Here is a 230,686-nt window from a genome sequence, read left to right as displayed (position 1 = left end):
CCGCGCTCGTTGTGCGGCCGGCGCGGCAGTGACGGGGCCAGCGTCTGCGCTCGCCGGTGCAGCCGGTGCACGCGGCGCGGGCGTTTCGGGCTGCGCACCGTCGGACTTCGGAGCGGCTGCGCTTTCGACGGTGTTGGTGCGTGCCTCGTGCGCATCTCCAGCCTGCTCGCCGGCACCAATGCGCATGGCCTCGCGCGCGGCTGTCAACATCGCGTGATCCACCTGCTTCGGCCTGAAGCCTCGGGTGGGCACGCCGGCGAGTTCTGCTGCGACCCATGCCTGCCGGCGAAATTCCTCCGTGCCCTTGAGCTGCAGCTCGCTCCAGTTCTTCGCCTTTGCAACTTCCACCATGTGCGTGATCACGCTGCGGTCCTCGCTGGCCGTCGCGAGCGTGCGGCCGGTGTCCTCGAAGTGCACCGTCTCGCTCTTGCGGTCCAGAAACTTCCCGTCGTGGGCAACGTACTGGTTGCTGACGGACTTCGGCACGTCGTAACCGGTTTTCTCGAAGATCGGCTTTGGACGGATGCTGTTCTGCGTCTCCTCGTCTTTCGCGCCGATCAGCCGGCCGGTGCCTGCAGCCGTTTTCACCCCCTCGGCGGCCTGCTCATCGTGCGATACATCGGATGCGAGCCGTTTCCTGGCCCGCTCCCGATCAGCGGCCCGGATCTTCTTCAGGCGCTCTTCCATTGAATTTTCTACGGCCATTTCCGGACGGCGCGGCAGTGCCTCCCCTTCCCGTTCGTTCGCCGGCGGCGTGGTGCGCGCCCGGATGGCCGAAGCGTCGTCGGCGTTGGCCGCGCTGCGCTCGCGGCGGTCAATCTGGTCGGCTGGAAATTCGATCTCGTTCATGCGACGACTCCTCGTCCAGGTTGCGAATCAGGTTGCGGTTCGGCGTGGGAACCGGATTGCGAATCTGCCTCGCCCGCCTGTGCAGAAGCGCCCGCATCCGGCAGCACCTCACCCAGATATGGCATCAGCCGGAACAGCGAGGCGCGGATCGTGCCGCGGTTAGCGAAGTGCACGGCGGTGAGCACGCCAATTTCGTGCTCGCGGACATCGCGCACACCGGCGGCCTGCGCCGCGCCCGCTGCGGGCTCCGCCTGCGCGCGACGCGCGGCGTTCTGTGACTGCCACCAGTGCTCAACATCGATCTGCGGCACTGGCGCACTGAGTTCGCGGGCAACGAATGCGGCGTGCTTCATCTGCTCTTCGTTCGGGAACTTCGGACTGAACCCAAACCACGCGCGGCGACGGTTGGCTTTTTCGAGACTGGCCATGACGCCCTGAAGGTAGAGGCTCTGCTGAACCAGTCGGTCGACAAGCTCGGCATCCTCATAGAAGTACGCCTTTTCGCACAGGATCGGTTCGCACCCGTCGATCGTGATGATCTGCCTGCGGCTGGACAGGGCCCGCAGTTCCTGCGGAAGCATGAGCGGCCGGCCGTGTTCCGTTTCGTTTGTGCTCGTCGACGCGCTGCGGCCGCGACTGCGGCTGCGGGAGCGCGACAGATGCGTAAACGTGCCCAGCATCTTCGAATATTCTTCCGAGTCCTTGAGCGTGCGCGGCGCAAAGAGGCTGCGCATCTTGCAGTTGATCGCAAGCGTTTCCGCACCGTGTCTGCCGTAGAGCTTCGGGTCCTCGAGCTGCGACATCCCGTGGAAAATCAGCATGAGGCGCAGGTTGAAGCCGGCGATGAACGCGTTGGCCGTATCGATGATGTCGATCCTGCCGGGCGCCGCGAACTCATCCATCAGCAGTGCGCACTGGTACTTCAGATCCGGATTCTCGGCGGGCTGCTCACGCGTGTTCAGGTCGATTAGCTGCGAGAAGAAGAGGTTGACGAGCAACGCCCCCGCCTTCAGGTCGCCCGGCTTGATACCGACGTAGATGGACATACGCTTCTTGCGTACGTCGCCCAGATGAAAATTCGACTGGCTCGTCGCTGCATCGACGACCGGGTTGCTGAAGACGTTAAGCGGCGCCGTCATCGTCGACACGATATTGGCGAACGCTTCCTTCGACTGGGACAGAAAGCGGTTGAGCGCATCCAGACACTCGAAGCTGAGGACAGGCAGCGTGCCGGTCGTGTTCGAGCGCGTGCTGACGATCGACAGGACGTGCTCGCGGATCGCACGGCCCCTGCCCGAGGCCTGCCGCAAGACTTCGCCGAATGTGCAAGGCAGCGATGGCGTTTCGAGGAGGTACAGCACGATCCCGACGAACAGGTTGCGGGCGTTGTCGTTCCAGTACTTCAGGCGCGCATCGACATTCGACGGATACAGATGCTCGCCAATCGTCATCACGTCACCGACGCGCGTATATGCCGGGCGCCCGGCGATATATTCGAGCGGGTTATACGCGTGCGACCGGCCGTTTTCGGAAAACGGCGACCACAGGTAGACCTCGTGGCCGCACTGGCTGCGGTAGCCGGACGTGTACATGAAGTTCTCTTCCTTGATGTCCTCGACGACGACCGAATCCGGATAGGTGAGAAGATTCGGGATCACCATCGAGACACCCTTGCCCGAGCGCGTGCCGGCGGCGAGCATCAGGAAGTCCTGGCCGCGATACTTCAGGTATTCGCCCTTGTACTTGCCGACGATGAACGGTGGGTACATGTGCGACATGACGCTTACCTCCTGGATAGCATGAGCAGAACGACCAGACCCGCAAATGCAGACAGTCAATGCAGCACCAGCAATGTGGACGCACGTGGCCGTGCCGGCACAGGAAGAGTGAAACTGGATGCATGATCACTTCTCGAGCAGCCCGGCCTTCACGATGTCCCGGCGCGTCGCGAAGCGCGCATTGCCGAACTGCGCGATACGCCCGTGCGATTTCACCAGCGCCATCGTGATCACGACCACGGGCATACCGCCAATGACAGCCGACAGCAGCGTGCAGACGAACAGGGCGCGCCTGACGGCGGGCGCGTCACCCCATCCCTGCCAGTAGTCGTACAACGTAAAGACGCCGACCGCGTCCTGCGGCAGCTTCTGCATCTTCGCGAACAGCAGCCCGCCGAGATACTGACCCAGTGTCACGGCGGCAGCTACGATCACCAGCACGACCAGACACGGAATGAGAATGCGGAGAGCTTTTGGCATGGTTCGTCCTTCAGTGCGCTATCGCTTCATGGTCGGTCACCGTCTCATCTGCTGAGGCGGGAGTCGTACTGGGTAGGCGATGCAGCGCGCCCTTTCATGCGACGCCACCCTGCAGCTGCCATTTGCCTACCGGGTCGTACCAGATCTCCGCCAGACGCTTGTCACGCATGAAAAGTACGAGATCGACCGTTACGCTGACCTGATCCATGATGAACTGCCAGTCGAGCGTCTGACCGACCACGCTCTGCTTGATCAGCGTCGCAATACGGGAGTGCGCCGATCTGGCGTCGTTGCAGTGAACGGTTGTAATGCCACCGGGCGTACCCGTATTGAGCAGCGTCATGTAGTCCCAGGTTTCGTCGCCCCGCAGTTCGGCAAGAAACACGCGGTCAAACTTCATGCGCAGCGTGGAGCGCACCAGTTCCTTCGCGGGCAGGGTATCGCTGAAAAACATGTGCACGCGGTTCGGGTGCTTCGGCAGCGACAGTTCCGGCGTATCCTCGATCGTGCCGATCCTCTCACCGGACGGTACGAGATCGGACAGCGCCTTGTTGAGCGTCGTCTTGCCGGAGCCCGTGCCGCCGGCGAGCACGATGTTCAGGCGGTTCGCAACGGCAATCTCGAGGAGTCGGGCGACATTGCGCTGCCCTTTCGCCTCGAGCATTTCCCGCTCGTGTGGCGGCAGGTCGAGCGACGCCGGCACCTCCCGGCGCGGTGACACGTCCCGGTAGTGCGCGAACCAGCCATTGCGCTCGTATTCGCGGATCGAGAACCGCTGGTTCGAAGGAATCCGGATGGTGATCGAAATCGTGTCCTGCTCGCACGCCGGCTGCATCAGCACGTGTGCGCGCTGGCCGTCGGGAAGGACGACCGGGTGGATCGGCTCCTTCGTCGAAAACTTGCCGCCCTTCAGCACCGTCAGGGCATTGGCGAGCTTGAAACATGCGTCAAGCGTGCAAGCGGGCGCCTCATGCCGCTCCCAGGAGGCCGATCCCTGCGTCCATATCTCTCCGGGCCGGTTAATGGCCACCTCGGTCAGGCTGCTGTCAAGGAAACCGGTGAGACCCATCTGCCGGAGGAAGCTACGCGCGATGGTTCCCTTTTCGATGACATCGATAACCACTGCATTCATACGTACTCCTTCCCGATATGTTTGAGACGAGATAGCAATAACTGCCCGGCGCCCGTCAGTGCGATCCTGCGGCTCGACCTGAACCGGGACCCGGTACAGTCTCCCACCGTCGTGCACGCCGACCGCCGGCTCGCGCAATGTTTGCGCATGTGACATGGAAACAACCTTAGTTACCATCCCCGCGCTAGCAGCCGCAGTCCAGCGAGGCGATCTTCAACGTCGCTGTAACGAGACCAGCACCGCTGTGCCTGCTGCGATCGCAAGGACAAGGACGCTTGTGCAGCGCTGGCGTTGTGTTGCAGGGTCGTTCGGGGCAAGACAGTTAGTTGCCTCCTCTTCCGGACCAACGATGTCCGCGACATGCTGGGCGCAGTCGGCTCCAGGGCGGGGCGAGCGCCGATAGCACGTGTGAGCACGCGGCCCCTTCAAGGACGCAATGCAGCGCGTCGCGCAGCCTGGCCTCGCAGGCACCACGTTCGATGCCATGAAGCGCAAAGGTGTCCGGAAAGTAGATCTGCAGTCGCATTGTCATGTCCTCACAGTCGTCATTGCCGCCCCGACGGCGTAATCTCGCTACCGTCGCTGCCGACGTTTTCGTACACGCTGGTCAAATCGACATCGCGGGCAACGAAGATGTTGATCGCGGAGCCCTGGTTCGAGTAAGCGGTCGGCGGGATATTGATCGAGTTGCGCAGCGTCTCTGCGGCCACGTCCTGTGTCGCGTTCGAGCTGTTCGTGAAGGTGATCGTCTGGCCCGAGCCGGTGGCCTTGTTGGCGAGGGCCTGCCCGAAGTCGCCAATGAGGCTCACCACCAGTGCGCCGCCGAAGCGGGTCCAGAAGTGCTCATCAATGTAGGCGGGAATGCCCGCAGCGCCGAGCGGATCGGTTGCGGGTGAGTCCAGCGGGATACGCACATCCCCGTCGTCAATCTCGTCCCAGATCACTCCGATCACGCCCTGCCCGTGCATCACCGCATCACGTTGCTCGCCCTTGGCCAACGCGCCCTTGCGGACAAGCAACGTCGTGCCATCGTCCGACCAGACGTCATCGGCGATCGGACAGCCAACCAGTCCCGGCCGGTCGGTGCGAATCGCGGTGGCCTGGCCACAACGGATCATGGTGTTCCGGGCCATCATGTAGTGCCGGTTCGGCCGGAACGAGGCGCGCATCGGTTGCAGCTTCGAGGGCTGCAGCGACTGGTCGAAAGCCGATCCCTTGCTGTTGCCGACGTCATGGTTGTCCGCCAGCGCAGTGCCTGATGAACCGGCGGCTCTAGATGGGCTGCCCCGCAGCGCTGCGAGCCCCATGGACTTCGCCATTCCGGGCAGACCATCGCCACCCGGCCCGTCGCCGGTGGCGTCTGAAGTACCACCGCCAGCGTCACTGGACGCTTGAGTGGTTTCCTCGGGAGCGTCGGCACGCCTGCTATCGCCGGACATCACGAGCACGCTGCCGGAGAGACGCCGCTCAGCGGGTGACAGCGACCGTGGCGGGTTGCTTGCGATCGAAGTGTTCCCTTCACTGATGGGTCGCGACGCGGCACCGGCCGGCGTGGCAAGCTGCTGTCTTGCCGCGGCCGCTTCCGATGCGGCGCGCGCCTGCTCGGCTTCGGCGCGCTTGATGCGCGCCTTCTGCGTCTCGAGGTCGGCGCCGGTCTCGCTCGCGCCACTATCCTTTGGCTTGTCGAGCGCCGCCTGCTTCGCGTCCTGATGCTGCTGGAAGAGCCGCTGCAGGTAGATCGTGACGCCCGAAGCGCCCAGCGCAATCACGATCAATGCGACCAGCACGAGTCTTAGCCTGCCCGCACGCGGGCGGCGACGCCCGGGCAGGTCCAGCGACGGCCGGGTTCCGGTGTCGGCAGGCCCTGCACTACCGATTTCGTTACGTTCGCTCATGCTTTCCGGCTCCCCCGTCAGTCTTCCGGTCGATCGCTGCCGACATGTGCACGCTCGATGCGCGCCGTGCCGGGCAACGACGAGGCGGTGCGGTTGTAGTGGCCGTCCGGCGAGTAGCCGTCGTTTCGGATCCCCAGCACCGACTGCCCGTAGCGGATGACAAATCCGCTTGAGACCTCATGGACGACGACAGTGTCGCCTTCCATATGGAAATTCGCTGTCGCCTCGCTGCCATCCGGGAGCTTCGTGAAGATCGTCGGCAGGTCACGCGCGGTCGCGTACTTGAAGTAGGTGAAACGTCCGTCGTCCCACAAGGCGGTGGGCGCAAGCACGCGATCGCCGCGCATCAAGTACTGAGTGTTAGCTGCTGGCATGGCTGACCCGGGTGGGTCTGGGGACGCCGCCACGCCCTGTGCCGCGATTGCTGCCGGGACCACGGGAGTGTCCTGCTGGCCCGCCAGCGCCGAGCTGACTGCCTCGCGGCGGCGCAGCTGTTCGGTCGCGGCCTTCGCTTTCGTGTCCGGATACTCAAAGCGCAGGATCCACGTCGCGGGCTGCAACCGCGTTACATCGGCAAGCGAGAGCGAATAGGTGCGCCGGTTGGTCACAAGCACGAGGTTGGTTTCGGGTTGCAACGCTCCGGGCTTGAGCAGCGCTCCGCTGTCGTTGACCGAAACATGCCAGGCGCGCGCGTCGCCAATGCCGCCCCCGTCCTTCAGGATGTGCTCACCGGGCTCAAACTGGATCATCACCACACGGCCCGGCATCGTCGCCACGCGGTAGGCTTGATCAGGGCTGTACGTCGCGCACTGGATGTGCGGGTCGGCACCGCAGCTACGCGGCACTTCGAGCGCCTGGGCGCGGCCAGCCGCAAGCGCGCAGGCGGCGACGATCGCCACGGCACCTTGCGGCAAACGCAGTTCAGGACAACTCACGACCCGCTCCCGGCCGGCCTCGAACCCATCGGTACGACATCGGGCGCCGCATCCGCTGGCGCGCGGGTATAGTCGCGCGTCACCTCGTAACTGGTGCACCTGAACCCGTCAGGATCAATGTCCTGCTGGTCCTGCTTCTCCGGCACATCGACGCGGGTGAAGGCCACTGTTGCAATCCAGTAGGTCGGGTCTGGGCGCTTTGCCGCCGTGTTAAGCGGGATCAACTGCCGTGAAAAAAACACCTGCGCGGTTGAGGCAACAAAAGTAATCGAGCCAACCCGGGCGATGACGCGTGCCTGGTCCCTGAGCAGCTTGAGCGGGCCAGCCGGTCCACGGACAAGCGCGTCGTAGGCGTCCTTTTCGTGATCGTCGCTCATGAACATCACCGCACCGTGCATATCGGAGATCGTCTCCCAGTCATAACTCTCGCGCATCTCGACGTAGCGGCGCAGATCCGCGCGGTCGGTTTTTTCAGTGAAGCTCACGTGCCCATTCGCTGTCGTGGGTAGCACATCGACCTTTCCGGTCGTGTCGTTGACACGCAGAATCGCTGGTGGATTTGGTCTTTTAAGGAATCCTAAAGCTGCCATGCCAAAAACAGCCGCTAGCGCGATGCCGCCCGAGAGCACCGATCGGCGGTCAGCGATCCTCGCCTTCTCTTCGACCGCCTCAACCTTCGACTTTTCGAACTCCCGTGCCTGATCCAGATACCAACTGAGCGCGTCGCGCTGTGACTGGTCAACGACTTTCCCGACTGCCTCCCCGAGCGCCGTGGATGCGGTCGGTGTACGTGCGCAATTGCGGGAACGCGAGCCCGCGCCCGCCGCGAACCATTGTCTGATTGCCGATACCATCATGGTCCTCACTTCGGTTCCGTGCGACCGGACTGCTGGGCCAGCGGTGGGTTGACCGGCACCCATTGCCCCGTTGGCTCCGGGGGTTTCGGTGCAGAGCTGCACGCCTGCAGGACAAACGCGAGCAGGCCTGCGCAGAACAGGATTCTCATGCCTGATGCCCCCATTCATTGGTCATCGATGCAACCGGTGATAGATGAAGGTACCGATATCGTTGAGCAACACCCCCACGAAGCCGGCAAACGTAACCCAGCAGACGACTATCAACCACCAGCGGATCAGCTTCGCAAAGAAGTCGGGCAAGTGGCCTCCTACGTTTGCGATACCGAGCCACCCGTCCTGTACTTGCCTGCACTACCTGTTTTCGACGCAGCGGCAAGCGCACGGCCCAGACCACCCAGCTTCCCCGTCATCGTTGAAATGCCCACGCCACTTGCCAGCGCCGATGCCAGGCCCGGAAGATTCAGGGCGACGACGAAGAACACAACGCCCATCACATTGATCTCCACGACCTGCTGCATCGACGGGAAGGTCGTCCCTCTCGGTGCGATCGATTGTGCGAAATTTACCTCTATCGCACCTGCGCCGGCGAACAGGGCAACGAGCAGCACGTAATTGAAGCACTGCCCCGCCCAGTTCCAGAAAAACTGCCGCACCGGCGGAAACAGCGCCATCGAGATGAACAATGGCCCGAGTGCGAGCAGCAATCCGAGGGCGAACTTTGCGAGGATGATGTAGGCCACGGCTAGTCCCATAAACGGCGTGGCGAAAACGAGCATGACCGTGATTACCCAGACTGCCCCAATGATGTGAAAGCCTTCGGCGCTATCGTAAATCTGGCCGCTTGCGTTTATGTATGCACTCAACAGGTTGTCTAGGCCGGAAACCGGATTGCTCTGCCCGGTAATCGCACCGGAGAGCTGCTCGCCGAAGCCATTCACTGCAGGCACGATGTATTCGGTGTAAAACTGGATGTTCATGCCACAGGTCAAAATGAACGCCCAGGCCGCCATACGCGTCAGGAAGTCGTTGATCGGTTCGTCGTTGTGCCCTTGCCAGTACGACCATAGAACCAGCAATACATAGATGCTGAAGCACACCATCATCAGCGGCGATATCAGACCGATGATGCGTTCAGAGCCTGAACTGATGGTCGCAAGGACGTTGGCGTCGAAGTCCGTAGTCATCCTCGAGAAGATTGTGGTGGTGATCGGCGTATAAGACATGGCTTGCTCCTGAATTCGCGTCCGGTCACTTCTGTATCGCTTTCGCCGCCGTTTCTTCATCAGCCTTTTCCTCGGCGCGCTGCGCGGGCGTTTCTTCCTGTTGGAGCTTTTCAGGTGTCGTTCCAAGGAACTGGGCTTTCCACGCGAGCTCGCGCTGGTGCGCGGCTTCTTCCTGCACTCTGTGCTGATGGCGGTCCCACGCGAGATAGCCCAGATAGCCGGCAATGACGACCAGCAGACTGACGACTGCGGAAAGGAGAGCTTTATTCGCCATTTGAACCTCCGAGGAATTGATTTTTGAAGTCGCGGTCGCGCTGGTTTTCCGCGAGCTTGAGCTCGGTCGCCTGCAACTGCGCAGTGAGCTGCAGACGTGTCTGCTCATTGGTAACCATCGCCTCTTCGGCAGCCATGCGGTTCTGCAAATCCGCCTTCTCGGCGGGATCCTCCGTGAGGTTCGACTGCTGCATCAGCGACTGGATGTTATTAAGCCGCTCCATCGTCGCGCTGTACGCCTGCTCGTTCATCGCCTTGTTAGCCGAGAGAACATCGTAGTAGCGCTGTTGCCCCGGCGTCGCGGCGTCCGTCATGTCTTCCTGCTGCTCGATCGAACGCATCGTAGAGCTGATGCCCGACAGGCTGCCACTTTTTGCCTGGTCGTATATGTCCTGCCACTGTTCCGGCAGATAATTACGCAGGGACGCGTCGTTCATGATCGTGCCCAGGCTGCTGTTACCGGTGAGTGCCCTGTACTGTGCCTCCTGGTTCTCGATCTGCTGCATCAGCTGCTGGACCTGCTCCATCTGCTGGGCAAGCTCTGCAGGTGAGATGGTTGGCACGCCCTGTGCACGTGCGACGGCCGCGGCGCCAAGGCAGAGCGCGGTGACGGCCACACGAGCGGCCGGCAACAGGCGTGTAGGGCATTCGTTATCTTTGACGTTCACGATTCCCTCCATCAGGCAGTGACAGCTTCGTCACTGGCGGCGGCAGCGCGTGCCGACAGATAGACGCGGGCGAGTTCGGCCCGCTTGCGCACAAGACCATGCTCCAGCTCGCCGGTCCACAGTCGTTCGTCGGCACCGTGCTTTGCCGTGAGACGCCTGCGCAGCTTGCGTTCGAAGACACGTTCCAGGTAGACCGGCAACCAGGCGTCCGGATCGTCCCCCAGCTCCGCGCGCACGGCGTCGCAGATCAGGACGTTCTCGCGGTCACCCGAGAACACCGCGATCGCGTCATCCATGCCGCTGATGTCAAAAGTTGCGAACACCGACTGGTTGCCCTGCTTGATGAGAAAACGGCGCGACGACGGCGTAAGCTTCTTGAATTCGCTGAATTCCTTGCGAGTCATGCCATCGCGCACATACGCCTCCTCTTCCGCCGCCGGATCTGCCAGATACAGATTCGTTGCTACGAGACTGCGCAGCGCCGGATACAGGTCGGCAGCCTTCTGACCCTGCTCGGGCTGCTGGGTAATCAGCATGATGAACTCTCCCTCCTTCCGGCCGCTTGCGAGGGTCTCCTCGATCTGTTCGCGAATCGTGCGGAAGCGGATGGGCAACCAGTATTCTTCCATCACGGTCTGCATGAGCCGGCCCTCTCGCCGCATCATCCTCTTGAGGTGGAAAAGCCAGGCGAACGCCGGCTCCGAGGGTTCGTAGTTCTCGACAAGGAATGCCTCGACGTCGAAACCGATCCAACGCTGTTGCGTCATGTTCAGCGACAGGTTTGGCGAGTTGTCGAACACCCACCAGAAGCGGCCGTTCTCCGATTTGCACCACAGCGACAGCCGCTGGCGCAGGCTATCGTCACCGTCATCTGGGATGCTGTCGAGCAGCAGGCTGAATCGCCGCAGGCGAACGTCCTCGACGCCCATCACTGCATCGACGGCGTTGCGGCACTGGATCTTCTCCGCAGCGCTCAGATCGATCTTGATGGCTTTGCCCTGGTGATCGACGCCGTTCCTGCGCCCGCAAAGCTCGACCAGCCCGTACAGGAATTCGCGATTCTCGGCGGTGTCGGCCAGCTCGAACGGCGCCCAGCCGGTCGGCTTGCCTTTTTCCAGATGGACGTAGGCACCGCGCATCGCGCGGATGAACACTTCCCAGCCACGGCCCTTGTCCAGTACGAAGAGCAGTTGATCGAACCGCGACAGCATGCCTGTGACGGCGGTGGCGACAGTCGACTTGCCGGCACCCGTCGTGCCTTGCAGCTTCAGGTGCGCGGCTAGCTTCTCCGCCACATTGACCTCACCCTGCCGGCTCGCATGCGGGCTGAAGTGATAGATTCCCGATGCGGTACGGAACGGAATGACAGCCGAGCCGTCGCCAATCGGATTGCCCTCTGCCTTGCCGGCCGAATAGTCGTGACAGGTAAACATCGACGCGAAGTTGCGCGAAGATTGGACCTTCGGGCGTGGCTTGACCTTCGCACCGGGGACCTGCGAAAAATACGTGAAGGGCGCCGAGCCGGTCGCGAGCGCCCACTCGACACCACATTCGTTAAGCGAGCGCGACGCGAACAGGATCCCGTTTTCCACCGCCTCCTGTGGACTTGCGCCGTAGACTACGGCCGCACCGTGGTACTCACCGAACGACAGCTCACCCGAGTTGATGTAACCCTGCGCATCGCGCAGTTCCCTGACCTGATGCTTCGCCTTGTCGCCGGCGGACTCCAGTTTGTTGATCGCCGAGTCGATCGTGCGGTTCGACTCGAAACCCGTCATGCAGTTGAATGAATGCACGACCGTGAATTCGACTGGCAACGAGAGCAACGGATCAAGCTGGCCAAATCCAGGCTTGTCCGGGAAACTGCGCAGATCGCGGCAGGTGAAGAATCTCCGGTGGTCCGGCACCCCAGGCCCGTCGATCGCGTGCGTTTCGTAGCCGAAGCGAAGATAGCTTGATGGGATGACGTCAACACCCGGCTCCGCAGCGACGGGCAGATCGACCGTCACACCATTCACGAGATAGCTGACGAAACCATATAGCGGCGAGAACAGCATCTTCGTGCCGTTCAGATGCGTGCGTTCGTACACCTCGATCAGTTCGGCCTCATAGTCCGCAAGCTGATGCAGCGCCTGCCCGGCGAGTGACGCGATTTCCTTCAGCCCGTCCTCGAAATCTTCGTACTTCAGGATGATCGAAAAGTAATAGCGATTTTCAAAGAAGCGTCCGCCACTGAACTGACTGCCATACTGTGTCGAAAACCAGTTCATGAAGGGGCTGTCGAAACGGTACTCGCGGCTGACATTTACCCGCCGTCGCAAGAAAGCACCGTGCCAGGCAAGGCGCCCGCCAAGGTCGCGACCCAGTTTGCTCAGGGTCTCGGTGTCGCGGTCGAACTTGCGCTCAAGCACCATGTTTTCGAATACCTCGAACGGCACGCCACTCAGTGCAAGTGTGACCATGAACCGGTTTCCATCGAGGTGCTGTACATGCTTTGTGACCGGGTGCCTGAACCTTGGTATCCAGTCTTCGACAGCGCCGATTGCACCGAGGATCCCGCTCGAGATGGTTGGTCTGCTGTGCATCACGGCTCCCGATCGAGCTCACGCAGCCGGCGCTCGCCCTTGCCCAATGGTTGGAGAAAATCGCCGAAGACTCGACGCTGACGGCCGTATCGCAACGGCGCAAGCGTCGATGTATTTCCGAAGCTTGGCGCCGCACGTCCCGCATTTACCCGCGCACGGATGCGCAACTGCCAAAAATAGAAGCGGCAGCGGAACTGGAGCCACATGATCCACAGTCCCTGATCATCGGTTTCGCATATGTGCTTGAACCACAGCAGCACGGGAAAGCCGAGAAACACGAACAGCAGGCCGCCCGGGCCGACGAAGAAAGCTACGAGCACACCCGAGAACATTGAGGCGACGACTACCACCAGCATCGCCATGTAGGGCACGCCCCAGATGGCCGCCGTACGTCCGAGACCATTGAAACCGGGATAGCGGGCTTTCTCGTCCGACATGATGCGCGCTCAGGTAAAGAGGTTCCACAGATACGGAGCGAGCACGCCGACCACCGCGCCGACCACTGCGACCTTGCCGCCGAGCGTAACGAACTCGCTCCAGTGAGAACGGTCTGCCCAGCACTCCGCACCTTTCCATAGCAGCACGCAGGAAGCGCAGACACCGAGAAACGAATACAGCCAGATCTTGAAGGTATTCGCACCCTCCGTCGCTGAATCAAGGCCGCCTCCGGCCAGGGCGAGTCTGGGCGCAATCAGTGCGGCGCCAAGCAGCGCTGACCTGCCAGCGCAGGCTATGCGTTTCGCATTATCTTTCAGTTGTCCTGATTTAATCGGATAGAGTTTCATTTTCCGAAACATATGACCTCTCCTTTTCACCAAGAGCCGCGGCGCGGCCAGTCAAGTCACCTGCGTGAATCGCTCTCGCAGCCAAAGTCGCCGAAGGCATCCCACGACGGATGCGGTCGATCCTTGTGCGGCTCTCGAACGGCGTGGTTCGTGGTGCTCGGCTTAGCCGCTCCTGCACTAACCTGCGTTATTGGGCCGGCTGGCCGGTTCATGATGACCGGTATCGCGGGAACCATATCGACAGGTCCCGCCATGCTCGCTGCATTGGCAATAACACGCTGAACGTAGCTGGATCCGCTGGATTGAGCCCGTTCGCCGCCAACGAAATTACCGCTGTAATAGCAACTGATTGCCGCCCGCAAGGCGCGTTGCCCTGGACCATACGCGGCACTTGCCCGCTGATAGCAGGCGTGCAGGATTGCACTGCCCGCACGAAGATTGGCGCATGGGTCGAATGCGGTTTCGTACGTAAGGCCATACCGGCCAAGATTGAACCGGTTAACCTGTCCTAACCCGACGCTGAAATTGATTCCACGTGCATCGAGCGCGCGAGCCGTGGCAACTGCCTCTTCGGAGTCGCGTGGTTGTCGCGCCAGATGGCCGCCAACCACGCCGATTGCATACGGGTTGAAGCCGGATTCGGTGCGAGCGATGGCTTGCATCGTAACTGGATGCACAGATGGCGCGCACTGTTGCGCTAACTGGTTGAAATCAAGCATAGGCGTACTCGATCCAGTCGGGGCTATCCATTATTTCCCTCGCACGGTATTCAATGGTTAGGCCGGTGGAGCGGTGTTGGTGTTGGTAGCGCCTTCACTGGTCGATCATTGGATGTTGCCTGCTATAAACTCCCTATCCTTGAAGCGGATCCGGATCTCCTCCGCGTCCTTGCAGTGCTCGCATGCAAAGGCGATTGCGTCGTCCAGAACGCGCCACGTCTTTGGATGCCCCCGCTGCGTCTCAACCGCCAGGACTTTTCCCTCCGCCGTCAATTCGATCTGCCACGAGCCAAGCGGTCCCATGAAGATCGCCACGCGAGGCCGGGTGACCAGCCCTTTCGCCAATTCCGCTTGCGTAATACCCATATCGCCCCTTCTTTGCACAGAAAGAGGCTTTTTGCAGCAAGCGAGAGGATTCATCAAGCATCATGAATCATTTTTTGATTTATGAATATCAAAAATCAAAATTCGCGTTTTGATTATAGGCATGGTTCTTTGGTCAGTCAACCTGCGATCGATTCCTCGTGGCGTGGGGCGATTCGTCGAACAGGCACTACGACCGTTATGTCCGCGCTCGCGAGGCACTTCTGAGCATGCGGGCAAGGTTGAAAGCGTGCGCGCCGTCATCATGCATACAGATTTCGTGAGCCACGCTGACAAGCTGCCCGCCAGCAAGACCGCAAACGGCCACACACGGGAGTAGTCCCGCCCGCATAACGCTCGAAGCTATTCATTCCGCCTTTCCGCCTCACTTCCAATGCGTCACGCCTTCCGCGAATGGCAACACGGAAATGACGGCGCACTTACACTTTGGTCGAAGCATGGTGACAACTTCAAGAGCCACTTTTATTCTTGCTTTTCATCTTCGCCCATGCTAGCTGGGCGACTGAACAATTCCACATGGCGATTCATAACGAAGAACCAGAGCGGTGGAACGAGTGCGAGGATGAACATATGCAGATAGCCGGCTGGGGTCGCCGTGCCGACTAACCTGAGGCGCTCGTATGAGCGTGTCTGGTCGAGATGGTGATGGGTGTGGAGCCCGTTGTTCACGAAAAGCCGATTCGACAACCAAAAACGCACGTCCCACGCTAGCGCGTCTTCATGATTGCGGGCAGTACCAACCAGACCGTAGTGTTGGATATAGCCGATCGCCTCGACGACGAACGCAGAGATAGCGCTCTGCCCGAGATAGAACAGTATGCCGCGGGCACCACCAAGGCACCCAAACACTCCGAGGGTCGCAATGTAAACTACAGCCGCCCGTATGAGCCTGCTCTTCCGACCTTTCGCCAGCCGGAGCCGATCGTGCGTGAATGCAGCGAGTAACGAGAGACGAAGGGAGTTGCCGACATGTCGCCACAGCGAAAGGCCGAGGCGAGCAGTTGAGCCGTAGCGGGGATCTCCTACGTGCGAGTGGTGCAGGTCGTGAACAATCCGGTAGTGTGGATATCCAGCCAGCGCAAGCGCGATATCAGATGCCACTCTGAGCCGTTTATCATCGTGATGCAAAATCTCATGAATGTGCGCCATTGCAAACGCACTCAAGACACCACATGCGGCAGTGAACCCCGAGTATTCAGGTACCGCTACCGATCGCAAGCGGATCACCGCCGTGAGAAGCGCGAACAACCAGAGGCATATAAAGGCGGCGGGAACCGCAGCGCTGATCCCTGTGACACATTTTTGCTCGCCGTCGGCTTCAACATGTTCACCGAGGAGCAAGTCACCTAGTAGGATTGTAGCAATCAGGCAGAACAGATACCGCCACGGACGATCCCAAAGAAACGCGAAAATTGCAGCAGCCGGCATCATCACCGAAAGCCAGTACCATCCTTGATTTTCACGCAAGGAGGCCATGCTCTTCCGCTAATTTCACGGCTCGGGTAATGCGACCAACGCCGAGCTTCTCGTTGATCCTCTGAAACTGGCGATAGACCGTCATCGATGAGACACGTAGTTCGGTTGCGATTTCGGCCGCCGTGAAGCCCGTCTTTACCAGAGCCAAGAGCCGGACCTCGTCTTGCGTAAGACCTGTCGTCTGCAAGGCCTCTTCCCTCAGAGCACTGGAGGACCACTCGAGAAGCTCCAACGCCAAAGCACGAAAGAAGGGGCGTGCCTCGTGGAATTGCGGCTCGGCTTCCTCCGGAGGCCGATCGGACCCGAGATATAGAATTCCGATGCGACCGTTTTCGCTCGTATGAGCTGGAATCAAATAGACGCTACGAAATCCATTCTCCGCGGCTACCTCCAACATATGCTTCTGTCCCGCGGTGTGGACGGGCAACGCTGAACCTAGCACAGGCGCCGTGTTGGAACGCGCATACTCGAGGCATGGGTCGGTTAGATACCACCGATTTGCGTTATACAGCTGGCACCACTCTGGACGACAGCCGATCAAGAACCGGTAGGTCGATCGACTATCTGAATAGTCGGAAGGGTGCAGAGAGGCAAACACAAACCACTCTGCTCCGTGAGCTTGAATCGCGCGACTGACAAGCGAGATCAGTTCCAGTTCATCAGTGGCTTTCAACAGATCGTCAACGCTCAGATCCATGCGTCCTACCTTGCTCAATGTGCGTCATCAACGTGCCGGCCCCACACCAGCCTCCGCACCTCTCCATAAATGGCTTGCATCGTCGAGTAATGCGGATCCGCCAATGCAAAGTCCTCAAAATCGTTACGCACTGACATCGGGAGTACCTGTACGGCAACCGTTTGGTTTCCCTGGACAAGAAACCGCTCGGCAATAAAGCCGGTTGTCACTCGGTATAGCCGTACGCCGACCCTTTCAGAAGACGCGCCGACATCGCGCTCAAAGATAAGATTCTTCATAGTCCGCACCAGTGCCGTCGGGATGATGACCGCACTTTCTACACGTGCGATCGAGACAGTCTTGTCGGGACCTTGCGGAAACTACGTTGTCGGCCACGCAGGCTTCACATTCGAACAGCCTAGCGAAAAAGACTGTTTGACATGTCCGACACGTGAGTCGATGAACTTCGTTCTCCAGCAATACCTCCCAGCAGTCGTCACCGAATGACGCTTCGCATGCAGGACAAACGATGTTGATGCACTCGCTCATAGTTCCCAACCCGAGAGTATTTGGACATCAAGCAGCGACGCCTAAATGCCCGAGGCTAGCGAATCGACCGCTCTCTGGAGCACACCACGTCACGGTGCAGACCGAGATGAGCCAAGCCGAACCCGCTCGTTTAAGAGCAGGATGATGCGGTCCGCGATTGTGGCGGACATGCCCCAATAATCCCGATCCGACAATCTGTCCTGTCCGGATCAAAATTTCTCGTATGAAGTTAATGCTCCAACTTCGGGGTCTGCCACCGCTGTTACATCCGGAAACATTAATGCGAACCGATCTGCATATATTCGGTAATTAGCTCAGATTTGTGATCTTGATCTGCACGTTGTGGTGGCAAGAAATGCGGGGCGTAGCTACGCGATCGGGTGACAGCCGATGCCTTTTGCATATCAGCCAAAGCGTTTGATGAGGCTCCGAGCAATCTGGTTGAGGCTAGCAGGCTGCAGATCCACTAGCTCTATGGAAGGTGACTCGGAGAGTGATTGATAGCCTCGCTTTGTAGATCGCGCGTAGCTCGGATCGTAGTGCGAGATCATTAGGCGTTCGAACAATTCTGGGATCCTTCGCGACGCGGCCAGCTCATGCCATAGCTCGAGTTCTTTCCCGCCTACGATGCTTCGAAGATGTGTCAGCCGCTCAACTAAGGAATCGGGATCGCTTTCAAAGTGCGCGTAATCTTCCCGCCAGAGTCGGACTCGCTCAGACATCGGTGCGCTGATTTTCAAGAGCGTCCCGGTTGAATGCATCGTTTCGAACAAAGCCAGCGGAAGTTGGACATTGCCGATTTTTTTGCTTTCTGCCTCAATCCACACCGGGCGCGTTGTCGCGAAGGTCGAGAGCTTCTGGAGAAGCAGGCTGTCAAAATATTTCTGGGTCGGCTGTGAAACCCCCGGGATCGCTCCGATGACAGAACCACGATGCGCAGCGATCGCCTCAAGATCGAGCACTTGCGCCCCTTCGGCCGAAAGCTGCTCAAGCAAACGCGTTTTGCCGCAGCCGGTCGGTCCAGAAAGAACGAGGTACGAAAACTCTCGTGGGCGGGTTTCCAATTGTTCGTTGACCCAGCGGCGGTAACCCTTCCACCCACCCGGCAACCGCTCTACTTTATAGCCAACTGTGTCCAGTGCATCGAACCATAGACGGCTGCGTTTACCCCCTCGAAAGCAATATACGAGAATCCTGTCGCGCCGAGGGCGGGTCACGATCACTGTATCCAAGTGGCGCGAGATATTCCTCAGCGAAAAGGACACGCCGATCAGGTACGCGCGCATCTTGTCGGTGCGATGCAAGGTTCCCACTTCAGCGTACTCGTCGTTGTTGACGACCGGGAGGTTGATTGCGCCGGGGATGTGATCCTCTGCAAATTCCCTCTCACTGCGAGCGTCGATGATGAGGTCGTACTCTTCAAATCGATACATGGGCACCCGCCCTTCCCGTTGAGAATTTGCCGCACCTCTATTCTGGCGAATTTGTGGAGGCTCTGGCTCAACAGATGACATATGCGACAGGCCGATACCGAGTGTGGTCCTCGTTTTCGTCACAGCAAACGGATGGCGGCGATGAGGCGCCGCCGGTCAGGAAGAGCTACTCTGTATGAAGCCTGATACCGCGCCAGACGTGCCATTGCCAGCGCTGCCACCGAACTGCACCTGTGACGCCACGGACCCGCGTCCCTCATGACGCGCTTACCTGTTAGCCATCAAAAACGCCACATGCCTAGAGACGACAAACTCGTTGCCTTCCGGGTGCCTTTCCCTGGGAGCTTGAGGCACCACCACGGCAACATCCGGCAAGCGCTGCCGCAATTCGGTCGTGGCCGCCGCCATCGCCTTGATAGCAGATTTGTAGCGCGTGCGGCATCGCCGACTTCGGGGCACGTTGCTGGACTTGTCTGCCGCTGAACGCCGATGAAACGATGAAACGTGCGACAGACCTTTAGGTGCCTTCGCGCCTCCTATTGACTGGCTCGCAACGCGCTGATTCTTCCAAAAACAAATTGGCCGAGGTACCAGCCAAGTTCTCCGCTTGCGAGGATGTCGCCCTCGGTGACGTCGGTGGCCTCGAGCTTCATGCGGCGGAGCATCAGTTTGCCCTCGCGGGAGCCGACCCAGCCACGTATGAAATCTCGTTTGCTCTTCTCGTCGGCAGCCAGGTAGTGCTCACGACCGATTCTCGCCTCTTCGTTCATGCGCGCGCGCGATTCTTCCTCTTTCGAGGCGATGCTGTGCGCAATCGAGGCACGAACCTCCGTCGTTTCGGTGTTCTGCTGGGCTTCGTTGCTCAACAGTTTCGCCTGCACTTCAACCATCGTTCGCTCGGCTTCCGACATTTTCCAGTTGTCGCGCAATGCCTTCATCAGATAACCAGACGGACTCTTCTTAACCTGACCGCGATGAAGCCGGAAACGTGTGTATTCGATCGCTTGCTGGATGCGTTCGTCCGTCCACGTATTGCGATTCTCTGAGATCTCGCTGAACTGCCGCGATGACAGATTGAACTCGTCCTTGAGTACCTTGTAGACAAGGCTAGCATCAGCAAGGCTCGCCATCACAGCGTCGGCCGTATCTTTTCGCTTTAGCGTGAAGCGCAGACGATCGATCTTCTTCGAAGAGGTGGACTCGGTCCTCGTTTCATACGAGAGTTCGATGTCGGAAACCTCATTGATCTCCTTGACCGCGGGTTCGAGCCAGTCACGCTTGAAGTATTTGAAAATGGCCGCGTTTGCGCCCATTTTCCCTGGCCATGTCCGCATCACCTCAAGTGGAATCCAGTCGGTGCGCCCCGCCGGAACGCTTGGCAGTACCTTGTCGTAGATCGCTCTGGCCAGACTTCTCGTGAAAGCAGTCGATATGCGCAAGCTCAGCCAATGCGATTTTCGCGGGTCGCGAATATGTGGCACCAAGGTCGGGTGAACGTCGAACCGGATTCGCCCGCGATGAAAGGCCACTAGCCCGATGAGTTGGACCTGAACCCACAAGTCGTCTTCATGCGGATCGCGGTCTGAGGGCGTATTCGTCAAGCGGATCTTGGCGTTCTGGGCTTCGTCGGCGATCGTGCGCAGGTGCTTGAGATTGCGGCTGTCATAGCGCATCAGCCACTTGAAGTAGTTCAGTTCGACGTCGTACTGGTCCTGCGTCTGAGACTCCTGGGCGACGATGAAGTACGCCGCGTCCAGGAAGCGTCGCGCCGGCAACCCCATGTTCACGATTTCGGTGAAGAAGTTGTTGCGTTGATACCCGATCTCGCGGCTCGACTCATTCACTGGCAAACCGAGATCGAACATGTCCTCAAACAACGCCAAGGCCATTTGCCGAGGTGTCGTTCTCGTTCTGCCCTCTTCCGGGTTGTCCGATGCCATTGCGTGAGTTGCCTGATTGGAGTCATGCGACTTTATCACTCATGGGTGAGGTGTCAACACAACGAACCTCACCATCACGAAGCGCTGTCAAGCAGCGTCTGCGGGCTGCTCGCGAATCTTGCACAAGGAACCTCACCAGACGCACAACGAACCTCACCATAGCCATCCTGCGATTGTGGATGCGGGCCGTACTGCGCGGTTCCCCGAGGTGTTTCGTTCAGGCTGCACAAAGGACCTCACCATTGTGGATAAGTGCAATCCTTGCACATCGAACCTCACTGTTGTGCGCGTCGAATCTCACCTTTTCAGGCCAAAAACCTCACTTTTAAGCACATGAAACCTCACCTTCAGCACAACCACCCTCACCTTTAGGAGCCTAACTAGATGATTATTATGAATACAGCCGTCTTCTGTTAGTTTGTCTGTTCGGTTTTTGTTTACAAAAACAACATACATACGCGTACAGAAAAAGAGTGATCATTCGCGCAGTGCAGCAGATCGAACGGCTTGCAATCGAATCTTCAGGGCTATCTCCGTACTTTTGCATTTCTGGCGCAGCAGAGACTTGCGATTCAAGGTGAGGTCGATTGTGCACACCGCCAATCGAGACGTCCCGGGGAATCAAAGGTGCGTGGTTCGGGCCGGCCGAGCAGACCGAAGGTGAGGTTGATTGTGCTTTTGGCGTACGGATACCCAGCGGTTCGGCATTTTGTGCGCTGTTTTGTGCGCGTCATACGGGGGAAGGTGAGCCTGTTTGTGCTCAATTTGGCTAGGCTCCGCCACGCAGTTTACGGTTTGCATGTGCCAGAGCAGGGGAAAATGCAATAAATTTCTATGTTTACAGTGATTTAGGCTGAAAATTTCAAGTTGCTTCTGTATTATGAGGTTTGTCTATGACCTCACGAAAACCTCAGAATGGTGAAAACAAGCCAACTTCCAGCTGTTGACCGGACTGTGCCTCTGGAACAGATTAGCGCGTTCGCTGAGAAGGTGTCGATTTTTACGGATGAATTGCGCGAAACCATCCTCGCACCGAGACCCCGAAAGGCTGCGCCCGTGTTCAAGACTGGCGAGATTGCCGCGATGTGCAACATCACGCATTCACAGGTTCAATATCTGGCCACGAAAGCGGATGGAGAATTGCCGCCTGGCACGGCAGCGGGTACTGGCCGCACACGGACCTTTACGCTAGAGGAGGCCCGCGTCTGGGTGCAGAAAGTCTCTGACATTTACCAGACTCCCCTTGTGACGGGGACAAAAGAGCCAGATGGGAAAATTATCATAACAGCCCAGCTCAAAGGCGGGTCCGCAAAGACGACGACGACGATGTGTCTTGCCCAAGGCCTTACGCTACGCGGACGCAAGGTCCTCGTCGTCGATCTTGATCCGCAGGCTTCGTTGTCTGAACTCTGTGGCTTGTATGCGGAAAAGGATGTAACGCCTGAGGACACGGTGCTCCCCTATATTTATGACCAGCTAATCGAAGGGGGGCTCGGCGCACGCGTTCAGTCAACTTATTGGGATGGTCTCGACGTCATCCCGGCCCATACGGAACTCATTGGGGCGGAATTTCATTTGCCCGCAATGCAGAAGATCAAGCCAGGCTTCAAATTCTGGACGGTACTGCGAGAGGGGCTTGAGCCGCTTCGCAAGCAGTATGACTACATCCTCATGGATACATCACCGTCTCTCTCCTACATGAATCTGAACGCGCTCCTTGCGGCGGATGCGCTGGTGATGCCGATGGTTCCTGAGAACCTGGATTTCATCAGCTCATTGTCGTTCTGGCGTTTGTTCTCAGACGTATCAAAGAGCTTTATCAAGTACGAGCAAGGTAAGAAGTACGACTTCATCTCGTTGTTGCTCTCGAGAGTGGACTACGGACGCACCTCGTCGGCGCCTATAGTCCGTGCGTGGGCAGAGAGCGCATACGAGAACTGGCTCCATGCCATCGAGGTGCCTGCCAGTTCGGTCATGAGTACGGGCGCACTTGCCTTCTCCACAGTGTTTGATATCAGCAGTTCGCATAGTGCGGCTAAAGCCCTGCAGCGCGTTAGACAGCCGCTTATCGACTACTGCCGCTGGCTCGACGAAATTTATGAAGAAAAATGGAGAACCGCGCAATGAGCAATATGCGTGAACAACTGCTGGCCAAGACGGCCGGCATTCGAAAGACGTCTTCTATCAATGAGGACGAGGTCAAGCGTACGGAACGCACACAGACTGCGCCTGGGCTTGCTGGTGCGCTTGCGGTCGCACAATTGCGCGTCCAGGAACTTGAGGCGGCCGGCGTTACGTCACAGTTGTCGGTTGCAGCGATTGCGCCCAATCCGTGGCAACCTCGGCGGATATTTAACGAAGCCAAATTAAGCGAATTGGCGGAATCGATTCGCGAGGTCGGACAGGTTCAGCCGATCGTCGTTCGACGTGTCGAGTCGGGCTATCAGATCGTTGCGGGTGAGCGGCGCTGGCGTGCTCATAAGGTTCTGGGTCTGGACTCCATCAAGGCCGTGGTGACGGATTGTTCCGATTCAGACATGGCAGTTCTGGCAATGGTCGAAAACGTTAGCCGTGACGATCTGTCGGACTATGAGATTAGCCTGTCAATTCGGCGGACGGAAAAGGAGTTTCCGGACCGGAAGCGGTTGGCGGAGGCGCTTGGGCTCTCGCGAAGCGGGCTCTTTCAGTTCCTGAGCTTCGACAAGCTCCCAGCGTTCATCCTCAAGGACCTAGATATTCAGCCGCGTTTGTTGGGAGCCAACGCAGCCGAAGCAATCGTGTCGGCTATCCGGAAGTTCGGTGAAGCAGGTCTTTCGGCGGCGCGTGAAGTCTGGCCTGAAGTGATTTCGGGGGACCTTGAGCAAGGCAAAGTGGCCGGCGCAATCAAGCTGCTCGCGACACGCGGTGCTGCCTCTGCGACCGCGAACGAGAGAAGTATTGACAAGTTTTTCGCTGGCAAGGAACACGCGGGCTCGATCACGAAGGATGTGAACGGATTTACGATCAAGTTCAAGCCGGGCGTGATGACAGAGGACTTCGAAGCACAGATCCGGGCACTTATCAGCGAGACGTTCAATCATCATCCGAGATGAGCGAATCAAGCCTGCTTGAAACCCGCCGTGAGCGGGTTTTTTTGTGTCCTGCGTCTGGCCAGTCCATAGTATGGACCCGGGGCGAGATGCCGATTTGAAGCGATCGTCTCCCGAGATCCTCCTGCGTTCGGCACTGACGGAAACGCATTGAGGCGATAAATCGAGTCCATACTATGGATCTGCTCGCCTGCCGAATATTCAGCAATTACTTCCGGCAGTTGGGACGTGAGGCCCGCTGCGCTGCCAAGGTGATGACGTACAAGCAGTGAGTCGCGTGCCAGTCCATAGTATGGATCCTGCGGCTCCAACGCCGATCGGATCACTGTGTGATGTCCCGAGAGCGGGAAGGGCTTGGGACATCCGACCGCCCGACGATACTCCACGGTCCTTGGCGTCCGGCTTCCTAAGGGCGTAGTCCATACTATGGATTCCCGCGTGTGGCCATGCCTTGGCTTTGGCTTATCTGACCGCCGGCGTCCGCGTACCGACTAGCTTCGCCCGAAGTGGCCGCTGAATATGACTCGCAAGCATTTCGGGCAACCATCTCCAAACACACTCACGCCCTTTGACGCGTAGCCGTGTCTCACCGCCGCCGGCGGCGGCAAGGAAGCTCCGCACACTCCCTCCGTTGACGTACGCGCCTTGCGCGTCACTTAGTCTGTGTTGGTTGAGCGAATCATCGCGGAACCGCCGATCGTTCGACTAAGCAAAATGGGAAGTGATCGCTGACTTCTCTTGAGCCCGCAATGGCCGTCGTACGCTAATCCAATTTTGTTTGGTGCTTGCGAAGCACCGCTGAACAGGTGCCTAGAGTCCGAAATATGAAGCCGAAACTTCACGTCAGCATAAGCGGCGCCAATTTCGCGTCCAACAGCGCGCTGGGTCCTTTAGTCGTGGCTGAGTTTAGCAAGCGCAGCCAGCAGGATCTGAAGCCTTGAATTGCTACTGCTATTCGCTAAGCATCCGGACAATCCACTGAATCGCCCAAAGCGCATTTACTCCCGCGCCGGGGCACAAGCTAGTCGTGTCGGGCACTCTGTATGTCTGCGTCTTCGAAATAAGGTTTCGCCTAATTCTCGACGCTCGCTTCCTGACGTGGGCAATCTGCTCGCCGTGCGTCACCAATAATTGATCTTGCTCCTTGTTTTCACGGCAACCTTGGCGTTGGGTTCATTGAATATGGCACTGAACGAGCATTCCACTTAGTCCACGCTCCCTGGCCCAAGCAAGTTGTAGGGACCGGAAACTGAGGCGCTACCGAGATCGGGTGACATCTGGTCGTCGCCAACCAATCACACTGCCCATGTGTGCCCTTTGAGACCGGCTGCATCGATCGGTGCATAGCGAGATAGAAGCGTAGGCAAGGAGAGTAGGAAAAGTGAACTCGAGAGCAATCGTCGACGGATGGCCTTCGATGAACATGAAATGCGAGAGCATCGCATTTATCGGCCAGCACCAGGGCTGGGTCACTGCTGACTGCGAGCGCTCGTGATGGGCGGAAGTCTGCAACGAGACACGAGGCGTATCGAATGCTGGATACTCAGAAATATAAACTCGCCACAGAAATGGTGTATATAAACGCAACTAACAGATTAATCTGGTACAAGCTGGCTCTGTTCACAATGCTCTCTCTCGGGCCAGCAGGCATTTCCGCATCTCCGCGTAGCCTTATGCCGCCGAATTTTTAGTTCGTCGTGCCGTGAAACATTGGGGGCCAAATTTAAAAAGCGCCGAATTCCCCGAATAACGGGCCATTCAGCGGAATCCCTAATGAATGTTCCACGCGGCGCAGCGTTGATTTAGGATCGGACAGTTACGTTCCGGTCTCACGCACGATAACTTGCTGACGAAATACCGGAGCCGTAATGAATGACACGTATTTTGTAGTGAAAGCGCGCTCCACGCTGACGGGCGAGCTATATGGGCTTCGCCGCTCCCACGCGGCCCTGCGGATACGGCCCGAACGGCGCGAGTCTGCCCTTACCGGCTGACTGGCCCCGCTCCCAGAGATACTTCCAGACCGGGTTGACCGCCATGGCGGTCTCGACGGCGATATCCCGGGGCGTGCTTCCTTGGGGACGCAGAATATCGATTTCCATGTATTCCCCGTAGCCGAGTGCGACCGGCCAAGGGGTGAGCGTATCCGTTTCCGTGACGGGCGCTGGTTCACTGCTCTCAGGCGGTGCAGTTACGCTCAAATACACGGCGGACGGCACGCCGCTGACGGTCGTGCTGAACTACAGCCACAAAGTGAGCGGCCTGTCTGTTTTCGGCGTCGCGGCTGAGACCGGCGAACCGATGCTCTCCGCGACGTTGAGCGAAAGCAACACGAACGCCGCGTCCGGAGACGTTTGCGGAGGCCTCACCGTTACGGTGGATCCGCAGCGCACGAGCCTCTATCCCGTGGCGGTTGCGGGTGCGATCAAGGCTGGCGTCGTGCAGGGCGGCGAGCGCTATGAAACCCTTTCGCTTTCCACGCCGTGCGAGGCGACACTCAACAGCGTCGAAAATCATTCGCTCAATACCGCGCCGACCTCCACCACGCGGGGTAGCTTCGTATCCAGCTCCAATACTCTGAACCGCATCTTGACGGCGGGCGCCTATATAGTGCAGATGGACCGCTTGGCCATGGCACCGCTCCCGCTCGCGTGGCCGGTATCGCCCGAGGGTGTAGCGATCGACACCAGCGGCACAGGCATCGTGCAGAAGAGCGGCACGTGGCCGGCCGACTACGCGATGGCATTCGACGTGTATGTGAACAACAACAGTGAGGGATGGACGATGCGCGACGTCGTCAAACTGACGAGCCTGCGCTTCGTGATGCATTCGGCAAGCGATACGCAGGGCACGCCCAATACACTCGAGCTGGACGCATACAGCACCTTTGCCGGCGGAACGCTTCGAAGGCATCCTATGCGGTGGTGTGTCGTTCCGTGCCCATTACCCCGACTCCTTAAGGAAATTCCAGTAGCACCTCGCGGCGTTGTCGACGTCCGTCTTGCTTGTCTTCCCGGTTTAGGGGCGCGCTATGGCGTACGAGCGCGTCTCGAGACCGCGCGGTCATGCAGACATATCGTCATCGATAGCCCATATTTTGCCCAAGCCGGCCACCTCGCAAAAAATTGCCCATGCGGCGAATGGGATGTGAGACTCGCCGCTGATCCATCGGCGTATCTGTCGTCCTCCTCCTTTCTCGCTCAACCCGACGAGATCCGCCGCCTCGCGCCCTGTTAATCCGGCGCGGCGAATGACCTCGCGAACCTCAACGCCGGTCGGCTGTTGCCAGCCCTTGACCCATGGCACCAGACATTCCTGGCGGATATGTATATAAAAATCGCTCATTCGTACCTCATGTTCACACGGGGACCAGAAGGAACTACACCAACATGTATCGAGCCCCCGCGGCAGGAAGGCGCCGGATCGTCACGCCGCGATCCGCGGCGCGCCGGCGCGAACCCCACGCCTGCCGGCGCGGGTCCCCTGGCGCCTCGATCCAGGCGCGCGGCGCGCGCGATACATCCGTGATTATCGCAAGTCCGGTCTGCAAGAAGGAGGAGCGGCGCAGCAAGGAGGCGGTGCATAGGCCGTGGCTCCCGTACCGTTGCGGGCATTCATCACGGTAACTTCCCCGGAGCGCGGTATATGCGGCCTTGACCTGTTCGGGAGCGAGCCGAGACGCGTCGATAACGTACATGCGCTCACAGCTCATATCCCCGTCGCTGTCGGCCAGTTGGTGATCTCTCGGGCACCGTACCCCATCGTTGCCAGTGGCTTTCGGCGGCGCGCCAGTGGTTGATCGCCTGCTCGATCTCGGCGAGCGTCAGAAAGGCTTTGATCTCCATCTCGGTGGCATGTGACAACACTCGCGCAGAAGAGGCGCGAGTGTCCATTCTTGTTTAGTGGTATGGCGACAGAACCTCAAAGAGACGATGTCAAATGATCGACATTTCGGCGCAGGGGAAACATGCGAAGCCATGGATCAAATCGATTCGCCCAAACGAGCGCCGAACGCCAAAAATGGTAGGGGAACCGAATGATTCCAGCTGTACGTCGCCGCTTTTCAATTTGGCGCGGCGTGCAACGATACTCATCTGGCACGCTCCAGTCGCTGCGTGTTCATCGCTCCCGGTGCGACAGGCGTCACGCGGTCAAACTCCGCGAGCGCAGTGCGCGCGATCGCACGAAGCTCGTCGCGATGCATTTCGATCACGTGACCGTCCCGGTCGCGCATGTTGGCGATTCTTTCCAGGGCTCGCGCGGCATTGGCCGCCGCGTCAGCGGACAGGGCCATACGAAAGAGTTCGCTGCGCGCAATCGAGCGGTCGCCATACTGCCAGACCGCCAGCAGTGGAAGCAGCGCGGCGAGCCACGTTGGACGGGTATTCAGAGCATCCATGAAAGTGTCTCCTCAGGATGCCCCGGCCCGCAGGCCGAGGCATCCGGGTTAGCCGCGCAGGCGGCGCAGTTCGTCGGCGAGTACCCACAGGGCCCGGTTGAGCCGGATGTTTTGGTCGATACCGGTTACAGGGCGGGTCGTGGTGGAGCGGCCATTTGCATTGCGCCCGTGAAGCCCACCGCGAATCATGTTTTCCTGGACCCTTGAAAAAGTACTCCAGAGATCCGGAGCCTGATCCTCGACGCGACGCGGGGCGAGCAATTGACGTTCGGTAACTGGGGCGAGCTTGCCCTCGTCGTACCGCAGCGCAAGAGCCGCAGGGGCGAAGGCCGTCTGCTCGCCCTGATCAAGTACCGAAGCCATCATGCCTTCGCGCTGTTCTGTCGCGGCCTCAAAGCTGTCGAGCATTCTGAACGCGCCTTCGATGACCTCGCCGACCACATCGCCCTTGTGCGGGATGCGGATATCGGCGATGGTGTCGCCGCATACCATGCCGTTCTGGCAGACGAACCTGAAGCAGCCCCCCACCAGTTGAAACGACGAGGAGCCATCGTGGCTGTTCAAGAGGATGATCTCGTTGGCTTCGCGACCCGCAATATCCTCAACATGGCGCATGCGGATAAGGTGCTTTGTGTACGCACGCCTGTCATCGTCACGTACCCGGGTCTGGCAGACCATGAAGGGCTGAAAACCTTCACGACGAAGAGCATTTAGTACATCGACGGTCGGAATGTAGCTGTAACGCACGGAGCGGCTTTCGTGAGCGGCTTGAGCAAGGATGGAGGGCGCGACTTCTGCAATCTCGTTATTCGACAGTGGGCGATCCGAGCGCAGGGCGACGGCATTACGGCTGAAGCGGCTTGCAAGCGTAATCATGCTGTTCCTCACAAAAAAGGGCGGCCCCGACCCGCTGGCCGGAGCGGGTCGATTAGTCGATGGCGCGTAGGATGTTGGCGGCTTCCACGTGCTGCGCGGCGAACTGGCGCAACTGGTGGTAGCGCTCGATGATGGCGTCATCGAGTGTCTTTTCCGCGAGGTGGCAGAGGGCAAACAGGGTGACTGTGATGCCGAAAGCGTCCGAACCCATCATGTCGCTGTAACCGTTCATATGCCAGTGAACATGCACGCGCGAGGCCTCGGCAGGAGCCATATAGAAGCCTCCATTGGACAACGTAAAGAAGAGCCACAGGCCGCCCTGGTAACTGCGATCGAGGCGGGCAGCCCAGTCGTACACGTAGGACTCGCCCGTCAGGTAATGCCTCCCCAGATAGCGAGGTAGGACGTTCATGCGCAGTTCTTCCGGTACAACAGAAGAGGTAATGCGGTCTTGAGTCATGGTCATCGGAGCTCTCCGGTTGGTGACCGAAAAATGTTTCGGCCTCACTTTTATTATAGGGCAAATTGCCCTTTATTAAAGTCAGAATGAGCGCGCGCTATATTTAATTTGTCTAATCATGTATATAGTTGATGCCGATTGTCTATTTAAGGGCAATATGTCCTATATTTAACGTGAGACCAGAACTCATCTGGTCCCAAACCGGTGACAGTAGAAAATCCATCGAAAGGAACGGTTGGCGCGGAGGGTGGGCGCATCGAATACGTTGCGTGTTCTAGGCTTCGCCTGTCGCCGCTGAATGTGCGAGAAGCAGCCGAAGGCCATTGATGCACTGGCCGTGCTGATGGCTCGCATGGTCCCAGTCGTGTTCGAGGAAATCAATTCGCGGCAGTCCGCGGAGCATGCAATCCGGATTGATGTACACACGCCACGGCCGAATGGGCGGGGCTGTTGTCGAAGCATTCCGTCTAGTTGCTGGCCTCGCAGCAGCAGGAGGCGGACTGTTTGCATTTTGCGTGGCGGCGACGCTCGACGGTATCAGCGGAACGGGCAGCCCACATGCGATCAGTGAGGTGACGAATGTTCTGGGCACTGACGTGGCGCATTACTGGAAGCCGGCGCGTGCTAGCTACTTCGATCATCTATCGAAGGCCCGCATCGAGGAGGTGATGACGGGTTCTCTCTGCAATGCTGATTGGCCTAAGCGAACAAGCGTGTGCGCCGCGCGCCGATGTCGAACGCCAGGGGAGCGGTATCAACCCAACGCGGCCGGGTGATTCGGTTCAGCGCCTGGGCGCCTCGCCGTACTTGCGCGCTATTTCGTCGATCCCGGCGCTCGAAATCGACGGCTGGTCGTATTGCTGCGCTTCGAGCTTGATTAACTGCATACGCGAGAGGTGCGGATTATCAGCAGCGAGTTCATCGAGCGTCCTGATGCCTGCGCGAAGTGAGGAAGTGGATGGCGTGGACGAGGGCGACACGGGGGCTCCCTGAATAACGGGCGCAATGGCTGCTGGGGTGGGCGATGGCGATGCAGCGCGGTTGAGGGTCGCATGTGCACGGTTCGGTGCGCGTCGGCCCAGACGTTTGCGGATGCGATGCAGGGCGTTGTCAAAAACGGGGAGACTCATGGTGAGGCCGCGCTTTTGCAAGCGAGCGTGGAGTTCGCGCCTGGAGACACCGCGTGCCATGGCCGCATCAATCTGCTCGATCAAATCGGCAAGCTGCGCGGTTTCAGAGCGCGCCGTGCTGGTTGCGGGCGCATCAAGCAGATCTTCGACAACGGCGGTGAGGTCGGTGAGCGGCATGGCGAGGTCCGCGGAGAGTCAACGCAGACTGATGGTGCTACAAACGTGCTAAATAGTCAAAAATGCGTGATGAGTAAACGCTTTAAACCAGCTTTAGTTATGCGAATTGATGCTTGAAACCTGCAATATGGATGCTACAGTGTTTGCTATAGAGTAGAGAATTGAGGCACGTCGAATATGTTTACGCAACGCTACGCGTTCCATAAAATATTGCGTGCCAAAGGGGCCAAGCCCCTTTGAAACCCCGATGCGGACTACGGCGCCGCATCCATCGCGTCGACGGAATTGCCGTCGACACTCAGCACTGCTAGGTATGCGAAGTGAATAAGGAGGAATCCACGATTCCGAAGGCGCATTGGCCGGCCTATGAATTCCGCGCGCGTACGATCAGTGGCGATGAGACGCTGTTCACGTTGCCAGGGCAGTCGGCGGACTGGACACATCTAGCGGGGCTATAGACGATGCCGCGAAAAAAGAGTAACGATGGGGCCGGGCTCGGCAAGCCGATCGCATTCCGGCTGTCTGAGGCGGACCGCGCAGCCTATCTGGAAAAGGTGACGCGAAGCGGGCTGACGCAATCGGAGTTTTTCCGTCAGGCAGTGCTCACGAACCGCACGCGGGTGATTGCGCGACCAGTGGACAGCGTGGATCGCAGGCGACTGCTGTATATCTTCAACAAGACCAGCCAAAACCTGAGCCAGATCGCAGGCCGGGCGAACTCAGACCACACAAGCGGCAAATTATCCGAAGCAACCTACGAGCAGTTGCTGAACGAGATGCAGATGATCTCGCGGTATCTGAAGGCTACCCTTGTGAAGGTCGACTAGGGAAAGGTGAGACCGATGCTGGCGCCGCCCGCCTGGTACAGGGATATAACCGCGAACCACACAACGGTGCCGGCGCCAGCGGGACATCAACGCGTTTGCGTGAACATGCAGGCAGCAATGACTATCACGTTTCTCGAGGAGCGCCTTTACCTGTCGATGCGCGCACGCGAGTACGGCCCGCTGATGCATGCTGGTTGCAAGGCGGTCCGTACGATGCTCGATGCGCCGGCGCAAATCTCTATCGGACCCGGTTTCCGGGTATCGCTTCCGGGGCTGACGCGGCAAGAGCCGCGGACAGGGGCGTGACCCATGCTGATCCGGGTACGCGGTTATCACGATGGCATCAAGGCCTATCTGGAGAAGGGCCAGAAGCAGGACCGCGAGTTCGAGCGCGACGAGCTGGACGAACGCGTGATACTCGCAGGGGACCTTGATCTGACCAACAGCATCATCCAGTCGATCGACACGGAGGCGGAGCGCTATATCAACGTCACGCTATCGTTCAAGGAAGACGAGGTGTCGCGCGAGCTGCTAGATGAGATTGTCCGCGAGTTCGAGGCATTCGCATTTGCCGCCTACCAGCCGGACGAATACAACTTCTACGCCGAGGCGCACGTGCCCCGGCTCAAGAGCTACGCGGACCGACGCAGCGGCGAGCTCGTCGAGCGCAAGGTACACGTGCACGTGGTGATTCCGGAAATCAACCTGCTGACCGGGCGTCGACTTTATCCGTTCGGGAAGGTTGACCATAACGAACGGTTTCTGGAGGCGTTCCAGGAACATATCAACGCGATGTACGGCTTCGCCAGTCCGAAGGACAACCGGCGGGTGCACTTCACGGATGCGTCCGAGATGATCAGCCGTTACAAGGGAGACGTGTTTGCGCCGATGAACCGCGAGCTGAAGGCCGCAATCCTCGAAGCTGTACTGTCGCGCGATGTGACGCATTTTGAGGACTTCCGCGTCTTGCTCACGGAGTTCGGCGAGACACGCACGCGCAATGCGGGCCGTGAAGCCGAATATGAAAACGTGAAGCCGCCGGGCGCGACGAAAGGCGTGAACCTGAAGGAGTTTGTCTTTTCGCGTGCGTTCATCGAACTCGATGCCGCGGGCAAGCGTGAAGCCCTCGACCAGAATGTTCACGCAGAGTACTTCGAACCCGCTACGCCGCGCGCGACGCCACAGAACTATCTCAATGCACTTTTCGAGTGGAACGATACGCGCGCGAGAGAGATCAAGTATCTCAATAGCGGCAGCAGTTTCTACAAAACGTATCAGGCGGCGTCGCCGGCAGAACGGCGGCGAATTCTGGAGCACCGGGAAAAGCGGTTCTATGACGCAGCAGGAGGAATTGATGAGCGACTACGACGAAACGATGGTGGACCCGGAGACTGGCGAAACTGGAGGCAGCCGCACTGGCACGAGCCGGAGCGCGCGCGGCACGAACTCCGTGGCCGGTGGCGACGTGGAGCGGATCACGACCTTGACGCTGGCTTCGATCGACCCCGCGCGCCGACCCGAGCCCCATACCGTGTGCGAGGTGTGCCCGGCGGCGGTGTGGATGGCCACGCCACGCGACCTCAAATGCTTCTGCCGGCTGATGCATTACTGGAGCTGGGAAACCAGCAAGCCGACCGAATTGACGCATTGCGATGGTCTGGCGATCGCGAGCGAACGGGAGGAGAACAGCTAGATCCACGGCATACGCTGCTGAGCACCATTGCGGCGCGTATGTACGAGAGGTGGGACGCGGCCGACGACGCGGGACGGGCCCGGATGGCCGCAACGGCCGGCGACAAGTTCGCGCGTGACGGCGGACCATTCGGTCAGCGTGAAGCGTACGGTCTGAACCGGGCGTCCGGCGGTGGCCGTGCGCCGGCGGAATTCGGTCCGCTGGACGAGGTCCGGAGTCTCGCCGATGTCCAGTCGCTTGATGCGATCGAATCGATGCCCTTTGAGACCGCTGTTGCTGCCGACACGAGCGCGGCTACGGTTTTCAATGCGCGTGCGCGAGCTGCAACTGGCCGGGAGGCCGATACGGTTCGCGACCAGTTCGCGCGTGATCTCGTGGAGGCGCGCGCTGTTCGCAACGCCCGTGAGCGGTCCGGGTTTGCTGAAATCCGCATGACGCTTGATGCTGGCCGGCTGCTTGCCGCACTCGCGCATTCTCACGGGCTGATTGTCGAGAAGTACAGCATTGGTAAAGGTGCGGACGGGGGTGACCGGATCCGGGCTGGCTCACGCAATCTGAATGTGTCGGATTTCCTCACGAAGGAGATGAATCTCTCGTGGGCCGAGGCGGCGCAACTGCTGCGCGATGTGTACCGGGCACAGACAGGGCGCAGTCCCGAACATGCGCCACGTCGTTCACCTGAGCCGGATCTGTGGGCCGGGTTCCAGCATTGGCGCACGATCTATCGCGCCGGGCTTCGTCGCGCCTGGGATGAACAGATGCAGCACGAGAAGGCGCGGCGTAGCGAGATCAAGGCAGCGTTCTACAGCGTACGCAACGGGCTTGCGGACCGCACGGATCTACGCTCGACGGCGCGCCGGGAGCAGCTCTCGGCCGCCCGCGTGACCCGCCTCGAGGCTGAGGTCGCACTGCGCGCACGCATCGTACATGAGCGTGACGCGCTCAAGCGGGCTGATAACCGGCCGATCAGCGACCAGTACAGGGATTTCCTGCAGGAGCGGGCACAGGGTGGCGACGAACGTGCGTTACGCGAGCTGCGCCGGATGCAGCAGGTGCGGCTGAGGGTCCAGCGTCCTGCCGATGAGTGGTCGGTCGTTTTCAGTGCGCCATCGCGTGACGTGGACCCAGTAACGTCCGGTCGCAACGAGATCATCTACAGCGGCCCTTCAATTACCTACGAGGTTCTAGCAACCGGAGAGGTCGAATACCGCCGGGACGGTGCAGCGTTTCTCGTCGACGAGGGGCGTACGCTGCGCCTGTGGGACAGCGAGCGGGAGGCGCTTGAGCTTGCACTGCGCTTGGCACAGCAGAAGTTCGGCTCGATGCTATCACTTAGCGGGCCCGAAGCCTTCGAGGCAGCCGCTGCGCGTGCCGCAGCTGAGCTGCGAATGCACGTCACGTTCGAGCAGCCAGAGCTCGAGAGTATCCGGCAGTTGCGGAGCGCCGAACTTGATGCCGAGGCACAGGAGCGCCGGACGGCGCAGCGCGAGCGCGCGGACTGGGAGCGCGACGAACTGCGCGATATCGTGCGTCGACCGCATCCGCCCGTAGTCGGCGATACGCCCCGTGCGGACCAGGATAACGAGTCGCCGGCTGATGGCCAAACGCCGGATGGCGGACCAGAGACTGAGCGATGAATTGCCTCTCTTCGGAAAACCGGATGATGTTCAACACATAGACTACCGCCATCGTCCAAGTTATGCCTGGTATCGCTTAGGAGTACGATCACCGTGACGACACCGACGACCCGAGGTGCAGAAACGTGGTGTCCTCGCTGCGGAAGCGGCGAAGGCGATGGACGCCTCCGTGGTCGGCGACGCCGTGCCGATACGACGGGAGCTATCTGAACAATTCTCTGATCCGCTACCGCACCCGTTACGGCGATTTGCAATAAGGGCAACAACGGGAACAAATAGCCGCACCATGTTGGATGCGCGGAAGCGATACCCAGGGAACAACGGAGCTCCCCCTGTTGCCGCGGATTCAACCGCACACGGCGATGCTTTTCCTGACCGTGACCATGGGTGCACTTAATATTCGGCACTTGAGTGCGCAATGCTCCTTCCGCTGCCTGCCTGAAGTGGCAAAGGATTCGTTTATTGGGGAGCACGCCCGGTATCCGAACTGACAGGAAGGGCGATGAAATGGCATACGCCATCACGGAGTCTGCCTTGGGGTGTCCAGCGGATCCTGTAACATTCGTGCGATCAAACATTTCGTTGGGGTCGGCAATGAAGGGCGTAACCATTCAGCCCGGGAAGAGCGCACCATGAGCGCGCACGCAAACGCCGAGATTCTGCTCGCGTGGCTCGCTGAGCATACTGTCGCGACAGTGAGCGAAATCGCGGCTTCCGGACTGATGGGTTCGCGCACGGCGTCTGATGCGATCCAGTACGCTCTGCACAATGGCGCGCTCGAGCGCGTCGTCCGCGCAGGCGTTAGTGCGAAAGAGCGGGTGCGCTACCGGTCAACTGGGATCGCATTGCCCGTGCCTCGAACGCAAGTCCAACCTACTTTCGATGGGTTGCTGGAAGCCTGGGGCATTGCGCTCAAGCCCATTCACCTTGCAATGGTTAATTCGCGCACGCACCAGATTTCGGATAGTGGGCAGGCAGAGGAGTAGGGAAGCTGCTACCCGACTGGTCTACGATTGCCCGCGCTCCGAACACAGGCAGGCCAGCCATCCTTCGAGCTTCCTGACAACATGGGGCATGATGCTTGAGCCACCGCGGCTTCTGTCGACCAGCTCGCAAACGCACCAGATTTCAGATGGCGAGTGACAGGAAAGGGATGGCGACATCACTGAAATGCGCTGTTCAGCGCGCACAGTGGTACAGGAAAAGGTGACGTCGACATCTGGGGCTCGCGGCCGGTTCATACGTCGTATGTCGTGCGGCCAGTGCGCTCATCAGAAGCACCGACTGCGTATCCGGCACGGCTCGATCGACATCGCCGGCAACTTGCCGCATGCGCGGCAGCTCCCGACTGAATGCCCGTTATCGGCAGGCCGGTACCTTGCCCTCATGGAGCGAAAAATCGTCTCGTGCGCACTCACGAGCGTAGGTAGGCGTGACGATGCATGTTCACTGGCCAACCATGCAGTTTGTCCTGTTATGCCGCGGTGCCGGGCCATTGTCTTCTGACTGCCTGGTCAGTGCATGACGCGTCGTGCCCGGGAATTTCGCCCGTTCAGCGCAGGGGGGCACGCGCTCACTTTCGAGCGATCTGCGCCACCATTTAACAAGTTGAACAAAAGCATTCCATAGACTAGAGTGGTCCGTAGCCTCTATCTTCAGACATTTTACGGATCGGCAGCACGCATGGCGGACAACGGACGTTCTCGTCGTCGATCACACTCCATGACGGATGCGCTAATGGCAGACATCGCGAACTCGTTCCAGTGGACTAGATTTCTATCGATCTTCGCAGTCGTCGAGATTTCGCTCTGACGCACATTCATCGAATGCGTGTCGACGTTCATGCCGGCATTGGTGCATAAGTCGATCACGGGCGTGCACGCTTACTGATGGACTCGCGGCTTGCTCTGCGCTACAGATAAAATGATAAGTAATGCTATTCTATTTTTACTCGTTTCTTCTTCAAAATGAATTTTGAGGCGGCTACGACCGGGTATCCCGTCACGATTCACGATATGCGGCAAGGGGATCGCCATGTACTCCACATGGAAGGTAGGTTGCGTGGCGAACCATGTTCGTTGTGCATTGATCGCGCTAGCCATGCTGGCGATCGCCGCATTCCAGCCTGCCGCGGGACAGGGCTTCGCCATCAAGGATCTCGGCGCGCTCCCCGGTGGAGACTACAGCAACGCCCTCGGAATCAATGAACGCGGCCAGGTGGTCGGTTACTCGATAACCGCAGCCGGGGCCACGCACGCTGTTCTGTTTGAGAACGGCGAGGTTCACGACCTGGGCACACTCCCGGGCGGCAGCTCCAGCACGGCCACCGCGGTCAACAATCGCGGCCAGGTGGCTGGTACCTCGAATACGGCACGAGGGGACCAGCACGCCTTCCTTTTCGATCACGGGGTGATGACTGACCTGGGTACGCTCCCCGGTGGCAACTTCAGCGCAGCTGCCGGAATCAACGAACGCGGCCAGGTGGTGGGTTACGCGACCAATCTACGCGGGTATGTGCACGCCGCCCTGTTTGAAAACGGAGTCGTGATCGACCTGGGCACGTTTGCCGGTGGCAGCGATAGCGGCGCTTTAGGGATCAACAACCTCGGCCAGGTGGTCGGCTACTCATCGAACGCAAGCGGATATGCTCACGCGTTCCTGTTCGAACATGGTGTCATGACGGACCTGGGCACGCTTGCCGGTGGAGGGCTCAGCCATGCTCAGGGGATCAATGAGCGCGGCCAGGTGATCGGCATTTCGTCCGTCGCAAACGGGGACGTGCACGGATTTCTGTTTGAAAACGGGGTGATGACCGATCTAGGCACGCTCCCTGGTCGCAACAATAGCAATGCTTTCGGGATCAACAATTCCGGTCAGATCGTTGGCGAGTCGGATACCGGATGCTGTCCGTACTTGCCACACGCGTTTCTGTTTGAACACGGAGCAATGACTGACCTGGGCACACTTCCGGGAGACAACTTCAGCGAAGCTGTCGGGGTCAACGGAAGCGGCCAGATCGCAGGTAATTCGTCGTCTCGCGCCATTCTCTGGACACGAGGAAAATGAGGCTAAAGAATGAATTTCCGCGGCAGGGCACGTCAGAGCGGAAAACGCACGTCACCATTCCAGTCACCGTGCGTCGGAGAGGCCGATGTCGGGTCAGTCTCGTCCTGTAGCGTGCTGATCGACAAACTGCATTTTTGATGGGGTGTTCGTGGTTGGCCCTGGCCGCTGGTGTGCAGACTGGTTCGGCAGGCTCATCGACTGGAGTTCCCAGGTTGCCAACGCTTTTTCGACGAACTGGGCGGGACAGTTTGTGCTGGCCGCCGCGAAATCCTGGCGTGCGCCCGATACATCGCCGCGCGCCAACAGCCACTCGCCGAGATAGGCGTTGGCCTCGCATAAGCGGTCGTCGTGGTCTTTCCCGCCGTTGCCTGTTGCGGAAAGCAACCCGGCTGCGGTAGATCTTCCCATGTAGAGTGCGAGAATGGGATAGGGCCAACGATTGGCGTCAAGGCCACTTACCTGGTCGGCGAGTGCGAAGCGGTCGTCTGTCGCAAGCTTGAGTGCGATTATGTGGCGCCAGATTACAACATAGGCGTAAAGTGACTGGTCGGCTTTGTCTATTTTATGCGCGCGATACAACCGCTGCCATTCGCTCAGGTCTGCATCGGCCTGGCGCAATTGTCCAGTGTAGAAGTTCAACTGCGCACGCCCGTAGAGCAAGCCGCCATCATCATGGACAGACTGACCCACGATTTCGTAATCGTGTGCCGCGGCGATGTACTGGCCAAGCGTGGTCTCGTCGTCCGCAAGGTACCGGCGGGTGAGTGTGTCTTGAGCGTTCGCCTGGAGAATGGCGTGAAGTTCCTCAACAGCTGATGCGTAGTCTCCCAGTTGCTCGAAAGAGAAGGCACGTTCATGGCGCAGCGAGATCGAGTTCGGCAGCAATTTGATCGCGCTCGAAAGGACATCGATGGATCTTCGAACTTGCCCCGAACGCACGAAAGCGCGAGCAAGAAGCACGTGATTGCGTGCAGTGCTGGGCGCCAGACGAACAGCCTTCTCGAAATCGGCAACGGCGTCGGCATTGTCTCCTTGTTTATCGTACGCGAGGCCGCGTAGCCGCAACAGCACATCGTCATCCGGCATTAGCGTGATCGCCCGTGAATAGTCCGCAATTGCCTTTGACCATTCGCCCGTCTCTTCAAAAACCTGTGCCCGGCCCACAAAGGCCTGGGCGTCCATTGGGCGAGCATTCAATACCGACGTGTAACCAACAATTGCATCGGCGTATCTATGCTGCAACTTGAGTAACAGGGCGGCTGCACGTTTGGCATCCGTGTCGTTCGGGTCAAGGCCAAGCGCGGTATTCGACTCCTCCCTGGCTTCATCCAGTTTACCCGCATCAATCAGAAGTCCGACTTTTCCCACATGCGCGGCGACAGTGCGTGGCGCCATGGCAATTGCGACGTCATAGTCCCACAATGCGTCCTGTGCATCGCCTCTGAGTTGGTATGCAATGCCCCGGGAAACGTAAATGCTCGCACGTTGATCGCCGGCTGCGATCGCCTGATTCAGGCAGTCAATGGCCTTGTCAAACTGCTTGCGCTTCATGAGCAGGCTGCTGAGGTTTTCCCACGCGTGCACATCGCTCGGGTTGAGCCGCAATGCCTGCTCATAGTCCTGTTTGGCTGCGTCGAGATTGCCGACACCGAAATAGGCTCCACCGCGGTTATTGAACGCGGAAGCCGTCGCGTTTAGCGCAATCGACCGGCTGTAGTTATTGATCGCCGAAAGATACCGTTTGAGTTGGAAGTCTCTCTTTCCAGACGCGAAATACAGCGAGGATCGTGCGAATGGCGGGATCTCGGGGTTGTCGCTGACGCCCTGGCCGAAAATCGCGATGGCTTGCGCGTTGTGCCGATAGCGGAGGACTTCATCGCTGACGTCAAGCGGCTGCATTAAGGCCGCATAGGCGGAGACATGCAACAGCGGTAGCGACAAAAGTAGCGTTCCCTGAATTTTCATTTTTCTTCGTGCCGACGATTTCGGATGCCGGTATATCGACACGACGAGGAGAGTTTTGAAGGGGAGGGGGAATGCTTCGCTCGTGGGGGCGGGGTATCTGCTCGAGCGTCACAGTACGGCTCCCTGGGACTGGCACTCGGGATGTGGCCCACGGCAATACTCCGGGCGTTGTGAGTCTGCTCCTAACGATGTAGGGTTAGTGCATGACAAGCGCGAGGTGAATGCGAACGACATCATGTCAAGGCGGCCGCATCGTGTACCGTGCTGTCATCACTGATGGAATGACGCCGGTGCGGCGGTCGTGGACCTTGGTAAAGGGGCCGGGTCGGCATGTGTCGGGCGTTCTGGATGACCCACAACGACGGATCAATGTGAAATGAAATCGAATGACCTGCTGGGCAAGCCCGCACCCTCGTTCGACGAACCCATCGAGATGCTCAAGGCGTGTCATGAGCGCATCGCGGCGCAATGTCGCACGCTCGAGAAGCTGATGGAGCACCTGCCACTGCACGGCTCGGATACGCAGGCACAACAGGCGGCGAGCAACATCATGCGCTATTTCGATGTGGCGGCTCCCCATCACCATGATGACGAGGAGCGGGATCTTTTTCCGATGCTGATCGAAACCGGTCAACGCCAGGGCTTGTCGATGGCAGAACGCATCGCATCCCTGTCCAGCGAGCATCGATCCCTGGAGGCGGCATGGGCACAATTGCGTGTCGTGCTCGCCGATATCGCCGATGGGAAAGAAGCCTTGCTCGAGCGCGTCTGGGTAGAGAACTTTGTCGGCTCCTACCGTGCGCATATAGCCCTGGAGGAGAGCCAGGTTCTGCCGTTTGCCGAAGAGAGCCTGGATCGGGAACAACTGGCGACTCTTAGTGCGGCGATGGTGGCGCGGCGCACGCATTCGCGACGGCTTCAAGCGCGGGTTTAAGCAGACGCAGTTCACCGCAGCCCGGTTGCGGGACGATTACCTCGGTCCAGGGCCCCGGCCGGCCAGCCGCGACCCGGCAATTCCGCGTCGAGCGCCTCATGGCCGCTCGTCACCGTGCGGCCGTGCGCCGAAGCCAGTTGCGAGGCTCGCCACAAATCCGGGTGTATCGCCTCGACGTTCAGTAGCGGCAGCGCCATGGTGCCCCCAATAAATACTGTATAAATATACAGTGATCGTATCGGGTCTGCTTGCAAAAGTCGCGCGGTCAGTCGGTGTGTGACTGCTTTGTATTCAAATCATGTTGAATTGCGATCTTGCGCCAGGACGCACTTTCTGTAACTCCAAAAAGTCCTTGCATGCTCCTATTTTTCGACACTACAATAAGTTGCATGAGAATCACATTTGACCTTGCGAAGGACGCGTCGAACCAGGACAAGCACGGCGTATCGCTCGCCGAGGCTGCGTGGCTCGACTGGGATGGGATGCTGGTGGTCCAGGACATGCGGCACGAGTACGGAGAGGATCGGTACAGGGGCATTGCCCTGTTAGGGGGAAGGCTGTATAGCGTGGTTTTCACGCCCCGCGACGAAACCATGCGCATCATCAGCCTGCGCAAGGCGAGTAACACGGAGATTGACGCTTATGAGCAAAGCTAAGCTGACACGCAACACCGCCGCTGAGGAAGCGGCAATCCAGCGCGGAATCGAGCCCGATCCGGACAACCCGGAATGGACGGCTGCGGATTTCGCCAGGGCGCGTCCATTCACTGAAGTCATGCAAAAGCGCATGGGCCGTCCGCCGAAGGAGAATCCGAAAGAGCAGGTCACGATGCGCTATGACGCAGAGGTTCTGGAGGCGTTTCGTGCGACCGGCGCAGGCTGGCAGACGCGCATGAATGACGCGCTAAAAACCTACCTGAAAGAGCACCCGCTCAAGGCAGCCTAAGAAAGCTGTGGAGCGGCTTGTGGTTGAAACGGAGTTCGGCCAGTGCCGACGAGTATCGGACCATGAAGCTGCCGACGGTCCGGTGGGGCGGCAGATCGGTCGCCGGATGGCGCGACCGGGTCACACGCTGGCACCGGGACGCTGCCAGATCGGGCAGCGCCCTCTGGCAACCGGCAGATCGGTCAACGGTCGGTGGCTGGCGGGAAAACAGGTCGACGCCGGTCAGGAATGACGTCTCGCGGAGGACGCGCCCTGGTGCGCGTCACATTTGCGCTTGCTGACGGGGAAGACGCAGCAAGCACAACGGGCCTTGCGGCCCGTTCTCTGATCAGCGCTCAAGCCGCCACTCGGGCAGCTCGGGAAATGCACTTCGTGTCGATGTCTTCGCCCGCTTGCGCAGTTGCGCCTTCGTCCCGGAAGTGACCACGACCTTTTTCTTGCTGGAGCGCGAAACACGCACCACGACGCTCGGCGGGGTCGCCACATCCGGCTTGGGCTTCTTCAGGGATTCGCTCATATCAGCTTTTCACCGAGATAGTCTAGTCGCTTTGTCCAGGCCGGGCTTTGCGCCGCCAAGTCAAACTCCATCTACATGAACGGCCCCTTTTGTGCCAGCTTTCTCATGCATTGACAAGAGAGAAGAGCCGTTTCCGAAGGAGAATTCGCTCTCCGCTGGCCGTTCGTGCGTGCACCGGGTGGTTGCGCGGCTATCGTTTTTCTTTCGTACGGCACATCGATGCCCGCTGTGAAGGATAACTGAATGTGTCGTGAATCACGCTCGGGCGAAGGGGGAGGGACGACCGCGACTTGAGCGGAAATAACATTTCATGGCTGTGTCTGCGATTGGCATGTCTGGACTCCGGCACTTCATGAATGCCGCAGTCTGGGCGACTTCGTCACGCTCGCGTGGGCCATCGAGCCAACGATGAAGTTCTGGCAGTGACGCGCATCGTCGCGATGAGTCTGCTGGACACGGTTGTGAGAAACGGCCGGATTCTGGCAACTTCGTTCCGGCTCTCACCTGGACTGGCTCATCTTCAGCAAACGGGTGCTATGCGCGCCGTCATGTCACAGCAGCAACTCTTCGATTAGTCACCGCATAACGTTCAGTGGCTGGCCAGTTTGTGCGGAAAGCGAGGCACATAGCCGTTCGTTCCGTGCCTGAAGCTCTATTTCTCAGTGGACGGGAGTCACATCAAGTGAATGTCCAGGCATCTGGAGCAAGGAAGATGACGCCGGCTCCAGGTCCGGGTTGTCCCGGCTCTCAGGCGCTCACGCCCTCTGTTTTGATTGTGGCCAGTCTCGAGCCGGCAAACGGGTCATTGCGCCAGTCGGCGCCGGTGCGTTTGTCCGGGTCGCGATTCGACGCGCAGTCAATTGCGAAATGCTCAAGAGACTGGCCGGCACTGATTGCCTGAACCACCCATTGTGGCGGAGCGCCTTTGCCGTCCCATGTGTTGCCCGAAGCGTCGCGGAAACGCACTGCCCGCAAACGCTCCTGATCGGCTGCAATTGAAGTAGCGATGTCTTCCGGTTCGATTCCAAATTCAGCCATCCGCCGTTGCAGATAGGCCACGATGCTTTCGCGTTTTCTCTCATCCATCTGGTGTATTCTCCGCGCAACAATCTGTCGTTGGGCAGGTGATTGCAAATCGCGTGCCGCCAGGATGCCACGCGACCCAACGCTGCCCGTGCCGGGGCAGCGAAGAGGGTGGAGCATGTTTAAACCATATTTTGCTGGGAGCGGCGCAGGTGAGGCGCCGCGACTGGCGACCGGTATGAGAGCAGTATAAATCAACCCGGACGGGACACCAGGTTTGCTTGCGCACGTTGAGTCTTCGTTTATTGCGCTCGCGATTCATCGTGCGAATCGAACAGGCGCATCGCTGACTCAAGACCCATACCTCCCCGACCAACGATGCCGGGCACATGTCTGGACAATAGAGAGATGGCTATCTTGCGGCGCAATAGCATTGAAATAAAGAAAGGCGGCGCTGCGGGATGCACAGGCAACATCGGGTGTGCATCTATTCCTGAACGCCAGTGACATATAAACCGTTACGCGCTGTGCTTTCAATTTGCACGAGTGTACTGATAAAGTCATAATCACGATCGCGTCAATTCTGACGGGCCGACCGAACTTCGAAGTGCCTGGCAAACAAGCTAGGGAAGTTCCAGGATCGCATGAACGGAAAACACCACAGCGAGGAATAGAAATGGTTACCCTGGACGCAATCAACTCGAAAATTGCCAAACTCCAGAAGCAGGCGGCAACGATCGCCGAAAAGCAGTCGTCGGTGGGCCTGACGAAAATCCGTGACCTGATGCAAAAGCACGGACTGACTGTCGCTGATATCGAAGGCTTTGTTGCAAAGCGACGCGGTCGTAAACCTGGGACGACGCTGGCAAAGGCGGCAGCAAAAGCCCCGGGTGCGGCCGTGCATCACGTTGCGCCGAAATACGCGGATCCGAAAACGGGCGCGACGTGGTCGGGCCGTGGTCTGGCGCCGCTGTGGATTCGCGACGTCAAGGATCGTTCGAAATTCCTGATTGAAGCTGGGGCAACGGCGAAGACTGCCGGCGCCAAGGCGGCACCTGCCAAGAAGGCAACTGCGAAAAAGGCTGCTGCGAAGAAGGTAGCTGCGAAGAAGGCAGGTGCAAAGCGTGTCGTGGCAAAAAAGGCGGTGAAGACGGCAGTCGCCACGAAAAAGGCTGGCCGGGCAGCAACGGCTCCGGCAAAGGGTGTGCGTGGGCGCAAGGCCGCAGCACCCGCGAAAAAGGCATCGGCGCCGCGCAAGGTTGCAACTAAAAAGGCCCCGGCCGCAATTGAGGCTGCTGCCACGCCTGAAGTCGCAGCAGCGTAACGGCTAACGGGCGATCCAGTCGTAGCTGGCGGAGCGACATGCTGGCGGCGCCGCATTCGCGGCCCGCTACGACTGATTACTCAGGTCCCTTCGCGCGTCGCCTTAATGAGAGCGGCGCGCCATGTTTGTACGCGAGGAAATGCGGACCCAGAGCCGCACGCCGTCAACCCAATGGCTTACCGTTTCGCGCTCGTATCTCTCGCGTTGCCAGCTGACTGTCCACCCGAGTCGGTTCCTCCGGCGGTGGGTCGGCTGATCGCGGCCGCATGGAATGGCATGAGCCGAGCGCAGCTCGTGGACCGTGCTCGCCGGCTCGACATGCGTGCATCGCTGCGGGTGCAGCCCGGTATCGGACCGGATGGGCTGACGCAGTTCAGGCTCACGCTCAGTTTTGCGAACGGAAGCTTCGAGCTGATCGCCCATGTACGCCGTGTCATTCGCCGGCGCACGGGCGCGCGACGCCAGAAACCGTCATTGCCTCCAGCACGCGATATCAGGCAACAGAGCCTTTTCTGAGTGTTGACGAGGCTGGGACAACGCCTGTCGACACACAGGCATCACCGCTGAAAAGAAGCCCGCTAGAGAATCCTGAGATTGCGAATCTTTCCGATTGCTGGTGAGCGTTCGACGATCAGGTTCGCGATGAATTCAGGCAACAGTGCGCGCGGCACGTTCGCGGGGATATCGGTCACGAGCTGCGAAGGCACCTGAACGATGAATTCCTCCGGCGCAGTGGCGAGACTATGTTCGTACGCAACGCGGATTTCCATGCTGTTATCTTTCGGAGATGTGGTTGCCGGGAGTGCATGCAATGTGCGCAGGGCTATGCAGGGTTGTGGACTCAGTGTAGCGCGCGATACACCTGTCGTTGTTTGTTGTGAGCGCTTGCGCGCTTGTGCCGACCATCGCAGGCTGCACCGCCCGCGACTCCATTTCCCTGTCATGCAAGCCCGGCGGTTTGGTCCCCGTCTATGGGAGCTGGTTACCATCTGATGCCGGAATATCTGTGTGACGTTTGTGCGAGCCTCTCTCACGTCCGCACGTCCTTGTTCACCGGCGGCATTTAATGCACATGAGCAGAGTGATATGCGATCGCGCGACGGGGCGCGTTGACGACGTTATCGTGCAACCTCGAGATGACTGTCGTTGGTGCGGGTGTCGCGCGCGACCACACCGACCAGCTTTCCGAGGTGATCACTCGCCCTGAGTACGATCTCCATTCGGGTCACGCTGAGCGCGCGGTCGTATTCATTTACCACGGCGGTGAGGCCGTCAGTCAGCGATTCAGGCACATTCCAGACGCGACTGCGGTCTGCCTGATCGAGCACCTCTGCGAGGCCACGCTCAACGCGTTCGATGTCCGCGATATCGAGCTGCCCATGTCCCGCCCGGGTAATGAAGCTCGTGATGATGATGATCTGCGAGAGGAGATTAACCAGCGAGCGGTCCGCTTCCCCGTTGCGCAGACGCTCGAGCGCAATCCGTGCACGCAGCGCAAGATCCGAGGATTCCTTGCGGGGCATGGGAAGAAAGAGCGATTTTGCATGCGCACTGGTAGACGGACGACGCGGGGAACGGTAGTTCTTGTTTGACATGTTCGACAGCGGGCGAATGGATTTCGGGTTCGCATATTGGGACGCTTCACCGCAGGGCAAGAGCACCCGTCAAAATTTGTCCCTGTCTCGCGGTTCGTCGCGTTTTCTGTGGGGTCGCCTTTCGATGCCTGGCTGCAGCCTTGTTGCGAAACCGCCTATAAACGCGACTAACTGTCCGCGCGCGACGACTCCGGCAAGCGCCTGACGGCGGCCTCCGCTTTCCTGCATTGGCGGCACTCCCCAAGGAACCGCTGGAAAGCCGGAGCAGGCAGAGGGGCATTGCTGCCCGGGTCAGGACGAAAACAACTGTGCCTTCCTCGCGCTGATTGCGCAGACGGAGCCGGAGTCTGTCGGCGAACTGACATTCAGGATGGGAGGCGCAAAACCGGATCGGTCGAGGACCTTGAAGACATGCGGGAAAGACGGGCTGATTCACTTGCGTTTTCTGTACTGCGCGGAGTAACATGGCCGTGTGATCTAACGCGGCCATGTGATTTCACATGGCCAACTGAAATAACGTGGCCAAGTGAATCATGAGCGACCCGCATTTCCTGACCGGAGCAACCGACCGTCTCGCGCGCCGCTCCGTATATTCGCTCTTCGAAAGCAACGGTTGGCAAGTCCAGGAGGACAGTGAGGGTGGCAAGGGTGGCGAGTTCGTCCTGACCAGCCCTCATGGTCAGACGTATCACGCGGTATTGAAAGCGCTAGCGGAAGGGCGTGCCGATCGGGTGATACCGCTTTTCTCGCAGGCGCTGCTCGAATCGCGAGTCCACGCCAATGCAAAGCCGGGCAAGTCCCGTCCCGCTGTCCTTATCTGGGTGGGAAGTGCATCGCAGGCGCTCGTCACCAGGCTTCGAGATTTTCAGCGTGTGTACGGCAAAGGTGAACCTGTCGCTATCTTGTCGGACGTGCCGCTGTACGTTGACTTTCCGGGTCTGGAGGCCGATAAACGGCCGGTGAGTGTGCGGCGCAGCAGCCATTCCGCACCGCCGACGCTTGTTTTCTCCGATCTCGTCCAATGGATGCTCAAGCTCCTGCTCGCGGCCGATATCAAGCGAGAGAACCTGATCAATGCCCCGGAGAAGATGTACATGACGGCGACCGACCTTGCACGTGAAGCGGGCGTATCGGTCATGACCGCTACGCGGCTCGTCAATGCCCTGAAAGAGGAAGACTTCGTCGAGGCGGTGCCGCACCTGCGGCTCGTCCAGCGACGCAAACTCGCGCAGCGGTGGAAGGCCGCCTACGTGAAACCGGCAGTCAGCGTGCCGATGAAATTTCTCGTGCGTGGCGTGCGTGAGGAGCAGCAGTTACGAAAGACGCTCAAGCGGGAAGAGGGGGCGACGCTGGGTCAGTTTGCGGCGGCGCACGCACTGCGCGTAGGGCACGTACATGGCGCGCTGGCGACCCTGTGGGTGCCCGATCTCGCAGCAGCTGAAGGCTGGCGGGGGCTGAAGCGTGCGCTCGAGGGTGAACGGCCGGATCTGATTCTGAGACTGCATCCCTATCCTCAATCGCTGCTTCGGGGGCGCGTCATGCGCGAGGGAGTCTGGGTGTCCGACATTATCCAGACATGGCTTGACGTCTCCGCCGATACGACGCGAGGTGCCGAGCAGGCAGCCGAGCTCGAGCACGGCGCGCTGGCAAGCGTCGTGGGAGAAAAAACGTGAGCGAATTGGCAGATTTCAGCAGACTGGCGATGACGCTCGAGCCATGGCGCAAGCAGATCGTCTTTGTTGGCGGATGGGCATTCCGGCTGTACCGCTATGAGCCGCGTGCTTATGCATGTCGCAGACAGCATGGAAGTACGCCATGTTGCGGCGAGTTCGGAAGCCCAGTCTGGATCGCTCCGTTTCTCGTCGAATGAATTGTCGAATGCGTCGGGGTCATCCGCCTCTTTCGAGAACAAGGGGTCAAAATCCAGCGATTCCTTCGGTGTCTCGCGCGGGGCATAGCTTCGAACTCCTTGCCCATAGAGGGAACACCAATACTGCTGCACAGCGCCGTCGTGCCAACAGCCATCCGTAAAGTTGTCGGAAGCGAAGCCTTTTGCGACTTCTGGAAAATAGGCAATGCCAATATCCCCGGCAGCCAAGCGTACGATTTCGCGATCCGACAGACTTTGAACAACGTCATAGTAGGCAGCCGCGACCACCCTTCGGAGGTCCTCCTTGGCGTGAGGCGAATCCATATTCGCCCCGGATGCCGATAAGACCAATAGAAGGTCTTGGGCTGATAGACTCATTCCACAGCGCTTGTTCAAGCGTGCGGCAAGCCGGCCAGCCGACGCGTCGTCCAGGTCAGTGGCTATCCCGCGCTGGAAACGCTATAACTTCTGACCAGTTCCGCAGCCCAGGCACCGCCGCCGCAAGGTCAAGTGCCTGGTAGTGACCAATTGTGTGACTCGAACGGGCACGAGGCCGCGGATGCCCTCGGCCAGTTGCTTCAATTCCGGAATTTCCATTGCTTTCTCCAGGGCATCTAGCTCCGATGCACGCTTTGCGGGCCGCCCAAAGAAAACAATGAATAGGGGAGTTAGGTTGAAACCTCGTCTTTACCCTGTCCAAGGGACGCGTGCGGCAGGGGACGACACCCTCGCAGAGGCATATCAGATTCCGAAATTGCGTCAACGTATAGGTCGAGGCCGTTGTCAGTACAACAGCTGAATTGGCGGAAGTCGCAACCAAGCCGACTGCTGCTCATACGGCTTCGAGGTCTGTTGCGGTGATGGTTTGCCACTGAGCATGAGTTTGCGTCGATTGCCGACGAAGGCCGATTGTGCGATGCCTGGGCGGCACTACATTCCGCTCATCCAGAGCCAGTCCGGCGCACAGCGCATTGGCCCAATATTCACGGATGTGGGCGCTCCGCTGGCAGCGCCCTCGTGTGTTTCCTTGACGAGCGATCTGTAATGTCGACTCTAGTGAAACTTCATCGTTGGTCACTGAGCGTCATCGCATCATATCAATTCGCATATCGAATTAATTGTGCGTACAGCTGGCGAGGAATGCCAGATAGTCCAGTCATTCGCTGGATGGTGGACATACGATTTGCATGCTGACCAGCTCAAGGATGTGAATACGGATTCTGAAGCGGTGACGGGTGGGTTGGATGGTGTCGATGGTGATGCGGGTGCTTTGACTTCGATTTTGCCTTTGATTGGGACTTTGACGTTGCCTTCGTGTGCGGATGCGGCTCGCCCTGGGGTAGCGGCTCTGTAGTCTGGGCAGCGGGCAGTGGCGGAGGAGAACTGGTAAGTCCACGTTGCGGCGTGTCCTGGCCTTCGCCGAAGTGAAACGTCTGCGAGGTTTGTGCGTAAGCGGCAGCGGACAGCGACACCGCCATCAGTAACAGGTATTTCGAAAGCTTCATGCGTGTTCCCTTTGGGCGGACGCTTCAGGATAACGCAATACGCAGCCCCAGCCGCCTTGTCCTGTTCATTGCTCACGTGGCCGACAAGGTGTGCGAGGCATTCACAACTGCGTAATGCGCCGCTTCAAGGGACCGTTGTGTCGGCCGATCCTCGTGAAAAGCACTGGCCCGAACTGGCCACGTCCACCCATCCTTGCAAAAGAGTATGAACGTTCGTCGTGAAGCGGCTACCCAATATCGCCCGGGATTTGCGAATTCGCGGACACAGGCCCAATGCCAGACTCGTCGGTCAGTCATCCCGATTCGGATCAAAGCCGTGAGAAAGTCACTATCATGACCGCGAGGTGTCCATATGGGGAAGTCCGTGGCAACGTACAAGGAACTGAAAGCACAACTTGACGAACTCAAGAGTCAGGCGGCCGCTGTGCGGCAGGAGGAGTTCGACATGGTGCTTGCCGATATCCGTGCAAAGGTTGTGGAGTTCGGATATTCCGAGCGGGATATCTTCGGGAGCCGACGCGGCAGACCAAGGGTCTCGCACGGTCCACTGCCTGCAAAATATCGCGATCCTGCTACCGGTGCTACCTGGTCCGGGCGGGGACGCGCGCCAAACTGGATCAAGGACGCGAAGAACCGCGATCGGTTTCTGATTTACAAATAGATCACGTCGCGGGGGGCGATAACAATCGCATGCGCGCGGCCAATGCTTGAATAGAAGCCATTCCTGTTTGCGGGCCCGCACACCACGATTCGGAAATGTACGAAATGCATATTTGAGGTGCTCAAAGCGGGAATTTAGTCTCATTGATGTCAGTGGGAGCAAAGCGCCCCGGCGTGTCCGTATGGCGTTTCCCCGCATCCCCTGCGCCTGATCAAGTGTGACGGACAGGGCCGCGTCGGTTCATCCCTATGGCAGCTCCTTGCGCACTGCGCAGCCATTCGTTATTATTTTTATAACGAATGGAGACCAGCATGCCTACGCTGCACCCGGACCTTCCGGAATTGAATCTGCCTTCGCGTCAGGATGGCAGTCCGTCAGTCAGTTCATGGCTTCTGTCCTATCCGATGTTTCGCGACGCCCTGCAACGTGAGGAAACGGATTTTGTCGCACTGCCGTCGTACGTCAGGCTTCCCGTTCTGAGAAGGATGACGGAGCCGACGGATGCGTCGTCTGCCCGGTGGACAGATCTGGGTGGGGTGCGCGCCTCCTATATCGAGCTCTGTACATCCTGTGTTGCGGACGTCGTGCGGGATCATCTGTTGGCCGGTGCAAACAAACCGGAGACTGCCAGTGAAGCCGCGGACGAACTTGAAACGCTTTGTTCGATATTTCCTGCGGCCCGGGTGCCTCTTGTGGCGAGACCTCCGTGCCTGCTCAGTCCCGGCGCGGGCTTTTTCCTCGAGGGTTGGGCGCGCTTTTTCGCGTACTGGTCCCGCAACGACAGGACGATCCCGTTGCTTGCCGTCGACTGGCAGGCCCTGTATGGGCGCCTGACTGACGATCCGCCCAGCGGCGCCAAAGCCGCGGCGAAAGTCCGGCCATCGCTTTTCTGCATCGTGTGACGCAACGTAACTGCGTCTGGTCCGCGGCGGTGGGCGCTCCTGCAGGCACATCGGGTCTGAATGTTCTGGAACCTCCTTTTGCCGAAACCAGATGTACTTGCTGGCGGCTCACCGCAGCCTCGAGACGGTAGCGGGGCCCTTTTTGTGACAGGCGCAAAAATACCGAACTGAGCTTCCCCTGGGTGTTGTTTTAAGCCACTGCCAGGTTGCCTTGGCCTCGCAAACCCGGTATGTTTACTGTTCCAAAAGTTATGACGGTTTGTGAAGAACCCGAGCTTTTGGCGTGTGTTTGCGAACCCGCCGCCCGTTATGGTCCGTGGGTTCTTTTTTCGTTACTTTGGATTGCGAACGATTTCTGTGCGATTGGGAAAGGCCGCTCTTGATCACGCAGCACGGCTGAACGGGGACAACTGCCTTGATTAGCCGATCCGGGTAGAACGCCCTCTATTGGCGTGCCCGGGATCGTGGGGTATGCCGCCGGGTCAGGTGCCCTTCGCGGCCTTCGAGAGCGCTTCGGCGAGCTTGTCGAAGTAGCGCAGCGCGGCAGGCGTGAGTTCGATCTGCTTGCGCCGGGTGTCCTCGGTGTCGGAGAGGGTGAGCCATCCTTTCTCGCGCATGGACGCGATGCGACCGTGAAGTGTCGCAGGAGAGCCCAGTTCACTGTGTCCAATCATGTCCCGGACCGACAACCGGTCCTTGTTCTGTGACGCGCGAGCCACGAACTCAAGAATCTTCTCTTCAAGCGGATCAAGCGCTGGCAGCGTGGGCAAGCCACGAATGGCTTCGGTCAGTTGCAGGAAACGAAGATAGATGTCTGCAGGTCGTTTCATTGCTTTCGCCCATACGCGATGGGTGCGCACGCCGCGAAGGCGCGGGTCAGCTATGATTGGGGAAGGAAAAGCGAATGGAACAATTATACCGTCATGGGAAGCTTGCGCTTACATTTCTGGTCCATAGCCGGCACTGTGTTTGTCTATGTGCTGACGCTCTGGGTCGATGAACTGATCTTCCTGCATGCCGCATTTCCGCGTTGGGTGGAGTGGATCTATCTTCCGACTGGAATCCGGCTTTTGAGTACGCTGCTGCTGGGCGCGGACGGTGCGATTGGGCTGCTGGTCTCCGCCTTGCTGGTTGACTTCTTTCATTACTTCCCGAACGACCCCGTGCGGGCAATCGCGGGCGCGATCTTCAGTTCAGCCGGCCCGTACGCGGTCTATCGCCTCGCCCTGGAACGCTATGGCCTGAAGGCGTCGCTGACGAATCTCACGCCAGGGCGCCTTATAGTGCTCGCGTTTGCTGTCGCGCTCACGAACTCGACGCTGCATCATCTCTGGTTCGCAATGACGGGCAGTACGCAGGACATCCTGCAGAGTTTCTTCACGATGTTTGTGGGCGACCTGCTGGGCGCGCTGATTCTCCTCTATATCGTGAAGGGCACGCTTGCCCTGCTGCCCAGACATCCCAGTCAGTCCTCACGCATGACCGACGGCATGTTCAGGATCCGGCTGGCCCTCGATCTTGCCTACAACAACCGCCTGGCTTGACGGCAGATATGGGGTGCACGGCCCGTCAGGGCTTGAACAGGGCCGTCGAAGGTTCTCACCTTTGCGGGATCAACGGCGCTCGAGGTGCGTGAGTCTGGGCCGGCCGCCCAGCATTGGGAGCGCTTGGAGGTCGTCGCGAATCGCGACATTTCAGCCTGGGTGCAGCACCACGTCGAGATGAACGATGTCAACAATCGGACATAACGCCACGAGGCGCGGTGCGATTGCGCCTCATCGCAACCCCTTGTCACTCTAGCGTGCGGCCTGATTGTTATATGCATTGGTCAGTGCAACGTGAATGCTGAACATCCCGTTCGTGAGGCGGGAATCGCCTGGCCGTTTCGGGAGCAAAGCCAGCAATCCCTTCATCGCATACAGCATGATTAGCGTGCCGGTGAGGTCGCCCACAAACATGCTGAACAGGCTTTCGAAGAAATGCTCCGTCGCACCGGTCAACGCAAACCAGAGGTGATGTAACAGTGGATTCGCGATCGAATACGCGACGGCGAGCACAAGAAGCCGGGTCGGCGTGAGATTCGTCAACGATGCGCGCAAGCCGTAATACTCTCTCGCGAACCTGTACACCAGATACGGAGCCGCTGACCCAAGTATTGCGCCAGCAATCGCTCTCACAGGGTCATGCGGAAACCAGTAAAGAAAGTCCGTTAGCAGACCGGCAAGCAGCAAGCCAAGGAAACCATCGACACCAACCAGCAGCGTGCTCAATAGCCGTACGCCGGATGGAAGGAATATCCAGTTGATGCCCCGGACAAACGAGGTATGCGCGAACACCTCCTGATTGATCCACAGCGATGCCACAAACGCTATCAGGGTCGCCGCGATCGACCAGAAATGTATACGTAAGCTCAACATTGCGAGGAATTCCCTTTCCCTTCGGATTATGACTGGTCAATCATAGCGCCCGCGTGTGGTTCTGCGAAATGCATCTTCAACAGCCTATGCGCAAGCTGAAGGTTAGTGCCCGGGTCGCAATGCTGACCACTGCGAATCTCGCGACGCGTGAAGTCATCGCAACCAGAGACAACACCAGGAGAGTTGCGCGAAAGGAGGGGCATCATCACGGATGGCATGGTTATCATCATGACGGTGATTACACAGTCCGCGAGGCTCTACCATGATGGTATTCGCAGCCACAGCATGCTGCGTGTCTCTAGAGGAAACAGGTACGCCGCGTGCTGTCATGCATGTGTAATGGCTTCGAATCTGGGGCACAAATGGAAATCGATACCACAGGATGGTTCCCATTGGACGACTATGCGCCGGCCCGTGAAGGCTGGTACGAAGTCAAGCTCACGACCGGAGATACGGCATTCTCCCGGTTTATCGACGGACATTGGACGGAGCAGCCCGTGCTTCTGTTTACGCACTGGCGTGGTCTGAGTGCGGATCCGGGTGACTCGGCCGATAGCGAGCACATGGACGCGCAGGCTGCCGCCGCACAGGGCGTACGGGCGGCGTGGAACGCGTTTTTCCCCGCAGCGGGGGATCCGCACCCACTCAAGAAATAGCTGCTGTCGCTTGCCCATGCTCGAGCGCGTCGAGGTGCGCGCGTTCGGCTGCCTGCTCGAAGAACTCGCGCAACGTCTGGCCGGAGAGGCCGACGATCGTGCCGCCGGGTTCCATGCGTTGATCGAAGACTGTATGGGCAGCACGTCGAACCGAGGCCTTAGCGCGTGATTTCACCCTTCAACATTCCGAAAAGCGTCGAAGCACCGTCCTCGAAACTCTCACTGACCAGCACATGACACGACCGGATATTCTGCACTGCGATGTCCGCTGTCCGGCCCTGGAAAAAGCCGTGTTGCTAACAGGCCTTTGACATCACAGCACCGAATTTTACTGTGCGGATGGTAGGACTGCGAATACTCGTGGAATTCGTCAGCACCCGGAAACTACTGGTGTCATCGCGCCGACTGGTTGAAGCCACAACGAGGGTGCTCGACGTGCCGCCGCTGGTCAGTCCGTTTCCATCGACTCCGCTGCAGGGTCGCCGCTGGTATTGAGGCGCTCGTATTCTGCGATCAGTTGCGCGCCAAACAACATCAGCGTCGCGAGCGCTTCGAGGCCGAACAGCACAACAATCGCCGTCGTCAGCGACCCATAGACGACGTTCACCTGCGAAAGCTTCGCGAAGTACCAAACCAGCACGCGTCTTGTGATTTCCCACAGAACGGTGGCCGCGACCGCGCCGACGACCGCATGCCGCAGTGTCGTGCGCCCCGCCGGAATCACAAAATAGATTGCCGTCAGCACGAATATCTCGCCCGCAAGGCCACACAGATATAGCACGATGCGGGTCACGCCAGTCAGTAACACTCCGTGGCCGAACAGATCGATGCTACCGGTTGCGACAGCCCGCAGGCCGCTGGAGACGAGCGTCACAAGCAGCACACCGATACCTAGTGACAGACTGAATAGATAGGGCAGGATTGCCGACAGCAGAAAGTGCCTTCGCCGGACCTCAACGCGATGCACGAAGACGATTGACAGGGCATTCTCCAGAACGGAGAACGCAAGCGAGCTGAAAAAGATCATCGTGATGACGAGGTACCAGCCGACCACGGAGCGATGCTCGAAAAAGGTCGCGAGTTCGCGCACGAGTGCTTTTGACTGCCCCGGTATCAGCCATTCGAGCAGACGCCCGAGCGTGTCGAACAGCAACTGCTCACCGATGAAGTGACCGAACGCGATTACAACGAGAATGAGCAGCGGCACGATCGACAGCAACGCGTAATAGGCGATCGCGCCCGCGAGCAGCAGCCCCTGGTTTTTGCGGAACGCGGTGCAGACCTGGAATAGGAATCGCGCTGGATGCGCCGCAACAAAGTGCAACGCGCGCTTGCCTGTCTCGTCGGTTGAATTCATATCAGGCTCCACCCGTTCATTGCACTCGCGCCGCCCTCATCGTACGCGTTGAACGCGGCGCGCGCAGTTCACCTCCGCGCAAGCCGCCGCACCGTCATTCCAGGTACGAAGCCATTGCAGCCGCGCGTCAGCACCGCAAGCGCATTCGCCGACAGCGCATCGCGCGTGAGCTACCCGGCCGTGCGTCGCTCGTCGGGCTGTGAACGACCCTGAACAGACCCTGACTGTTCTCCACCGAATGTCCGCTTCTATGAGGACTCGGTTGTCAAGCCTTGCCGATCCGCAGGTATAAGAATCAGATTACATGGCGGCACCTGTGTCATTAAGGACGTAAGGCGGTCGTGCCCACGTGGCCATTCGAGCCTGGTCCAAGGTCGGGGTGTGATGCGCGTTCCAGCCAGTGCCGGAACGAACTTCTATCCGTGCAAGGACATTAATGTCCTGCACCTCATGCAGCATGCGCGCAAGGCGCACTGGCAAACCCCAGTTACCGGCGCGCCCCATCTTTTGGGGCGGTCATCACGGTGTGATGACCCGCGGACATTGCGGGCGCGTCGACCTTTGATCAGAACGTATTCCTTGCCCAGCGGTCCGAACCTTGCGGCCCGGGAGTTTCACGGCGTCGCAGGCCTGAGCAAGGCCCCGGCTGGAATCTCGCCGTGCTCCAGGTAGCGCCATAGCGCGATGGCGAGACGCCGTGCCAACGCAACGATGCCCACGCGCCGCATGCGTTTGCCATTGCCAGCAAAGCGGCGGTTGAACCACTGGGTCAGGACGCTGTTGGGCTGCAGGCGCAGCCAGCGCCAGGCCAGTTCAACAAGCATCGTGCGCGCTCGCCTGTTACCGGCTTTGCTGATGCCCTGTTCGATCTGGCTGTCGCCGCTGTCGTAAGGCGTTGGCGTGAGTCCGAGACAGCCGGCGACCTCGCGCCGGTTGGCGAAGCGTCGCCAGCCAAACACTTCCTTGACCAGTACCCAGGCGCCCTTGGGCCCGATCGCGCGCAGCTGGGCCAGATGGGCGACCAGTGGGTGCTTGCCCTCGGCCAACTCGTCGCGGCGCGCGGATTCCAGCACCCTCGTCTGTTGCTTGACCAGCGCAAGCCGGATGCTCTCTCGCTCGATCTCATTGCATAGCATGGGCGGCACCAGCCCGCGGTGGTTTGCCCACCAGTTCGCCCAGTCACGTCCGCCGATGACAACCTGCGGACGCAGGTTGTGCAGCACCAGCAGTGACCGGATACGGTTCATGTGGGCGACACGCTCCTGGGTCAGGCGGGCCAGTTCACGGTGCGCGCGGCGAGCGTCTTCCTGCTCGGGCGTGGGCTCGCGTAGCACCGACCAGACGTGCTCGCCGGTGTGGTGGCGCCTGAGCATTGTCAGCAGCTTGTCGCCGTCGAGCCGGTCGGTCTTGGGGCGCCTCGCGCGTCGGTTCACTTCGATGCTGGCGGCATCAACCACGACGTTGTCGATGCCTTGCTGGGTCAACCAGCGGTGCAGCCACCAGCCATCGCGACCGGCCTCATAGCAGGAATGCACCGCAGCCTGCGGAGAGAGCCGACAGCGCTCCTTCGCGCGGCGTACACAGTCGAGCACCGCTTCCGTGTCGCCAGCGTGCACACTGTAACGGCTTGGGCCACGCTGGCCATCGCTCGCTGTTAATTTCCAGGATTTGTCGCCCAGCTCGAAGCTCATGTACAGCTCGCTTTGCATCGCCGTATTCTTTGCTTGTGGGACTGCTTGGGTCGTGGACATTTCCGTCTCCTTCGCACAGAGTTGGAAATTCCGTTTTAGTCAAACGGACCTTTCTCGGGTAGTCCCACATAGCATCTTTGGATCCAATCACTGCCCATGTTGTCCGCCCAGCACGAGAGGAAGCTAATTGTCTTTACGCCCCCTGGGTATTGCCTATACCGTCGAGGAAGAGGTCGACGAGGTGGGCGACGCGCGATTTCGTTGCGCCGCTTCGCTCGACGCTGAGAGCGATCGCCGTGATCACACACACCAGATCGTCGATCGAGACGTCCTTGCGAACCACTCCCGCCTTTTGGGCGCGTTGGAGTAGCCGGCGTCCTTCTTCACGCCCAGCGTGACAGCCGGGCGTCCCTTCCTGCAGCACCGTTCCCAGCAGCGCCGCCAGCCCGCGATAGTGGCTCGCGTGGTTCACGAGTTCCTTGACGAAGGCGCGTACGGAGGCGCCCGGCCCGAGCGTTTCATCGCGTGCGCGGCTTGCATCCGCAAGTGCCAGGAGGCGCTCATCACTCGTCGCGGCAAGCAGCGCATCGCGTGTCGGAAAGCGTCGATAGAGCGTACCGATACCGACGTTGGCACGCTTCGCGATATCGTCGAGCGAGGCGTCGGCGCCGCGTTCGATAAATAGGGCCTCCGCCGCTTCGAGAATGCGCTCCCGGTTGCGCGCCGCGTCGGCACGCAGCGGCGTTTCTACGATGGTGGAATTCTTGCTCTTCATGCCTGCTTCGATTTCGCTTGATAAGTGGATGATGCCTCCATATACTAAGTGGAGCAACTCTCCACTTATATTCGAGGTGCACATGACAAAACGATTCGAGAACAAGGTTGTGGCAATTACCGGGGGCAGCGAGGGCATCGGCCTTGCCAGCGCCAAGCTTTTCGCAGACGAGGGCGCGCGGGTGTACATCACGGGCCGCAGGCAAAGTCGACTGGACGAGGCGATAGGAGAAATCGGCAACGGTGCCGTCGGTGTTCAGGGGGACGCGAGCAATCTCGCCGACCTTGATCGACTCTATGAGCGTATCCAGCGGGACTACGGCAGGCTTGACGTGGTATTCGCGAATGCGGGCGTTGCCGAAGTGGAGCAGCGTCCACTGGGTACCATCGACGAGGAGGGTTTCGACCGACTTTTCGGACTCAATGTGCGCGGCATGCTCTTCACTGTGCAAAAGGCTTTGCCGTTGCTTTCATCGGGCAGTGTTGTCGTCCTGAATGGCTCGGTGGCCGGCAGTAAAGGTTTTCCTGGCCAATCGCTCTATAACGCAAGCAAGGCGGCTGTACGCTCGTTCGCGCGAAGCTGGACGACCGATCTGAGAGAGCGAGGCATCCGTGTGAACGTGGTGTCGCCGAGCGGGACAGAGACAGGTCCGATGCGGAGCTACCTCGATGCACGGCCTGGAGTCGAAGAGATGCTGAATCGACTCGTGCCATTGGGGCGCCTGGCCCGACCGGATGAGATCGCGCGCGCCGTGCTCTTCCTCGCATCGAGCGAGAGCAGCTATATCGCAGGCGTGGAGCTTTATGTTGACGGTGGTTCAATCGCAGTTTGAGCTCTCGGTTTCCCCTGTTGCGTCGCACTCCTCGGACGATCTTCGATTTCCGTGGAGACTGTTCGAGGGGGCAGCATTGCTGTCCAGTCGCGTTGCCTCGGGGCTTGTGATTTTTCAGGCGCGAGGTTCTGTGTGCCAGTTTGTCGCTGTCATGTGGACGCCTGGATCGCGAGGATAGACTTCGCTTCCTGGCAGACTGCCGCATGAGGCAGTCGGCGGAAATCGACCGGCCTCTGCACGTCGTGCCCGCCCAAAACCGACCCTGAACTGCCTGATGCCTGGTTCCGGCGAGTGACCGTCAAGCGACAGGGAGCAGCCGCATACGGACTCAGTGCGTCATCATTTCACGCATCAATTTACGTTAAAGTGGAAGCGAACGTCCTGATGGCTTTCGACGGGCCGACCATACTGGACTGCCCGCATCGCGGCAAGCAGGACCTGGTTCAGCCGCGGGGTCTGCTCGCGTCCGACACTGGTGACCTCGGGACGCCCGCTCGGCATAACCCGCTTGAGCACCGTTTGATTTGCTCAACCAAGGTGCTTTCCGCTATTTGCGGATCGTCGTTTCAATTGACGCCATCTCGCTGGCGTTGTGTCCGCCCATTCCCGGAAGGCTCGGTAGAACGAGTTTGTATCCTGGTATCCTAAGAGCCAAGCCACTTCCTGGATTTCTAAAGCGGGGTCCAAGAGCAGTTGCATGCCAAGCTCCTGACGAGCATCGCCGAGGAGCGCACGGAACGTCGTACCTTCCGCTGTGATCCGACGCTGCAAAGTGCGTTCGCTCATGCCGAGCTCGCGACCGACACTGGAAATCTCGGGACGGCCGCTCGGCATAATCCGCTTGAGCACCGTTTTGATTTGCTCGACCAAGGTGCTTTCCGCTTCCAGTTCGCTCATCGCTTGCGCCAGCGCGGGCGCCAGCATATGCAGGAGCTCCGGGTTGTGATCGGTAAACGGGCGGTCAAGATCGGCGGCTGCCAGAACGAACCGGTTCTGTGCCGCGCCGAAACGGATCGGGCAGTTGAAGTAGGCGCCGTGGAAGTCCATAACGGGGCGGGCCCGCCTGAACTCAACCGCGACGGGGGTTAGATTTTGCCCCGTTCCGCGCCGACCCAATTCAATCAGCATTGCAAAGCTGGCATCGACTGAGAGATCAGGCTCCGGCTCAGTGCCCGGCGGCCATTCGATCGTGATTGAGACACGGCCGTTCTTCTCGTCGCAACGGAGTTTATCGGGGCTGCAAAGCCGCTTGAATCGCATAACCCTCGCCAGACCATCACGATAATTTTCGGCATAGGTAGCGGCGAGGAACGCAAGCTTATGCGTTGCAGTGCTGGTGTCCCGGACCATCTTGATGCCGAAGCTTGCATCACCTGACAGCGATTCGATGGCACGCCAAATTGCAAAAAGCTGAGCGGTGCTGATGCTCGCCGCTGCATCGTGGCGGAGCATGACAGGAAGACCGGCCGCCCTCAGGACCGCCTCAGAGCGCAGTCCTTGTAGCTCAACGGCTCGCCAGAAGGATTCTGGCACTTTGCAGCGATCCCCACGAACATCTTTCATTGAGTTTCCCTTCGATGACGCCATGCGCAATTAAGGGCTTCGACTGCCTGGTCCACGCACATCAAAGAGTCCTGACGAACGCGAGGGAACCGTTCGCTGCGCCCGTGCAGGATAGAGGAGGCCTTCCGCTCAGCGAAGGATTTGATCGCAACTCTCGTCGGCAATCGCGCAATGGATCGCACTGTATTCGCGATTGGCGGACTCTGCAAGTCATCTGGCGTGTCAAGCGAATGCGACCATGCGGCCAATGTTTTATCTTTGACCCGTCATCCACGTAGCGGGCGGAATGTCCAGAGGAGAGTAATCATGCAGGCGAGAGAGAGTAACGAAGCGGAAGATCTGGTGCGGGGGAGTGGGACGTTGCCACTGACCTTTTACACCAACCCCAACTCCCGCGGCCGCATTGTCCACTGGATGCTCGAGGAGGTAGGGTGCGAGTACGAAACAGTTGTGCTCGATTACGAGCGCTCCAGCGAGGCGGATCGATGGGGTGGCGCAGCGCTCGCGCGTTCGTTCGGCATTCTCGACGAGCGCAGTCGCTTTTTCACGGAAGTGAACCCGATGGGCAAGGTGCCGGCGATTGTGCATGACGGCCGGGTGGTAACCGAGAGTGCGGCAATCTGCGCGTACCTGGCCGAAACCTTCCCGGACGCGGGGTTGGCGCCCACTTCGGAGGAGCGGGCTGATTATTACCGGTGGATGTTTTTCGCGGCGGGACCGGTCGAGCAGGCCGTCACCAACCATCGAGCCGGGTTTGTGCCGGCTGCGGAGCAGGAGTTCTTCTTCGGCCACGGCAGCTATGAGCGCACGGTGGACCAGCTCGAACGCGCAGTGCGTTCAAGCACTTTCATTGCCGGAGAGCGATTCACTGCTGCCGACGTCTACGTCGGATCGCATATTGGGTGGGGTCTGGGGCTTGAGACACTGCCCAAGCGTGACGCCTTTCTGGAGTATGTTGGCAGGGTTACACAGCGAGATGCCTTTCAAAGGGCTGCCGCCAAGGGTGAAGCGCTGCTGGCTCTTCCAGATAGCTCGCCCGTCTAGCCCGTATGCGCCGGGCCAAACTGACAGTGCGCCACAGTGCGGGACTGCGGATTCGGCGCCGATAACTGCTGCCGAGGGTCTACCCGCCGCGCAACCGCCGTGCGCAGCTTACCGAGATCGCTGGCGGTGACCATCGCTGATCCAAGGATCGGGCCTTGGCGTGCAAGCTGTCGGTATTTGTCTGCGACGTGACGAGCAGGCTGATGGCGCTACATTTCGCCCGGACGGCGTTGATCTCCAGCCTCCTGTTCGGTGCTCAAAGGTTGCGAGCGCGCTCGTTGGCAAGTGGCTCTTTTGCGCAATCCTGCGGACACTTTGTGCAGCAAGCTGCTGCACAAAGTTTGCTTGTATGAGCGCCGTGGTCCTGCAACACGCCCAGGAAAGCCCGGGAGAAAAATCCAGTCTCCGTCGTCCCCGGCAACGTCAGGTGATTGACCTCTCCGGTCAGCCCGGCAACGCAGGTCGATGGCAAGTCGACCTGACCCAGCGCAATTTTTTGCGTGGCGGGACCCGGTCACCTCGATGCGCTTTGTGCGGCATGGCGCGGGGAGCCTGGCACGCGATACCGGCTCATAGCAGGATCGCCTGCTGCAGTAGTTCCAGCGCTTTCAGTTCGTCCAGACGACCCGTGCGTGCCTTGCCTGCCAGCGTCTTGATCAAGGCTTCCGCTATCGGCTCAATACCGTGAAGATTGTCCAGACTCGTCACGCAAGCGAAGGGGAGCGCTGCCGGGTTGCGCTGCGGTAGTGCGGAGGCCGCAAACGACTCTGGGGTTGCCCGTGTAGCTGCCGGCGCCCCGTCACCACCTTCTTCAGGCTGGTGACCGGTAACGTCGTCGGGAAAACCATTTACATGATCTCGCGCGCTGGTAACGATCGCGTCATTCTCTCCTGCGACATCCGCCGAAACAGTTGAGCTTTCTGGATCGCTCGCCTGCGCGCGCCGTGCACGCGCCTTCGCACCGACGGGTTTCACTGGCACGTCGTCGTTCGTTGCGGACGCAAGCGGTTTGTGCTGTTGGGCGGATACGTGTGCGCGCGACGCAGGCGCAAGCATCTGCGACACCGACGCTGGAATCTCGGTTTCGGCGCGCGGGGTGTCCAGCCAGCCAGCGGGCAAGCCAAGCCGTTCCGTGAACCGGTTGGCTTCGACAGCGTCCATGCGCTTCTTGCCATGCAGCCGGTGGGCCATGTTGGAGCCACTCAACTCCATAACCACACCCAGCCTTGCTTTCGAGCCGTTGCGACTCGTGAGAACGTGGAGGTTGGCGCGCCGGATGTTTTCTACGTCGGCGCCATCGTTGAGTGCCAGCGACTGCTGCTGGGCCGCTTCAGGAGACGTCCTGGATTTCGCACGCGAAGCATTTCGCGGCGTACGAGCTTCGGGCTGTCCGGCCGTACCGCCTGTACTGGTCTTGACGGCCCTGGGCGTACCACCGGTTGCTTTCCTTGGCATTTGCGCTTCCTCGGACAAACTGTCTTCAAGAGAGGGTTGCGGGTCGACGGTCAGGACAGAAGCCGGCTCGAGTGCTTCGGACTCTCCGTCTGGTTCGTCGTCGGTTTGAATGAAGTCGAGCGGTGACTTCAGGCGAGCGATGGTCTCGGCTGCGAGGCCAGGATTGGGCTGGTCAAAAAAGCCATGCGGCAACCCAAGCGTGGTTTCCATGTGAAAGGCAGTCTCGGGAGTGAACCTTTCGCCCTTCATCAATTCGGCCACGCGCGTCATGCTGGATTCAAGTGCGATGGCGATATTCTCTGCGCCTACCGTATCGACCAGAAACTGGAACGACCGTGTCTTGAAAATGGAGGCGGTCTGGGCGGCGTCCTGAGCAGGCGCCTTCACATACGGCTGTCCCGGCCGCTTGGGCTGAGACTTCTTTTCCTGGCGAGCCTGGCGTTGGCCGCTGTCGCGGGATCCCGCATATCGCCCGCGGGCTTGATTCATAAAGTAGGGCTCCATGCGGTCGCTGATATTCTTAACGTGTTGATTATAGACGCGGCGATGTTGGTATTTGATGTGTCATTCGCACATGACGCGTAAATCTACGCCGGGACGAAGGTGGCGGCCTCCTTGATGTGCCGGTTTTCCGTGATCGGGTTTGGAATGGAGAGGATAACGAATGAAGTCACGAAAAAAATCAGGTGATCATTCATGGTCCAGCTTGAGGCGTCAAGGGTTATTAAGCCACTTGTACCTGCGACGAGCTCGGGGTCGCCGATGACGCTGACGGCGAGCGGATATTCCGTTCAGGGAAGGGTTGGCGCTCTGCTCACCACCACAAATCGGCGCATCGACGAATGGGGTGAGGTCTTGCACAACCCGCTCATGACGCTAGTCGCCGTCGACCGGCAGGTCGACCACCCGATCATCTTCGAGCGCAACGTATTCGCCTGACAAGTCCTTGATAAGGATTTTCAGTATTTGGGAATGCGCAACATACCTGGAACATCCAATTTACGTTTCCCGAAATCGTCGTGCCTCCGGTGTCACGACGGCGCGAAGACGACCGCGCCGCGATCCTCAAAATGTTTGAAGCTCCGGATAAAACGGTATAGCTGTCCGCCGATCTCCAGCCGGTTTCGTCCAGCGCGGGTTTGCTCAAGGATCTCTTCGGCCTGGGTCGCGGCGATGTCCCCGTGATATCTCAGGCGGTCCTGATCTCGCCTGGCATCGCCAACGTACATGGCACAGACATCATTGCATTTCTGCATCATGATCACGCTTGCGCCAGCGTTCAGGGACAGTTCGAGATATTCGGCCAACGTCAGAAGTGACTCAGTCGTCATGGCGATTCCCCTGAGAGCTCGGCTCGCAGCATCGATCCACCGGGTGGTGGCATCGACATCCACCGAGGATAGCGCCACGAACTTCCGGCACTTGCCTCGCCTGATTTAAACAATCTACGCGGCGGACGGTGTCCCGGTCACCGTGATCATGCACGGGACCGGGCGGGTTCAACACGCACGCGTCGCGAGGCGCAGTGGGCCACCACATCGGGGAGGCTGTCTGGCATGGCGAGTGCCAATCGTCAGAAAATTATCGTGCGACAGGCACCTGCCGTGGCCGCCGGCATGTTTTCGATCGTAGTGCTTCTGGTTGGGGATGTCGATTCTTCGAGGACGGTTGTGTTGCCGGCGCGGAGTTCGACCGTTTTCCGTCACAGGATATCCGCTGTTTTGCAGGGCAATGATGGGTCCGGGCAGCGTGACCGCAAGCGCGGCATCAACGCTACCGCAAAAGCGCGATTCGTCCTGCGTCTTCACGCCGATGCTGGATCGAATCAATTCCCTGGAGGACAGGCGAAACGCTTACGCTTCGTCAACGATCAACCAGAGAATTGACCGATGTCGCGAAGAGGGCGCACCAGGACATCGCACGCATGTGCTGGCATGTCCATCGCTTCATTAAAGATTGATGCGCAGGGTGCAAGAAAAACTGGCCCGCAGGACGGGCCACACATCGGGACGTGACGCGCGCCGGTCAGGCTGGCTTGATATTTGCAGCCTGCTTGCCCTTCGGCCCCATCTTCACATCGAAGCTGACTTTCTGGTTTTCCTGCAGCGACTTGAAGCCTTCAGTCTTGATTTCGGAAAAGTGGGCGAACAGGTCTTCGCCGCCGTCATCCGGGGTGATGAAGCCAAAGCCTTTCGCATCGTTGAACCACTTCACTGTGCCAGTTGCCATTTTTTGAATCCTGTCGATGTTGAAACCTGAAATCGCGAGAATACGGCATCGCATGGAGGCGATCACCCGCAAGGGATGACTTTTTACCACGCCGGGATGACACCTGCCAATCAGCAGGTCCATGGACCGCACAGGGTCTGGCTTTCAACGACTCAGGCCCGGTGCAGACATTCGTCGTTCTAACCCCTGACGGCGGCCACTATGATTGCCGCGCGGCAAAACGCGATCTACCCGGCAACCGGGAGTCCCGGCGAAGCCTGCAGGCTGGGCCGCGAAGACTGATTCCGAAACGGAACAGGGGCGGCGCTTGAGAAGAGTCGCAGAAGCATCGACGCATTGCGGATTCCTCCCTCGCCACACGCGAAAGCCCGGTCTCCGTCACCATTCTGGTGCGGTCCCGTCCCGCACATTCCAGCGACGAGCAAGCTATGGCGCGCAAGCGGCCCCAACCAGTCTTGCAGGGCCAGCCCGGAGACCGGGGAGGCCATGTTACCCTTGGACGACGCTAACACCAGCGAAGCCGCGCTCGAGGATGAACGATACATTCGAGTTTTCTCAGGATTTCGAGCCGTTCCCTGAAGACCTGCCGAGAACGGACTGGCAGACAAAGTCGCTCGATTGCGCCATGGCCGATTACTGGGTGGCAAGCGATGGACTTGTCGCGCGTCGACAGTTTCTGAGTGACGGATACTTTGCCAGCAACACAGCCTCCTTCACGGCTTATTTGTTCCATGTCCGCAAAGGCGTGAGACTCGACCTGAAAGTGGTTGTTGCTCACGGTCGCATCCTGGAGCTTCGGCGGGAGCGCGAACCCGAAGCGGGGATAGTGGTGGATGAGTGGACTATCCCCGTGCCGGGTCCCGACGCGGAACATCACAAGTGACGCGGCCGGATCGCAGACGACTCGATAAAGGACTGGTAGCAGTTCTGCGCAAGTGTAGCCTGTCCGAAGGCCACGATCTGCAATAACGACCTGGGCGTCATCGACGTTGCCGATTCCGGGAACGGGCGCCTCGAATGCATCCACGGCATTGTACGAGGCGTTGCAGGAGCATCCGGCGTCGATCGCCGCGCTGCCTGCGCCTGGACCTCTTTACGCTCCGGCAGCGCGACAGCGTTTCGTTCCTTCCTTGTTCTCAAGTGATGAGGCTTGCGCTGCGCAGTGCATTCCTTCAGCTCACGAGATCCCAGGAGCCGTCGGTCAGCGTACGAAGATCGAGTGGACGGCCCGCGTCGGCGCGTAGGGATCATCTGACTCACCCGGTCTCATCAGGGAAGACCATCGCCAATGCGCTTCATCGAGGCTGTGCGATCCAGCAGATTCGGCGCAGGCGCTCGCGCTGAAGCGGACGATTAGTCTGGCTTTTTTGGGGCGTACACCGCGCCATGCCATGCACGCAGTGGCAAAGCGCTCCCGATATGCGGGACGACCCGAATTGCTGCGCCAGGGGAGCGCCGCCTACCATCAACTCCCCGCATCAAATCGCGGCGACTGCCGCCGGCAGCGCATGTCAAAAGCGCGCGCTTGAGCCGACGCGATCCATACAGCACCTACCCGAGCTATCAGGAGGCAAGCATGCTTAGCGCCCATGAATTTGCGACGTTGATGCTGGTCAGAGACTCGGCCGACCACATTGCGGACCGGGAAGAACTCGACATCCTGCTTGAACGCCAGCTGGTTGCCCTGGAGACACTTGACGGGAACGTACGGCCTCGCGTTACGCGGGACGGCGATTCGCTCCTTCGTACCCTCGCGCGCCTGCACTGACACGTTGATACCGGGGTGCGTGACAGGGGGTAATGCCTGAGTCGTCGCGGACACCACCGGCCAGCCTGTGTCAGGGATGCCAGAACTGCGTGCTTTCCGAACACTGAGCACATTCGACCTGTGAGGCGCGCGCGCTGTCACAACACCACCATCTCCAGACTGACCGACCGGCAAAGAACGCTTCTACGCCGCGGGGATTCTCGAAGTCCAGAGTCACACTGTGTCCTGGGATCCTGCATTTCAACAGTTCAACAGTTTCGCGTCGGCGAGCGGGCGAGTGAGTCGACGCTGGCTTACGTGGATGTTTCGACTGGCTCGCGACGGACCAAAGCCCGGCACCTGTGCGTCCGTTTGCCGGACCAGGGAAGAAGCTCACGGCATGTTGTGAAACTGGTGTGGACCGACCATACTTCCCTGTAATGCCCCCCCAAAAAAATCCTTCAGATCCGCACTGCGCCGGACACCTTCGCGCTTTAGAGGGATGCTCCCTCCGTTCCTGACCGAGGACGCTGACCACGTTGGCGTGCCGCTTTGTCACCCAGGCTGCGTCGCGCTGCTCGTGCCGGCCCTTGACCGAGACGGTCGTGCGGGGGCCATTGAATAGCTGGCGCCGGGCAAGGCAGCGCATCACTTGCGCGGCGTGTTTTTTCTGCAGGCGTCGATGGTCAGGGGCATTGCAAATTGTCAAACAATTGACCAGGGATCCCAGCCTGGCGGTCGTCAACATCTCGTGGACGGCGATCCGGTAGTGCTCACGTCAGTCGCTCGCGGGATGAATGGACAGCGTAATACGGAGCGGATGGTGCAGGACACGACTCTTCAGGAACGCGAACCTGCACGAATGGGCCTGTATGGCCAGCTTGCGCGGCTGGAGCGCCGCTTCGCAGTAACCGTAAGCCGCAGGAGGGCAGCGATGACGACGTTGATACGTAGATACTTCGTGTGCGTCAACGGACACGACGGCGAAGAGGTGGCGTGCGATGACGATGAACCGTACTCTTCCCAGTGGGACTCGATTCGCACGACCGGACTGGTGAACAACGGCAGGGACTCGCGCGGATACGCCTGCTATACATGCAAGACGTGCGGCGAGTTCATGTCGGAAACCGGGAAAAGGTGATTGATAGAAAGCCAGAATCGTGGTTCGACGTTCTGCCTGGACGTGCGCGATCGACTGCCACAACCGGAATTTGAGAAACGGTGAGTTTGCGTCATTCTCTTCATCAATCGGCTAACAGATTCGAAGTCCTGCATCTAGTGAGACCCGATGCCCGCGCGCAGGCATCGGGTGACCCTCGGCTTGCCAAAGCACGCGGACGGGGCGACGGACGCTGGCCTGGCGATGCGCCGGAACATGAATTCGAGACGCCGGCGATTCGTCAGCCGGCGCGTGGCGAGAAGTACGACAATGAGGTCGCGGACCGGACCTGGCCCGAACAGATCCTTGAATCGAAGAAACCTGGGGAAGCGATTTGGCCTCCACCCCGACGTCAGGAGCGAACCCTCGCGCGGAATCTGCGCGTAGCGGCCTGAGCATCGACGCGCTGCAGCGCGGCGTGCTCGACAATCTGATCTGCCTGCAGGCCCGTACACCGGGCATAGCGACGCCGCACGACTGGTACATGGCGCTCGCCTATAGCGTGCGCGACCGGATGCTCGCCCGCTGGGCTGCAACGATCCAGACCTATGCCGGGCGCGATTTACGGGTGGCCTGCTACCTCTCTGCCGAGTTCCTGATTGGACCGCAACTGGGTAACAATCTCGTCAATCTCGGTATCGAAGACAATGCGCGGGACGCCATGCGAGCGCTCGGTCAGGATCTCGACGAACTGCTCGCGCTCGAAGAGGAGCCTGGGCTTGGAAATGGCGGGCTCGGCAGGCTCGCGGCCTGTTATCTGGATTCACTCGCGACGCTCGAAATTCCGTCCGTGGGCTATGGCATCCGCTATGAGTTCGGTATTTTCAATCAGGAAATTCGCGATGGCTGGCAGGTCGAAATCACCGACCTTTGGCTGCAAAAGGGCAATCCATGGGAGATCGTGCGCCCAAACGTGAACTACTACGTCCCGTTTGGCGGACATACTGAAATGTGGAACGACGCGCAAGGCCGCCTTCGCGTTCGCTGGCTGCCTGCGCGCATGGTCAAGGGCGTGGCTTGTGATACGCCGATGCCCGGCTTTCGGGTCAATACGTGCAACACGCTGCGCCTGTGGAAGAGCGAGGCTATCGAGTCCTTTGGCCTCGAGGACTTCAATGCCGGCGACTACTACCAGGCCGTGCAGGAAAAGGTGATCTCCGAAACGCTGTCCAAGGTGCTGTATCCGAATGACGAGCCTGAAGCCGGCAAGCGGTTGCGCCTTGCGCAGCAGTACTTCTTCGTCTCGTGCTCGCTACAGGACATGCTATGTCTGCTCGATCTGAAGGGCGAACCCGTTTCGCGCTTCGCCGAGATGTTCACCGCCCAACTGAACGATACGCATCCTGCCATCGCCGTCGCTGAACTGATGCGCCTGCTGGTGGACGAGCGGCTGCTTTCCTGGGAGGCGGCATGGGACATTACGCGGCGCACGCTCGCGTATACCAACCATACCCTGTTGCCCGAAGCGCTGGAGACCTGGGGATTGCCGCTTTTTGCGCGGTTGCTGCCGCGTCCGCTCGAGATCATCTACGAGATTAACCGTCGTTTCCTCGACGAAGTCCGGCAGAAATATCCTGGTGACGAGACGCGTGTGGCGCGGGTGTCGATCATTGACGAAGCCGGCGAGAAGAAAGTGCGCATGGCTCACCTGTCGACCATCGGTTGCCACGCCGTGAACGGTGTTGCAGCGCTGCATTCCGCGCTTCTCACGCAGACTGTGCTGAGCGACTTTGCGCAGATGTGGCCCGAACGTTTTCACAACGTCACAAACGGTGTCACGCCACGCCGGTTCATTCTGCTCGCCAATCCGGGCCTTGCCCGGCTGCTTGACGAAACGGTGGGCGAGGGGTGGGTCGCCGACCTCACGCGTCTTCGGAACCTGGAGGCGTACGCCGACGATCCGGCGTTTCGGGAAAAGTGGCGTGCGGTGAAGCGGCCAAACAAAGAGGTGCTGGCGGAGCGCATCCGGAACGCCACGAACGTCATCGTGGATCCCGACGCGCTCTTCGATATTCAGGTAAAGCGCATTCACGAGTACAAGCGACAGCATCTGAACGCGCTTTACATCATCACGCTTTACCAGCGTCTGCGCCGGAATCAGGAGCGCGGTTGCGTGCCGCGCTGCTTTATCTTTGGCGGAAAAGCGGCGCCTGGCTACAGGATGGCGAAACTGATGATCCGGCTGATCACGGGCATCGCCGAGGTGGTGAACAACGACCCGATGATGGAGGGCAGGCTGAAGGTTGTGTTCCTTCCCGACTTCAATGTGAAGAACGCGCAATTCATCTATCCCGCCGCCGATCTGTCAGAGCAGATCTCAACGGCCGGCAAGGAAGCATCCGGCACCGGCAACATGAAATTCATGATGAACGGCGCGCTCACGATTGGAACACTGGACGGCGCCAACGTCGAGATCCGCGAGGAAGCGGGTCACGAAAACTTCTTTCTGTTCGGCCTGACTGCTGAACAGGTGGAATACGTCAAACGCGAAGGCTATCGACCCGCGCAATATGTCGAAGGCAATGCGGAGTTGCGCGACGTGCTGGACCTGATTGCCGGCGGATACTTTTCGCGTGGCGACCAGCAGGTGTTTTGTCCACTCGTTGAGAACCTGATGCGGGTTGATCCATTTCTCGTGCTTGCCGATTACGCCGACTATGTGGCGTGCCAGGAGCGTGTGAACGACGTCCGGAAAGACGAGGCACGCTGGACGCGCATGTCGATCCTCAACACGGCGCGCTCGGGGAAGTTCTCGTCGGATCGCGCGATCGGCGAATACTGTGAACGGATCTGGAAAATCGCGCCTGTGCAAATCTGCCTTGATCAACCCTGACATTGAACACGATCCGCGCCAAGCGGTGCGGGACAGATCGCGGAGTTATAAAGTCGGGTAAATATCCAGCGCAGAGTTGTCCATTGCCCCTCGCGCAACGCACTGGTCGAAATGCTCACCGATCACGATTGACCTGGAAGCGGCACGCACGGACTGATGCTGCTTCTAGAACTTTCATGCGTTACGTCAGGCTCAGTCAACCGGGCGCAGGTACGTAGATTGCAAGTGCCGTATTCCATGTAAATGTGCGGGATCGAATCCTGACAACGGTGGCGCATTGCACAAACAAACAGGCATCAGAGCGCCTACGATGTGTGAAACAGCCAGGAGGCTGTCATGACCATGGCAGCGAGTTTTCACATCGACTATCTGCAGTATCTCGGTCCTGAGGGTGAGCCCGTGCGTCCTCTTCCGGGCTTCGCAAGAGACCCAGCCGCGCTGCTGCCGCTGTATCGCGCGATGGTGGTGACGAGGTCCTTCGACAGCAAAGCGGTTGCGCTGCAGCGTACCGGGCAACTTGGCACATTTGCATCGTCGGTTGGCCAGGAGGCCGTCGGCGTCGGCGTGGCCAGTGCGATGCGCCCCGAAGACGTGCTGTTTCCTTCCTATCGCGACCACGCGGCCCAATTGCTGCGCGGGGTCACGATGACAGAAAGTCTGCTCTATTGGGGCGGCGACGAGCGTGGAAGCGATTTTAGCGTGCCCCGCTTCGATTTCCCGAACTGTGTGCCGATCGGGACGCAGATCTGCCATGCGGCGGGTGCTGCCTATGCGTTCCAGTTGCGCCAGGAGCCGCGCGTTGCAGTGGCGCTTTTCGGCGATGGCGCCACATCCAGGGGAGACTTTTATGAGGCGATGAACTTTGCCGGCGCGTGGGGCGCGCCGCTCGTGCTCGTGATCAACAACAACCAATGGGCGATTTCGGTGCCGCGCAGCCATCAGAGCGCCGCACAAACACTCGCGCAAAAGGCGATTGCCGCGGGAATCGACGGACTGCAGGTCGATGGCAACGATGTGATTGCGGTCCACCACGTCGTTGCGGCGGCACTCGCGAAGGCTCGGGGCGGCGACGGTCCGACCTTGATCGAAGCGCTCAGTTATCGCCTCGGCGATCACACGACGGCCGACGATGCCACGCGCTATCGCGACGCCGAAGTCGTCAGCAAGGCGTGGGAATCCGAGCCGCTGCGCCGTTTGCGCACGTACCTGATCCGTATGAACGTTTGGGACAAGGCGCGTGACGAACAACTTGGCAAGACGTGTCACGCACAGGTCGAGCAGGCTGTCGAGGCGTATCTTGCGATCGCCCCGCCGGACGTGTCCTCGATGTTCGACCGTCTCTATGAGGCGCTACCGTTTGCCATGCGCGAGCAACTGGCGATGGCGCAGCGATTCGCGCCTGATGCGGAGAACGGCGATGGCTGACCTGAACATGGTCGAGGCGATCAATGCTGCGCTCGCCTGGGAGCTTGCGCATGACCCCGCTGTCGTGCTGCTTGGAGAAGACATCGGCGTGAACGGTGGCGTGTTTCGCGCCACCGCGGGCTTGCAGACCCGCTTTGGCGAACAGCGCGTGATCGACACACCGCTTGCCGAAACGGCGATCGCCGGCACAGCGGTCGGCATGGCCGCGATGGGCCTCAAACCGGTCGCGGAGATTCAGTTCAGCGGCTTCATTTATCCGGCCATCGACCACTTGCTGAATCATGCGTCGCGTCTGCGGCACAGGACGCGCGGACGGCTCACGTGTCCTCTCGTGGTCAGGTCGCCAGTCGGTGCGGGCATCCACGCGCCGGAGCATCATTCAGAAAGCCCGGAAGCGCTGTTTGCTCACATACCAGGGTTGCGCGTCGTCACCCCGTCGTCGCCCGCGCGCGCCTATGGCCTGCTGCTGGCGGCAATTCGCGACCCCGATCCGGTCATCTTCTTCGAGCCGACGCGCCTCTACCGTCTCTTCAGGCAGCCCGCGGAGGACAACGGCGAAGCCCTGCCACTCGATTGCTGCTACGTCCTGCGGGAAGGGGTGGACGTAACGCTGGTCAGTTGGGGCGGAGCGCTGCAGGAAGTCCTCGCGGCCGCCAATCTGCTCGCTCAGGAGGGCGTGATGGCGGAGGTGATCGACGTGGCCACGCTCAAGCCGCTCGACATGGACACGATTCTTGCGTCGGTAGCGAAAACGGGCCGCTGCGTGATCGTGCATGAAGGATCGCGCACGGGCGGCGTGGGTGCGGAAATTGCCGCGGGCATTGCCGAGCACGGACTCTATTCATTGCTTGCGCCGGTGCAGCGCGTCACGGGCTATGACGTGGTGGTCCCGCTTTACAGGCTCGAGAGTCAGTACATGCCAGGCACAGGGCGCATCATTGCCGCAGTCAGACAGGCGCTGGAGGCGCAGTGAAACCATGAAGCTCTTCAAGCTGCCCGACCTGGGCGAAGGCCTCCAGGAAGCAGAAATCGTCGAATGGCACGTCAAGATCGGCGACGACATTCGCGCAGACCAGCCGCTCGTGTCGGTCGAAACGGCGAAAGCCATCGTTGAGATCCCCTCGCCGCAATCCGGATGCATCGCAAAGCTGTTCGGCAAGCCGGGCGACATCGTGCATCTGGGGGCGCCGCTTGTCGCTTTCGAAGGGGGCAGAGAGGGTGGTGCGGATGCCGATGCGGGCACTGTCGTCGGTCATATGGAGGTGGGCCGGCAACCGATGCAGGAAGGACTCGCTGCGCCCGGCAGTGGCGCAGGAGCGGGGCCTGGCGCTATCAAGGCGATTCCCGCGGTGCGGGCGCTTGCCCGCAAACTGGACATCGATCTCGCGATGGTGACGCCTTCCGGGCCGGAAGGCGTCATCACGGCGGTCGACGTACAACGGGCGGCAAAGCTGCTTGCGGAGCTTGGTCCGCCTGAAGTGCTGCGCGGCGTGCGGCGTGCGATGGCGCAGAACATGGCGCGTGCCCAGAGCGAGGTGGCGGCCGCGACCGTGATAGACGACGCCGATATTCACGCGTGGCCACCGCACACCGATGTAACGATCCGCCTGATCCGCGCGCTGGTGGCCGGGTGTCGCGCGCAGCCGGAACTGAACGCATGGTTCGACGCCAGGATGGCGCGGCGCCATGTGCTTGAGAAGATCGATCTCGGCATCGCCGTTGATCTGCCGGAAGGCCTGTTTGTCCCGGTGCTGCGCGATGTCGCGCATCGGGACGCGGCCGGCCTGCGCGCCGGACTCGACCGGATGCGTGCTGATATTCGCGCACGCAAGATTCCGCCGGAAGAGATGCGCAGCAACACGATCACCTTGTCGAACTTTGGCATGATCGCTGGCAAATATGCAGCTCCGGTGGTGGTGCCGCCCACTGTCGCGATTCTTGGTGCCGGGCGCATGCATGACCAGGTCGTGGCGCACGAGGGTGCGCCCGCCGTGCACAGGATTTTGCCGCTGAGCCTGACATTCGACCATCGGGTCGTCACGGGCGGAGAGGCTGCGCGCTTTCTTGCTGCAGTCATCAAGGACCTTGAGATGGCGCAATAACTGGATGCCACGGTTGGTCCGGCCAGAATCGCAATGGGCGGTGTGCCTTGCGCATCGGTACCTTGCCATTCTCCGGATTGTCGGGCCGCCGCCCCTTTTTGGAACGATCTTCGATTGATCTGGCGTAACAGAAAACGGTTTGTGTTGTCTCTGGCCTTCATGCAGCGATACAACGGCTGCGTGCCCCGATGGAATCCAAAATCTTCACAGGAACCGGTGAGCGGCGACCAGGTCAAGGCGCGTTATAGGGTAATCGTCGCGTCGCTCGGTAAGGATGAATTCAAGGCGCACATCATCACGATACCGGACGATAAAGCGGCGAAGAAGATGTTCGATGCATTGCGATTCAGCTGGAAGAGAAGCGCATAGGCATCGGGCATATAAACAAGGTGATGTCTCCACGACTTTCGCTCAGCGCCGCCCCATCGTTATGCAGAATTTGCATATATCCATGCCGACACAGCATTAGACGATCACATCAGGCCACCTCATCATCGCGTCTCCGCAGCAATTGCGGTTGCCTCTATAGCTCGGCAATACGACGGCATTACAACGAGGACATGCGTTTTCAGGGCCGGCCACCTGCGTAGGCAGGCTCGGTACGGTACAGGCATGCCGTACTCCCGGTATGGCTCGTTCGCGCTGTCCATAACGTAGGAGACAATGTGAAGCAATCGATACAACGGAACATCGGCCCGTTCGCGCTGATGTTCACCGGCCTGGGATCGATCATCGGTTCGGGCTGGCTGTTCGGCGCATGGAAGGCGGCGAAAATTGCAGGTCCGGCGGCGGTTTGCGCCTGGATCATCGGCGCCGTGGTCATTCTGGCCATCGCGCTCACCTACGCCGAACTCGGTGCGATGTTCCCGGAGTCGGGCGGTATGGTCCGCTACGCCCGCTACTCGCACGGCGCACTGGTGGGCTTCATCAGCGCGTGGGCAAACTGGATCGCCATTGTCTCGGTGATCCCGATCGAAGCCGAAGCCTCGATCCAGTACATGAGCACCTGGCCCTATGAGTGGGCGCACGCGCTCTTCGTCGACGGGTCGTTGACGCATTCAGGGCTCGGGCTCTCCGCGATTCTCGTGATCATCTACTTCATGCTCAACTATTGGGGTGTGAAGCTGTTCGCGCGTGCCAACAGCGCGATCACGATCTTCAAGTTCATCATCCCGGGTCTGACGATCATCGGCCTGATGGCTGGAAGCTTCCACCACGAGAATTTCGGCGAAACGACCTCGTTCGCGCCGTATGGCTGGTCGGCGGTGTTCACGGCAGTCGCCACGAGCGGCATCGTGTTCGCGTTCAACGGCTTCCAGAGCCCGATCAACCTCGCGGGTGAAGCGCGCAATCCGGCCAAGAGCGTGCCGTTCGCTGTCATCGGCTCGATCCTCTGCGCACTCGTGATCTATGTGCTGCTGCAGATCGCGTACATCGGCGCGGTGAATCCGGCCGACGTCGCGAAGGGTTGGAACACGTTCAACTTCAAGTCGCCGTTCGCGGAACTCGCGATCGCGCTGAACCTGAACTGGCTCGCGATCCTGCTCTACGTCGATGCATTCGTGAGCCCGAGCGGCACCGGTACGACCTACATGGCGACGACCTCGCGCATGATCTACGCGATGGAGCGCAACAACACGATGCCGAAGATGTTCGGCAACGTGCACCCGTTCTACGGCGTGCCGCGCAACGCGATGTGGTTCAACCTGCTCGTCTCGTTCATCTTCATGTTCTTCTTCCGCGGCTGGAGTTCGCTCGCGGCGGTGATCTCGGTGGCGACGGTGATTTCGTACCTCACGGGTCCGATCAGCCTGATGGCGCTCAAGCGCGCCGCCACGGACATCGAGCGCCCGCTGTCCGTGCCGTTCATGAAAGTGATCGCGCCGTTCGCGTTCGTCTGCGCATCGATGATCCTGTACTGGGCGAAGTGGCCGCTGACCGGCGAAATCATTCTGCTGATGGTCGTCGCGCTGCCGGTGTACTTCTACTTCCAGAGCAAGCAGGGCTTTGACGGCTGGGGCCAGGATCTGAAGGCCGCATGGTGGCTGTGCGCGTACCTGCCGATCATGGCGCTCCTCTCGCTCGTCGGCAGCAAGCAGTTCGGCGGCGCCGGTCTGCTTCCGTACGGCTGGGACATGCTGGTCGTCGCGCTGGTCTCGCTCGTGTTCTATTACTGGGGCGTGAATTCGGGCTACCGCTCGCCGTACCTCGCGGAACGCCAGGAGCACGACGAAGTCCTCGAAGGCATCGCAGTCCATTGAACGTCGATCGCCTGTTGTGCGCACCGGAAAAGGGCGACCTCAGGAGGCAAATCTGGTAGTCGGTTTGGCGAGCACGCGGCGGTTGCCTTGAGCAATCACAGCGCGTCCGATCGGCCTTGGTGCATGGCCTATACCTCAAGGATCCAGTCGACGTTCAGGGAGAAATACTGGAGCAGAAAAAGGCGCGTCATGCGGGTGGGCATGACGCGCGAAGGACTTCCCTGGGAGAGGTACCAATCGCCAGGGGAATTACCGAAGTCAACCAGGCACGCCAGTCGATGTTTCAGAGCTGACGTGCACTCTCGCGGCGTCGTTCGGTGAGCAAAGTCTATCCATTGACGACATGAGACGAATAGTAAGGATTCCCTGAAAATGTTGTAGGCAGACGGCAGCCGAGTCTGCTACCGGCGGCCCCGGGTCAGCATGCGTGCGTTCTGTTTCGCCTGTCCTGGACTCACGATGCGTCTCCATCGCCGAAAAACACCCGCCCTGACACCCAGCAAGGCGTCAAGGCGGCCGGAGTTGAGCAGGGGGCCGTTCCGCCACCGCTCCTGATTCCTGAAAGGGCACGCCGGTTTAGACCATCCGGACTGGTCAGGCGCACGTGCACAATGCCCTCGTCTTGGCAAAATTTGCCAAAACTGATAGACTGATCTACATGGGCACCATGAACATTTCCCTCCCCGATTCGCTGAAGGAATACGTCGATGAGCAGGTCGGTCAGGGCGGCTATGGCACGAGCAGTGAATACGTCCGCGAACTGATCCGTAAGGATCAGGATCGCAAGCGCCTGCGCGGAATTATCCTGCAGGGGGCCGCGTCGGGCCTCACGGATCCCGTCGATTCCAACTACTTCGAATCGCTGCGCGCCCGCGTGCGAACGTCGCGCAAATGACGGCGAAGCCCGTCAAACCGACGAGGCTGGCCAGACGGGACGTGGAAGACGAGCTGACCCACTACCTCGTAGAGGAAGGCTCGGAAAAGGCCGCGCTCGGATTCATTGCGGAGATCGAGCAGGCGTATGCTCATCTCGCTAAACACCCGCACATTGGATCTCCCCGGTACGCTTACGAGCTGGACATACCAGGCCTGCGATCGTGGCCACTTGATCGCTACCCGCATGTGATCTTCTACGTTGAGCGCGCGGATCACGTCGAAGTCTGGCGTGTGCTTAACGGCAAGCGCGATATCGCGTCGTGGCTGTTGAACGACGACGGCGAGATTCACTGACGTTTTCCGGACGGTCATGCTGTGCAAGACACGTTTTTACGGCCGTATCCACCTGCACCTGAAGCGGATCGTTTCTTCGTCGTGCGCGTCAGACTCCCGAATCTCACTGCGCAGCTGGGTTGGATCTGAGAGGTAGTCGGAAAGTCGAACTAGGGAATGCGATTCACTTTGCCTTCCATGCCTTCCCATGGCGACGATTTCCGACGAGTCAAAGCCAATTGATCTCGTCGATCATGTCGTTCTTGATAAGTTCATTCTCCGGCACTTTCTCCTTTGTGACACCAGCCGTTCCTGCATGATTTCCAGACTTAGTCAACGTATCGTCCGCTAAAGGCCCAGGCCAGCATCACGGCCAGCGCACCGAAACAGCACGTCCATTGCGTTACAGCGGATCCAGTCCCGAACTCGGGGTTCGAAATCAGCGTGGGCTCGATCGCGAGGCCAAGAAGCGCACCTGGTTCCAGATGGTGCGTCCGCTCGATTCGCAGCCAGTACATCGAGAGCAGACTGGCCGACCAGCCGGAACCGACCAGGAGCCAGTCGATCACCTTGAAGTCGAACGACCTGGCGGGATTTCTCGCGACATTCATGGCGATGTGCGAGATCGAAACCGTCACAACAAGAACGGACAGGGCAACAAACCACGTCGGGTAGCGAAGCAGAACGGCAAACAGGAAGCCGAACATCGTGATGAGTTGAGGCCATGCCAGGCGCACGAGTGCAAGGCTCGCGCGCAATTCGTCGAAATCGTCATCATGCATTGACCGCGTCCCGGTGCGTGGAGGCATGGCACGGCGCGTACCTGCCTGGATGCCGATCTTCCCTGAAATACGCTAACGTGCCCGACACGCCGCCAGAATACCCCGCAGCAAATCGATGGGGGGTGGTGGACAACCGGGGATTGCCACATCAACCGGCAGGACCGAGGAAACCGGGCCGCATACGGCATAGCTGCCGGCAAATATGCCACCGGTGCACGCGCATTCTCCTGCCGCCACGACGAGTTTCGGGGCCGGCGTTGCTTCATATGCGGCAAGCACGGCCGCCTTCATGTTCAGCGCCACGGGCCCGGTCACGAGCAGCAGGTCAGCGTGGCGGGGGCTCGCAACGAACCTGATCCCCAGACCTTCGATGTTGTAGTAAGGATTGTTGAGCGCATGGATCTCCAACTCGCAGCCATTGCAGGAGCCCGCGTCAATCTGCCGGATGCATAGCGCGCGCCCGAGGAGATCGAGTACTTCGCGACGAATCTCTCGCTCCTCGTGTCGCCATGCATCTTCCACTGTCGGCGCTGGTTCGTCCGGAAAGCCGGAGCGCGCGAATTGCCGGATAAGCTGCCACATCAGAGATCGTGCCCCGCGTAGTTCAGGTTGAACGACTTGTTGATCAGGGGAAAATCAGCAACGATGTTGCCGATGATCGCGTGCTCGAGTGCTGGCCAGGCCTGCCACGATGGATCGTGGCAATGGCAGCGCGTAATCACATCGTCCGCGTCCAGTTCGAGCGCGACGAATACGTCGCCGCGCCACCCTTCCACCCAGCCCGTCCCGCGCGACGGTGCGGAGACCGGCTTCACGTCGACGGCAGCGGATCCGGCAGGAAGGCTGGTGAGCAGTACACGTATCAGGCGCAGGGACTCGTCTATTTCGGCAAATCGCACGGCAACGCGCGCCGCGACGTCGCCCCGTGTGTCGCTTGCAGCCTTGACGGCCACATCGTCGTACGGAGCGGGTTGCAAGGCCGCGCGCAAATCGAATGTATGACCGCTGGCGCGAGCGGCCATGCCGCGCACGCCGAAAAGTCCTGCGACATCGGCAGTCAACCGGCCGGCACCGGCAAACCGGTCCTGCAATCCCGACTGGTCCTCGTAGATCTTGCGCATGATGCGGGCTTCACGCTCGATAGCATCGCACTGCTTCACCAGGGCCGTTACTGTCTCCGGACGAATGTCGACTGCCGCGCCACCCGGCACGATCCGGTCCATCAGATAGCGATGCCCGAAGGCGTGAGCGTTCATCCGTATCCAGTCCTCCTTGAGCCGTGAGAACTGCGCGAGTCCGAAGGCGAAGCCAGCATCGTTGCCGAGCGCGCCCAGGTCGCCCAGATGATTGGCGATTCGCTCCCTTTCCAGCAGGAGGGCGCGTATATACAGCGCACGGCTCGAGACCGCGATACCGCATGCCTGCTCGAGCGCCATGCAGTACGCCCATGAAAACGCGACTGTGGAGTCGCCCGCAATCCGGCCCGCGACCCGATGGCCACCTGAGGCCGGGGTTCGTTCGAACAGTCGCTCGACACCCCGGTGCGCGTAACCGAGGCGCTCCTCAAGGCGCAGCACCTTTTCCCCAACGACCGAGAAGCGGAAATGCCCCGGCTCGATGGTGCCCGCGTGGATCGGCCCGACCGCGATCTCGTGAACGCCATCTCCCGCGACCTGCACAAACGGGTAGTCTGCCTCGCTCGACTCGAACCTTTCGACGCCGGATGCCTGTCTTTGCAACGGGAAATAGTCACCGGGCCAGTTGCCGTGATTGAGCCACGGGCGGGTGTCCTGCGCATCACGAGCCCGCAGGCCGGTGAGATCAAAGACTGCGCGCTGCATGCGTGCCGCGTACGGAATAATGGCGGCAAGATCGGGGAAGCCCCCATCGGGCTGCGGGCTACACTGCGTCGCAAGACGCACCCACAGTATCCCGTCTTTAGATTCATACGCCGCGTTTACCGATACACCCCCGTCGGGTGCTTCGCAGCCCCACATCGTGATGAGCCGGCTCTGCTGTGAGTGCGCCATGTGCGCGACTTCGAGCCAGCGCGCTTCGTTCACCTCCACGATGGCTGCTGGAATCTGTCCCACTGCGTGCGACAGCCGGATCGCGCCTTCGATCTGTGTCGTATCAAGTCGCATGCTTCAGCCCCCCAGCATCGTTGCGGCCTGGCGATACCACGTTGCCAGATAAGGTGGCACATAGAGGCCGAGCATCAGGCCGAGGCCCAGATGCACGAAGACCGGCAGCAGGGCGGGTCGATGCTCGAGTGGTTTTGCCGTTGTTGTTCCACCGAACACCATCCGCTGCACGCGCGCGAAGATTGCCGCAAATGCGACGGCAAGGCCGAGCAGGAGCAGGGGCGCCGTCCACGGTATCGAATTCATGGCGGTCGTCAGGATCAGGAACTCGCTAGCAAACACGCCGAACGGCGGCAGGCCGAGGATCGCGAGCGAGCCGAGCATCATTGCCCAGCTGACGGTCGGGCTGACCTGCAGCAGCCCGCGAATCCCCTCGATCGCCTGCGTGCCTGCCTTCTGCGCCGCGTGACCCACGGTGAAGAAGATGGCCGACTTGACGAGCGAATGGACGGTCATGTGAAGCAGCCCGGCAAACGTCGCGATTGGGCCGCCAAGTCCGAACGCGAAGGTCATCAGCCCCATGTGCTCGATCGAGGACCAGGAGAACAGCCGTTTGACGTCTTTCTGGCGAAACAGCGAGAACGACGCAACCAGCACCGACACGAGCCCGAAGCCGACCAGCAGCTGCCCCGGCAGGCCATTGCCCAGGGCGCCATCGGCAAGTACCTTGCAGCGCAGCACCACGTACAGCGCGACGTTTAGCAGGAGTCCAGAAAGCACGGCCGAAATCGGTGTCGGGCCTTCGGCGTGGGCGTCCGGTAGCCAGCTATGCATCGGTACCAGTCCGACCTTGGTGCCATAGCCCACGAGCAGGAAGACGAAAGCGATTGATACGATGTTGGGGTCCAGGTGGGTCCTGGCCGCTGCCAGGCTCGTCCAGAGCAGCGCATCATCGCCGGTCAACTGCCGGCTCGCAGCGAGGTAAAGCAGGATCGTGCCGAACAAGGCCTGCGCGATGCCGACACCGCACAGGATGAAGTACTTCCATGCGGCCTCGAGGCTGGCGGCTGTGCGGTAGACGCTCACGAGCAGCACGGTCGCGAGTGTGGCGGCTTCCATCGCGACCCAAAGTACACCGAGATTGTTGGTCAGCAGCGCAAGCAGCATGGCGAAGATGAATAGCTGGTACATGCTGTGATACAGGCGCATCCGTTTTGCCGTCATCCGGCCGCGGTCCTCTTCGACCTGCATGTACGGTCGCGAGAACAGTGACGTCGTCCAGCCGACGAATGCGGTCAGCGCGACGAGGTACACGTTGAGCGGGTCGACAAAAAATGCCCGACCGTATGCAAACGACGAGCCGTGTTCGACGGTGCGCGCGGCGAGTACGAGCGTGGCTGCAAACGTCGCGACGCTGAATGCGACGTTCAGGTGCCGCGCGACACGGCTCGTTCGCGTGAGCGCCAGGCATGCGGCGGCCAGGAGCGGAATGCCGAGTACGGCGAGCACGACGTGGGCGTCACTCATCCCTGAGTTTCTCGATGTGATGGATGTCCAGGCTGTCGAACTGCTCCCGGATCTGGAACATGAACACGCCCAGAATCAGGATGCCGACCAGCACGTCCAGCCCGATGCCGAGCTCCACGATCATCGGCATGCCGTTGGTCGCGGCCGTTGCCGCGAAGAACAGGCCGTTCTCCATCGACAGGAAGCCGATCACCTGGGGAATGGCCTTCGCGCGCGTGATCATCGCCATGAACGACAGCAGCACGCACGCGAGTGCGATCCCGAGTGTGCCGTGCGCGACCGAGGTCGCGAGCCGGCTGATTGGCGAGGCGACGCTAAACGCAATGATGACCAGCACGATGCCAATGAGCATCGTCGTCGGAATGTTGATGAGCGGCTCGACGTCGGCCCGGACGTCGAGCCTGCGCACGAGCCGGTACAGGATCCACGGAATCACGCCGACCTTCAGCACGAGCGTAAGGCCCGCGGAGACGTACAGGTGCGCATCACCTGTGACAAATCCGAGAATCAGGTTTGCCAGCACGAGCGCGACGCCCTGAAGCGTATAAAGATGAATCAGCGAGAGGATGCGGCGCTGGCTCAGCATCGCGAACGCCAACGCGAGCAGGACCGCTGCGAGAAAATTGATCAGTTGCGTCGCGTAACCGTGCATTCATGCCCCCAGCAGAATGTGCACGAGCATGCCGATGACCGCGAGCAGGAAAGCGGTGGCGAGAAACTCGGGAACCCGAAATATCCGCATCTTGGCGTTGGCGGTTTCGACAGCGGCAAGCGCCGCGCCGCCCACCATCAGCTTGATGAAGAGCGCGGGCAGCGCGAGCAGCAGTGCAAACGGGCTGCCTGCCCCGGCGATGCCCCACGGTACGAACAGCGCCAGTCCAATGCACGAGTAGGCAAACAGCTTGAGGCTCGCTGCCCATTCCATCAGTGCGAGGTGCCGTCCTGAATATTCGAGGATCAGTGCCTCGTGGATCATCGTCAGCTCGAGGTGGGTGGCCGGATTGTCGACGGGCAGGCGCGCGTTCTCGGCGAGCGACACGAGCGTGAACGCAATACCCGCGAAGGCCAGGCTCGGGTAGATCGTGAGTTCACTCCGGCGGAGCGTCGCGACGATGCTCGTGAGCAGTGTCGACTGCGTGATCAGCGAGGCCGAGAACAGCACCATCAGCAGCGCCGGCTCTGCGAGGAATCCGATCAGCATCTCGCGGCGGGCGCCGAATGTGCCGAACGCGGTGCCGGTGTCCATCGCAGCGAGCGACAACGCAACGCGCGCGAGCGCAAACAGGCCGACGAGCGCGATCGCGTCCGCAGCAGGCGACAGCGGCAGTTCAGTCGACAGCGTGGGCACGATCGCACACGCAAGTGTCATCGCGGCCCAGACGACGTAGGGGGCCCCACGGAACACCGGACTTGCACTGTGCGCGACGACCGATTCCTTGTTGAAGAGCTTGTGGAGCGTCCGGTACGGCTGCCAGATGGATGGCGCGTGCCGGTTCTGCAGCCATGCGCGGCACTGGTTGATCCAGCCCGTGAGCAGCGGGGCGCCGGCAAGCGCCACGAGAATCTCGAGGGCCTGCGAGATCACGCCGGACAGGCTCACCATTGCCTCACCAGGATCAGGAGCAGGAGCAGGACGGCGAAGCTGTAGGTCAGGTACACGGCAATCCTGCCGGTCTGCAGCCGGCCAGCCCATTGTGCCGCGCGCTGCGTGAGTGCCGCGATACGTTCGTAGAACAGGGACCACGTACGGTCGGTGACCGATACGCGGTAGACCGGTTGCGTATCGTATGGCGATGGCAATTGCCGCTCGACGCGTAGGAGCGGCGCGAAGATCTCCCGGATCGGTTGCCCGAAGCCTTCGGCCGTGTCCTGCATCCGCGCCGTCGTGAACGGAAAGCCGCAGCTCCAGGGCGCCGCGCGACGCAGCCGGCCGTGGTAGAAGCGCCGCACCAGGACCCAGGCAAGCGCGCAACAGGCAATGAAGAAAAGCATGAACACGGCGGGCATGTAACTCGCCCGTGCAGCCGACACTGGCGCAAACAGCAGCCAGCCCTGGTTGTTCTCAGCGACGCCGCTGCCCACGAGTGCACGCGTGACCGGGTCCAGCAGCTTGACGAACTGAACGGGCATCAGCCCGAGCAGCACGCCAGCCACCGCGAACCAGCAGAACGCGAACCGCTCCCACGCATTCGCGTCGCGTGCGCGGGCCAGTTTCGCTTCCCTCGGCTGCCCGAGGAACACGATGCCGAAGAACTTGACCATCGTGTAGCCGGCGAGCGCCGCCGACATCGCGACCAGCGCGGCCACGATCGGCACCGTCATGGCGAGCACGGAATTGGGCAAGCCCGGCGCGAACAGGAAACTCTGCAGCAGGAGCCACTCCGCGACGAAGCCGCTCAGCGGCGGCAGGCCTGCGCTGGCCGCGACGCCCGCAAGCACGGCCCACGCGGTCCACGGCATGAAGCGGATAAGGCCGCCCAGTTTGCCGAGATTGCGCTCCCCGGTCGCGTGCAGCACAGCGCCCGTACCCAGGAACAGAAGGCTCTTGAAACACGCGTGTGCGGCAATCTGGTAGAGCATCGCGGTCAGCGCCAGGGCTGACAGAAGCGGCATGCCGCAAGCACGAAACAGCACCGCGAGTCCGAGTGCTGCGATCATCAGGCCAACGTTGTCGATCGACGAATACGCGAGCAGGCGCTTCATGTCGACCTGAATCGTGCTGAACACCACGCCAAGCAGCGTGGTGCCGACGCCGAGCACGAGCAGCACCACGCCCCACCACGCGATCTGCACGTGCAGCAGGTCGAACACGGTACGCAGCATGCCGTAGAGGCCAACTTTCAGCACGAATCCGCTCAGAAGTGCCGATACGGGCGACGGCGCCGCCGGATGCGCCTCCGGCAACCAGACATGCAGCGGAAACACGCCGGCTTTGGCGCCGAATCCGATGAGCGCTAACAGGAACGCGAGCGACGCCCAGAACGTGTCGGGCGACTGAGCCCGCATGTTGGCGAAGGTGTAGTCGCCGGTGCGCGCCTGAAGAATGCCGAAGCACAGGAGCAGTGCGAGCGCGCCGACGTGCGAAATCAGGAAGTACAGGTAGGCAGCACGACGGATCTCGCCGATCCGGTGGTTGGTCATCACGAGGAACGTGGCGGACAGCGTCAGCGTTTCCCAGGCAACCATGAACGCGTAGGCGTCGTCTGCGACGAGCACGAGCGCGATGCTCGCGATACACACGTGGTATTCGAAACAGATGAGTCCAGGCGCGGTCCCTTCGCCCTTGCGGAAATAGCCAGCGGAAAAGGCGCCGATCCCCACGCTGACGACGCCGAGCACGAACAGGAAATAGCCCGACAGCCGGTCGAGGCGCAGATGGAACGGAAGGCCGGGCAGACCGACCGGCAGTACCAGGGTGGAAGGTTCGGCGAAGACTCCCACAACACCTGCCGCACCCAGCAGCACGCCAGCCAGCGCGCCGAGTGGAAACAGGCCATGCGCGACAAGCCGCGTGCGATGCAGAACCCCAAGGCCCAGCGCGCCGACCGCGAGCCAGACAGCCACGACCAGCAGAACGAAATGGACGCCAGACACGCTTGCCATCCGGATTGTCTCCAGTGCGCTCGGATTGGACGAGGGGCATGGACCGAGCCCGGCACACCAGATCAGTCCTGCGCATAATATTACATCGAAAGATGCATATGGCTAGCAGAGCATGATAATAACGTTATCATGTCAGCCGCATGAGGCCGAAAAGGCCGATGCCCCCGGTGTGCCGGCGCGCCTCACCTGGCGCCCGAAGGGCTCGCGGAAAGTGGGCGCAGTGCAAGTGCAAACCGTCGGCCTGGGTTGTCGCTCACCTTTGTCGCCGACGACGTGTTCGCATATTTCCGCAGGCAGCAGCCGGGCACGGGGAGAGCCCTTTGCCGTGCCGGGCACGATGGTCTGCGTGAGGAGCGTGAATCGGGGGAGTGGCTGTAGTGCGCGGGTCCGGCAGTGTTACCGGAACTGCTTTGCGCAGGGAATCAATGTCCAGGGCTTCGTGACGATCGAGGCGGCCTCGCGCGCTTGCGCGGGCATTGGCATTGAACGCGAGTGTATTATAATTCGATTATCATACTTGCCTTTCCTGCCTCTCCCAATGGAAACGAAAACCGCGCGTCTGACCATCCTGATCGATCCCGCCAAGAAGGAGGCATTCGAGAAGCTCTGTGCCGCGCAGGATCTGACGTCTTCGCAGGTTGTCCGGCAGTTGATCCGCGAATATCTCGAACGTCACGGCGTGACGTACAAGACGAAGAGTACGCTGGGAAAGCGCGTCGGGCGCAGCGCTGACTGAAGCTCACCGAGCCAGCATGTTCACGCACCATGCTCCCAGTGTGCGTGGCCGTTCTCACGCCAGATCAACCGTTTCGGGTCGAGGCTCACACCGCCCTTCAGTCGTCTGGCGGTAACCGGTAGCCGCAGGTCATCCGCCCACGCATACGCGAAGGCGCGATCCAGCAGGACGCGTGAAGACGGCAGACGGCTTCTGCCTTTCCAGGCGAAAGCGACGAAATTGCTGTCGTCCCCGCATCGGACCAATGCGTATGAGGCGCCGAATACGGATTTCAGCCGTTCAACGTAAAGGTCCAGCGCGGGTTCGTCATCGGTGAAATTCATCGCAAGGACGCCCGTCTCCGTCAACCGTTCGCGACATGCAGAGAAGAACGCGATATCCGTGCACTGGCTCGCGACCCCGCCCGACACGTAGGCATCAACCAGGATGACATGGGCTGCGGCACCCTCATTCCGGATGTGGTCTGCACCATCGGCGCACACCACCCTGAAGCGCGCGTCGTCTGCCGGAATCCTGAATACGTCGCGCAGCGCAATGACCTCGGGGTCGATCTCGACCGCAGTGATTTCCACTTCAGGCAGATGCAGATAGCAGTACTTTGCCAGTGAGCCCCCGCCCAGCCCGATCATGCAGATGTGCCTGGGAGCGGGCTGCAGCAGCAGGAACCCCATCATCGTGCGCGTATAGCCAAGCGTGAGCCTGTCCGGCGCACGAAGCGACATGCAGCTCTGGGTGGCAAAGTGATCGAAGTGCAGGGACACGGCGTGCTGCGTTTCCAGCACGAAGGGTCGCCTGTCATTCACGGGCGTCGAGAGGAACTCGACGAATGCGTCACAGGATGTCTGGTCGCCGTCCATTCTCGATATATCCGGTAGTCAGGCAAGTGCGTAAAACACCGCGGCGCTTCGCGAGCAGGTGCAGGCCGCCCGGTCAGGCCTTCTTCAGGAAGCAGGCCTTGAGCATGAAGCTGCCGGTATCGGTCCTGCAGTCGATCTCGTGATCGCCGCCGACGATCCGGATATTTTTGACCCTGGTGCCCATCTTCAGCGTGATCGAGGACCCCTTGACGCGCAGATCCTTGATCAGCACCACCGAGTCACCGTCTGAGAGCACGGCTCCGTTTGCGTCCCGGACCACACTCCTTTCCGGTTCGCCCACGGTTTCCGCATCCCCGCTCTCTGACCATTCATGGCCGCAGTCCGCGCACACATGCAGCGCTGCGTCCGGGTACGTGTTCTCCATTGAGCATTGCGGGCATGCGGGGGCGGCATTCATTGCGGATTTCATTGAAAACAGTTTCGGGTCAGTCAGGAAGTAGATAGGTGCTTCGCCAGAGGCGATCATCTGCTCGCACACAGCGCATTATAATGTAAGACACATGAAATTGTTGCTGTATTATAATGACGATCGCCGCCCTTCAGCGAACTTGCGGGCGGATTCGCTGAGGATGTCGTCATGTTTGATCTGGATGGATCGCTGCTGCTGCCTGACCGGCGCATGGTTCGCGTGCAGGAAATCGCGGGAAGCCGGGGTCTGATCCTGGTGGGGGTCGGGCGCGGTGGCGAACGCGGGTTCCAGATGATCCACCGCTTCCATGACGTCGGCGAGCAGCTCGCGGCGGTCGGTATTCACCTGGCCTTCGTCTATCCGCGCGAATCGGCCCGGCACGTGCTGGATGCGATCTCGGTCGCCAGCGCGAGGTTCCGACACCATCCGCGGCTCCTTCTTGACGTGGACCGCCGGTGTTTTGCGCAGACAGTGTGGCCCCGATCGCTTGAAGCGGTTCACCTGAATCGGGAAGTGAAGCGACTTGCGAGTGTCAGCATCGACCTTCAGGACACAACATGGGAAGGCGAACTCAGGGCGTTTCTCGCGGACTGCCAGATCGATATTTCGGACTGAATCCAGAGACATGTCCTGAGACTTTGGAAAAGAACATGGCAACCGTTGTGGATGTTGAAGCCGGTTCCGGGTGGAACCGGAATGGGGCGGACGCTGCCCGGGAGGTATTCGTCATTGTGGCGCGCCGTTTCGAAAGCGACATCCTGCTGGTCGCGAATGGACGCCGCGGTAACGCGAAGGATGGCATGGCAATCGACGCACTACGGGTGCGCGGCGGGACCGCTGCCCAGGTGCTGGTCGCGGGCCCGGACGAAGAGGCGGCACTTCACGCGCTTTTACCGCTGCTACAGCTGGGGTGAACCGCATGCCCCGGTTCAACTGGCCACTCCCGAATTTCGGGGCCCGTGGCCCAGGCGCTGCTCCGGATATCCCGGTTGTTGTGGAATCCGAACATCTCGTCTCGCTGTACTTTGATGGCCGTGGCATGCAAAGCGCCATGCTGCGCGCGGCGCCAGATGCACTTGTATTGGGATATTCACGCACGATGATGGGTTTTCTGCTGCTGCAGCCCGCTCCCAGGCACATCGGCATGATCGGGCTGGGCGGGGGATCACTGACCAAGTACTGCTATCGGCATCTGCCGGATGCATGCATCACGGTAATCGAGATCAATCCGGCGGTGATTGCGCTGCGCGAGCGCTTCTGCATCCCACCCGACGACGAGCGGCTGTCGGTCGTCTGCGCGGACGCCGCACAGTTTCTGTCGACAACCACGCACACCTTCGATGCGCTGCTGCTCGACGGTTTCAATGCGCACGGCGTGCCCCCCGAGCTCTCTGACGCAGCCTTCTACGAAGCCTGCCATTCACGGTTGAACGACGATGGCGTGCTGGCCGCCAACCTGCAGGGAGAAGATCCACGGCTTGGGGACAATCTCACGCGGATTCGCGAGACGTTCGGTTCATCGGTCGCGCTCGCCTCGGCCAAAGGCAGCGCCGGAAACATCATTGCCTTCGCGTGGAAGAACGGTGTCCCGTTACCGTCACTCGAGGCGCTGATGAAGCAGGCAGATCAACACGCCGGGCAGCATGGCGCTGACCTCGTGGAAACAGCCGTACGCATCGAGATGGGTGCGCGCTACGACTGGACGCGACAAGGAACGTCGGCTTTCCTCTGATGGCGTAGCGCCCCGCAATCCGCAACAAGTACCCGTTAATTCTTTGGAGAAGCAATGATCGACAATGACACGCCAGACGAGCAAACTCTATCCGCGTCCTCAATCTGGGCACTGGAACGCCTCGCCGAAGTTCGCTATGGGAGAGATGCCCCGGCGCTCGGTTAGTCGGTCACCCGGGAGTTGATCAGCGCGGGCTTCGTTAGCTACCCATCCGGTGCGCGCTCCAGTATTGCGATTACGGCTGCCGGACGAGCGTTCCTGAAAAGCCGGAAGTAGGGCGCGTCATCACAGAAATGATTGCCTGGTACATCCGGTACGAGATAATCGATTGCGTATTCGGCTTTGCGCAGGGAGATCATCGTCGTTCCCAGGTTAGGCAGCCTGCCGCAAACCTGTGCACCGATTTCCGGACACGGGTCTATTCCAGGTTGAAGCCGTCGTTGGCGGACAGAGGGCGGGCGTATGCGGCGCGTCGCGGACCGGCTTCCGATGGCAGCTAACCGAGCGGTCTGGTCATCCACTCTGATTTCTCGGAGTCCACAGTTCGGCCGAAGCCGACATTGGCGCGACCCAGGTTCTACGTCTGCAATATCGCGGCTTGCGGACTGTGCCGACACCGAGCAGCCCGACGTCCGCTTCCTGCATCAGCGACCTCACACTTTCGACCCTCTCCGGACATTCGCCCGGTTTCGTGCCCGAAGACTGCTTTGAAGTGTAGAGGCAACTTTCTCGACACCTGTTGATGCCGCGTAGGGTCACCCCCAGGAGATTTTGGCGTGATATGACAAACGAGTCGATCTGCCTCAATAAAGAATAGGCGCTCTCGTAACTTTCGAAGGACCGCAACCGCCTAAGCGGCGGATGCCTGAAGTGGGAATGTCAAGCCAAATCTCGTCACTTCTCTCTAGCGTCACCTCTGGTGAGTTTCGCTACCGGGAACCGTCTTTCGAGCCGGGATCCCCCAGTGCACCGTTCCTGTTCGACAACATCCATAACATGCGCGAGCTTGGAGGGCTGCTTGGCCACGAGGGTAAGCGCATCAGCGCGGGGCGGCTTTTCCGCAGCGGTAACCCAGGAATGGCCAGTTCGAGCGACATTGACAGGCTTCGGACGCTTGGACTGGACGTAGTCATCGACTTTCGCTCGCCCGAAGAGAAGTCTGATGAAGAACGTGCATTTGGTGCCGTTTTCAACTGGCTGACACTCCCGGTGCTGAAAGGCAGCATGAATATGGTCGAGCTCGTGCCGCGCCTGAGAAGCGCGACACGGCAAGAAATGGACGACTTCATGCTGCAGGTGTACCGCGACTTTCCTCTAAAGCATCAGTCGACCTTTGGTCGGTTCTTGAAGACGGCGGAAGCGGGCCCTACGTTGCTTTACCACTGCAGCATTGGCAAAGACAGAGCTGGCTTCGCAACTCTCCTGCTACTGTCCGCGCTCGGCGTGGCGCCCGATGCGATCCTCGCGAACTACCTGGAATCAAACCACCAGAACCGAAGGCTCATTCGAGAGATCTTGACCCGTCTGAATTCGCTTGGGATTGCGCATGACGTAGCGATGCCGTTGCTGGAGGTCCGGCCCGGCTATCTGCTGGCGTCGCTTCATACAATCCAGCAGGAATGGGGCAGCATGGCGAAATTCCTGGGTGAAGTCATGGCCGTGGAAGTCGAGCAACTGCGCGCGCATTACCTTGTGCAACGATGAAGCCGACGACTGCACGCCGGCAAGGACGCCGCAGCGACAATTAAGAACATCTGATTGGTGAGGAATTCGAAATATGTGGCAACGTAGCGAAGACCTACTGGTGGCCCTGCTGAGACTTGATGCCCAGATTCGGGCACGTGTGGATCATCTTGCAGAGATGGAGCGCGAAGCGGAAGAGTACCTGGTACCACGCCTCGAGGCAGCGCGGGCCGTCTTGCAAACGGACCTGGCCAAGCTGAGGGTACGGCGCGAAGAAAAGTGGATGCTTCTGATGAATTGGACGCTCGAGCGCCGGCGCGTCGGCTCTCGCGAGCCACGCGTCCTGACCCGGATCAGCCGGACGGTCATCCGGGCAGTCTCACGAATTCGGTCCGCCTGACCTTTCTCCTCTGAAGTATCTCACTGTAAAGGTAGTGGCAAGGCCACAGGAGAAACCTTGCCATGGAGAAGTCACGGTTCACAGAAGAACAGGTAATCGGGTTGCTGAAGGAAGCCGACGATGCGTCTCATAACCCAGCCCTTCTCGGCATCGAATTCGCACTGTGAGCGGTGTCGGCGGATGGCTCTTGTCGCCCAAAAACAGTGTTCCGGACTGGTTAGGGTGGGACACACGCGGAATAAGGTAATCCCCGAGCCTCATTTAGGACACTAGCCTTATTCAACCGCATTTGGGCAGCGAATACAGTCATAAATGCCGGCGTGCCACGTTGGCAGTGTCGATGCACCCTGCTCAAAAGGAGGTCGTCGTGAAATCGGTTATTCTCGCAGTCACCGCCACATCCGCCCTCGCCGTATCGTTCGCGACATTCGCCCAGTCGGACACGCAGGCGCCCGTCACACGGGCCCAGGTGCGCGCCGAACTCGAGCAACTTGAGCAGGCCGGCTACAGCCCCTCAAGGGGCGAAGACGTCAACTACCCGCAAGACATTCAGGCAGCAGAAGCGCGCGTGGCGGCCCATAGTGGCTCAACCGGGTACGGCGGCGTATCGAGCGGGTCATCGGCATCGGGTTCGGCTACGACCGTCTCTCCCTCCCCTGAGAGTCAGGGATACGATTACTGACCACTCCGCCAAATCGTGAAAGACGGGGTCAATCCGCATGTTTGCGGCCCCGTCGCTGAAACTGGTCTGCAATCAGCCAGCGGTGCCCTCTGCCCCCACGAGATGCCCCGTTAGCTGAGCGACAACCTGGGCGAGCACACGCCCCAATCCCCAGAAGTCCATCGGAAGCGCACGCGTTGCGGATCGCCGTGACCGGCGAACTTCCGTAGTCACCCACTAGGGAGACTGAGGGAATCCGATAGCGGACGTTCGATCTGAACGCGAGGCGGCTTCAATGACCGCACTACATTCGTCGCCCAGCAGCAGAGTTCAAAAGGCATGAAGCATTCAAATTGCCTTCAAAGAACATCGATTTGATTGCATTAATGCATGTAGCATTAAATCGGGTACCAGCGCTAAAGATTAGTCTGAAGTTTGCCGATAGTCTCGTATAAGTACCGGAAAGTGAGTTTAAACGACGCAGGACACAGACCGCTCTGGGGTTCGTCACGCTTGCTCGTGCATGGGGGAAAAAGCAATGCAACGTCAATTGCATGTCCTGGCGCGAAGCGAGCGTAAGCGTGCGATATTCGCTTTCCTGGCTAGCACACGCGCCCGATGGTGGAGCTGCGGCGACCGTCACAGCTGCGGTCGGCGGCGCGTAGACCGCTAAGTACCAGCCCTTCAAACTGGGCTTGGGGAGCTCAGAGCGTTCGGAAATATGGCTTCTCCCTCGTAACCTGTTCGGAAGTTAGATGGTGACAAGAATTAAAAGATCATGGGCGATCACCGGAATATTTTGTCTCTTAGCTACAGCGATTTCCGTCTACGTTAATCTCGTCCTCTACGAAGAATATAACGGCATCATTCAGCCTGGCTTTATTCGCTACTTGCACATTGCCGCGGCATTCATGGGCGCCGGGTTGCTTGCACGATTCATTCAGGGAAGCCGGCACGTGATGGACGAGTCTGCTCCAGGCACAGTGGTTGGCACTTACTTTATTCCTAGAGCAGGTGAATATGTTACGCGTGTTCGAGGGACGAGCGCGTTTTTCTCGACCAGGCGAGTCGCGCAGCTGCTCGGCTTCGTGATCTGTCTGATGTCGCAGTTCGTATTCACTGCCGCGCCTGATGAGCCCAGTGGACCGGTTCGCTATATCAATCAGCCCGCAGTGCGTCTGTTGCCTGCATGAGCGGGTATCAGTTTCGAATTTTCAAATCACTGGGCTCGCAGGATCTTCCGCGTGAAAGCGAATCCACAGCCGTATCGGAAAACTCCGGCGCGCAGGCCTCGCTATCGGCAGTCAACTATCAGGCCAAAACACCGTATACAACACCAATCGGGGAACAACAGGAATGGTCAAGACCAACCTCAGCATTATTTCGGCAACTGTGCTGGCACTCGCACTCTCGGCATGCGGTGGCGGCAGTGGCGGCGCATCGGGTTCGTCGGATGCCGCTGCATCCGCACCGGCGACTGCTTCGGCGCCGACGGCCACGAACACCGACTGGAAATACAGCGGTTCCGCGCCCATCGTCACCAGCGCGTCGGGCGCGGTGAACGTCGTGCTCGCACCGGACACCCTGACGTCAACTGGCATGTCCGGCTCCGGCACCTCGATCACGGCGGCCAATGCGCCACTGGCGAGTCAGGTTCAGCAGTCGAACTATGGTGGCGCCTTCACCACGGTCGCCAGCAGCTCGACCCTTGGGGTGTCGCTGACGAAGGGCAGCACGATCGCGGACATCAACGGTGCAGGCGGTTACGTCGCGATAGGTCGCTGGACCAACGGCTCCGATACGAGTGGCGGCACCTTCAACGCGAACCAGGGCGAGCACTACGCGGTCGGCACGTCGCTCGTGCTGACTGCAGGCACGGGTACGCTCAGTTGCAGCGCGCTCATGTCGACCTCGCCGACGTCGGCGTCAGGCAGTGTTGCGCCGGGTTCGTTGCAATCGGCTACCGCGACGCTCGATCTCGCGACTCTGAACCTGAACAACTTCACTGCGACGGTCACGATCGGTGCCGATACGGGTGCGAGCTTCACGAAGGCGAGCGCGGTTTCAAGCGGGGGATCGATCGGAGGCGGCGTTTCGCTGCTCGCGCGACCGATGGGCACTGATGCCACGAAGCCGCTCATTGCGGTCGCATATGGCGCGAAGCTTACAAACACGGGCGATATCAACGGCCTGGTGGTCCTGTCCTGCCAGTAAGGCCGGCTGCACCCGTCCGCTCCCACCTTCCCGATATGGGTAAAGGGAACAGGGGGCGGGTGGCCCCACACCTTGTAGATCCAGGGCCAGGCGATGCCGCGCCGATGGTTTGCTTGTTTGCCTACAGCCAACGGACGCTCAGAGAGCGGCGGTTCGGCGCGAAAGCGAACGGGTTAAATCGACCCTGAGCTGCCTTTCGACCTGCAGAGCCGTAGGCGGCGGCTTTCAATTCTTGAGCGGCCATTTCCACGCAACCACTGAGGGAGCAATACTTGCGGACCGAGCACCATTCCTGGAAACGGTCGCAGCGAGCTTCGCTGCCCGTCGGCCCGCATGGCAAGCGCGGGGATCTCGCTGGTGTGCCCTTCGAGCGTCGCTTCGCACGCGCCATTGGCTGGTTTCCACAGCCTGATCGTGTGGTCCGTCGACCCGGAGGCAAGCCGGCCATCGGCCAGCACCGCGAGGGCGGAAACTAGCCCACTGTGTCCGTAGGGCTTCGCTCCGTTTGCGTTGCACGCCGGATTCCAGAGCCTGATCGTCGATCAGCACGGCACCGGACTACGACGGACCGCCCGCGACCGCCTTGGCCCTGCGCGATGTGTTGCGTTCCAGTCTCATGTACAGGTTCGCTGCCACGATACCGAAGACGATGTGAGCGATCACGCTCGCCAAGTTGCGCGCTTCCGCGAACCACGGAAAAAGCCGTGTCATGCCGTAGAAATTGATCAGGTATACGGCTACAGCGAATGCGCAACCCGCCAGTGAAGCCATCCCCATGCTTGAGTCAAGGTTGAATGACGTCATGATCAGACCGAGGACAAGCGCGAATACGATGGCAAGGGCAAAATGCACGACAAAGGCCGCGAGCACGATGCCAAGCGAGAATGCTTGCGGCGATTGCAATGCGCCTCGTCCCAGAATGATCGCGGCGACCATGCGTGGGGGCTCCAGCAGACTGCCGCCAGTCGTCAGTGCCATCAGGACGACCCCTAACACCAGGAACACAGTGCCGGCGATGACGCCTGCCAGCACGGCGGCCCGCCAGTCGAGCTGGCCGTGGGTGAAATGATGGGAATCCATGTGAAGTTGCACAATTTGTCTCCTGATTGACTCGGAGAAACTCTCAGCGAAAAACTCCTTTAAATCAGGCGTGCTTCACACTGAATTCGTTGAGCGGCACAGGCTGCTTGAGCGGATCGAAGTCGGCCCACCGCCCTTGTTGCCAGCGGCCGGTCGCGCGTTCGATCGCCGCGCCTCCCGCATCGCGCAGAACCCGTGCGGCGTCCAACTGGCTGTCCGGCGTCACGTGTACGGCCACCAGCACGCCGGATTCACGGGTTTCTTCGTTGCTGGCTTCACGCGTGCGCACCATCGCGCCGACCAATGAGCCGACATACGCGCTCACCCCAGTCGCGATCAGCGAAACGATAGGCGGCGGTGAAAACACTGCGAAGATACCGACGCCGGCCAGGGCGCCAACCACTGCGCCAATCGTGACGCCTATCTCGGCACCCTCCGGCGCCTCCCTCGCGTTTGCGTCGCTGATGCTTTCGAATCCGTGCTGGCCGGACGGATTGACGAAAAACAGTGTGACGTCCTCCTCGACGAAACCAGCGGTGATGACCCGTTGTGCCGCGTCTTCAGCTGCGGGGAATGTCGTAAAGCGTGCTGCGACGATGAGTGACATGTGGCCTCCCTTGCGGCTGTCGCGCAAATTGCCTGTCGCGAGCGAAAAATGATGGACTCACCGTGTCTCGTCGGCACGGCTGTTCTGCGGAGCACTGCCAAGTGTGGTGGCGGCGAGCACGAGCGCAGCACGATATCTATCATGATGTTTCTCCTCGAGAACCTGATGAGATCGCATCTGCATTTCGGCTCCGCTATAAGAACGTAGGTTGACTTCGAAATATTCCGCGACCGGATCGGGGCACTCGGTGTGGCCAAGGTCGCTGCGAACGATTTTCGCGATTACAGTTGCGAGTGATTTAAGGCGACACATGGCGATGCCACGTCGGCGGAAGGGGTTACGATCCAGCACGCTTTACCTCCACTTTTCGGGATGCCCGCCTAGCTCGCTGCAGACGTCGACAGCTATCGTTCCCAATTGTCCCTCAGTCAGCTGCCCGGAGAGCGCGTAACCCATGTGGTCGTTTGCCCAACTGAATGTGCGGCGATTGCCTTCGCGCTGGAGCTGGATCGGAATTTCGCGTTGTGAGGTCGGGCTCACGTAAAGCGTAAGCCGCGCGCCGGCCCCGTTCTCGTACATGAATTGCGCGGCTGGCCCGGCTATGCCCGGCAGAAGGCGGCCCCCCAGCAGGGCATAGCCGTACTCCTGTAGCGACGGTGCTGAGAGCGGTCGATTCAGGCGCTGCGAGAGCCAGTCGAAGAGCGCCCCCTTGCGCGCGGCAGTCACCTCGACCGGATGACGGCGCTCGGGCGCGTAGACCACGTAAGCGAGGTCGGCTTGCTCGGCAAATTCCATCTGCGCAGATTGCGGAGCAACAGGCGTTGTAATCACGCCGGCGAGCCCTGCGAGGGCAGCGCCGGCGGCGAGTGAGCTGACGGCGAGCGCCGTGCGACGCCACCAGGACGTGCGCGTGCGCAGCAGCACGTACGACGTGGTCGTTTGTGCGTCAAGATCAGCGCACAGTACGCGCAAGGCGGCCCGCTGCGCGCGATAGCGGGCGACGAGGCTTGCAGCACGCCGGTTGGCGACCAGCCGTGCTCCGAGTGCCTGGTGTTCTGCTGCAGTCAACTCACCATCGACGAATGCCGATAGCGCACGCAGCTCCGGTTCGCCGAAGCCTGACGCTGTACCGGGATCAGGAACGTCGCTCATCGTGCTAACTCGATGCTGCCAACGAGATGGCGCTGTGGGGCTACCCCCCGCGAGCAGCAAGCGCATGCGCCAGGGCGCCCACAAAGGACGTGACGTCGCCGTACCGACAGGTAGGCCCCAGCTCGGGTGCCAGCGTGCCCATTGATTCAGAGAGATTCTGTCGAATCTTCATCACGGCCTCGTAACGTACTGAGGACACCGAGAAAACGTTCTACATGCACCTTTATTCCGCGGTGATTGAAAACAGGATTTGCTCAGGTGATTTTGGCATTCGTGCCACGGAAAGGCAGCGCACGTGCCAGTGGACGTTCGTCCGGCACAGCGCCTTTACTTCGAGGAAGAGGTGTCGCTGTGACGCCTGATACAGCGGCCCTTGCATCGAGCTTCGTGGTGCACGCTAGCCTGCTTACACCGTCCGACACGGCGGTGCGTTGCCAATCGCCGTGGTCGCAATTCTGCACCTGCACCCACGCGGATGGGGTGATTACTGCTCGTCGTCATCCCCATGGTGACGTTTGTACCACCCACGATGACGGCCGTTATCATGCCAGCGACGTCGCTCCCAGTTGTCGCCCGAATATCCGTATCCGTATGCGGGCGCATAGACGATCGGGGGCGATTCGTAGACTAGCGGTGGCGGGGCCTGGTACACAGCGACCGGAGCACCGAGATAGACGCTGACATCAGCGTGCGCTGATGCAGCAGCAGAAAAGCATGCAGCGCAGACGCCAAGTGCAGAAAAAACCATTGTGCGATTCATGATCCTCGTCTCTTCAGTCAGGTTATGCCGCCTCGCAGGGACAGCGTGTCTTATATCGATAGCCTAGGTGAGAACCCAAGAGCCAGGTGATAGCGCGCAGTCTCCGCTGTAACCATCTGTAAATCGCATGTCCTTGATTTTTTGCGCGCAAAGCCAAACCCGCGTCATAGATGGCCGAGGCATCGCCAAATGAGTGCCCTGTGTGGCACCACAGGGCACTCGAAGCGTCGTGGACGCTCGTGTTCGAGCAGCACTTTTGCTGCTCTTTCCGCCGAGTACAGTCGAACTGCGTTGGCATCAACCTACGGCGTCACGACAAGCTCGGTATGCATTCCCGCTGCATAGTGTCCCGGCTTGTTGCAGATCAGCGCGTAGTGGCCCGGCGCAAGTCTGAATGAAACGCGCTTGCTCTTGCCCGGGGCGATATCTTCGACTTCGCCAATCTTGTTCAGCCTGCGCTCAAGCACCTCTCCCTTACTGACGGGGAGTGCATCGTCCGAGAGATCTGTCTTGAGTACAACGAGTTCGTGTTCCATGTTGTTGTCCGCAGCATTCCTGACTTCAAGTGTGATGCGGCCCGCCCTCACGTTGTGCGTCCCGAGCTGGATCGAGTTCGATAGCAATGTCGCGTTGACGGTTTGCTCCGCCCAGCTTGCATGCGATGTCATCCCGAGTGTGATCACACCGGCGAGGATAGTGAATCTGCAAGTGGCACACATGGTCGCCTCCTTTGTACCGACATATCGTGCGTGCCTCGCGTCGGGCGATTGCCGAGCGCGATATTTTGAGTGCGCAAATGCCCCTTCCTGTGCGAGGACAGGAATGCTCTCTGCGGCGCGCGATATGTGCAGTAAACGTGGACGGTGGCAGGCCTATTCCGAGCGTGGCCCTCATCACGAACCCGGGATGGTGATCTTGCGGTTGTCTCGAAGATACCGGTACTCGTGCCATGTGAGGGCGATGACGACGACGTCCAATGCCGTTACCAGCAGCAACCAGACCGAATGGGTGTACGTGAAGCGGTAGGCCTGGTAGGCAATGAACAGCGCGAAGACGACGATCGAGACAGGAAAGTACCAGAGTCTCTCACGCAACAAGCCGGCCACGAGCCAGAGCTTCACCACACCGTGTGCAAGCAGGTAAATCCCGGCGAATCTCTGGGCATCGACGGACAGGTGTTGCACCATGTGAAGCAGAATATTTGCCACCAGATCGTGCGGATCTTCGACGAACTCATCCCGGGTGACCCACAGCACAAGCGCGAGGAAATACCGCTGCGGCACCAGGTATGTGGCGACGCCCGCGACAATTTCTGCAAGCGCGAAGACGGCCTTGAACCCGAGGGTCAACTCGAACAGCAGGTGCAGATTCTTCTCGCCCAGCAACCGCCTTTTACCCGGCTCACCCATTCGCTGTCCCCGGTTCGGCGAGTTCGTCGCGCGCGAAACGCCCGTAACGCAACGCCAGCGTGGGCAGCACGATAAGGTTCAGCGCGGTCGAGGTGATGAGCCCGCCAAGAATGACGATCGCCATCGGCCCTTCGATTTCGTTGCCCGGCGCGCCACTCGTCGCAGCGAGCGGCGCCAGCGCGAGCGCAGTGACCAATGCAGTCATGAGGATCGGCACCAGCCGCTCCGAGGCGCCACGCACGGCGGTGTTCATGTCCCAGGCCAGGCCGTCGGTATACACCAGATGCTCATAGTGGCTGATCAGCATGATCGAATTGCGCAGCGAAATGCCGAGCAGCGTGACGAAGCCCACCATGCTGCCAAGTGACAGGTTCCCGCCGCTGAGGACCACACCCAGGACGCCGCCCACCAGCGCGAAGGGGAGGTTGATCAGCACCAGCAGCACGGCGCGCCGGTTCTTCAACGCCATGAACAGCAGCAATGCGATGCCCACCAGCGCAATCCCGCCGTACGCGAGCAGGTCTCGCTGCGACTGCGCGCGTGCTTCGCTCTCGCCGCTGAAAACGGCATACGTACCCGAAGGCATCCTGATCTCGCGATTCACACGCGCCTGTGCCTCCTTCACGAAGTTGCTGACCGGCCGGCTGCCGAGATTGACCGATACCGTCTGCACGCGCTGGCCGCCGTCGTGCGTGATCTGGTAGCGGCCGGCGACCTGCCGGATCGTCGCGAGCGTGGAGAGCGCCACGGCAAAGCCGTCGGCGTTGCGCACCATGAGCTTGCCCACGTCGCCGATCGACCTGCGCTGTGCCAGGTCGAGCACGACGGCGACGTCGTAGGTGCGGCTGCCCTCGTAAATCTGCGAGACGGTCACGCCGGCGTAGGCGGCCTGAATCGCATCGAGCACTTCGACCGGGCGAAAGCCCCAGCGGCTCAGTGCGTCGGGATTGAGCCTCACGTCGAGTTCGGGAATCCCGGGGGGAGAGTCCACCCGCACGCTGGCGACACCGTGGATCGTACCGATGAGCCGGGCGATCTGCTGCGCCGTGCGATCGATGACGTCGAGATTGTTGCCGAAGACACTCACGACCACGGGGGCTGTCGTCCCCGAAATGGTTTCGTCGATGCGCTCCTCGAGAAACGTGTTGACCGAAGTGGAGAGGCCCGGAAAGCGCGCCAGCGCCTGGCGAATCCGGTAGAGCGCCCAGTTCTGGCCCGATGCGCCCATCGGCTTCAGGTCGACTTCGAATTCCGAGAGCTGCACGCCGGTCGGGTCGACCACACCGTTCGCGCGGCCGGCGCGCTGCGCCACGAGCAGCACGCCCGGCACCTGCAACAGCGCCTGCGAGACCTGGGTGCCGATGCGCATCGATTCGACAAGCGAGGTGCCCGGCGCGAGCCCCATGTGAACGGTGTAGTGGCCTTCGCGCAGTTGCGGAATGAAGCTCCCGCCCATGAACGGCAGGGACGCAAGCGCCGCGGCGCACATCACCGCGACGATGACCATGACGCCCTTCACGTGTTGCTCGACCTTTGTCAGCAGCGCGATGTAACGTGTCTTGAGGCGCCCGATCAGGCGCGGCTCCCGCTCGGTCAACGGTCCCTTCGCCAGTAGCGCGAGCGCCATCGCGGGCGTGAGCGTCAGCGCGACGCCCAGCGACGCGAGCACGGCGAAAATGTAGGCGATGCCCAGCGGGGCAAAGAGCCGTCCGCCGATACCCGTGAGCGTGAGCACGGGCAGGAAGATCAGCATCACGATGAAGGTGGCGAAGACCACGGCACTGCGCACTTCGAGCGAAGCGCGCAGCACGACGCGAAATGCGGGAAGCGGCTGGGCCAGTGTGCGGTTCACGCGCAGGCGGCGGTAGATGTTCTCGACGTCGATGATCGCATCGTCGACCACCTCGCCCAGCGCGATGGCAAGGCCGCCCAGGGTCATCGTGTTGAGGCTGACGCCGAACGCGGTGAGCACGATGATCGCGACCAGCAGCGACATGGGAATCGCCACGGCAGAGATCACGGCGGTGCGCACGTTGAGCAGAAACAGGAACAGCACAGCGACGACCAGCAAGGCGCCGACGATGAGCACCATGCGCAGGTGACCGACGGAGGCCTCGATGAAGTTGGCGGGCCGGAAGACGTTCGTGTTCACGTCCACGCCCTGACGCGCGAGCACCGGCGCAAGCCCGGCGAGCGTCTTTTCGATGTCGCGGGTCACGGCCATCGTGTTGGTCCCGTACTGGCTTTCCATCACGACCATCACGCCGGGCTTGCCCATGATCGATGCTGCGCCAACAGCAGGTGCGTTACCCCACGTCACGCTGGCAACGTCGCCAAGGCGCACGGCTGCGCCGTTGCTGGAACGCAGCACGACACCGGCGAGTTTGGGTGGCGTCGCGATCTGGCCATCGGCGTTCACGGCAATGCGCTGATTGCTGTTCTCGATGAACCCGGCGCCGCGCACGCCTGTGGCCTGGCGCGCCGCGGCAATCACATCCTGGATCGACAGGCCGTGGCGCATCAGCTTCGCGGGGTCGACGTGGATCTGCATCTGGCGCGTCTGACCTCCGAACACGATCACATCGGCCACGCCTCGCGTACCCAGCAACGGTGGTTTGACGGTCCACTGCGCGATGTCGTAGAGGTCCGCGAGCGAGCGCGTTTTCGACGTCAGGCCGATGGTGCGCACGACGCTCGTCGTCGTCGTGAGCGGCAGGAGTTGGGGCGCCGAGACACCGGCCGGCAGCGTGCCCGCGAGTCCGGCGATGCGCTCGGTAACGAGCTGCCGGACCTGCATTACGTTGGCATGGTCGTCGAACACGAGCGTGACCGAGGAGAGGCCCTGCATGGACCGCGAGCGGATCGACTGCAGGCCGGTCATGCCGCCGAGGGCATTTTCAACCGGCTGTGTCACGAGGGTCTCCACCTGTTCGCTCGTCATGCCCGGCGCGGCCGTCTGCACGATGCTCATCGGCGGTGCGAACTCGGGAAAGACGTCGAGCTTCGCGCGCGTGAGGGAAAAGAGCCCGTAGCCAGCCACCATGACGGCCAGCGAGAAGATGACGCCGCGAAAGCGCAGCGAAAAGCGGATGATTGCGTCAAGCATGGGGCGGTGTGTGGCGTTGTTCTGGGCAGGGCATGCGAAGCTCAGTCGTCACACTCGGGCGGATCCTTGCAGGCGGTGCCGATGCCCTGTGGCCTGGTCTCTTCGGAGAGCAGCAGTTGCGCGCCCTGCGTCACGATCTGGTCGCCGGCCCGGAAGCCCGCCGTCACCATGAAACCGTGATCGCCTTCGTTGGCCGTCGGCACGTAGCGCCGCGTGAAGCGGTCGTGCGCCGTGCGCACGTATGCCCAGGTCTGGCCGCCGTACCACACCACTGCCTGCTCCGGCATCAGCAGCCCCGCAACGGCTTCGTTCGAGGTCGGCACGCGCGCGCTCGTGCGCAGGTTCGCGGGCAGCGCGATGCCCGCGACGTAAAACCATGGCGTGCCCTGTACGGCGGGATCGGCGAGGGGCGAAGCGGATAGCCTCAGGGCGGGCACCGTGCCGCCGCTGGGGGTATCGACCGCAATGCGCTCGGGCGGCGTCTTGCCGAAGCTGGATGGCAACGTCACGCGCAGCACAACCGACTGACCCGCCTGGAGGCGCTGAAACAACGTCGAGGCCGGCGCCGTTGCAGCGGTCGCGAGTGCATCGCCGAACTGCTGCCGCATCGTGCCGTCAAGACCGTTCAGCGTGACCCGGGCGGATTGCAGTTTTGCGGCATCGCCCTGCATCGTCGCCTGTGCGGCCTGAAGCGTCTTCTGCGAAACATTGCGGTCGTCGGCGAAGAGCGTACGACTGCTCTCGTACTGCGTGCGTGAACTGGCTGCCTGCGCGGCGAACGTGTCGACGTCGGCGCGTGCGCTGGCGAGACGGTTGCGCAGTTCGAAGAGCGGTTGCAGATCGACGACCATAGCATCCGCGCTGATGCCGGACTGGCTCGTGACGGCCGCAAGCGGCGCGACTTCGATGTGGCCGGCTCGCTGTGCGTCGGCGCTCACGACCACGACCGTCTCGCCGTTGACCGTTTGCACCGCGGCCTGCGGTGAAGATGGCGCTGCCGTGGCTGTCGATGCACCGGAGTCGTCGAACGCCTGGTTGATGATGTACCAGCCAGCGCCGGCGCAGAGGGCCAGCGAAAGAACCATAAGGAGGATCAGCCGCAATTTCATCGTGTTGTCCCTTCACTGAGGGTAGGGCTCCTTGTTTCGTGGGCGAGGGGTAACTGCATCGCGTCTTCGAGTGCGCCGGCAGCCTGCTGGACGGCGACTTCTGCGTCGAGATGGACGGTCTCGCTCGTTTGATAGTCGGCTTTCGCCTGTGTGTAAGTCAGCCGGTCCGCATTGCCGCTCGCGAATGCAGCCGCCTGGCTGTCGAGCTGGCGGCGGGCGCTCGCCAGATGGGCGTCGGAGATCTGCAGCGCCTCGCCGCTCGCCTGATAGCGCGCCAGTGCGTGTGCGAGGTCGCCGATGATCTTGTCCTGCAGCGCGCCGGTGCGGACCGCCGCTTCCTTGCGCCTGGCTTCGGCCTGTTTGATGCCCCCCTGGTTCTGGTCGAAGATCGGCAACGTGATGCCGGCCAGTCCAAAGCCGATCTTGTTGGTGCCGGTGTCGTAGGTGTAGCCGGGACCGAGATGGATGTCCGGATACTGTTTCGCGACCTCGAGCTGAAGCGCCGATTCGGCCGCGGCGTAATCGGCCAGCGAGGCGCGAAGATCGGCGCGATGAAAGATCGCCGCACGCTGCGCGTCCGCGGCCGGTGGCGCAGGGGCGGCGGTGCCGAAGGCGCTCAGGTCGAGTGTCACGCCGTCGAGCGCCGTGACCGGCACGCCGATGGCGGCGGCCAGTTGGGCGCGCGCGTCTTCTTCTGCACTTCGCGCGGACGCAAGGTCGCTCTGGGCCTGGGTGTCGGCAAGCACCGCCGCATCGACATCGGGCTGCGAATACTGGCCGACTGCGAGACGGTGGCGGCTCATGGTCGTGATCTGCCGCTGGGCATCAGCCTTCGTGGACAGGAAGGCGATGCGCGTACGGGCGGCGTACAGGGCGAGCATGGCGTCCCTGACCTGCGCACTGACCGTCCATGCTGCGGTGATGAGGTTCAGCCGCGCAGCTTCAGAAAGGTGGCTCGCCTGGTCGACGCGATAGCCGCGCTTGTGCGCGGTCTCGATGGGAATATCGAGCGAAGGACCCCAAGTGAAGGGCGCCCCGGGCCCTGGGTTGGGCGTGTTGAACTGGAACGGCAACTGCAGGACAGGGTTGGGAATCGCGTTGGCGACATCGATGCCGGCCTTGGCCGTGCCCCATTGCGCACGGGCCAGGTCGAGGGCGGGGCTGTAGTAGAAGGCCGCCAGGGTAAGCAGTTCGCGGTTCCAGGCGGCCGGCGGCCATGGGCTGACTTCATGGCCAGCTTCACGTGCGATCCAGGCATGCAGTTCCTCGCTTGCAAGCGAGCGCTGCTCGAATTGCCGGGCAATCTGGTCAGGGGCGATCGGCTGGGGATGATAGGTCGTACAGCCGGCGACGCCGGTCAATACGATGAAGACAATCGACAGCGCGCGGCGCATTCTGGCATTCCGTCCCGGACGATGTGCCGCCCACGCGGGCGGCTTTCGGGTTGGAGGCTACGCCACCGGTTGTGAAGTTTTCGTCAAGAACCGACCCGATTTAGGTGAGACGGGCTCAGGTCCGGCTCGCAGACGGCAGCCGAAGCGACACGCTGGTCCCCTTGCCGGGCTCACTGCCAATCTCGATTGACCACCCGTAGCGCTCGCACAGCTTCCTGACGATAGACAGGCCGATCCCGACCCCGGGCGTCGGGGTATCGGGCGAGGGCGCCTGGTAGAACCGGTCAAAGACATGCGGGATCGCGTGCGCCGGAATACCGGGTCCCGTGTCCTCGACGTAGAGCCAGCCGTTGGCGTAGCGAAAGTGCAGGCTTCCGTGATCGGTATGCCGCACTGCATTGTCGATGAGATTGGACAGCACGATCGCAAGCGCAGGGCGGTTCGCCACGACACGAAGTTCGCCGTCGATATCAATGACCGACTCGAGTCCCTTTTGCGCGAGCTGCTCGGCAAACGGTGTCAATGCGGTTTCGATCATCTTCGCCACGGCTACCGGCTCGACTTCGCGCGCAGAATCCTCCCGCGCGAGCATGAGCAGTGCGTTGGCGAGTTCGCGCATGTTGTCCGCTGCCCGCTCGATCTGCTGCAGACGTGCGCGCGATTTGCCCTGGATCGCCGTATCCTGCTCGAGCAGTTCGCAGCTTGTCTTGATGGTCGTAAGCGGCGTGCGCAGCTCGTGGCTGACATTGCCTGTGAACTCCTTCTCGCGCGCCATCATGTCCGCCATGCGCTGGTGGTAGTCGTTGAACGCTTCCACGAGTCCGACGAGTTCGGTTTCGTCGTATTTGCCGGGATGGATCGCAGCCGATTCACCCAGCCGCAGTGTCTTGACCTGGCGGGCGAGTCCCGCGACCTGCCGCACCAGCAGTCCGGAAAGACCAAAGGACAGCCAGATCGTCAGGAGCGCAAAGATGCCAGTGCCGCCCATCAGGGCGTTGATGACTTCCTTGAAATGCTTTTCGTAGACGTTGAAGTTGTAGACCCGGTACAGGCGTGCCGTGCCCAGGGATGCAATGGCGACGTGGATCTCCCGGTCGTCGATAATGATTTCGTGCGTACCGAAAGGCAAATTCCCGACGGTTTCGGGCAGCGCAATGGGCACGCGGTCGGCGCTCGAAACATAGCCACTCAGACGTACGTCGAACGGTGGCAGCATCGCAGGATTGGCCTGGTAGCTCTTGAGCACACTCGCCATGTCGTCACGGATGAGCGCCGCGATCAGCCGCTCTTCCTGCGCTTCGGCCAGTGCTCGTACGCCCAGCGCCTGGGCGACCAGTAGCGCGATGGTCAGCACCGAAAAGAACAGGGCGACCTTGAATCGCAGGCTATTTCGCATCATCACCACTCGCCACGAGCCGGTAACCGACACCATGCAGCGTTTCGATCACATCGGCTTCACCGGGCCCACAGAGCGCCCGGCGCAGCGTATAGATGTGCGTGCGCAGCGTGTCGCTGTCCGGCAGCTCTTCTCCCCAGACTTCCGATTCGAGCTCGGCGCGGGTGAAGGTGCGTTGGGGCGACTGCATCAGGATACGCAGCAAGTGTAGACATTTGGGCGGTAGCTTGACCGGGCGTCCGGCGCGTTCGGCGGTCATCGTCGACAGGTCGAGGCGCACATTCGCGAACCGGAGGTCCATAGTGGCGACCTGGCCGCGATAGCGCTTGATCATCGCGCCAAGGCGAGCGCCCACTTCCTTCAGGGAGAATGGCTTGACCAGATAATCATCTGCGCCATGCGTGAATCCCTCGAGCTTATTGTCGAGCGCGTCCCTTGCTGTCAGCATCAGCACCGGTGTGTCCCTGCACGCCTCTTCCCGTAGCCTGCGGCAGAGTGTGAGTCCGTCCATGCCCGGCAGCGACAGATCGAGAAGGATGGCGTCCCATGAGTGGGCGAGCGCCAACTCCAGACCTGCATTTCCGTTGGAAGCTAGATCGACCTCGTAACCGCCTGCTTCGAGGTAATCGAAGAGGTTCGCGGCAATCGAGGAATCGTCTTCGACAATGAGCACCTTCATGGGAATCGGTTCATCTCGCGCAGGCTGGGAGAGAGTCGATGCTACCGCAGAAATTCGCGCGCTGCGGATTGGTCAAGGGCATTTGATTCGCTATTCTGCGTCGTTGGTGCACGTAACAAGCGCCTAGATTACAGGTAGAGTTGCTGCTACCGTCTCAGTGCACCCCAAACGAACGATCCATTTTATCGGCGTGCCTGACGTCAAATCGAGGTTGGCGCGACCAATGCAGCGAAGGTTGTTCCGCACGGGTTACCGGAGCGTTCCCAATGAAGCCGCTGAGCATCCTCATCAGCAAGTTGCTGCGAGCATCTTCCCATATCGCGCGCGCTGCTGATAACGGCCACGAGGGGGGATGGAGATTTGTGCTTCGCCGTACCGGCTTCGTGAAGCTGGCTATGGCGGTCGTTCTGGTTCTTGGAGGCGTCTGGCTGTTTCTCGGTATTCTCGAAGACATTCTCAGCGGTGACCCCCTGGTCGCCGTCGACCGAATGCTTCACAGGGGACTGCAGGGACTTCGCATGCCCCTCTTTGACCATGTGATGGTGGCAGTTTCGGAGCTTGGCGATGCGGCGGTCACGGTACCCGTCTCAATTGCCGTGCTGGTTACGCTTTTGCTACGTCGCGAATGGCGATCGGCCGGCTACTGGGTTGCAGCAATCGCGGCGGCTGCGACGTCAGTCAAATTGCTCAAATTCACTGTTCAGCGGTCACGGCCGACGTCTATCTACGAAGGCATTGAAAGCTTCTCATTCCCCAGCAGCCACGCGACATTGAGCATAGTGGTTTATGGCTTTCTCACTTACCTGGTATGTCGAGGCCATCGAAGGCAGGTGCAGGTCAGGATCGTCGGGATAAGTGCTGCGGTCATCGCACTGATATCCATTTCCCGCATATACCTTGGTGTTCACTGGTTCTCGGACATTTTGGCAGGCCTCAGTCTCGGCACGGCCTGGATCGCATTCCTGTCTGTTGCCCATCATCTGCGAGACCGCGACAGGCAAGAATCCTTCGTGCTGTGGGCGGTTGCGCTTTTCACGTTTCTGACTGCTGCTGCGATTCATATTTTCTTGCACCACAGTGCCGATTTTGTTCGTTATGCGAGCTAGCGGCGAGTGGCTGTATGGCGCCCACGCGTGTAACGCCGCGGCCAGGTCACAGGTACGGTGATGCTGAAGTGTCCCGCTGCCGCCACATTTGACCATGCATCCAGAGTTGGCCAGGAACGTTCGCTGCCGTGTTATGCACGATCGTCGAGCGCATGAAAGAGCTCGTCCTCCTGTGCACAGTGCAACCGGACAACCGCATAGAGTCCATAGAGCAGGCGCTGGATTTCACGCCGCCAGTCGGAGTCCGGGCCGTCGGCTGGCATGTCGGTTGCCATGCGGGCGAGCGTTCGGGTAACGTGAAAGATTTCGCGGTGCATGGCGCTCATCGAGGCGAGTGGGTCATCCCCGCCCAGTAGCGGAGCGATTTGGGGGTAGACCTGCGCGTCGTCGTGCGCCTCGTGCGGGATAAGCTGCTGTTTGAGCAGCGCTCCCAGATCAGCAAGTCGGCCCTTGACCGTTGTCGCGGGCAGTCCTGGTAACTCGTCAGCAAGTTGTCGGATCTGTTCGATTACCGGTTCAAGTTGCGTATGCTCTCGCGTCAGCTCGGCGGCGGAGTCCGGTGGTAGCGAGCCGCCTGATCCTGCAGGATCCCTTAGCGCACGCAGTGCGTTTGCAATCGCCACGACATCGATAAATTCCTGGAGCACCGCACCGGCAAGCGGGGGGAATACGCCAATCGCCGCGAATCCCATCGCGACCAGCGAGAGCCCCATACCGGTGTACACGCTTTGAATCGCGATGCGGCGTGTGCGCTGTGCCACGCGGCGTGCCTCGGCCAGCCTGTCGAGCCGGTCGACCAGCAGGATCACGTCGGCGGCCTCGGACGACGCGGCCGCGCCCCTTGCGCCCATCGCAATGCCGACGTCGGCAGTCGCGAGTGCGGGGGCATCATTTACCCCGTCGCCAACCATCATTACGCAGCCGTCATGTTTCGCTTCGTTGATTGCGGCGAGTTTGCCCGCTGGTGTCTGGCCGGCGCGTACCGCATCGACCTGGAGGATGGCGCCGACAGTTTCGGCCACGTCGGCGCGGTCGCCCGTCAGCATCACGATGCGCTCCACGCCCTCCCGACGTAGCAGCCTCAGTGCGCGTGGCGCGTCGGTACGGATTCGGTCCGCCATCTGGATTGCGCCGGTCATGGCCCCGTCCTCACTGACAAAGACCGCGGATGCGCCTTCGTAGGCGACGCGACGAAGAAGCCGTTCACTCCAGGGAGCAGCAGGCGCCGTCGTGCATACGAACTCGAAAGATCCGATCGCAACCGCGTGGCCATCGACTGTTCCCTGCACTCCGGCGCCGGCGGTCTCACGCACGCCTTGTGGAACCGACAGTTCGAGGTGGCGCGCGTGCGCCTCGGACGTGACCGCCTCGGACATCACGTGACCCGAAGCCTGCGCAAGAGAGGCGGCGATGCGCAACACGCGCTGCGGGGTGTCCGCTGGATCGGTCTCAATCGCGACAAGGCGTGCGTGCCCTCCGGTTAGCGTTCCTGTCTTGTCGAAAAACAGGGTGCGTGCAGTCGCAAGCTGTTCGAGCGCCCCTCCGTCCTTGACGAGCACGCCGCGACGCGCGCATCGGGACATGCCCGACACGATAGCGACTGGCACGGCGAGAATCAGCGGGCATGGTGTTGCTACGACAAGAACCGCGAGCGCCCGCACCGCCTCGCCGCTCGCAATCCAGGTTACGACAGCGAAGAGCATCGCACAGGCTACAAACCCAAGCGCATAGCGATCAGCGAGTCGCGCCGCCGGGCTGCGCCCACGCTGGGCCGTTTCGACCATTCGCACAATCCCCGCATATGTGCTGTTTGCTGCCGTCGTGGATGCGATCATCTCGAACGGCGGACCTACGTTCACAACACCACTCCGGATCACTTCGCCTGATGCGCGTGCGCAAATGTGTGATTCGCCCGTTAGCGTCGACTCATCCAGTTCGGCAGCGCCATTCAGGGTTCCATCGACGGGTACGACTTCGCCATGACGCACGAGCAGTTGATCGCCTGCCGCGATCTGGTCGAGTGCAATGGCGCACCATTCCCCAGCGTCGAATCGCTTGGCCTCACGTGGAGCGTGACTGAGCAGGGCTGTCATCTCGGACCGCGCCCGCGCGCGTGCGAAATCTTCGAGGGTCCGGCCGCTCGCGAGCATCAGAGCGATGACGGCGGCGATCAGCCGTTCGTTCAGCAGCAGCGCGAAAACAATGGCCAGCGCGGCAAGAATGTCGACCCCAGCCTCGCGGCGACGTAGCGCACTTGCGATCGAAGCGGCAAGGGCGGCAAGGACCGGCAACGTGCCTGCTAGCCAGAGGACGCGTGCCGCCTCAGCCAATCCGGCGACCCAGCAGCCAAGTCCAGCGACCAGTGTCGCCGTGCTCACGCCAAGCAGGAACACATTCAGCGATCGTGCGATGTAGCGCATGGCCGGGGCATACCTCGTGCGTTCGACCGGGGATCCCCCAGGGGAACGTTTCCTGACGTGCCAGAAGCGGACGGCAGTGGCAGATCGCCGTGACAGATAACTACGGTCCAGCTTGATGGCTCGACCGCAAAGCAGGATGATCTGCATCATACGTCGCCGCCATATCCAAGGCAGAGTAGTGAGTGATATTTCGCCCTTGATCGCGAGGTCCACCATGACCCAAATACCTGGCACGAATGCGTCCACGCCCTTTGCGAGGATCATGGTTGCTGTCGATTCCACGCCAGCCTCCGGCGCGGTGCTCCAGTACCTGAGGCGGCTCGTGGATCCAGGTACCACCGTGCGCGTCGTCTCTGTCGCGGAAAACCCTCGCACGTTCGTGCCGCTCGGAAACTGGGCTGGGTCGCAGCTCAGTGCTGCGCGAGAGGAGCTAAGGCGTGACGCTGGGGAGGCAATCCAGGCCGGGCAATCCGCGCTGGATGGCTGCGGCGCTGAACTTGAGGGGCAACTCATCGATCTTTGCAGAGAGGGCGGAGACCTCGTCCACGCGCTCGCCGAGGCGGTGTCGCAGTGGTCCCCCGATCTTGTTGTCCTCGGAACGCGCCATCAAGGGGCCTTTTTACGCTGGGTGGAGGGCGAGGTTTCCGCGCCGCTTGCCCGGCGGCTACACTCGCCAATCCTGATCGTACCGGTCGACTATGAGGCTGCATCGGACGAATACCCGTCCCGGGTTCTCTTCGCGACCGATGGTAGCGATGCGTCCGTGGCTGCCATGCGTGTGGGGGCGCGGCTGGTTGCGCCGCGTGCGGATTGCCGAGTCATTTACATCGTCGACCGGTTGCTTGCGCCGGGAACGGGGCCCTTTGAAGAATATCTCGAAGACACGCTGACGAAGAGCGGGCAAATTGCTGTCAAGGCGGCGGCCGACGAACTTGCTGCGTACGACCAGCAGAATGAATGGGCGGTAACGACGGCGATCCTCAAGACCGCGAATACGTATGATGACGTGCCTCACGCGATTGATCGGGAGGCGCGGCACTGGCAGGCGCAGCTCGTCGTCCTGGGAACTCACGGACGGCGCGGTCTGACGCGCTGGCTGCTTGGCAGCGTTGCGGAGCGGGAAGTGAGGCTGACAGCGATGCCGCTGCTGCTTGTTCCGGCGTCGGCCGGTTAATACCATGGCCGTCGTGCTCATGGGATCGTTCGAGGTGTGCCCGGACGCGTTCATGGAGGGTCGACGTGAAGACCCTGGCGATCCTGTTTCTCGTTGTGTTTCTCATCAATATCATGCCGGCATTTGCGCCACCCACCTGGATGGCGATGTCGTGGGTTGGGTTCAATCTCCATGAGGGCAGCACACTACTCTTTGCGCTCGTGGCGGCCAGCGCGGCAACACTCGGTCGGCTTGCGCTTGCTACCTTCGCTCGATCGATCGTAAGAGGACGCTGGATACGCGAGGCGGATCGGCAAAACATTGATGTGGTCAGTGCGTGGCTCGGGACGCACAAGAAGAAGACGGCCGGTGCTTTTCTCATTTATGCGCTGAGCCCGTTTCCGTCCAACTATCTGTTCATTGCCTACGGACTGTCTGGCCTGCCGCTCAGATTTATCGGCGCTGCGTTTTTCGCCGGGCGCACGGTGAGTTATGTGATCTGGGCGCATCTCGGACGGTTCGCATCCTCGGTCGTCGATCCCGAATCCCTGTTTGACGGAAAGTATCTTGGGCTAGGGTTTGCGCTCTCGCAACTCGCGCTGCTCGCGTTTGTCTACGTGCTCATGAAACTCGACTGGAGGCTGTTGCTGGAGCAGCACAAGCTGAGATGGCGGCGGCAAATCAGGCAGTCGGAAAAAAACGATGCTAGTTCAGCTAAACCTTGACCAGGGAATATTCAGACGCCGGGGGCGCGCGCGACAACGCACTCGTGCAGTCGACGTATGTATCGGTGCGAACTCCTCCCTGCGACATTTATCCGTGAGGAGCCCTTCTGCTCCGATCGCTACCAGGCTCAGCCAGTGCGGCCATCGCCCGCAATCCAGTCGCGCCAGCCAATCGGCGGCACTCTAAAGTTAACTTGTAGATGACGCTACACAGCAGTAGCATAATCTACATGAAATCATTATCGACCTGGTCGGTCCTTGTACTGACATTGCCCACCGAGAATGCGACGGCGCGTATGCGCTTCTGGCGCGCACTCAAGGCAAAGGGCTGCGCCGTTCTGCGCGACGGCATCTACCTCTTGCCTTATACGGAAGCGCGCGAGGGCGTGCTGCGGGAGCTTTCGGTCGCGATTGGCGAAAGCGGCGGCACAGCCCACCTGCTGCGCGCGCCTAGTCTTGACGCGTCGCAGGAGGCCGAATTCCGCGTGCTGTTTGATCGCGCTGACGAGTACGACGGCCTCATCCGCACGCTCGCCGATGCCCGGAAGACGGTCTCGGGCCAGTCCGCCGCGGAACTGACGAAGGTGATGCGGCGCTTGCGCAAGGACTACGAGACCATCGTCGCCATCGACTTCTTTCCGGGCGAGGCGGCAACGCGCGCCGAGGCCGCCTGGCAGGATTTTGTGGCGCACGTCGACACGGTGCTCTCGCCCGGCGAGCCACACGCGGCAGACCGCGCAATCCGCTCGCTTTCCGTCGAGGACTATCAGGGGCGGACCTGGGCGACCCGCAGGCGGATGTGGGTCGACCGTGTGGCGAGCGCATGGCTGATTCGCCGTTTCATCGACCGCGACGCGCGCTTCATCTGGCTGCCATCACCGGACGTCTGCCCGGCGGACGCACTCGGATTCGATTTCGATGGCGCCGTCTTTACCCATGTGGGAGAGCGCGTCACATTCGAAGTGCTGCTGGCGAGCTTCGGCCTCGACAGGGACCCGGCACTCTTGCGCCTCGGCGCCATGGTTCACGCGCTCGACGTAGGCGGCGCAAGCGTGCCGGAAGCCATCGGGTTCGAAGCGGTCATGGCCGGTACTCGGGAGCGCTCGGCCGGCGACGATGAATTGCTCGATGCCATGAGTCCAGTGCTCGATTCGATGTACACGCACTTCGCGGCGGCGAGCGAAAAAGGCGGCGATAGGGGAAGGCGGCCATGAGCACGACGACGGCGCATGTGCCCGGTTACACGCTTGGCCAAATGGCGCGCTATATGCTGAAGCTCGGCACGGTCGGCTTTGGTGGGCCGGTCGCGCTCGTCGGCTACATGCGTCGCGATCTGGTCGAGCATCGCGGCTGGATTGCCGAAGCGGACTACCGCGAAGGGCTGGCACTGGCCCAAATGATGCCCGGCCCGCTCGCCGCGCAGCTTGGCATCTATCTCGGCTATGTGCATTACCGCCTTCTCGGAGCAACGATCGCTGGCCTTGCCTTCGTGCTGCCTTCGTTCCTGATGGTCGTCGCGCTGGGCTGGGCCTACGCGCATTTTGGCGGGCTGTCGTGGATGCAGGCGGTGTTCTACGGCGTCGGCGCGGCAGTGGTCGGCATCATCGCGATGAGCGCGTACAAGCTGTCGACCAAGACGCTCGGAACCGACCGCCTGCTCTGGATTGTTTTCCTGACTCTCGCAGTCGTGACGGTTGCCACGGAATCGGAGATTGCGTGGCTCTTCATCGCGGGAGGCGTCGTCAACTGGCTGCGCCGCTCGCCGCCCCGGTGGCTGGGCAAAGGCGGGCTCAATGCATTAGCAGTGACACAGGCACCTGCACTTGCTGGAGTCTTCAGTGGACTGGATCTCCCGTTGCTCGGCCAGATCGGTCTCTTCTTCACGAAGGCGGGTGCGTTCGTATTCGGGTCGGGCCTCGCGATCGTGCCGTTCCTGTATGGCGGTGTCGTCACCGAGCACCACTGGCTGAACGACAAACAGTTCGTCGATGCAGTGGCCGTCGCGATGATTACGCCGGGGCCGGTCGTCATCACCGTAGGTTTCATCGGCTATCTGGTTGCGGGACTGGCCGGTGCCTGCGTTGCCGCGCTCGGAACGTTTCTGCCGTGCTACCTGTTCACTGTGTTGCCCGCACCGTACTTCAAGAAGTATGGGCGGCTGCCTGCTGTGAAGGCGTTTGTCGATGGCATTACGGCTGCTGCCGTAGGGGCAATTACCGGTTCGGTCGTCGTCATTGCCAGGCGTTCGGTCATCGACTGGCCAACCGCGCTGATCGCACTCGCAGCCGTGCTGCTGCTGTGGCGCTTCAGGAAACTGCCAGAGCCCGTGATCGTCGTCGCAGCCGCCCTGATTGGCCTTGCCCTCTATCCGCTTCTCCATCTGCACGCCTGGTAACCCGCGTGCGGGTTAACTGCGAGGAATGCATATGAAATCGCGACGTACCTTTCTGCACGATACCGCCGCAGTCGGTGCAGGAATGATGCTGTCCCAGGCGCAGATGGTCCACGCGGCCAGCGTTCCCGGCTATGTCGACAGACTCGTCAATGCGGACGGCAAGTATGCGGCGGCGCCGCTGCCATTCACCTATGACGCACTCGAACCGGCCATTGATGCACGCACGGTTGAACTCCATTACAACTTTCACCACAAGCCAGCCGCCGCTGCGGCAAACAAGGCGGAGGAAGGACTCGCCAGGGCACGCGAAACCGGCGACTTCGCATCGGTGAAGTTCCATACCAGAGAGCTGGCCTATCAGCTGTCCAGTCACATCCTGCACACCATCTACTGGACGAGCATATCGGGTAAGGGCGGCGAGCCGAAGAGCGATCTGGCAAAAGCGATCGACACCAACTTCGGCTCATACGAGAAGTTCAGGACGCAGCTCATGGCAGCGACGATTGCCACTGAAGCGTCAGGCTGGGGCGTCGTTGGATACCTGCCTGCGACCGGAAAGCTCATGATCCTCCAGTGCGAGAACCACCAGAAACTCACGGCGTGGGGCATCCAGCCGATCCTTGTTCTCGACGTTTTCGAGCATGCCTACTACCTGAAGTATCAGAACCTCCGCAATGAGTACGTCAACCAACTTTTCAGCATCATCAACTGGGATAACGCTGCAATGAGACTTCAGGCCGCGATGCCGTCACGCGCGACGGTGTGAATGCACGCGCTTGGCACGACGTCGAGGCGAATACGCGGGTACTGAAATGACTGCTGCCCGGGCGCCACTCTCAATCCTGCTTCCTCCTGCGGGCGTGGACCAGAGCGCGTGGCTGCTGCTCGTAGCACGGAGTCTGCGCGGGATCTGCGACGGCTTCGTTGCCGTACTGCTGCCCGCGTATCTGCTGTCGCTTGGTTTCGGGAAGCTCACGGTCGGCCTGGTCGGCACCGCCACACTGCTGGGCTCTGCCGTCGCGACGATCGCTGTCGGCTTGATGGGTGGCCGTTACCCGCAGCGCGCGTTGCTGCTCTTCGCTGCGGCCCTGATGGCAGCAACCGGCCTGGCGTTTGGATTCCTGTCGTCACTTTGGCCGCTGCTCGTAGTGGCGTTTGTCGGCACGCTCAACCCGAGTTCGGGTGACGTCAGCCTGTTTCTGCCACTTGAGCACACATGTCTCGCAGAATCCGCGAAGGGCGACGTCCGAACCGCGCTCTTCGCCCGCTACAGCCTCGTGGGTGGGCTCTCGGCTGCACTAGGCGCGCTGCTCGCCGGATTACCGGATTGGGTTGTAGCCCATTTCGGCCTTTCCGCACTCGCCGTCATGCGCGCGATGTTCATCATCTACGCAATAACGGGTTTCGTCGTTTTCCTGCTGTATCTCCGGCTACCAAAGCGTAAGGCGCACGCGGCAACTGCCCGGGTGCCGCTCGGCCCGTCGCGCGCGATCGTCACGCGGCTCGCGCTACTGTTCAGCGTCGACGCGTTTGCGGGAGGTTTGCTCGTGAACTCGCTGCTCACGCTGTGGCTGATCCAGCGCTTTGGCCTTTCGCTCGCGTCAGCAGGACAGTTCTTTTTCTGGTCCGGGCTGCTCAGCGCAAGCTCGCAACTGGCCGCCGCACCGATCGCGCGAAGGATCGGCTTGCTCAACACGATGGTGTTCACACACATTCCGTCAAGCGTCAGCCTGATCGCCGCCGCCTTCACGCCGACGCTACCACTGACCCTGGTCCTTTTGCTTGTGCGCAGTGCGCTGTCACAGCTCGATGTGCCGACCCGGAGTGCCTATGTAATGGCGGTGGTGACACCACCCGAACGACCGGCCGCAGCGAGCTTTACTGCGGTGCCGCGTAGCCTCGCGGCGGCGGTAGCGCCGACATTCGCTGGTGGGCTGCTGGGAGCCGGATGGCTCGGCGCACCACTGATTGCGTGTGGCGTGCTCAAGATTGCCTACGATCTCGCGGTGCTCGCCGCTTTCCGTCATATCAGGCCAGAGAGAGGATCGTCGTGAATCGCACCAGGGCATCCCGTCGCTTCGTTGCGCGGCTCATTGGCATGCTTTTCGCAATCGTGACTTTGGCCGGTAGCGTTGCCAGTTGTGTTGCACATGGAGCGGATGACGCAGTAACTGGCGATCTGCCACTGAAGCACGTCGAGGATGTTCCACTGCCTGGGCGAGTGTCACGATTCGATTATGAAAGCTATGACCCTGACAGGCATCTGCTGTTCATCGCTCACCTGGGGGACAGCGAAGTTGTGGTGTTCGATACAGTCGCGTCCCGCGTCGTCGCGCGCATATCCGGCATATCATCGGTGCACGGCGTGCTGGTCGTGCCGGAACTCTCCCGCGTGTATGCGTCTGCGACCGGCACAAACGAGGTTGTCGCGATCGACGAGCGCACGCTGAAAATCATTGCGCGGGTGCCCGGTGGCATCTATCCGGACGGCATGGCGTACGCGCCCGATGCACACAGGCTGTTCGTTTCAGACGAGACCGGAGAAACGGAGACGGTGATCGATGTTCCGGGCAACCGTCGAATTGCAACAATTCCACTCGACGGGGAAGTGGGCAATTCGCAATACGATCCGGTTTCGCGACACATCTTCGTCAACGTGCAGACGCGACGACAACTGGTGGAGATCGATCCGGCAGCCAATACGATTGTTTCCCGTACCGATCTGCCCGGCGCGAAAGGCAATCACGGACTGCTGATTGTCCCGGAATTACGCCTTGCTCTAATTGCCTGCGAGGACAATGCTCGCCTGCTGGTGCTCGACATGCGTTCGATGAAGGTTGTCTCGGCGTTCGATGTCGGCGGCGAGCCGGATGTCCTGGCGTTCGATCCCGCATTGCACACGGTCTTCGTGGCTGGCGAGGCAGGCGTCGTGTCGATGTTCAGCGTCGACGCGTCCCGTGTGTCGAAGATTGGCGACGGGCGCGTGGGACCGAATGCACACGTTGTCAGTTTCGATGCGGCGACGCACCGGTCGTACTTTCCGCTGAAGGACGTCGGCGGGCATCCCGTCCTGCGGATCATGGCACCGCGATAGGGGCGCACCTGGTCAGTCCGGTTTCGACGCTTGCGGCGCTTCACGTGTCAGCTTTGCCTGCCGCCGGGATTTTTCATTGAGGATCTGATGACGCTTGTGGTCCGTCATTTTTTTCCAGCTGCGGGCTTCCTCACGCGTCCGGTAGCAGCCAGTGCAGAGCCCGGTCTTGCCATCGAACGCGCACAGGTCAATGCAGGGAGATTTGACTGCCATGGCTCAGGCTACGGCCCGATTGGGATTCACTTCGACCGTCACATGCGACAGTCCCTTGAACCGCTTTAGCGCCGCGTGATAGAAACCCGGGTTGCGCTGTGCTTCACCTGTGGCGACCGACACGACAGCGCTCATGTGCCCTGGGCCTACGCGCCACACATGCAGGTCAAGCACGGTGTCGCCGTTGTCTTCGATGACGTGGCGGACGTTCTCGGCCATGCGGCGGTCCGTGTTCATGTCGAGCAGGATGCCACCCGTATCGCGCATGAGACCCCACGACCAGTTTGCGATGACGAGCGCGCCGATTATGCCCGCAAGCGGGTCCATCCAGACCCAGCCAAACGCGCGGGCCAGCAACAGGCCGATGATGGCCAGCACGGAAACTGCAGCGTCTGCAATCACGTGAATGTAGGCTGAGCGGATGTTGTGGTCGCGGTTCGCGGCAGCCTGCGTGTCGTCGTGGTCGAGCTCGTGTTCTTCGAACTCGATTGAATGCTCGCCATCAGGCAGGCGGACGACGGCCTTGAAGGCATGCGGCTCGGGAATCTCTTCTTTCGACTCCAGATAGCCACCACGGTCCGCAAACGAGAAGGTCTGACGTGTACCGTCGGGACGAACCGTCATGACGGAAACTGCATCGGTTGTCAGCTTTGAAGAATGCGTTTCTGGCTTGATGCGGAAGACGGGCGGCACGCCATCCTCGAAGATCGACACGGCAAAGACGCCAGCGCTACCGAAGATGCGTTGCACCTCCTCTTCGTGGCCGTGGTCGTCTTCATGCCCATGCGCGTGGCCATGAGCGTGCCCGTGATTATGTCCGTGGCTGTGCCCGTGATGGTCGCCGCTCAGCAGCCAGACGCTCGCCAGATTGACCAGCAGGCCAAGCACCGCGATGGGGATCGCCTGGCCGAAGTGGATCGGCACCGGCGAGAGAAAGCGCGAAACGGCCTCGTACCCAATCAGCAGCGCAATCATCGCGAGCACGATGGCGCTGGTAAAGCCTGCGAGGTCTCCGAGCTTGCCGGTCCCGAATACGAAGCGCGGGTCGGCCGCGTGCCGGCGTGCGTAGGTATACGCCAAGGCAGCGATCAGCATTGCGCCGGCGTGCGTCGACATGTGGAGTCCATCGGCGACGAGTGCGAGCGAGCCAAAAAGACTGCCGCCGACAATTTCAGCCACCATCATCGCGCTGCACAGCGCGATCACCATCCAGGTTCTGCGCTCGTTCTCTTCGTGGGCTGCGCCCAGAAAGATGTGATCGTGTCCCGCCCCGAAAGCGGCGTTCTCGAATTGACTCATGTTTCTCTCACTTGAAGTAGCTGTGCACTACTTCGATCAGTTGCTCGGTCCCGCTGCCGTGCTCGTCGTCGTGCGGCTCTGCGTCGACGAGGTGCGTACGGATATGGTCTTCAAGAACCACCGCGAGCAGGCCATTCATCGCGCCACGGCTGCTCGTAATGAGCTGCAGCACGTCCATGCAACCGCGCTCTTCCTCGAGCGCACGCTCGATGGCCTCGACCTGTCCCTTGATGCGGCGCACCCGGTTGAGCAGTTTCTGTTTTTCGCGAATCGTATGGCTCATGCTCCGCCTCCAGTTATAGCGTAGGGGGGTATATTAACAAAATAGGGTGGAGGGGTATACTAAAATATCCTTGCAGGAGCCGGCGCGATGCTTTTATAATCGCGCCACACTTCGGGGAGTAGCCGCTCCAGACGCGATGTCTGGAGGCGCACGTCAACATACTTGTCGGCTTGATGGCGACATGGCGTGCGCAGCACAAGCCTGGCAAGACCGATGACGTGCATCCCTACCTTGCCGGGTCGCTGGGGTGTGTGTCATCGCAGTGTTGACTGCGCGGCCCGGTAACAACAAACCCTATGGAATCGTTCCTCGTCTCGACCAGCGTGGTCGCTCTTGCCGAAATTGGCGACAAGACGCAACTCCTCTCACTCGTTCTCGCTGCCCGTTATCGCAAGCCCATTCCGATCGTGCTCGGCGTCTTCGTGGCGACGTTGGTCAATCACGGATTTTCGGGCGCGCTGGGAGCGTGGCTCGCAAACGTCATCAATCCCCACGTCATGAACTGGGCCGTTGTCGTGTCGTTCGCGCTGATGGCCATCTGGATTCTCATTCCTGACAAGCTGGACGAAACGGATGCCGTCACGAAGGGGCACATGGGTGTGTTCGGCACGACGGTAGTGACGTTCTTTCTAGCGGAAATGGGCGACAAGACGCAGGTGGTGACGGTTGCCCTCGCGGCCCGCTTTCATGAGTTCATTTGGGTCGTCGCGGGAACGACGCTGGGCATGATGCTCGCCAATGTCCCGGTCATTTACCTTGGTCACAAGTTCGCTGACCGGCTGCCGACCAAGGCGGTACATGTAGTGGCTGCTGTTATTTTTGTGGTCCTCGGAGGCTTTGCTCTCCGAACGGCGCTGTATCCCGAAGCACATCCGCTGTTCTAAGCGGCCGGAGCGCATGTCCTGACGAGGTCTGCACATTCGCTGTTGAGTGACCGCTTCCGAAGGACATTTTGTCGTTCGAGCGGCACATCATTGGATAGGATGGGTGTCCGAATGTGGCCGCATTGCACCCCACGACCAGGCACACCGCCCGCCCACGGCCCACGCCCTCATGCGGCGGCATAACCGACCCGGAGCGGCCACTTGCATCTCTTCAAAGCAGACGTTCAGCGGGGTGACTCAGCGGTTCAGTTCGGTGTGCCAGAATTGGCTTCTGCCGATGAAGTCGAAGGCTTCTGGCCACGACGGATCATGGTCTGCCTCGACCTGAAACGTCGCGCCACCTGAAAAGCGAAGGCAAAGCACGTAAGCATCTGTTTGCGTGACAGCGACCACGGACTGGCCTATTAACTCAACGAGTTTATCGCAGAAGCCTACGCTTCCTTGGCGGATTACATTTTCTCCATCTGCAATTGCAGCCCTATTATAGACGGTGAACCGTTCTTCCTGAAAAACGAGCTGGAAATAGTCGTGGATAAATGCAACCTGCGACAGCGGTTCAATGGGCACTAGCCTACTATCCATGCGTCGTGTTCCTTGCACAGCAACTGGCGACAATTTACCTCAGGGTGTCGAACGGCACATAGTGGCCACACGGCGTCCCACGACCTGACGTGTCTGTTCGTCCCCGGCCCGCGACTCACACAACAGGTGTGTTTATGCCTTCGCGCGCGGAATCATTTCCAAGGCCGCCTGCACAGTCTCGAAGAACTCTTCCGCAAGGGTGTAGTACATCAATGCGATTGGATTCTCGGTAGGCGTTTCGCGTATGAAGTTCCTGCCGCGCTCGACAAGAATGTCAATTGGTCGATAGTTCTCGCTCAATCAGCAGGCGAGTGTATGATTGACGGCACTCGACAGTTCGTAGATCGCAGTATCACGACGATACAGCCGAAGCTCCGTAAATCGCTCATTATTCAGCTCCTGCTGCAAAGAGGCAATTTTTTGGACTAGCTGATCGATCCTGCTCGTTGTCAAAGCAACACCTCAAATTTTCCGTGAAGAGAACCGGCACTACGACCGAGACTTCATCCCGAGAACTGTGAGTTCGGGATCTGTCGTACAGCGTTTTAACGCTGTACGGACCGACTTCGTCTCCGATTGTCGACGATCTGAGGGCGCAAGTCGAATGGCCAGTTCCGCCGACCACTGCCCGAAGCGGCCGGACAAGACCACTATGTCGTGAAAACCTGCGCACCGAGCCCAACAAGCCGGGAGCAGTCACGCAAGCTATTCCAGATTGCACCGAGCCCGGGGCGATAACTAGCTCCGCTCCGGATCACGAAGCTCCGACGTCATGTTAGTCAGGATGTTTTGCCGCCGCGTATTCAGTGATGCTCCGCTCTGGACATTGCACGCGTCCGATCCGCACCATCTCACGACGCCCGGCGCGCCCTCACGCGCGCCAGCGTGACGTTCTGTGGACTCCCGGCCCAGACTGCGAGCGCAGAGTAATTATCGGCGTGCGGCGCGCTGTCCGTATGACGGATCGCCTCGTGCTCGATCAGCACGGCCCAGTCGTCGACGGTATGAACGACGCGCAGGCGATCTTCGAGTGCATCCTCCGCGACGGATTGCCAGAGCCCGTCGGTGCAGAGCAAGAACACATCGCCATCTTCCAGCACGTGCGGCGGGCTGATCGTGGGCGCGATCTGGCCGCGCATGCCGAGCGCCATATGCAGCCAGGCGGGATTGACGCCGTCGCCTGGCAGGCCTGCGTCCAGCAGTTGCTGGCGCACGCTGTGATCGCGCGTCTGTTCGATCAGCGCGCCGCGTGCGAACCGGTAGAGGCGGCTGTCGCCGAGATGGACCCATTGCGCGATGTCGTGCCGCCGGTCGATGAAGAGCGCCACGACGGTCGCACTCATGCGGCCGCGCTCGCGGTCGCGCTGCTGCATCGCGAGGATCGCGGCGTGTGCTTCCTCGATGCACTCGAGCAAGGTCTGCGCGAGCGTGCGGCCGGTGTCCTGCGCCCGGTGGAGGATGCGCTCGACTGCGCAACGCGAGGCGATTTCGCTACCAGGATCGCCGGAGACGCCGTCGCTCACGACAAAGCAGGCGTAGTCGTCCGTGATGGTGTAGCCAAGCGCATCCTGGTTGCTGTCCCGCTGTCCCGCGCGCGAGAACTGGGCACACGAGAGATTCATGCGCCGGCAGAAGGCGCCGGGCGGCGTCGCGCGTGATAGTTCCTCACCTCGTCGTCGTACGCGCGCAGGAAGGCCCTGCCGAATACGGCGCTGAAGTCATCCTCCACGGCGAGCATCGTCTCGTGGTGCATGCGTTCATAGCGATCCCACAAGCGCACCTTGCGCAGCATCGGCACGAACTGTTCGTAGCGGGTCGGTTCGCTTCGTTCGGCGAGACGTGAGGGCGAGAAGCGCTGCAGCAGGTCGTTCAGGGCGGCGCGCATGCCTGCGACCATGGCGATCTGGTGCGCCTGCAGGTCGTGGAACGCGTCTTCCACGGCGCCGGGCGGCGTCATGAAGCCAGGGAACGGCAGGCCGAACATCTGCCGCAGCGCCGCGCTGCCGTCGGGCAGCAGCTTCAGCGGATTGTTCTCGCGGTCGAGCAGCACGGTCATGTCGGCTTTCACTTCGCGTTTGAGGATGCTGCGCGAGGAGAGCAGCGCGACTGTGCCATTGGCGAACAGCGCAAGCAGTTGCCCCGCAGTGTGCAATTGTTCGGTTGACCAGTCGCAGGTGGCCTTGTCGAGACCCGCGCCGCGCAGGAAGGCGGAAAGCAGGGCGTCGGCCGAGTCGGGCGCTGTGGTGGCAGTGTCCGCATCCGCCGAAGCGGTGCTGGTCGACGGCGACGCGCTTGTGCTTTTTGCGTTGCTTCTGTCGTTCGCGGCAGCCGGTTTTTGGGCGGCCGGCCGAGGCGTGGGCGGCGATGCATCGCGCTCGCGCCCGGGGTCCGGTTTTACAAACGCGCTCGTGCGCAAAGGCGTATCGGCCGCGCGTTCGATGGCGCCGCGCAACGCGAATTGCGCCGCCTGCGTCGTGACGGGCTGCGCCATTGACGAGTCGGCACCGCCTGAGCGTGCGAAAAGCGCGAGGGGATCGGTGGGGATGGGCGGCGTGTCGTTGAGCGCGGCGGTTTCCATGCCTTGCCTCGCGACGTTTTGCGCGACAGGCGTAGCGGCCGCGCTTGTGGTCGTGGCGCCAGCGTTGCCGCCGACGCCCGTGTGTGCGCGCAGCACATACGGGCCGATGCGGATCGCGTCGCCGGATTCGAGCGCATGCTCCTCGGTGTATTCGAGCGGCGTGTCGTTGATCTCCACCACTGAGACGCTGCTCAGATTCTTCAGCACGCAGTGATCGCCGTCGATCTGCAGCAGCGCCTGCAGCCGCGAAACTTGACGCGTTTCGTCGGGCAGCACCAACTGGTTGTCGGCGTTGCGGCCGATCGTGCCGCCCGGCGGACGAAACTCCACGCTGGTTTCGGCGTGGACCGGTTCTCCTGCGTACTCGATGACGGTCAATTGCATGATGCAGACTGAATCACATAAAGACGGATAAAAAGGCGCGCGGCGCGGGACGCTCCATCAGGATGGTGCAACCTTGCGGCGCGCGGCGTCGAATGCGGGGCCCCAGATCGGGTGTCCCTTCTCTGCGGCGGACAACTCGAAATGCGGATCGATCCGCAAGATCGCCTCGAACTCCGAGCGGCATTGCGCAACGCGGTTCGTCACGCAGTAGCTGAACGCCATCAGCTTGTGCGCGTCGATCTGCGTGGAGCGGTCGCCGTCGACAGTGGCGTTGCTGTTGCGCAGCAGCTGGATGGTGCGCGGGTAGTCGCCCGCAGCGTACGAGTCCTGTGCGGCAGCAACGGCATTCGCGGCGGCGCGTTGCGCGGGCGACAGGCTCGTACAACCGCCCGCGGCAAGAAGCGTTGCGGCGACGGCCAGTAAAAATGCGCCGGCGAGGGCAGCCCGCGTGCGATTCGCGCGTAACAAGTTCCAGGTAATCGGCCAGGTCATTTTCGGCGATCCGGTATTTACTTCTTCATGTGAGCCATGGAAGTAACTTCTACGGCCCGTGAAATTTTTTATAGAGGTGGCATTCGGAGAGCGTTGCGATCACGAATCGTACGAACTATAGTCTAGTCACCTGAATTTTCATCATATGAATTATTACTCGTGAGACACGGCCGGCGATAGATTAATTTAATTCCGCGAATATTCGAAAGGCATTGTCCCAATTCCGCGTGTTGACGCGGAAAATTTCGGGGCAAGCGTTCCGGGAGCAAAGACTTCCAACCCCTGAATTCAGGCGTGAATCCAGGGGCGGGGGACGTTTTTGCCTTTGCATTTGCAATGTGAATTCGCGCTGATTAAGAGGGTTTGGACGGTATGTACGGAGTGCCATTTAAACGCGTGCATAATCCACGCGAGGGGATTTATTTTGCCCTTTTATTATTGTGCGGATGCGCATCGACAGAGAAGGATTTGCCGGTCCCTTATGCCGTCACGTTTCAGGTGGCGGCTGACGTCAATCGCGATTCGCAGAATCGGCCTGCCCCTGTTGCGTTGCAAACATTTCAACTCAAATCCGATAATAATTTCCGGAAGGCGGATTATTTCTCTCTGCAGAACAAGCCTGAAGACGCGCTGGGCCCGGAGCTGGCGGGCACGGACCGGATCGTCCTGAGACCCGGAGAGTCGCGCACGCTCCACTACACCGGCGGCGAGACGGTGCGCAGTCTCGGCATCGTGGCGGGCTATCGCACCCTCGAAAAGCGCCGCTGGAAAATTACCGTGGCGCTGCCGCAGCCCGCCAGCACCAATCTGTTCAAGTTCTGGCAGGGCAAGCCTTCCGAAGCGCATTTCGTGATCGTGGTGCAGGGCGACGGACTCGTCGCGACGCCGGCCAGCGGTGACGCACGATGAACGACCGCATGAATCCTCCTCTCGCGCCTGCCACGGGCAGTGCCGGACTGCGCGAGCGCGTGGTGTGGTCCGAAGGCATGTTTTTGCGGCCGCAACATTTCCAGCAGCTCGAGCGCTATTTCGAGCGCTATGTGCACTTGCGCTGCGCGCCGCTGCAGCGCTTTCTGTGGGGCTTCGCATCGCTGCAGATCGACGAGGAGGCGCTGGCGCTTGGCAAGGTGATGCTGCGCGCGGCAAGCGGCATCCTGCCGGACGGCACGCCGTTCGACTTCTCGCATCTCGACGAGGCGCCCGAAGCACTCGAGGTGAGCGCCGATGTGCGCGACGCCACGGTCGTGCTCGCGCTGCCGGCGTCGCGCAGCAGCAGCGCACAGGTGACGTTCGGCGGCGGCGATCGCGCGCTGGCGCGCTATGTGGCGCACGAAGCCGAGATCGCCGATGTCAACGAGGTCCGGCTGGAGCCAGCGCTGGTTCAGTTAGGACGACTGAAACTGAAGCTCGCGCTCGCCGCCGAGGTGGACGACGACTGGTACGCAATGGGTGTGCTGCGCGTGGTGGAGCGGCGCACTGACCGTCAACTGGTGATCGAGGAAACGTATATTCCGCCGCTGCTCGATGCACATGCCCACCCGCAGCTCGCGGGCTATGTGCAGGAGCTCGACCGGCTGCTCTCGCAACGCAGCGAGCTGCTGGCGGGGCGTCTCGCGCAGGCGGGGCGCGGCGGCGTGTCGGAGGTCGCCGACTTCCTGCTGTTGCAACTCGTCAACCGTTACCTCGCGATCGCGTCGCACACGGCGCAGACGCCGGGCATTCATCCGGAGCTGCTGTTTCGCGACTGGCTCAAGCTGGCCGCCGACTTCGCCACCTTCACGGCGGCTTCACGGCGGCCCGAGGTGCTGCCCGTGTATCAGCACGACGACCTGCGCGCGACCTTCGGCGCGCTTTTCGCGGAGCTGCGCCGCTCGCTTGCGACGGTACTCGACCAGCACGCGCTGCAGATCGCGCTCGAAGAAGCGGGCAACGGCGTGCGGGTCGCCGTGATCGCCGACACGTCGCTGCTGCGCGATGCGGGCTTCGTGCTGGCCGTGCGCGCCGATATTCCCGCCGAGAGCGTGCGTGCGCGCTTTCCGTCCCAGATCAAGCTGGGCCCGGTGGAGCGCATTCGCGATCTGGTGCAACTGCAGTTACCGGGCATCGCCGTGCGGCCGCTGCCGGTCGCGCCGCATCAGATTCCCTACCACGCGGGCCACAGCTACTTTGAGGTCGACAAGGGCGGCGACCTCTGGCGCCAGCTCGAACGCTCAGGAGGCCTCGCGCTTCATCTTGCGGGTGACTTCCCGGGCCTTGCGATGGAGTTCTGGGCGATCCGCGAGATGCGCGCAGGCGGCGTGCGCGCAGGCGACGCGCGTGAGCGAGACATCCGATGAATCCGCTCAACGATCCCGTCTCCGCCGAACGCGCTTCCGGACACGGCGCCTTCACGGCCTCGCGTTCCGGATTCGGCCCGGCGCCTGGCGACGACGCGTGGCAGGCGGACGCGCTTCACGAGCAGGCGCACGGGTTCCCGGGCCCGGCGGCTTCCGGGGACGGCGGCAATCCTCTCGTCGCGGCGGCCAACGCGCTGCTGAACCTGATCCCGCAGATCCGCTACACCGTGCACCACCCGAATCCGGCGTGGCTGCGCGAGCATCTCGCCAACGAGATCCGCCAGTTCGAACAGCGCGCGCGCGATGCGGGTGCGTCGCCCGAGCAGATCGGCGCGGCGCGTTATTGCCTGTGCACGGCCCTCGACGAAGCCGCGGCGCTCACGCCATGGGGCGGAACGGGCGACTGGTCGGCGAACAGCCTGCTCGTCGCCTTTCACAACGAGACGTGGGGCGGAGAAAAATTCTTCGAACTCCTCAATCGTTTGATGCAGCAGCCACGCGAGCAGCTGAATCTGCTCGAACTGCTCTACTACTGCCTGGTGCTCGGCTTCGAGGGACGCTATCGCGTGCTCGACAACGGCCGGGCCCAGCTCGACGACCTGCGGCACACGCTTGCGCGCACGATCCGCAGCGTACGCGGCGACTACGACGCGGCGCTGTCCACGCATTGGCGCGACGAGATCGCGCGCGAGGGCCCGCAGCGCTTCGCCGTGCCGCTCTGGGCCTGCGCCGCGTTGACCGTGCTGCTGGGCTTCGGCGCCTATGTCGGGCTCGATCTCGCGCTGGCCGGCCGCTCCGACAAGGCGTTTGCGATGATTGGCCGTCTGCAGGTGCCGGGCGTGCGCCTGCAGGCGGCCGAGCCGCAGGCGGTGCGCCCCGTGCCGCCACCGCGCCTTGCGGGCTTTCTCGCTCCGGAGATCGCCGAAGGTCTCGTGGAAGTGCGCGATCTCGCCGACCGCAGCGTGATCGTGCTGCGCGGCGACGGGCTCTTCGAGTCCGGATCCGCCAGCGTGATCGACCGTTATCAGCCGACGCTCGCCCGTGTCGCGGCGGCGCTCGCGCAGGTGCCTGGCGCAGTGGTCGTGGCCGGGTACACGGACAACGTGCCGGTCCATAGCGCGCGCTTTCCGTCGAACTGGGATCTCTCGGTCGAACGCGCGCAGGCCGTCGCAAGCATCCTTGCCGCGCGTCTTGGCGACAGCACCCGCGTGCGCGCCGAAGGACGCGGCGCCACCGATCCCGTCGCGCCGAACGACACCGCGGCGAACCGCGCGCGCAACCGGCGCGTCGAGATCACCTTGCGCGGAGCGCCGCCGAAGCTCGCGACGCCGGGCTCGGGAGACGCTCCGTGAGCCGCGTCGCGAAAATCGCGCTGCTGGGGGCGCGCGTCTGGGCCTTGATCGGGCTGGTTGCGCTCGCGGCGCTGATCTGGCTCGTCGGACCGTTGATCGCGGTGGGTGCGTACCGGCCGCTCGACAGCGCCGTGGCGCGCGTGCTCGTCATCGTGCTGCTGTTCGCGGTGTGGGCCGGCCGCGCGGGGTATCGGCACTGGCGCGCCGCACAGCTCAACGCGCAGTTGCTGAGCCAGTTGCGCGAGCCCGTTGAAGAACGCCCTACGCACGCGGAGGAAGCACCGCACGCCCAGGAGCTGCGCAGCCGCTTCGACGAGGCCGCGCGCCTGTTGCGCAACGCACGGCTCGGCGCCGCGCAGGGCGGGCAGGGCACACAGGTCGCTCAGGGCCTGCGGGGACGCACCCGGCGCTGGTTCGAACGGTTCACGCGACAGTATCTTTACCAACTGCCGTGGTACGTCTTCATCGGCGCGCCCGGCTCGGGCAAAACCACGGCGCTCGTCAACTCGGGGCTGACGTTTCCGCTCGCGGAGCAGTTCGGCAAGGCCGCGATCCGCGGCGTGGGCGGCACGCGCCACTGCGACTGGTGGTTCACCAACGAAGCCGTTCTGATCGACACGGCCGGCCGCTATGCGACGCACGAAAGCAATCGGGCGCTCGATCAGGACGAGTGGTCGGGCTTCCTCTCGCTGCTCAAGAAGTATCGTGTGCGCCAGCCGCTGAACGGGGCGCTGCTCACGATCAGCGTCTCGGATCTGCTGGGCGCGACGGAGGTCGAGCGCACCGCGCACGCCATGGCGCTGCGCAAGCGCTTGCAGGAGTTGCGCACGGAGCTCGGTATCCAGTTGCCGGTCTATGTGCTCGTGACGAAGGCGGACCTGCTGTCCGGCTTCAACGAGTATTTCGCGCGCTTCAATCGCACCGAGCGCGCACAGGTGTGGGGCTTCACGATCGCGCTGGCCGAGACCGAGGCGCGCGACTTCAGCCTGCGTACCGTGTTCGATCGCGAATACCGGCTGCTGCACCGGCGCCTGAACGACGCGCTGCCGGAACTCTTCAGCGCCGAACCCGACGCGCGCAGGCGCGAGCTCATCTACTCGCTGCCGCAGCAGTTCAGCGGCCTGCAGGAGGTGCTCGGACAGTTCGTCGAGCAGGTGTTCTCGAGCTCGCAATTCGATTCGATGCCGCTCCTGCGCGGCGTTTATTTCACGAGCGGCACGCAGGAAGGCACGGTCTTCGACCGCGTGATGGGCGGCATCAAGCGCTTCCTGAAGATCGACGGCGTGCCGCCTGCGCCTCATGCGGCGGCGAGCGGGCGCAGCTTTTTCCTCAAGGACCTGCTGCAGGAGCTCATCTTCAAGGAGGCGCGGCTCGCCGGCACCGATCTGCGCTGGTACCAGCGCCAGCGCATGCTGGCGCTGGTCGGCTACGCGCTCCTCGCACTCCTGCTGGCGGGCGCGCTGGCGGCGTGGGTGGGCAGCTACGCACGCAACCGCGCGTACCTCGCGGCGATCGAGGCGAACGTGCCGCAGATCGATCACGCGCTCCAGGGCGTGACCATCACCGACGCCGACAATATTGCGCGCGTGCTGCCGATGCTCGACGCGATTCGCAACATCGCGCACGTGGATGGCGTCGATCCGGCCAACCCGTCGCTCGCGTACCGCTGGGGACTCTTCCAGGGCGACAAGGTGCAGTCCGCCGCTGAGAACGTCTATCACCGCGCGCTCGACGAACTGCTGCTGCCGCTCGCTGCGCGGCGCCTCGAAACGGCGGTGCGCGACGCGCCGCCCGACGACCCCGCCTATCTCTACGCGGCCCTCAAGGCGTATCTGATGCTCCACGACACCGCTCATTACGATCCGGATTTCGTGCAGGCGGTCCTCGATCTCGAGATCGCCTCGGCGCCGGGCGCGAATCTCACGTCCGCGCAGCGCAACGATCTGCGGGCGCACATGGCGGCGCTCTTCGCGGGCCGCGTGGTGGTTTCGCCATTTGCGCAGAACGAGCAGATGGTAGCCGGCGCGCGCGAGAAACTCACTCGCCTGACCTTCGCGCAGCGCCTCTATGCGCAGCTTGCGCGTACGCTGCGGCCCGCCGCGGCGGCCTGGGACGTGAGCGCGGCACAGATGGCGGGCCCCTCGGGCGCACTGGTGTTCCGGCGCGCGAGCGGCGCGAGCCTGAGCGACGCCGTGCCGGGCCTGTTCACCTACGACGGCTACTGGAAGGTCTTCGACCGGCGGCTCGCGGCGGCGGTCGATGCGTTCGGCCGCGACGAAGTCTGGGTGCTCGGGCTGAGCGCGCCGGAAGCCGCGACACCAGTGCAGGTGAGCGCGCGGGCGAAGGACGTGCGCTCGCTCTACTTCGACGACTACATCCGCCGATGGGACGGCTATCTCGGCGATCTGCGCTTGCAGAGCACGTCGACGCTTGCACAGACGACGCAGATCGCCCGCATTCTCTCGTCGCAGGACTCGCCGCTCGCGCGACTCGCCGATGCCGCCGCGCGGCAAACGACGCTCTCGCAAAGCGTGAACACGCCGGGCGGCGCGAGCGGACTCGCCGCGAACGCGCAGGACAAGGTGAACCAGGCGCGTGAATCGTTGGCGCAGATCCTGGGGCAGCCGCAGGGCGGCGGCGACGCAGCGGGCGAGTCGAACCGCCCCGAAGCGGTGGTCGACGCCCACTTCGCGGACCTGCGCGAGTTCAGCAGCCTCGCGGCGGGCGGCGCCGGCGGCGCGAATGGCGCAAGCGGCACGAGCGCGGCGCTGGCGGCCGTCCTCAAGTCGATCGATGGACTCTATACGTGGCTCACGGCAGCTGACGCCGCACTGCGCGGCGGCGGGACCCCGCCGCAGTCGGACAGCGCCGACCAGATCCGCGCCCAGGCGGGCCGCATGCCCGCGCCGTTCCGGCAGATGCTGGGCGACCTCGCGAACGCCGCGCAGAGCAACGTCACGCGCAACGTCGACCAGAATCTCGCGCAAAACGCGTCGGTCAACATCGGCGACTTTTGTCGCCAGGCGATCGCGGGGCGCTACCCGTTCACACGCGGTTCGACACGCGACGTGGCGCCTGGCGACTTCGCGCTCATGTTCGCGCCGGGCGGCCTGATGGACGACTTCTTCCAGAAGAACCTGCAAAGCCGCGTAGATGCGAGCGTCCAGCCGTGGCGTTTCATCGGCGGATCTGGCGGGTCCGGTGACAGCGGGCTGCTCGCGTCGTTCGAGAAGGCCGCGGTGATACGCGACGCGTTTTTTCCTGGCGGTGCGCGCGAGCCGACCATCAAGGTGGAGATCAAGCCGCTCGACATGGACCCGGAAATCTCCGAGTGGACGCTCGACGTGGACGGCCAGCAGGTGCGCTACGCGCATGGGCCGCAGGCCCCCGTCACGGTGCAGTGGCCGGGGCCGCGCGGCATGAACCAGGTGAGCCTGCAGATCACCGATCAGTCGGGCGCGACCGACGGCTTCACGATTCAGGGGCCGTGGGCGCTGATGCGCCTGTTCGATCGCGGCGCACCGGCGCGTGCTCAGGCATCCGAGCAAATGGTGGTTGGCTTCAACGTGGATCATCACGCGCTCGCCATGCAGGTGACGGCGGACAGCGTGCGTAATCCCTTGCGTCTTACCCAACTGGAGTCGTTCTCGTGTCCGGGGAAATCATGAACGGTCCCTGCATCGGCGCTGAATTCGGGTTGCCAGCGTGGTATGGCAAGTTGCCGGGGGCGGGCGACTTCGTGGGCCGTCGCATGCCGGGCCAGCTCGCGCGCACCTGGGAGCGCTGGCTCGCGCAGGGCATGGCCTCGGCTCGCGCGGGCCTCGACGTGCGCGCGCCGGTCTGGCGCTTCGCGATTCCCGCCGGCAGCGGCGACGGCTGGGTGCAGCTCGGTTGCGTCGCGCCGAGCCACGACCGCGTCGGGCGGCGCTATCCGCTCGTCGTCGCACAGGCCATCGCACCGTCCGCCCACGCGGGCTACGGGAGACCCGGCGAGCCAGCGCTCGCTTGCGCCGACGCGCGCATCCGGGCGATGGACGCCATCGTTCAGGACGCGATCCGCCGCGCGCATGGGCCGGAGGAGTTCGATCTCGCGCTGGCCGAGGGGCTGCGCGACGGCGCGTCGCGCGGCCCGGGAGAAGGCGCGCGCGACGGCACTCACGAGGCCACGGCGGCGGATGGAGGCTGGCCGAACCTGTGGGAGTACTTCGACCCGAACGGCATGACGAGCTTCTGGTGGACCGATGCCGGACACGGCGCGCCACGCACCGACGTCCACACGGGCGGGCTCGACACCGCGCTGTTTCAGCGGCTCTTCGGTGAGCCGGGCAGAGGCGAGCGATGACACACGCTGCCCCGGAGAACGTGCGGCGCGGCGGCGCGCGTGCCGCATATGGAGGAGAGACATGACCGAGTCGCACTACGTCGAAGCGGCGGCACACGCCGCGCCGCCTGGCGCCGATGGCGTGCGGCCGTTGCCGAACGGCCACCGCCTCGCCGGGTTCGAGCTCGACTCGGTGCTGGGCAAGGGCGGCTTCGGCATCGTCTACCGCGCGTTCGACCGCACACTGCAGCGCGCGGTCGCGATCAAGGAATATATGCCCGCGATGCTCGCTTCGCGCGCCGGCGACTTCACGGTCGCACTGCGCGCGGCGCGTTTTTCGCAGGCATTCGACGCGGGCCGCGCCGCGTTCCTGAACGAAGCGCGGCTGCTCGCGCAGTTCGACCATCCGGGGCTCGTGAAGGTGCTGCACTTCTGGGAGAGCCACGGCACCGCCTATATGGTGATGCCGTTCTACGAAGGCCAGACGCTCGAGCAGCTCCAGAAGCGCGGCAAGCAGATGAGCGAAGCGGCGCTGCGGCGCCTGCTCGCTTCGGTGCTGGGCGCGCTGGACGTGCTGCATCGCGCGCAGTGCTTTCACCGCGACATCTCGCTCGACAACATCCTCATGCTGCCCAACGGCAACCCGGTGCTGCTGGACTTCGGCGCGGCGCGCAAGCTGATCGGCGACATGGTCGACGAGACCGCCATGATGCTCAAGCCCGGCTACGCGCCGATCGAGCAATACACCGACGATCCCGCGTTCAGGCAAGGACCCTGGACCGACATTTATGCGCTGGGTGCGCTCGCGTATGCGCTGATGACCGGCGAACTGCCGCCGGCGGCGGTGGTGCGCAGCATTCAGGATCAGTACCGGCCGCTGGCGGGCCGTGAAGCCGCTGGCCATGACGGGGAGCACTACGGCGAGCGCCTGCGCGCCGCAATCGATCACGCGCTTGCGCTGCGCATCGAGGACCGGCCCGATTCTGTCGGCGCATTTGCCCAGGCGCTCGACTTGCACGAGGTTTCGCCAAGCGTGTTCGTGCCCGCGGGCTATGACGCGCCCGCCCGCGCGGCAGGCATTGCCGCTGACGTCGGGGGGGCGAGCGCGCAAGACGACGCTACGCACGAAGCGCCCGCGCCGCGAGGAGCAACACCCGCCGTAGAGGCGGCGCCTGCGCCTGTCGATGCCACTGCCGCGAACGAAGGTGAGGGAGCGGAAACACCGCCGTCCGTCGAGGCCCCGTCGCATGACGGCGCGGCGCCGCAAGCGCAAAACGCGTCACCGCGAGAGGCCGCTCACGAGCAAGTTGCTCCACAACTGGCCGCAGAAGTCTCCGGGGAGACTGGGGAACGCCACGAAAGTACGGTATCCGAAGCTTCACATCGGCAGTTCAGTTGGCGCATGTTGCGCATCCCTGCGCTGGTCCTGCTGCTCATCCTCGTAGTGGGTGTTCCCGTTCTGCGCTTCGCGATTCATGCGCCGCCCGTTCCCCGGCCGGCGGTCGCGAGCCGCAGTGCGCCACCCGCGCCTGCGAGCCATGCGCCCGCACTCGCGCAGGCGCTTCCCGGCGCCAATGCGCCGGGGCAGTCGTCCGCGCAGGCGCAGCAGCAGCCGGGCGCGTCGGGCTTGATGCCCGCCGCGCCTGCGATGACCACCGACACGACGGTGGTGGAAGTCCAGGCGGGCAAGGACAAGCCCCTCAACGCGACCGATGCGGCCACCGCCGCCGCGGCCACGGTGCAGCCAGCCCAAACGAACGCAGCGGCCCAGCCGCCCGCTGAAGCGCACGCCTCGCCTGCGGTGTCCGACGCATCCGCGCCGGTCGTCGCGCAGGCGCCGCGCTCTTCGGTGCGCACGCCCGCGCCGCTGCCGCCCGTGCGCGTGCACTTCCAGATCGTTCCGTGGGGCGAGGTCTATGTCGACGGCGTGCGGCGCGGAGTCAGTCCACCGTTTCGCACGGCGAGTCTGGCGCCGGGCACGCATCGCATCGAGATCCGCAACGGCTCGTCGAAACCGTACGTGCGCATGGTGACGCTCGATGCGGGCAGCGCGCCGCTCGAAATCAGCCATACGTTCGAGTAATTCCCGCAAGGAGACCGCACGATGATCGACACCCTGCTCGCACCGATCAGCGCCGACGCGCCGTGCGGACCGGACCTCGAATACGACGCCGACTTTCTCGCGCTTCAGCGCAGCGCGGCCGGCAAGCCGGACGAGCAGTACGGCGAGACCCGCATCGCCGCGCAGCCGCCCGCATGGCGCGACGTGGAGCGCATCGCGCTCACACTGCTCGCGCGCACGAAGGATCTGCGCGTCGTCGTGCCGCTCACGTATGCGTGGATCGACAGCCGCGGTCTGGAAGGCTATGCCGACGGGCTGCGTCTCACGACGTCGCTGCTCGACGCGTACTGGGAAGCGCTGCACCCCATGCTCGCCGTGGACGGCACGCCCGATCCGCTGCCGCGCTTCAACGTTCTCGCCGAGCTTGCAGGCCCGCAGGGCTGTGCGCGCGCAGCACGCGAGCAGCCGCTGCTCGGCACTCTGAGCGTGAGCGCGGCGCTCGACGTGCTGCGGCAAGGCGACGGCGTCGATGGAGGGCAGGCAAACACCTACGCCGGCGGACGCGAGCGACTCGTGCGCGAGTGGCGCGACGCGTTCGAGTCGGCCAGCCCGGCTCTGCACGCGGGGCTCACGATCCGGGAGCATCTCGCGCATTTGCGGCGCAGCGTGAGCGAGCGTCTCGGCGACGCGTGGACGCTCGATGCGAGCGCGCTCGAGCGGCAGCTCGCCACCCTGGCCGCGGCGCTGCCTTCGGGCAGGACAACGGCAGCGGCGCAGGAAGCCGCGCCGGGAGCAGGCGGCCAGGAACCGCAACCCATGTCGCAGCGGTGGGGCGCTGCGCGGCCGCCCGCCGCCAGCACCGCCAGCACCGCCAGCACCGCCAGCACCGCCAGCACCGCCAGCACCGCCAATGGCGCCAATGGCGCTGCTTGGCGCGACGCCGAAATATCGAGCCGGTCCGACATCGACGTCGGGCTCGAAAAGATGTGCCGCTACTTCGAGCTGCACGAGCCGAGCCATCCTGCACCGATCTTTTTGCGCCGCGCGCAACGCCTGCTCTCGCTGAACTTCTACGAGATCTTCCGCGACATCGCACCGGAGAGCGTGCGAGAGCTCGACCATCTGAGTGGTCATCGCAACGAATCGCCGCAATGATGCGCGGCGATGCACGACAGCGCGCGGCCCCGGATGCGCAAGGGCCGCGCACGGATCAATGCAGGGATCGATACGGTAATCGACCCCGTGAAGCGCACGGGTTGCGCGGGAGCTGACTCACATGTCTCGACACAAGTCATCGGCAGGAGCCCAGAAGTTCATCGGACGCAATCGCGCGCCCCGCGTGCAGATCGAATACGACGTCGAGCTCTATGGCGCCGAGCAGAAAGTGCAGTTGCCGTTCGTGATGGGCGTGCTGGCCGATCTCGCCGGCAATCGCGGCGACGCGCTGCCCGAGCTGGCCGAGCGCCGCTTCGTGGAGATCGACGTCGACAACTTCGACGACCGCATGAAGTCGATTGCGCCGACGCTCGCGTTCGAGGTGCCCAACACGCTCACGGGCGACGGCGTGCTCGGCGTGGAGATCGCGTTCAGCAGGATCGACGACTTCTCGCCCGCCGCGCTCGCGCGCAACGTCGAGCCCCTGCGCCGCCTGCTCGAAGCGCGCACCCAACTCGCGAACCTGCTCTCGTACATGGACGGCAAGCGCGGCGCGGAGGCGTTGATCGCGCGAGCGCTCGGCGATCCGGCGCTGCTGGCCGAGCTTTCCAGGCCAAGGGCACTCCCTGGGCCGAAAGATGCGGATGACCCGCCGCAACACGGCAATGATCCAACGCACGAACCCAGGCACGACTAAAAGCAGGAGGACGAACATGAGCCGGACCGAGCCGCAAAACGCGCTGCAAAGCCCAGTCTCCACCTTGCCCGCAACCACGCTCAACGGCGACCAGTTCGCCGTTCTGCTGGAGCGCGAAATCAGCCCCAAGACCGAACTTGCGCGCGAGACGGTGCAGCATGCGGTGCAGACGCTCGCGCGCGAGGCGCTCGAGCACAGCGGCAGCGCGACGCTGTCGTCGGACGCTTACGAGGGCGTACGGCAAGTGATCGCCGCAATCGACCAGAAGCTTTCCGCGCAGATCAACGCGATGCTGCATCACCCCGAGTTTCAACGTCTGGAGGCCTCGTGGCGCGGGCTGCACTACCTCGTGAACAACACGGAAAGCGACGAGATGCTCAAGATCCGCGTCATGCCCGCAAGCAAGAAGGAGCTGGCGCGCATGCTCAAGCGCCACAAGGGTATCGCGTGGGACCAGAGCCCGCTCTTCAAGAAGATCTATGAAGAGGAATACGGACAATTGGGCGGCGAGCCGTTCGGTTGCCTCGTGGGCGATTACTACTTCGATCACAGTCCGCCCGATGTCGAAATGCTGCAGTCCGTCTCGAAGATCGCGGCGGCGGCGCACGCGCCGTTCATCGGCGGGGTATCGTCCGCGCTCATGCAGATGGACTCGTGGCAGGAACTCTCGAATCCACGCGACCTCACGAAGATTTTCCAGAACACGGAGTACGCCGCCTGGCGCAGCCTGCGCGAATCGGAAGACTCGCGCTATGTCGGGCTCGCGATGCCGCGCTTTCTCGCGCGGCTGCCATACGGCGCACGCACCGACCCCGTCGACGAATTCGAGTTCGAGGAGGAAACCGACGGCGCGCGGCACGATCACTACACCTGGACCAACGCGGCCTATGCGATGGCGGCCAACATCAACCGCTCGTTCAAGCTCTACGGCTGGTGCTCGGCGATTCGCGGCGTGGAGTCGGGCGGCGCGGTCGAGAATCTGCCATGCCACACGTTCCCGACCGACGACGGCGGCGTCGATCTCAAGTGCCCCACCGAGATCGCGATCAGCGACCGGCGTGAGGCGGAGCTTGCGAAGAACGGACTGATTCCGCTCATTCACCGCAAGAACTCCGACGTGGCGGCTTTCATCGGCGTGCAGTCGCTCTACCAGAGCGCGGAGTACCACGACCCCGATGCGACAGCCAACGCCCGGCTCTCCGGCCGGCTGCCGTATCTGTTCGCGTGCAGCCGTTTCGCGCATTACCTCAAGTGCATCGTGCGGGACAAGGTGGGTTCGTTTCGCGAGCGGCCGGACATGGAGCGGTGGCTCAATGACTGGATCATGAACTACGTGGACGGCGACCCGACAAACTCGTCGCAGGAGACCAAGGCGCTCAAGCCGCTGGCCGACGCGAGGGTGGAAGTGGAGGCCGTGGAGGACAACCCCGGCTACTATTCGGCGCGCTTTTTCCTGCGGCCGCACTATCAGCTCGAAGGACTCACGGTGTCGCTGAGGCTGGTGTCGCGGCTGCCGGCAGTGCAGGCTTCAAGTTGAAGAGGATGACTGATCAAACGAACCCGGCAGCGTGATTCGCGGCCGGTCTCGACAGGCAAACAGGCAGGCAGACGGGAGAACCGCAATGGGCGTGGCGATGTTTATGAAGGTGGACGGCGCGACCGGCGAATCCGCCGACAAGCAGCACACCGGCTGGAGCGATATCCAGTCGTTTTCGTGGGGCGCGACCCAGCCGGCGGCGATGGCGACGGGTGGTGGCGGCAACGCGGGCAAGGCGAACTTCGATGACCTGGTCGTGAGGGCATACATGGACAAGGCGACGCCCGCGATCATCAAGCATTGCGCGAGCGGCAAGCATCTCTCGAAGGTGGAGATATCGTCGTGCAAGACGGGGGGCGAGCAGATCGAGTTTTCGCGGGTCACGCTCGAAGAGGTGATCGTCACCGCGGCGCGCGTGGTGGGCGCCGATGCGAGCGACGCCACCGACCGTCTCCTGATGCAATACGCCTTCCAGGCCGCGCGCGTGAAGAAGCAGTACTGGGAGCAGAACGCGAACGGCGGCAAGGGGCCCGAGGTCACGATGGGCTGGGACATCAAGAAGAACAGCGAAATGTGAGGCCCGCATGCCGAGTACTTCCCATCTTCTGGACCCTTCGCGGGCGCCAGCCGACAGCGCCGCACGCAGGCGCCCGGCGGCGCCCATGTTGTTCGACCGCCTGAGGGAAGGCGCGCCGCAGCGCGGCGCCGCTCACGCCGACGCGCTGCTCGATGCGGTGTTGCGCGATCTCTCGTGGCTGCTCAACACGGCCTGCGCGCTCGACGAGCGCACCGCGCGCCGCTATGCCGAAGCTGCCCGCTCGGTGCTCAACTTCGGCGTACCGGCCCTGGCGGGCACGCCGCTCTCCGGCATCGATACGCAATATCTGGAAGACGCGTTGCGAGAGGCGATCGTGTGCTTCGAACCGCGCCTGCAAGGCGGCAGCGTCGAGGTGCGCTGCGTGAGCGACGCGCCGCGCGCAAGACGGCACAACGTGCTGACCTTCGAGATTGCCGGGCGCCTCGCCTGTTGCGACCCGCCGCTTGCCATGCTGGTGCACACGGAGCTGGACCTGGATTCCGGCGTCGCGCTGCTGCGGCCGCTGGGCGGTGCCCCGCAAGCCGCGACCGACGATGCCCGCCCGCGACGCTAAGGAAACGCTGCCCTATGGATGCACGCTTTCTCGAGTACTACAACCGTGAGCTTGCCTGGTTACGCGAATCCGGCGCGGAGTTCGCGCGCCAGTATCCGAAGGTTGCGGGCGGCCTCGGCATGCACGGTATCGACGTGGCGGACCCGTTCGTCGAACGGCTGCTGGAGGGCTTCTGCTTTCTCACCGCGCGCGTGCAACTGAAGATGGACGCGGAATTTCCGCGCTTCTCCGAGCGGCTGCTCGACGTGGTGTACCCGGATCACCTCGCGCCCACGCCGGCGATGGCGGTCGTCCAGTTCGAGGCCGATTCCGCGCAAGGCTCGCTGAGCCAGGGATTCACCGTGCCGGCGGGGACCAGTCTGATGGCGGCTGCGGCCGGCACCGCGACGGCCTGCGAATTCCGCACCGCGCAGCCGGTCACGCTGTGGCCGCTCACGCTGCGTGCGGTCGAACTCGCGCCCGCGCCCGCGGGCGTGCCGCCGCTTCCCGGAATGCCGCGTGCGGGAGCGGGTAACGGCGGGGGTGGCGGCGCGAGCCGGGGCGCCGGTCCGCTGCGGGCTTTGCGTATCACGCTGGCGGCGCGAGGCGGGGCGCGGCTGAGCCAGTTGCCGCTCGACCAGTTGACGTTCTTCCTCAGTGGCCCGGATCGTCAGGCAATGCGTTTGCTCGAACTCGTCTGCGCTCGCTCGCTCGGTGTCGCGCTGCGCGAGGGCAACGAGGGCAACGAGGGCAAGTGGCTCGACGTACTGGGGCCGCAATGCGTCGTGCACGAGGGATTCGACGCGCAGCAGGCGCTCTTTCCGCCCGGCGCGCGCAGCTTCGAAGGCTACCGGATTCTGCGCGAGCATTTCGCGTTCGCCGCACGCAACCTCTTTTTCAGCGTGAGCGGTCTGCGCAGCGCATTGGCCAACGCGGGCAGCGACAGCGTCGACCTCTTCGTGTTGCTGGACGGCGACGACGCCGACCTCGAACGCAGCATCGACGCGACGCATCTCGCGCTCGATTGCACACCCGCGATCAACCTGTTCCCGAAGCGCACGGAGCGCGTCCCCGTGACGCCCGGCGCGAGCGAGTACCGGCTGATGGTCGACCGCACGCGCGCGCTGGACTACGAGGTATTCGCCGTGAAGCGCGTGATCGGCCATCGCGCGGGCGCCGACGGCGACTGCGATTTCCTGCCGCTCTATACAACGGCCGCCGACGACGCGCAGGAAACCGGCGCCTGGTTCAGCCTGCGGCGGGAGGCGCGGCTCGTCGGCACGCAGGCGCGGCGCAGCGGAACACGCTCGAACTATACGGGCTCCGATGTCTACGTTTCGCTCGTCGATCGCCGGCGCGCACCGTTCGACGAGCGTATCGCGCTGCTATCGGCCGACACCCTTTGCACGAACCGCGACCTGCCGCTGCATCTTGCGTCTGGCAACGCCGGCGATCTCACGCTGAGGATCTCCGCGCCCGTGAGCCGCGTGCGCATCGTGCGCGGTCCTTCGCCGCCGCGCCCGCCGCTCGCGCACGACGACGCGACGTGGCGGCTCATCGCGCATCTGGGGCTCAACTATCAGCCGCTCGCCGACGTCGAGGACGAGGCCGGCGCCCAGCGGCTGCGCGAGCAACTGGATATTTACGCCGATCCCGCCGATGCGCCGCTCGCGCAGCGCATTCGCGGCATTCGGGGTCTCGCGTGCCGGCCGGTGTTCAGACGCCTGCCGGTGGCCGGGCCGCTCGTCTACGGGCGCGGCGTGCGCGTGGAGATGACCGTCGACGACCATGCGTTCGCGGGCGACAGTCCGTACGCGCTCGGCGCGGCGCTCGAGCAGTTCTTCGCGCGGCATGCGTCGATCAACGCGTTCGTCGAATTCGCGCTGTACTCGGCGCAGCGCGGCGAGATCGCCGAATGGCCCACGCGGATCGGTCGCAGGCCAGCGGTATGAATCGATCATCAGGATTACGGAGCATGAGCCGGAAAGCACCGATCCCCGCCGGCCAGGACCGGTACCAGAGGTTCTGGCGGCAGCTACGGGCCGCGCCGCACGAGCATGACCTGTTTCATCTGCTGCGCTGGATCGACGCGCTGGCAGGCGGCGAAGCGCCGCTCGGCGAGGCGCAGCATCCTGCGGGCGAGCCGGTGCGGCTCGGGCAGACGCCGTCGCTGTCGTTTGCGCCTTCGATGGTGGCGGCGGTCGATGGCGACGAAGACGGGCGCGCGCTGGACGGACCACCGCGCGTGCATATATATGGCTTCGGGCTGTTCGGCCCGAACGGGCCGCTGCCACAGCACGTGACGGAGTATGCGTACGAGCGCGTCCACAGCTTCGGCGACAACTCGATGGCCGCGTTCGCCGACCTGTTCCATCATCGGCTGATCGTGCTGCTCTATCGCGCCTGGGCCGACGCGCAGCCGGTGGTCGGCCTCGACCGGCCCGGCGAGTCGCGTTTCGACCGCTATGTTGCGAGCCTGATCGGCCTCGCCGGCGCGCGCAACGCCGCGCCGCCGTTGCATGCTCGAGACGCGCCGGGGCGCCACGCGAAGTCCTTTCAGGCGGGTCACTGGGTGCGCCAGACGCGCAACCCCGAAGGGCTCGCGCAAATACTGCGCCACGACTTCGGCGTGCCGGTGCGCATCGTCGAACATGTCGTGCGCTGGATCGCGCTCGACGAGCGTCAGCGCAGCGCGATTGGCGCCGTGCGAGGCCCACGGCGCGGTGGCGGACAAGTCGCGCGCCTGCGTGCGGCGGCCGCGGCGCTCGGCGAGGGCGCGCTGCTCGGGCGTGCGGTGCGCGACGCGCAGGGCAGCTTCCGCATCGTGCTGGGGCCGCTGCCGCTCGCGCGCTACCAGGCTTTCCTGCCCGGTGGCGCAGACTCCGCCCGGCTCGTGCATTGGGTGCGCGAGTACATCGGCGCCGAGTTCGGCTGGGACCTGCAACTCGAACTGGCCGCGTCCGAGGTGCCCTGCGCAGCGCCCGGCGGTGCGGGCAGGCTCGGTTTGTCGACCTGGCTCGGGCGGCGCCTGAGCCGTGAACCCGCGCGCGACCTCGTGGTCGATCTGGTTGCGCGTGCGCAAGGAGGCTGACGCGTGGCGCGCATCTTCACCCTCGAAAGTCCGTCAGGCGACGATCTCAAGTTCCACCGCCTGAACGGCGAAGAGGCGCTCGGGCGTCCGTTCGAGTGGCGCATCGAGGCGCTTGCCGCGAGTCACAACGTGTCGCTGCGCGAACTGCTCGGCAAGGCGGTGACCGTGCGCGTCGAACTGGCCGGGGGCGGGGAGCGCTACCTGAACGGGATCGTTTCGCGCGCCTCGCTGGTCGGGCGCCATGCCGAGCGTTACTACGCGTACGAGTTGATCGTGCGGCCGTGGCTCTGGCTCGCGAGCCGCAGCGCCGACTGCCGCATCTTCCAGGAAAAAAGCGTGCCGCAAATCGTGCAGCAGGTGCTCTCTCCCTATGGTTATCCGATAGAGAACCGGCTGACCGAAACCTATGCGCTGCGCGAGTACTGCGTGCAGTACAACGAGACCGATCTCGACTTCGTCTCGCGGCTCATGGAGGCGGAAGGCATCTATTACTTTTTCCGCCATGAGGCCGGGACGCACACACTGGTGCTGTGTGACGCAATGGCTTCGCACAGCGATCTGCCTGGCTACGCGACGATTCCGTATATCGGCCGCGACCGCGCCGCGATCGCCGACGAGGAGCACATCGACAACTGGCAGCCGGTTCAGGAGGTGAGCGCGGGGCGGCGCGAGGCGAGCGACTACGACTATACGAAGCCGCACGCCGACCTGGGCGTGCAGCGCGCCGAGCCGCGCGGCCACGATCACGACGACTATTCGGTGTACGAATGGCCGGGTGGCTATCGCGACGATGCGCACGGCGCCCAGCGCAATCGCGTGCGCCTGGAAGAACTGCAGGGTATCTACGACCGCGCACAGGCGCATACCGACGTACGCGCCAGCGCGCCGGGGTACCTTTTCGAGCTGGAACGCTGCCCGCGCGCCGACCAGAATCGCAAATACCTGATCGTGCGTTGCACCTACCGCTTTCAGGAGAACCCATATGCAAGCCACACGGGCAACGAGCCCGTGCTGCACGAGGCCGATCTGCTCGCGCAGCCCGACAACCTGCCGTACCGTACGCCGCGCACGACGCCGGTGCCGCACACCAACGGCCCGCAGACGGCGGTCGTGGTCGGGCCGCCCGGTGAGGAAATCTGGACCGACCGCTATGGCCGGGTGAAGCTGCAGTTCCACTGGGACCGCTACGGTCGGCGCGACCAGGACTCGTCGTGCTGGGTGCGCGTATCGAGCCCCTGGGCGGGCGGCGGTTTCGGCGGCGTGCAGATTCCGCGCATCGGCGACGAGGTGATCGTCGATTTTCTGAATGGCGATCCCGATTATCCGATCGTGACTGGGCGCGTCTACAACGCCGCGAGCATGCCGCCATGGAGCCTGCCGGCGAGCGCGACGCAAAGCGGGCTGCTCTCGCGCTCGACGCCCGGGGGCGCGGTCGAGCACGCGAACGCGCTGCGCTTCGAGGACCGCAAAGGCTCAGAGCAGTTGTGGATGCACGCCGAGCGCAATTTCGACGCGGAGACGGAACTCAACCATTCGCTTTCCGTGGGCCACGACCATACGCACACGGTCGGCAACGACGAGACGATGCAGGTGAAGAACAACCGGCAGCGGAGTGTCGGGCAGAACGAGACGGTCAACATCGGGCAGCATCGGGTCGCACAGGTCGGCGGGAACGAGACCACCAGCGTAGGCGGAAGCCATAGTGTCACGGTAAAGGGCGACAGCACGCATACGGTCACCAACGGCAATCACAGCTTCACCGTGGCGAACGGGACGCATACCGTGCAGGTCGAACAGACCAGCACGCATGCGGTGGCCGCCGGTTCGCGCATCGTCGATGTTGCCGTGGGCGACTACAGCGTGACGGCGGCAACCGCGGTGCTCCTGTACGGCAAAAAGCAGGGTGTGGGCATCACCGGCGACGGCGGTGTCGGCATCACGGGCAGCAAGCTCGGCGTCGACGTGACCGGGAACGATGGCGGTGTCGGCATCACCGGCGATGGCAAGGGCCGGGGCGTGGCAATCACCGGGACCGGCAAGGGCGTCGTCATCACCGGCACCCCTTTTACGGAAGTCTATGGCACGACCAACGTGGACATCTCGGCCCCCACCGTCAACGTGGGCGATCAGGACGTCAAGCAGGTCAACATCAACGCGAAGAAGATCGTCATCTCGACGCAAGGCGCGAGCATCGCGCTCGACGCGTCAGGGATCACGATTCAGGGGACGATTGCCCATATCAACTAGTCGCGCAGGGAAATGGAGAGGATCTTATGGACACTCACGCAGATCAGACCGATGAAGCGATGGCAACGCAAGCCGCGTCCATCGATCCCGGCACCATCGACGACGCTACACGCGCGAAGTTGCGCGCCCTGTTCGACGCGGGCACGGCCCCCGGTCCGGCAGCGCCCGCGCGAGGGCCCGCCATCGAGAGGCTGCTCGCAGGCGAGGTGACCGACACCCATCATCCGGACAGCCCCGGCCGGGTGCGGGTGCGCTGGCACTCCGCCCAGGGCGACGCCGTGGAGTGCTGGCTGCAATGCCTGCGCGGGCAACGGCCGCGCAGGGGCGATCGCGTGCTCGTCGAGCAGCCGGCGAACTGGCCGGAGGCGCTTGTCACGGGGATCCTTTCAGCAGGCCCCGCAGCGGGCGAAGCGGGCATCGCCGAGTCGCCGGGAGTGCACAGCGCAACGCACGCGAGCCAGATCGTCAAACTCGCGCCCGACGAATGCGTGCAGATCGACGACGCACACGGCAAACCGCTCGTGCAGATTCTCGCTTCGAGCGCGGGGCCGGTGGTTCGCCTCATGAGCCCGAACGTCAACCTGGAGGCCGCGGGCAAGCTCAGCCTGCGCGCGCGCACGCTGGAACTGGAGGCTGGCCGCGGCGGTGTCGATATCCGAACCGAGGCCGATACGGTGGTGCGAAGTCGCTATATCCGCTTGAACTGACGTAAGAGAGTTTTGGCGATGCAGCGTGAATTTTCCACCAAGGATGCGGCGCTCGGCGAGTTCATCGAGCAACCCGATTACCCGACGATCGTGCTCCGCGCAACCGATCTCGACACCGTGCTCGCGTTCAAAATGCTGCATGAGCGCGACCGGCGCGATGCACAGCGCGTCTATCTGCTGTTTCCGTTCGAGTGCGACGCACCGGGCCGCTATCTAGAGCAGTGCATACAGTCGATCGCCGCGCAGATTGCCGCCGAGAATCGGGTGCGCGCGGACGAGCACGACGAACCGTGGGCCGAGCTTCCGCTGGTTTGCACCGATCCAGCGCAGGCTCCCGCACGGCGGCTTAGAGCGGCGATCGAGCACGTGCGCACGTTGGTGGCGAGTGGCGTGGTGATCGTCTGGGGATTCATGCCTTCAACCGTTGCGGACGCAACCGGTTACCGGGAAACGGTATTGCGGCTGCTCGCGCTCGATGGCTTTGAGGCGTGGATGGAGGGCCACCGTTTCTGCCTTCGTGACGATCCCGCGCGGCGTTTTCTGCTGCCGCACGATCAGCGCGAGAAGGCGCAACACGTGCTTGTGCTCGACCTCGACTTCTCTCCAGAAAAGACCGCCGATGCGCTGGTTGGCGCGATGAACGACGCGGCCCGCCCGCTGGCCGAGCGGATGCAGGCGGCGACGCAACTGGCCGCGCTCGATCTCACACACGGCCGCCTCAATCAGGCGCTGGAGAAATATCGCTTGCTGTATGGCTGGCATTGCGAGCAGCGCAACCCGCTCGGGAAGGCGCTGGCGCTGGGCGGTATCGGCGATGTTGCGACGCGCAGCGAGCGGCATGCCGACGCGAGCCGCTGGTACGCGCATGCGCTCGATGCCGCGGCGGACAGCGGCAACCTTGGCGTGACGCTGAATCTGCTCATGGCGTCCGGCGAATCGTGTCTGCGTCTGAGGCAGCCCGCGCGTGCGATCGAATATTTCGAGCTCGCGAGCCGCTGCGCGGACAAGCTGATGTTCCCGCACGGGACCGTCGCCGCACTGGAGAGGCTCGGCGTGGCCCTGCTGGGTGCGCATCAGACCGTCGACGCCGCGCGCACGTGGACCGATGCGAAAGCGCTTTGCGAGCGCTTTCGCTGCGAGCATCAGCGCCGCTCGCTGCTCGAACGGCTGGCCGCGTTGTACGCGCAGGCCGGGTTGAAGACGCAGGCCAAGGCGTACGAATTGGAGAAAGATCGGATTCCTGTACATCAAGAGGCGGCGCACGCGGCAGCACTGCGCCGCGCGGAGGAGCGCGATTCGCGTCGATAAATGAGCACTCCACCCGGTAATTCGTCCAGTCCCGCAAGCGAGGCCAGCGCGCCGACGCCACCGCCCGCTCCGCTGATCGCGCCGACCGGCAACACGTCTGTCGATTCGCTTACGAGTGCGGTTAACGCCGGCGCACAGCCATTTCAGCAACTCGGCAATCCGAAGGCCAACACGCTTGACCGCATCACGAATGTCGTGAGTGGCGCGGTGGGCAGCCTGGGTGCGCTCGACCAGCTGTTGAATACCGGCATGGCGCTGATTCCCGGTGCGAACCTCATGCCCGGCATGCCCGCGGCGTTCATCGGCGTGCCGCATCTCGGGGTGCCGCATGCGCACGCGCACCCGCCAAGCGATGGCGTGCCGATGCCGAGTTGCGGCATGACGATCGGAAGCGGCTGCCTGAGCGTGCTGTACGGGGGCATGCCCGCTGCACGGGTGCTCGACATCGGCCTCGCGCCCACCTGTGGCGGCTTTGCGCCCATCTTCGAGATCTGCACCGGATCGAGCAATACCTTTATCGGTGGCGCGCGCGCGGCGCGCATGGCGCTGGACCTGACGCGTCACTGCAATCCGCTCGGCGTGAGCGGCGCGGGGCACGCCGCGCAGGAGGCTGAGAAGGCGAGCGCACTGAAGCGTGCGATGCACATTGCCGGGATGGCGGCGCCGGTGGCCTCCGGCGGGCTGACGGCCGCCGACCAGGCCGTGGATGGCGCCGGGGCGGCCGCCGTCGAGATGACGGCGGCGCAGACGGCGGCAGACGCGATCGCGATGGCGATGAGCAATCTGATGGGCAAGGATCCAGGCGTTGAGCCAGGAATGGGAACGCTGATCGATGGCGATGCGAGCGTCCTGATCGGCGGCTTCCCGATGCCTGATGCGCTTGCCATGCTGATGCTGGGCTGGGGACTGCGCAAGAAGGCGCACGCGCCAGAAGATGCCGGGGAGTCCCGGCGCACCGAGCAAGGGGAGTGCAAGGGCGGGCACCCTGTCGACGTGGTCAGGGGCACGGCGGAGAATGAGTTTGCCGACTATGCGACCGTCGACGCGCCCGCATTCAAATGGGAGCGCTACTACCGTAGTGACTGGAGCGAACGGGACGGCGCGCTGGGCTTCGGCTTTCGTCACAGCTTTCAGCACGAACTGCGCGTACTGCGTACGCGTGCGATTTACGTAGATTGCCCAGGCCGCGCCTATGTGTTCCGGCGCAGTGCTTCGGGGCGTTACGAGGATGTATTCGCAGGCTACGAACTTGAGCAGCAGGGGGAGAATCGTTTCGTATTGCTTCACGCCACGCTCGGCGAATTCACATTCGAGCGTGCGAGTGCGGCGCAAGCACCGGCGCGGCTCGTACGCCATGTGCACGAGGGTGTCGAGAGCGCGTTGCGCTACGCAGGCGACGGCACGTTGCGGCGCATCGAGCAAACAGCCCAGCGTGAGCAGCGCCACCGGATGATCGACCTGCTTTACGATGCACGCGGCCATGTCGTGGAAATGCGTGTGACCGACCCTCGAGGCGCGGTTCTGTGCGCCGCCCGCTATCGCTACGACGCCACTGGGTGCCTCGTGGCGTCCACCGATGCGCTCGGCGCCTCGATGACCTACGGCTACGACGCGTGGCGACGCATGATCTGCGAAACGGATGCCAATGGCTATGCGTTTTCCTACCGTTACGACAGCGATGGCCGTTGCGTGGAAAGCGCGGGGCAGGACGGCCTGTGGCGGGTGCTGCTCGACTATCAACCTGGCCGCACGGTGGTTACGCAGGCCGACGGCGGCAGATGGACCTACCTGTACGACGCGGCGCGCACGGTCACGCGTATCGTCGATCCCTATGGCGGCGCGACCGAGCGCGTGATTGGCGACGACGGACGAATTGTCGAGGAAGTTGATTCGGGTGGGCGCGTCATGCGCTGGCTCTATGATGAACGAGGTGAAAATACCGGCCGCCAGGATCGCTGGGGAAATCGCTGGCCCACGCGTGACGAGGCCCCAGTGTTGCCCAATCCCCTTGCGCATGTTGTCCCTGCGAGGCCGCTGGAACTGCTCTGGGGGGATGGCAGACCCGAGGACTTGACGGACAGGTTGCTGCTGCCACCGGAAATCGAAGCAGTCGCGGCGGCCGCTTTCGCACCGAGCGCCGCAGTACCGGAGCCTGCCGAGCAGCGTGATGGAACGGGACGCGTGATCAGACGCACGGACGAATCTGGGCACGCTGAATGCCTGCACCGTGACGCGGCCGGCAATGTGGTGCAGCTGCGCGACAAAGATGGACGCGACTATGGCTACGCCATCGCATCGTGGAACCTGCGTGAAAGCGAAACCGATCCGCTGGGCAACACCGTCCGATACCGGTATTCATCCAAGCAAAACATCACGGCCGTCGTCGATGCGAACGGCAACGAGAGCCGGTACACGTATGACTACAAGAGCCGGCTTACCCGTGTGGCACGACACGACACGATACGCGAATCATACGTATACGACACGGGTGACCGGCTGATCGAAAAACGCGATGGTGCTGGCAACACATTGCTGCGTTTCGAGGTAGGCGAGAACGGCCTGCATAGCAAGCGCATCCTCGCGAGCGGCGAAACCCATACCTACGAGTACGACCGTCGCGGCAACTTTACCAGAGCGTCGACGGATAAGTTCGAAGTCACACTGACATACGACGCGTTTGGTCGGCGCACAGGCGACAAACGCGATGGGCGCGGTGTCGAGCACAGTTTCGTTGGTCAACGTCTTGAGAGCACGACCTGGTTCGGGCGCTTCGTCGTTCGCTACGAAACGGGCCCAAGTGGCGACGTGATGATTCATACGCCGGGAGGGGATGTCCACCGACTTCAACGCGCCGCGGACGGCACGGTACTGCTGCGGCTCAGTAACAGCACCAACGTGTTGTACAAGTTCGATGAAAACGGCCGATGCGCGGGGCGGCTGACCTGGCCCGACGGGCACACGTCGGCCAACCGTTGCGTCCAATACCGGTACAGCGCTGTGGGCGAGTTGCGGCAGGTGATCGACAGCAAGGGCGGCACCACAGAATACCAATACGACGACGCGCACCGGCTGGTCGGCGAGAGCCGTGAGGGATGGGCCTTTCGACGCTTTGAGTACGACCGAGGCGGAAACCTGCTGTCGACGCCGACATGCCAGTGGATGCGCTATACCGAGGGCAACCGGCTTTCGGGCGCCGCGTGTGGTGCGTTTTGCTACAACAGTCGCAATCACCTGGCCGAGCAGATCGGCGAGAACAACCGTCGCACAACCTGGCACTACAACAGCATGGATCTGCTGGTGCGGGTCCAATGGAGCGATCGTCAGGAGAATTGGAGCGCGGAATACGACGGCCTGTGCCGGCGTATCGCGAAAGCGATGGGGCAAGCGCGCACGCAGTACTTCTGGGATGGGGATCGGCTTGCCGCCGAAGTGGCTCCGAATGGACAGCTAAGGATCTACGCCTACGTGAACGAGACATCATACCTGCCGTTCATGTTTATCGATTACGACGGTTGTGACGCTGCTCCGGAGTCTGGTCGGACCTACTACGTCTTCTGCAATCAAGTCGGGCTGCCCGAGTGGATTGAAGATTTTTCGGGAGGGTGCGTATGGGGTGTGAACGAGATCGATCCTTATGGGGCGATATGCGTCGCACCAGACAACGAACTTGAATACAACCTTCGCTGGCCGGGTCACTGGTTCGATCCGGAAACAAATCTTCACTACAACCGGTTCAGGTCGTACAGCCCGGTGCTCGGAAGATACTTGCAATCAGACCCGGCAGGGCAAGCCGGCGGGATTAACCTCTATGCGCATACCGCTAACCCACTGGTTCTCATTGACGTTTTGGGCCGTGAATGCCCACATGGTAACGAAAGTTCGAGCGAGTGTTCGCAGTGCGCGGACAGGGAGGAGGCGGAGCGAATTAACGCGAAGATGCTGCAATTAATATCGAAAAAGATGAGTATCGAGGACGCCGTTACTGGCCATCCAGGTGAGCTGATCCCACTGCCTCACTTCGAGATAGACAAGGAATATAGCCACTACGCGAAGGAATATAAACAGCTTCTTGCGGATATCGACGCGTTGGCAGAGGCCAGAGAAGATGCCTTGCTCAGAGAGCAGTTCCCGTCCATGGACGCTGTCACGCTCCCACCGTTCGATGGAAAGACCACTATTGGCTATATGTTCTACACGGACGAAAATGGGCAGTACCACGTTAGAAAGCTGTACTCGGGAGGCAAGGTGCTATCGAACTACGACTCTTCGGGTCACGTTGAGGGCATGGCGGCATTGATCATGCGAAACGGGAGGATCACCGAGGCTGTGGTGATGCACAATCACCCGAGCGGAACATGCCATTATTGCAATGGGCAAGTGGAGACTCTGCTTCCGAAGAATGCGAAACTGAAGGTCATTCCTCCAGCGAACGCGAAAGCGCCGACGAAGTACTGGTACGATCAGCCTGTGGATTACTTGGGAAATTCAAACGATCCTAAGCCACCGTCGTAAAAGTAGGGGGTATACGCAGGTGATTGAAGCTCTGAAAATGCAATATTTTGGTGGTGCGTGCGAAATGCACGCGCGTCAGGAGTTGGAGGCCGCGCTTGCGCAGTGGAGCGGCGTGGCGAACGACTACTGGCTGTCCCACGGCAACGCCAAATTTCCAGCCTTGGCGGTCATGGCCAATGGGCCGTTGGCCACTGCGCATTACTTTCCCGACGCACGTCATCCTGGGTTCATTTCCATAGGCAATGTAAATGGATTGGATCCCGAAGGTACCAGCACGTTTTTCCTGACTGACACGGAAACGACGGACGTAGCCAATTATCGAGTCATACCCATTGAGGTTGCATGGGAGGCTGCGCGAGAATTCGCCGAATGCTCGCGTCGACCGAACTGCATCGAGTGGATCGAGCTCTAGAGTCGCTAACACGACCGCGACATGAGGCCATGACGGCAATATCCTGGCAGCATGTCCAGGTTGTGTTAGCGACTCTTAATCGGCTTCTCGACAGAAACCTTGCGGTCAATTCCTCCGCCGGCGGGACGCAAACCACGTTAAGGACAAAAGAGACGAATCGTGGTGGGTGTGCCATCCGCACGTGCATCGGGACGCCTTCCATCCGGCCGAGATCGACCGAGATGGAATGGATACCGCGCTCCCTTTGGGGGCGTAGGGTCTGGCAGGAGAGCGGAGGCCCTCCAAAACGGAATGGCATCAATATGTCAGAGTGGAGTTTCGACACGCCCACTTGAGGAGCGGAGGGCCTCAATGAATGCTACGACATACTGACTGGATATTGGAGAGCACGTGTTCCAGAAGTACTGGGTCGACGTTCAAATCGGCGATATAGCCAACTGGCCGTACCGGATCGACCCGAGCGACGGATGCGATGGTTTGTCATCGATGATCGGCCACGCCGATGACACGCCGCGGGCGAGGGCGGAGCCGCGGGGGACGGACCGGCGAGGGTGGCCGGTCCTTCGCCCACCAAACGGCTGGATCGGCGCTACGCCCCGGGCGCATCGATCACGAACTGCGCCCTGAATGCCTCGAGCAGCGCATGCGAATCGTCAACGTATTCCCCGAACATGTGAGTCACCGCTCGCGCGAGCAGGTCGGCCTGTAGCGTGGTGTAGGTCTCAGGTGACTGGAGCATGGCTCGCACGGCTTCACGGGTCGTGTTGTTTGCCACATCGCGCGCGTCGCGCGCAAGCATCCCCGCAGAGGCGATTTCGACGTTGAAGTCGCACGCTTCGAGCAGATCCAGCGCCTCTTCGTACACGCGCTCCTCGTTGCCCGCGTAGAAGTACTTGCGCATCACGAAGAGCAGGTCGGATGCGTCGGTGTTCTTGATGGTGCGCCGGTCCTTCCATGCCATGAGCTTGAGCAGCACGAACGCAGGAAGCGACACGACGGGCACGACTAGCCCTTCACCGATCTCCACAAGCTGCGCGGTGTCGACCGCCTCCTGGAAGCCCAGCACCGTCATGACGATGTCGCCCTCGGGCGGCCATGCGATCTCGCCAGGCGGCGCCTCGATGGGACCGAATGGGACTAGGTCGAGCTCGACGCTGAACTCATCTCCCTCGCGGCGGAACAAGAGCTTTTGCTGTGCCTTCGCGTCATGCTGGAAGTGACCGCTGGCGAGCAGCGTGTCGACCAACCGGTGGTGGAAATCCCAACTGACCGCGCACACGGCGACATCGACATCGCGCGTAGCTACTGGCGCCTTGATGCCGTGGATGTGCCAGAGCTGGACGTCGCGCGCACCGGCGCCGGCGAGCACGAACTGCGCTCCAAGGGTCTCGCACGCGTGGGTGACGTCGGCGAGCAGCGCGACGGTGAGCGGGTGAACCGGCCGCTCGGCCGGCACCTTAGCTTGCAAGGAAGCGGTCATGGAGACTCTGCGCAACGGCGTGGTTCCGGCTGTCGCCTGAGGCGATCAGGTCGGCGTAGATGAGGAGTGGATGAACGATGCCCGGTCGGACGTCCCAGCTTTCTTCTGCGTGCGTCGGCCAGAAGGATTCGAGGATCTCGACCTCACCCTGAGCGTTTGGGCGAAGGCGCGCGGCCTTCATGAGGGCCGTGCTCACACCGGCGTGCACATAAACTGTGACTGACGCCGGCTTGATCTCATGGGTGAGCACATCAGCCGCGCACTCGCCGCCCAGGCGCGCGTCGAAGTCAGACAGTGGAGCGCCTTTCCACCACTCGATGCCGACACCGCTCGTAAAGCGCCGCGCGCCGAGCTTCTTGCGCAGTGCCGTTGGGTACTGGCTCACCCAATCGGCGATGAAGCGGCGCCGGTCGGCGATCACGCGCTCGCCGGTGGCTTTCTTGATGACGAGTCCGCGCGCGATCAGGTCATCGACTGCCAGGTTCACCGTGTTCAGCGCCACGCCCGACTCGGCGGCGATGGTGCGCATGGGCTGCTCGACCAGTCCAGGCTGGCAAGCGAGCGCAAACGTCACCCGCAAGCCCTTGGGCGTCGTTGAGCGCGAGCTCGTATCCGTGGGCTTGAGCGCAGGCTTGTCACGGCCCACGATCATGATCGTGGCTTCCGGCTCGTCGAGATAGACGTTACCCGCGGTGTCCATAAACGGAATGCGCCTGGCGATGAACTCCGCCGCAACCTTGGGCGTGACATGGTAGGTGATCACCATCAGCCGCCGGTCGTCTGCGGTAGTGCCAAGCTTGGCCGGCGTGTGCCGGTGCACGGTGTGGAAGGAGGACTCCCACCGGGGTTCGAACACCACGGGCATGTCGAACCGCCTGCCCGCAACCGAGAAGTGGACCAACGCGTCAGCGTCATCCGGGCGCGCTGGCGCATCAAAGCGCGGTGACGCAGTAAAGTGCCGCGTGGCATCCGAAAAGGCTTCGCAGGCGAGGCTCAGCGCCGTTTGCCCAGAGGCCGAAAGGCGGTCGGTGACAGCCTTCAAGGCTTTCTCCTGTACGTTTTCAATTCAGTGTACGCAAAAAGCGTACAAACTGCAAATAACGTACATACGCTTGGCATCCCCGTTCGTTGGAGCGGGTTGCGTGCAGTCACCACTCTGTATGTTTTTAATCGCTTGTACGCTAAAGACGAACACAATAACGTACATCGCCGCCTGAAGGACTATTGGACGTCTCGTTTGTCGGGTCACACAGATTCGGCGGCGTCGCAGGACAGCGCCAACTGGCAAGCAGGCCCGGATAATCGGAGCGGACCAGCCGTTCGACTGACCATTCTATGTTTCGCGGCGAGAGAAAATTCGCCTGCGGTCGACGAGATCCGACCCTGATCTGGGAAGCTGCTGCTAGCGTCAATCCCGTCGTCGCTCGCAGTGCCAATGATAACGAACGCGACTCACTGATCCTAGCCGCTCACGGTCACTAGCCGGAAGCCGAAAAAGGGCATAACCAGACCCATTGCGACGGCCGGCAGTCGCTCGAGTACGACCGCCATGCCTCGGCCAGTGGAGTGCACGACAATTACATTTCGCCAACAGGTTCCGCGGGTCGTGCCTGATTCCGCGGAACGACTACCGCGCGAATGGCAACTAGCCATTGGGCTTCGAGCTTCGAAAGCTCCTGTTCGACAGCCTCGGGGTCCTGCAGCAGATGGATGGCCGATTCTTCGGGTACCCCCACCTCCTCGAGAGTGACTTCGTCGAGCGACGTACCCAGACCCTGCAGACGTTGCGAAAGCGGCGGATGAGTATCGACGGGGTGCGCGACCGCTGTCTTGCCAAGCTCGTCGCGCGCGGCGTTCCAGTCCATCGCGCCGAGCGCGGTGCGGCAGCCGTTCTGATAGGTCACCGACAAGTTCTCATACATGCGTCCTTCGGCCAGTTCATCGATATGCGCGCGCATGAGGGGACCCCATTGGCGCGCATGGGTCGCGATTTTCACCAGCGCACGCGCAAGCGACCGGGCGTCCGACGCCTCAGCGCCCGCCTGATCGGCGAGCATTTCGCGCTCTCGTCCGATGGAGCGCTCCGCGGACGCAAATACATTCCAGCACGTACCCAGCGTCACGATGGCCGGCAGACGTGCGAGATCCGAGGCGTTGCCTCCGCGTGATGACGCCATCGCAGACCACGCTTGGCCGAGTCGTGAGTAGGCGGGCGCAAAGCGTTTACTGTAGATCACGTCGTCGCCACGGAAGTGTCCGAGTTCGTGGCCGATTACTGCCGCAAACTCCGGCTTGCTGAACAAGCGCATCGTGCAAAGCGAAATAAACAGCGTTTCGTTCGCGATCGTGCCGTGACGTCCAAACAACGCAACGGGCCCTGCGGTAACGAAGAAGTTGGGCTCGAGCCCGGCGATGATATTGGCCGGCGATCGTGCGCCGAGCCGACGTGCGATGTCGTCGACGAATTGGAACAACCGAGGCTGAGACTCGCGATCGAGTTGCACAGCCTTGATGAGCATTGGTGTTTGCTTTAAGAATTGGAACGTCGAGCGCAGCAGCGTCCAGCACACGAGTAGCGCTGCAAATCCCACGGTGGCGAGCAGCACCGCGTGAACCTGATGAATCGTCATGGTCTCGATTGTGTAGACCGAAAAGACGAACAACACCGCTTGGCCGAACACCGAGAGCGCGAGCAGGAACATCACGGCACGCACAACGAAGCCGAACATCCCGCTCAGCCGTGCGCGATTCGTGCCGGCGATCGCTCTGCCGCCGTAAATCACGAGCAAGATCAAACTGCCAATGCCGGCAATCACCCACGAAGCGTATTCGACGATCGCGACCTCGTCTGCCGGGGAACACATTTCCTTATAGCCCTCCGCGTTTCCCGCAGCGCGGATCTGTGCACAAACCGAGACATAGCTCAGGTGCCGGGCTTGATAGTTTTCTTCGGTGACCAGACGCTGATTGAACACCACCGAATCGTGAAACTGACCCTCGTACTCCGAGGCCATGAAGTGCGCCGTCAGTACGCCGAATACGGGAATGAAGAACAGGCAGGCGAGCAACATGCACAGCGCCTTGGTGCGGGAAAGCGGTTTGTTGGCCATTTGCAGGTCTCTTCGAGCGTGATCGTACTTTCGCGACGACAGCGTCGCGAAGCGCAGAGCGGCTATTTCGGCAAACGCCGCCTTTTCTTGAGGATTTTCTGAAAATGCAGTAGGCATTCCGCGGCCGGGTCCGTTATCCAGGCGGCTTACTACCGGACACGGTCGGCAGGTATCGAACCACCGCTTTCCGATCACAGATTGTGTCTGCGGAGATACGAATAGCGTAAGAGGACGCGTTCCCGGGAGCGCGCGACTCAAACGACCTACTACGTATTCCCGGCAGCAATGGCTTTCGACCAGTTGCTGTCTGGCGGTGGATATCGACGCGGGATTTCGCGCGACTCGGAGAAAATCACGTTTTCTTTTGAACGGCTTTCCAGAGGGCGCAGCACGAAGTTGTCGACGATCCGAGGCGCACTTTCGAATGGGCCGGAAACTTTATCCAGTGGGCAGCGCGCCACCCACCTTGCTATCCGGCCTGTTCAATTCAACGGATCTATTTTGCGGCCGTGGTCGTCGCGCCGGTATATTTGAGCTGCTCGACCTCGTGCGGTGCGGTTTCCGGATCATCCAGGGTTGGCGTGATATGCCCAACCAGAATGCCCATGCTGATCGAGGTACGCACGTATTTCGTATCACCCGCGCGCAAGGTGAACGATACCTCGTTCTTCGTCTCAGTCGTCGTCGACACCGTGTAATCGCCCGGGATCTCGTCCACGTAGAAGAAACCACCCGGTACGGAGCGCCCGACGACCTTGTCGTTAAGCTTGATTTCCGGCTGGATCATGGCTCCGGCGAAGCTGTCAGCGCGGAAGAAGTAGATTCGACCATGATCGGCCGGGAGCGTTGGTATCGAGGATGCAACGTCCTTGTATTGCGGTCCCGATGCACAGCCTGCTGCGAGCAATGCTACGCCGACTGAGAGCGACAGAGTGCGGTAGAGGTTCTTCATTCAAGTGTCCCGATAAATCCCGAATTGGCTGAAAAACAAGAATGCCCGGTTGGGTGGCGTATCTCGCCCGACATTGGCATTTTTGAATTACGGCACGGAATTCCAGTTCTTTACCGCTGCCTCAATACCACTTGAATTCGAACTCTAATGACCGATTCAAAAATCATTCAATTTGTTTTCAAATTCCAGTCATTTTTATTACTTAAATTCAAGGGGCATAAAATGATTGCGCCCCACTAAAGATTCGTCTGAAGGTTGCCGATAGCCTCGCATGAGCAGCCAAAAACGAACTTAAAACACGCGGTACACCGACCGCTCCGGGGTTCCCCACGCATGCAATGCTCGCGCGTGCCGGGGAAGAGAACAATGCAAAGCCGATGGTATGTCCAGGCGCGCAGCGAAGGCCAGCGCGCGTTATTCGTTATCCTGACCAGCGCGTTCCTTGCGCCGTCGTTCGCGCTCGCCGTCGGCATCGTGCCGGATGGCAAAACCATAACGACGGTCACGACCACTGCGGTTGGTGCACAAACCGTCAATATCGCGCCGGCTGTCGCGGGCGTTTCGCAGAACACCTATTCGACGTTCAACGTGGGTGCGGCGGGCGCGACGCTCAATAACGTCGGTATCAACGCGCGTACGATCGTCAATCAGGTCACGAGCACGAATCCGAGCCTGATCGAAGGCGCAATTACCGTGGCGGGCTCGCGCGCGAACCTCATTCTCGCCAATCCCAACGGCATCACGGTCAACGGTGGTTCGTTCGTCAACGCCGGCCACGTTGCGCTCACGACCGGTCAGGTCAGCTTCAGCGATGTGCAGATCGCGCCGGGGGTGGTTCAGCGCAATGTCGTGCTCGGCACGACCGGCGGCACGATCGTGATTGGTCCGGGCGGCCTGTCGAGCGCGCTCGTGGATCTCGATCTGATCGCGAAGAATGTACAGGTCAATGGAGCGTTGAATAACACGTTCTCCTCAGGAACGGCGCTCACACGCATCCTGGCAGGCACGAGTTCGGTCACGCTCAACACCGGTTTTTCCGCCTCGGATAATGCGAACGACTGGATGTCGATCACATCCGGTTCTGCCAATGCCCAGGCAAAGAATTTTGCGCTCGACATCTCGGCAGCAGGCAGCATCGCGAGCGGGCGCATCGAACTGATCGTGACCGACCAGGGGCCGGGCGTGCGCAGCGCGGGTCCGCTGAATGCGTCGCTCGGCAATTTCTCGCTGAGCTCGAACGGCGCGGTGCAGTTCTCCAACAGTTCGGTCAACGCGGCCACAGACGTGAGTTTCAACGTCAAGGACGCGCTCGCATTTACCGACACCCAGGTCAACGCCAACAACGGCGCCGCCGCGCTCACCGCAACCGGCGCTTTGACACTTACGGGAAGCAGTGTCATCGCGAACGGCGCAGTCAATCTGGGCGCGAACGGTCTGACGTTCGAACTCGACAATGCCCAGAAGGGCTCGACCGTCGCATCGGCGAGCGCGGGCGTTGTGCTTCAGAGCAGCAGCGATATCGTCAATGTCGGATCGCTTATCCAGGGGCAGCAGCAAACATCCGGAGACACTGCGTCGAAGGGTGCGGTGACGATCGCCGCCGCGGGCAACGTGCTCAACCAGTCGAATCCAGGGGGAGCCCTCGGCATTCTCTTCGGCGTGCAGGGCGATGTTTCGATCGTCGCAGGCGGCGATGTCGTCAATGAAAATGCGCGCGTGCTGTCGAACAACAATGTAAACATCACGGCGGGCGGCGACTTCAGCAATATCACCGATCACACCACGGGCGTGGCAAACGGCGCGGCGGTCGGTTTCTCGCAGAGCAGCAGCGGTTTCCTCTTCTTCCGCCATCGCAACAGCGGCTTCAACGTCGATTACGGACAGCTCGCGGATGCCAACGAACTCGCCTACGTCACGGCCGATTCGGGCAACGTGACGATCAACGCAAACAATATTGCCAATACGGGCGGCTCGATCCTGTCGAATAACGGCGCAGTCTCGATGACCGCGCTTGGCACACTCGACACGCAGGCCGTTTTCACCGGCCAGGCGGCGTACCGGCAATCCTGCTTCATCTTCTGCAAGTCGAGTGCGAGCAGTTCCGTGCAGGCATTTGGCGGCGTGATCGAAGCGGGCACGGATATCAGCCTCAAGGCAGGCACGCAGATTACCAATACGGGTGGCACCGTGCTCGCCGTGGGCAAGCTCTCACTCGACGCGCCGCGTACGCGCGCGCAAGCCGTCCTGGGCTATAGCGCCATCAACGAGACGCACGACCTGAAGGCATGGTTCGGTAACGGCTGGGCGTCGATCTACGCGACGGATACAGGTGGCCTGTTCGAGGGCGGCTCGGGCGCCGTGGAACTCACCGGCGTGGGCGAAATTGACGGCGGCGCCTTCATCGCGCCCAACGGTGTGCATGCGGGTGGTGGGGTTGTCACGATGCGCCCGCGCTGGCAGCAGCCGGTGGGTATCGGCACGCATAACTCGATCGGGCTCGTGTCGTGGTTCGGTCTGTGAGCACGTCCTTCGTTCGGGCCGGTCTGCGCGCGGCCGCGCTGGCGGCGATGCTGCTCGCGTCGAATGCGCGCGCACAGTTGGCGCCTCCGCCGCCCGTGCCGCAATTGCCACCACTCCCGCAAGGTGCCCGCGCGGTGCAGGACCCGGCGCAGCGCCTGCTGCAACAGCAGCGCGACCAGCAACGTAACGACGAACTTCAGCAGGCGCCCGCACAGATCTCGGTGCCGGAGGGCGCGGTGCCGAACCTGCCTGCCGGCGCGGATGTGGAGTCATTGCCGGACGTCGCGCCGATGTTCCGCATCGATCACATCGAATTCACCGGCGACTCGCCGGTTTCGCGTCGTGCGCTCGATGAAGTCGCGCAGCCATTTATTGGCAGGATGCTGGGCCGCAACCGTATCAACCTGCTGCTTCGCCGGCTGACTGAAGCCTTCATCGCACACGGCTACATCACCACGCGCGCGTATCTCGGGCAGCAGAATCTCGCCTCGGGCACGCTGACGATCAACGTGGTGGCGGGGCGCATTGCGGCGTTTACCCTCAATGGCCAGCCGCTGAGGCCGCGCAGCACACAACCGGGGCGTGTGCCCCCCGTTGGCGGCGGCTTTCTTTCCGACGACGGCACAGCGTGGGCATTTGGCGCTTCGCAGGGGGATGCGTTGCGCCTGCCTGACCTCGAGCAGGGCGTCGACCAGATCAACCGGCTGCGCCGCAACCAGGCGCAGATCCAGATCCTGCCAGGTGAGGCGCCGGGTGATTCGATCGTCGCCATCACAAATCACTACGGTGGCCCGTTCTATGTCGATGCGGGCCTCGACAACTACGGCAGTTCCAGCACGGGCACGCTGCGCTATCGCGCTTCACTCGAGTCGGACAACGCGATCGGTTTTCAGGAGTCCCTCGGGCTCAGTTATGTCGGCTCCGAAAACAGCAATGCGCTGGTGTTTTCGGCCGCGGTGCCGTTCGGCTACCAGACGCTCAGCTACACGACCGCGCTCTCGGAGTATCAGCAGGCCATCGGCGACACGGCGCTGCTCGACGGGCGCACGTTCAGCCAGACACTCGGCTGGAACGACGTGCTCACGCGCTCGGCGAGCGGCCGCATCAGTCTGGACGCGACGCTGACCAAGTTGCGCACCGAGCGCAGCGTCAACGGGATCGAACTCTCCCCGCAGGACCTCACGGTGGCGCGCATCGGTGTGAACGGACTGTACCGGTTCGCGGCGCATGGCGATCCGGCTGCGGCCACGTGGGATCTCGGCATTTCGCAAGGTCTGCCGTGGCTTTCCGCGAGCCATGACGGCCCCGATATCGACAGCAGCGACGCGCACAGCCAGTTCACGATGGGCGACGCCACACTCACGCTGCAGGCGACGCTCGGCCAGCTTGGTGCGCTTTCCTTTGCGTACCGGGGCAGGCTGCGCGCGCAGTACAGTGCGGTCGCGCTCTTCGGCAACGAGCAGATCTTTCTGGGCGGCATGGACTCGGTGCGCGGCTTCACGGAAGGCGGCATCGCGGGCGATAGCGGCTTTTACCTGCGCAATGAAACTGTCTGGCAGAACGCGCCAGCGTGCTTCGACACGCATCTCGAACCCTACATATTTCTCGATGGCGGCAAGTCGCACCTGGTGGCTCAGGGCGGCTGGCCGACGTTGATGGGCGCAGGCGTGGGTGTACGCGCCGCGCGCCGTTTCGGTAGCCACACGATGACGGGCGAAGTGCTCGTGGGTCGGGCGCTGTTGCAGCCCGCTTCCATGGGCGAGAAGGCAACCGTCGTACTCGCAACGATCAACTGGTCGGAATAAAGGAGCAGACATGAGCAGGTCGATTTCAATGCAGGGCGCAGGCCGGTTCGCGATACGCGCGGCCTTCGTGGCGGCAACCGCAGGCGCGGTGGGCTTCATTGGCGCAAACGACGCGTACGCGACGGTGCATACGAAGGCAAAGGCAACGGACTCGAGCGCGAAGGCGAAAGCGGCCGCGCCTGTGCCAGCATCCGGCCCGCTGCCTGCGAATGCTGTCGCGCGCGTGAACAACGTGCTGATCACGCAGGACCAGGTCGATGCGGCGCTCAAGGCGGTCAACGCGCCGGACACGCCGCAGACACGCGCGGCAATCAAGAACCATCTGATTGCGCGTGAACTGTTCCGCCAGGCTGCGGAAAAGCAGCACTACGACACGCGTCCGCAAGTGATCGAGGCGGCTGAACAGGCGAAGGCGCTGGCGATGTCGCAGGCCTTCCTGCGCGACCAGGTCAAACCGGCGCCCGTCACCGATGCCGACGTGAAGGCGCGCTACGACGCGGTCGTCGCGACGCTTGGCGACAAGGAATACAAACCCAGCGTGATCGCCGTGAAGGATGAAGACACCGCGAAGAATGTGCTCGCGCAACTGAAGAAGGGCACCGATTTCGCGCAGCTCGCTCGCCAGTTCAGCCAGGGGCCGAATGCGGCGCAGGGCGGTGAAATGGGCTGGGTCTCGTTCAAGACGCCCATCGAGGCGGGCAAGACGCAGAACTGGCCGCAGCCGCTCGCCGAGGCGATGGTGAAGCTGCCCCAGGGGGGCGTGACGACGTCGCCCGTTCAGGTTGGCGACGCTTTCTGGATCGTAAAGATGGACCAGTCGCGCGCCACGCAGATTCCCGACTTCGAAACGACGAAGGCGGCATTGCGCCAGCAGCTTGAACAGATTGCGCTGCAGAAAGCGACGGCGCAGGTGGTGGTCGATCTGATGAAGAGCGCGACGATCCAGCAGTGATGCAGCGTGATCTGCGTCTGACGTGACCTTTACCCGCTCGGCATTTTACGAACTAGAACAGAAATCAGAAGGAATCGGGGAAATGAACTCGAACATCAGGAAAGCAGTACTCGCCCTGGCGGTCGTGGCAGCGTCGGCGGCCATGACGGGATGCGCCACTCCGTACCAGTCGGAAGGTTTGACAGGCGGATATAAGGACAGGCAGATCGACGATCAGACCTTGCATGTCCAGTTCTGGGGCAACGGTTATTCGACGCAACAGAATGTGCACAAGTACTTCCTGTACCGTTGCGCCGAGCTGACTCGACAGCACGGATTCAAGTACTTCATGGTCATTCCGCCCGCCATCGCGGGTGCCCTTGCGCCGACCAGCAGCCTCGTACGCACCTCAGGGTTTGATCACAGCATGATGCGAAAAACCGTCTACTACGTGCCGATCATTATTCCCAGTGGCGGTGGCGGGGTGAACAGACACGAAGAGTCGGCAGACATCCGGATGTTCAACGACGACGCCGTGCTGACGATGAAAGTGACCGGCTGGGATGCGGCTGAGGTGCTCGATCAACTTGGACCGTTCGTGCACAGCAACGGACAGACCGCAGCCGATGTCCCGAAAGCATGGGTTTTCGAACCAGGCAAGGCGAAGGAGCGCGCGCAAGACCTGCTGCCGACCGCGCCAAAGAAGAACGCGGCTTCGCCAAGCTGAGTCAGCGAAAGCTCATCCTTCAGCCGCACTTTTACAGGGCGGCTGAAGCTTAGCGCGAAAAGCCTCGACAACGAGAGGCTCGCAGCGGACGGGGAAAAATCTGCTGCACGTGAGGCGGGGCGGCCAACCCGCGTCATGCAAGACAAAAAAACGAAGAAGAACGAGAACATCATGCGAGTTTCGACGCGAAACGCCTTGCGACAACTTGAGCACGTACGGATGCTGCGGGATGAACTGCGGGCACGCCTGCACGAGACATCGGGACGCATCCTGAGCGTCGCCTCGAATGTGCGGACGTACAGCGGCTGGCAGCGCAGCGTGTCGGCCGTCGTCGCCGCGATGCTGTTCATCGGGCCGTTGACGGTGACGTTCGAGCAGAGCCAGTCGGCAGCGGGTGTGCTCGCGGCGGGCAGCAAGCGTCTCGACGATGAGGCATGGCAGCAGATTCGCGACCTGGCCGGGTTGCGTGTGCGCTTTGCGATGCAGGCCGCAGAGGCGACGCCGATCGTCGATCCCACCGCGCCGATCTCGTTCCAGCCGAAGATCACGCAATCCACGGGGGCGGGCGGCGGCGTACCCGTGGTCAACATCACCGCGCCCAACGCGGCCGGCATCTCGCTGAATCAGTTCCAGACGTTCAACATCGATCCCGTTGGCCTGATTCTCAATAATAGCCTTGCGTCGGGTACGTCACTCACGGGCGGCGATGTCGCCGCGAATCCGAACCTGAACGGGCGCACGGCGAGCGTCATCGTCAATCAGGTCACGTCCACGGGCTCGGCGTTCGCGAGCCTGCTCAACGGTCCGCTCGAAGTGTTCGGCGCGCCCGCAACCGTCATCATCGCGAATCCGAACGGCATCACCACGCGCGGTACGGGATTCACGAATACCGTCGGCGTCACGCTTTCTACCGGGACACCACAGTTCCTTTCGGGCATCGGCGGCTCGCAGGTCGGGTTCGACAATGCCCAGGCCATCGGCTACAACGTGACCGGCGGCCATATCCAGATTGAAGGTAATCCGGGCGTCAACGGTCCGGGCGCGGGCATCGAAGGTACGGTCGGGACCATCGACCTCATCGGCGCGACGATCGGTGTGAATGCGCCGCTCTATGCCGGTACGCGTATCAACGCGATTGCTGGCGTTCAGAACGTCGCGCCAACCGCGGTCGATTCGACCGGCACGACCTGGTCCACCAGCGCGAATGGCGCAACGAACACCGCAGCGGCGATCAACGCCGCGAGTGGCGGGGCGAATGGCGGCCTCGCCATCGACGCGACGGCCTACGGCGCGATGACGGCGGGCCAGATCCAGATGATTGGCACGGCAGCGGGCATGGGTGTGCGCACCGATGCGCAGCTTGCCGCGAACACGGGCGACATCACGCTTTCCGCGAACGGGGACGTGTCGATGGCGGGCACGGCGGCGCAGCAGAAGGTGAGCGTGCAGTCGGGCGGGAGCGTGACGCTCGCGGGCTCGCATATCGGGATCACGGGTTATTCGATTGCGGCGAACGGCGACGTGACGTCGAGCGGGACGCTCCAGACCAATGGCGCCCTCACGGCGACGGCGGGTGGCAACGTCAACGTCGCGAACGCACAGGCCCAGGGCGACATTGCGCTGAACGCGGGTGCGAACGCGACAACGGGTGATATCCAGGCGGGCGGCAATCTCGCAGTGACGGCGCAGGGCCACGACGGCGCGGGCGACGTGACGCTCGGTGGCGCAACGGTTGCAACCGGTGCGACGACGCTCAATGCCGCGCGCGACGTGACGATCAACGGCGCAACGAGCAGCGGGAGCCTGCAGGCGACGGCCCAGCGCAATGTGAGCGTCAATGCAGCCACGCAAACGTCCGGCGATCTCGCACTGAATGCGACTACCGGAAATATCGTTGCGACCGCCAACGTCAACAGCAACGGCAGCCTTGCGTTGTCTGCGGGCACGGGCACGACAATTGGCGCGCAGGCGACGGCGATGGGGGCCGTCAACCTGACGGCGGGCACGGGCGGCATTGCCATCACCGGTTCACTGGCAAGCGGCACGGCGCTGAATGCGACGACGCCCGGTGCATTCAGCGTGCCGGGTTCACTGCTCGTCGGCACGAACGCGAACGTGAGCGCGGGCAGCATGAGCCTGGACGGTGTGACGATCGTCCAGCAGAACGGTGCGTTCAACGCAGCGGCCGGTATCACGGGCGCGGGATCGGTCGCGTTCGGGCAGAGCGGCGCGTTGACGGCAGGCGGGGACGTCACGTTCACGGGCAAGCTGCTCGCGAACGGACTCCAGGTGAGCGCAGGGGGCAATGTCGCGCTCAACGACGTGCAGGCGGGCGGCGCATTCGCTGTCACGGCTGCAACCGGCAACGCGACTTTCAACGGCAACGCCGCCGCAGTTGGCGCGACGACCGTGCAGGCCGGCACGGATATCGACGTGAACGGCACGCTCGCGGGCGGTTCGAGCGTAGCGCTCACCGCGCAGCACGACGTGAATGTCGCGGCGGCGGGCACGGTTCAGTCGGTGGGCGATCTCACCATGAGCGCGGCGAACAATATAGCGGCCAGCGGCACGCTCAACAGCGGCGGCGCGCTCACTGCGCAGGCGGGGCAGGACGTCGCCATGACCGGCGCGACCAGCGCAACTGGTGACACTGTGCTTGCGGCAGGCCGAGACGTGACGCTTGGCGGCACGTTCGCGGGGCAGGGTGGCGCGACGGTCACGGCCGGGCGGGATGCCGTGCTGGGCGGCAGCATCGGCATTTCGAAGGACGTCTCCGTCAGTACTGCAAATAACCTGACAACCACGGGTTCGCTGCAGGGCGAACACGTCACGCTCAATGCCGGCAATTCGGCTGTGCTTGCGGATATTCAGGCGAACTCGGCGTTTGCGGTCAACGCGCAAGGTAATGCGGGCGGCGGCGACGTGCAGGTCAACGGCACGGTCGCGTCGCTTGACAATGCGGCCGTGACGGCGGCGGCTTCGGTATCGGTGCCTGGTACGCTCAAAGCTTCGGGGACGCTCGGCGTGACCGCAGCCACAGACACGCACGTGAGCGGCACCGTCCAGTCCAACGGCGACCTCACGCTCGCGAATACAGCGGGCTCGCTCGTGAGCACCGGCGTCATCCAGAGCGGTGCGAATCTCAGCGCGAATGCGGGCCAGTCGATCGTGCTCGGCAGCGATCCTGGAACGAGCAGCACGGCGTCGCTTGGCGACATGACGCTCACGGCTGCCCAGAACGTGACAATGAACGGTTCGGTCGTCGCACAGGGCAACGGCACGGTGACGGCCGGCAACGCGATTGGCGGCGCGGGCACGCTCGCGTTTGGGCTTGCGGCGAATCTCGCCTCGGCGGGCGACACGACCCTCACGGGCTCGCTGCGCGGCGCGACCGTGCAGACCACGGCGGGCGGCTCGGGCAGTTTCGCGAATGTTTCAGCGGGCTCGACCATCGCGCTGTCTGCGCAGCACGACGTCAACCTGGGCGGCACGCTCGCGGGCGGCGCAGGTGTTGCCCTGAACGCGGGTAACGACGTGAACGTGACCGGCACGCTGCAATCGGCGGCCGACACGACACTCGCCGCGCAGACCGGCAGCGTGAACGTGAGCGGCGCGCTTAACAGCAGCGGTGCGCTCGGCATCACGGCGGACACGGACGCGAATGTGAGCGGCTCAGCGACGGCTGCGCTCGACACGACGATCCACGCCGCGCGCGACGTCAACGTTGGCGGGTCGGTGAACGGCCAGGGTAATGGCAGCGTGAGCGCGGGGCGTGACATTGGCGGTGCGGGTACGATCGCATTCGGCCAGAGTGCGATCCTGAGCGCCGCGCGCAACATCGCGCAGGGCGGTCTCGTGCAGGGGCAGTCTGTCCAGGTGACTGCGGGTGCCGACGCGGTGCTGAACAACGTGGAGTCCGCCAGCACGCTGTCGCTGGGTGCCGGGACACTCGGCAGCGGTAGCCTCACGGTGAACGGGGCAGCAGCGTCCGCTGGGGCATTCAGCGCGACCGCGAACGGCGACGTAACGGTGGCGCAAGGCGGCAAGCTTGCTTCGGGCACGACGCTCGGCGTCACCGCGCTTGGCGGTATTGCCGTGACCGGTGCGATTGAGGCCAACAGCGACGTCACCCTCAACGCGCAGAACGGCAGCCTCGCGGCCACGGGCGGGATCAACAGTGGCGGCAATCTTGCCATCACCACTGGACTTGATCTCTCGCTGGGCGCGAGCACGAGCGCCACCGGCGACGCGACGCTCAACGCGGGCCGCGACGCCTTGCTCAACGGCACGCTCGTCGCCAGCAACGGCACTGTCTCGGCGGGGCGCGATATCACCGGTGCCGGCACGCAGGCGTTCACGGGCGCGGCGGTCCTCGGCGCACAGGGCAACATTGCGCTGACCGGCACGCTGCAGGGTAACAGCGTGCAGGCGACGGGCGGCGATAACGCGTCGCTCAACAACGTGTCGTCGGCGACTACGCTCGCGCTCGCGGCGAACGGCACCAGCGGTAACGCGACGACGGGCGATGCCGCGATCACTGGCACCGCGACTGCGCAAGGCGCGATCACGCTCACGGGCGCGCGCGACGTGCTGGTGAGCGGGTCGGCCGGCAGCGGCGCGACACTCACGCTCAATGCACAGCGCAACGCGCAGGTGACGGGCGCGCTCGAATCGGTGGGCGATCTTGATGTCAGCGCGCAAACGGGCAGCGCGACGCTGGGCGGCACGGCAACCACTTCTGGCACGTTCAACGTGACGGCGGGTCTGGACACGGCACTCGGCGGCCAGAACGCGGCGGCCGGCAACGTGACGGTCCAGGCGGGGCGCGATGTTGCGCTGACAGGTACCGTGGCCGGGCAGATGGCGGGCACGTTCAACGCGGGACGTGACATGACCGGCGCCGGCTCGGCTGCGTTTGCCAATGCGGCAACGTTGACGGCGGCCAACAACCTTGCCTTGACCGGTTCGCTGCAGGGCGCCTCGGTCAGTGCAACGGGTGGCAACAACGCGGGCCTCGGCAGTGTTCAGGCTGTGAGCGGCAACCTCAGCGTGCTTGCCAATGGTAATGCGGGCGAGGGCGACGTGACATTTACGGGCCCGGTCACCGCGCTTGGCAATGTGACGCTGCAGGCGGCGCGCGACATCGGCATCGGCGGGGCGCTGAACGCGGGCGGTACGACGAACGCGAGTGCCGCGCGCAATATCAGCGCCGCCGACGTGAATTCGGCGGGTGACCTCACGCTCACCGCCACGAACGGCAGCGCGAGCGCCGGGAACGTGACGACCCAGGGCAACCTGAACGCGAGCGCCGGGCAGTCGCTTGCCTTCACCGGGCAGACGCAGGCCGGTGGCAACGCAGCACTCACCTCGGGCAGCGACATGACGCTTGCGGGCGGTATCGCCGCGCAGGGCACCGGCACGCTGCAGTCGGGCGGGACGATCGGTGGCGCGTCCGTTGCGTTTGGCCAGCAGGCCACGCTGAACGCTGGCAATAACATCGCCATCGGCGGCGCGGTGACGACGAACGGCGATCTTGCCGCGACGGCGGGCAACAGCGTCGCGATGGGTTCGGCCACCGCGGGGGGATCAGTCACCGTCAAGGCGAACGGAGATTCCGGTACGGGCGATATCGTCGTGACGAACGGCGTGACCTCTGGCACGGCAACGACGCTGACTGCGGCCCGCGACGTGCAGACGGGCGGCGCGCTCTCGAGCGGTGCAACGCTTGCGGTGACTGCGGGACGCAATGCGAGCATCGGTGGCACGGCTGCGGCCAACGGCGACATCGACCTCAAGGCGGGCACGAGCAATCTTGCCGGCAACCTGACCGTGGCGGGCGCGATCACCACGGGCGGGCATCTGAACGCGAACGCAGGCGGCAATGCCGCGCTGCTGGCAGGTGCGCTCGTGAATGGCGACACGACCGTGTCTGCTGGCAACGGCATGACGCTCAGCGGAGCATTTCTCGGTCTCGGTGCGGGGACGTTTACGGCCAGCGGCGCAATTGCTGGCGGTGGCGCGCTCACGTTCGTCAATGACATTGGCGTGAGCGCGGGCGGAGCGGTCACGCTTGGCGCCGTTCAGACCGCGGGTGCTTTCACGGCGACCTCGGGCGGCGACATGTCGTTCGGCGCGGCGACGGCCGAAGGCAATGTGAGCGCCACTTCGCACGGCGGCAGCATCGCGTTTTCGGGCGCGGTGCAAGGCGGCGGGAACGTGAGCGTGCAGGCTGCGAACGGTGCGACGCTCGCGGGCGGCGTGTCGTCGATGGGCAACGTCAACGTCACGGGCACCCAGGGCAATGTGAGCGTGAACGGTGTGTCGTCGAACGGCGATACGACGCTCAAGGCTGGACAAACGCTGACGCTTTCCGGCACCAGCGTGGTCGCGGGCGGCCTCACGCTCACCGGCGGCAACGTCACGATGAGCGGATCGGCCAGCGCGACGAAGAACCTCGTCGCCACGGCGCAGGGGACGCTTGACGCGAGCCAGGCGTCGCTCGTGACCTCGCAGAACCTGCAACTCGCGGGCGCTACGGTCGACATTGGCCAGGCCATTGTCGGCGGTGCCCTCAATGCGCAGGCGTCCAGCCAGCTGAACCTGACGGGCGGTGCGGTCGACGTGGTGGGTGGCGCGACGCTGGCCTCGCAGGGCGGTTTCTATAACGCGGGCAGCGTGCTGGCAGGCGGCGACCTGAACGTCTCGGGGCAGAACGTCGTCAACGCGGCGAACGCCTCTCTGGTGTCGGTGGGCACCACGACCGTGAACGCGTCAAATTTCACGAACGCGGGCCTTGTGAACGGCACGAACACGGTTGTGAACGTGGGCGGCACGCTGAACAACAGTGGCGGCTCGTTGATGGGGCTGAACACGCTCACCATCAACACGGGGGCGCTCAATAACCAGGGTGGGTTGATCTTCGCGGGCAATCCCACAGGCGGCACCGCGGGCAATCTTTCCCTCACGATCAACGGCAGCGGCGCATCTCTCTATAACGCGAGTGGCCAGATTCTGGCGATCGACAACGCTGCGGTGAATGCGTCCAACGCCACCTTTGACGCTTCGAGCGCAGGAACGATCAGTGCCGGCAACACGCTCTCGATGACGTTCGGCTCGGTGTCCAATGCACAAACCTGGGACCTGAGCGCGGGCAATGTCGCCATCAACGCGATCAACGGTTTTTCGAACGCAGGTGTGGTCAACTCCACCGGCACGCTCAACATCTCAACGGGCGGCACGATCGCCAACAGCGGGCAAATCATCAGCGCCGCGGACGTCGACCTCGAGGGCAATCTGTCGAATGCCCAAAATGCGGTGATTCGCGCGGGCAACGATATCAATCTGTCCGGCAGCGTGACCAACAGCGGCACTATCGAAGCGACGAGCAATTTTTCGTTCACGGGAGGCGGGGATTACAACAACGCCGGCGGCACGACGCAGGCGGGCGGCACGATCAGCCTGAACACGCCGGGAACGGTGTACAACGTGGTCGGCACGATTGCCGCGGGCGGGGACCTCGATATCAACGCGGGCGCAGTGGTCAACAATGCGCAGGCCGGAGCGACCCAGACCACGACACAGGTGGCGAGCGCAGCGACGGATCCCAACCTCATCGGACAGATTGTCATCGGGACACTGACGTACACCACATGCGCTCCGGGGGGCAATCAGGGCAACTGCTTTCTCGCTTCCTACAGCGGACCGACGACGCTCTCGTCGATCGAGCCGAACTTGTCAGGCGGCGTGCTCTATGTGCAGGACCAGAGCTATTGCGATGTGTCGGGAACTTGCTATCCCGTGGCGGTGGGCGGCACGCTCAGCGCGCAGGCAGGCGTGACGACCATTGCCCTGCCGGGCATCGACCAGACGACCACGACGACCGGCGCGGCTATCCCGAGCATCATGATCGCTGGTGGCAGTATCAACATGACGGCCGGTTCGCTATCGAACGTGGGCGGGAGTATTTCCGCGGGGCTCGACGTCAACCTGAACCTGCAGTCCCTGAACAATGCGGCGTTGCCGAATGTTCCGGCAACCGTCGTGAATTCCGTCGATCAGGCGCAGCTAAACGCGTTCATGACGGCGCTGAACGCCCTGGGACAGAACATTGCGGTGGCCGGTACGGGCGGAACCGCCAATAACTTTCCTGCCAGTACGGTCGCTTTCAATTCCTCGGCGAGTTCCTCTCAAACCGATACCAGCGGCACAACCAGTTTTGGCCAGCAAGGCTCGATCATTGCCGGTCGGAACATGACGTTCTCGGGCGGCAATCTCGTCAATGGAGGCGTGCTCTACGCGGGCAACGATGTCGTGGTCGCCTCGGGTAGCCTGACCAACCAGGGGCAGCGTTTGACGAATCCGTCGACGCAGCCCGGCTGCGCCTCCGGTGTGAGCGGCTCGGAGTGCGACAACAACATGTCCGTGCGAGGCGACAATCCGAACTCGTCGACGTTCTCCTATTCGGAGCAGGGCGCGACGATCTTTGCCGGTCACGACCTCGTGGTGGCTGCGGGCAGCATCAACAACACAGACGGCAGCCTGCTTGCGGGTCACGATATCGTGATCGGCGGTGTAGGTTCGACGGCCACGTCGACGACGCCAGCGCAGAGCCTGAACAACACTTCGGGCAACATCGTCGCCGGTAACAACATCACGCTGAACGTTTCGGGCGCAATCACCAACACGTTGCCACCCCCCATCCAGGTGCATGAGGACTATGGCTCGCAGGAGGCATACGCAGGCTGCATGACCTCGGGCGGTTACAAGGAGAGCTACTGCGAAGCGTATGTCGACCAGCAGTCCGGAAGTTCGTCGGTCATCAGTGCGGGCAACAATCTGCAGATCAATGCAGGCAGCCTCACCAATATCGGCAGCCTGATCTCGGCGGGCACGAGCGCGACAATCAATGTCGCCGGCCCCGTCGTCAACGAAGCGCAGACGCTCAATGCCTACTGGCATTCGGAATGGGTGCAGGAAACGGGTCTGTTCAGCAGTGACAAGCGCCATAACACCTGGGCGTGCGGCTCGGCCGCAGAATGCACTGCGCTTTACGGCAGCGCCTATACGAGCGTGGGCGGCTCGATCGATCCGCCCACGCCCGTAGGCAACATCGCCGCCACCATTCAGGCGCCCAATCTCACGATTTCGTCTGGTGGGCAGATCCAGAACGTGGGCAACGTGCTGGGCACCAGCGTGTCACTTACCGGGCAAAAGCTCATCAATGGCATTACGACCGCGAACACCTACACGCCGGTCGTGAATGCGCCTTCGCAGGTCATCTCGCTGACACCGCGGGCACTGCCCGGGCTCAACATTTCGACGCCGCGTTCCGTGGGGACGCCTTTGCCGACCGCCGTGGCGGGTACCGCCTCGTATGTCGATGGGGTGCTGGGCTCGCAGACCTCGCTGCTTGGGCCGCAGCAGTTGATCAACGCGCTGCCGGCCTCGCTGCAGCCTTCATCGACGCTTTTTTATTACAACCCGCAGGAAGAAGACCTCGTGCTGCAACAGGCCGCGTTGCAGCAGACCGGGCAGGCAAGCTTCGTGAGCGGGCTCTCGTATGACAGCACGAACAACCTCTCGGTGACGGAGCAGGAAAAGGGAATCCTTTACCAGAACGCGCTCACCTATGCCGAGCAGAACAACGTGCAACTCGGCACGGCGCTCACGCAAACGCAGATCAATGCGCTCACGCAGCCGATGCTCTGGTACGTCGAGCAGACCGTGCCCGATCCGTCGTGCCAGGCAACGGGTTACGCGACTTGTCCGACCATCACGGCACTGATGCCGCAGGTCTATTTGCCAGAGAACTGGAACGCGCTTTCGGCGGGCGGCAACATCGAGGCGACCAAGAGCCTCACCCTCGACTTCGGCAGCGCGGCGACGGGCGGCAGCATCACGAATACGGGGACCATCAGTTCCGGCGGCACGCTCACAGTGAACACCGGTACGCTGACCAACGAGGCCAATCAGGTCAACGTCGGGCAGATCTGGAATTCGGTCAAGGGCGGCTATACCGACATGACCGGCACGGAGGTGCAGCCGGGCGGCTTTATGAGTGCTGCGGACATGAGCCTGAACGTGCAAACGCTCAACCAGATCGGCGGCGTGCTGCAGCAGCTCAACGCTGACGGCACGGTCAATCAGGCGGGTACGCAACAGTTGCTCGCGCAGTTGCAGCAGCAGCTGGGCGGAGACTTCACGCAGCAGGCGCTGATTGACAACCTGCATACGAGTTTCGTTGCATCGGGTGGGCTGGGGCTGGGGGCGTTTGACCAGGTCATTGAAATGGTCGCGGCCATTGCGCTTTCGTACGTGCTGGGTCCGCTAGCGGGTGCGATGCTGGCAGCGGCGCTCGATGACGTTGTGAATTCAGGCACCCTGAACCCGATGGATGTGGTGAAGGCCGGCGCTGTGGCCGCGCTTACCCAGGGAATTGATGTGGGATTGGACGTGGGCGGCGACTTCGGGGGTATGGGCTCGAACCTGATCTCGCCCGACATGATGCAGACGCTGGCGAACGCCGGGCAGGCACTGGTAAGCGTAGGCGAGCAGAGCGTGATCAGCGCCGGGGTTTCGACGGCGATTTACGGCGGCAGCTTTACGACGGCGTTGCGTGACGACGCCGTGGCCGATATAGCGGCGGTTGGGGCTGGGGCAATCGGGTCGAATGCTCCTGCCGGTTCGTTCGAAAACGTGGCGCTCCATGCGGCATTGGGTTGTGCGGCGAGTGCGGCCGAAGGCACGGGGTGTGCCGGGGGTGCGATTGGCGGGGCGGCGAGCGCGGCCTTGACGCCGTATGTTGCCAGTGCAATCACGGGTGGCAATCCGAACGTGACAACTGAACAGGCGGCAGCGATTGCAGCCTTTGCGACATTCGCCGGAGGCGCTGCGGCTGGACTGGCAGGACAGAATGCAGCGGCGGGCGCACTTGCCGCGCAGAACGAAGCGATCAATAATTGTCTGGGCCACCCTGAAACCTGCACGCAGATGTTGAAAAATGCGGCTACGAGTTTTGGGAATACCTTGGCGGGTTCGATGGTCAGTCAGGAAGCCGCAGCTAGGGCGGGTGCTCCAAATTACATATCAGCCTCAGGGTCGGGCATGGGCATTCAATACGGAGCGTCAGTGAATTTGTCCAATGGGCAGGTGTATGTGGGACTTGGTAAAGCCAATCCGATTTCGCCATCAGGGAGTTTTGTGGTTGGCTATTTACTGGACCCGACTGATAATCCCGGACTCGCGACGGATAACTACCTCAACGGAGCCTCAGCAACCGCAGGTGGCTGTTACATCCTCTGTACGAATGTGAACCATTCGATAGGGGGAACAACCGCGTTTGAATTTGGTATTGGGACGGCGGGCGTATCTGGAGGGGTTTCCGTATCCAAACCGATCTTCTCGTTGGGAGGGGGGCAATGAAGTTGCGGCCGTGGGCACAGCTCTTGGCGATAGTGGCTGCTATCTTTGTCGTAGTGAGTTTTGTTAGGTCTTGTAATTCAGATCCGACGCAAGAACAGCTATTCAGTACGTTATCGGTAATGCGTACCGACATGGAGCAGATCATGAACTCCGGTGGCCGAGTCATCAGCTACGATAACAACAGCAAAACGACGTTTTCACGTGTGTATTTGCTTCTCACCGTCGATGCAGGGGGGCAGCCAGAGGACCTATCAACAAAGTACAAGGATGTTCTATTGTCTCGGGAATGGGTGCCAGCCGGTCGTGCGATTGATGGCTCTCGGTTTTGCAAGCAAGGTGCATTGGCATCGGTGCTTGTGTCTCGGGATGCGCAGAGAGTTGCGGTCGGGATGACGTTTGATGCTGCAAGTATTGCGGTATGCAAGAGGAATGCAAAGTGATTTTCATCGTTGAAAATTCCATCCCCATTACAGGATAGGCGACGCAGAATGAGGCGCTGAATAACTCGACGGGGCACGGGTGCGGCATTCCGGATGACCCGCTGAACCAGCCAATCACGGGCGGCAGTCGTGGGGAGGCCCTGGCGCAGATATCGTTTCGGATGCTTCAATTTTGGCAAATTGCGCCGACGTGACCGTCTGAGATCGCAATTAATGCAAGGTGCCACGCCGGTGGCAAGTGGCAGCATGAGCGATATTTTGTTAGGTCTGATGGGCCAAGACCGATAACACATGATGTTGAGTTCCCGCTACGGCGGAAATTTGAGGGAAATATTACATTTCCGAAAGACGCCTGAGTTTTTCATGCGAAGCTGACGCGAGATGATCCTTCAATCTTCAGTGCCGTTGTTCTCGCGCTGCGGGACGAGACGGCGGGAAATATAACGGCGGTTATTGCTCGCGTTCAAGTCGATGCGGACAAAATCCCCAAGGCGAGCATGGAACCGTGCGCCTTGGTAACCGCGCAGCAAGCAACCAATATAAACGGAAGAAGCAATGAACCACGTCGTCAGCCGAACGGGCCGAAACATTTTTTCAGCAATCTTGGCTTTGTCGTCTACCGCATGCTCCGTCCTTACGTATCAGCCCCCGTCAACGGGCGACATGGCCCGCATACGCGTCGTCACCGCGGAAACTGTAGAGACTCAGGTTTTAGTCCTACCCGACGCCCAAAATGGGTGTGTTACGAAGCATATGAACGAATGGCAATGGTTCGCAATCCTTGGTCAGCATCTTCCACGCGACGGGTTGCAGGGCGTCACGATTGGGATGCCGGGAGGCGAAGCCTATAAGCCGATATCCGTAGCGGAAGCTACGATTCCCGCAGAAAAGCCTTTTTCGATGTATTTGATCAGAGCGGGATACAACTACACTTGCTCGGTTGATCTGACATTCGTTCCGCGCGTCGGCATCGACTATGAGGCTGACTATTCGCTAGTCGGCGGATTGTGTCATGTTAACGTCGCGCAGTTGAAAAGGGAGGCAGACGGTGCAGTAGTTCGATCGCCAGTTGCAACGTCTCACGTCGAGTTCTGCAAGTCGTGACCGGATCGGACAAAAAGTGAGCTAGACCAGAATACGGACTATACGGTCGTGTAGCAGGATGGCCTAGTGAGCGAACACGAACCCGGTCAGATAGGAAAACACGTGAAAACATTCACCATCGAAGACTTCATCCCTGAGCGAAGACCACGTCGTTTGTACGACAAGTTCACTTTCAAGGAAAACACTTCGGTTGCCCCGCATGTTCTCGACGTGAACCTTAACTGGCTAAGTTTTGCGCTCAAGGGAGACATCATTTGGGCCTTCGAAAAGGCAGAGCGCACGGACAGCACGTTTAAGCCGGGCAAGTACTATCACTGGCTCCCTTTGATTCAGAACGGTGAGCCGATCGAAGCGCCATACCTAAGTTTTGACCGCGGTCGTGTCGAAATCGTCGATGGTCGACACAGGCTATATGTTTTCATCGATTTGGGATTCACGCACTGCAAGGTCGTAGTCGGTAAGCGCGGGCTTTTTGCCGTCTCCTCGTTGATTCCGAACACGATGTAACGCTCCGACTCGGGACATAGGAAAATAAGAATGGCGTCTTGCATGAAGACGTTTCGATTGATGCTGGCGTTGGTGATTGCCAGTACACTTTCTGCCGTATCGAATGCGGCTGGGTCGCAAGGTAACCTCGCGAGCGATTGTGACGGCACTGAGACGTTTGTGTTCGTGCCACCTGGGGTCAACAAACAAAAGTACCTTTCCGAGTATGTGAAGACACACAAGGGGTCATCGGATGATGAACTGAGGCGATGCAAACTATCGCGCGACCAGTGGCGTGCGCAGGTCCTCAAGTCGAACTGACGCGGAAACGTGATGGGACTGTTCACACAAGAAGATCTGCGTAGCGCGCTCGATGACTACCGCGCGGCGCCCGCCGAAGTGTGGGGGTTACGACGGCATGGCACGAGGATTTGGACGCGGGTGGGTCGCCTTCGTCTGGGCAGATTACCGAATTTCAGTTGCGTATCGCTGCATTGAACGAGAAGGCCGTTCAGGCGTGGAGCCATTACTGTCAAGTGGGCGCGCTCCTCTACAGACTCTAATCGACACTCGAACACCGGAAAACAACAAGTGAACAAACAACCCCATAACTCGCCACAACTCGAGCGTATGCTGATCGTAGTAGGCGACTCCGATGCTGGAAAGAGCACAACACTGCGCAGCATGTTTGTCGACCCGCGCTTCGGAACGAGGGGGAGCGTGCCGGCGACTTCTCAAAGGCGGATGCGGCTAGTTGCGCTCTCCCGTGAGCGATGCCTCTTCATGCGCCTGACCTCACCTCATGAAACTAAGCAAACACTCGACGATTTTCTCACCAGACTAGAGTCCGCGCGGCGCCGCGCCGGTCGTCTCGGTTTTCGTCGTTTCAACGTCGCTTGTGCAATGCAACCGCGCGCGTCGAACGCGATGCCTGACCTCGTGACGGTCTGCCAACACCTGCGCACGCGGATCGATCCGGAGCGCATTCGGGTTGCCGTGATTGACCCACGCCAAGATGGAGAGCGCGGTCCGCAACTCCAACGTCACGATATCGACGGGCTGCGGAAGAATACTGTTGAGGTGTTGTGGATCGACGGAATGCATCCGCTGAGCCAACACCCCAATGGGTTGTTGCTGGCCGACTTTTTCGACTTCCATTGATTGGAAAACGAATATACCGTGCAAACATACCGGCGGTTGAGCCGTTGTATGTGCCTTATCTTGACGTGAGGTACTATTCAGGCGAACAGTTGGTCGCCAGTTGCGAAGGTAGTCGGGCACGCAGACGCAGAGCTAGCTGCCGACGCTCGCACAAAGCTGGCGCAGGGCTGACCTGATCCGGAATCTTTTCAAGAATATGCTCTGGAAAATTAAAGACTCGAACACCTGCGTCCTCGGTTCGGTCCACCTATCAAACACTTCGATCCTGCAGCTCCCGGACGCCGTGGAGCGTGCTTTTTCTGAATCTACACGGGTGATTTTCGAGGCTGACCAGAGGTTGCCTCCAGATCCGTCACTACTGATGCTGCCACCCGGCATACAGCTCGACAGCCTCATTCCGAAGGAACTCTTTTGCCGTGTTCGTGCTCACTGGAGCAGGCTCGGACTTGCAGAGGAAAATTTGGTGAAATTTCGACCGATTGTGGTCGGGATAAGTCTGCAATTTCTGGAGGCAGCCCGTAATGGGTATAAGGTAACGCTCGGCGTTGACACTATCCTCCGCGAACGGGCGGAGAAGGACGGGAAATCGATTCGTTACCTTGAGAAATTGAATGATCAGCTAAGTCTGCTTTCGGGAACGCCGGCGAATGAACAGATTTCATTTCTCAGCCATATTGCTAACCAGGCTGATGCAGGCTTGTCCGAGGTAGTCGACATGATCTCGGCATGGCGAAGTAATGATATGCAATATTTCGAAGGCCTCCTGGATCAACGCAGGAAAGAGTGGCCTCAGATGATTGATGATGTACTGACGAAACGCAATATAACTTGGGCGCCACAGATCGCGGAACTGGCCAAAGGTTCCGGGCGGAATCTTGTGGTTGCTGGCGCATTGCATCTTTTGGGCGAGACAGGCCTTCCAACTCTATTGCGTGAATATGGACTTACTCTCGTCGAGACAGAGTGATCGGGAAACGAACCGTCCGGTCTGCCTAGGCGTTGGTATCAGCTTCGATGACAGCCAGTAGCAGCGGGATACTCGCCGGCACGCGCGGTACTGGAAAACTGCACGATCGGATCGCGTTCGAGCTACAAGCTGTCTTTCGCTGACTCGGAGGACTTACACTGGGCGAGGTCGCTTCGGTGTCGAAATATTCATCTTTTGCAGGGAGTCGCTGACCTTCGGCAGTAGCCCAGCCACATGCCTCCTGAGTCTCGCTCCCGGACGTGAGGACGTTCAAATGCACATGGACGAAATGACCCTCTTCGTTCTGTTTGCGATCATAGTGCTCGTCGCCGTCGCAATTGCGCGTCGCCGGACCCGAATGGGGGATTTCTCCTACAGGCAGTGCGCGATACTCACGCCGAATGAGGCGGAGTTTTTTGGACGGCTACGCGCGGCGCTGCCGGAACACTACGTGTTCCCGCAGGTCGCCATGAGCGCTATCATTGCGCCAAATGGTTACGCAAGGTCGAGACATGCAGCCTTTAACAAGATCGCACGCAAGCGCGTCGATTTTGTGATCTGCACTGACCGTTTGCAGCTCGTCGTCCTCGTCGAGCTCGACGACCGAACCCATGATGCCGGACGTGATGCGAAGCGCGACGCGATGACGCGCTCGGCGGGTATCCGTACCATCCGTTTCCTGTCGAGCAACCGTCCGTCGGTCGCTGAGATTCGTGCGGCGATACTGCCGCCCTCGGCCGCTCCCAGGACAGGTGATTCGTTCACCGCGCTGGACTAGCAGTCGGATCGCAAACAGACAGGAAGACATGATGATGATTCAGATTTGGGGGAGAAAGCGTGGGTCAGCGCAGGACATGGTCCTTTTGATTGAAAGCGATGGGGTATCGACCGGCGGACGTGTGGTGGATGCGAGGGCGATCAAAGACTTCGCGGTCGCGAGCGCTCGACGCAGCGTGCAACCCTTCCGCGAGAAAAACATCGAAGGATATGTTCTGTTCGAGGGCGACACGACGCGGTACGAGTTCACGCCCGAAGCAGACTTCGCCTATCCTGCATGCGACTGCTAGGAAAACACCCGCATTTCCTGCCTTCAATGTTTTCCCGCAAGACATTGTCCGAAGTAGGCACCGAACTTCGCGTGCACCCTTGTCGACGGAGGTCTATGCGGGTTACCGATTTGCGGCTTGTGCGACAACGTTGTCCACCTGAATGCGCGCTGCTATCGTCGCGAATGACCATCGGACATCGAAGGGCGCATTGGCGACCCCGAATTGCTGCGTAAGTCGCCCGGTCGCGTGTGCGGTGTAAGTCGTGCCCGGACGCAAAGGCGAGAACGGCGTGCAAACCGCCGTGTTCCGTCCAGTGTCCGCGCTTGTGAGCGGTGCTATCTGGCAGCTCACGGGCTTTCCTCGCCCGTCACGAAGCTCGAACTTCTCAAGCAGGATATGTGCGTTGGTGCCTCCGGACACGGTCAGGGGATAGCCGAGCAGAGCGCCCCGGTAGCGTGAATTGGGTCCCATCGGATCGGGCTGCTCGATGTTCTGCCAGGAGAGGGGGGCGTTCTTCTGCCCGTCATAGGGATAGACCACGAGCTCGGTATCACCGATCGCGGGCTTGGGGTCCGCAAAGTCCACTACAGTGATTTGGCTATCGCCCAGCGCAACGGCTTCACCGGCGCGCGCCCAGTCGTAGAGCATGGCGCCCCGGTGATACGGCGAATCGAATATCTCCTCGATCGGAAGAGCCGGAGCCCGTTGGCCTCCGTAGACGGCGAACACCTCACTCGCGCCTGTAGTCTCAGTGTACTGACGCACCCGCGTCGTCACGTCTGTGCCCGAGAATCCGGAGAGCGCCTCGCTCTCGTCGTGGCTGCTTGCGCGATTTACCTCCAGGTAGTGCGCGTGTGCAGCAGCGGCTTTAGCCACGAGCGGGTCTGCGGCGATTGCGCTCAGACCGAGTTCCGCGCGTCGCGCGTTCAGATAGCTGATCGCCGTGGGCACCGGATCAGCGGGCCGGATGGCGAGGGCGGCTGCTCCTGGTGCCGTGTGAAGGGTAATGCGAGGGCCCGTGTAGGGCGACTCGGGAACTTGCGTTACGACCGGTTTGGTCGCGCATGCGGTGAGAAGGGCAAAGGCGGCTGCGAGCGCGGTAGCCGCGAGTGTTCGGAGAGACATCGCGAGGATCGATTCGTTGTTGGTATGTTCGATCTGCTTATCGGCAAAAGTGGTTTCAGGTTTAGAGAAAGTGGGGGCAATGTAGGCGACGAACGCAAAAAGGCGAGGCCGTTCGCGTGTTTAGTAGACTATTCAACGTTCATAGGCCGCACGTGAGATGCAAGCTGTCGAGCCAAGTGTGCGTACTTTTGAAAAGCACACGTTTGGATGAATGCGCAAACGTTTTACTTTGCCGAAAACCGCCATTCAGCGTGTCTTTGAACGCGCATTGAATTCGATGGGCAACTACCCTGCCTGAGTTCTTCATGTTCGTGAGTAAATCAGTTCGCGAAACTTTCGCGTGCCTCTTAGTGTGTGAATTCATTCGGCGGTCGGATTGACGCGCGCTATTGTCAGCGCTTTCCTGCTAAAGTTTGCGCCAATCAAAAATCGATAAATTCGGACCTGGGGTGAGAAGTGAAATTCATTCAATTTGCATAAATCGCTGACGATCGACCGGAAGGGATGGCGCTATGTCGCCCGTCGTAAAGGCACGATCATCGCCGTAACCGGCGAGCCTGTCTTCCGACGGCCAGTTCACGCGTAACCGTTATCCAGCGGCAATTGTGAGGTGCGTGCGATGTTCTCAGGCAACCATTCATGTGCTGACTGAACACATTCAGCACTCAAGATTGCACGCGTGATACCGATATATGAAGAGCGATACTATCGCGCTCGGATGAGCATATTGACCGCAACCGTTTGAGGATGCGTGCGACACGATCGCGGGCCACAGTGAAAAGAGAACGAATACCGCATGAAACGATGCATATTAGTCGGCGTATCGGCAACCGCGATAGCAGGTTGCGCAGTCAATCCGCAAACGGGACAGCCCGAATTTTCTCCGGCCGTAAAGACAGAACTCAAGAGCGTCTTCGACAATCCCGATCCATGTTCGAACAATGACCGTAACATTGCGGCATTCGTTGGGGCGGGCGCAGGTGCCGTAATCGGCCACTATCTTGGCAAGAACGTTGCGGCAACGGTGGCGGGAAGCGGCATCGGCGCGATCGTTGGCATGATGATCGGACACGCGATGGACGAGCGCCGCTGCAATCTCTACCACATTGCGCAGCAGTATCAGATGAAGCTCGCGAGCGCGCCGATCAAAGCTGCGAGCATCAACGCAGCGAATGGCGAAGGCGACGTCGTGGGGCTCGACGTTCAGATGGGCGGTGTCGATGACGAGTTCCTGCCATGTACCGCAACGCTTACACCGCGTGCGAAAGAGTATTTTGGCAAGGTGGCCGACCAATTCAACCCGAAGACGGTCGCGACGTCGCTGGACGCGCAAACGCGCAGTGGTCAGAACGCGCAACAGAATTTGGTCGCGCAGAACGTAAGTCAAAAAGCGGCGGCACAGCGCCAGCTGCTGGTCGTTGGCCATAGCGATGAGCGCGACAACGTGCCGGGCGCCGACCTCGCCCGTCTTTCAGAAGCGCGAGCGAGGGCGGTTGCGGAGGTGTTCCGTCAGCATGGCGTGCCAGCCTCCAATATTGCGTACCAGGGCGCGGGCGACTCGTTGCCGATCGCACCGAACGGCACGGCGCAGGGCCGCAGCGACAACAACCGCGTCGAGGTCGTCGACGTGCCGAGTCTTGATGCCCTCAAGGCCTATGCGAGCAATCGCTCCGCGAATCCCGCGAACTTCGCGGTTGCGCATCAGGCGGGCGCAGGAGCGGCAGACCAGGACGATCTGCACACGAGCGACGCCGCGCCTTCCGGCGCGAGCTTGCCAGCTCCCGCTTTGGCAGCGGTGCCCGCACTGACGCCGGCGCAAACCGCGTCGCCGACGCGTAAGGCCACGCGCAAGAAAGTCGCACGTGGAGAAGCACCGTCGGCGGACACCATGTCGGGCGCCGTGAAGAGCGCCGCGTCGAGCTCGGCGAGCGCACAAGCCGACGCATCTGCAACTGCGCGCGCAGCTAATGCCGCGGGCGGACCAGGTGGCTTCGGCTTTGACGGCAAGCCGCTCGGCAAGACGGGCTATCAGGTCAATCTGGGTGCTGCCCAGGACAAGTCTTCAATGCTGAGTTTCATCACGGCTGCCCACGCCGACACGCCAGTCATCATCGGCTCGTGTCTGCTGGACCACCCGCACGCAAGTACGCCGATCCGCTCGCTCGCCACCAACCAGCCACTCAAGGTGGAGGATTCGCTGCCCGGCTTGTACGGCCAGCCGTGGTTTGGCAGCCAGGGCGATGCTGCAGTCGCACTTCTGCGGGTCTATGTGCCAAGCGACGCCGCCGCGCCTGTGCCGCCCGTCACCGCGGAGATCTATCACCGCGAGGGCAGCGGCTATGCGGCCATTCCCGTTGCTCGTTTCAGCGACGCTCCGGTGAACGTTTACCGCGGCGCCGACGCGACTCTTTATCGTGTCTTCCTGCACGGCTCGGCGCGATGTGTTGATCTGCGCGTGCCCACGAAGTCGGCCGCGGGCAGTGGTCTCGTTGTCTATCCGTGGAACGACGCGGAATACAAGGCAGTCGTCAATTTCTCATCGAAGGGATAAGCCATCGTGCAACATGCCATCATCTCAGCGTTGTCTTCGCTGCCGTTCCTCGTCTCCGTGACGGTGGCAACGATTCTGGGGGCCTTTTTCTTCTGGCTTCGCGCCGACACCTTCCGTTTCACCGCCTTCGCATACAAGCGCTGGTGGGCGTTCGGAAACGACCATCGTGCCGAATTCCAGCGTCTCACTAAAGAGAGCGGCGACTCGACGGTGACCGACGGCCTCGTGCCGGCCGAGCTCACGCTGTGCACGACCTTCAGGTCGGTCATCTCGGGGTCGAGCAACGCGGAAGTGACGGCGGGTCAGTTCAACCGCGCGAAGAACTATCTGAAGATCACGCAGCAAACCGATATTCATCAGCCTTCGACGATGGCTCGCGTGGGCCTGTTCGTGCTGATTCTCGCGGAATCCGTGGGAACGGGCTATGTGCTCGCGCCGTGGATGTCCTCGGAAATCACGCCTTCCCAAGCAAACCTTGCGGCGGGTGTGCTTGCGCTCGCGGTCGCGATCGTGCTCGCGCTGCTTACGCATACGACCGGCGCGGAAATGGCGAAGTTCTCACACTTTCGCAAGCGCCATGGTTCGGAGGGCCTCGAAGTGCGCATCGATCTCGGCGACGACCAGGACCAGGACGCTTACTACATCGACCCGAATACGAACACTGTGCGTCAGAATCCGCTGCCGCGGCGCTTTGCAAACCGCGTGGACGATCCGGGCGTCAAGGGCCCGATCCTACTGGCTGTCTCGGGTGCAATCATCCTCGCGATTATGGTGACGATCTACGTAATCCGCGTGAATGGCGTTGAGAGAGAAACCACCCGCCAGATCGTCTCGATGGAGACGAATGGCGTTGAGAGCGCGGGTGATGCGAGTCCGTTTGATTCAGCGGGCACGTCGTCGGCGCTGCCACCAGGCGTCGCGCAAGCGCAGCAGGCGAGCCGCAAGGACGTAGCCGAAAGCCTGGGTGGTAACTACAAGGCGCAGGGCATCGCGGCCTCGCTGATGCTCGCGCTGATCTATCTTGTCACGCAGTTCACGGCCTTCATCGTCGCGTTCAAATCGACCTTCAGCGGCCAGGGCGAGGCGGCCTACGACTTCACGCGCAACCAGCCTTCGTTCGAGACGTTCCGCGCGCGCTTTCTGCAACCAAAGATTGCGCGCGCCGAGAGTTTCCTCACACAGCTGCGTGAAGCGCGCAAGACGCGCAATCATCGCACGGGTACGCTGACGTTCGAGTCGTTCCTCAAGCGAGGCGAGCGGCGCGAAGAGCAGGCGCGCACCAGCGTGATCGACAGGGTTGCCGCTGACGTGGCGACGGGCAAGAGCGAAGACGAGCGTGCGCTGCGCTATGAACTCGCACTGAAGAACCATAACTTCTCGTCGAACGAGCAGGACCAGGTGATCAAGTCGTATCAGGCCGCAATTCTGCGTACCGACGGCATCCGCAGCAAGCCGGTCGCAACGCGCCCGCTCGTACAGACGCTGGCGCAGGCAACGACGCAAGTCGAAACGCAAATACCCGTGCAAGCCGGGGAGCAGGCCGCGTGGCAGGAGGCACATACGGCAATCGAGGCGGTACGCGTGCGACCCACGCCGCCTGTGCCGGTTGAGGCCGACATCGATGCGCTCGCACAGGCGTTCGCGACATTGCCCGACAACCTTGCCAAGGGCGATTTCCTCGAGAAACACGCGGAACTGCTGTCTGGCGACGACTTCTCGAAGCTGAGCGACGAAATCAAGCGCCGAAAACGTCTCGCGAAATCGGCCGAGAAGTTCAGCGACTTGCTGGACGACTGATCTCCTCCCGACGTTCGCTGTTGCGCCTTTCGCTGGCGCAGCAGCATACCGACACCTACTGCAAATGAAGATTCTCAAGACATTGAGCAAGGCTGCGGTGCTCGCCGCGCTCCACCTTTCCACTGTGGCGCATGCAGGACTCGTCAACGACGTGCCGAGCTGCTATGGCGCCTTCCATCTCACGACCGCGCCGCAGCAGCCGGCGCGCGTGGTGTACGTCCTCATCGATCAGACTGTGCTGCTCGATCCGTCGCTTCAGCAGTCGGTGCTCGACAACATGGATCGCATGATCCAGCCGGGTGCGAAGTTCGTACTTGCCGAGTTTTCCGCGTTTGCCCAGGCGCATTACCTCAAGGTGCTCCACACGGGCTACGTCGAACGACCGTTGCCCGACGATGCGTACAACGCACTGCCGATCACGAAGGCACCGCAGATTAAGGCGTGCTTCGGCCAGCAACTCGCATTCGCGCGCAAGATGGCCGCGACCACGGCCCAGCAGGCGATGGGCGAATCGACCTCGACGCTCAACGCTTCCGAAATCATGGCTGCGCTCGATGAACTCGGCCAGGCGGTGCGTAACGACGCCGCGCCTGACAAGGTGCTGTTCGTCGTGACCGATGGTCTGGAGAACTCGCGCATCACGTCGTTTTACGCACATAACGGTGTGCGCGACATCAATCCGGCTGCGGAACTAGCGAAGGCACGCGCGAATGGCATGTTCGCCGATCTCGGTGGTGCGAAGGCTTACGTGCTTGGAGGCGCGGTCATGCCGCCCGCGACCAGAGGTACGCAGGCGCAGCGCGACGGCTATCGCGATTCGAAGACGATTCACGATTTGCGGGCGTTCTGGCAGGGCTATTTTGAGTCGTCTAATGCGCATCTCGTCGAGTTTGGCGCGCCGACCCTCGTCACGCCCGTCTCATACTGAGGAGGGCAATCGAGCGCGAATCCGCGGGGTTGCGCAGTGTTTCCGCCACACCGCTACGGATAAAGAGCGAGCTACAAAAGGACGGCAGAGTGCTGTCGCCGATGGTGTCGTGCATCACCTCCAGTCTGGCGTGGCTTTCTGCCGACGCGGAAATCAGAGAGATACTGCTCCAGCGTGAGCAATCAAGTGAATGCGCGCTGCATGGAGGTTGCGGCGAGGCAGAAATCGAGTTCTATTGTCTGCAGCCCGGCGATCCTATGCTCAAGCGCCCGGAATTGAGGGCTGAGCCCAATCAGCGGATCGAGGGTGTGGGCTGCTCGCCACCTCACCAACAACGGACGAGATGCAGCAGTCGCTTGATGCAGCGGAAATCAACGCAGGAAAGCGGCAGTGCCATCGAGCGGCCGCGTTCGAAGAACGTGAAAAAAGGATTGAAGACCATCGCCGTAGTGGCACTCCTAGCCATCAGCGCATCATCGCTTTTGGTTGCCTGCGGCAAAAGGACTGGGGACGAGTTCGTCGGATCGTGGAAGGTTAAGGGCGATATCGACTCGACAATTATCGCTCGCAGTGGCTACGATTTTGTTGTCACGAATACCGGCGACATGTCGAGCAGGATGTTTTTCCGCTACGAGCACGGAATTCTCGTAATGAAGGGTTCTGCCGGAATGCTGGAGATACGTTACGACAGGATCCACGACGCGATCGTCGCATTCACCCCCGGTTTTCCGGTGGAAATCGTACTGCCCCGGGTTAAGTAGGCGGCCGAGCGTCGTCATTCCGTGCGCGAAGCAAGGGGAAACGATAACGCGATCAGCCTCGCCACTTTGGCGGAGAGTGACGAATCTTTCGCCAATTTGCTGAGATGGCGAGCGCGGCTAGGATTGACCGGCTGATTTCGGATCTGCAGCGGCCATGTGACGGACTATTGTCGCGTGCCCGCGAGTGGCGAAAAGCCGTCGTCCTTGATACGGTGGAGACCGCCGACGCATTCATGATCGCCGCGCACAAGCTTGCCCTCTGCTCTCCCGCCCGCGCCCGGTAAGTCCGGCGGCGCGAACCTCCGCCCGATCAACTCAACGATGCCAGCAAGATCGACAGCTTGCGGATGTGCGCCCTGAACGCTTCGGTCATGTCGCGGTTATGGCCGTCGCTCAGATGCGGCGCTTCGGCCAGTTCGACCTGGCCATGGAACTCGTCGAAAACCTTGCGCCGCTCGTCGGGTGGAAGTATGCGAATGAGGGACACCATCAGTAGTTCCTGCGCATGGATGATACCGAGCACGGATTGTTCGTTCATTTCGACCTCCGTCGGAACGCGGCAATGCCAGCGGCTGGACAGCAAGGCAAAGCGGGGAGTTGATGACAGCACCAGGCCGATGTTGTCTTCGATCCTCCTTGTTACCCGTCCATACTAGCGCAGGGATCGAGCCATCTGCACCTGTACCGGGCAAAGCGCCGGGAGGCATACGGGGGCCGATGGAATCTCCCACCAGACCGGCGCGAGCCGCCGCCCACACCGTACGTGGGGATTCTCGCGGCTCTCGTACGGCTTTCTCCGAAACGGCACCCTGGCATCGAAACGGGACGCGTTCTGCAGTCGCGGGACCAACCCGGCGCACCAGTCGAAGCACCGCGAACAGGCAGCGGGATCCCTGGTGGCTTCAGGAACCGGGCTGACCAGTGCAAGGTATGTGCCGCATCCTGACGGGCCGCCATTCTGGCCTGGCCACAGACTGGTGTGGAGAGGGATGGCTTTCCCTTCGTCGACGGGAACTGCGACACGGGTCCCCGATTAAAACGGGGTCGCATTCACGCATCATCGCCGGGATAACCTGGCACGGAAGACGGACGGGATGCCGCGGCGCCGAAGACACGAAGGGCCCGGGTTCGACACCAGACCTGGGTGCGAACCGGCGGACAACGGGTGTTATGTCAGATCCCGGCCGCCCACCTTGCCAGGCAAGGCCTGGCGCCGCACTGACACTCGGGTTGTCAGGGCAAAACCACGAAATACCATATTTCGTGGAAGCGGGTATAATAAGGCGTGACCTTTCCCGCTGTCCCGACACGGAGTCTGCGATGCGTCCGCCCGGCGCAACGCGGGCCTGTGCGGCAGCTACGGCCTGGGGCGTGGATGACACGATCATCGACGACATGCGCGTGGTGTTCCGCCTCGCGTGTGCGCACCTATCCCGATACGCTGGGCTAAGGCGCGCAGTTCGAGGCCATCGTGCGCGCGTGGCGCCCCGGGCTCATTACGGAGTCATCCATCATGCGACGTGTTTATTTTGATGTCGCCCAGGCCAGCGCCGCCGTCAAGGCCGGTGGTGTCCTGTCCGCGATCCTGCGCGCCGAGAAGGGCGCTTTCTATATCGAGCTCGAAACACGCGAATCGGGCGTGGCCGAACTCGTGACCTCGAACGGCCGCGAACGGCGCGAGTTCCGCGATCCAGGCCAGGCCCTGAAGGTCGTGCGCGAACTCGGCGTGGCGACCGGCCGTTTCGCGCTCGAGGAGTGGGACACGCGCGCCCCGAAGGCCCCGGCCTGGACGCGGCCGGACCAGAGCGCGCACATGAGGCGGCGCAACCAGCTGGCCGACGACGCGGCCGAGTTCGAGGCCGACGTGCTGCAGGCGGTTACCGAGGCCGACCGCCCCGGCACGCCGTTTGTCCCGCACGATGAGGTGATGGCGCAGCTCGATGCGAAGCTTGCCGCGACCGCGAAGAAGGCCGCGCGCAAGGGCCGCGCATGATCGTCGAGTGGCTGCCGCGTGCAGTGGAACAGCTGCTGTCGATCATCGATTACGTGAGTGAGGACAGTCCGGCCGCCGCCGTCGCGCTCGGACAGTCCATCCGTGAAAAGACCACCATGCTCGCGACGTACCCGACCCGCTACCGGACGGGCCGTGTCAGGGGGACCCGTGAAATGGTCGTGATGCCTAACTATATTGTCGTGTACCGCATTGCCGGCGAACGGGTGCAGATCCTTCGTGTTCGCCACGCGCGGCAACGCCGCTAGGCTGTGACCTTCGCCGTCGTTCCGGCGAATCCTGATGCGCGCGACAGCAAGCGGGCCCCCCAGAGAGGGCCCGCGTGAACTAGCTCTACTCATCACCGCCGATACGACAACAGACAGATTGCGCCGCCGATGGGCTTTTCGGCCACCATAGTCGGATGCCCCTACGGAAAGTCGACCCGACCGAAACGCTGCGACACCCGACGGGCAACCGTGCGGGCAGAATAAGTCGCTGCAAGCACCGCCAAGCGGTTCCAGCCGCAGTCGGCGGCACCACTGCCGCTACTTGGGCGTTACGCCGCAGGCGAGGCAGCTACCCGTACCGGCCGACGGCCCGCTGGCGCGTCTTTGTCTCCTTCTTAAACACACCGAACGAGAAGGTTCCGCGTATAAAAACCGGCGCGTCGACGGCAGCGCCCGACAAAAATGCGGCGCAAGCAAGCAGCGGGATAGTGGGTGTTGTGGGCAAGCGGTCGGTCGCGGCTAGTCTGTATGGGTAACCATTGCGGCGTGGTGACATGAGATCTGTAGTGCCAAGATTCGCGTCGCGAACAGCTTGACGTCTCGCGTATATGCAGCGTCGCTGTGCTGACACTCAGGCCGAGTGGCGGCTACTACGACGAGAACGGCATCCCGCTGCGCAATCGCCCGCTGAAGGCTCGCAAGCGCGGCTACAGCGTCGCGCACGGCAAGCGCATGGCCCGCAAAGCACGCAACAAGGCCAAGGCGAGGGCGAGTAAGTGAAGTCGCGCATGAGCGAATGGGTGATTGAGGTTCGCCCGCTGACCACGCAAGAGGCCGCAGAACGCCAGTTCAACGATGCGCTCGGCTAGATGGCTGACCAGCCCGACGCAACCACCGAACACTACCGCGACCGCGCGACCGGACACCACGCCAACCGCGCAACGTAAGAGCGAGCCCGCCACGCGCGGGCTTTTCGCCCATGCCCGCAGAGAATTGATTCAGGGAGTTGAGGTCAGATCCGCCAAATACCGAAGCCTGCAGCACAGCAACCGATGATGAAAGTGAAGTGCGGCGTCCACATCAACCAGAAGATAACCCACATCCATTGAGTGGCTCGCCTCTCGGCGAAGCGCCCCTCACGGCCGAGCCAGCCGGCATGCACCCATCGAGCGACAAACATCAAGCCGGACGCGACAGCGCCCGCAATGAATATTCCGAGCGCGATCAAACCGAAGGGTCTAAAGGCGTGAAATTGATCCACTTTTAGCACGAGGGCTTGGAGCAACCCGAGCATTGCGACTGCACCACCGCCGTTAAGGATGCTGGCAGCCTTAGCGCTTTGCGTTGCAAAGTCGTTCAGTTCCGCGCGGCGCGCAAGCATGTGGTCATGCCAGAACTGCTCGCCGTTGTCAGGGCGTCGGCTCATCCTGTCCCCCGTTCGAATTGTGGAGGAATCGTAGCATGATGGTCTATGTCGATGCCATGTACCAGTATTCGTCGGCGAGTACAAGACGCTAAGCGGCCGGCTCACGAAGTGCTCGCACTTGATCGCCGACACGACCGAGGAGCTTCTCTCAATGGGGCGACAAGATCGGCATGCGCCACTCGTGGCTTCAGTAGCGCGGCGCGCACGGCAAGCACTTCGACATAGCGAAGGGCAAGCGCGAACTTACAATCCGGCTCGGCGCCGTGCCAATCACGATGCGCCACTAGTCGGCCATGTGCGTGCGTAGGCGCGAGACTGGTGAGCTTGGGGCGCCCGAGAGCGCAGAGCGGCGGTTCAGTGGACGCAGAACTGTCACAAAGGCCGCCTAGAATCGCGCCCCTTCCAAATAACGAAATCGTGGAACGACGTGCGACTCGTATGGCTGCTACTGGTACTGGTACTGGTGCTGGCCGCGCTGTGTGAAATTTTCTTCGCTCAGGCGTACGCCAAGGAGCTTGGGCAGGACGTTGATTGCAACGCCGAAGATGACAGCGTGTGCCTCGTGACGGTGGGATTCCTGTTCCCGTCGAGCTATCCGAACGCAGACGACGCCACAAAGTAGTAGACCAAGCTCGCCGCGCGCGGGGTTTTCAGTTGGGCGGGTGGTGCCACTTTAGGCGCGGGGCATCTGCTTAATCGAGAAGGCGAATTTGCCACATGTATTGAGGAGGGGATCAAGTAGGCCCAACGCCACGTCGGTGTGGGACACCAACTGGCTCAATAGGTGTTCGAGATAGTTCAAACGTTGGCTGTCAGGGCCTATTCCGATTCCTTGATCCGGGTCGTCGAGGAAGGCAATAATACTTTCGAGGGGCTCGGCGCTGCCGTTGCATACTTTCAGTTGCATGGAAACTAGGTGCAGTCGTTCAGCGAAATGCTCCTCGATTGGCGCGAGCCGTACTAGGTCATCGAGTGCTACATCCAGTTCCAACGCCGACAGGCGTTTTAGCACTGCGCTATCTAGCTTCGTATCAACGATGAGCCGCGGGCCTTGAGCCTTGGACTCGGCCCACGTCTTGAGGAAGACCAGATCAGACTTGACCTCCATAAGCTTGCGATTGTAACGGAGCGCGGTCATTCGGCCCCGTAGATAGTCCTCGCCAGCCGCTCTCCGGTCGGAGCGCCGAGCCAGGTACAAGGAAACAAGAACCGCCGCCAAGGTGCCAAAGCCGGCGAACCATGTGCCCGTGGACTCAATCGCGCTCCAGCTCCACGCATCTCTGTTGCCAGTCTCAACGAGAACCTTGAACGCCCACGCTGCGAACGTCAGCGATATCGAAGCAAGTGCAAGCCCACCGGCGAAATCAGCAATGCTTACTTTCCGCATATTGAACCTCTGTTTTACTTTTGATGGTCGAGGAGGTTGATTTCTCGCTCAAGGACCTTGAACTCCCTTTGGATGCAATACATGTGCGTCTCAACACTATTCCGAAGCGCGACGCGCTTAGACTCGACCAGATTATCGCCGTGGCTCTTGTCGTAACCACTCGCTTTCAGAAGCGCAAGCTCGCTTTTTATCTCGGGCGTGTGCGCGCCGGCCAAATACTTTTCCATTGCGCCTTTTAGGAACGTGAACTGACCGCTATAAATGACGAACGCGGCGATCGCTCGCTCAGAGCCGAGTGTGTGAATCGGGAGCTTCGACATTAGCTCGATCATCGAGTCGATGATTGAGGGGTGGTAGATCTCGTACATCTTGATGTTCCACTTGTCGTCCAGTGCGTCTTTGATTTGCAGCGTGTGATTATGCGCCGCACGAATCACTGCAAACATTCCCTGCCGCCGCTCCCGCTCTACCAGCACCTCCACTTTTTGCCGCGTTTCTTCCGCAAGCTCGTGCGCCTTCTGTGTTGCAGCCAGCGCCGTCTTGCCTTGGCGCTCACCGATGAAGTAGGCGCCGATGATCGCGGCGATTGCCCCTACCGCCTGCACCCACGCAGCAACGTTCCCTGAATTCCAACCCCAAGCATGGATGGTCATGACCGCGACCACGAGCGTTACAAGAAACGTCGCGGCGATGACAAAGGAACCCTCGGCAATGATGCGAAATAATTTCATCTTATTCTCCTGTGCGGCCGGATCGTAGCACGCGGGTGCGGCCGCCGGACGACACGGTATGCTAGGTGGGCTTTGTACGTTTGGAATGGTGCGATACCATGCGGACTATCACAAAACCGCACCATTGGAATGGAAATCACACCAGTCAGCGCCGACGATGCGCCGCCACTTCCGGGGAGTTGGCGCGGTATCTCGCCGACCCTATCTGGCGCCTGTGTTCGGGCAAGCTTTACAAGATCATCGTCAAGGGCGACGACGCAGAAGATGACGGTCTGGCGCTCCCGTTCAAACCCAGCCGCGCACAGCGGCGCCTCATCAAGCGCTTGTGGTATCGCAACCTCATCCTGAAGGCGCGGCAGCTCGCATTCCAGGGCATCTTGATGAGGTCGAGCAAGTGGTCGTGGATGATTGCCGATCTTGATCGCGCTGGTCAGGAGCGTGTCCTCGAACCTGAGTGCCCGCGTAAGGTGCAGCGAAACGGCCGCCAAGTGGCGCGGGTCGGTGTAGCGAAACGCCGCGGATAGTGCGATAACGTGCGGCACAATACCATGCGTTTGACGCAGCACGGGCACGAGCACGAGTGCGGGCTCGTCGTCGTCAAGGCGCTCGAAATTCCGTACCCCCGAAATGATGTGACATTATCCCGCACCCATCGGTGCGCCGCGCTAAGATCGCGGCAGTCGATCGATGAGCTGATCCCGCTTACGCGGAGCAGATGAGCCGGGTTGGGCTCAAAGAAGTGCCTCGCGGTGACTCGACGTGCGGCGCTCGGGCAAGCGATTTTGAACGCCGAGCCATGGAGCATAAAGGCAGATACTCCGGTTGGTTGTAATGCTGCCATATCAAGTGCCGGAAGCATGGCTTCCCGAAGACACAATAAGTTAGAAGTTGGAGACCAAGGTGACAATTCAGCGAATCAAAAAGCTCCGGGGTTATCGGATTTTTCGGGACTTCGAATGGGGCACACTGCCGGACTTTGGCAGGTACAACCTGATTTACGGCTGGAACGGTGCGGGGAAGACTTCGCTCTCGACTCTGTTCAGAGCGCTGCAACGAAAGACCACACCGGATGCTGCCGTAGTTGAACTGGTGGTTGATGGCCAGATCGTGACCGGCGCCGACTTCGCGACCAAGGCCCTTCCGGCAATCCGTGTCTTCAACAGAGACTTTGTGGATCGAAGCGTCTTCGAGATGCCGGGGCAAACGTTGCCACCGGTCTTCTATATCGGTGAAGATAGTGCGGAGAAGCAAAAGAAGGTCAACGAGCTGCAAAAGGAGCAAGAGGACCTGACCGTTGAGTCGACTGCAGTCGAAAAGCGGACGACCACAGCGACGGGAGATTTGAACTCGTTTTGTACTAACCAGGCCCGGATCATCCGCACGCTGCTCATGGGTGACCCTCGGTTCAACAACTACGAAGCGCCGAAGTTCAAAGCGTTGATGGAGCGTCTTTCCTCAGCGGAGGTGCCACCTACGTTGCTTGACCGAGCCGAGAGAAAGCGCCTGGAGGGAGCATTGTCCGGACAACCAATGGCATTGCTACCAATGCCGTCGTTCGGCAATGTCGATTTTTCCAAGCTCACTGCAGCTGTTGGCGAAGAGCTAAAGAAGACCGTCGTAGCGAGCACCATTCAAGAGCTGGTCGATGCACCTGACGTTGCTGGTTGGGTAGAACGAGGCCTCCACCTGCACGCTAACGGAGAGACACATTGTCACTTCTGCAAGCAGGAAATCGACCCAACAAGGCTTGGCGCTCTCGAGGCGCACTTCAACGACCACTTCAAGGTACAACAGGATCGGTTGCGCAAGCACCTCGCTTCTGTCGAATCGCTTCGCGCACAGTCCCGAACCCGTGAGATTCCTGAGCGCTCAGCACTTTACCCGCATCTTCAGGTGGAGTTCGACAAGGCCATAGCAACGCTAAGGAGTCAGTCTGCGTTCATTGAGACCTTTCTAGATGGGTTGAAGCGCGCGATTGAGGCGAAGATGAGCGAGCCGTTCTCGGTGCTTGAAGTTCAGAAGTACTTGCCCGCTTTTGAGTTCGAAAGCGATTCGACGCTGCTGAAAATTCTCGGAATCGTCCTAACCGGCATCAACGCTGTCGGTACCGCGTCCGGACTGACGGCCGTCGCAACCATCGTTCGACTCGTGCAGGCACACAATGAGTACACGGATAATTTCGAGAGGTCCGCCAAGGCAGCTCGGTCTCAGCTGGAAATCGACGAAGGAGCGAAGGCCCTGCCGGAGTGGTCGACCCGGAACAAGGAGCTTGGCGACCTCGCGGATGCCAAAAAGCAGGTGCAGGACAAACTGAATCCGATCAGCGGCCAGATCGCAGAGTTGAAGCGCCAAATCAGGCAACACCTGAAGCCAGCTACCGAGTTGAACCGGGAAATGGCCGCGTACCTCGGTCGGGACGAACTTCGCTTTGAGCCTAAGGACAATGGCTACACGATCATGCGCGGCAGCCAACCTGCGATGCATCTGAGCGATGGAGAGCGTACGGCGATTGCATTCATCTACTTCCTGAAGACGCTGCGGGACGCGGATTTCGACACGAATAAGGGCATCGTAGTGATTGATGACCCCGTGTCGAGTCTTGACGCGAACTCGCTGTATTGTGCGTTTGGCTACATGAGAGATAGAACGAAAGATGCGGCGCAGATCTTTGTGCTTACGCACAACTTCGGCTTTTTTCGACAGGTTAAGAACTGGTTCAACTTTGCAGGTGGCTTGCGGAACAGGCCGTACGACCCCGTACAGTCAAAAAATGCGCACTTCTACATGCTCGCGATGCGGATCCTTGACGGTCAAAGGAATGCGTATCTCCGAACGCTAGATCCGCTACTGCACGAGTATGAATCCGAGTACCACTATCTCTTTCGCTGCGTGAAGGAGGGTTCGGAGGCGGCATCGCCACAATCCCTTGCTGAGGTGTATGGGCTGCCCAATATTGCTCGACGCCTCCTGGAGTCGTTTCTCGCCTTCCGTGTCCCAGGTAAGGCAGGAAATCTTGCGCAGCAGATGGAAGAGCTGGCGGGGGACCCGGCTGCGAAGGCGCGAATCGTTCGATTCTTGCATACCCATTCGCATATGGAGCAGATTTCCGAGCCTGAGCACGATCTTTCGGTTCTGTCCGAGGCGCCCTCTGTTCTCTCTGATTTGCTTGCGCTGATTGAGGCGAACGATAAGCCTCACTACGAGGCGATGGCAAAGATTGTCTAGCTGGCCTCTGCGCTAAGTCTTCGGGCTGGACGCCTAGTAGGGCGAGCAAATTAAAACACCTACGTAGCGTTGAGCCGGCTTCGAAGCCGTACAGCAGCGCGACAACTGTTGCTTTGGCAACTACATTACTTCCGTTGCAGGTAGCAGATGCCGCCTCGTACCTGGTGCAGCGATGCACGGCCGCTGCGCAACAAGGGGCGATGACCAGCGAAGAGATCAAGTATACCGGCAGCGCAGATAGGCCGGAGCGCCAACAATCTTTCGTTGCCGGCATACTGAAAGGGATGGAAAATTGCGAAATAATTGCGGCACACTGCGCATCGCACGAGCTATCGCTTGCTTTATCCGGGCAGTCTGGTGAGCGTGAGATGTCGAGGGGCCAGGCGGGCGCGATAGCCCTCGCCGTGAATCGTTCGTTTTGGGGTGCCATGAGTTACCAATATTCCGCAGGACCGCGCCTGACCGATGACCCGGCGGGAGACCCGAAGCGGCAAGCGATTGCATCGCTTCGCGGCTACGTTTACCAGCTCTACGCAAGTGCACTGGCGTGGATGGACCTTAGGCAAGGTCAGCAGCTATACCTCGAGGTAGCCGAGGACTATGCAACTCTTGCAAACGAGGTACTCCAGGGCGTCCAGGTCAAGGACACTGCTCAATCCGGCTCCGTGACGATCAACAGCGAGGATGTGCGTGATGCGATAGACGCATTTGTGGACCTTGTCGAGCGCAATTCGAGCTTTGACGTGGTGTTCCGGTTTCTGTCTACTTCCGAGATTGGGCGTGAGCGGAGCGTGGAAGACCGTATAGAGGGGGAAAGCGTATTGTTGTATTGGCGCCGCGCAGCAGCAGGTGCTGATGTTGCGCCACTGCGCGCCGCGTTGGAAAGGGCCGATCTCTCAGAGCGAGTCAAGAAGTACATTGAAGCACGCAACGACGAAAAGCTGCGTGAAGACCTTCTGCGGAGAATTCACTGGGACTGTGGTCGCCCGGAGCTCGGAGAACTTAAGGCTGACCTTGAATCGCTGCTTGTCGAGTTCGGATCGGAGCGCTTCCAGATTGCGCCGAGTGAGTCTCGCGCGCTTCCCGCGATAGTCATCGCGAAGACCCTCGACACGGTAGTCGGGCCGTTGCCGCGCCGCCTGACTCGCGCGGACCTGCTCGAAGTTTGCGAGCAGCACACACGAGTCTCGGTCCCCAAGGCGACCCTCAACGCCATGATGCAACAGCTGTCAGGCACATTGTCCGGTGCTATCTGTTCTGAGCTGCCGTCTCAAGGGCTACTGGAGGCTGAGACTGAGCTTTCGATGCCGAATGGAATAACCTTGCGCCGGCGGCTGGTCGATGAGGCGCGCAAAAGACTTCAAGACGGGAAACTACTCTTTCTCACCGGGGGTACCGGGGTAGGAAAGACCTTGGTGGCAAGGCTGATTGCCCGCTCCACTGCCAAACCGTGGTATGTGCTCGACCTCCGTGATACCTCGGCGAGCGAGTGCGCACGCCGGTTGCAGAGTGCGCTCGGCCAGCTATCGGAACTGCCTCCGGCCGGCCTGATACTTGATGACCTTAACGATACGGAGAATCACGCCGTCGCGCAGGCGCTTGAGCGGTTGATTCGCGCCCTAGGTCGCCGAGAGGCTCCATGCCTGGTAACAAGCTACCGTGCGCCGTCGACTGGCCTGCTTGACAGGTTGAGTGCGGGCACCGAAGCGGTCATCGAGGTACCGAATCTGGACGAGGAAGAAGTCGGCGAGCTTGTAGCCGCCGCTGGTGGAGACCAGGACACCTGGAAGTCCCCCGTCTATGTATATGGTGGTATGGGTCATCCGCAGCTCGTTCGGGCGTTGCTTGCCGGCCTTCGGTCTCGCGGCTGGCCGACGGCAGAGCTTGCCACCCTCGCTATGGTCACAGCGGGAAACCCAGACGTCGAAGCCACGCGCCGCGCGGTGCGACGGCGCCTGATGGAGGTGCTCCAGGACGAACCTCGCAGGTTGCTCTACCGTGCGAGCCTGCTCATCGGACGCTTCTCGCGCTCATTGGTGCTACACCTGGCCGCTATTGCACCTCAGGTTGATATGCCCGGAGAGCGCCTGGACACGCTGGTCGGCCCCTGGATTGACGCACTCGCCAATGGGCAGCTGCGCAATTCGCCTCTTGTCGCCAATCTCGGGCGGGACGCCTTGATTCCTGATGAGCAGGTGTCTGTGCGTCGCGCTGCAGTCGGTCAGCTGCTCGACGGCAACAGTCTCGATGTTCGTCAGGCGGACGCGGTGTTTCTGTATGCCCTCGAGGGAAAGCTGGACGCAGAATTGCTAAAAATAGCAATGTTGGTCATTGGGAGCAAGGAGAAGGATTATAGGCGCCTCGCAGCCTGGATGCCGAGTTTGAGAGGGGTGCCAACGAATTTTCCAGCATTTTCCGACGATGCCAAACTCTCGGCGACGCTCAGGTTCGCGCAGTTGCTCCTCATCGGCCAAACGAATGACGCAAAGGCAGTGCGCGATGTATGGCACGCACTTGACGGAGAGCTGCAGCGCGTCGTCGAGCGACTTGGGCTGGGCGACAGCCTCGAGTACATAGTCCTGTTTAAGGTACTCATCAGCCCGACGCTCGCACAAATGTTGCCGGATTGGTTCAGCCTGCTCAGGCGGCTCAATCAACTGAACCAATCTTCGGCGCAGTGGAGAGCGCTTGTCGCAAAGATGGAGGCATCGGCGCCGCAGCTAAACGGAGGGAAAGTATCCCTGATTGGCAGCCTCTTTCTCACGCACGCAACGAACGTGAAGACGGTCAGGGACCAGGTTCGCCTGTTTGCCGCGCTCGACGCACTAGACTCGACAAATCGAGCGCAGTACCTCGAGCAAGCGTCGCAAATGGCGAGCGGTTACGGCCTTTTGGTCAACGCATCCTGGCTTGCCGAAGTGAAGAACAATTCGCTGGACTGGGCCCGTGCAGCTGAGGCGTACTCGGGCATGGCCGACCAAGCGCTTCGCTGGGGCTACCGCGAGCTGGCTCTGCGTTGCTACGTCGCTCAGGCAATCGTGTTTGACGACTACGGGTCTCAGGAGGACGCTGCACTTGACGCATTGGCCCGGGCAGAGGAGGCGCTCGGGAACGACCCTGTTATATCGCGCGCACGAGCCAAAATTCATTTCCGGCATAAACGGCACTTGAGCGCACTCGAGTCATTTGGCAAGGGAGCCTTGGAATTCGCTTTGGGTGACCCGGTCGAACGTGCATACCTGTGCCGGGAGATGGGAATCAGCGCAGCCCAAACTGGAGACTGGCTCGCTGCAAGCGAGTGGTTTGGCCGGGCTCGCGAAGCGGCATTCGCGGCTTCCAGCAATGCCATGCGGCCAATGGCGATCGGCCTTCGCGCTGACGAGGCACTCGCAACCTATCAGGCGGGCGAGCGTTCTCGTGCGGTGACTATCTACGGCGAAGTACTTCAGTCACTTGCCACACTCGACGGAGACGGCTCAACAAAAGCCGCCTACTGCCGGAGAGTCGTGCGCCACGGCTTGCTGTGGATGTTTGGACAGGTCACAGGGCGTACGCTTGAGGTCGACGGCGAGCCCCCTGCGATGATCGCTGGAATGTGTAGCAACCCGGATCCGACCGAGTCCATCAGAGATCAGCCTTGCGCAAGCATCGACGTGGCGTGGTACATGCAGGCCGTGACGGAAGGGCAGCATTTGGGCGTGGCGACAGCGAATACAAATCTCGCTCGACGACTGAATGGGAAGAGCATGCCGGGCATGGAGGTTATGGCACGGCAGGAACTCGTCGCGCTCGCAACGTCGCAACTCGATGCGGTCGGCTTTGCGGAACAGTTCCACCCTTGGACAAATTCCCTTGTTTATCTGGCAGAGAATCTAGCGGAGCTTCGCGAGAGCGGCGTTATTCAACCACCGTATGGATTGGTCTCATCGGCCAGTGCGTCGCAACTTGGCGCGCCCCTAATTCAGCAGCAGATTGAACGCGCAATCATCGCGTTTGGGATGTTCGCGGCAATGAACAGGCAGCGCGATAGCTTGGTTGCGTTAAATGCCGGTCTCGCGGAGCATCTCGGTGGAGAGCAGGGAAGGAAGCTCCTTGCCCTCATGTTGAGCGGTGGCGGGGTGGACGAGAGCGTGAACGTGTTTATCTGCAGTGCGATTCACACCATCTTCGCACACGAGTTTCTCTCGCCGGAACAGCTCTATGCCGTTACCCTGCGCTTTGTTCAGGTTACACATCGGTCTACGTTTTCATCTCATCTTGTCCCGCGGCTCGTGCCATGGGCACGCGCAGCGTGGCAACGGGCTATCGAGAACCGATTTGCAATTCGTAATCCGCGGTCGATAGTACCTGCAATCCAGGACGCGCTGGCCGTCGACGCTAACGAGCTTTCAACCGTGGCTGCGATATTACTCGCCGCTGAAGGTGGGGTTTCCGTACGGCTGCACGCGAGCCTTCGGGACATGCTCCGCGGTCTTGCTGGCGAGGCCGGCCGGAACACGGACTAAGCTCAAGTGAAGGAAACTGCGCCGGGCTTGGGCGCGTTTGTCGAACGTCGCGTGTCTGCTTTTTGATTTCCCCACGGCCCTCCGGGCACAAAGCCCGAAGGTACCGGGTTCCGGAAATTTGAAGTGCGATCCGGGCTGGCGCCAGACACGACACTGAGCCCGTTACGTGGTTCGACTACGCCGACTTGAAAGGGCGCGCAAAGCGCGACTCATGTGCCATGGGCGTGACGGTACCCCTCGGTCTCGTCGATTGCCGTAGCCTTTAATGAGGCGACTCCGCGTCGACAATCCCGCGGGTCCCGCCGCTCGTATCAACTACGACAATCGCAATCTGCGGGCGCCTATCCTCTGGTAGCAGTTCGGTAAGCTGACCCGCCATCTCCGAAGCGGAACTGGGGCGAGTACGACCTTCCGGGTGCCTCGGCATAGGCCTACCGTCTAGATTACCAAACCAGAAGACGGTGTAAATGCCGTATCCTGAGACGTCTGGGTCGCGCGTGTATAGCTGGTCCAGTTGCGACATTGGCGCACTCCAGACGTCTGCGTGGTAGTTCCGCTTAATTTCGACCGGAACCTTGAGCTGGCGCCACGACGCGATGATGTCTGCTCGCTTGCCGTGCACCATGCGACCTTCGGGTTCTACCGAAATGTCCTTTGAGACGAGGCGCTCGCGAAGAAGGTCAATCAAGATGTCTCGTCCACTTTCCTCTGGCTTTGGATTCAGAGTCTTGCCATAGCGGTCCTCGTTCCAGAAGCGCTTGTAGATATTGCTGTTGGCATTTGCGATGCGATCTCCGATATCAAGCAGCGTGTCGACGAGCAGGCCGTGGAAATCTGAAATGTTTGCGGGCGCACCGTTCGCGAGGGCCGCTACGGTCTGCGCCCCGTCTGGCTGTTGATATTCTGCGTCTCGCCTACGCATCCGCTGCTCGGCTGCGGCATGAAGGAGGTAATCTCGATATGTTTTCAGCACATCAGCGTCGGCAAGACGGTCAAGTGCGCCCATCGCTTCCGCGCTGGTGTCCAGGGCAATCACGTTGACCAGTCTTTTCACGAATTCTGCGCCGTCCCATGGGTTGCGATCTCCTGACCATCCACCCTCCGGATGAGGGCTATCCGGGAAACGGTTCGCTGTGACGACCACAATGCGCTCAAGCATTGACGTTGGCAGTGCGCGGTGCGAGCTTTTCCCGGTTATCCCAAAATCTCTAAGCGTCCAGAGCAGATTGCAATCAGCCTTTGCCGCCTCGAGGAAATCTGACGCCCACTGGTCTGGTTGAGATAGAAAGGCCGCCACCCGCCAGTAGGGGTGGGCGTGCGGTTGCAAAACACCTTTCATAAAGTGGATTTTGGTGAGTTTCGCAAAATCGTCCCGCACCGAACTGTCGGCGAGCAGGACTTCCATCAACTGGCTCAGATGATGACGCGGCAGGTTTGGATATCCGCGCAACACTTCCATTGCCACGGAAGTACGACACCAGGCGAAGGCGTCCATTGTTAGCAGTTCACTGAGCGCTTGAACGCTTTCACGTCGCGCGTTGAGGTCGTTCCGGGTGACTTGCAAATAGACGTCGCGTGCGAGCGTGCGTCTTTCAGCCAGCAGCGTGGCCTTCCATTCGAAGGTTTTACGGCGCGATGTATTGCCGTCGCGCTCGCTGGTTGGACTGACAAGATCAATTGCTAACGCTGCCTCAAGCAATGGATCCGAAAGGCCTTCGATGCTTGGTTGTCGCGCCCAACGCTCGTCGAGCGCGGCCACAAGTGCCAGCCACCAGCGCGGAATGCCTCCACTCCCCGAAGCTTCGCCAATGGTAACTACGTCTGGAATGTCCGTCCGCTCAAGCGAAGCAAGCATGCCGGTCAAAGCCGACTCGGCGAAGCGCACGCCGAGAAACTTCGCAACGCGATCGCGAGGTGACAATCGCTGGTCTACGTCTGCCCGTCTGCCCAGGTACACCTCAGCCGCCCAGCCGGCCCAGCCGAGTGCGGAACCGCTGCGGATCGCATCCTCATGCCGTGCGAAGTTCATAATCAAAGTCGCTCTGGCCGTATCTGCATTGGCTTGTTCCTGGCGCTTTCGCCGGGCATCTTCAACCCTCCAGTCGGGGATTTCGGATACCAGCATTAAGTCCCTTCGGGCTCGAAGGCTTTCATGCTCGCCAAAGTCGTACAGAGATTCAAAGAGGGCAGGGCGCTCCAACGTTTGTTCGTACAGCAACCATATCGCGAGGTCATACACGACCGGCACACACGTGTCTTCAGGCGACGCCGACTCGAGGAAACTTGCAAACAAGTCGAGAAACTCGAGGTTATCAATTGTCCGTGCTGTTTTCGCTTGCAGGCGCTGGAAGAACCGATACCAATTCGTATCAGGCGGCAACTGTCGGAGGCCTTCCTTGACTGCAGCCAGAACGTCGCTCTTCCTCGAAGACAAGGCCCTTTGTAGCGCCGTGTAGCTCGTCAATGATCCTCTCTCGTCAGTGAGCCGGTCCAACCATTTCCACAGGCTACGGGCCGCATTTTGCTGGTTGCTTTTGAAAAGCTTGGTCAGCATACGGCTCATCACGTGTGAAACTGCAGATTCGTTGCCAGGCAAAGGATCCGACAAATCGGCTTCAGTAGTTTCCCTTACATTGTCAAGGACGGCAGGAATGTCGGACGCCGGAACGGCGTCCGACAGGCTCCACAGGTAGAGGCGCTTACTAACCTTCTCGTCGCAGCTTTCAACTGCTTCCAGCAGCTCAACCACGTCGGCCGGACCGAACAAGGCCCCGTATGCTTTCACAATCGCCTCGGCCCGGAGCTGAAGGTCAGGCGCGGACCATCCCAAATCATGTCTGTACGCGAACAGAATGGCCGCCGCACCATCGCTACCCGACTTCAGGAGCGCCTCCAGTGCATGCTCCCGCTCCAGTTGGAGTGCATCCGCGTTCGTCAGAACAGCAGCAATATCGTCCTTGAGCGTGAGATCCGGTGTGCCGACCGCCAGCGCTTCGAGAACGAGCATGCGCATCGGCCGATTTGGCGTTCGAGAACGAAGGATTGAGCGATACTCGGCGGTCATTTCCGGACCTGACATGCCGGCAAGCCGCTCAGTTCGCTGATTCCCGCTCCCATGCCGGAACCATGGATCTTGCACCGAAAGGTCCGAAAGTGCTCGCAGCAGGCGAAGGCGCAAAGTAGGCGAGAGCGAGGCCGGGTCGCCGTACGACAGGATGCCGTAAGGGTCCGCCACAATGAGTTGCTCGGCGAACTTCGGGGCAAGAACTGCAAGCCAGGCGTGCAAGCCACGAAGCTCGGATGCCGGATGGCCACTTTGGCCAAGTAGCGCGCTGAGTCGCCGGAACGACAGGCCTCTGTCAAGTTGCGAGGCCAGCCATTCAGCAGCCAGAAATTCCGCCGTCGTACGGTGCGAATAGTCAACCGCCGCAATCCCGGGGACGGAGTTAAAGACGCGGCGTTGAAGAGTCGCGTCGACAACAAGAGCGTCCAAAAAAGGTATATCGGCCGCGCTCGGGTACGCGGGGTCGCGACCGCTGGGGTCCAGGGCGAACCCGTCGATATCGCCAATGAGGCGCAATGCGCAAAGTGCTCCCGCCGTGGCACGGATCACCTCCGCTGGATGCTCACTCCGGCGCAAATGTTCGCGATTTTGTTCGGCCAGCCAGAGTTGCGTGGACTTCCTGAATAGATCCGCACGCGTCGCAGGCCACTGGCCTCCCGCGACGGCTGTCGCCAGCATCTTCAGGTCCTGGGGATTTTTCTTGAACTCGCCAAGGCCATTTTCATCGACGTCTTCAAGAAACCCGTCGATTTCCGAGGCGTGCATTCCGTGCTCAACCAGCACTTCACGCTCCTCATGATTCGTCAGAGGCGAGAGGCTGACGACGGTTACGCCGCCGTTGTCGTCAAAATACGTCCGAAAGGCCTCAAGATCGGATTCGCCGAGCCAATCCTGCGCGCGGCACGAAATGCGCACCTTGGCAGGTGGATTCGTGAACAGCTTCTGCACTATCGCGTCGATGACACTGTCGTCGCTACGCGCCGAGCGTTTCTCGTCAAGTGCATCAATGAAGATAGTGGCCTCTCCCCAGTTGGGCGGCGCGTTCAGGAAAGAACGTACCGTCAGATAGCGGCCACCGACCGCCGCGGCAGCCGTTTTGAAAAGATGGGTCTTTCCGGCGCCAGGGTCGCCGAGGAGAACAATGTTGCGAGCCGGGTCGAGAGATGCGAAACCAAGCTCTGTGGGCGCAGAGTCGCGTTCCGCTGGCGGGAACACTTGCAAAACTTGACGGTCATTCATGGGCGAGCGGTTCACGAGGTGAAATGACGGCGTTGGTGTTCACCGGGAGACGCGACAGGTGCTTGAGACGGGTGTTAGATGCATCTCGTTTTTCCAAGGCTTCGCAGCGTCAAGCAACTGGTGCGGGCGGACTCCAGCGCGGGTTGCCCGTCGAGACGTTCTATTATTATCTCAATGGGGTGCACAAAGATCGGTTGCGCGCACAAACAAGTAACATCAGGAGGGGCAGGATGAGGTTTATCAAGTACGGGTTAACGAATTTCCGCTTCGTGAAGAATAGCGGCGATATTGAAGCCTGCGACGTTGCGGCGCTGAGGCGATATATCACGACATGGAATAAAAAATAATAAGTCCACCATCTGTCTTACGTCCGCTTATCTCGAACCACTTCGAAGGCTTTGAATGCTCGACGTGCTTTGGAGACGTTTGCTGACAACCCGCCGCTCGCTAAAGCGGCGTCTACCGCATCAACGGTCGTCGCGCAGTCGGGGCCCAAAATTATGTCTACGAGTTTCATATCTTTCCGGAAATCATAGAAGGGCGCGCTAACCGGCGCGCTGCCCTCCCTATTGGGCAAATCTTTCATAATCCAATCTTTCGCAAAAATGAGCTTTCGCCACTCTTGCTCGTAGGACCAAGAGCTTGATTTGGTCGTCAGTGTTTCAAACAGCAAGGGCTGAAGTTGATCGGCTGCGCCGCGAGTTAAATCGAGTTCGTATGGCTTACGCGTCTTTCGATATGTGACTTCATGAATGTCATTAGGACCGCTGTCGAACGCTAGAACCATGCCCCGATGGCAATCAGCGTAGTGACTCCACATGACCGGCTCACGCCCCGACTTACTGAGGCACAACAGGCCGACCTTGTCCTCAAGGAAATCTTTCAATTTCCGCTGAATCTTTCGCTCTTCTTTCGTTTTGAACGATAACGAAAGCAATTCAAACGGATCGTTTAGATTCTTGAGGGTGGCGACCTTCAGGTGCCCAGTGCGTAAGGTTTCCAGGGCGTAACGAGCTTTCGTGTAGTGGTAAAAGCGCATTGGTGGTTTGTGATGCCGGAGTTAACAATGATACTTCGCAACAAGCGAGTCCGGTGGACGGTGCGAAATGCACGATTCGGCCCTCGCGACGTCGGCATTATCAAGACTGCGCCTCTGCAACGGATCCAGGTGTATCGAGCAAGGAACCTCAAATCTGTTGAGCAAGCAGACGAATCCATGGCGGGTTCACGCACTCCCTAGTAGGACTAGGCCGAGCGCCATGAGGATGTAGCCATAACGATACCAATTGATGTGGGCCGACTGGAAGTACATTTAATCTCGCAAAGTTGACACTAATGTGCTCTACGACAATGGCGCCTATCGACGTCCCTTCTTTTGCCGTCTGAACTTGGTAGCCGGCTGCACAGGTCCCTCACCGGGCTGCTGAGCGAGTTGTGATCATCGTTGCTGAGCCGGTGCAGCTGTGCGGCGGTTTCGAGGCTGACATTGATCATCCGGTCCGAACTGCGCCCAAGCTGCGTCTAATCGGGGATCCGATAGCGCTCCGCCAATGCAATCAGGCGGGGTACGGTCGGCCAGTTTGCGCTGGGTTCGAAGCGGCTGCCAACGTGCGATTACCTTGCTGCTGGGACATGCCGATCAATCTGGTAGTCTGACGCGTGCATCGAGCGCGCGTCAGAGGATCTTGAAATACGCGAAGGCTGCGAAGAACTGCGTCTGGGACTGGTCGAAGATGCTCCGGTATCGCAGATTGATGCCGAACGGGATTGCGAGAAGGCCCTCTGCGCACCGCTCGTTGTCATCCGACGCTTGGCACGCCGCTGCCATGATATCGTCCGGCGGCAACGGCGTAAGTCCGACACCGACAAGCGAACAGTCGTTGCACGGCCGCAACCTGCCAACGAACGCGGAAACGGGTGCGACGGGATATTGCGTCATGTCGCCACCGTCAATTGATACGCCCGTCCTAAACAGGGAAGCCGTGCGCGTCGGCTCGAACGTCAATTGTGTTTCAGCCGATAGCCACGGTTTGACGCCGATTGCCGTTCGCTTCGAGATGTTCTGGATCTGCAGCGTGACGTACGGTTCGGAATCCCCTACCCATTGTTCCAGCACGATTTTCGAGACCGTCAGTTTCGTTGGATTTTCGTCAAGGAGCAGGCGATCGGCGAAGCTCAGCTTCGTGTTTTTTGGCGTCGTCTGGTCTGCGCTCCCGATATGCAGGATTCCGTTCTGGAACTTCTCCCATCGCGACAGGCGGTCCCGGTCCGTCAGGTTGCTCTTCTTGAGCATCGAGCAATAAGTGGCGGACATGATCTGGATGGACAGCGTTTTGTCCACATTGGGGAATTTTTCAAAGAGATTCCTGGTGATCACATCTGTCTTGACGTTTACCTCGCCTGCCTTCACCTTGCCTATAGCGCCCGCGGCCGCTTCGATCTCGTTGCGTACATCGTGACTGACTGATGTAACTGAGGTCGGCATGTCGGGGCAGACAAAATCCTCCGCGTTGACAGACAGCGAAGGCATTCCCGCAAGGAGTGAAAAGATCAGCTTTTTCATGGGATTCGTCATTCGGCTGAGACTGTGCACCTGCGCATTCGCGCTGATACGTATTGATCATGCCCGGTGCGGTATCGCGACCTACGTGTGTGGTGCGTAGCACTTCGCAATATGCAGAGTAGCCAGCGGACCGGATCGTCCGAGTTTGGCATCACTTTCTAGCAAGCGCGCACCGGGGCGCCGTGTGACTGTTGGTCGTTCGTATGCAAGTTGCATATGAACGAGAACAATCGCCTTCATGTCTAACGACCGAGGGCGGGGCAACCTTTAGAGCGGGTTGCACTCGTGGGCTCGGCGCAGCGGCGATGCGATTCGAATCAGCAGTCCCAGGTCGGATGCGACGTCTACCGGCGTCGTTCGGTGATCTCTTTCAGGCGGATGAATTTTCGCTGTCGCACGAGGCGAGGTGCGGCCTTTTCCAGCGCGTCGAGAGAAGGCTTCAGGTTTTCCGAGCCGTATGCGTCATCAGCGACTATTCTGTCCAGAAACTCAAGCACCGCCTCGGGAAAGTTCTCGCATATGGAGGTATCGTTGAGTTCCTTGAGGATAGGAAATATGACTCGAATGCGGGAGAGGAACGGCCGTGACGTCTTCTGCCAGGATTCAAAATGATCGCCGGTGCGTACGCAGAAAAGTGCAATAGCTTGAGCCTCGTCGTCTGATCTCATTTTGGCAGACGTCGGCCACGCGCCAGGATATATGCGCTTGACCCGATGCTCCAGATAATCGGTGAGCATGTCTCCTCGGTTCACGACTGTTTGAGAGAGCGCCTCCGCGGCACAGGCAAGTCCTTTCCCCGGCAAAGCCCCGAGGGCAACCTTGAGTGCGTCGACCTCGGCATCACCTGCGACCTCAATCGCTGTCCAGACCAGAAGCGACGCATACTGATCCGCGTGCTTCGGCAGATTCGCGTAGTGCGCGGAGGTTTCAAGGAAGGAACGCTTGAATTCACTGAACAGTCGCAGATCGATACGCGGTCGTGTGAGATATCCTTCCCAGCAGGCGGCGGCAGTCGACGGGGAAACTTCCCAATCAAGACGAGGTAGCAGATTCTCTTTCGACCAACTAGGATCGACCAGATATAGCGACGACAATTGCGAAGCAAGGATCACGAGACCTGGGCGAAGCCCTTCCGCCGCGGAGCCGCAGATCTTGTCCAGAATGGCAATGATTCGGGGTTCCAGGCCTTGCTCTACCTTGGGCCCGGTGCTGTACCAGTAACCCAGTACGGCTTCTGCCGTGCGGCCGGCGGCATGGTTTATCGCCTGCCCGAATGGATCATCGGTTTCTTCCAGAGGCACATACTCCACAGACTCAATGACGCGCAAGCAGATCCGAAGGAAGCTGTCGAGGCTCCCGGAATTTACGTTGGACGCTGACTGACGCAGCCACCAGGGTAGTGTCGCGGCCGTATCTATGAAGAACTGCGACGGCGCTGTTTCAATGACGTGGCCGAATTCAGTGATGGTTATCAACTGCGATGGTGACTGCTGATCTGAAGCAGCATTCAATGCCGTGCGCCAGACGGACGAGATCCACATGCCTCTGCTCGCCATCTCAATGAGTGCCGCCTTGGCCAATGCAGGCTCATTCGCGCAGATGTCGCCCCAGTCGTCAGTGGCAAACAGGGTTACCTTGCGCCTCGAAAGCACTTCGATCAGTTTGTCTACATCGCGTGGAAGTTGTGCGATCCGCCGTAGCTCATTGAGGCCACTACTTCTCCAGTTTGTGAACTCGCGTCTCTCACTGTCGATGGCAATCCAGTCCGGATGCGCGCTTTCCAGCTTCTTAAGCAGCCGTGAGCCAGATGCAGGCAGGGGCGCGCCCGTTTCCCGCCACTTCGAGAGACGAGCCCAAATCATCTGATCGCGGACGTATTCCCAATCCGACGCTGAAATCCGCGCTGGAAAAAGCTTGCGGGGAGGGCCCTTCAAAATGAACCCGACCAGCACAGGTCTATCCTTCCTGTGCAACTCCAGTGAGACGCGTTTGAGCAGTTGGATTACTTCGTGTTTGCTGTCCTCGGACCAGAAGGTTTTTTCATCGAGAAGCATTTTAAGCCGGACATCGGCCGATATCACCTCGCTAGTTGCCGCCGCGTGAAGTGCGAGCCGTCGAAACACGATGTAGTTAATCGCTCTCCATCTGTTAAATGCAAGAAGCGCGCCTTCGGGGTCGCGCACCGCGGTTAGAGCCCATGCGCTTCGACACAGATCAATGAGAGCCGTCCAAGCATGAAAGCGGGAGTTTTGATGGTGAGGCTCGATCGACGGTTGGTGCCATATGGAAAGGTCATGGCTGGACGAGGCGCTGTCCAGTACGACCATGATGTCAACGCACTGTTTTAGAAGCTCCGTGAACTGTGGAAGACTGCTTATCAGAAATGCCGGCCAATCCGGTCGATGAGCAAGGCTGTCCAGTGCGTCATGTGGATGATCGCCGGTCAAGTGAAGCTCGAAATCGACAATCTCATGGATCCGCGGAGCACGTGCGTTGGCGTTCTTGCGGCGAAACCTAGGCGTCTCAGGCAATCGGAAAGGCGCTCGAAAACTGACGCGAGGCTCCAGTAGTGCGTGAAACTGCAATCGTGACACCGTACCTATTTTCCCTTCGCGCAGACGGAAGCACCAGTCGTTAAAGTCAGCAGCCCGGCCGTCACTCGCGGCGAACCCGGCAGATATGATCTCCCAGATTCGACGATAAGCGTCTGGAAGCGTTACGTTATGTAGGGTGTCACGCACCATCTGCGCGAATCGCGGATGTAGATTTCCGCCAGACTCCGCAACCCAAAGAACTGTCTCCCGCTTGTCGAGGTGTCGACATAGCCACTCGGCCAGCCAGATTGTCGGATTATCGAGATTGAAATGTCCCCCGTTACTTCCGACCAGCCCCGTCCAGGGCGCGTAGCGCGGTGCAGCGGGATGGGACAGCAGGCTAAATTTCAGATCGTCTTCTGCGTTGCCGCGTTCGGGCAACTGACTTGCCGAGATTCCGAAGGAGGGAAGATCGGCCCTGCTGAACCGGCGTTCGAGAAGGGCGTCGAGCCATGCGATCGATGGTGCAGGTTCTGCGGTAGCGAATGCCCTCGCCACCTCACCTGTGGGTTCGTTGAGGGCCCACATCAACCGTCCGGCGCTACCAGATTCGTCAACTTTTGCAGGCGTGAGTTTTGCCTCTCGAAGTGCGACGCCCCGCCGACCGTTGAGACCATCCCTGTAAGTCGATGCCCAACTCCAGAGCGTCTGATGAAAGGCGGCGTGACCATTCGCGGCATCGTAGGAAATGGGTGTAACGCGTTTTGCTTCCCAGCTCGCTTCGTCGTCGAGCCTTGTTTCTGCAGTCGTTCCCGCAAACGCGAACACCTCTACAGCGGCTTCACCGAGCTGTTCATCGGCAGACAACGCGTCCAGCATGTACCGTAACACGAGATCGTCTGCACTATATCCGGCGAAACAGACGGTATATTTCTGAAACAGGTCGGATACGAAGCGGCTCGCCCAACGCTCGGTTAGGTACGCAAGACCAAAATCGCCGCTGGTAAGAACGAGATGATTCAGATTGTGGAGGGTGGGGCGCTCGTCGATCAGTCCATGGAGATAGACAACACCATCCCACCGGCTGTTCTTTGGTATCGGCAGATGCGGGGCTGAGAGGTGAGGCACGCGAGGATCGGCGCGGACAAACAACCGATCGAAATTTGTCGTGATCAGCCGGGTTCGATCGTCCTTGTTTTTGGCGAGATTCAGCAGTGCGCGATGGGTTTTCAGCGCGTCGCGTCGACGCAGGTTTGGGCGAAGTATCTCGGGCAGATGGTTTCTGACCGTCTCCCGTCCGTGCGAAGTGTCCCGTTCAAGAAGCGCCAGTGCCGCGTCGAAGCGTTTCTCTTCGAGCGCTTTCAGTTGCGCCGTGGTGCGCGTGCCCGGAACACGCTTGTATAACTCATCTACGAGCCACGCGAAACTTGCGAGACCGGCCGGGTAGGAAATTCCCGCACCGCAAAAAAACACCAGTCTGCCTTCCTGCTGGGCCTGAATTAGTCGTTCCGGGATATTGGGCCCGTTTGCTATGAACTGCATTCTTATTCTCTTTGGCTTTCTGCTTGACGCAGCCTCACACCTAAATGGCGCTTCGATACGGCATTGTATGCGGAATCCGACAGTCTTACGCCTCGACTTCGGTTGGCGGCGGGAAAACCGGCCCGGTCAGCAGAAGGCGGGGCGGCGGACCGGATGCGACTAGTTTTCAAACATCTAAGTTTGTGGTGTAAATAGATGTATTGTGATAAGAAAACTTATCTTAATTGCAATGACCGAACACGTAGCGAAGGTCTACCGGAGTGTCGTGTCGAAATGACTGGCTACCTGGAAGGTTCTGCTCAAGTGGTCATTTACCGACAGGATGAAATGCGGTGACGATGTGCCGCCCTATGCGATTCGCGTGGAAGGAACCGACTTCTGGATTGATTGTTGCGCAACACCTGAGGATGCGAGCAAGCGGGCGGAAATGCTCGGGCTCATGGTTCTAAAGGTGCAGGGGTAGTCCTGGATGTCGGGTTTGTGCGAGAGCGTTTCCAGCGCGGTTGTGAGTCGCGCATGGAGTCGATCGAATAACGCCAGCGCGTGTTCATGGCGATGCGCGTGGGGATCGTCGGGCGGCTTGCCCCGGATCGCTTCAACATCCAATAACAACAGTCCGCATTGCGCTACCCTGCGGCCAGGAAAGGAGCGCTTTTCGGCACCACTGCGGCCGGATCAACTTGGTGACAGTTCCCGCGGTTTCTCAGGTGACACTTTCAGTTCGCAGGCGCCAAGCTACGGATTTCATCCGGAATCTTGTTGATTTCCCCGCGACGGTTGCGGTTGTTGATGACACATTTACCGTCGGAGTTGTGACACTTTTAGTAGGGTCTACGACCACGCGGCGAGACTACACGCGAGGAGCATCGACAGCACGACGCCGATTTTCGCACGCGTGGCGGAGCGTTTCGGGAATGACGTCGGGCGGTGCGGGGTGTGAGGCAACGGAATATCCATCGTGTCTTGCTCGAATCGGTCGCCAGCCGTCCGGGTTTCATAGCGCGCCGGCGAAAGGTGTTCGATCAAGCAACCTCCGTTCCACCTTGTGGGCCATGCCTTCGGCCAGCGCGATTAGAAGGCTTTCTCAGTGCGATACGTGGTCGCGCTTGTCTCCCGCCAACGGATTGCGCGCATCGCGCGGGTGGTCACGACGTTGCCACTTTGGCGCGCGAATGGTCGCGTCGTGGCTATCTGAGCGGCCTGAGCGCGGCGCCGCGACAGGTGTGTGGCACACCGCCGCCGGAGCATGTTTCTTTTGTGATCTAGATCAACGCCATGTCTGAGGCCGGTTTGGACCGGGTGCGCACGAAGCTGGCACGAATCTTGTGTTTCAGAACGCTAAACGCCGACAGGGGGCGCCCCGAGACGCAACCGCATGTCGGCGTCGCCGACCTGATGGCCATCAAGGAACCACACAGTGATCGAAACGTTTTATGAAGTCATGCGACGTCAAGGGATTTCGCGCCGCAGCTTCCTCAAATTCTGCTCGCTGACGGCGACGTCGCTCGGTCTCGGGCCCGCATTCATGCAAAAGATCGTCCACGCGATGGAGACCAAGCCGCGCACGCCGGTGCTCTGGCTGCATGGGCTCGAATGCACGTGCTGCTCGGAGTCGTTCATCCGTTCGGCGCACCCGCTGGCGAAGGACGTCGTGCTCTCGATGATCTCGCTCGACTACGACGACCTGTTGATGGCCTCCGCGGGGCACCAGGCCGAGGCGATCCTCGAAGAAGTGATGACGAAGTACCGCGGCAACTACATCCTCGCGGTCGAAGGCAATCCGCCGCTGAACCAGGACGGCATGAGCTGCATTATCGGCGGCAAGCCGTTCGTCGATCAGTTGCGCCGTGTGTCGAACGACGCGAAGGCCGTGATCTCGTGGGGCTCGTGCGCGTCGTGGGGCTGCGTGCAGGCGGCGAAGCCGAACCCGACGCAGGCGGTGCCGATCCACAAGGTCATCACCGACAAGCCGATCATCAAGGTGCCCGGCTGCCCGCCGATCGCCGAGGTGATGACGGGCGTGATCACCTACATGCTCACGTTCGACCGCATGCCGGAGCTGGACCGCCAAGGGCGCCCGAAGATTTTTTACAGCCAGCGCATTCACGACAAGTGCTACCGCCGTCCCCATTTCGACGCGGGTCAGTTCGTCGAGTCGTGGGACGACGATGCGGCACTGCGCGGCTACTGCCTCTACAAGGCCGGCTGCAAGGGCCCGACGACCTACAACGCCTGCTCGACCGTGCGCTGGAACGGCGGCACGAGCTTCCCCATTCAGGCGGGCCACGGCTGCATCGGCTGCTCCGAGGACGGCTTCTGGGACAAGGGCTCCTTCTACGACCGGCTCACCCAGATCAACCAGTTCGGCGTCGAAGCGAACGCCGACAAAATCGGTGGCACCGCGGCCGTCGTGGTGGGCGCCGCTGCCGCGGCGCATGCGGCCGCTTCGGCGATTCAGCGCGCCAAATCGAAGCACGACGCGAGGCAAGACCGCGACGGCCGATAGCCGCATCTAGCGCCCGCGCCGGGGCGCCGCCGACAAGCACAGGAAGCAGCACAGGAAAAAACAAGCATGACAGCCATTTCCACCCAGGGGTTTCAGCTCGACAACAGCGGGCGGCGCATCGTCGTCGATCCGGTCACGCGCATCGAAGGCCACATGCGCGTCGAGGTCAATGTCGATTCGAACAACGTGATCCGCAACGCCGTCTCCACCGGCACCATGTGGCGCGGGCTCGAAGTCATTCTCAAGGGGCGCGATCCGCGCGACGCGTGGGCGTTCGTCGAGCGCATTTGCGGCGTGTGCACGGGATGTCACGCACTCGCCTCCGTGCGCGCCGTCGAGGACGCGCTCGACATCCGCATTCCGCCGAACGCGCACCTGATCCGCGAAATCATGGAGAAGACATTGCAGGTGCACGACCACGTGGTGCACTTCTACCACCTGCACGCGCTCGACTGGGTCGATGTGGTATCGGCGCTGAAGGCCGACCCCAAGCTCACGTCCGAGTTGCAGCAACGCGTCTCGCCCGCGCATCCGATGTCGTCGTGGGGTTATTTCCGCGACGTGCAGACGCGCCTGCGCAAGTTCGTTGAAAGCGGCCAGTTCGGGCCGTTCATGAACGGCTACTGGGGCAACCCCGCCTACGTGCTGCCGCCGGAAGCTAACCTGATGGCCGTCACACACTACCTCGAAGCGCTCGACCTGCAAAAGGAGTGGGTCAAGATTCATACGATCTTTGGCGGCAAGAATCCGCACCCGAACTACCTAGTGGGCGGCGTGCCGTGCGCGATCAATATCGACGGCGATCTCGCCGCCGGCGCGCCGATCAACATGGAGCGCCTGAGCTTCGTCGAGTCGCTCATCGACGAAGCGATCACGTTCTGTCGCAACGTCTACGTGCCCGATCTGCTTGCGATCGGCACGATCTACAAGGCGCGCGGCTGGTTGCATGGCGGCGGCCTCGCCGCGACCAACGTGATGGACTACGGCGCGTATCCGCTCGTCAACTACAGCCCATCCACCAACCAGATGCCGGGCGGCGCGATTCTCAACGGCGACTGGAACACGATCCTGCCGGTCGATCCGCGCGACCCCGAGCAAGTGCAGGAGTTCGTTGCGCACTCCTGGTATCAATACCCGGACAACGACCGCGGGCTGCATCCCTGGGACGGGATTACCGAGCCGCATTACGAACTGGGGCCCAACACGAAGGGCACGCGCACCGCGATCGAGTCGATTGACGAGAGCGCGAAATACTCGTGGGTCAAGTCGCCGCGCTGGCGCGGGCACGCAATGGAGGTCGGACCGCTCGCGCGCTACATCCTGGGCTACGCGCACGCGCAGCAGGGCAATGAGCATTGCGGGCGCACGAAGGAGCAGATCGAAACCTCGCTCGTCGCCGTGAACCAGGGCATGCCGAAGCTGCTCGGCTTGCCCGAAACCTCGCTCGGCGCGAAACAACTGCTGCCGACCACCATCGGCCGCACGCTCGCCCGCGCGCTCGAAGCGGAGTATTGCGCCGAGATGATGGCGGACGACTGGCGAAGCCTCATCGACAACATCCGCAACGGCGACACCTCGACCGCGAACGTCGACAGGTGGGACCCGTCGACGTGGCCCGCCGAAGCGAAGGGCGTGGGCGCGGTCGCCGCGCCGCGCGGCGCGCTCGGCCACTGGATCAGGATCAAGGATGGCCGCATCGAGAATTACCAGTGCGTCGTGCCGAGTACCTGGAACGGCGGCCCACGCGACGCTAAAGGGCAGATCGGCGCATTCGAGGCGAGCCTCATGAACACGCCCATGGCGAACCCCGAGCAGCCTGTCGAGATCCTGCGCTCGCTGCATTCGTTCGATCCTTGCATGGCGTGCTCGACGCACGTGATGAGCGAGGACGGCGCTGAAATGACCGCCGTGACCGTGCTCTAACTCCACCAGGCCGCTGCGGCGCCTGCGCTCGCCGGCGCAGTGGCGGCCAAGAAAGGACGATGACGATGCAATCGTATTCCCGACGCGAAGAGGCGCGCGACACCGTTCCGCCCGCCGAGGCGATTTACGTGTACGAAGCGCCGGTGCGCGTCTGGCACTGGATCAACGCGGCGTCGATCGTGGTGCTCGCGGTGACCGGCTACCTGATCGGCTCGCCGCTTCTTACGCAGCCCGGCGAGGCAAGCGCGCATTTTCTGATGGGCTATATCCGCTTCGCGCATTTCACCGCCGCCTACCTGTTCGCCATCGGACTCGCGGGCCGCGCCTATTGGGCCATTGTCGGCAATCACCATGCGCGCGAGATGTTCTGGGTGTCGGTGTTCTCGCGCGAGTACTGGCTCGACATGCTCGCCATGCTGCGTTACTACGCGTTTGTCGGGCCCACGCCGCGCCAGTTCAGCGGGCACAATCCGTTGTCGCGATTCGCAATGTTCTTCGTGTTCCTGCTGGTCTCCCTGTTCATGATCGTGACCGGTTTCGCGCTGTACGGCGAAGGCGCGCAGGCGGGTTCGTGGCAGCAGATTGCGTTTGGCTGGGTGCGTCCGCTGCTCGGCCAGTCGCAAGGTGTGCACACCTGGCATCACCTCGGCATGTGGGCGATCCTAGTCTTCGTGATCCTGCATGTCTATGCGGCGATCCGCGAGGACATCATGGGCCGCCAGAGCATGGTCGGCTCGATGATCTCGGGCTACCGCACGTTCAAGAAGTGAGGCTGTGATGCTGACTTCCCCGCAAAGCGGCGCGCCCGCCATCGTCGTGCTCGGCATCGGCAACGTGCTGTGGGCCGACGAGGGCTTTGGTGTGCGCTGCATCGAGGCGCTCCAACAGCGCTTCGAATTCGCCCCGCACGTGAGCCTCATGGACGGCGGCACGCAAGGGCTGTATCTGGTCCAGTACGTCCAGGCCGCCGACAGCCTGCTGATTTTCGACGCGGTCGACTACGGTCTCGCGCCCGGCACGCTGAAGATCGTTGAGGATGACGACGTTCCGGCGTTTCTCGGGGTGCGCAAGATGAGCCTGCACCAGACCGGCTTCCAAGAGGTGCTGATGCTCGCGCGCCTGACCGGCCGGTATCCGCGCCGCGTGCTGCTGGTCGGCTGCCAGCCCGACGAAGTGGACGATTACGGCGGCAGCTTGCGGCCCGCCATGAAGGCGTCGCTGGAGCGCGCGCTCGAACTGGGCGTCGAGCGCCTTGCCGCATGGTGCGGCGAACCCTCGCCGCGCCGCACCCCGCTGCGCGCCGACGAGGCGGTCACGCTGCCGCATCTCGCGCTCGCGCGCTACGAAGGCGAGCGGCCGAGCGAAGCCGATGCGTGCCGCACCGGCGACGAGCGCGTGCTGCTGCGCACACGCCGCGAGGAGCCGCCGTCGTGTGCATAGGCGTGCCGATGCGGGTAATCGAGGTGCAGGGCTTGCAGGCGTCGTGCGACGGGCGCGGCGCGCGCCGCCGCATCGACACGTCGCTGGTTGGCCCGTGCAGCGCTGGTGAATGGCTGCTGGTCTTTCTGGACGCGGCGCGCGAGAAGCTCGACGCGACGCGCGCGGCGGAAATCGACGCGACGCTCTCGCTTGTCGAGCGGGCGCTGGCGGGCGCCGCCGCCATGGCCCGCGCGAGCGCGCATTTTGAATTGCCGTCCGCGCTCGGCGTGGACGACCTGATCCGGCTGACTGGCGGCGCGCGGCACTCACCGGTCCACCAAGGAATCGACGTGACAAATACGAGCGGCGCCGCGCATGAGGCAGCGCCCGTGGTGCAGCGGCTGATCGACGACGGACACGCCGAGTTCGTGGACGAACGCACACTCGACGACTGGCTGGCGGATGGCGGCGAATGCGTCGTGCTGCTTGCGGGCGACCCGGTGCGCTTTCCCGAATCCCTCGACGTGGCCGTGGTGCTGCCCGAACTCGCGCGCCTCGCGGCGGGCCGCTTTGGCCGCCCATTGCGCGTGGCTGTGGCGACGCGCGAAGGCGAGGACGCGATCGCGCGCCGCTTCGGCTCGCAGCGCTGGCCCGCATTGCTGTGGCTGCGCGACGGCGGCTATGTCACGACGCTCGCGGGCATGATGGACTGGGACGATTACGTGGCCAACGTCGCCCATGCGCTCGCGCAGCCGACTACGCGGGCGCCTTCGGTCGGCATTCCCGTCAACGCCGCCGGCGCTTCGGCAGATTGTCACTAGGCTTCACTATCCGTTACCAAGTGTCGAATAAACATCAATCAATCATCGGGGTTGCCAACCATGTCCATGACTCCGTTTCCCGTGCCGTTCGGCCCTGGCAGCCAGGACGAGGGCGATGCGGTGCTCGACTATCTGCCGATGCCGCAAGGCATGCGCACCTATGTAGCGCCGTCGCTGCCCGAGCGCGCCGATGCGCGGGCGCTCGACGCCGCGCGCGGCGTGCTGCGCGATGTACTGCGCGTGCTGGCGGCATACGAACCCGGCACGCCGCCCGAAGCGATCGACCTGACGACCTGCGACGCGGTGGCGCCGCGCATTCTCAACGACGTGCTGGGCGAGGGCGAGGTCAGCGCGCGCATCGACAATGCGCAGCGGGGCAGCGTCCTGATCCAGGAGACGGTGTTAACCGGGCTATGGCGCGTGGTCGAGCCCGGTGGTGCGAGCGCGGCCGACCGCCTCGAAATCGGTGCAGCACCGGCGCTCCTCGCGCGGCCCGCAGAGGGGACGCAGCCGATGGCGCCGTTGCCGGGGATGTTGCCACCGGGCGTGATGAACGCGCCGTCGATCCTGAGCGAGGTGCGCGATCATGTTGCGCGCTGGCGTGCCGGGGACGCGCCCCATGCCGTCAACCTGACGCTCCTGCCGTTGTTGCCAGGGGATGAACGATTGATCGACGCCATGCTGGGCGAGGGCTCCGTGCAGGTGCTCTCGCGCGGCTACGGAAATTGCCGCGTGGGCAGCACGGCGATCGCAAACTGCTGGCGCGTTGCGTATTTCAACTCGCAGGACACGCTGATCCTGAACACGATCGAGATCACCGATCTGCCGGAGGTCGTGCGCGCCGCGCCGGAAGACATCGCGGATTCGTGCGAGCGCCTCGCCCAGTTGATCGAGTGGGTAGGCGAAGCGTGACGATGAACGATCGCATGATGCAATTCGAGGGCAGCTATCTCGGCGATAGCAGCCGCATCGCGGCGCATACGCGCCTCGAATGCAAGATCTGCTGGTGGATCTACGATCCCGAACAAGGCGACCCGGTCTGGCAGATTCCGCCGCACGTGCCGTTCGCGGCGCTTCCCGCGCACTGGCGCTGCCCCGTTTGCGACGGCGCGGCGGACCAGTTCATGGTGGTGGGGGACGCGGCTTGACCGCGCGCGCCATCGTGCGAGACACCCTGCGCGGCGAGCCACGGGTGGCGGCGCTGGTCGCGCACTTCGAGACGGTCGCCAACGGTGCGATGCGCGATATGCCGGTCGTGAATCGCGCCTTGCGCGTCGAGGCAATCGGCTTCGCGCCGATGCCCGGGGAGGCCGGGGCGCGAGGTGCCTGGCTCGGCGTACTGATCACGCCGTGGTCCATGAATCTCCTCTGGCTGCCCGGCGCGATGGAGGATTCGGTGCCATGTCCGCGGCCGGGCGGCAAGGCACGCTTGCGCGTAGGCAACGTCGATTTCGAATGGATCGGCGCGCACGTGCAAGGCGTTGGCGCGTATGCGTGCTGCTCGCTTTTTTCGCCGATGTTCGAATTCGCCGGCCAGGAGAGCGCCGCCGCCACCGCGCAGGCCGTCCTCGCTCAGTTGCGCGGCGGGGAAGGCGGCGCGAAGGGCGATGGGAACGGCGACCCAGCGGGCATTGCGCCGCGCGCGTCGCGGCGCGCGTTCCTGTTGCGGCCGGGCGCGTTCGGGAGCGCTGCATGAATGCGGCGACGCTGGCCGGGCAATACCGGGTGCGCCCCGGCCGGCAGGACAGCATCGCGGGCGGCCGCCCGCCGCTCGCCGCCGCGCTGCTGCGCGGGCAACCGGCGGCAACCGCCGCGTCGCGGCTCTCGGCGCTGTTCGCGCTGTGCGGACTCGCGCACCGGCTCTGCGCGGAACTTGCCGTCGGCGCGGCGGGCGGCTCAGCGGTGCACGAGCGGGAGGATGCCGTCAAAGCGGCTCATACCTCGATGCTTACGCGCGAAACGCTCGCCGTGCAGCTGCGCTGCATCTGGACCGACTGGCCCGTGAGGCTTGCCGCCGCCGCGCCGCATAGGCTGCCCGATGTCGAAGCGGCAGGCTTGCCCGACTGGGTGGAGCGGCATGTTCTCGGCATGCCTGCGTGCAAATGGTTCGCACACTGGGCGGACGATCCGCGTGGCTGCCTGAGCGCCTGGAGCGCGCGGGCCAAGACGTTCCCGGCCCGGTTGCTGGCAGACTGCCGCCCATACGCCGATACGACCAGTGCCACGCCGCGGCCACTCGTGATCGACGAAGCGCGGTTGAGCGAACTGGCCACAGCGATTGCCGGGAGTCCGGCTTTCGCGCACGCTCCCCTGCAACGCGGCCTGCCCGCGGAGACCGGCGTGTGGACGCGTAGCGACGATCCGTGCGCGCTGGACTACGATACGCCCTGGCTGCGGCTTGGCGCGCGCGTCGCGGACGTGGTGCGGCTGGCGGCGGCCGACGGCGCACGTGCGCTGCGCTTTGGCGCGCTGACGTGCGCACCCGGTGAGGCGCTCGGCTGGTGCGAGATGGCGCGCGGCGTGCTGGTCCATTGGGTGCGACTCGCGCCGGACGATACGGCGCGCATCGAGGATTACCGCGTGGTCGCGCCGACCGAGTGGAATTTCCACCGCCAGGGCACGCTCGCGCAAGCCTTGTCGCGGCTCGACCCCGCGCCCGGTGATGGAGCGTTTGCCGCGCGCGCAGGCGTGTGGATGGGCGCGTTCGATCCGTGTATCGCCTATGCGCTCGACCGGGCGGAACCCACGATATGCATGAAGTAAGCCTGGCCGGCGGCGTGCTGGCATCGGTCGAAGCGGCCGCCAAGCGCGAGCGCTTTGTCCGCGTGAAGGTGCTGAGGCTCGAAGTCGGGCGACTCGCGGGCGTCGAGGTCGAGGCGCTGCGCTTCGCTCTCGAAGCAATCGCCACCGGCACTTGCCTCGCCGGCGCGCGCGTCGAGATCGAGGAACCATCGGGCAGCGCGTGGTGCATGAACTGCAACGCGACCGTGCCGCTGGCCGCGCGCGGCGACCCCTGCGCACACTGCGGCGGCTACTGGCTCCAGCCGAACGGCGGCACGGAGCTGCGCATCGTCGACCTGACCGTCGACGATGCCTGACCATCATCGGATTAGCGCAAGGAGAAGCAACATGTGTGTGGTATGCGGGTGCGACAGCACCGGCGATCGGCAAAACGCTGCGCAGGCGCACCGCCACTCCGGCTCTCATTCCCACGCCCACCCGGGCGCATCGGGCCGGGACCTGCACTACGGCCTCGGGCCAGCGGGCGTGACGGTGCCCGGCCTCGACCAGGGGCGCACCATCAAGCTCGAGCAGGACGTGCTGGGCGAGAACAATCGCCATGCCGCCGCCAACCGGCGGCACTTCGCGGCACACGACGTGCGTGCGCTGAATCTCGTGTCGAGCCCGGGCTCGGGGAAAACGACGCTGCTGTGCGCGTCGATCGCCGCGCTGCGCGAGCGGATGCCGGGCCTGCCCGTCGGCGTGATCGAGGGCGACCAGCGGACGGCGAACGACGCCGAGCGCATTCGCGCGGCCGGTGCGCCCGCGATCCAGGTGAACACGGGCAAGGGCTGCCATCTCGACGCGGCGATGGTCACGACGGCCTTCGGGCGGCTGCCGCTGCACGACCATTCTCACGAGCACGAGCACGAGCATGAACACGCGCCCCTCGCGTCCAACGCACCGCGCAGCGTGCTGTTCATCGAGAACGTCGGCAATCTCGTCTGCCCCGCGCGGTGGGATCTCGGCGAGGAGGCGAAGGTCGCGATCCTCTCGGTGACGGAGGGCGAGGACAAGCCGCTTAAGTATCCCGACATGTTCGCAGCCGCGCGCCTCATGATCGTCAACAAGATTGACCTGCTCCCTTATGTGCAGTTCGACGTCGAGCAGTGCATCGCGTATGCGCACCGCGTGAATCCGTCGCTCGAAGTGATCCGGCTCTCGGCCACGACCGGCGAAGGCCTCGATGCGTGGCTCGACTGGATCGCGCGTGCGCGCGACCCGATAGCCGAGCGCATCGGCGTGCTGGAGAGCGAGCTTGCGGCGTTGCGCGCGCAGCAGCGGCGCGCCGGAGACGCCGTATGACGGCGCATGTGCAGCACCTGCCGCATGCCCTCGGCGATCAGACGGTGCTCGCCACCGGCGCGTGGCTGAAGAACGCCGCGTGCGTGTGCATCGGCGGCGAGGTGCACTGGTCGCCGCTGCACGGCGATCTCGACGACCCGGCGCACTGCGTGGCGCTCGATACGTCGGTGGCCGCGCTCGTCGAGGCCGCCGCGCGCGCGGGGCGGCCCGTGCGCGCGATCGCGCACGATCTGCATCCCGACTTCTACAGCACGCGCGTCGCGCTCGAATGGGGTGAGCGGCTCGGCGTACCGACCGTTGCCGTTCAGCATCATCACGCGCACATCGGCGCGGTTGCGGCCGAGCACGGGTTGAGCGAGCACGTTGTCGGCCTCGCGCTCGACGGCGTGGGTCTCGGCACGGACGGCGCCGCTTGGGGCGGCGAACTGCTGGAAGTGGCGCCCGCCGGCTGGCAGCGCCTAGGCAGTCTCACGCCGCTCGCGCTGCCCGGCGGCGACGTCGCGGCGCGCGAGCCTTGGCGCATGGCCGCCGCCGCCCTGCACGCGCTCGGGCGCGGCGACGAAATCGAGCCGCGCCTCGCGGCCGCCGTGGGCGATAGCGCCGCGCGCACGGTCGGCATCATGCTCGCGCGCAGCCTCAATTGCCCGCCGAGCACCGGCGCGGGACGGTGGTTCGACGCTGCGGCGGGACTTCTCGGCGTGAGCCTGCGCCAGCGCGCCGAAGCCGAGGCGGCCATCGCGCTCGAAAGGCTCGCGAGCGGCTACCTCGACGCGCACGAGGCCCCCGATGTGGCGGACCTGTGGCAAGTCACGGACAGCGGCGAGCTTGACCTTCGTCCGCTCCTCGCCGAGCTGCTGACGCTCGCGGACGCGGGCGAAGCCGCGCGCGGCGCCGCCGTCTTTCATCTCGCACTGGCTGTGGCGCTCGCCCACTGGGCCGCGCTCGCCGCGCAAGGTCGCTCCGTGCTCCTTGGCGGCGGTTGCTTCGCAAACCGGCTGCTCACCGCGCAACTGCGCGCGTCTCTCGCGACGCGCGGGGTGCGCACCCTCATGCCCGGCACAGTACCCTGTGGCGACGCCGGCCTCGCGCTTGGTCAAGCCTGGGTTGCCGCATACGATCCGCAGTTAGGCGCGATGCTCGCGACTGCGCCAGGAATCAGGAGTTAGCCCATGTGTTTAGCCATTCCCGCACGGCTCATCGAATGGTCTGACGCCGAAACGGGCGTCGTCGATCTCGGGGGCGTGCGCAAGACGGTCTCGCTCGCGCTCGTGCCAGACGCGCGCCCGGGCGATTACGTGATCGTGCATGTCGGCTTCGCGCTGGGCGTGATCGACCCGGAAGAGGCCGAGCGCACGCTCGCGCTGTTCGGCGAAGTCGCCCAGTCGCTTGGCGAGGCGCATGACGCGCCCATCGCGCAACCCGGAGCCGCGCGATGAAATACGTCGACGAATTCCGCGATGGCGAACTCGCCGCGCGCATTGCCGGGCGCATCCAAGCGCAGACGCAGACCGAGCGCCGCTACCACTTCATGGAGTTCTGCGGCGGTCACACGCACGCGATTTCCCGCTACGGCGTGGCCGATCTCCTGCCTGAAAACGCGCGGATGATCCACGGTCCCGGCTGCCCGGTTTGCGTGCTGCCGATCGGGCGCATCGATCAGGCGATTCGCCTCGCGCTCGAACGCGGCGTGATCCTCTGCACCTATGGCGACACGATGCGCGTGCCGGCCTCGGACGGCCTGTCGCTCCAGCGGGCCAAGGCGCGCGGCGCGGACATCCGCATGGTGTATTCGCCGCGCGACGCGCTGCGCATCGCGCGCGAGCATCCCGAGCGTGAGGTGGTCTTTTTCGCAATCGGCTTCGAGACCACCACGCCGCCCACCGCGCTCGTCGTGCGCGAGGCGGCGGCCAGCGGCGCGGAGAACTTCAGTGTGCTGTGCTGCCACGTGCTCACGCCCGCCGCCATCACTCAGCTGCTCGCCGCGCCGTCCGTCGACGCGAACGCGGTGCCGCTCGACGGCTTCGTCGGCCCCGCGCACGTGAGCATCGTGATCGGCTCCGCGCCTTACGAGGCCTTCGCGCAGGGGTATCGCAAGCCGGTCGTGATCGCCGGGTTCGAGCCGCTCGACGTGTTGCAGGCGATCCTCATGCTCGTGCGCCAGGTCAACGACGGCCGCGCCGAGGTGGAGAACGAATTCGCACGCGCCGTCACGCGCGCGGGCAATGCGGCCGCGCAGGCGCTCATGCAGGACGTGTTCGAAACGCGCGAGTCGTTCGAGTGGCGTGGCCTGGGCGAGGTCCCGGCGAGCGCGCTGCGCATTCGCCGGAAGTACGCGCGCTACGACGCGGAAAGCCGCTACGAACTCGTCTACCGGCCCGTCGCCGATCATCGCAAGTGCGAGTGCGGGGCGATCCTTCGCGGTCTCAAGCACCCGCGCGACTGCACGCTGTTCGGCACTGTCTGTACGCCCGAGAATCCGATGGGCTCGTGCATGGTGTCGAGCGAAGGCGCGTGCGCCGCGCATTACTCTTATGGTCGTTTCAAGGATATTCCGGTCGTCGCAACATGAGCCCAGCCTACCCATCTCCGGTCAAGCCCGCCTTCGTGCGGCCCCTGAACTTTCGCGACGGCCGCATCGACATGGGCCACGGCGCGGGCGGCCGCGCGTCGGCGCAACTGATCCGCGAGCTGTTCGTCGCAGCCTTCGACAACGAATGGCTGCGCCAGGGCAACGACCAGGCCGCGTTCGCGCCGCTTGCGCCAGGCCCTGGCGAGCGCATGGTGATGGCCACCGACGCGCACGTCGTCTCGCCACTGTTCTTTCCAGGTGGCGACATCGGCAGCCTCGCCGTGCACGGCACCGTCAACGACGTCGCGATGGCGGGCGCGCGGCCTTCGTATCTCAGTGCGAGCTTCATTCTAGAGGAGGGCTTCCCGCTGGCGGATCTGCGCCGCATCGTCGAGTCGATGGCCGCGGCGTCGCACGCGTGCGGCGTGCCGATCGTGACGGGCGACACCAAGGTCGTCGAGCGCGGCAAGGGCGACGGTGTGTTCATCACCACGAACGGCATCGGCGTCGTGCCCGCGGGCATTCATATCGACGGCTCGCAGGCGCGGCCCGGCGATGTCGTGCTGCTCTCGGGCACGATCGGCGAACATGGCGTGGCGATCATGTCGCAGCGCGAGGGCCTGGGCTTCGAAACGCAGATTCGCTCGGACAGCGCCGCGCTGCACACGCTCGTGGCGGACATGCTTGCCGTCGTGCCCGGCGTGCGCGTGCTGCGCGACCCCACGCGCGGCGGGCTTGCCACGACCCTCAACGAGATCGCCGGCCAGTCGGGCGTCGGGATGCGCATTCAGGAGCGAGCGATTCCCGTGCTGCCGCAAGTCGATGCGGCGTGTGAGCTGCTGGGCCTCGATCGGCTCTATGTCGCCAACGAAGGCAAGTTGGTCGCGATCTGTGCAAGCGGCGACGCGCCGCAACTGCTCGCGGCGATGCGCGCGCATCCGTTGGGCGCGGCGGCGGCGCGCATCGGCGAAGTGGTCGAGGACGCGCATGGATTCGTGCAGATCGAGACGAAATTCGGCGGCCGGCGCATTGCCGACTGGCTTTCGGGCGAGCAACTGCCGCGGATCTGCTGATCCGCTTGCGCCGATGGCTCAGATGGGTATCGGGAGACTCAAGGTACGATGGCGGACCGCCAGCCCTCCTGTCACGTTGTGCTCGCGGGGAGTCCTGAACGACGGGTTCCCCACGGCTTCGATTAAGCAATGAGTTCGCTAGTCCCGCTCCGCTCCCGCTGCGCCGGCTCGCCACCGTGCGCGTGCTGGACGACGAGTTCGAGGGGCTCTGTCAGGTTGGCCGATGTAGTCTGTCTTTGTGGCGTACGAGTAGTTATCCTTATTAGATAACCCTGTCTCCGGCCGCAGTGACAGTCCAACCATGCCACGTCGCGAAACGTTTCTGGAGCGCGGTACGATGACATGCCGCGTTCATCTGGTGTCTGGGCAACGCGAAGTGCTGCCGGATCGGGCCGAAGCACGAAAGAAACGCCTGCGTGCGACGCGCATCGCGAAAACCGCACATCTGGCGCTCCCGCCTGCGGGTCGGCTGGTGGCTGTTCTCGGCACGGTTGTTCACGCGTGCGGCCGCCTTGACGAAAATGTGCTTCACCTGAGCAAGCTCAGGAATGTCCGACTTCGCCGCCGGATAGCTGCGCAGCTGGTCGGTCACGATCTTGCGCGGCACCGGGTTTGAACGCAGCACCTGAGGAAGAAGCGCTTTGCCGCTGCCTTGTCGCGCTGCTTTTGCACAGGCACGTCCAGTTCAGCGCCATGCTCGTCGACCGCTCGCCACAACAGATACGGCTCGCCGCGCAGCGTCACGAACATCTCGTCGAGGTACCACGTACTGCCCGGCTTGCGCCGCGCCGCTTTGGCGCACTGGGCGAATCTGGCGCCGAACTTGCCGCACCAGCAACGGATCGTCTCATACGTGACCACAACACCACGCTCAAGCAGCAACGCCTCGACGTCGCGCAGGCTCAGGCTGAACCGGAAATACCAGCGAACCGCGCAGCTGATGACGACGGCAGGGAAGCGGTGGTCGTGATAAAGCGGCTTTGTCTTCTTCATTACGTCATTCTACCGCCCCCTCTCCATCAACCTGACAGAGCCCCCGTCGCTTCAAGGACGATTCAGGCGGACGGACTCACGATCTTCCGGATACGTTATTGGCATCCGTTGTTCGCCGCGTGGAGAGAAACACGACGTTCGGTGACCGTACGCTACCACCCGGAAGACCCGTCGCGCGTGTTTGTGAGCGCCGCAGGTAAAGACTATATCGAAGTCCGGTATGCTGACTTGCGGCGCCCGTCGATCTCCCTGTTCGAACACCGAAGGGCGTTGAAGGCGATCCGGGCCGAGGGCCAGAGTTCGATCTCGGAAAGCCAGATTTTTCGCACAGTAGAAGAGCAGCGGCGATTGATCGCCAATGCGGCGCGCGAGACAAAGGGACGTCGACGTACATGGCCACGAAGCATACCGACGATAGAGGCATTCAACGATCTGCCTCTGCGACGGTAGAGTTCAGAACGCGCGAGCGAGCACGTCGACTATGACGCCCCGGTGAATGCATATGACGTCGAGCAATGGTGAGGTGCAACATGAAGCCACACAACCCCTGCGTGGCACCGTCCAATTTGCGGGCATCAGTTTTCGTCTTCATGCCCACATAACGCACAACGCACTATTTGGTGCACTCGTCAGAAAATGCAGAAGTGACTAGGAGAAAAGCATGCAGCAAATCGCGGATTCAATTCGACATTCTATAAGGAGCAATCACTTAAAGTCGTATGTATATAGTTATCCTTCGAAAAGGTCGTATAAAAGTCTACATAATATCGGCATTACGGAAATATGGCACACCGGTGATCGTGGGCCAGCTTCAATATATATCCATATACCATTTTGCAGATACAGGTGTACTTATTGTACGTTATTTCTAACGACCCAGGGTACAGAGGACATAATACAAAATTATGTTGATAAGATATGTGAACAAATCAAATTTTATGCCAAGTACACGGGTAGGAAGACAGTTGTATCTGTGTATTTTGGTGGCGGAACTCCGACTATTCTAAACGAAAAACAATTCGGACAGATTTTTTCATCGATTCAACACGGATTCCCAAATATTGCGTCCTCTGCTGAGCTATGTGTCGAAGGTTCTCCCGACTCGATGTCTGAAGAACTCCTCGATTTCTTGAAAAGCCACGGCGTGAACCGAATCAGTATGGGTATCCAAACTATGGATTCCGCAGAGCTGAAGGCCAGCGGTCGCCCATACCCGGTTTCGACAACAATCTCTGCGGTAGAAAATATCCGAAAGCGTTTCGAAAATTTCAATCTGGATCTGATCTACGGCCTTTCAGGTCAGACCTACGAAAGCTGGCAAAATTCGCTCCGCCACATCGTTTCATCAGGTCCAATGACTATTTCACTGTATCCTGCAATTAGCCGACCTCTCACAGCGATTCATAAGCAGCAGCGATTGCATCCGGAGCGATACATCGACGACCAGACCAAGTATGCGATCTACGATAGCAATGTCGAGTTCATGCAAATGAATGAATACCGACAAGAGTCCTTCACTAGGTTCACCCGTCTGCCAGAGAATAGCAGCGCGTACGCCCAAGAGACTTCCGACTTTCTCGGCGTTCCGATGATCGGAATTGGAACAGGCGCAAGAAGCTACAACGGAAAATACCACTACAGCTTCGACTACGCGGTCGACCTCAACGAGGTCGGCAAGGCCATTGAAGATTATTCGAACCTCGAAATCACCGAACACAGCATGGTGAGGTACGGGATTGTTCTTGATGCTTACGAAGAGCGCTTGAGATATTTCATCCTCAGCCTTACGCTGAACCAACTTTCTGGGACATACTATTCATCACAGTTTGACCGGAATCTGTATTCTGATTTTTTGGACGTAATTGATGCACTTGAGGCTGAGGGGTGCATCGAGCCACCGTCCAATGACAAGATTCGATTGACCAGGAAGGGTTACAAATACAGTAATTTGGTCGCGCACCATCTTTTCTCGAACCATGTGAAAACCCTGGAAGAAAGGTATGTTCCACGATGAGCAACAGTGAGCGATTTTGGGAGAAAGGTTATTCGGACGCGAAAGTGTGGACGATGGGCGGACCGAGTGTTGAGGTATTTGAAATTGAACAGTTTCTACCACGAAACTCGACTGTTATAGACATCGGCTGTGGCGAAGGCAGAAATGCGCTCTTTCTTGCCCTCAGGGGACACAAGGTGACTGCCTTGGAACTTTCCTCGAACGCCGTAAAGAAACTCCATTCGATTGCTGACCGTTATTCATTGAACATCGATGTGATCGAGGAACGGATCGAGGATTTCGTACCGGATGAAAATTATGATCTAGTTATGGCGCATTCGTCGTTACATTTCGTGACGAAAGACGTGTGGATTCCCTTGCTTCGGGAAATGAGGCAACGGACTAAGGCGGGCGGATTTCACAATTTCACATCGATTATTGGAATTCCTCGCTACCCAGTTCCGCACGAGTGCCGACATGCCAATTCGTTTGACCGAGGCGATCTCGACTCGCAATATGCGGACTGGCAGATTCTTCGTTCCGATTTCTACGCCAAGTGGGATTCCCATCCGGGTATTCCGACGCATGTGCATGCCGTTGAGAAGTTTCTCTCGAGAAAAGCAAACTCGGTCGAGCGGTTCACGTTGACGAAGGTCGATCTTTCGAACAGCGACAATCTTCCTTTAGTCTTGTTCGACAGCATACCCCTTGGAGCCGATGCTACCGCAGTCAAGTCGATGGGGGTTCGTCCGAGACACGTCAATCGGATTGAAATGCCAGGGTGGAACATGACGTCTCCTACGGAGCTGACGGGCAACTATGTGGTTGAAGACTGGATTTTTGGGATATACGGACTCCAATTCGCACAGAGCATTTTGACGGGTAAATACGAGTATTTTACGTCACCAGTTTCGTTGCGGAACTCTAGTCCAGTGAACCAATGAAATTGCACTGATCTAATAGTGTATGGGCAAAATGAATCTGAGTGAAACCGAGCGCGAAGAACTGATGTCGATGCAGCGCAGCCGCACAATGGCCGTTGGCGAGGTGAGGCGTGCGCGGTTGATCCTGCTGCTCGACGAAGGAGCCTCGCGTGCGGCGATCATGGCCGAATTGCGATGCGATTCGCGTTTCATCACAACGTGGCAAACGCGTTTCGCCAGTGAGCGCCTTACTGGCCTGTACGGCAGACATCCAGGCCGTGCGCCGCGACCTGACCTCGCGGGCCTTGAAGCGAGAGTGCTCGACTACACGCTGCGACGCAAGCCGGCCGACGGCTCGACGCACTGGAGCAGCCGCAAACTGGCGGCACAGCTGGGCATGGCCTTCATGACCGTGCAACGTATCTGGCGCAAGCACGACATTCGGCCACATCGTCTCGATGCGCACATGGTGTCCAACGATCCTGACTTTGAGACCAAGGCCGCCGATGTGATCGGGCTGTACCTTAATCCGCCATTGCATGCGGTGGTGTTCTGCGTGGACGAGAAGACAGCCATCCAGGCGCTGGATCGCAAGGACCGGATGTTGTCGCTCTCGCCCGGGCGTGCCGAGAGTCATGGGGCTCTGGTGCAAATAGGGGCGGCGAATGGGTTAGAGTTGTCGGAACAAAACGAACCGACGAGCCGCGATGAGCAAGCTGAAGAGTGCGGAGAAGTTGTTCGGCGGACGCCATTTTGATCGGGAGAT

Annotated in this window: 195 protein-coding genes, 4 pseudogenes and 1 riboswitch (1 of these 200 cut by a window edge); of the genes and pseudogenes, 111 read left to right on the top strand and 88 right to left on the bottom strand. The window is 61.4% G+C overall.

The features are described from left to right. From VSR72_RS12165 to VSR72_RS12065, 21 genes are all read right to left on the bottom strand, one after another. On the bottom strand, positions 1-849 hold the 5' portion of the coding sequence (locus VSR72_RS12165) for an LPD7 domain-containing protein (protein WP_342952617.1). It extends 816 nt beyond the left edge of the window; the window shows 849 of its 1,665 coding nt (coding positions 1-849); it begins with the start codon at positions 847-849; its stop codon lies beyond the left edge, outside the window. Continuing rightward, positions 846-2,627 (bottom strand): type IV secretory system conjugative DNA transfer family protein, encoded by a 1,782-nt coding sequence (locus VSR72_RS12160; RefSeq protein WP_342952616.1) that lies wholly within the window; start codon positions 2,625-2,627, stop codon positions 846-848. The genes VSR72_RS12165 and VSR72_RS12160 overlap by 4 nt, the downstream gene beginning before the upstream one ends. A gap of 126 nt (positions 2,628-2,753) precedes the next feature. Next, a complete protein-coding gene (locus VSR72_RS12155) occupies positions 2,754-3,107 on the bottom strand; it encodes a hypothetical protein (protein WP_342952615.1) in 354 nt (117 codons plus the stop codon). Positions 3,108-3,201: 94 nt separating this feature from the next. Further along, complete coding sequence (virB11, locus tag VSR72_RS12150) at positions 3,202-4,239, bottom strand: P-type DNA transfer ATPase VirB11 (RefSeq protein WP_342952724.1); 1,038 nt, start codon at positions 4,237-4,239, stop codon at positions 3,202-3,204. A gap of 545 nt (positions 4,240-4,784) precedes the next feature. Then, on the bottom strand, positions 4,785-6,134 hold the full coding sequence (locus VSR72_RS12145) for a TrbI/VirB10 family protein (protein WP_342952614.1): 1,350 nt from the start codon (positions 6,132-6,134) through the stop codon (positions 4,785-4,787). A 17-nt stretch (positions 6,135-6,151) separates the two neighbouring features. After that, a complete protein-coding gene (locus VSR72_RS12140; protein ID WP_342952613.1) occupies positions 6,152-7,033 on the bottom strand; it encodes a TrbG/VirB9 family P-type conjugative transfer protein in 882 nt (293 codons plus the stop codon). A 32-nt stretch (positions 7,034-7,065) separates the two neighbouring features. Continuing rightward, positions 7,066-7,926: a type IV secretion system protein gene (locus tag VSR72_RS12135; RefSeq protein WP_342952612.1), complete on the bottom strand. Its 861-nt coding sequence runs from the start codon at positions 7,924-7,926 to the stop codon at positions 7,066-7,068. A 171-nt stretch (positions 7,927-8,097) separates the two neighbouring features. Next, a complete protein-coding gene (locus VSR72_RS12130; RefSeq protein ID WP_342952611.1) occupies positions 8,098-8,226 on the bottom strand; it encodes a hypothetical protein in 129 nt (42 codons plus the stop codon). Positions 8,227-8,234: 8 nt separating this feature from the next. Beyond that, complete coding sequence (locus tag VSR72_RS12125; protein WP_342952610.1) at positions 8,235-9,149, bottom strand: type IV secretion system protein; 915 nt, start codon at positions 9,147-9,149, stop codon at positions 8,235-8,237. A 25-nt stretch (positions 9,150-9,174) separates the two neighbouring features. Then, complete coding sequence (locus tag VSR72_RS12120; RefSeq protein WP_342952609.1) at positions 9,175-9,423, bottom strand: hypothetical protein; 249 nt, start codon at positions 9,421-9,423, stop codon at positions 9,175-9,177. Next, positions 9,413-10,090, bottom strand: a complete 678-nt coding sequence (locus VSR72_RS12115) for a type IV secretion system protein (protein WP_342952608.1) — start codon at positions 10,088-10,090, stop codon at positions 9,413-9,415. The genes VSR72_RS12120 and VSR72_RS12115 overlap by 11 nt, the downstream gene beginning before the upstream one ends. A gap of 11 nt (positions 10,091-10,101) precedes the next feature. Beyond that, positions 10,102-12,552 carry a transporter gene (locus VSR72_RS12110; protein WP_342952607.1) on the bottom strand — a complete coding sequence of 817 codons (2,451 nt, stop codon included), beginning with the start codon at positions 12,550-12,552 and terminating at the stop codon, positions 10,102-10,104. Positions 12,553-12,674: 122 nt separating this feature from the next. Then, positions 12,675-13,112, bottom strand: coding sequence for a VirB3 family type IV secretion system protein (locus VSR72_RS12105; protein ID WP_342952606.1), 438 nt, complete (start codon positions 13,110-13,112; stop codon positions 12,675-12,677). Between the two features lie 9 nt (positions 13,113-13,121). Next, positions 13,122-13,472, bottom strand: coding sequence for a hypothetical protein (locus VSR72_RS12100; protein ID WP_342952605.1), 351 nt, complete (start codon positions 13,470-13,472; stop codon positions 13,122-13,124). A 44-nt stretch (positions 13,473-13,516) separates the two neighbouring features. Beyond that, positions 13,517-14,179 carry a lytic transglycosylase domain-containing protein gene (locus tag VSR72_RS12095; RefSeq protein ID WP_342952604.1) on the bottom strand — a complete coding sequence of 221 codons (663 nt, stop codon included), beginning with the start codon at positions 14,177-14,179 and terminating at the stop codon, positions 13,517-13,519. Between the two features lie 105 nt (positions 14,180-14,284). Further along, the gene (locus tag VSR72_RS12090) at positions 14,285-14,545 is read right to left on the bottom strand and encodes a hypothetical protein (RefSeq protein ID WP_342952603.1); all 261 of its coding nucleotides are present in this window, start codon (positions 14,543-14,545) and stop codon (positions 14,285-14,287) included. Between the two features lie 480 nt (positions 14,546-15,025). Further along, positions 15,026-16,039, bottom strand: coding sequence for a fatty acid desaturase (locus VSR72_RS12085; RefSeq protein WP_342952602.1), 1,014 nt, complete (start codon positions 16,037-16,039; stop codon positions 15,026-15,028). Beyond that, positions 16,023-16,736, bottom strand: a complete 714-nt coding sequence (locus VSR72_RS12080) for an autoinducer binding domain-containing protein (protein WP_342952601.1) — start codon at positions 16,734-16,736, stop codon at positions 16,023-16,025. Before VSR72_RS12080 ends, VSR72_RS12085 begins: the two co-directional genes overlap by 17 nt. A gap of 14 nt (positions 16,737-16,750) precedes the next feature. Beyond that, entirely contained in the window at positions 16,751-17,014 is a 264-nt protein-coding gene (locus tag VSR72_RS12075) for a hypothetical protein (protein WP_342952600.1), read from the bottom strand. Between the two features lie 654 nt (positions 17,015-17,668). Beyond that, positions 17,669-18,697: a tRNA 2-selenouridine(34) synthase MnmH gene (gene mnmH, locus VSR72_RS12070; RefSeq protein ID WP_342952599.1), complete on the bottom strand. Its 1,029-nt coding sequence runs from the start codon at positions 18,695-18,697 to the stop codon at positions 17,669-17,671. A gap of 536 nt (positions 18,698-19,233) precedes the next feature. Continuing rightward, the gene (locus VSR72_RS12065; RefSeq protein ID WP_342952598.1) at positions 19,234-20,637 is read right to left on the bottom strand and encodes a replication initiation protein; all 1,404 of its coding nucleotides are present in this window, start codon (positions 20,635-20,637) and stop codon (positions 19,234-19,236) included. 915 nt (positions 20,638-21,552) lie between these two features. On the opposite strand from VSR72_RS12065, the gene VSR72_RS12060 reads away from it, so the two are divergent. Further along, positions 21,553-22,764 (top strand): AAA family ATPase, encoded by a 1,212-nt coding sequence (locus VSR72_RS12060; RefSeq protein ID WP_342952597.1) that lies wholly within the window; start codon positions 21,553-21,555, stop codon positions 22,762-22,764. Then, the gene (locus VSR72_RS12055; RefSeq protein WP_342952596.1) at positions 22,761-23,729 is read left to right on the top strand and encodes a ParB/RepB/Spo0J family partition protein; all 969 of its coding nucleotides are present in this window, start codon (positions 22,761-22,763) and stop codon (positions 23,727-23,729) included. Before VSR72_RS12060 ends, VSR72_RS12055 begins: the two co-directional genes overlap by 4 nt. Positions 23,730-25,645: 1,916 nt before the next feature. Here VSR72_RS12055 and VSR72_RS12050 read toward each other — a convergent pair. The 8 genes from VSR72_RS12050 to VSR72_RS12015 form a co-directional block, all read right to left on the bottom strand. After that, the gene (locus VSR72_RS12050; protein WP_342952595.1) at positions 25,646-25,828 is read right to left on the bottom strand and encodes a hypothetical protein; all 183 of its coding nucleotides are present in this window, start codon (positions 25,826-25,828) and stop codon (positions 25,646-25,648) included. A 961-nt stretch (positions 25,829-26,789) separates the two neighbouring features. Continuing rightward, positions 26,790-27,071, bottom strand: coding sequence for a helix-turn-helix transcriptional regulator (locus VSR72_RS12045; RefSeq protein WP_342952594.1), 282 nt, complete (start codon positions 27,069-27,071; stop codon positions 26,790-26,792). 356 nt (positions 27,072-27,427) lie between these two features. Further along, on the bottom strand, positions 27,428-27,571 hold the full coding sequence (locus VSR72_RS12040) for a hypothetical protein (RefSeq protein ID WP_342952593.1): 144 nt from the start codon (positions 27,569-27,571) through the stop codon (positions 27,428-27,430). A 90-nt stretch (positions 27,572-27,661) separates the two neighbouring features. Continuing rightward, entirely contained in the window at positions 27,662-27,820 is a 159-nt protein-coding gene (locus VSR72_RS12035; protein WP_342952592.1) for a hypothetical protein, read from the bottom strand. After that, complete coding sequence (locus VSR72_RS12030) at positions 27,817-28,125, bottom strand: hypothetical protein (RefSeq protein ID WP_342952591.1); 309 nt, start codon at positions 28,123-28,125, stop codon at positions 27,817-27,819. The genes VSR72_RS12035 and VSR72_RS12030 overlap by 4 nt, the downstream gene beginning before the upstream one ends. Positions 28,126-28,173: 48 nt before the next feature. Then, positions 28,174-28,998: a DUF932 domain-containing protein gene (locus VSR72_RS12025; protein ID WP_342952723.1), complete on the bottom strand. Its 825-nt coding sequence runs from the start codon at positions 28,996-28,998 to the stop codon at positions 28,174-28,176. Between the two features lie 55 nt (positions 28,999-29,053). Beyond that, on the bottom strand, positions 29,054-29,467 hold the full coding sequence (locus VSR72_RS12020) for an antirestriction protein (RefSeq protein ID WP_342952590.1): 414 nt from the start codon (positions 29,465-29,467) through the stop codon (positions 29,054-29,056). Between the two features lie 776 nt (positions 29,468-30,243). After that, positions 30,244-30,768: a hypothetical protein gene (locus VSR72_RS12015; protein WP_342952589.1), complete on the bottom strand. Its 525-nt coding sequence runs from the start codon at positions 30,766-30,768 to the stop codon at positions 30,244-30,246. Between the two features lie 461 nt (positions 30,769-31,229). Between VSR72_RS12015 and VSR72_RS12010 the strand changes: the two genes are divergently transcribed. The 3 genes from VSR72_RS12010 (at position 31,230) to VSR72_RS12000 (ending at position 35,911) form a co-directional block, all read left to right on the top strand. After that, complete coding sequence (locus VSR72_RS12010) at positions 31,230-31,595, top strand: plasmid mobilization relaxosome protein MobC (protein WP_342952588.1); 366 nt, start codon at positions 31,230-31,232, stop codon at positions 31,593-31,595. A 309-nt stretch (positions 31,596-31,904) separates the two neighbouring features. Beyond that, positions 31,905-34,925, top strand: coding sequence for an LPD7 domain-containing protein (locus VSR72_RS12005; RefSeq protein ID WP_342952587.1), 3,021 nt, complete (start codon positions 31,905-31,907; stop codon positions 34,923-34,925). A gap of 539 nt (positions 34,926-35,464) precedes the next feature. Beyond that, positions 35,465-35,911, top strand: a complete 447-nt coding sequence (locus tag VSR72_RS12000; protein WP_342952586.1) for a hypothetical protein — start codon at positions 35,465-35,467, stop codon at positions 35,909-35,911. A gap of 897 nt (positions 35,912-36,808) precedes the next feature. Here VSR72_RS12000 and VSR72_RS11995 read toward each other — a convergent pair. Continuing rightward, positions 36,809-37,027, bottom strand: a complete 219-nt coding sequence (locus VSR72_RS11995; protein ID WP_342952585.1) for a hypothetical protein — start codon at positions 37,025-37,027, stop codon at positions 36,809-36,811. Between VSR72_RS11995 and VSR72_RS11990 the strand changes: the two genes are divergently transcribed. After that, positions 37,026-37,991: an HAF repeat-containing protein gene (locus tag VSR72_RS11990; RefSeq protein WP_342952584.1), complete on the top strand. Its 966-nt coding sequence runs from the start codon at positions 37,026-37,028 to the stop codon at positions 37,989-37,991. The genes VSR72_RS11995 and VSR72_RS11990 overlap by 2 nt on opposite strands. A 93-nt stretch (positions 37,992-38,084) precedes the next feature. On the opposite strand, the gene VSR72_RS11985 is transcribed toward VSR72_RS11990, so the two are convergent. Beyond that, entirely contained in the window at positions 38,085-39,956 is a 1,872-nt protein-coding gene (locus VSR72_RS11985; RefSeq protein ID WP_342952583.1) for a tetratricopeptide repeat protein, read from the bottom strand. Between the two features lie 376 nt (positions 39,957-40,332). On the opposite strand from VSR72_RS11985, the gene VSR72_RS11980 reads away from it, so the two are divergent. Continuing rightward, positions 40,333-40,890, top strand: coding sequence for a hemerythrin domain-containing protein (locus VSR72_RS11980; RefSeq protein WP_342952582.1), 558 nt, complete (start codon positions 40,333-40,335; stop codon positions 40,888-40,890). Here the strand turns inward: VSR72_RS11980 and VSR72_RS11975 are convergent. Continuing rightward, positions 40,871-41,087, bottom strand: a pseudogene (locus VSR72_RS11975) (hypothetical protein); the annotation flags it as partial. The gene VSR72_RS11980 and the pseudogene VSR72_RS11975 sit on opposite strands and share 20 nt — an antisense overlap. A gap of 192 nt (positions 41,088-41,279) precedes the next feature. Here VSR72_RS11975 and VSR72_RS11970 point away from each other — a divergent pair. Continuing rightward, positions 41,280-41,546, top strand: a complete 267-nt coding sequence (locus VSR72_RS11970) for a BrnT family toxin (protein WP_342952581.1) — start codon at positions 41,280-41,282, stop codon at positions 41,544-41,546. Then, positions 41,533-41,835: a BrnA antitoxin family protein gene (locus tag VSR72_RS11965; RefSeq protein ID WP_342952580.1), complete on the top strand. Its 303-nt coding sequence runs from the start codon at positions 41,533-41,535 to the stop codon at positions 41,833-41,835. Before VSR72_RS11970 ends, VSR72_RS11965 begins: the two co-directional genes overlap by 14 nt. A gap of 328 nt (positions 41,836-42,163) precedes the next feature. Here VSR72_RS11965 and VSR72_RS11960 read toward each other — a convergent pair whose 3' ends face one another. Together VSR72_RS11960 and VSR72_RS11955 are read right to left on the bottom strand one after the other, a co-directional pair. Further along, entirely contained in the window at positions 42,164-42,352 is a 189-nt protein-coding gene (locus VSR72_RS11960; RefSeq protein ID WP_342952579.1) for a hypothetical protein, read from the bottom strand. Between the two features lie 747 nt (positions 42,353-43,099). Beyond that, entirely contained in the window at positions 43,100-43,555 is a 456-nt protein-coding gene (locus tag VSR72_RS11955) for an H-NS histone family protein (protein ID WP_342952578.1), read from the bottom strand. 496 nt (positions 43,556-44,051) lie between these two features. Between VSR72_RS11955 and VSR72_RS11950 the strand changes: the two genes are divergently transcribed. Both VSR72_RS11950 and VSR72_RS11945 read left to right on the top strand, forming a co-directional pair. Continuing rightward, a complete protein-coding gene (locus VSR72_RS11950; protein ID WP_342952577.1) occupies positions 44,052-44,699 on the top strand; it encodes an H-NS histone family protein in 648 nt (215 codons plus the stop codon). A gap of 276 nt (positions 44,700-44,975) precedes the next feature. Then, entirely contained in the window at positions 44,976-45,215 is a 240-nt protein-coding gene (locus VSR72_RS11945; protein WP_236597017.1) for a hypothetical protein, read from the top strand. 62 nt (positions 45,216-45,277) lie between these two features. On the opposite strand, the gene VSR72_RS11940 is transcribed toward VSR72_RS11945, so the two are convergent. After that, complete coding sequence (locus tag VSR72_RS11940) at positions 45,278-45,469, bottom strand: hypothetical protein (protein ID WP_028215456.1); 192 nt, start codon at positions 45,467-45,469, stop codon at positions 45,278-45,280. Positions 45,470-45,817: 348 nt separating this feature from the next. Next, positions 45,818-46,294, bottom strand: coding sequence for a hypothetical protein (locus tag VSR72_RS11935; RefSeq protein WP_342952576.1), 477 nt, complete (start codon positions 46,292-46,294; stop codon positions 45,818-45,820). Positions 46,295-46,827: 533 nt separating this feature from the next. Between VSR72_RS11935 and VSR72_RS11930 the strand changes: the two genes are divergently transcribed. The 4 genes from VSR72_RS11930 to VSR72_RS11915 all read left to right on the top strand — a co-directional run bounded on the left by VSR72_RS11930 (position 46,828) and on the right by VSR72_RS11915 (position 51,232). Further along, positions 46,828-47,967 carry an RpiR family transcriptional regulator gene (locus tag VSR72_RS11930; protein ID WP_342952575.1) on the top strand — a complete coding sequence of 380 codons (1,140 nt, stop codon included), beginning with the start codon at positions 46,828-46,830 and terminating at the stop codon, positions 47,965-47,967. Then, positions 47,964-48,164 (top strand): hypothetical protein, encoded by a 201-nt coding sequence (locus VSR72_RS11925; RefSeq protein WP_342952735.1) that lies wholly within the window; start codon positions 47,964-47,966, stop codon positions 48,162-48,164. Before VSR72_RS11930 ends, VSR72_RS11925 begins: the two co-directional genes overlap by 4 nt. A 1,869-nt stretch (positions 48,165-50,033) precedes the next feature. After that, the gene (locus VSR72_RS11920) at positions 50,034-50,330 is read left to right on the top strand and encodes an H-NS histone family protein (RefSeq protein ID WP_342952574.1); all 297 of its coding nucleotides are present in this window, start codon (positions 50,034-50,036) and stop codon (positions 50,328-50,330) included. Positions 50,331-50,641: 311 nt separating this feature from the next. Further along, a complete protein-coding gene (locus VSR72_RS11915) occupies positions 50,642-51,232 on the top strand; it encodes a hypothetical protein (protein ID WP_342952573.1) in 591 nt (196 codons plus the stop codon). A gap of 482 nt (positions 51,233-51,714) precedes the next feature. Here the strand turns inward: VSR72_RS11915 and VSR72_RS11910 are convergent, their stop codons facing one another. Beyond that, positions 51,715-52,062 carry a winged helix-turn-helix domain-containing protein gene (locus tag VSR72_RS11910; RefSeq protein WP_254343104.1) on the bottom strand — a complete coding sequence of 116 codons (348 nt, stop codon included), beginning with the start codon at positions 52,060-52,062 and terminating at the stop codon, positions 51,715-51,717. Between the two features lie 18 nt (positions 52,063-52,080). Between VSR72_RS11910 and VSR72_RS11905 the strand changes: the two genes are divergently transcribed. Further along, complete coding sequence (locus VSR72_RS11905; RefSeq protein ID WP_342952572.1) at positions 52,081-52,776, top strand: hypothetical protein; 696 nt, start codon at positions 52,081-52,083, stop codon at positions 52,774-52,776. 252 nt (positions 52,777-53,028) lie between these two features. On the opposite strand, the gene VSR72_RS11900 is transcribed toward VSR72_RS11905, so the two are convergent. Continuing rightward, complete coding sequence (locus VSR72_RS11900; protein WP_342952571.1) at positions 53,029-53,649, bottom strand: hypothetical protein; 621 nt, start codon at positions 53,647-53,649, stop codon at positions 53,029-53,031. A 362-nt stretch (positions 53,650-54,011) separates the two neighbouring features. Here VSR72_RS11900 and VSR72_RS11895 point away from each other — a divergent pair, with 362 nt between their 5' ends. Beyond that, positions 54,012-54,305: a hypothetical protein gene (locus VSR72_RS11895; RefSeq protein WP_342952570.1), complete on the top strand. Its 294-nt coding sequence runs from the start codon at positions 54,012-54,014 to the stop codon at positions 54,303-54,305. On the opposite strand, the gene VSR72_RS11890 is transcribed toward VSR72_RS11895, so the two are convergent. The 4 genes from VSR72_RS11890 to VSR72_RS11875 all read right to left on the bottom strand — a co-directional run bounded on the left by VSR72_RS11890 (position 54,295) and on the right by VSR72_RS11875 (position 58,212). Then, positions 54,295-54,420 (bottom strand): hypothetical protein, encoded by a 126-nt coding sequence (locus VSR72_RS11890; RefSeq protein WP_342952569.1) that lies wholly within the window; start codon positions 54,418-54,420, stop codon positions 54,295-54,297. The two genes, VSR72_RS11895 and VSR72_RS11890, sit on opposite strands and share 11 nt — an antisense overlap. A 333-nt stretch (positions 54,421-54,753) precedes the next feature. Next, entirely contained in the window at positions 54,754-55,662 is a 909-nt protein-coding gene (locus VSR72_RS11885; protein WP_342952568.1) for a YihY/virulence factor BrkB family protein, read from the bottom strand. 614 nt (positions 55,663-56,276) lie between these two features. Beyond that, positions 56,277-57,413 carry an IS110 family transposase gene (locus tag VSR72_RS11880; RefSeq protein WP_342952567.1) on the bottom strand — a complete coding sequence of 379 codons (1,137 nt, stop codon included), beginning with the start codon at positions 57,411-57,413 and terminating at the stop codon, positions 56,277-56,279. Positions 57,414-57,546: 133 nt separating this feature from the next. Beyond that, positions 57,547-58,212 carry a helix-turn-helix domain-containing protein gene (locus VSR72_RS11875; RefSeq protein ID WP_342952566.1) on the bottom strand — a complete coding sequence of 222 codons (666 nt, stop codon included), beginning with the start codon at positions 58,210-58,212 and terminating at the stop codon, positions 57,547-57,549. Between VSR72_RS11875 and VSR72_RS11870 the strand changes: the two genes are divergently transcribed. Beyond that, positions 58,211-58,960 carry an SDR family oxidoreductase gene (locus tag VSR72_RS11870; RefSeq protein ID WP_342952565.1) on the top strand — a complete coding sequence of 250 codons (750 nt, stop codon included), beginning with the start codon at positions 58,211-58,213 and terminating at the stop codon, positions 58,958-58,960. The two genes, VSR72_RS11875 and VSR72_RS11870, sit on opposite strands and share 2 nt — an antisense overlap. 528 nt (positions 58,961-59,488) lie before the next feature. Here VSR72_RS11870 and VSR72_RS11865 read toward each other — a convergent pair. Further along, positions 59,489-60,523 (bottom strand): AraC family transcriptional regulator, encoded by a 1,035-nt coding sequence (locus VSR72_RS11865; protein ID WP_342952564.1) that lies wholly within the window; start codon positions 60,521-60,523, stop codon positions 59,489-59,491. Positions 60,524-60,829: 306 nt separating this feature from the next. On the opposite strand from VSR72_RS11865, the gene VSR72_RS11860 reads away from it, so the two are divergent. Beyond that, a complete protein-coding gene (locus tag VSR72_RS11860) occupies positions 60,830-61,567 on the top strand; it encodes a glutathione S-transferase family protein (RefSeq protein WP_342952563.1) in 738 nt (245 codons plus the stop codon). A gap of 570 nt (positions 61,568-62,137) precedes the next feature. Here the strand turns inward: VSR72_RS11860 and VSR72_RS11855 are convergent. Next, positions 62,138-63,511 carry a hypothetical protein gene (locus tag VSR72_RS11855; RefSeq protein WP_342952562.1) on the bottom strand — a complete coding sequence of 458 codons (1,374 nt, stop codon included), beginning with the start codon at positions 63,509-63,511 and terminating at the stop codon, positions 62,138-62,140. Between the two features lie 207 nt (positions 63,512-63,718). Between VSR72_RS11855 and VSR72_RS11850 the strand changes: the two genes are divergently transcribed. After that, positions 63,719-63,961, top strand: coding sequence for a hypothetical protein (locus VSR72_RS11850; RefSeq protein ID WP_342952561.1), 243 nt, complete (start codon positions 63,719-63,721; stop codon positions 63,959-63,961). A gap of 92 nt (positions 63,962-64,053) precedes the next feature. Here the strand turns inward: VSR72_RS11850 and VSR72_RS11845 are convergent, their stop codons facing one another. Continuing rightward, the gene (locus VSR72_RS11845; protein WP_342952560.1) at positions 64,054-64,353 is read right to left on the bottom strand and encodes a hypothetical protein; all 300 of its coding nucleotides are present in this window, start codon (positions 64,351-64,353) and stop codon (positions 64,054-64,056) included. A 225-nt stretch (positions 64,354-64,578) separates the two neighbouring features. Here VSR72_RS11845 and VSR72_RS11840 point away from each other — a divergent pair, with 225 nt between their 5' ends. After that, positions 64,579-64,908 (top strand): hypothetical protein, encoded by a 330-nt coding sequence (locus tag VSR72_RS11840; RefSeq protein ID WP_342952559.1) that lies wholly within the window; start codon positions 64,579-64,581, stop codon positions 64,906-64,908. 139 nt (positions 64,909-65,047) lie between these two features. Here the strand turns inward: VSR72_RS11840 and VSR72_RS11835 are convergent, their stop codons facing one another. Continuing rightward, positions 65,048-65,251, bottom strand: coding sequence for a cold-shock protein (locus VSR72_RS11835; RefSeq protein ID WP_042293433.1), 204 nt, complete (start codon positions 65,249-65,251; stop codon positions 65,048-65,050). A 532-nt stretch (positions 65,252-65,783) separates the two neighbouring features. On the opposite strand from VSR72_RS11835, the gene VSR72_RS11830 reads away from it, so the two are divergent. From VSR72_RS11830 to VSR72_RS11785, 10 genes are all read left to right on the top strand, one after another. After that, complete coding sequence (locus tag VSR72_RS11830) at positions 65,784-66,134, top strand: hypothetical protein (RefSeq protein WP_342952558.1); 351 nt, start codon at positions 65,784-65,786, stop codon at positions 66,132-66,134. Between the two features lie 693 nt (positions 66,135-66,827). Then, positions 66,828-67,019, top strand: a complete 192-nt coding sequence (locus VSR72_RS11825) for a hypothetical protein (RefSeq protein WP_342952557.1) — start codon at positions 66,828-66,830, stop codon at positions 67,017-67,019. 1,472 nt (positions 67,020-68,491) lie between these two features. Next, positions 68,492-70,990, top strand: coding sequence for a glycogen/starch/alpha-glucan phosphorylase (locus VSR72_RS11820; protein ID WP_342952556.1), 2,499 nt, complete (start codon positions 68,492-68,494; stop codon positions 70,988-70,990). Positions 70,991-71,326: 336 nt separating this feature from the next. Next, entirely contained in the window at positions 71,327-72,415 is a 1,089-nt protein-coding gene (gene pdhA, locus VSR72_RS11815; RefSeq protein ID WP_342952555.1) for a pyruvate dehydrogenase (acetyl-transferring) E1 component subunit alpha, read from the top strand. After that, on the top strand, positions 72,408-73,388 hold the full coding sequence (locus VSR72_RS11810; protein ID WP_342952554.1) for an alpha-ketoacid dehydrogenase subunit beta: 981 nt from the start codon (positions 72,408-72,410) through the stop codon (positions 73,386-73,388). The genes pdhA and VSR72_RS11810 overlap by 8 nt, the downstream gene beginning before the upstream one ends. A 4-nt stretch (positions 73,389-73,392) precedes the next feature. Beyond that, complete coding sequence (locus tag VSR72_RS11805; RefSeq protein WP_342952553.1) at positions 73,393-74,517, top strand: dihydrolipoamide acetyltransferase family protein; 1,125 nt, start codon at positions 73,393-73,395, stop codon at positions 74,515-74,517. A 114-nt stretch (positions 74,518-74,631) separates the two neighbouring features. Beyond that, the gene (locus tag VSR72_RS11800; protein WP_342952552.1) at positions 74,632-74,886 is read left to right on the top strand and encodes a hypothetical protein; all 255 of its coding nucleotides are present in this window, start codon (positions 74,632-74,634) and stop codon (positions 74,884-74,886) included. Between the two features lie 296 nt (positions 74,887-75,182). Then, positions 75,183-76,778: an APC family permease gene (locus VSR72_RS11795; RefSeq protein WP_324159079.1), complete on the top strand. Its 1,596-nt coding sequence runs from the start codon at positions 75,183-75,185 to the stop codon at positions 76,776-76,778. A gap of 658 nt (positions 76,779-77,436) precedes the next feature. Then, positions 77,437-77,673 carry a type II toxin-antitoxin system ParD family antitoxin gene (locus VSR72_RS11790; protein WP_342952551.1) on the top strand — a complete coding sequence of 79 codons (237 nt, stop codon included), beginning with the start codon at positions 77,437-77,439 and terminating at the stop codon, positions 77,671-77,673. Beyond that, on the top strand, positions 77,670-78,008 hold the full coding sequence (locus tag VSR72_RS11785) for a type II toxin-antitoxin system RelE/ParE family toxin (RefSeq protein ID WP_342952550.1): 339 nt from the start codon (positions 77,670-77,672) through the stop codon (positions 78,006-78,008). Before VSR72_RS11790 ends, VSR72_RS11785 begins: the two co-directional genes overlap by 4 nt. 308 nt (positions 78,009-78,316) lie before the next feature. Here the strand turns inward: VSR72_RS11785 and VSR72_RS11780 are convergent, their stop codons facing one another. The 7 genes from VSR72_RS11780 to hyfB form a co-directional block, all read right to left on the bottom strand. Continuing rightward, positions 78,317-78,769 (bottom strand): hypothetical protein, encoded by a 453-nt coding sequence (locus VSR72_RS11780; protein ID WP_342952549.1) that lies wholly within the window; start codon positions 78,767-78,769, stop codon positions 78,317-78,319. Between the two features lie 72 nt (positions 78,770-78,841). Next, positions 78,842-79,351 (bottom strand): formate hydrogenlyase, encoded by a 510-nt coding sequence (locus VSR72_RS11775; RefSeq protein ID WP_342952548.1) that lies wholly within the window; start codon positions 79,349-79,351, stop codon positions 78,842-78,844. Then, complete coding sequence (locus VSR72_RS11770) at positions 79,351-80,913, bottom strand: NADH-quinone oxidoreductase subunit C (protein ID WP_342952547.1); 1,563 nt, start codon at positions 80,911-80,913, stop codon at positions 79,351-79,353. Before VSR72_RS11770 ends, VSR72_RS11775 begins: the two co-directional genes overlap by 1 nt. A gap of 3 nt (positions 80,914-80,916) precedes the next feature. Then, positions 80,917-82,380 (bottom strand): hydrogenase 4 subunit F, encoded by a 1,464-nt coding sequence (locus VSR72_RS11765; protein WP_342952546.1) that lies wholly within the window; start codon positions 82,378-82,380, stop codon positions 80,917-80,919. Beyond that, entirely contained in the window at positions 82,373-83,032 is a 660-nt protein-coding gene (locus VSR72_RS11760) for a formate hydrogenlyase (RefSeq protein WP_342952545.1), read from the bottom strand. Before VSR72_RS11760 ends, VSR72_RS11765 begins: the two co-directional genes overlap by 8 nt. Continuing rightward, positions 83,033-83,983, bottom strand: a complete 951-nt coding sequence (locus VSR72_RS11755) for an NADH-quinone oxidoreductase subunit H (protein ID WP_342952544.1) — start codon at positions 83,981-83,983, stop codon at positions 83,033-83,035. Next, positions 83,977-85,983 carry a hydrogenase 4 subunit B gene (gene hyfB / locus VSR72_RS11750; protein WP_342952543.1) on the bottom strand — a complete coding sequence of 669 codons (2,007 nt, stop codon included), beginning with the start codon at positions 85,981-85,983 and terminating at the stop codon, positions 83,977-83,979. Before hyfB ends, VSR72_RS11755 begins: the two co-directional genes overlap by 7 nt. A gap of 538 nt (positions 85,984-86,521) precedes the next feature. Here hyfB and VSR72_RS11745 point away from each other — a divergent pair. After that, positions 86,522-86,719 (top strand): ribbon-helix-helix protein, CopG family, encoded by a 198-nt coding sequence (locus VSR72_RS11745; RefSeq protein WP_342952542.1) that lies wholly within the window; start codon positions 86,522-86,524, stop codon positions 86,717-86,719. A gap of 20 nt (positions 86,720-86,739) precedes the next feature. Here the strand turns inward: VSR72_RS11745 and VSR72_RS11740 are convergent, their stop codons facing one another. Next, complete coding sequence (locus VSR72_RS11740; protein ID WP_342952541.1) at positions 86,740-87,576, bottom strand: fused MFS/spermidine synthase; 837 nt, start codon at positions 87,574-87,576, stop codon at positions 86,740-86,742. A 73-nt stretch (positions 87,577-87,649) separates the two neighbouring features. Beyond that, complete coding sequence (locus VSR72_RS11735; protein WP_342952540.1) at positions 87,650-87,994, bottom strand: zinc ribbon domain-containing protein YjdM; 345 nt, start codon at positions 87,992-87,994, stop codon at positions 87,650-87,652. Between the two features lie 180 nt (positions 87,995-88,174). Here VSR72_RS11735 and VSR72_RS11730 point away from each other — a divergent pair, with 180 nt between their 5' ends. From VSR72_RS11730 to VSR72_RS11690, 9 genes and pseudogenes are all read left to right on the top strand, one after another. Next, a complete protein-coding gene (locus VSR72_RS11730) occupies positions 88,175-88,621 on the top strand; it encodes a hypothetical protein (RefSeq protein ID WP_342952539.1) in 447 nt (148 codons plus the stop codon). 35 nt (positions 88,622-88,656) lie between these two features. After that, positions 88,657-88,920, top strand: coding sequence for an HPr family phosphocarrier protein (locus VSR72_RS11725; RefSeq protein WP_342952538.1), 264 nt, complete (start codon positions 88,657-88,659; stop codon positions 88,918-88,920). A 5-nt stretch (positions 88,921-88,925) separates the two neighbouring features. Then, positions 88,926-89,738, top strand: a complete 813-nt coding sequence (locus VSR72_RS11720; RefSeq protein ID WP_342952537.1) for a fused MFS/spermidine synthase — start codon at positions 88,926-88,928, stop codon at positions 89,736-89,738. 54 nt (positions 89,739-89,792) lie between these two features. Then, positions 89,793-90,014: pseudogene (locus tag VSR72_RS11715) on the top strand (hypothetical protein). Positions 90,015-90,614: 600 nt separating this feature from the next. Further along, positions 90,615-91,442, top strand: a complete 828-nt coding sequence (locus tag VSR72_RS11710; RefSeq protein WP_342952536.1) for a tyrosine-protein phosphatase — start codon at positions 90,615-90,617, stop codon at positions 91,440-91,442. Between the two features lie 73 nt (positions 91,443-91,515). Continuing rightward, positions 91,516-91,821 (top strand): hypothetical protein, encoded by a 306-nt coding sequence (locus VSR72_RS11705; RefSeq protein WP_342952535.1) that lies wholly within the window; start codon positions 91,516-91,518, stop codon positions 91,819-91,821. A 367-nt stretch (positions 91,822-92,188) separates the two neighbouring features. After that, positions 92,189-92,503 carry a DUF4148 domain-containing protein gene (locus VSR72_RS11700; protein ID WP_342952534.1) on the top strand — a complete coding sequence of 105 codons (315 nt, stop codon included), beginning with the start codon at positions 92,189-92,191 and terminating at the stop codon, positions 92,501-92,503. A gap of 734 nt (positions 92,504-93,237) precedes the next feature. Continuing rightward, positions 93,238-93,675: a hypothetical protein gene (locus VSR72_RS11695; protein WP_342952533.1), complete on the top strand. Its 438-nt coding sequence runs from the start codon at positions 93,238-93,240 to the stop codon at positions 93,673-93,675. A gap of 163 nt (positions 93,676-93,838) precedes the next feature. Beyond that, the gene (locus VSR72_RS11690; RefSeq protein WP_342952532.1) at positions 93,839-94,696 is read left to right on the top strand and encodes a hypothetical protein; all 858 of its coding nucleotides are present in this window, start codon (positions 93,839-93,841) and stop codon (positions 94,694-94,696) included. Positions 94,697-95,254: 558 nt separating this feature from the next. Here VSR72_RS11690 and VSR72_RS11685 read toward each other — a convergent pair. From VSR72_RS11685 to VSR72_RS11635, 11 genes are all read right to left on the bottom strand, one after another. After that, the gene (locus tag VSR72_RS11685; protein ID WP_342952531.1) at positions 95,255-95,776 is read right to left on the bottom strand and encodes a hypothetical protein; all 522 of its coding nucleotides are present in this window, start codon (positions 95,774-95,776) and stop codon (positions 95,255-95,257) included. Between the two features lie 64 nt (positions 95,777-95,840). Then, the gene (locus VSR72_RS11680; RefSeq protein ID WP_342952722.1) at positions 95,841-96,383 is read right to left on the bottom strand and encodes a hypothetical protein; all 543 of its coding nucleotides are present in this window, start codon (positions 96,381-96,383) and stop codon (positions 95,841-95,843) included. Between the two features lie 57 nt (positions 96,384-96,440). Further along, positions 96,441-96,734 carry a hypothetical protein gene (locus VSR72_RS11675; RefSeq protein ID WP_342952530.1) on the bottom strand — a complete coding sequence of 98 codons (294 nt, stop codon included), beginning with the start codon at positions 96,732-96,734 and terminating at the stop codon, positions 96,441-96,443. A gap of 3 nt (positions 96,735-96,737) precedes the next feature. Next, complete coding sequence (locus VSR72_RS11670; RefSeq protein ID WP_342952529.1) at positions 96,738-97,535, bottom strand: anti-sigma factor; 798 nt, start codon at positions 97,533-97,535, stop codon at positions 96,738-96,740. Between the two features lie 1,062 nt (positions 97,536-98,597). Further along, a complete protein-coding gene (locus VSR72_RS11665) occupies positions 98,598-99,014 on the bottom strand; it encodes a plastocyanin/azurin family copper-binding protein (protein WP_342952528.1) in 417 nt (138 codons plus the stop codon). A 174-nt stretch (positions 99,015-99,188) separates the two neighbouring features. After that, complete coding sequence (locus VSR72_RS11660; protein ID WP_342952527.1) at positions 99,189-99,704, bottom strand: DUF2127 domain-containing protein; 516 nt, start codon at positions 99,702-99,704, stop codon at positions 99,189-99,191. Continuing rightward, positions 99,697-102,810 carry an efflux RND transporter permease subunit gene (locus VSR72_RS11655; protein ID WP_342952526.1) on the bottom strand — a complete coding sequence of 1,038 codons (3,114 nt, stop codon included), beginning with the start codon at positions 102,808-102,810 and terminating at the stop codon, positions 99,697-99,699. The genes VSR72_RS11660 and VSR72_RS11655 overlap by 8 nt, the downstream gene beginning before the upstream one ends. Before the next feature lie 41 nt (positions 102,811-102,851). Next, positions 102,852-103,919 (bottom strand): metal transporter, encoded by a 1,068-nt coding sequence (locus VSR72_RS11650; protein ID WP_342952525.1) that lies wholly within the window; start codon positions 103,917-103,919, stop codon positions 102,852-102,854. Continuing rightward, complete coding sequence (locus VSR72_RS11645) at positions 103,916-105,313, bottom strand: TolC family protein (RefSeq protein ID WP_342952524.1); 1,398 nt, start codon at positions 105,311-105,313, stop codon at positions 103,916-103,918. Before VSR72_RS11645 ends, VSR72_RS11650 begins: the two co-directional genes overlap by 4 nt. Positions 105,314-105,428: 115 nt before the next feature. After that, positions 105,429-106,709, bottom strand: coding sequence for a HAMP domain-containing sensor histidine kinase (locus VSR72_RS11640; protein ID WP_342952721.1), 1,281 nt, complete (start codon positions 106,707-106,709; stop codon positions 105,429-105,431). Continuing rightward, entirely contained in the window at positions 106,699-107,388 is a 690-nt protein-coding gene (locus VSR72_RS11635; protein ID WP_342952523.1) for a response regulator transcription factor, read from the bottom strand. The genes VSR72_RS11640 and VSR72_RS11635 overlap by 11 nt, the downstream gene beginning before the upstream one ends. Positions 107,389-107,654: 266 nt before the next feature. Between VSR72_RS11635 and VSR72_RS11630 the strand changes: the two genes are divergently transcribed. Then, the gene (locus tag VSR72_RS11630; protein ID WP_342952522.1) at positions 107,655-108,494 is read left to right on the top strand and encodes a phosphatase PAP2 family protein; all 840 of its coding nucleotides are present in this window, start codon (positions 107,655-107,657) and stop codon (positions 108,492-108,494) included. Positions 108,495-108,625: 131 nt separating this feature from the next. Here the strand turns inward: VSR72_RS11630 and VSR72_RS11625 are convergent, their stop codons facing one another. Further along, positions 108,626-110,914 carry a heavy metal translocating P-type ATPase gene (locus VSR72_RS11625; RefSeq protein WP_342952720.1) on the bottom strand — a complete coding sequence of 763 codons (2,289 nt, stop codon included), beginning with the start codon at positions 110,912-110,914 and terminating at the stop codon, positions 108,626-108,628. A gap of 262 nt (positions 110,915-111,176) precedes the next feature. Here VSR72_RS11625 and VSR72_RS11620 point away from each other — a divergent pair, with 262 nt between their 5' ends. The 7 genes from VSR72_RS11620 (at position 111,177) to VSR72_RS11590 (ending at position 118,281) form a co-directional block, all read left to right on the top strand. Then, positions 111,177-112,088: a universal stress protein gene (locus VSR72_RS11620; protein ID WP_342952521.1), complete on the top strand. Its 912-nt coding sequence runs from the start codon at positions 111,177-111,179 to the stop codon at positions 112,086-112,088. A gap of 65 nt (positions 112,089-112,153) precedes the next feature. Further along, positions 112,154-112,792: a hypothetical protein gene (locus VSR72_RS11615; protein ID WP_342952520.1), complete on the top strand. Its 639-nt coding sequence runs from the start codon at positions 112,154-112,156 to the stop codon at positions 112,790-112,792. Between the two features lie 230 nt (positions 112,793-113,022). Further along, positions 113,023-114,006 carry a chromate resistance protein ChrB domain-containing protein gene (locus VSR72_RS11610; RefSeq protein ID WP_342952519.1) on the top strand — a complete coding sequence of 328 codons (984 nt, stop codon included), beginning with the start codon at positions 113,023-113,025 and terminating at the stop codon, positions 114,004-114,006. Next, complete coding sequence (locus VSR72_RS11605; protein ID WP_342952518.1) at positions 114,003-115,187, top strand: chromate transporter; 1,185 nt, start codon at positions 114,003-114,005, stop codon at positions 115,185-115,187. The genes VSR72_RS11610 and VSR72_RS11605 overlap by 4 nt, the downstream gene beginning before the upstream one ends. Positions 115,188-115,218: 31 nt before the next feature. After that, the gene (locus VSR72_RS11600; RefSeq protein WP_342952517.1) at positions 115,219-115,953 is read left to right on the top strand and encodes a superoxide dismutase; all 735 of its coding nucleotides are present in this window, start codon (positions 115,219-115,221) and stop codon (positions 115,951-115,953) included. Positions 115,954-115,999: 46 nt separating this feature from the next. Beyond that, entirely contained in the window at positions 116,000-117,241 is a 1,242-nt protein-coding gene (locus VSR72_RS11595; protein ID WP_342952516.1) for an MFS transporter, read from the top strand. A gap of 44 nt (positions 117,242-117,285) precedes the next feature. Further along, complete coding sequence (locus VSR72_RS11590; protein ID WP_342952515.1) at positions 117,286-118,281, top strand: YncE family protein; 996 nt, start codon at positions 117,286-117,288, stop codon at positions 118,279-118,281. A 12-nt stretch (positions 118,282-118,293) separates the two neighbouring features. Here VSR72_RS11590 and VSR72_RS11585 read toward each other — a convergent pair whose 3' ends face one another. From VSR72_RS11585 to VSR72_RS11575, 3 genes are read right to left on the bottom strand one after another with little or no spacing between them, the layout of a single operon-like run. After that, positions 118,294-118,494 (bottom strand): DUF1289 domain-containing protein, encoded by a 201-nt coding sequence (locus VSR72_RS11585; RefSeq protein WP_342952514.1) that lies wholly within the window; start codon positions 118,492-118,494, stop codon positions 118,294-118,296. A gap of 3 nt (positions 118,495-118,497) precedes the next feature. Beyond that, positions 118,498-119,793: a CDF family Co(II)/Ni(II) efflux transporter DmeF gene (dmeF, locus tag VSR72_RS11580; RefSeq protein ID WP_342952513.1), complete on the bottom strand. Its 1,296-nt coding sequence runs from the start codon at positions 119,791-119,793 to the stop codon at positions 118,498-118,500. A 7-nt stretch (positions 119,794-119,800) separates the two neighbouring features. Next, entirely contained in the window at positions 119,801-120,076 is a 276-nt protein-coding gene (locus VSR72_RS11575) for a metal/formaldehyde-sensitive transcriptional repressor (RefSeq protein WP_017234408.1), read from the bottom strand. Between the two features lie 106 nt (positions 120,077-120,182). Further along, a riboswitch (yybP-ykoY riboswitch) is annotated at positions 120,183-120,352 on the top strand. A gap of 20 nt (positions 120,353-120,372) precedes the next feature. Between VSR72_RS11575 and VSR72_RS11570 the strand changes: the two genes are divergently transcribed. Beyond that, complete coding sequence (locus VSR72_RS11570) at positions 120,373-120,960, top strand: TMEM165/GDT1 family protein (RefSeq protein WP_342952512.1); 588 nt, start codon at positions 120,373-120,375, stop codon at positions 120,958-120,960. Between the two features lie 237 nt (positions 120,961-121,197). On the opposite strand, the gene VSR72_RS11565 is transcribed toward VSR72_RS11570, so the two are convergent. From VSR72_RS11565 to VSR72_RS11550, 4 genes are all read right to left on the bottom strand, one after another. Further along, entirely contained in the window at positions 121,198-121,527 is a 330-nt protein-coding gene (locus VSR72_RS11565; RefSeq protein WP_342952511.1) for a hypothetical protein, read from the bottom strand. 866 nt (positions 121,528-122,393) lie between these two features. Then, complete coding sequence (locus VSR72_RS11560) at positions 122,394-123,164, bottom strand: PP2C family serine/threonine-protein phosphatase (RefSeq protein ID WP_342952510.1); 771 nt, start codon at positions 123,162-123,164, stop codon at positions 122,394-122,396. Then, entirely contained in the window at positions 123,161-124,504 is a 1,344-nt protein-coding gene (gene tagH / locus VSR72_RS11555) for a type VI secretion system-associated FHA domain protein TagH (RefSeq protein WP_342952509.1), read from the bottom strand. The genes VSR72_RS11560 and tagH overlap by 4 nt, the downstream gene beginning before the upstream one ends. Positions 124,505-124,561: 57 nt before the next feature. Further along, positions 124,562-124,996, bottom strand: a complete 435-nt coding sequence (locus tag VSR72_RS11550; protein ID WP_342952508.1) for a TssQ family T6SS-associated lipoprotein — start codon at positions 124,994-124,996, stop codon at positions 124,562-124,564. 396 nt (positions 124,997-125,392) lie between these two features. Between VSR72_RS11550 and tssJ the strand changes: the two genes are divergently transcribed. The 18 genes from tssJ (at position 125,393) to VSR72_RS11460 (ending at position 151,863) form a co-directional block, all read left to right on the top strand. Further along, on the top strand, positions 125,393-125,905 hold the full coding sequence (tssJ, locus tag VSR72_RS11545) for a type VI secretion system lipoprotein TssJ (protein ID WP_342952507.1): 513 nt from the start codon (positions 125,393-125,395) through the stop codon (positions 125,903-125,905). 8 nt (positions 125,906-125,913) lie between these two features. Further along, on the top strand, positions 125,914-127,332 hold the full coding sequence (gene tssK / locus VSR72_RS11540; RefSeq protein WP_342952506.1) for a type VI secretion system baseplate subunit TssK: 1,419 nt from the start codon (positions 125,914-125,916) through the stop codon (positions 127,330-127,332). Next, entirely contained in the window at positions 127,329-128,684 is a 1,356-nt protein-coding gene (locus VSR72_RS11535; RefSeq protein WP_342952505.1) for a DotU family type VI secretion system protein, read from the top strand. Before tssK ends, VSR72_RS11535 begins: the two co-directional genes overlap by 4 nt. Next, entirely contained in the window at positions 128,681-132,352 is a 3,672-nt protein-coding gene (tssM, locus tag VSR72_RS11530) for a type VI secretion system membrane subunit TssM (protein ID WP_342952504.1), read from the top strand. The genes VSR72_RS11535 and tssM overlap by 4 nt, the downstream gene beginning before the upstream one ends. Next, positions 132,349-133,026, top strand: coding sequence for a type VI secretion system-associated protein TagF (gene tagF / locus VSR72_RS11525; RefSeq protein ID WP_342952503.1), 678 nt, complete (start codon positions 132,349-132,351; stop codon positions 133,024-133,026). Before tssM ends, tagF begins: the two co-directional genes overlap by 4 nt. 61 nt (positions 133,027-133,087) lie before the next feature. Then, on the top strand, positions 133,088-135,088 hold the full coding sequence (locus VSR72_RS11520; protein WP_342952502.1) for a protein kinase: 2,001 nt from the start codon (positions 133,088-133,090) through the stop codon (positions 135,086-135,088). Positions 135,089-135,109: 21 nt separating this feature from the next. Beyond that, positions 135,110-136,222 carry a type VI secretion system protein TssA gene (gene tssA, locus VSR72_RS11515; protein ID WP_342952501.1) on the top strand — a complete coding sequence of 371 codons (1,113 nt, stop codon included), beginning with the start codon at positions 135,110-135,112 and terminating at the stop codon, positions 136,220-136,222. A 121-nt stretch (positions 136,223-136,343) separates the two neighbouring features. Continuing rightward, positions 136,344-136,919 (top strand): type VI secretion system contractile sheath small subunit, encoded by a 576-nt coding sequence (tssB, locus tag VSR72_RS11510; protein ID WP_342952500.1) that lies wholly within the window; start codon positions 136,344-136,346, stop codon positions 136,917-136,919. Positions 136,920-136,935: 16 nt separating this feature from the next. Then, positions 136,936-138,456: a type VI secretion system contractile sheath large subunit gene (gene tssC, locus VSR72_RS11505; RefSeq protein WP_342952499.1), complete on the top strand. Its 1,521-nt coding sequence runs from the start codon at positions 136,936-136,938 to the stop codon at positions 138,454-138,456. An 85-nt stretch (positions 138,457-138,541) separates the two neighbouring features. Continuing rightward, positions 138,542-139,033 (top strand): type VI secretion system tube protein Hcp, encoded by a 492-nt coding sequence (locus tag VSR72_RS11500; RefSeq protein ID WP_342952498.1) that lies wholly within the window; start codon positions 138,542-138,544, stop codon positions 139,031-139,033. An 85-nt stretch (positions 139,034-139,118) separates the two neighbouring features. After that, complete coding sequence (tssE, locus tag VSR72_RS11495) at positions 139,119-139,607, top strand: type VI secretion system baseplate subunit TssE (protein WP_342952497.1); 489 nt, start codon at positions 139,119-139,121, stop codon at positions 139,605-139,607. Positions 139,608-139,621: 14 nt separating this feature from the next. After that, positions 139,622-141,538: a type VI secretion system baseplate subunit TssF gene (gene tssF, locus VSR72_RS11490; protein ID WP_342952496.1), complete on the top strand. Its 1,917-nt coding sequence runs from the start codon at positions 139,622-139,624 to the stop codon at positions 141,536-141,538. A gap of 23 nt (positions 141,539-141,561) precedes the next feature. Further along, entirely contained in the window at positions 141,562-142,677 is a 1,116-nt protein-coding gene (gene tssG, locus VSR72_RS11485) for a type VI secretion system baseplate subunit TssG (RefSeq protein WP_342952495.1), read from the top strand. Positions 142,678-142,680: 3 nt separating this feature from the next. Continuing rightward, complete coding sequence (gene tssI, locus VSR72_RS11480) at positions 142,681-144,924, top strand: type VI secretion system tip protein TssI/VgrG (protein ID WP_342952494.1); 2,244 nt, start codon at positions 142,681-142,683, stop codon at positions 144,922-144,924. A gap of 26 nt (positions 144,925-144,950) precedes the next feature. After that, complete coding sequence (locus tag VSR72_RS11475; RefSeq protein ID WP_342952493.1) at positions 144,951-145,631, top strand: hypothetical protein; 681 nt, start codon at positions 144,951-144,953, stop codon at positions 145,629-145,631. An 18-nt stretch (positions 145,632-145,649) separates the two neighbouring features. Further along, on the top strand, positions 145,650-146,939 hold the full coding sequence (locus VSR72_RS11470) for a hypothetical protein (RefSeq protein WP_342952492.1): 1,290 nt from the start codon (positions 145,650-145,652) through the stop codon (positions 146,937-146,939). Continuing rightward, positions 146,940-151,451 (top strand): RHS repeat-associated core domain-containing protein, encoded by a 4,512-nt coding sequence (locus tag VSR72_RS11465; RefSeq protein ID WP_342952491.1) that lies wholly within the window; start codon positions 146,940-146,942, stop codon positions 151,449-151,451. A gap of 19 nt (positions 151,452-151,470) precedes the next feature. After that, a complete protein-coding gene (locus tag VSR72_RS11460) occupies positions 151,471-151,863 on the top strand; it encodes an Imm1 family immunity protein (RefSeq protein WP_133186145.1) in 393 nt (130 codons plus the stop codon). 589 nt (positions 151,864-152,452) lie between these two features. Here VSR72_RS11460 and VSR72_RS11455 read toward each other — a convergent pair. The 4 genes from VSR72_RS11455 to VSR72_RS11440 form a co-directional block, all read right to left on the bottom strand. Then, the gene (locus VSR72_RS11455; protein WP_133190368.1) at positions 152,453-153,343 is read right to left on the bottom strand and encodes a nucleotidyl transferase AbiEii/AbiGii toxin family protein; all 891 of its coding nucleotides are present in this window, start codon (positions 153,341-153,343) and stop codon (positions 152,453-152,455) included. Beyond that, the gene (locus tag VSR72_RS11450; protein WP_342952490.1) at positions 153,321-154,385 is read right to left on the bottom strand and encodes a type IV toxin-antitoxin system AbiEi family antitoxin; all 1,065 of its coding nucleotides are present in this window, start codon (positions 154,383-154,385) and stop codon (positions 153,321-153,323) included. Before VSR72_RS11450 ends, VSR72_RS11455 begins: the two co-directional genes overlap by 23 nt. Before the next feature lie 535 nt (positions 154,386-154,920). Then, on the bottom strand, positions 154,921-156,570 hold the full coding sequence (locus tag VSR72_RS11445) for a M48 family metallopeptidase (protein WP_342952489.1): 1,650 nt from the start codon (positions 156,568-156,570) through the stop codon (positions 154,921-154,923). Between the two features lie 379 nt (positions 156,571-156,949). Further along, positions 156,950-157,405 carry a DUF2846 domain-containing protein gene (locus VSR72_RS11440; protein ID WP_342952488.1) on the bottom strand — a complete coding sequence of 152 codons (456 nt, stop codon included), beginning with the start codon at positions 157,403-157,405 and terminating at the stop codon, positions 156,950-156,952. A 366-nt stretch (positions 157,406-157,771) separates the two neighbouring features. Between VSR72_RS11440 and VSR72_RS11435 the strand changes: the two genes are divergently transcribed. From VSR72_RS11435 to VSR72_RS11375, 13 genes are all read left to right on the top strand, one after another. Then, entirely contained in the window at positions 157,772-159,925 is a 2,154-nt protein-coding gene (locus VSR72_RS11435; RefSeq protein ID WP_342952487.1) for a filamentous hemagglutinin N-terminal domain-containing protein, read from the top strand. 47 nt (positions 159,926-159,972) lie between these two features. Further along, entirely contained in the window at positions 159,973-161,730 is a 1,758-nt protein-coding gene (locus VSR72_RS11430) for a ShlB/FhaC/HecB family hemolysin secretion/activation protein (protein ID WP_342952719.1), read from the top strand. Positions 161,731-161,740: 10 nt separating this feature from the next. Beyond that, complete coding sequence (locus tag VSR72_RS11425; protein WP_342952486.1) at positions 161,741-162,682, top strand: peptidyl-prolyl cis-trans isomerase; 942 nt, start codon at positions 161,741-161,743, stop codon at positions 162,680-162,682. A gap of 82 nt (positions 162,683-162,764) precedes the next feature. Continuing rightward, a complete protein-coding gene (locus tag VSR72_RS11420) occupies positions 162,765-163,388 on the top strand; it encodes a hypothetical protein (RefSeq protein ID WP_342952485.1) in 624 nt (207 codons plus the stop codon). Positions 163,389-163,607: 219 nt separating this feature from the next. Next, on the top strand, positions 163,608-174,809 hold the full coding sequence (locus VSR72_RS11415) for a filamentous hemagglutinin N-terminal domain-containing protein (RefSeq protein WP_342952484.1): 11,202 nt from the start codon (positions 163,608-163,610) through the stop codon (positions 174,807-174,809). Between the two features lie 131 nt (positions 174,810-174,940). Beyond that, positions 174,941-175,249 (top strand): hypothetical protein, encoded by a 309-nt coding sequence (locus VSR72_RS11410; RefSeq protein WP_342952483.1) that lies wholly within the window; start codon positions 174,941-174,943, stop codon positions 175,247-175,249. Between the two features lie 753 nt (positions 175,250-176,002). Continuing rightward, positions 176,003-176,353 carry a hypothetical protein gene (locus tag VSR72_RS11405; protein WP_342952482.1) on the top strand — a complete coding sequence of 117 codons (351 nt, stop codon included), beginning with the start codon at positions 176,003-176,005 and terminating at the stop codon, positions 176,351-176,353. Between the two features lie 102 nt (positions 176,354-176,455). Next, complete coding sequence (locus VSR72_RS11400) at positions 176,456-176,860, top strand: hypothetical protein (protein WP_342952481.1); 405 nt, start codon at positions 176,456-176,458, stop codon at positions 176,858-176,860. Between the two features lie 42 nt (positions 176,861-176,902). Next, positions 176,903-177,160 carry a hypothetical protein gene (locus VSR72_RS11395; protein ID WP_342952480.1) on the top strand — a complete coding sequence of 86 codons (258 nt, stop codon included), beginning with the start codon at positions 176,903-176,905 and terminating at the stop codon, positions 177,158-177,160. Positions 177,161-177,430: 270 nt separating this feature from the next. Next, entirely contained in the window at positions 177,431-178,000 is a 570-nt protein-coding gene (locus VSR72_RS11390; protein WP_342952479.1) for a hypothetical protein, read from the top strand. A gap of 196 nt (positions 178,001-178,196) precedes the next feature. Further along, positions 178,197-178,967: a TraB/GumN family protein gene (locus VSR72_RS11385; RefSeq protein WP_342952478.1), complete on the top strand. Its 771-nt coding sequence runs from the start codon at positions 178,197-178,199 to the stop codon at positions 178,965-178,967. A 280-nt stretch (positions 178,968-179,247) separates the two neighbouring features. Next, positions 179,248-179,745 carry a DUF2726 domain-containing protein gene (locus VSR72_RS11380; protein WP_342952477.1) on the top strand — a complete coding sequence of 166 codons (498 nt, stop codon included), beginning with the start codon at positions 179,248-179,250 and terminating at the stop codon, positions 179,743-179,745. A 28-nt stretch (positions 179,746-179,773) separates the two neighbouring features. Further along, complete coding sequence (locus VSR72_RS11375) at positions 179,774-180,034, top strand: hypothetical protein (protein ID WP_342952476.1); 261 nt, start codon at positions 179,774-179,776, stop codon at positions 180,032-180,034. 102 nt (positions 180,035-180,136) lie between these two features. On the opposite strand, the gene VSR72_RS11370 is transcribed toward VSR72_RS11375, so the two are convergent. Further along, positions 180,137-180,967 (bottom strand): CAP domain-containing protein, encoded by an 831-nt coding sequence (locus VSR72_RS11370; protein WP_342952475.1) that lies wholly within the window; start codon positions 180,965-180,967, stop codon positions 180,137-180,139. 970 nt (positions 180,968-181,937) lie between these two features. On the opposite strand from VSR72_RS11370, the gene VSR72_RS11365 reads away from it, so the two are divergent. The 4 genes from VSR72_RS11365 (at position 181,938) to VSR72_RS11350 (ending at position 187,178) form a co-directional block, all read left to right on the top strand. Further along, positions 181,938-183,692, top strand: a complete 1,755-nt coding sequence (locus tag VSR72_RS11365; protein ID WP_342952474.1) for an OmpA family protein — start codon at positions 181,938-181,940, stop codon at positions 183,690-183,692. 6 nt (positions 183,693-183,698) lie between these two features. Then, positions 183,699-185,489: a hypothetical protein gene (locus VSR72_RS11360; RefSeq protein ID WP_342952473.1), complete on the top strand. Its 1,791-nt coding sequence runs from the start codon at positions 183,699-183,701 to the stop codon at positions 185,487-185,489. 64 nt (positions 185,490-185,553) lie between these two features. Beyond that, positions 185,554-186,417, top strand: coding sequence for a hypothetical protein (locus tag VSR72_RS11355; protein WP_342952472.1), 864 nt, complete (start codon positions 185,554-185,556; stop codon positions 186,415-186,417). Positions 186,418-186,506: 89 nt separating this feature from the next. Continuing rightward, positions 186,507-187,178, top strand: coding sequence for a hypothetical protein (locus VSR72_RS11350; protein WP_342952471.1), 672 nt, complete (start codon positions 186,507-186,509; stop codon positions 187,176-187,178). 310 nt (positions 187,179-187,488) lie between these two features. Here the strand turns inward: VSR72_RS11350 and VSR72_RS11345 are convergent, their stop codons facing one another. After that, a complete protein-coding gene (locus VSR72_RS11345; protein ID WP_342952470.1) occupies positions 187,489-187,716 on the bottom strand; it encodes a hypothetical protein in 228 nt (75 codons plus the stop codon). A 975-nt stretch (positions 187,717-188,691) separates the two neighbouring features. On the opposite strand from VSR72_RS11345, the gene VSR72_RS11340 reads away from it, so the two are divergent. From VSR72_RS11340 to VSR72_RS11330, 3 genes are all read left to right on the top strand, one after another. Continuing rightward, on the top strand, positions 188,692-189,171 hold the full coding sequence (locus VSR72_RS11340; protein ID WP_342952469.1) for a hypothetical protein: 480 nt from the start codon (positions 188,692-188,694) through the stop codon (positions 189,169-189,171). Further along, positions 189,168-189,437, top strand: a complete 270-nt coding sequence (locus VSR72_RS11335) for a type II toxin-antitoxin system RelE/ParE family toxin (protein WP_342952468.1) — start codon at positions 189,168-189,170, stop codon at positions 189,435-189,437. Before VSR72_RS11340 ends, VSR72_RS11335 begins: the two co-directional genes overlap by 4 nt. A 582-nt stretch (positions 189,438-190,019) precedes the next feature. Then, positions 190,020-190,178 carry a hypothetical protein gene (locus VSR72_RS11330; protein ID WP_342952467.1) on the top strand — a complete coding sequence of 53 codons (159 nt, stop codon included), beginning with the start codon at positions 190,020-190,022 and terminating at the stop codon, positions 190,176-190,178. A 232-nt stretch (positions 190,179-190,410) separates the two neighbouring features. Here the strand turns inward: VSR72_RS11330 and VSR72_RS11325 are convergent, their stop codons facing one another. Beyond that, the gene (locus tag VSR72_RS11325) at positions 190,411-190,824 is read right to left on the bottom strand and encodes a hypothetical protein (RefSeq protein ID WP_342952466.1); all 414 of its coding nucleotides are present in this window, start codon (positions 190,822-190,824) and stop codon (positions 190,411-190,413) included. A 427-nt stretch (positions 190,825-191,251) separates the two neighbouring features. On the opposite strand from VSR72_RS11325, the gene VSR72_RS11320 reads away from it, so the two are divergent. Beyond that, complete coding sequence (locus VSR72_RS11320) at positions 191,252-191,446, top strand: hypothetical protein (RefSeq protein WP_342952465.1); 195 nt, start codon at positions 191,252-191,254, stop codon at positions 191,444-191,446. Positions 191,447-191,497: 51 nt separating this feature from the next. Here the strand turns inward: VSR72_RS11320 and VSR72_RS11315 are convergent, their stop codons facing one another. Continuing rightward, entirely contained in the window at positions 191,498-192,211 is a 714-nt protein-coding gene (locus VSR72_RS11315) for a hypothetical protein (RefSeq protein WP_342952464.1), read from the bottom strand. A gap of 14 nt (positions 192,212-192,225) precedes the next feature. Beyond that, positions 192,226-192,942, bottom strand: coding sequence for a hypothetical protein (locus tag VSR72_RS11310; protein ID WP_342952463.1), 717 nt, complete (start codon positions 192,940-192,942; stop codon positions 192,226-192,228). 98 nt (positions 192,943-193,040) lie between these two features. Between VSR72_RS11310 and VSR72_RS11305 the strand changes: the two genes are divergently transcribed. From VSR72_RS11305 to VSR72_RS11295, 3 genes are all read left to right on the top strand, one after another. Next, a complete protein-coding gene (locus VSR72_RS11305) occupies positions 193,041-193,466 on the top strand; it encodes a hypothetical protein (protein ID WP_342952462.1) in 426 nt (141 codons plus the stop codon). Positions 193,467-193,842: 376 nt separating this feature from the next. Then, on the top strand, positions 193,843-196,167 hold the full coding sequence (locus VSR72_RS11300; RefSeq protein WP_342952461.1) for an AAA family ATPase: 2,325 nt from the start codon (positions 193,843-193,845) through the stop codon (positions 196,165-196,167). 200 nt (positions 196,168-196,367) lie between these two features. Further along, on the top strand, positions 196,368-200,672 hold the full coding sequence (locus tag VSR72_RS11295; protein WP_342952460.1) for a hypothetical protein: 4,305 nt from the start codon (positions 196,368-196,370) through the stop codon (positions 200,670-200,672). Between the two features lie 262 nt (positions 200,673-200,934). On the opposite strand, the gene VSR72_RS11290 is transcribed toward VSR72_RS11295, so the two are convergent. The 4 genes from VSR72_RS11290 to VSR72_RS11275 all read right to left on the bottom strand — a co-directional run bounded on the left by VSR72_RS11290 (position 200,935) and on the right by VSR72_RS11275 (position 211,614). After that, positions 200,935-204,975, bottom strand: coding sequence for a hypothetical protein (locus VSR72_RS11290; protein ID WP_342952459.1), 4,041 nt, complete (start codon positions 204,973-204,975; stop codon positions 200,935-200,937). A gap of 364 nt (positions 204,976-205,339) precedes the next feature. Beyond that, positions 205,340-206,014: a DUF2971 domain-containing protein gene (locus tag VSR72_RS11285; protein ID WP_342952458.1), complete on the bottom strand. Its 675-nt coding sequence runs from the start codon at positions 206,012-206,014 to the stop codon at positions 205,340-205,342. 636 nt (positions 206,015-206,650) lie between these two features. Next, positions 206,651-207,538 (bottom strand): hypothetical protein, encoded by an 888-nt coding sequence (locus tag VSR72_RS11280; RefSeq protein ID WP_342952457.1) that lies wholly within the window; start codon positions 207,536-207,538, stop codon positions 206,651-206,653. Between the two features lie 344 nt (positions 207,539-207,882). Beyond that, positions 207,883-211,614 (bottom strand): SIR2 family protein, encoded by a 3,732-nt coding sequence (locus VSR72_RS11275; protein ID WP_342952456.1) that lies wholly within the window; start codon positions 211,612-211,614, stop codon positions 207,883-207,885. A 1,417-nt stretch (positions 211,615-213,031) separates the two neighbouring features. On the opposite strand from VSR72_RS11275, the gene VSR72_RS11270 reads away from it, so the two are divergent. The 15 genes from VSR72_RS11270 (at position 213,032) to hypE (ending at position 226,011) form a co-directional block, all read left to right on the top strand. Continuing rightward, a complete protein-coding gene (locus tag VSR72_RS11270; protein WP_342952455.1) occupies positions 213,032-214,120 on the top strand; it encodes a hydrogenase small subunit in 1,089 nt (362 codons plus the stop codon). 66 nt (positions 214,121-214,186) lie between these two features. Next, positions 214,187-216,043 carry a nickel-dependent hydrogenase large subunit gene (locus tag VSR72_RS11265; RefSeq protein ID WP_342952454.1) on the top strand — a complete coding sequence of 619 codons (1,857 nt, stop codon included), beginning with the start codon at positions 214,187-214,189 and terminating at the stop codon, positions 216,041-216,043. Positions 216,044-216,102: 59 nt separating this feature from the next. Next, positions 216,103-216,813: a Ni/Fe-hydrogenase, b-type cytochrome subunit gene (gene cybH, locus VSR72_RS11260; RefSeq protein WP_342952453.1), complete on the top strand. Its 711-nt coding sequence runs from the start codon at positions 216,103-216,105 to the stop codon at positions 216,811-216,813. A gap of 7 nt (positions 216,814-216,820) precedes the next feature. Next, positions 216,821-217,483, top strand: a complete 663-nt coding sequence (locus tag VSR72_RS11255) for a HyaD/HybD family hydrogenase maturation endopeptidase (protein ID WP_342952718.1) — start codon at positions 216,821-216,823, stop codon at positions 217,481-217,483. Positions 217,484-217,491: 8 nt separating this feature from the next. Further along, positions 217,492-218,283 carry a HypC/HybG/HupF family hydrogenase formation chaperone gene (locus VSR72_RS11250; protein ID WP_342952452.1) on the top strand — a complete coding sequence of 264 codons (792 nt, stop codon included), beginning with the start codon at positions 217,492-217,494 and terminating at the stop codon, positions 218,281-218,283. A gap of 60 nt (positions 218,284-218,343) precedes the next feature. Then, complete coding sequence (locus VSR72_RS11245) at positions 218,344-219,195, top strand: hydrogenase expression/formation protein (RefSeq protein ID WP_342952451.1); 852 nt, start codon at positions 218,344-218,346, stop codon at positions 219,193-219,195. A gap of 2 nt (positions 219,196-219,197) precedes the next feature. Continuing rightward, complete coding sequence (locus VSR72_RS11240) at positions 219,198-219,431, top strand: rubredoxin (protein ID WP_069269204.1); 234 nt, start codon at positions 219,198-219,200, stop codon at positions 219,429-219,431. Then, on the top strand, positions 219,428-219,979 hold the full coding sequence (gene hybE / locus VSR72_RS11235) for a [NiFe]-hydrogenase assembly chaperone HybE (RefSeq protein WP_342952450.1): 552 nt from the start codon (positions 219,428-219,430) through the stop codon (positions 219,977-219,979). Before VSR72_RS11240 ends, hybE begins: the two co-directional genes overlap by 4 nt. Further along, the gene (locus VSR72_RS11230) at positions 219,976-221,046 is read left to right on the top strand and encodes a hydrogenase maturation factor HoxV/HupK (RefSeq protein ID WP_342952449.1); all 1,071 of its coding nucleotides are present in this window, start codon (positions 219,976-219,978) and stop codon (positions 221,044-221,046) included. Before hybE ends, VSR72_RS11230 begins: the two co-directional genes overlap by 4 nt. Then, complete coding sequence (locus tag VSR72_RS11225) at positions 221,034-221,381, top strand: hydrogenase maturation nickel metallochaperone HypA (RefSeq protein ID WP_342952448.1); 348 nt, start codon at positions 221,034-221,036, stop codon at positions 221,379-221,381. Before VSR72_RS11230 ends, VSR72_RS11225 begins: the two co-directional genes overlap by 13 nt. A gap of 31 nt (positions 221,382-221,412) precedes the next feature. Continuing rightward, positions 221,413-222,369, top strand: a complete 957-nt coding sequence (hypB, locus tag VSR72_RS11220; RefSeq protein WP_342952447.1) for a hydrogenase nickel incorporation protein HypB — start codon at positions 221,413-221,415, stop codon at positions 222,367-222,369. Next, positions 222,366-223,535, top strand: coding sequence for a carbamoyltransferase HypF (locus VSR72_RS11215; RefSeq protein WP_342952446.1), 1,170 nt, complete (start codon positions 222,366-222,368; stop codon positions 223,533-223,535). Before hypB ends, VSR72_RS11215 begins: the two co-directional genes overlap by 4 nt. Before the next feature lie 3 nt (positions 223,536-223,538). Then, positions 223,539-223,805 carry a HypC/HybG/HupF family hydrogenase formation chaperone gene (locus VSR72_RS11210; protein WP_342952445.1) on the top strand — a complete coding sequence of 89 codons (267 nt, stop codon included), beginning with the start codon at positions 223,539-223,541 and terminating at the stop codon, positions 223,803-223,805. Next, the gene (gene hypD, locus VSR72_RS11205; protein ID WP_342952444.1) at positions 223,802-224,938 is read left to right on the top strand and encodes a hydrogenase formation protein HypD; all 1,137 of its coding nucleotides are present in this window, start codon (positions 223,802-223,804) and stop codon (positions 224,936-224,938) included. The genes VSR72_RS11210 and hypD overlap by 4 nt, the downstream gene beginning before the upstream one ends. Continuing rightward, the gene (gene hypE, locus VSR72_RS11200; protein ID WP_342952443.1) at positions 224,935-226,011 is read left to right on the top strand and encodes a hydrogenase expression/formation protein HypE; all 1,077 of its coding nucleotides are present in this window, start codon (positions 224,935-224,937) and stop codon (positions 226,009-226,011) included. Before hypD ends, hypE begins: the two co-directional genes overlap by 4 nt. A gap of 262 nt (positions 226,012-226,273) precedes the next feature. On the opposite strand, the pseudogene VSR72_RS11195 reads toward hypE, so the two are convergent. Further along, a pseudogene (locus tag VSR72_RS11195) lies at positions 226,274-227,004 on the bottom strand (IS6 family transposase). Here VSR72_RS11195 and VSR72_RS11190 point away from each other — a divergent pair. The 4 genes and pseudogenes from VSR72_RS11190 to VSR72_RS11175 form a co-directional block, all read left to right on the top strand. Then, on the top strand, positions 226,972-227,454 hold the full coding sequence (locus VSR72_RS11190; RefSeq protein WP_342952442.1) for a Mu transposase C-terminal domain-containing protein: 483 nt from the start codon (positions 226,972-226,974) through the stop codon (positions 227,452-227,454). The pseudogene VSR72_RS11195 and the gene VSR72_RS11190 sit on opposite strands and share 33 nt — an antisense overlap. 211 nt (positions 227,455-227,665) lie before the next feature. Continuing rightward, positions 227,666-229,018 carry an STM4012 family radical SAM protein gene (locus tag VSR72_RS11185; RefSeq protein WP_342952441.1) on the top strand — a complete coding sequence of 451 codons (1,353 nt, stop codon included), beginning with the start codon at positions 227,666-227,668 and terminating at the stop codon, positions 229,016-229,018. Further along, positions 229,015-229,941 carry a class I SAM-dependent methyltransferase gene (locus VSR72_RS11180; RefSeq protein ID WP_342952440.1) on the top strand — a complete coding sequence of 309 codons (927 nt, stop codon included), beginning with the start codon at positions 229,015-229,017 and terminating at the stop codon, positions 229,939-229,941. Before VSR72_RS11185 ends, VSR72_RS11180 begins: the two co-directional genes overlap by 4 nt. 22 nt (positions 229,942-229,963) lie before the next feature. Then, positions 229,964-230,560: pseudogene (locus VSR72_RS11175) on the top strand (helix-turn-helix domain-containing protein); the annotation flags it as partial. Between the last annotated feature and the right edge of the window lie 126 nt (positions 230,561-230,686).

Source organism: Paraburkholderia sp. JHI869 (assembly GCF_038900775.1).
GTDB lineage: Bacteria > Pseudomonadota > Gammaproteobacteria > Burkholderiales > Burkholderiaceae > Paraburkholderia.
This window is presented reverse-complemented; position numbering and strand designations above follow the sequence as displayed.

Excerpts from the sequence above, each read along its gene's own strand:
- VSR72_RS11405 (WP_342952482.1), top strand. The coding sequence starts at position 176,003 with ATGAACGAATGGCAATGGTTCGCAATCCTTGGTCAGCATCTTCCACGC.
- mnmH (WP_342952599.1), bottom strand. The coding sequence starts at position 18,697 with ATGTATCGATTTGAAGAGTACGACCTCATCATCGACGCTCGCAGTGAG.
- VSR72_RS11355 (WP_342952472.1), top strand. The coding sequence starts at position 185,554 with ATGAAGATTCTCAAGACATTGAGCAAGGCTGCGGTGCTCGCCGCGCTC.
- VSR72_RS11695 (WP_342952533.1), top strand. The coding sequence starts at position 93,238 with ATGGTGACAAGAATTAAAAGATCATGGGCGATCACCGGAATATTTTGT.
- tssF (WP_342952496.1), top strand. The coding sequence starts at position 139,622 with ATGGATGCACGCTTTCTCGAGTACTACAACCGTGAGCTTGCCTGGTTA.
- VSR72_RS11860 (WP_342952563.1), top strand. The coding sequence starts at position 60,830 with ATGCAGGCGAGAGAGAGTAACGAAGCGGAAGATCTGGTGCGGGGGAGT.
- VSR72_RS11575 (WP_017234408.1), bottom strand. The coding sequence starts at position 120,076 with ATGAGCCATACGATTCGCGAAAAACAGAAACTGCTCAACCGGGTGCGC.
- VSR72_RS11470 (WP_342952492.1), top strand. The coding sequence starts at position 145,650 with ATGCAGCGTGAATTTTCCACCAAGGATGCGGCGCTCGGCGAGTTCATC.
- VSR72_RS11745 (WP_342952542.1), top strand. The coding sequence starts at position 86,522 with ATGGAAACGAAAACCGCGCGTCTGACCATCCTGATCGATCCCGCCAAG.
- VSR72_RS11770 (WP_342952547.1), bottom strand. The coding sequence starts at position 80,913 with ATGCGACTTGATACGACACAGATCGAAGGCGCGATCCGGCTGTCGCAC.
- VSR72_RS11230 (WP_342952449.1), top strand. The coding sequence starts at position 219,976 with ATGAATGCGGCGACGCTGGCCGGGCAATACCGGGTGCGCCCCGGCCGG.
- VSR72_RS11315 (WP_342952464.1), bottom strand. The coding sequence starts at position 192,211 with ATGCGGAAAGTAAGCATTGCTGATTTCGCCGGTGGGCTTGCACTTGCT.
- VSR72_RS11290 (WP_342952459.1), bottom strand. The coding sequence starts at position 204,975 with ATGAATGACCGTCAAGTTTTGCAAGTGTTCCCGCCAGCGGAACGCGAC.
- VSR72_RS11775 (WP_342952548.1), bottom strand. The coding sequence starts at position 79,351 with ATGTGGCAGCTTATCCGGCAATTCGCGCGCTCCGGCTTTCCGGACGAA.
- VSR72_RS12040 (WP_342952593.1), bottom strand. The coding sequence starts at position 27,571 with ATGGAGATCAAAGCCTTTCTGACGCTCGCCGAGATCGAGCAGGCGATC.
- VSR72_RS12045 (WP_342952594.1), bottom strand. The coding sequence starts at position 27,071 with ATGAGCGATTTTTATATACATATCCGCCAGGAATGTCTGGTGCCATGG.
- VSR72_RS12120 (WP_342952609.1), bottom strand. The coding sequence starts at position 9,423 with ATGGCGAATAAAGCTCTCCTTTCCGCAGTCGTCAGTCTGCTGGTCGTC.
- VSR72_RS11240 (WP_069269204.1), top strand. The coding sequence starts at position 219,198 with ATGAACGATCGCATGATGCAATTCGAGGGCAGCTATCTCGGCGATAGC.
- VSR72_RS11760 (WP_342952545.1), bottom strand. The coding sequence starts at position 83,032 with ATGCACGGTTACGCGACGCAACTGATCAATTTTCTCGCAGCGGTCCTG.
- VSR72_RS11415 (WP_342952484.1), top strand. The coding sequence starts at position 163,608 with ATGCTGCGGGATGAACTGCGGGCACGCCTGCACGAGACATCGGGACGC.
- VSR72_RS11705 (WP_342952535.1), top strand. The coding sequence starts at position 91,516 with ATGTGGCAACGTAGCGAAGACCTACTGGTGGCCCTGCTGAGACTTGAT.
- VSR72_RS11930 (WP_342952575.1), top strand. The coding sequence starts at position 46,828 with ATGAGCGACCCGCATTTCCTGACCGGAGCAACCGACCGTCTCGCGCGC.
- VSR72_RS11980 (WP_342952582.1), top strand. The coding sequence starts at position 40,333 with ATGAAATCGAATGACCTGCTGGGCAAGCCCGCACCCTCGTTCGACGAA.
- VSR72_RS11430 (WP_342952719.1), top strand. The coding sequence starts at position 159,973 with ATGCTGCTCGCGTCGAATGCGCGCGCACAGTTGGCGCCTCCGCCGCCC.
- cybH (WP_342952453.1), top strand. The coding sequence starts at position 216,103 with ATGACGATGCAATCGTATTCCCGACGCGAAGAGGCGCGCGACACCGTT.
- VSR72_RS11435 (WP_342952487.1), top strand. The coding sequence starts at position 157,772 with ATGCAAAGCCGATGGTATGTCCAGGCGCGCAGCGAAGGCCAGCGCGCG.
- VSR72_RS11945 (WP_236597017.1), top strand. The coding sequence starts at position 44,976 with ATGAGCCGAGCGCAGCTCGTGGACCGTGCTCGCCGGCTCGACATGCGT.
- VSR72_RS11995 (WP_342952585.1), bottom strand. The coding sequence starts at position 37,027 with ATGGCTAGCGCGATCAATGCACAACGAACATGGTTCGCCACGCAACCT.
- VSR72_RS11835 (WP_042293433.1), bottom strand. The coding sequence starts at position 65,251 with ATGGCAACTGGCACAGTGAAGTGGTTCAACGATGCGAAAGGCTTTGGC.
- VSR72_RS11910 (WP_254343104.1), bottom strand. The coding sequence starts at position 52,062 with ATGAAACGACCTGCAGACATCTATCTTCGTTTCCTGCAACTGACCGAA.
- VSR72_RS11595 (WP_342952516.1), top strand. The coding sequence starts at position 116,000 with ATGACTGCTGCCCGGGCGCCACTCTCAATCCTGCTTCCTCCTGCGGGC.
- VSR72_RS11985 (WP_342952583.1), bottom strand. The coding sequence starts at position 39,956 with ATGAAAATTCAGGGAACGCTACTTTTGTCGCTACCGCTGTTGCATGTC.
- VSR72_RS11365 (WP_342952474.1), top strand. The coding sequence starts at position 181,938 with ATGAAACGATGCATATTAGTCGGCGTATCGGCAACCGCGATAGCAGGT.
- VSR72_RS11990 (WP_342952584.1), top strand. The coding sequence starts at position 37,026 with ATGCTGGCGATCGCCGCATTCCAGCCTGCCGCGGGACAGGGCTTCGCC.
- VSR72_RS11210 (WP_342952445.1), top strand. The coding sequence starts at position 223,539 with ATGTGTTTAGCCATTCCCGCACGGCTCATCGAATGGTCTGACGCCGAA.
- VSR72_RS11650 (WP_342952525.1), bottom strand. The coding sequence starts at position 103,919 with ATGAAATTGCGGCTGATCCTCCTTATGGTTCTTTCGCTGGCCCTCTGC.
- VSR72_RS11285 (WP_342952458.1), bottom strand. The coding sequence starts at position 206,014 with ATGCGCTTTTACCACTACACGAAAGCTCGTTACGCCCTGGAAACCTTA.
- VSR72_RS11780 (WP_342952549.1), bottom strand. The coding sequence starts at position 78,769 with ATGCATGATGACGATTTCGACGAATTGCGCGCGAGCCTTGCACTCGTG.
- VSR72_RS11630 (WP_342952522.1), top strand. The coding sequence starts at position 107,655 with ATGAAGCCGCTGAGCATCCTCATCAGCAAGTTGCTGCGAGCATCTTCC.
- VSR72_RS12160 (WP_342952616.1), bottom strand. The coding sequence starts at position 2,627 with ATGTCGCACATGTACCCACCGTTCATCGTCGGCAAGTACAAGGGCGAA.
- VSR72_RS11310 (WP_342952463.1), bottom strand. The coding sequence starts at position 192,942 with ATGAAATTATTTCGCATCATTGCCGAGGGTTCCTTTGTCATCGCCGCG.
- VSR72_RS11880 (WP_342952567.1), bottom strand. The coding sequence starts at position 57,413 with ATGTCCACGACCCAAGCAGTCCCACAAGCAAAGAATACGGCGATGCAA.
- VSR72_RS12010 (WP_342952588.1), top strand. The coding sequence starts at position 31,230 with ATGCCGCGAAAAAAGAGTAACGATGGGGCCGGGCTCGGCAAGCCGATC.
- VSR72_RS11570 (WP_342952512.1), top strand. The coding sequence starts at position 120,373 with ATGGAATCGTTCCTCGTCTCGACCAGCGTGGTCGCTCTTGCCGAAATT.
- tssB (WP_342952500.1), top strand. The coding sequence starts at position 136,344 with ATGTCTCGACACAAGTCATCGGCAGGAGCCCAGAAGTTCATCGGACGC.
- tagF (WP_342952503.1), top strand. The coding sequence starts at position 132,349 with ATGAACGGTCCCTGCATCGGCGCTGAATTCGGGTTGCCAGCGTGGTAT.
- VSR72_RS11265 (WP_342952454.1), top strand. The coding sequence starts at position 214,187 with ATGACAGCCATTTCCACCCAGGGGTTTCAGCTCGACAACAGCGGGCGG.
- VSR72_RS11965 (WP_342952580.1), top strand. The coding sequence starts at position 41,533 with ATGAGCAAAGCTAAGCTGACACGCAACACCGCCGCTGAGGAAGCGGCA.
- VSR72_RS11810 (WP_342952554.1), top strand. The coding sequence starts at position 72,408 with ATGGCTGACCTGAACATGGTCGAGGCGATCAATGCTGCGCTCGCCTGG.
- VSR72_RS11970 (WP_342952581.1), top strand. The coding sequence starts at position 41,280 with ATGAGAATCACATTTGACCTTGCGAAGGACGCGTCGAACCAGGACAAG.
- VSR72_RS11950 (WP_342952577.1), top strand. The coding sequence starts at position 44,052 with ATGGTTACCCTGGACGCAATCAACTCGAAAATTGCCAAACTCCAGAAG.
- VSR72_RS11850 (WP_342952561.1), top strand. The coding sequence starts at position 63,719 with ATGGTCCAGCTTGAGGCGTCAAGGGTTATTAAGCCACTTGTACCTGCG.
- VSR72_RS12105 (WP_342952606.1), bottom strand. The coding sequence starts at position 13,112 with ATGTCGGACGAGAAAGCCCGCTATCCCGGTTTCAATGGTCTCGGACGT.
- hypB (WP_342952447.1), top strand. The coding sequence starts at position 221,413 with ATGTGTGTGGTATGCGGGTGCGACAGCACCGGCGATCGGCAAAACGCT.
- VSR72_RS11295 (WP_342952460.1), top strand. The coding sequence starts at position 196,368 with ATGACCAGCGAAGAGATCAAGTATACCGGCAGCGCAGATAGGCCGGAG.
- VSR72_RS11805 (WP_342952553.1), top strand. The coding sequence starts at position 73,393 with ATGAAGCTCTTCAAGCTGCCCGACCTGGGCGAAGGCCTCCAGGAAGCA.
- VSR72_RS11215 (WP_342952446.1), top strand. The coding sequence starts at position 222,366 with ATGACGGCGCATGTGCAGCACCTGCCGCATGCCCTCGGCGATCAGACG.
- VSR72_RS11500 (WP_342952498.1), top strand. The coding sequence starts at position 138,542 with ATGGGCGTGGCGATGTTTATGAAGGTGGACGGCGCGACCGGCGAATCC.
- VSR72_RS11755 (WP_342952544.1), bottom strand. The coding sequence starts at position 83,983 with ATGGTGAGCCTGTCCGGCGTGATCTCGCAGGCCCTCGAGATTCTCGTG.
- tssK (WP_342952506.1), top strand. The coding sequence starts at position 125,914 with ATGAATCCTCCTCTCGCGCCTGCCACGGGCAGTGCCGGACTGCGCGAG.
- VSR72_RS11655 (WP_342952526.1), bottom strand. The coding sequence starts at position 102,810 with ATGCTTGACGCAATCATCCGCTTTTCGCTGCGCTTTCGCGGCGTCATC.
- VSR72_RS11955 (WP_342952578.1), bottom strand. The coding sequence starts at position 43,555 with ATGCTCCACCCTCTTCGCTGCCCCGGCACGGGCAGCGTTGGGTCGCGT.
- VSR72_RS11520 (WP_342952502.1), top strand. The coding sequence starts at position 133,088 with ATGACCGAGTCGCACTACGTCGAAGCGGCGGCACACGCCGCGCCGCCT.
- VSR72_RS12075 (WP_342952600.1), bottom strand. The coding sequence starts at position 17,014 with ATGAAGAATCTTATCTTTGAGCGCGATGTCGGCGCGTCTTCTGAAAGG.
- VSR72_RS12080 (WP_342952601.1), bottom strand. The coding sequence starts at position 16,736 with ATGGATCTGAGCGTTGACGATCTGTTGAAAGCCACTGATGAACTGGAA.
- VSR72_RS11895 (WP_342952570.1), top strand. The coding sequence starts at position 54,012 with ATGGAAATCGATACCACAGGATGGTTCCCATTGGACGACTATGCGCCG.
- VSR72_RS11785 (WP_342952550.1), top strand. The coding sequence starts at position 77,670 with ATGACGGCGAAGCCCGTCAAACCGACGAGGCTGGCCAGACGGGACGTG.
- VSR72_RS11665 (WP_342952528.1), bottom strand. The coding sequence starts at position 99,014 with ATGTGTGCCACTTGCAGATTCACTATCCTCGCCGGTGTGATCACACTC.
- VSR72_RS11940 (WP_028215456.1), bottom strand. The coding sequence starts at position 45,469 with ATGGAAATCCGCGTTGCGTACGAACATAGTCTCGCCACTGCGCCGGAG.
- VSR72_RS11935 (WP_342952576.1), bottom strand. The coding sequence starts at position 46,294 with ATGTCAAACAAGAACTACCGTTCCCCGCGTCGTCCGTCTACCAGTGCG.
- VSR72_RS11610 (WP_342952519.1), top strand. The coding sequence starts at position 113,023 with ATGAAATCATTATCGACCTGGTCGGTCCTTGTACTGACATTGCCCACC.
- VSR72_RS12155 (WP_342952615.1), bottom strand. The coding sequence starts at position 3,107 with ATGCCAAAAGCTCTCCGCATTCTCATTCCGTGTCTGGTCGTGCTGGTG.
- VSR72_RS11840 (WP_342952559.1), top strand. The coding sequence starts at position 64,579 with ATGGCGAGTGCCAATCGTCAGAAAATTATCGTGCGACAGGCACCTGCC.
- VSR72_RS12100 (WP_342952605.1), bottom strand. The coding sequence starts at position 13,472 with ATGTTTCGGAAAATGAAACTCTATCCGATTAAATCAGGACAACTGAAA.
- VSR72_RS11255 (WP_342952718.1), top strand. The coding sequence starts at position 216,821 with ATGCTGACTTCCCCGCAAAGCGGCGCGCCCGCCATCGTCGTGCTCGGC.
- VSR72_RS11475 (WP_342952493.1), top strand. The coding sequence starts at position 144,951 with ATGGACACTCACGCAGATCAGACCGATGAAGCGATGGCAACGCAAGCC.
- VSR72_RS11660 (WP_342952527.1), bottom strand. The coding sequence starts at position 99,704 with ATGGGTGAGCCGGGTAAAAGGCGGTTGCTGGGCGAGAAGAATCTGCAC.
- VSR72_RS11560 (WP_342952510.1), bottom strand. The coding sequence starts at position 123,164 with ATGAATCTCTCGTGTGCCCAGTTCTCGCGCGCGGGACAGCGGGACAGC.
- VSR72_RS11425 (WP_342952486.1), top strand. The coding sequence starts at position 161,741 with ATGAGCAGGTCGATTTCAATGCAGGGCGCAGGCCGGTTCGCGATACGC.
- VSR72_RS11890 (WP_342952569.1), bottom strand. The coding sequence starts at position 54,420 with ATGGAACCCGGCGGCACGATCGTCGGCCTCTCCGGCCAGACGTTGCGC.
- VSR72_RS11680 (WP_342952722.1), bottom strand. The coding sequence starts at position 96,383 with ATGTCACTCATCGTCGCAGCACGCTTTACGACATTCCCCGCAGCTGAA.
- VSR72_RS11635 (WP_342952523.1), bottom strand. The coding sequence starts at position 107,388 with ATGAAGGTGCTCATTGTCGAAGACGATTCCTCGATTGCCGCGAACCTC.
- VSR72_RS11915 (WP_342952573.1), top strand. The coding sequence starts at position 50,642 with ATGCCTACGCTGCACCCGGACCTTCCGGAATTGAATCTGCCTTCGCGT.
- VSR72_RS12065 (WP_342952598.1), bottom strand. The coding sequence starts at position 20,637 with ATGGCATCGGACAACCCGGAAGAGGGCAGAACGAGAACGACACCTCGG.
- VSR72_RS11375 (WP_342952476.1), top strand. The coding sequence starts at position 179,774 with ATGATGATGATTCAGATTTGGGGGAGAAAGCGTGGGTCAGCGCAGGAC.
- VSR72_RS11410 (WP_342952483.1), top strand. The coding sequence starts at position 174,941 with ATGGAGCAGATCATGAACTCCGGTGGCCGAGTCATCAGCTACGATAAC.
- VSR72_RS11870 (WP_342952565.1), top strand. The coding sequence starts at position 58,211 with ATGACAAAACGATTCGAGAACAAGGTTGTGGCAATTACCGGGGGCAGC.
- VSR72_RS11250 (WP_342952452.1), top strand. The coding sequence starts at position 217,492 with ATGCGGGTAATCGAGGTGCAGGGCTTGCAGGCGTCGTGCGACGGGCGC.
- VSR72_RS11185 (WP_342952441.1), top strand. The coding sequence starts at position 227,666 with ATGCAGCAAATCGCGGATTCAATTCGACATTCTATAAGGAGCAATCAC.
- VSR72_RS12085 (WP_342952602.1), bottom strand. The coding sequence starts at position 16,039 with ATGGCCTCCTTGCGTGAAAATCAAGGATGGTACTGGCTTTCGGTGATG.
- VSR72_RS12055 (WP_342952596.1), top strand. The coding sequence starts at position 22,761 with ATGAGCAATATGCGTGAACAACTGCTGGCCAAGACGGCCGGCATTCGA.
- hypD (WP_342952444.1), top strand. The coding sequence starts at position 223,802 with ATGAAATACGTCGACGAATTCCGCGATGGCGAACTCGCCGCGCGCATT.
- VSR72_RS11905 (WP_342952572.1), top strand. The coding sequence starts at position 52,081 with ATGGGTGCGCACGCCGCGAAGGCGCGGGTCAGCTATGATTGGGGAAGG.
- hypE (WP_342952443.1), top strand. The coding sequence starts at position 224,935 with ATGAGCCCAGCCTACCCATCTCCGGTCAAGCCCGCCTTCGTGCGGCCC.
- VSR72_RS12030 (WP_342952591.1), bottom strand. The coding sequence starts at position 28,125 with ATGGATGCTCTGAATACCCGTCCAACGTGGCTCGCCGCGCTGCTTCCA.
- VSR72_RS11730 (WP_342952539.1), top strand. The coding sequence starts at position 88,175 with ATGTTTGATCTGGATGGATCGCTGCTGCTGCCTGACCGGCGCATGGTT.
- VSR72_RS11825 (WP_342952557.1), top strand. The coding sequence starts at position 66,828 with ATGCTTAGCGCCCATGAATTTGCGACGTTGATGCTGGTCAGAGACTCG.
- VSR72_RS11225 (WP_342952448.1), top strand. The coding sequence starts at position 221,034 with ATGCATGAAGTAAGCCTGGCCGGCGGCGTGCTGGCATCGGTCGAAGCG.
- VSR72_RS11885 (WP_342952568.1), bottom strand. The coding sequence starts at position 55,662 with ATGAATTCAACCGACGAGACAGGCAAGCGCGCGTTGCACTTTGTTGCG.
- VSR72_RS11585 (WP_342952514.1), bottom strand. The coding sequence starts at position 118,494 with ATGGCAGTCAAATCTCCCTGCATTGACCTGTGCGCGTTCGATGGCAAG.
- VSR72_RS11245 (WP_342952451.1), top strand. The coding sequence starts at position 218,344 with ATGTCCATGACTCCGTTTCCCGTGCCGTTCGGCCCTGGCAGCCAGGAC.
- VSR72_RS12125 (WP_342952610.1), bottom strand. The coding sequence starts at position 9,149 with ATGTCTTATACGCCGATCACCACCACAATCTTCTCGAGGATGACTACG.
- VSR72_RS12015 (WP_342952589.1), bottom strand. The coding sequence starts at position 30,768 with ATGCCGCTCACCGACCTCACCGCCGTTGTCGAAGATCTGCTTGATGCG.
- VSR72_RS11855 (WP_342952562.1), bottom strand. The coding sequence starts at position 63,511 with ATGAATCAAGCCCGCGGGCGATATGCGGGATCCCGCGACAGCGGCCAA.
- VSR72_RS11875 (WP_342952566.1), bottom strand. The coding sequence starts at position 58,212 with ATGTGCACCTCGAATATAAGTGGAGAGTTGCTCCACTTAGTATATGGA.
- tssE (WP_342952497.1), top strand. The coding sequence starts at position 139,119 with ATGTTGTTCGACCGCCTGAGGGAAGGCGCGCCGCAGCGCGGCGCCGCT.
- VSR72_RS11720 (WP_342952537.1), top strand. The coding sequence starts at position 88,926 with ATGCCCCGGTTCAACTGGCCACTCCCGAATTTCGGGGCCCGTGGCCCA.
- VSR72_RS11685 (WP_342952531.1), bottom strand. The coding sequence starts at position 95,776 with ATGGATTCCCATCATTTCACCCACGGCCAGCTCGACTGGCGGGCCGCC.
- hyfB (WP_342952543.1), bottom strand. The coding sequence starts at position 85,983 with ATGGCAAGCGTGTCTGGCGTCCATTTCGTTCTGCTGGTCGTGGCTGTC.
- VSR72_RS12050 (WP_342952595.1), bottom strand. The coding sequence starts at position 25,828 with ATGGAAATCGATATTCTGCGTCCCCAAGGAAGCACGCCCCGGGATATC.
- VSR72_RS11900 (WP_342952571.1), bottom strand. The coding sequence starts at position 53,649 with ATGTTGAGCTTACGTATACATTTCTGGTCGATCGCGGCGACCCTGATA.
- VSR72_RS11725 (WP_342952538.1), top strand. The coding sequence starts at position 88,657 with ATGGCAACCGTTGTGGATGTTGAAGCCGGTTCCGGGTGGAACCGGAAT.
- VSR72_RS11735 (WP_342952540.1), bottom strand. The coding sequence starts at position 87,994 with ATGAATGCCGCCCCCGCATGCCCGCAATGCTCAATGGAGAACACGTAC.
- VSR72_RS11395 (WP_342952480.1), top strand. The coding sequence starts at position 176,903 with ATGAAGACGTTTCGATTGATGCTGGCGTTGGTGATTGCCAGTACACTT.
- VSR72_RS11535 (WP_342952505.1), top strand. The coding sequence starts at position 127,329 with ATGAATCCGCTCAACGATCCCGTCTCCGCCGAACGCGCTTCCGGACAC.
- tagH (WP_342952509.1), bottom strand. The coding sequence starts at position 124,504 with ATGCAATTGACCGTCATCGAGTACGCAGGAGAACCGGTCCACGCCGAA.
- VSR72_RS11690 (WP_342952532.1), top strand. The coding sequence starts at position 93,839 with ATGGTCAAGACCAACCTCAGCATTATTTCGGCAACTGTGCTGGCACTC.
- VSR72_RS11765 (WP_342952546.1), bottom strand. The coding sequence starts at position 82,380 with ATGAGTGACGCCCACGTCGTGCTCGCCGTACTCGGCATTCCGCTCCTG.
- VSR72_RS11325 (WP_342952466.1), bottom strand. The coding sequence starts at position 190,824 with ATGAGCCGACGCCCTGACAACGGCGAGCAGTTCTGGCATGACCACATG.
- VSR72_RS11455 (WP_133190368.1), bottom strand. The coding sequence starts at position 153,343 with ATGACCGCTTCCTTGCAAGCTAAGGTGCCGGCCGAGCGGCCGGTTCAC.
- virB11 (WP_342952724.1), bottom strand. The coding sequence starts at position 4,239 with ATGAATGCAGTGGTTATCGATGTCATCGAAAAGGGAACCATCGCGCGT.
- VSR72_RS12020 (WP_342952590.1), bottom strand. The coding sequence starts at position 29,467 with ATGACCATGACTCAAGACCGCATTACCTCTTCTGTTGTACCGGAAGAA.
- VSR72_RS12110 (WP_342952607.1), bottom strand. The coding sequence starts at position 12,552 with ATGGTCACACTTGCACTGAGTGGCGTGCCGTTCGAGGTATTCGAAAAC.
- VSR72_RS11865 (WP_342952564.1), bottom strand. The coding sequence starts at position 60,523 with ATGAAAGATGTTCGTGGGGATCGCTGCAAAGTGCCAGAATCCTTCTGG.
- VSR72_RS11335 (WP_342952468.1), top strand. The coding sequence starts at position 189,168 with ATGATCGTCGAGTGGCTGCCGCGTGCAGTGGAACAGCTGCTGTCGATC.
- VSR72_RS11445 (WP_342952489.1), bottom strand. The coding sequence starts at position 156,570 with ATGCCTACTGCATTTTCAGAAAATCCTCAAGAAAAGGCGGCGTTTGCC.
- VSR72_RS11960 (WP_342952579.1), bottom strand. The coding sequence starts at position 42,352 with ATGAGCGAATCCCTGAAGAAGCCCAAGCCGGATGTGGCGACCCCGCCG.
- tssA (WP_342952501.1), top strand. The coding sequence starts at position 135,110 with ATGATCGACACCCTGCTCGCACCGATCAGCGCCGACGCGCCGTGCGGA.
- VSR72_RS11830 (WP_342952558.1), top strand. The coding sequence starts at position 65,784 with ATGAACGATACATTCGAGTTTTCTCAGGATTTCGAGCCGTTCCCTGAA.
- VSR72_RS11625 (WP_342952720.1), bottom strand. The coding sequence starts at position 110,914 with ATGCGCTACATCGCACGATCGCTGAATGTGTTCCTGCTTGGCGTGAGC.
- tssC (WP_342952499.1), top strand. The coding sequence starts at position 136,936 with ATGAGCCGGACCGAGCCGCAAAACGCGCTGCAAAGCCCAGTCTCCACC.
- VSR72_RS12145 (WP_342952614.1), bottom strand. The coding sequence starts at position 6,134 with ATGAGCGAACGTAACGAAATCGGTAGTGCAGGGCCTGCCGACACCGGA.
- VSR72_RS12135 (WP_342952612.1), bottom strand. The coding sequence starts at position 7,926 with ATGATGGTATCGGCAATCAGACAATGGTTCGCGGCGGGCGCGGGCTCG.
- VSR72_RS11550 (WP_342952508.1), bottom strand. The coding sequence starts at position 124,996 with ATGACCTGGCCGATTACCTGGAACTTGTTACGCGCGAATCGCACGCGG.
- VSR72_RS12060 (WP_342952597.1), top strand. The coding sequence starts at position 21,553 with ATGGTGAAAACAAGCCAACTTCCAGCTGTTGACCGGACTGTGCCTCTG.
- VSR72_RS12095 (WP_342952604.1), bottom strand. The coding sequence starts at position 14,179 with ATGCTTGATTTCAACCAGTTAGCGCAACAGTGCGCGCCATCTGTGCAT.
- VSR72_RS11275 (WP_342952456.1), bottom strand. The coding sequence starts at position 211,614 with ATGCAGTTCATAGCAAACGGGCCCAATATCCCGGAACGACTAATTCAG.
- dmeF (WP_342952513.1), bottom strand. The coding sequence starts at position 119,793 with ATGAGTCAATTCGAGAACGCCGCTTTCGGGGCGGGACACGATCACATC.
- VSR72_RS11600 (WP_342952517.1), top strand. The coding sequence starts at position 115,219 with ATGAAATCGCGACGTACCTTTCTGCACGATACCGCCGCAGTCGGTGCA.
- tssG (WP_342952495.1), top strand. The coding sequence starts at position 141,562 with ATGAGCCGGAAAGCACCGATCCCCGCCGGCCAGGACCGGTACCAGAGG.
- VSR72_RS11180 (WP_342952440.1), top strand. The coding sequence starts at position 229,015 with ATGAGCAACAGTGAGCGATTTTGGGAGAAAGGTTATTCGGACGCGAAA.
- VSR72_RS11845 (WP_342952560.1), bottom strand. The coding sequence starts at position 64,353 with ATGACGACTGAGTCACTTCTGACGTTGGCCGAATATCTCGAACTGTCC.
- VSR72_RS11670 (WP_342952529.1), bottom strand. The coding sequence starts at position 97,535 with ATGAGCGACGTTCCTGATCCCGGTACAGCGTCAGGCTTCGGCGAACCG.
- VSR72_RS11645 (WP_342952524.1), bottom strand. The coding sequence starts at position 105,313 with ATGCGCCGCGCGCTGTCGATTGTCTTCATCGTATTGACCGGCGTCGCC.
- VSR72_RS12005 (WP_342952587.1), top strand. The coding sequence starts at position 31,905 with ATGCTGATCCGGGTACGCGGTTATCACGATGGCATCAAGGCCTATCTG.
- VSR72_RS11740 (WP_342952541.1), bottom strand. The coding sequence starts at position 87,576 with ATGGACGGCGACCAGACATCCTGTGACGCATTCGTCGAGTTCCTCTCG.
- VSR72_RS11380 (WP_342952477.1), top strand. The coding sequence starts at position 179,248 with ATGGACGAAATGACCCTCTTCGTTCTGTTTGCGATCATAGTGCTCGTC.
- VSR72_RS11345 (WP_342952470.1), bottom strand. The coding sequence starts at position 187,716 with ATGAACGAACAATCCGTGCTCGGTATCATCCATGCGCAGGAACTACTG.
- VSR72_RS11340 (WP_342952469.1), top strand. The coding sequence starts at position 188,692 with ATGCGACGTGTTTATTTTGATGTCGCCCAGGCCAGCGCCGCCGTCAAG.
- VSR72_RS11305 (WP_342952462.1), top strand. The coding sequence starts at position 193,041 with ATGCGGACTATCACAAAACCGCACCATTGGAATGGAAATCACACCAGT.
- VSR72_RS12090 (WP_342952603.1), bottom strand. The coding sequence starts at position 14,545 with ATGGGTATTACGCAAGCGGAATTGGCGAAAGGGCTGGTCACCCGGCCT.
- pdhA (WP_342952555.1), top strand. The coding sequence starts at position 71,327 with ATGACCATGGCAGCGAGTTTTCACATCGACTATCTGCAGTATCTCGGT.
- VSR72_RS11280 (WP_342952457.1), bottom strand. The coding sequence starts at position 207,538 with ATGAAAAAGCTGATCTTTTCACTCCTTGCGGGAATGCCTTCGCTGTCT.
- VSR72_RS11385 (WP_342952478.1), top strand. The coding sequence starts at position 178,197 with ATGCTCTGGAAAATTAAAGACTCGAACACCTGCGTCCTCGGTTCGGTC.
- VSR72_RS12035 (WP_342952592.1), bottom strand. The coding sequence starts at position 27,820 with ATGAGTATCGTTGCACGCCGCGCCAAATTGAAAAGCGGCGACGTACAG.
- VSR72_RS11420 (WP_342952485.1), top strand. The coding sequence starts at position 162,765 with ATGAACTCGAACATCAGGAAAGCAGTACTCGCCCTGGCGGTCGTGGCA.
- VSR72_RS11590 (WP_342952515.1), top strand. The coding sequence starts at position 117,286 with ATGCTTTTCGCAATCGTGACTTTGGCCGGTAGCGTTGCCAGTTGTGTT.
- VSR72_RS11465 (WP_342952491.1), top strand. The coding sequence starts at position 146,940 with ATGAGCACTCCACCCGGTAATTCGTCCAGTCCCGCAAGCGAGGCCAGC.
- VSR72_RS11790 (WP_342952551.1), top strand. The coding sequence starts at position 77,437 with ATGGGCACCATGAACATTTCCCTCCCCGATTCGCTGAAGGAATACGTC.
- VSR72_RS11640 (WP_342952721.1), bottom strand. The coding sequence starts at position 106,709 with ATGCGAAATAGCCTGCGATTCAAGGTCGCCCTGTTCTTTTCGGTGCTG.
- VSR72_RS11605 (WP_342952518.1), top strand. The coding sequence starts at position 114,003 with ATGAGCACGACGACGGCGCATGTGCCCGGTTACACGCTTGGCCAAATG.
- VSR72_RS11620 (WP_342952521.1), top strand. The coding sequence starts at position 111,177 with ATGGTTGCTGTCGATTCCACGCCAGCCTCCGGCGCGGTGCTCCAGTAC.
- VSR72_RS11440 (WP_342952488.1), bottom strand. The coding sequence starts at position 157,405 with ATGAAGAACCTCTACCGCACTCTGTCGCTCTCAGTCGGCGTAGCATTG.
- VSR72_RS11710 (WP_342952536.1), top strand. The coding sequence starts at position 90,615 with ATGTCAAGCCAAATCTCGTCACTTCTCTCTAGCGTCACCTCTGGTGAG.